The organism is Tenacibaculum ascidiaceicola, from assembly GCF_047470925.1.
GTDB classification, from domain to species: Bacteria; Bacteroidota; Bacteroidia; order Flavobacteriales; family Flavobacteriaceae; genus Polaribacter; species Polaribacter discolor.
Genome location: NZ_JAZKJP010000011.1, coordinates 1 through 168629 on the forward strand (window position 1 = coordinate 1; position 168629 = coordinate 168629).

The window sequence follows — 168629 nt, forward strand, 5'->3', positions numbered from 1 at the left end:
ATCAGCCCCAGTGAGCAGTGGAGATATAACAGAGTGTGAGACAAGTCCAATCCAGACTTTAGATGCCAACGATGCATTATCAAGTACAACAGGAATTACTTGGTACGATGCTTCAACAGGAGGAAATGTAGTTGCAAGCCCTACATTAAATACAGTAGGAACAGCAACTTATTATGCAGAGTATAACGATGGTACTTGTACAAGTTTAACAAGAAGAGCAGTAGTTTTAACTATAACAGGGGCACCAGATGCGGGAAGCAATGGAACGTTAACGATCTGTGAAGGAACGACAATAACAGAGGCGCAGTTATTTGCAGCATTGGAAGGAATACCAGATGCAGGAGGAAGTTGGTCACCAGTTTTAACAGGTGCAGGAACTTATACTTATACAGTAGCGGCAACAAATCCATGTACAAGTGATGCTACCTCTGAAGTAGTGGTAACGGAGCAAGCACAACCAAATGCAGGAACCAACGGAATGTTAACAATCTGTGAAGGAACAACAGTAACAGAAACGCAGTTATTTGCAGAGTTAGGTGGGACGCCAGATACAGGTGGTACTTGGTCACCAGCCTTAGCCGGAGCAGGAACCTATACCTATACAGTAGCAGCAACGAGTTCATGTACAAGTGAAGCTACATCTGAAGTAGTGGTAACAGAAGAGGCTGTTCCTTCGATACCTTCTATATCAGTTGAAAGAGCTACATGTTCAACACCAGGTAGGGCTATAATTACTAATTACAATTCAAGTTTAACTTATGTTTTCAATGATTCAACATTAGCGGTTGATGAAAACGGTGTAATTAACGGTTATAATTTTGGAGTTACTTATACAGTAAGTGTGAGTAGTAGTTGTGGTAGAGGATCTTCTGAAGATTTTGTAGTAAATGGTAGATTATCAGGAGAAGATTGTGTTGATACAGATAACGATGGTATACCAGATGCTATGGATGTGGATGATGATAATGATGGTATACCAGATGTAGAAGAAGGTGATGGTTTGGTAGATACAGATAATGATGGGATTCCAGATTCATTAGATTTAGATTCAGATAACGATGGTATTAATGACGTAATAGAAGGAGGAGATGGAGATTTAGATACAAATGGAGATGGTGTAATAGATTCTAATGATTCAGGGTATACAGACGCTAACGGAGATGGGCAGGCTGATGATTCAGTAGATAATAATGAAGAACCAGATACAGATGGAGATGGTATTCCTGATTACCAAGATTTAGATAGTGATGATGATGGAATTAATGATGTAGTAGAAGGAGGAAATTCTGATGAAGATGGAGACGGTCAAGTAGATAATCCTTCTGAAGATTCAGATGGAGATGGTATAGCCGATAGTGTAGATGGATTTGACGGTCATGGAGATGCCAATTCTCCAGATAATAATACAGATCCAACAGATCCTAATAGTGGAGGAAATGGCGTAGTAGATGATAGTGGAGTAGATTCTGATGGAGATGGTATAGCTGATAGCGTAGACGGATTAGAAGGCTTTGGTGATGCTATTAATGAAGACACTTGTGTGAAAGTTAATAATCTTATGAGTCCAAATGGTGATTCAGCTAACAGTTATTTACATATTGATTGTATTGAGAGTTTCCCTAGGAATACTATTGAAATCTTTAATAGATGGGGTAACACGGTATATAGAGCAAAAGGGTATAATAATAGTAACGTTGTGTTTAGAGGAATTTCTGAAGGAAGAGCAAATATAAATGTAGGTGATAAATTGCCAGTTGGAACATACTTCTATATTTTAGACCTTGGAAACGGAAGTAAAGTTAAAAAAGGCTGGATTTACATTAATAGATAATCTAGGTTTATAAAAAAGACTGATGAATAAAAGTTTTAATCAAATGAAATTATATTTAAGTTTAATCTTAATATGTGCAATGAGTATCTGTATAACCACAGATATTCATGCACAACAAGATCCTCAGTACACACAATACATGTACAATACCATGAATGTGAATCCAGCATATGCAGGATCTAGAGGACATACTGTAATTACTGCTTTAGGAAGAATGCAGTGGGTCGGTTTTGAAGGAGCACCTAATACTCAAAATTTATCTTATGATACCCCGTTAGGATATTCAGGGGTAGGATTAGGAGTTAACCTAATGAATGACCAAGTGGGGCCTTCTAGTGAAATATATTTAGATGCAAATGTTTCTTATAATATTCAAACTGGAGAAGAAGGAAATTTAGCTTTTGGTCTACGTTTAGGAGGAAGATTATTAAACATAGATTGGTCAAAAGGAACCTATAAAGATGATGAAGTGGTTTTTCAAGATAATATCAATAAGTTCTTACCAACAGTTGGGGCAGGTATTTATTATCACCAACCACAGTGGTATGTTGGATTATCTGTACCAAATATTTTAAGAATGGAGCATTATGATGCAGATACTCCAGGAGAGGTAGCTGTAGAAAGAATGCACTTTTTCTTAATCGCAGGGTATGTTTTTGATATAAATGAAGACTTAAAGTTTAAGCCAGCTGCTTTATTAAAAGGAGTTTCAGGAGCTCCTTTATCATTGGATGTTTCAGCAAATTTATTGTTTAATGAAAAATTTAGAGTTGGAGCTTCATGGAGGTGGGATGATTCTATAAGTGCTCTTTTAGGTTTTCAAGCAACCGACTCTTTACTTATTGGATATTCATATGATTTAACAACATCAAACTATAATGTAACAAATTCAGGAACACACGAAATTATGTTACAATATGAAATATTCAAAGATATTAGATATAGGTCCCCAAGATTCTTCTAAAAAAGGAAAAAATGAATTTTAAAAAATTACTAGCACTAACAACAGTATTGTTAGTGTTGGCTGTAAATGGTTTTGGTCAAAGTAGGAAAGTAGCAGACCGTTATTTTGAGGAGTATTCTTATGTTCAATCAGCTAAATTATATAAAGATTTAGTATTAATTAAAGGGGATAGTTCTCAACATGTATTAAGTAGGTTAGCAGAATCTTATTATAACAACTCAGATACTGAAGAAGCAGAGATTTGGTACCAAAAACTTATTTCAAATTTTAACGAAAAGGTTGGAGAAAAACATTTATTTAAGTACGCTCAAGCACTGAGAAGTAATGGTAAATATAAAAAATCAGATTCTATATTTTTAAAATTAACACAATCTCAAAAAAGTGGCTTAGATGAAGAACTTAAAAAAGATAGTTATTTATCAGACTATACCAGTCAAGAAAAAAGAATAGGAGTAAGAAATTTAGCAATAAATACACCGTATTCAGATTTTGGAGGTTTTTTATTGAATGGAAAATCGTATTTCACATCTTCTGTTCCTAATGATTCAAAAAGACAAAAAATATATAAATGGAATAACCAACCGTTCTTAAATATTTACAAGGCAGAAGAGGATATACAAACATTAGAAGGAAGTAAGCAAGATACTATATTAGTTTTAGCCAATGTTCAAAAACTAGGAGAACCAATAGCTTCTGAATTACACGAATCCACACCTGTTTTTACAAAAGATGGAAAAACCATTTATTTTACAAGAAATAATTCAGAAGGAAAGAGGGCTAGAAGAAGTAAGAAAAATACATCTAACTTAAAAATTTATAAAGCTAGTTATGTGAATGGTTATTGGATTAATGTTAAAGAGTTACCATTTAATAATGATGAGTATTCCACAGGTCACCCAGCCTTAAGTCCTGATGAAAAAACATTGTATTTTGTTTCTAATATGCCTGGAGGTTACGGACAATCTGATATTTATAAAGTAGCTATTAAAGGTAAAGATGAGTATGGAGAACCAGTAAATTTAGGAAGCTCTGTAAATACATCAGAAAAAGAAGTTTTTCCCTATATAGGAAATGATAATGTATTGTATTTTTCTTCCAATGGGCATTTAGGTTTAGGACTTCTTGATATTTTTCAAGCAAAAATTAAAGAGGACGGTACAGTATCATCACCAGAAAATTTAGGGTATCCATTTAATAGTAAAAAAGATGACTTTTCATTTTTTATAAGTAAGAATGGTAAAAGAGGCTTCTTCTCATCAAATAGAGAAAAAGGGAAAGGAGATGATGATATTTATAGCTTCTTTATATACACAGATCCGCCAGTTTGTACACAAGTTGTTAAGGGAGTTATCAAAAATAATAAAACAAATGCACCGATAGATGCCGCTATAATAAAACTGATTAATAAGGAAAAAGAGATTATAGCAGAAACAATTTCTAATAACTTAGGTCATTATACTTTTAAAGATGTACCATGTAATAATACTTATACAGTAACAGCAACTAAATTAGATCATAGATCTGGAAGAAGTGTTGTTTTAACTACAGGTAAAGGAAGTAATGAAGTTACAGCAAACCTAAAGTTAACACCATTAATTATAGGAAACCAAATAGTAATAAAACCTATTTACTTTGACTATGACAAGTCTGTTATTAGAGAAGATGCAGAATATGAGTTAGAAAATATTGTAACTGTAATGACAAACCACCCTGAGTTAGTAATTAAAATAGAATCACATACAGATAGTCGTGGTCATAGAGATTACAATAGGATGTTGTCAGATAAAAGAGCAAAATCTACTAGAGATTATATTTTATCAAGAGGTATTGCTAGTAACAGAATTGAAAGCGCGATAGGTTATGGAGAAGACAAACCATTAAACGATTGTGTAGACGGAAAAAGGTGTTCAGAAGAAGAGTATCAGTTAAATAGACGTTCATATTTTTATATAGTAAAAGGAAGTGAATCTATAGAAATAAGACAAGAACAGGAAAAGAAAAGAGTAAGGAAAAGAATAGCTACAAAAAAAAGTAATTTTTTAGAGTTTTTAAGTAAGAATTTAAAGAAATCAGGTAGAAGCTTAAGGCCTGAAAACAATAAGTGTTTTAAAGGAGAAGAAGAAGATTGTGATAGAATAAATAAAGAAATAAAAGTGAATTATAGAAATTAAGATTTACCTATAAATAACTGCAATGTTATCAAATAAGAAAGCTCCTTTTTAAAAGGAGTTTTTTTATTATACACAAGTATAATATTATAGGAAAAATTAAGTTATAAGGTTACATTAACTTATTATCATTATTATTAATTATGAAAAAACTATTTATTCCTTTAGCGTTATTGGCTTTAACAATGACGTCTTGTGTATCAAAAAAGAAGTATGTTGAGTTAGAACAAAAGTACAATGATACAAGAGGAAATTTACAAAAAACAACTCTAGAAAAGGAGCAACTTGAAGCTAAGTTTGCTAAAATTGAAAAGAGAGTTGATGACTACAATGACAAGATTAATTCATTAAAAAGTGTAAATGAATCACTCCATGAAGAGAATAACGTTAAGTTAGACATGGTTGGTAAGTCAGCTGTAATTTCTAATTCTGTAAAAGAAAAAATGAGAGAAACGCTTAAAAACGTTGATCCAGCTGAGTTAGCAAACGCTAAAACGTTAAAAGATTCTATGAATGTGGCGATTGCTCATAACCTTAAAAAATCAATAAATACATCAGAGTTAGAAAACGATGAAGATGTGAATATTGATATTGACCAAACTGTTGTGATGATTTCTGTTTCAGATAAAATGTTATTCAATACAGCAAGTTACAGGGTTAAAAGAAATGCACATAAACTAATAAAAAAATTAGCTGATGTAATTAACTCTGAGCCAAGTATGGATGTTATGATTGAAGGTCATACAGATTCAAGACCAATTCATAATGAAGTTGTTGAAGATAACTGGGATTTAAGTGTAAAAAGAGCAACATCTATTGTTAGACTTTTAGAGAAAAAATACAAGGTAGACCCTAGTAGGTTGATTGCATCTGGAAGAGGTAGTTCAGTACCACTTGTAGAAAATAGTTCAGCTGCTAATAGAGCTAGAAACAGAAGAACTAGAATTGTAATCTTACCAAATTTAGATAAATTTTTTGGTTTATTGGCTGAAGAAGAAAATATCAAGCCTTAATCATTTTAAAACAACAAGAGCCAGCATTATGCTGGCTTTTTGCTTAACTAATTATAGTTCACAGTGACTTTGTAGTAGTTTAAGTGTCTTAAATATATATTAACCTATTAATTAAATTATGAAAAAACTATTGATTTTAACATTCGGAATTCTTTTTATGATTTCTTGTACAGATAAAAAGAAAGAACAGGAAGAAAAACAGAAAATTGAAGCAGCTATAAAAAAAATAGACTCTATTGAAAATGAAGTAAAAGCTGGTATCGATAAATTAAATGAAGCAACAAAGAAGCTTGAGGAGCAGTTGCAAGAAATAGATAGTATATAAATATAAAACTGAATCATTATGAAAAATATAAAACTTATAGCATCAATTGTAATGTTTTTTGCCTTTATAGGAACTCAACAAACATTTGCACAAGGAAAGGGTAAAGGAAAAGAAAAAAGCGTAGAGGTAAAGCAAAAAGGAAAGGATAAAGCTAAAGAAGTAAAAGAAGAACTTGAGCAAGAAGTAGAAGAAGTAAAAGAAAAAGGGAAAGACAAAGCTCAAGAAATGAAGAAGAAAAAAGAGCTGAAAGAAAAAAAGGATAAAAAACAAAGAAAAGATTCAAAGGCAGATAAGGAGAATAAAGGGAAAGGTAATGCCTATGGTCGAGATAAGAATGGTATGAGCGGGAGAGAATTTGGTAAAATGAGATCAAATGAAGCTAAGCAGAGAATTGAAGAGCAAGAAAAAAACATTCGTGACAGTGAAGGTGTTTTAAATAGAGGAAGAGAAAAGGTTAAAAAAGCTCAAGAGAGAATAAAAGAAGCTAAAGAGAATAAAGAAATCTCTGATGAAGAAGCTAAAGAAAAGGAAGAAGTAGTTCGCAAAGCTAATGAAAGACTTAGTGAGTTAGATAAAAAGATTCAAGAGCAAAAAGAAAAAGTTAAAAAAGAGAAAGAAGCTCTAAAGAAAATATTATTTCCAGAAGATAAGAAATAGTAATAAAATTAAATTGTAGTAATTAATAAAAAGAGGTAGTCATTAACTATCTCTTTTTTTTGTTTTAAATGAGTAGATTTTAATTTTTTATTTAAATATTGTGTTCATACCATCTTGTATTCAACCATTGCTTAAAAGTAAGTATGCTTGTAATTTATTTGTGTTAAAGCCATATCATATGCTAGTTACATTAATATATAAGTTGAAGTAGGCTAAATAGTATTGCAATAAAAGTAAAAAAGCTTCTAAATTTAATTAGAAGCTTTTCTTATATAAACACTTTTAAGAGTTGTTATTCATGTAATTTGAAGTTAACAGGAATGTAATATTCAACATTGGCTGTCTTACCATTATGCTCTGCTGGAACAAATTTAGGTAACTTAGAAACCATTCTTTTAGCCTCTTGTTCTAATAATTGACCATTCTCAGGACCTTTCATCTTAATATTGGTTACTTCTCCTTTTTTGTCAATTATAAAGCGTACCCAAACTCTACCTTCAATGTTTTGTTCAGCAGCAGCAGCAGGATAGTTAAAGTTTCTTTGAATATGGCTAACCATTCTTTCGTTGAAACATGTTAATTTTTGCATATCAGGAACTTTTGTACAAGCTTTAAATTGAGGAATACTTTGTACTTCCACAAACTTTACAAAATCAGTAATAACTTTTTCCTTTTTAATAACGTTAGAACTTTTCTTAGCAACAACCTTTTTTGTAGATCTTGATGAATTATTATTAGTTGCCCCAGGAGCTTTAAAAGTAATAGGAACTCCATATTTTACTTTTACAGTTCTACCGTTATGTTTTCCAGGTATAAATTTAGGAAGGTCATTAATGATTCTTTCAGCTTCCTTCTCTAAAGATTCACCACCTTTAGGACCACGCATTAGAATGTCTTCAACATTTCCTTGCTCGTTTATAGTAAATTGAACTAAAACTCTTCCTTGTATTCCAGCATCAATAGCTTCTTTCGGATAGTTAAAGTTATTAATAATGTGTTTAGTCATATTAGTTTCAAAACACTTTGCCTGCTTAATTAATGGAACATTGTTACATTTACTAAACAAAGGAATTTCTTCTACTAAATTAAAAGGAATTTTTTCGATAGTAGAAGAGTTGTCTTCTAACTCAAGTTTACCAATTAATAAAGATTTCTTTTTAATATCAGCTACCTTTTGTGAAGAATTTATACCTCCAATAGCAGAAACCGCTTCTTTGTTCTTACGAACAACACGTCTTCTGGTAGAGACTTCAATAGATAGTTGCTTTTTTGCACCATTATCGGTGTCTTCGATTGCACATTTTGTGATACTGTTTGGATCGGCTATTTGTTCATCTGGAGTAGTACATACTTCCTGTCCTACAGCCGCTAAAGAAAGTAGCATTGCAGCTACTACTAAGGGGAATTTTTTAATCATTGTGCTCTAATTTTAAGTGTTTGGTGAAGTTAATTAAACGTTAACTAACGCTGTAAATATAAATAAAAAATAGAATATAACAAATTTATTCTGTTATTCAGTTAACTAAAGTATTATTTACAGAAATAATAATGAATAAAATTAGTTTTACGGAACTTTAAAAATTATGGGGAGAGCATACTTTACATTCACAAAACTACCTTTATGACTACCAGGTATAAAGTGAGGAAGAGAAGCAATTAGTCTATGTGCCTCCTTTTTTAAAAGATCACTGTTTTCAGGTCCTTTTTTCTTAATATCAACAACATTTCCTTCCTTGTCAATAGTAAATTGTACGAGAATTTTTCCTTCAATTTTTTTTCTTAAAGCTTCCTTTGGGTAATCAAAATTTCTAACAATGTGTTTTATCATTTCTTTTTCAAAACACTTTGATTGTTGTAAAATAGGAGTTTTTTTACACTCGTCAAATAGAGGTATTTGTTCAACTAAGTGAAAAGGAATCTTATCTAGAGAAGTTAGAATATCTTCTTTTATATTTAACTTTTGAACAATAGTGTTTTTACTTTTAATTTCTTCAACTTTATTTGATTTAGTTGAAATAGCATTTGCTTTTCTAAGTTTACGATGTCTTTTTCTTGTCGAAATCTCTTTAGTTTTTTCTGTTTCTAGAGCTTCTTTTACATCTTCTATAGAACATTTGGTAATGCTAATAGTATTCAGGTCTTGGTAATTTTCATTAGGAGTTTCACATTTTTCTTGAGAATAAGAAAATGATATTGAAAATAAAAGAAAGGTAAAGATATGTTTCATTTGTGTGTGTTAAAGAGGAATTTTAAGGAGCACGAAAATAAAATTATCTGAAAACCTAGATAAATATTTTATATTAATTTAAGATTAAATTTATAGGGAAAGAGTAAGTAACATCCACAGGAATTCCTTTTTCTTTACCAGATTCTAACTGAGGTAGTTTGTTGATGATTCGATTAATCTCATTAGTAATAACTTTACTTGGTTTAGAACTAACTACTTGAATGTTTTTTGGATTACCATAAATGTCTATAGTAAATTGAATTAAAATTCTACCATGTATACCTTCTTCTGAGAAGACTTCAGGAAAATAATTCTTTGAAAAATGCTTTTGCATACTGTCTTTAAAACATTTTTTTGCTTTTTCGTTAGAGCTATTTTTACATTTAGGAAATAATGGAACTTCTTCAACTACAGAGAATAAAACTTCTTTAGTTTGAGATTTTAAAGAGTTTTTTATTGATAAATCATTAGTTGTCGTAGAAATAGAAATTTTAGAAGAAGCATTTAAGCTTGATTGACTTTTTTGTGGTAATTTTCTTGTTTTTTTTATCCTATTTCTAGCAATTAGTGTTTTTGTAGTTCTTTCTCTTGGATTTTGTTTTTCATTAACAATATTGCATTTGTTTACACTTATAATATTTAAATCAATAGTATTGTCTTCTTTTGTTGTACATACTTCTTGCGCTATTACTGTAATAGACGATGTAATAAGAAATGTTAAAAAAAGTAAAATTGTTTTCATAGGACTAAAGAGCTTGTTTGTTGACGTAAAAATCACTCTTTTTTACTTTTTTGCTCTTAAGTAATTATGATAAATCTATTAAGTAATATGTTCTTTAATGTTATGAATATTAAATAAATATTAAGTGAAATTAGAGCATAAAAAAGCCTCCATAAATTATGAAGGCTTTACTAATTATATAATATATTGTATGTTACTACTTTACATTCATTAACTCTACATCAAAAATTAAGGTTGCATTAGGAGGAATTACACCACCAGCACCTTGTGCCCCATATGCTAAGTCTGAAGGAATTACTAAACGAGCTTTATCACCCACTTTTAATAACTGAATACCTTCATCCCAACCAGGAATTACTTGACCTACACCTATAGCAAAATCGAAAGGTTGTTTACGTTTGTAAGAAGAATCAAATACAGTTCCGTCTAATAATTGACCTTTATAATGAACAGAAACCATAGCTCCTTTAGTAGCTTGTTTTCCATCTCCGTTTTGTAAGATTTTATAACGTAATCCGCTTGGAGTTTCATCGTATCCAGCAGCTACTTGATCTAATAATTCTTTTTGTTTAGCTTTTGCTTCAGCTTCACGTTTTTCACGAGCTCCTTCAAAAGTTCTAAAAGATTCTACTGCATTAAAAGCTTCAGCAGCATCACCAACACGTATAATTTCTACGTCCATAGTATCGTCTTGAGCAATCGCATCAACAACATCTTGTCCTTCTACAACACTACCAAAAACAGTATGCTTACCGTCTAACCAAGGAGTAGCAACATGTGTAATAAAAAATTGAGAACCGTTTGTTCCAGGTCCTGCATTAGCCATTGATAATTTTCCTGGAGCATCGTGCTTTAATTCAGGGTGAATCTCATCATCAAATTTATAACCAGGATTTCCTGTTCCTGTTCCTTGAGGGCAACCACCTTGAATCATAAAGTCAGCAATTACACGGTGAAACTTTAAACCGTTGTAATAAGGAGTTCCTTGTGGTTTTGCTGAGTTCTCTAAGTTACCTTCTGCCAAAGCAACAAAGTTACCTACAGTTCCAGGAGTTTTTTCATATTCTAAGTTTACTAAAATATCACCTTTTGGAGTGATGAACTTTGCATAAATTCCGTTATCCATTTTTCTCTTGTTTATTTATATATGTACGATTCCTATATCCAAAATTTAGGAAAAAAAGAATCTTAAATTATTAAAATAGCTAAATCATTGTTTTTCTTAGCAATGACAAAGTTAGTTTTTTACTGATAAAGTTGAAAGGTTAAAGCTTAAACCTATGTTAATGTTGTTTGAATTGACATTACCGAAAGGAGAATAATATCTACCCCCAGAAGCAATTATAGAAACATGGTTAACTATATCGTAACTCAACCCAATTGTAGGACGAATTATAATTCCTTCGTCAGTATCTACACCAGCACCTCCACCAGCACCAGCCATAATTTCTATAAAACCACGCGCTTTATTATTAAAAAAATAAGGACTGTATATACCACCGCCAACTAATCCGTGAGCATAACCACCAGAACGACCATCGTAAGCAAAACCAGCTTCTCCTGCAACATACAATGAATGATTCAAGTCATAATTAACTTTAAAACCAATTAATTGCAAGTCAATTTCAGTAGCGTCTAAAAGGTCATCTGTTTTAGCAACATCAAAATAACTTTGATTTTGTACTTCAAAACGTAACCCTTTTGTATTGTAAGTGTTATTTTCTTCAGAAGATACTCCGCCGTTTAATCCGAAGTATTTTAATCCAAAACCGAAGGTATATGCTTCTAAATCACCAGCTATAGCACGATAGTAACCTCCATGGCCACTAATAGCAATATTTTTAAATATCTTTAAATCGATACCTGCAGAAGGGTAGATCATCAACCCACCTTCAGGAGCCACACGGCCACCAGCAGCACCAACACCTAATTTTCCGAAGATATTAATGTACTTTGATTGATATGGATGATATCCTGCACCAACAAATAAATCCATAAAACCAGCACGTAAACCTCTATAAATAGCATCAGTATGTGCAAATAAGAAGGTATTTTCGTTCAAGTATTTTTGATACTCAAAACCTAGCACATATAGTATCTCATTAAGGTCGTCTCCATTATCTTTTTTTGAATCCCCAATAGGCTTAAAGAAATCAAAACGAATTTGTTGCGCATTTTTAACGACTGGTTTGCTCCAAAAACTATCTGGAGAAAGGTTGTCCGCTACAAACTTTTGATGTGCTTTATCATAATCAGTAAAACGTAAAATACTCGGTATCTCTACAAAGAAAGAAACTGAATTACTCTTTATTTCTCCTGATAAAAAGTTAACGTGACTATATTGTATTCCGAAAGAATAATCATTCTTTTTATATTGCAATCCTATATTAGGATTGATAAATCCACCATCATTTACCAAGTAGCGATATCCACCACCACCACCAATATGGAAGTTGGCATCAATATATAAATTTTTGTATAGTTGTTTATTTATTCCCAATTCAGCTCCTAAGGTAAATAATCCACCTTGATCTCCTGTGACAGCAAAATGGAATCCAGCTCCACCGTATAGCCAATCGTTAATAGGAATTTGGTAGTGTAAACCAGTTAGTCCCATCGCTGGTTTTAAGCTAGGAAATTCATCCGTAGGCATTTCAACAGGAATAAAATTCAACCGAACTTTATTGTGTAATTCTTTTCCCTGTAAACTCGATAAACTCTCTTGACTGTGTATTGAGGAAAAAGAGAAAAAAGAGAAAAGAAAAAATACTATGTAGTGTTTTTTAGAATTCACTAGTGAAATGTAATTTTACCGTAGGGTATTTACTTTGTGTCATTTGAATTGTAAAAGGAGAGTCGGCTAAAAATACTAACTGACCTTGTTTATCTTTAGCTAAATAACGTTGTTTTACACGTTTAAACTCTTTGAATTCTTCATTTTTAGGGTCTTCTGGTTCAACCCAACAGGCTTTGTGTACAGCAATATTTTCATAAGAACATTTAGCTCCATATTCATGCTCTAAACGATACTGAATTACCTCATACTGTAAAGCTCCTACAGTACCAATAATTCTTCTTCCATTCATCTCCATTGTAAATAACTGCGCAACTCCTTCGTCCATTAGCTGATCTAAACCTTTGTATAATTGTTTAGCTTTCATTGGGTCAGCATTGTTTACATAACGGAAATGTTCTGGAGAGAAACTAGGAATTCCTTTGAAGTTTAATTGCTCTCCTTCAGTTAAGGTATCTCCAATTTTAAAGTTTCCTGTATCGTGTAAACCAACAATATCACCTGGGAAAGATTCTTCAACAATTTCTTTCTTTTCAGCAAAAAAGGCATTAGGGCTAGAAAACTTTACTTTCTTACCGTTACGAACATGTAAGTAAGGGGTATTTCTTTTAAAAGTTCCAGAAACAATCTTCACGAAAGCTAAACGATCACGGTGTTTAGGATCCATATTTGCATGAATCTTAAATACGAATCCAGTTAGTTTTTCTTCTTTTGAATCAACTAAACGTTCTTCAGCTTGTTTTGGTTGTGGGTTTGGAGCAATATCAATAAAGCAATCTAATAATTCCTTCACTCCAAAGTTGTTTAAAGCGGAACCAAAGAAAACAGGCTGTAAATCTCCATTCACATAAGCTTCTTGATCAAACTCTGGGTATACTTCATTCACTAATTCTAATTCTTCACGAAGTGTATTTGCAGAATTTTCTCCAACAATTTTATCTAGCTCAGGATTATCTATATCATCAAATTCAACACCTTCAGAAATGGTTTGTTTATTGTCTCCAGAAAATATATTTAGTTTCTTTTCCCAAATATTATAAATTCCTTTAAAGTCGTATCCCATTCCGATAGGGAAACTTAAAGGAGTTACTTTTAAACCTAATTTTTGCTCAACTTCATCTAATAAATCAAAAGCATCTTTACCTTCACGATCTAATTTGTTGATAAAAACAATCATCGGAATTTTACGCATACGACAAACCTCTACTAATTTTTCGGTTTGTTCCTCAACCCCTTTTGCAACATCAATAACTACAATAACACTATCAACCGCAGTTAAAGTTCTAAAGGTATCTTCAGCAAAATCCTTGTGACCAGGTGTATCAAGAATGTTTATTTTCTTGTCTTTATAAATGAAAGCTAATACAGAAGTGGCTACCGAGATACCACGTTGGCGTTCAATTTCCATAAAATCGGAAGTAGCTCCCTTTTTAATTTTGTTATTTTTTACCGCTCCAGCTTCTTGAATTGCTCCACCAAAAAGTAATAACTTTTCAGTTAGGGTAGTTTTACCAGCATCGGGGTGTGATATAATTCCGAATGTACGTCTCTTCTGTATTTCTTCTAAAAAACTCATCTATAAATTTTAAGGTTGCAAAGATACATTTTAAAGCGAACTGTTCAAAAGGTTTTAATTGTTGAACTGGTCTCAATTTCGTAAGTTTGCTTTTCGTAAATTTTCTAGATGAAAGAGCAAGTAATTTTAGTTGATCAGCAAGACAATCCGATAGGATTAATGGAAAAGATTGAGGCACATGAAAAAGCTTTACTACACAGGGCATTTTCGGTATTTGTTTTTAATGATAAAAATGAATTGATGTTGCAACAACGTGCTGCTGAAAAATATCATTCACCTTTATTATGGACAAATACTTGTTGTTCACACCAAAGAGATGGAGAGTCGAATATAGAGGCTGGAAAACGTAGGCTACAAGAGGAAATGGGATTTTCTTGTGAGTTAGAAGAGGTGTTTTCTTTTATCTATAAAGCACCATTTGATAATGGTTTGACAGAACATGAATATGATCATGTAATGATTGGTAGATTTAACGACGAACCTATTGTAAACCCAGAAGAAGTAGCTTCATATAAATGGATGCCTTTAGAAGAGGTGAAAAATGATATAGAAAATCATCCAGAAGAATATACAGCTTGGTTTAAAATAATTTTTAAAGAATCTTACGATAAAATATCTAAGTATATTTAATATGCCCAAAGTAACAGTTCATAGAAAAGCACATTTTAATGCTGCACACAGGTTATTTAATCCTAAATGGTCTGACGAGAAAAATCATGAGGTTTTTGGTAAATGTAGCAATCCTAATTATCATGGTCATAATTATGAGTTAATTGTTTCATTAACTGGTGAGATAGATCAAGAAACAGGTTATGTGTATGATTTAGGTAAACTGAAAGATTTAATTAAGTTGAAGGTTGAAGATGTTTTAGATCATAAAAACTTAAATATTGAAGTTGAAGAGTTTAAAAGCATTAATCCTACAGTAGAAAATATATCTGTAGTAATTTATAATAAATTACGTGTAAGTATTCCTGAAAAATTAGACTTAGAAGTTACATTATACGAAACTCCAAGAAACTACGTAACTTATAGAGGTGCATAATCTATGATAAACCAATTACTACGATTTACTCCAATTTTAAAACAAAAAATTTGGGGAGGAAAAAAACTAAACCAACTATTTCATAAAAACTCAGACGGATCCAATATTGGTGAGAGTTGGGAGATTTCTGATGTAGATGGAGATGAATCAATCGTTAGTAATGGTAACCTAAAAGGGAGGACATTAAGAAGTCTTTTAAAAGAATATAAGTACGATTTAGTAGGTAATTATGTTTATAAAACTTTTGGAAAACAGTTTCCGCTGTTAATAAAGTTTATAGATGCTAAAGAAGTACTAAGTATTCAGGTACATCCTGATGATGATTTAGCAGGACTTCAAGAGTCTTATGGAAAGACCGAAATGTGGTATGTAATGCAAGCTGATGAAGAGGCTAGTATTATAATAGGGTTCAAAGAAAATTCAAGTAAAGAAGAATACATACAGCATCTTGATAATAAAACACTTTTAAGCATATTAAATGTTGATAAAGTAACTAAAGGAGATGTGTATTTTGTACCTCCAGGTAGAGTGCATGCTATTGGAGCAGGTTTATTGATTGCGGAAATACAGCAAACTTCAGATATTACTTATCGTATTTATGATTGGGATAGAAAAGATATTGATGGTAATTACCGAGAATTGCATACAGAAAAAGCATTAAAAGCAATAGACTTTTTAGCTAAGAATACTTATAAAACAACTTACTCTAAACAAGAAAATGTAGCAAGTCAAGTAGTTACATGCCCTTATTTTACAACGAATATCCTTCCTGTAAAAGGAAAGAAAGAAGTTGATTTATCAAGAAAAGATAGTTTTATAATATACATGTGTGTGGAAGGAGAAGTAACATTTTTTTATAATAATCAACAAGAAATTATAAGAAAAGGAGAAACAATCTTGGTACCAGCATGTATTGACAAAGTAGAAATTTTATCAGAAGGTTCTTCAGAATTATTAGAAACGTATATAAAATAAGCTTAAGAGAAAATCTCCTAAGCTTATAAACAAACCAAACTAACTTAACGATTGCTCAATTGATTGTAAAATCAATTTTTAGGAATAATTAAGATGCTTTTTTAATAGTATAGCCAAAAGTAGCTGTACAAATAATATTTTGTTTCTTTTCTTCTTTTTTAGATACTGTTATATTGAAAATAATTTCAGTATCACTCAATTTTTTAATATTGTTTTTGATAACAAGCTTATCATTAAGGTAGGCATTGCCTAACAGATCAAATTCGATGCTGTTAAAACTAAAATTAGAAGAATCTGGATAAAAGTCTAAAGAAGTGTTCGCGCTAGATTCAATTTTATCATATAAAACAGAAGCTTTTAGCACTTTGTTTTTACTAACTTGTTTTTTGTTAACTATAAATTGGTTAGACTTATTGTTTGAAGTGATGTTTAATGTTTTCATGATAATTTTAAGGATTAAGTATTAGTAATTCCGGATCTCTGTAAAATGGATTTTGTACTGAGTACATTACTGTTGAGGCTACGTGTTTTCTAATTGAATTTCGATACTTAAAAGTGTTCATAATGTTTAAAATTTAAAATATTAGTAAATAAAAAAAGGTGCTTTTTTTTAAAAAGCACCTTGGTTAAGTTTTATAAAAATTGATTATTTAAAATCGATGTTTAAATCTGTTTCTTTGGGTGCTTTTAGTTACATATACATATTGTTTATGCATGCGGGCATTACACATAATCGAATTGATTGTGTTAAAAATAAACGTGTATGTGCCTAAAAGCGCCTTCATAATGATCCAAAAATAGTAAAAGTTTTTAATAATTGAATAAAATCAAAAAGTATTTAATGTTAAAGTTTTATCAATGTGAGCTTTATCAGTTTTTATAGTAGTAGTATAAATATGTATCTTTGATACGTAAACACTTATGATTATTTATGAAGATAATAGCAATGATTCCTGCACGTTATAGTGCATCACGTTTTCCAGGAAAATTAATGAAAGATTTAGGCGGAAAACCTGTAATTGTAAGAACTTATGAGGCTGCGGTAAAAGCTGATTTGTTTGATGAAGTGTATGTAGTAACAGACTCTGAAGTAATTTATAACTCTATAGAAAAGGTAGGAGGTAAGGTGTTAATGAGTAAAAAGGAACACGAATGTGGTTCTGATAGAATTGCTGAAGCGGTTGAAAACTTAGACGTAGATATCGTGGTAAACGTACAAGGAGATGAGCCCTTTATCGATACAGTTTCGTTATCAAAATTAATTAGTGTTTTTAAATCTGATATTCAAAAGGAAATTGATTTAGCATCGCTAAAAGTAAAAATGACGGATGAGGAAGATATTCAAAACTCTAATAACGTAAAGGTAATTACTGATATGAATGATTTTGCTATTTACTTTTCAAGAAGTGTAATTCCGTATCATCGAGATAAAGAAGTAGTGGTTAATTACTATAAACATAAGGGAGTTTATGCATTCAGAAAAGAAGCATTAATTGATTTTTACCACACACCTATGACTCCAATTGAGGCTGCTGAAAAAATTGAATGTATTCGCTATTTAGAAGTAGGAAAAAAAATTAAAATGATTGAAACTTCAGTAGAAAGTATTGGAATTGATACTCCTGAAGACTTAGAAAAAGCTATAAAATTATTAGAAAATGAATAACATTAAAATTATATCCTTTGATGCCGACGATACTCTTTGGGTAAATGAGACTTACTTTCGTGATGCAGAAGATGATTTTGCTCAATTATTGTCTGATTATGAAACAGAAAATAAAATTCATCAAGAATTATTTAAAAAGGAAATAGAAAACCTTAAAATATATGGCTATGGAGTAAAAGGTTTTATGTTGTCTATGGTTGAATGTGCTTTAGAGATTTCTAACTATAAAATCAGTCCAAAGAAAATGGAAGCAATTTTAGAGATAGGAAAAGAGATGTTAGAAAAGCCAATAGAGTTGTTAGATGGGGTAGAAGAGGTTCTACAAGAGTTACACGGAAAGTACAAGTTAATTGTAGCAACAAAAGGAGATTTGTTAGATCAAGAGCGTAAATTAGCTAAATCAGGAATCTTAAAATATTTTCACCACACAGAAGTAATGAGTGAGAAGAAAAAAGCCGATTATAAAAAACTAGTAAAACGGTTAGATATTAATCCTTCGGAGTTTTTAATGATAGGAAACTCATTAAAATCTGATGTGTTGCCGTTAATTGAAATAGGAGCTACTGCAATTCATGTTCCATTTCATACAACATGGGCGCACGAAGAAGTAAATGAAGAACAAAAATCGGATGCTTATAAAACAGTGTCTAATATTACAGATGTGTTAAAGTTTTTATAGATGAGATATCTAGATATTGAAAACTGGAATAGAAAAGAACTTTTTAAACATTTTAGGGCTTTAGCAGATCCAACTTTTGGTTTAGTAGCAGATGTAGATGTGTCTAAAACTTATCAATCGGCAAAAGATAAAAACCAATCCTTTTTTGTTCGGTATTTTCATGCTTGTATGAGAGCTATAAATGCCGTTGAAAACTTTAAATACAGAATAGAAGGAGATAAAGTTACAATTTATGATGTAATTAATGCATCAACAACCGTAGCAAGAACAGATACAACATTTGGTTTTTCTTATTTTGATTATTCTGAAGATTTTGAAACGTTTAACCAAAGTTATCTAGAAGAAAAAGAACGAATACAAAATACTACTAATTTATTACCTATTAGATATTCGTTAGGATGTATACACTCTTCAGCAATTCCTTGGGTAAGTTTTACAGGTCATAAAGAACCATTTTCAGGAAACAAAAATGATAGCGTTCCTCAATTGGCTTTTGGTAAAATAAAGCATGAAAATGATAAAATGTTAATGCCAGTAGCAGTAAATGTAAACCACGCTTTGGTAGATGGATATCATGTTGGGCAGTTTTTTGAAAAATTTCAACAAGAATTAGATAAAATCGATTAATTTTGCACTAAATATTTATAATTATGGCAAGCATAAAAAATTTAAAAAAAGATATTAACTATACATTAGGAGACATTATTAGTATTTGTCAAATAGCTACAGAATTAGATCCTGAAGCTGATAAAGCTAAAGCAAATGCTATCGTAGATGAAGTTATTGTAACTTTTGATGATTTAATTGCAAAAGTAAACGCAAAAAATGTTGAAGATAAAAAGGCTCACTACAAATCAGTAAATGCTGAGTTAGAGTCAAGAGCAAACGCTTTAATAGAAAAAGTAAATAGTTTATAAATACTATAAATTATATGTTTAAAAAGCGAGACTTATTTAAGTCTCGCTTTTTTTTTGATAAATTTTAACACTAACATTGGAATAAAATTTCGTAAATTACGTTCAGTATTTAATAACAGATAACCCCAATAAATATGGCAAGAGCTATGTACGAGTACACGAAAACTGTACTTCAAAAGGTTAGTTTTAACGCTGATTTATTTTGTAAAGAGCTTGAAAAAGCTTTAGGTAGATTACTACCTTATGAAATAGATGAACTAACTATTTGGCTAAAACAATTTACGGCTAATAAACCAGATTTATATGTTTGCTTAGCCTTAGTCGATAAGTAAAAAAAAGGAAGCTTTATAAGCTTCCTTTTTTTATTTTCGATGTTTCCTTTTTTCACCTTTTAGCTTTTTTATAAGCTTTCGGTGAAATTCGTGTTCAGCCACCTCTAAAGTGAGGATTTTTTTATCTGATAAAAAGGTAGAAAGGTTATCATAAAAATTAGTTTTAGTTTCATATTGTTCTTTTGAAACAGACTTAATTTTATTGACAATTTCTTTTGATTCTTTATCGGTTAAGCTATCAATTCCTCCACAACTAAGTATTTTCTTTTTTATACTGTAACGTTCTGCTTTATGAAGCTCAACCATTTTTTTATCGTACACATTGTATAATGGCCAGAACTTATCAGCTTCCTCTTCCGTTAGGTTTAACTTTTCAGAAAGAAAAGCTACTTTAAAAGCTTTAATTTTTTCATAGTTTCCCTTTTTAGTCTGTGATTGAACAGAAAAAAAAGAAGTAAAAGCTACTAATAATATAAGTAAGTGTTTCTTCATCATTGTTCTATTTCGTTTATAAGTGTAGGTATGTCAACAGAATCTAGGTAATCTTCTAGTGTTTCATCGCTAATAGAAGCAAATATATCTTCTTCTAGTTCTGAAGTGTTTATTGTTACTGCAAGTTCGCTGTTGTCAATGTCACCATATCCATTTTCATACCAAGATTCTATATCAGTAATAGTAATATCTTCAAAAGTAATTTTTTGAGTATTAAAATAATTAATACCAATAAAAAGCAAAACTGAAGCCGCTGCTGCTACAGGAATATATTGTAGAATTCTTTTACGTAAAGAAATTACTTTAGTTTCTGTAGTTTGTTCTGTTTCTAATTTTGATTGTATTTTAGCTTCAATCGTATCAAGATAACCGTCAGGGGCACTAAATGCTTTCTTTTTGGGTAAACTATCTATAAATACGGAAGTGTTAATTGTTTCTTCAACTTCTTCAAAATAGTTTTGAGGAGTAGAAAAACCACAATCTTTGCCAACCTGTTGGTTTATAAAATTTATAGTATGTTTTAATTTTTCATTCATTACCCTAGTAAGACTATTGTTTTTGTAAAAGGTTTAATTATAGTTCTTTATAAAATGTTCTATTTTTTTTGCAGCTATATGATACGAGGCTTTTAAAGCTCCAACTGAGGTGTCGAGTATCTCAGAAATTTCTTCATATTTCATTGTGTCAAAGTACTTCATGTTAAATACTAATTGTTGTTTTTGAGGTAATGTAGCAATTGCTTTTTGCAAAATAAGCTGAATTTCATCACCAGAAAACCAATAATCGCTATCTAGCGTAGAGGTTATTTGTAGTTGATAATCAGAAATATGTATGTTTTTTTCTTTAGCTTTTTTATTGATGAAGGTTATAGCTTCGTTAGTAGCTATTCTATACATCCAAGAAAACAGTTTACTGTCCCTTTTAAAATGATCAATATTTTTAAAAACTTTTATAAAAGTATTTTGTAAAACATCATCAGCATCTTCATGAGAAATTACAATTTTTCGTATATGCCAATACAATCGCTCTTTATATTGAGATACAAGGCTTTTAAAAGCAATCTCTTTGGTTGTAGACTGCTGTAATTGATCTATAAGTGTAATTTCGTCAATCAACTAAAACTGTTTAGCTGTTAGACTTTAAAGATAATAAAAGGTTTAAAAAGAGGTGTAAAAAGATTACTTAATTCTTTTTGTACATCCAAATAAACGTTTTTCCTTGATAGTTTCAGAAACTCCTTTAGGAAGCATTTCTTCCCATCCTTCTTCTCCGTTTTTTATTTTCTTTAAAACTTTTCTAGAAAAAATATGTAAGATGTTAGGATTGAAATCTTTAATATCAATTAAACGACCATTGTTTTTAAAGAACTTATAAAGTTCTTTCATTCTTGGATGTACTTTAAGGTTTTCGCTAGTTATATATTCACCTGTTTCCTCATTTTTATAAGGATACATATATACCTTTAAATCTCTATAGAAAAGTTTACCAAAAGCTTCTAAAATACCACCACTTAAATCACGGTAGTATTTTTCATCAAAAATTTGAATCAGGTTGTAAACTCCCATAGCAAGTCCCATACGTTCTTTAGTGTATTCACTAAAGTATTCTACTAGCTTGAAGTACTCTTGATAGTTGGTAATCATAACATTTTGACCAAGAGAACATAAAAGTTCAGCTCTATCTAAAAAGTCACGTTCATTAATTTCTCCTTCGGCACGAAGGTTACTCAAGGTAATCTCAAAAATAATTTTTGTCTTTTTTGGGTCTACTTTATTCTCGTCAAAGAATAATTGTTTAGCACGTTCAAACATATCCATATTTACCTTGGTAACAGGTCTGTAGCTACCACGAAGTGCTAAGATATTCTTTTTATAAAGTACTTGTGCTGGTAATAAGTTGTTTCCATCAGGACCAAACATTACAGCATTAGTCATCCCATTTTTAACAAGTTGTAAACTCATTAAACGATTATCAACATACATAAATCGAGGACCAGAGAAGTTAATCATATCAATCTCTAAACGGTCTTTATCAATGTTGTCGTAAAAAGACTTTAATAAGTCTTTTGGATTGTCATTTAAGTAGTAAGCTCCATAAATTAAGTTTACACCTAAAACACCTAACGTTTCTTGTTGCTGACGAGCATCAGTTTCTTTAAAACGGAGGTGTAAAACAATTTCGTTGTAATCTTCTAATGGATCTAACTGAAAACGAATACCAACCCAACCATGACCTTTGAATTTCTTAGTAAAGTTAATGGTTGCTACCGTGTTAGCATAACTAAAAAACAATTTATCAGGATGCTTTTGACGATCAAGACGCTCCTCAATTAAATCCATTTCATGCTTTAGCATCTTTTTTAATCTAGGTTCAGTAACATAACGATTGTCTTTTTCAACTCCATAAATGGCATCAGAAAAGTCTTTGTCATAAGCACTCATGGCTTTTGCTATTGTACCAGAAGCTCCACCAGCTCTAAAAAAATTACGAACAGTTTCTTGACCAGCTCCAATCTCTGCAAAAGTTCCATATATATGAGCGTTTAAATTAATTTTTAACGACTTCATTTTAGTAGTTGGTACAGTACTTATCTTTTGATCTCCTTTTAACGTAATTGCCATTTTGTTATTTTTAGTTACGTAGTACAAATGTACTGAAATTACAAACGAACAGACAATTTTTGTTGTATTTTTGTGGTGAAAATGAAGAAAAAAAATCAAGTAAAAATAACTTTTTTAGGAACAGGAACTTCTACTGGAGTTCCAATGATTACAAGTAAACATCCTGTAGCTTTATCTAAAAACCCGAAAGACAAAAGATTACGATCTTCGGTGTTGGTTTCATGGAATGATATTAATTATGTGATTGATTGCGGACCTGATTTTCGTCAGCAAATGATGCGTGAAGAAGTGGCGTCAATAAACGGAATTTTATTTACACATGAACATGCTGATCATATAGCTGGTTTAGATGAAATAAGGCCGTATTGTTTTCAAATAGGTCCAGTACCTATTTATTTAACAGAAAGAGTACTGGGAGTTTTACAAAAGCGATACGATTATATATTCGCAAATGAAAACCGATATCCAAGTGCACCAAGTGTAGCTCCAACCATTATATCACATAAAAAAAGTTTTGAGTTAGATGGAGTAGAGGTAACACCAATTGAAGTAATGCATGGTAATTTGCCAATTCTCGGATACCGTTTTAATAATGTAGCTTATATAACTGATATTAAAACTATTTCTAAAGAAGAGAAAGAAAAACTAAATGATTTAGATGTTTTAATTGTTACAGGTTTGCGAAGAGAGCCACATAAAACACATTTTAATTTAGAAGAATCATTAAGTTTTATAGAAGAGATTAAACCTAAGAAAGCATATCTAACCCATATTAGTGAGCTTTTGGGGTTACATGATGAGGTTGAAAAAGAGTTGCCTGAGAATGTGTTTTTAGCTTATGATGGATTACAAGTTTAGTATTAAAAATATCAATACTACAATCAATATAAATTACCTGAAGTAATTGATGATTTTAAAATAGCTTCTTATTTTTACTTTAAATTTTACAGCATGAAAATTATTATATCGCCAGCAAAATCGTTAGACTTTGAAAACAAAGCGACTACCGATGTATATACACAACCTAGGTTTTTAGAACAATCTGAAAAATTAAATAAGAAATTAAAAACATTATCAAGAAAAAAATTGAGTGAGTTAATGAAGATTTCTGATGATTTAGCAAGTTTAAATTATGACAGAAATCAAGATTGGCAACCTCCTTTTTCTTTAGATAATGCAAAACAAGCAGTGTTTGCATTTACAGGAGAAGTATATAGAGGGATTGATGCTAATTCAATTTCAGAAGATAAGATTCCTGTTTTACAAGAAAAGTTGAGAATTTTATCAGGGCTGTATGGTTTACTAAAACCTTTAGATTTAATTCAGCCATATCGTTTGGAAATGGGAACTAAGTTAAAAGTAGGAAGAAGAGAAAACTTATATAAGTTCTGGGATACTACATTAGCTGAGTCACTAAATGAAGAGTTAGAAGAGGGGGAGTTGTTAATCAACTTAGCAAGCACAGAGTATTTTAAAGCACTTCCTAAAAAAGCATTAAAAGTACCTATGATAACCCCAGTTTTTAAAGATTTTAAAAACGGACAGTATAAAACGATTATGACATTTGCTAAAAAAGCGAGGGGATTAATGGTGCGTTACATTATAGATAATAATGTAGAAACTTTAGAAGAATTAAAAGGTTTTGATGTGGAAGGATATGGTTTTTCTGAAGAAATGTCTACTGAAACAGAATTAGTTTTCACAAGATAAATGAAACGAAAAAAAGTTGCTATTCTTTTTCTTTTAAGTTGTTTATTAATTGTTATTGCTATTTACACATCAAATAAAGTAATAATTAAAAATGCGGAAGAAAAACTATTTAATACTACTGAAACAATTCCTAAAAACAAAGTAGGATTGTTATTAGGTACGGTAAAGTATCTATCTGATGGTAGAGTGAATTTGTACTATCAATTTCGATTGAATGCTGCTGTGGAGTTATATAAAGCAAAGAAGATTGATTTTATTTTAGTTAGTGGTGATAATGGGTCTGAAGGATATGATGAACCAACCGATTTTAAAAATGATTTGATTAAAGCAGGAATTCCTGAGGATAAAATATATTTAGATTATGCTGGTTTTAGAACTTTAGATTCGGTAGTAAGAATTAAAGAAATTTTCGGGCAGACTTCAGTAACTATTATCTCTCAACAATTCCATAATGAAAGAGCTTTATATTTAGCAAACCATTTTGAGATTGATGCAATAGGATATAATGCTAAAGGAGTTTCAGGCAAAAAAGCAATAAAAGTCCAGCTAAGAGAGTACTTAGCTAGAGTAAAAGTTTTTATTGATATCCTTTTTAATATAAAACCTAAATTTTTAGGAGAACCAATAGAGATAAAATAGTAGAGATTAACAGTCCGCTAATCGTACAGTTACGGCCAAACCTCCTTCTGAAGTTTCTTTATAATTCCTATTCATATCTTTAGCTGTTTCCCACATGGTATCAACTACTTTGTCTAAAGGTACTTTAGAGTCTTTTGGGTTTGTTTCTAAAGCTAATTCAGCAGCGTTGATAGCTTTAATGGCTCCCATAGCGTTACGCTCAATACAAGGTACTTGTACTAATCCGCCAATAGGATCACATGTAAGACCTAAATGATGTTCCATAGCAATTTCAGCAGCAACTAAGCATTGTGATGGGGTTCCGCCTAATAATTCTGTTAATGCAGCAGCGGCCATGGCAGAAGATACACCAATTTCAGCTTGACAACCACCCATAGCGGCAGAAATTGTAGCATTTTTCTTAAAGATACTTCCTATTTCTCCAGCAACAAGTAAGAATTTTTTAACATGCTCAAAAGTAGCATCGTGGTTTTCTATTACTAAGTAATACATTATTACAGCAGGAATAACTCCAGCACTTCCATTAGTAGGAGCGGTAACAACTCTACCTAAAGCAGCGTTTACCTCGTTAACAGATAAGGCTAAACAACTTACCCATTTTAAAATTTCACGAAACTTAACTTCGGTGCCTCTAATAGCAGTAATCCATTCTTGTTGATTAGTGTATTGAGCATCTTTAATAAGTTTTTGGTGTGTTTCAAATGCACGTCGCTTTACATTTAATCCGCCAGGTAAAATTCCTTGAGTATGACAACCTATGTACATACACTCTAACATTGTATTCCAAATACGGTATAATTCTTTGTCAATTTCCTCTGCAGAATTAATTACAAGTTCGTTTTGGTAAACAATATCAGAAATATTTAACCCTTCCTTTTCACAATAGGCTTCAAGCTCAGTAGCTCTGTTGATTGGAAATGGAAAATTTTGTTTATTAATTTCAATATCTTCAGCAAGATTATCATCTTCTTGTACAATAAAACCTCCACCAATAGAATAGTATGTTTCCGTAGAAATCTCTACACCGTTAGCAAATCCTCTAAAAGTCATTCCATTGGCATGAAAAGGTAAAAACTCCTTATTGAATGTTACTGAGCCATTGGTAAAAGCAATATTTCTTTCATTATTAAAAAATAAAAGCTCTTTGGTTTGAATATCACTAATAATAACATCGATTGTTTCAATAGGGATATATTCCGGATCAGCACCACTTAAACCTAATAAAACAGCTAAATCTGTCGCGTGCCCTTTACCAGTTAAAGAAAGAGAACCATACAAGTCTACCTTTATTTCTTCGATTAAAAGAAATTCATTCGTTTCTTTTAATTTTTGTATCCACTGTTGGGCGGCTCTCCAAGGACCTAAGGTATGGGAGCTAGAAGGTCCCACCCCAATTTTAAGCATATCAAAAACGCTAATAAATTGCGACATAAATATAAGTTGTTTGTTGGTGGCTAAAATAAAAAAAGTCCTGTATTTAAAACTTAAATACAGGACTTATATTTCTTAAAAGAATATTATTACATTCCGTAAACAGACTCTTTATCAAATTTCTTAACTAACATGTAGTATACAACTGCACGATATTTATTTCTTTCAGACTTTCCAATTCTCTCCATCACTTCTCCAATAGCCTTATCTAATTCAGGTCCATCAGCTAAACCTAATTTTTTCATTAAAAAGTTTTTCTTAACTGTTTCTAGTTCTTTAGGATCACTACCTGATACTGTTTCAGCATCATTTTTATAAATAGAAGGTCCTAATCCTTTAGTTACAGCAGTTAATAAATCAGTATTAGAACGAATATCTCTATCGTCCATGAATTTTTTATAAAGTGCTACTTTTTCGTCAAATTTACTCATGATTTTTTGTTTAAAATTAGATATTAATTTTTTGTTCTTTCAAATATAGAAAAATAATTAACTCTTTCAAATAACTTAGTGTTAATAAGAAAGAGAGCTTATTATTGTTAATTAAATTGTTGAAAAGAAATAAGCAAATAGGTAATTAGGTACTGTTCTTGTAGTAAATTTATATAAATTCAAATCTGTAGCCTATGTCATTATCAAAATTTGAATCCATGTTGAAAACCAATGAGGTATATTTTTTTGATGCTGTAGAATTTGAAACAATTATAGAGCATTATTTAAATATAGGTAAACAGTCGTTGGCAAAAAAAGCTGTACAGCTAGGTTTAGAACAGCATCCATCTTCAATTCAATTAAAATTAATGAAAGTAGAAATTTTAATTTTTGAAGACGAATTGCATGAAGCAATTAAGATGCTATCTAATATTGAGGCTGTAGAACCTCATAATGATGAGGTATTTATTCAAAAAGCAATTATCTTATCTAAAAAGAAACAGCACACTGAAGCAATTGCTATTTTAAAAGAATCTTTGCAGTATATAGAAGATCCGTCTGATATTTGGTCTATGATAGGTATGGAGTATCTATATCTAGATGATTTTGAAAATGCACGTTTAAACTTTGCTAAATGTATTGAGGTAGATTATGAAGACTATTCATCGTTATACAATATTGTATATTGTTTTGATATGCAAGATAGTCATGAGGATGCGATAAAATTTTTAAACTCATATTTAGATAAAAATCCTTATTGCGAAGTTGCGTGGCATCAATTAGGAAGGCAATATTTTGAGTTAGGTTTGTTTAAGGAAGCTTTAACAGCCTTTGATTATGCAGTGTTGATTGATGATAGTTTTATAGGGGGGTATTTAGAGAAAGCAAAATCTTTAGAAGAGTTAAAGAGATATGAAGAAGCTATAGAAAATTATTTAGTTACACTAGAACTAGATGATCCAACAGCTTATGCCTACATAAGAATAGGAGAGTGTTACGAGAAACTTGAGAATACACAAACAGCAATACACTTTTATAAAAAAGCAGTACATGAAGATCCACTTTTAGATAGAGGATGGATTTTGTTAACAAATGCTTGTTATAATCAAGAGAACTATCAAAAAGCACTGTATTACATTAATAAAGCTATACATATAGATGAGGCAAACGTTTTATACTGGAGACGTTACGGAGATATCAATTTAAAACTCAATTTTTACGAAGAATCCGTTAAAGCTTTTAGAACTTGCTTATCACTTGGAGATAGAGAAATTGAAATATATGTTGCATTGGCTGACCTTCTACTGTTTTTAGGGGAATTTAATGAAGCTCTTAAAATATTAATTCAAGCAAAGAAAACGTATAAAGAATTTGCAGAAATAGAGTATAGACTTTGTGGGTTATTTATGATTCTTGGTAAAGAGGAATATAGTGTAACACATTTAAATAACGCTTTAACTATCGATTTTGAGTATCATACAATTGTAAAAGAGTTGTATCCTTCTGTTTTTGAAAACAAAAGAATACAAAAAATTATATCTAATTATGATAAAGCTGTTCAATAAAGGTTTTCGTATCTAACATTTGTAAGGATTAATTGTGTTAAGAAACAAACTTCCATATTTTCCTTAAAATTAAAATACAAATTAAGGTGATTATTGAAAGTGTTGTAGCAAGAACTATTTCACCATAAATCCAATTTCCAGTGGCAAATAAGAAGCTGTAGACACCTATAGTTCCAGTTATAAATCCTACAATTTTATATCCAACATTTTTAAACTTATTATCGCTCTCAAAAATAATATTATCAAATTTTTCTAGAGTTTTAGCATCGGTAGGTTGTGTTAAAAGGGTTACAATAACCCAACCTACTGTAGTAACCAAAACACCAATAATTAATTGCCAATAACCTGCAATTTGAATAAATGGAGATTCCATTTTTCCATTGATAAAAAAGAAAACAGCAATTATAAAAGATATAGCCATTGCAGCAATTTCACTATACGGGTTGATTCTACTCCAAAACCAACGTAAAATGAATAACAGTCCAGTTCCTGCACCAATTTGTAGTAGTAAATCAAAAACTCCTTTGGCTGATTGTAAGTAGAAAGAAAAAAGAGCGGCACATAACATTAAAACTACAGTTGATATTCTACCAACTACTACCTTTTGCTTTTCAGAAGCCTCTTTATTAATAAACCTACTATAAAAATCATTTACAACATATGAGCTACCCCAGTTTAACTGAGTAGAAATTGTACTCATAAAAGCAGCGATTAATGAAGTCAATACAATTCCTAATAAACCTGCTGGTAAATAGGTCATCATTGCAGCATAAGCCACATCGTGTCCTTGCATTTCAGTAGTTAAACCAGGAAATGCTTGATTCATACTTTCTAAACTTGGAAAAATAATTAATGAAGCCAAGCCTACAATAATCCATGGCCAAGGACGTAATGCATAATGCGCAAAATTGAAAAATAAAGTAGCCCATGTAGCATTTTTTTCATCTTTGGCGGCCAACATACGTTGTGCGATATAACCACCTCCACCAGGTTCAGCTCCAGGGTACCATGTACTCCACCATTGTACAGCAAAAGGAATAATAAATAAAGTAATTAAAGCTTCTTTGTCTGAAAAATCAGGAAACATTGCTAGTTTATCACTTACGTTTGGGTGCGTTAATAAATTTGAAAGCCCGTCAATTTCTGGTAAACTAACAATATATATAGTGGCCCAAACAGAACCAATCATAGCAATTAAAAACTGAACAAAATCAGTAAGTAACACACCTTTTAATCCACCTAAAGAAGAATAAATAACAACAATTATTGAAGAATACAATAGTGTCTCTTCTTGTGATATTCCTAATAAAATATTAGCAATTTTAGCTCCAGCCAAACAAACACCTGCCATTGTAATTACGTTAAAAATAACACCTAAATAAATAGCTCTAAAACCTCTTAAAAAGCTAGCCATTTTACCAGAGTAGCGTAACTCATAAAACTCTAAATCGGTAGTTATACCTGATTTTCTCCATAGCTTAGCATAAAAAAACACGGTAAGCATTCCTGTAAGAAGCATTGCCCACCAAACCCAGTTACCTGAAACACCATTTTTTCTAACTAATTCGGTAACCAATCCAGGAGTATCTGCAGCAAATGTAGTTGCTACCATAGAAACTCCTAATAACCACCATGGCATGTTTCTTCCTGATAAAAAGAATTCAGAACTATTCTTACCTGCTGATTTTGAAGCCCAAAGACCAATAAGTAATGAAAGAATAAAAAATCCAAAAATAATAATGTAATCAAGAGAGGTTAATAGCATAGTTTGTTTTATTTGTTGGCTAAAAGTAACCAAATAAAATGAAACGTTAAATTTCAATTAAAATGCAAAAATGAATTTGTTGTTTTTTACTTAAAAATGACTAAAATTGAGTAAATTTGATATTCGTTTTATGAGAAAAATAAAAAAAATAGCAGTGATGACTTCTGGAGGGGATGCTCCAGGAATGAATGCCGCGATACGATCTGTTGTAAGGACTTGTGCTTATTATCGTACAGATTGTATGGGGATTTATAGAGGGTACCAAGGATTAATAGAAGGAGATTTAATTCCTTTAACCGCTAGGAGTGTAAATAATATTATTCATAAAGGAGGAACGATATTAAAATCGGCTCGATCAAAAGATTTTAGAACTAAAGAAGGAAGACAGAAAGCTTATGAAAGCTTAAAAAAGAATAATGTAGATGCTTTAGTAGTAATCGGAGGAGATGGTTCTTTTACGGGAGGAGTGATTTTTAACAAAGAGTTCAATTTCCCTATTATAGGAATTCCAGGAACAATAGATAATGACATTTCAGGAACAAGTCATACGCTTGGTTACGATACAGCCTTAAATACAGCTGTAGAGGCTATTGATAAGATTAGAGATACAGCTTCTTCTCATAATAGACTTTTCTTTGTTGAGGTTATGGGGCGTGATGCTGGGTTTATAGCATTAAATGCAGGTGTTGGTGCAGGAGCTGAAGAAATTTTAATTCCTGAAGAAGATTTAGGGTTAGAAAGAATGTTAGAATCGTTAAAGAAAAGTAGAAGATCAGGAAAATCATCAAGTATAGTAGTAGTTTCTGAAGGAGATAAAACTGGAAAAAATGTATTTGAACTGGCTGATTATGTAGAGGAAAATTTGCCTGAATATGAGGTAAGGGTTTCTGTGTTAGGACATATGCAAAGAGGAGGTTCTCCATCTTGTTTTGATAGAGTTTTAGCAAGTAGATTAGGTGTAAGTGCTGTTGAATTATTACTTGACGGAAAAACAAATTTGATGGTAGGGTTGAAAGATAATAAAGTAATTTCTACCGATTTAGAAAAAGCAATCAAAGGTCAACATAATATTGATACCGAATTATTACGCGTATCTGATATTATGACCACTTAAATATGAATATAAAATTTTAAATAATGATAAAAATAGGAATTAACGGATTTGGAAGAATTGGTCGATTAGCATTCCGTTCTGCAATGAAAAGAGACAACATTCAAGTTGTGGCTATTAACGATTTGTTAGATGTAGATTATTTAGCCTATTTATTGAAGTATGATTCTGTTCATGGACGTTTTGAAGGAGATGTTGAAGTAAAAGATGGAAACTTAGTTGTAAATGGACAAACAATAAGAATAACTGCGGAAAGAAATCCTGAAAATTTAAAATGGAATGAAGCCGGAGCAGAGTATGTAATTGAATCTACAGGTTTCTTTACAGACAAAGATAAGGCAGCAATGCATATTACAGGAGGAGCGAAGAAAGTAATTATTTCAGCGCCTTCTAAAGATGCTAATATGTATGTTATGGGGGTAAACCATAAAGAATTAACGGCTGATGAAAATATCTTTTCAAATGCTTCGTGTACAACAAATTGTTTAGGGCCATTAACAAAAGTAATTCACGATAACTTTGGGTTAAAAGAAGGTTTGATGACTACGGTTCATGCAGCAACATCAACACAAAACACAGTTGACGGACCTAACAAAAAATGGAGAAGAGGACGTTCAGTAGTTAACAATATTATACCTACATCAACAGGAGCAGCAAAAGCTGTAACAAAGGTTATTCCAGAATTAGAAGGTAAATTAACAGGTATGGCTGTTAGAGTTCCTGTGGCGGATGTTTCTTTGGTTGATTTAACGTTTAGAACAGATAAAGCGACTTCGTTAAAAGAAATTTTAGCAACATTAAAAGAAGCTTCAGAAGGTGAATTTAAAGGAATTTTAGGATATACTGAAGATGAGGTAGTATCACAAGATTTTGTTTCAGAAACAAGAACATCAGTAATTGATGCCGATGCTTGTTTAGAGTTAAACGAAAACTTTTTCAAGGTAATTTCTTGGTACGATAATGAGTTTGGATATGCTACTAAAATTGTAGATTTACTAGAGTATTCAGCTTCTTTATAAAAGCATAAAATATTTTGTAATATTGTATTCCCGCTTTTTGCGGGAATACTTTTTTAAACACTATTTATGGAAATAGCAATTATAGCACATGATGGAATGAAAGCTGAAATGGTTCAGTTTTTAAATGAGCACAAAGAAGTTTTACGTCAAAAAAGTGTTCAGTTAATTTCAACGGGAACAACAGGAGAGAAAGCAGAAAAAGCAGGTTTTGAGGTAACAAAATATTTATCAGGGCCTATTGGTGGTGATGCACAAATTGCTGGTAGAGTAGCAGAAGGGAAATGTCAAATGGTATTATTTTTTAGAGATCCTTTAGCAAAGCATCCACATGAACCAGATATTTCTATGTTAATGCGTTTGTGTGATGTTCACGATGTACCGTTAGCTACAAATCCATCAACAGCAGAATTATTAATAAAAGCGATATAATAAAAAAATCCACTTTCAAAAAGTGGATTTTTTTATTTATTCATGTTTTTAAGATTGGCTTACTTAACAGCAATCATACTAATTTCTACATTTACAAACTTAGGTAAGTTAGCAACTTCCACAGTTTCACGAGCAGGAGCTGTAGCCTCATCAAAATACTCACCATAAACAGCATTTATTTTTGAAAAGTTATGCATATCTGAAATAAAAATAGAAGTCTTAATAACGTTTTCAAATGTCATATCAGCTGCAGCTAATACTTCTTTCATGTTTTGCATTACTTGTTTTGTTTCTGCTTCAATAGAATCTAAAACTAACTCATCAGTTTCAGGGTTAATTGCTATTTGTCCAGAAGTATATAAAGTATTTCCGCTAAGTACAGCTTGATTATATGGTCCAATTGGAGCTGGAGCTTTATCAGTTGTGATTATTTTTTTCATTCTTGCTTGAGTTTATAAAGTTGTTTGTTTTGTTAAAAAGGAAAAGTTAGATTTTTCTAACTCCTAGAATAAAACTCTATCTGGTGGTTTGTTTTTATCCCATTTTAAGTCGCTTAATACTGAAGATTTTACTCCAATAAAGAAATTATAAGACGAGTTAATACCGAAAGGAACCCAGTTAAAATTAAATCGCCAACTATCTAAATCTCTTGAAAAGTTTAATCGAGTAGATGTGAACCCGTTTCTTTTGATGTCGTAACCAGAAGCAAAACCAATTTTCCATTTAGGAGAAAGCTCAACATCACCACTAAACATTAGTGTATTGTTGCCTATTTGACTTGTTAGTCCGTTATTGGTATACCCCATAGTGTAAGCTAAATTAAGGGTCCAAGGTATTTTAGCTCTGTATAACTCAGTTTCTTTGGTTTCGTTTTCACCTTTTTTATTACCTCTATTGTTAGGAAAGCCATTGGTAGGGCCTATACCTTCTCCAAAAACATCAGGAGTGTCTTGGGCTCCATTACCACTTTTATTATCTGAGTCATCTTCACCATCTTTATTTTTTTCAAAATCTTTACTAGAAATAGAGTAGTTTGCTGTTACACCCAAATTAGTCATTCTAAGAAGACTACCGTTAAATTTATTTATTCTTTGTCCTTTGTTGTTTACTTGATAAGGGTCAAAAGTTGCATTCATGTTTAAAGCAAGCTTGTCTTTAAAAAGACGTGTACCAGCATTTGCTCTTACCGGAGACCAACGTAAACTATCCAAAGCTATGTTATAGCTTGTGCTAAAATTTAAGTTGTTAAGAATCGTGATTTTTTTATCTTCTTCGTCACTGTCAGGATCTTTTGGAGCTACTTTGGCTTCTAAAACATTATTTACAGAAATACCAATAGAGTTTGTAACTCCTCGTCCAGGTGTGTTGTATATTCCTCCTTCAAAAGGAGAATAGGTTAATAAGTCATTAGGGTCAGAACTTTGTTGTACTTGTAAATCATAATCTTTAGCAAAATTTGGACGATATCCGTATGAAATAGAGGGTCTAATTGTATGACGAATTGCTTTTAAACGTCCTTTTTTAAAGTTAAACGTACCATAGATATTGGTAGATAATGAAACCCCAAAGTTATACTCATTATAACGAGTAAAACCACTGATAGTATCATTAACAGCAGCGCCAAAATTACCATCTTTGTTTACCGCAGTTGGATCGTATCGTTTTTTAATTTGATCAAAGTACCAAACATCCTTATAGTTTACACTAGGAGATAGTGTAAAATATTTGAAAGCTTTTAAACTTGTGTTTGTACTTAAATTATGTTGAACTCCTTTTTTTGCTGTTTTAAACATTTTAGAAGTGAAAAACTCATCATCAGTAGTATTAATCTGGTATTGACCTTGCATACTATAGTTAAGTCCCATTCGCTGAATAGCGTTCTTTTTAATTCCTCCTTTTCCTGCAAATGGATAAATACGATCCATATTAAGTTGCAAAGAAGGAAGTGTCATGGTAATAGACTCCGTATTTGTGTTTTGTGAGTGAGTAGCTGTTACACTAACATTAAAAGGGGTGCCAACAAAGTTTTTATAGTAAGAAATAGAAGAACTCAATGTATTGTTTAAAAACTGAGAACTATTAAATTCGTTTAAAGATTGGCGATAATACTTACTACTTCCTAGGTTAACAGAGGCTGAAAAACGTGAATTCGGACTAGCCTTAGCATCTTGACTATGACTCCATCTAAGGTTAAAATTAGTAGATTTTTGATAATCGCTTAAACCACGTATACCTTGAATAATATTTTCGAAACGAACACTAAAGCTTCCATTAAATTTATAACGAACATAATAGTTAGAAGAAGCATTTAATCCCCAACTACCATTGGTATATAAATCTCCTAATACAGTTAAATCAAAATAGTCGCTTAAAGCAAAGTAGTATCCTCCATTTTGCATAAAAAAACCTTGATTATTACTCTCTCCCCAAGAAGGAATAATAAAACCAGAGGTTCTCTTATCTGTTAAAGGAAAATAAGCAAAAGGTAAATAAACAGGAGTTGGTACATCTGCTAGTACTAAATTACTACCACCAACAATAATTTTTTTACCAGGAACCAGTTTCGCTTTATTTGTTTGAATATAATAATCTGGAATTTTCTTTTTTGAAGTAGTAAAGCGTAACCTTCGCATATATATAGTAGAATCATTTACCCGTTTTGTTTTTTCTCCGTAAGTAATAATTCCACCCTGGTTCGTTTTAACACCATAAACTAAAGCTTTCTTTGTTTTAAAGTTAAAAAGAATAGAATCTTGTTCAGATTCTTGTCCGCCTTGTTTAAATTGAGGTCTTTGATGATAACCAGTACTATCTTTTATACCTTTAGCATATACCATATTGTTTTTATAATCTAGAATAATAATTCCAGCTTTTAAGTCAATATCAGTATAAGTTACATGGGCTTTATTATATAAGGTAATAGTTTTGTCTTTGGCACTTTGTATCGTATAATCTTCAGCATCGTGAGTAATTATACCATCAATTACTTCTTTTGGTTTAATAGAGTCGTTAGCAATGGTGTCTATTTTTTTGTTAACAAGAGCATTATTTTTTAAACCAATTAAGGTGTCTTTAGGACTAGAAAAAATAGAGTCTTTATTAGGTTTTTGAGGAGTAATGCCTTTCTTGCCAAATTCTTGCGCATTACTTAATTGAAAACAAAAAAGATAGAAAGCTAAAAGTATGTAAGTTGGATTTGCTCGCAATATTATTAATACTATTTTTGTGTTATATTTAAAAACTTTGGCGTGCTATTTGAATGCCTATATTTTAAAATCCAAAAATAGTTAAATTTTATTGATGCAATTCTTAAATTTCCGTAAATATAATATCTCAAAATTAAGCTTAATCATTCTAACCTCTTTAACTATTTTATATGGAGGAATATTATCGGTTTCAGCACAAAAAAAATATACTGTTGTTTTAGATGCAGGGCATGGGGGAAAAGATCCTGGAAACCTAGGAAATGGTTTTAGAGAAAAAAACATAGCCTTAAGAGTAGCACTAGATGTAGGTAAAGAGTTGTTAACTTCAAAGGATATTGAAGTAGTTTATACTCGTAAAAAAGATGTTTTTGTTGAGTTACACAACCGTGCTAAAATAGCAAATGATAAGAAAGCAGATTTATTTGTATCCATCCACTGTGATGCTTTTAAAAGACCTGATCCGCACGGAGCAAGTACTTTTGTGTTAGGGTTGAGTGGGAATAAAGAGAATTTGGAGATTGCTAAGAAAGAGAACTCGGTAATTTTATTAGAGGATAATTATAAGCAGAATTATGATTATGACCCAAATTCACCAGAATCAGTAATAGGATTGTCTGTACTACAAGAAGAAAACCTTGAAAATAGCTTAGGAATTGCAGGTTTAGTTCAAAATAACTTTGTAGCTATAAAAAGAAATAATAGAAAGGTAAAACAAGCAAATTTTTTAGTGTTAAGAGAAACTGTTATGCCAAGTGTTCTAATAGAGTTAGGTTTTTTAACAAATAAAAATGAAGGTAAATTTCTAAATTCTAGAAAAGGGCAAATAAGAATGGCCAAATCAATAGCTCAAGCAATAAGAAAGTATTTTGAGCGATTAAAGCTGAACACAATTAGTGAAACTCTAACAGTTAATGCGCCGTTAGTAGAAAATGAAATTTCTAAACCAGTTGTAAAAAAAGAAGTACCTAAGCAAGTGGTTAAAAAAGAAACTAGACCAAAGACAAAAACTACAGAATCAAAAACCGTATCAAAAGGAGTTGTGTTTAGAGTACAAATAGCAGCGTCCAGAAAAAAACTTTCAACAAACAGTTTTAAAGGGTTAGAAAACGTTGAGTCTTTATTTATAGATGATTACTACAAGTATTACTACGGAAATTCACCAAGTTTATCTGGAATAAAGAAGGTTTTACCAGAGGTAAGAAGTAAAGGATATAAAGATGCTTGGGTAGTCGCTTTTAAAAATGGAAAGCGAGTTTCAATAAAAGAAGCACTGAAAAACCGTTAATTTAGAGGTGTTCTATATTTATACTCCCAAAATTATTATTATTTTCGCTCGTATAAATATATTCTATGTCTAAAGAACTAAAAACAGGAATTGTTGCTGTCGTTGTTATTGCGCTATTTATTTGGGGTTATAACTTCTTAAAAGGACAAGATTTGTTCAGTGCTAATGCAAGGCACTTTTTTGTAGAGTACAATAATATTAATGGTCTTAACGAAGCTAGCTCTGTTACCATTAATGGCTTGAAAGTAGGAAAAGTAGATGAAATTAGATTCAATGATAATCCAGATAAAAAAGGAAACTTAATTGTTAAAATTTCATTAGATACCGACTTTAATTTCTCAAAAAATAGTATTGCTAAGATTTACTCAGCAAGCTTAATGGGAGGTCAAAATTTAGCAATTGTTCCTAAATATGATGGAGAAATAGCTAAGTCAGGAGATTATTTAAAAGGAGAGGTTGAGTCAGATATATTTTCATCAGTAGGTGAAAAATTAAACCCTATTCAAGCAAAGCTAGAAAATGTTTTAGTAGGAGCAGATTCTTTGTTAATAGGATTTAATCAAGTATTAGACGAAAAATCTCGTCAGAGTTTAAACAGAAGTATTTTAGGTTTAGAAGGAACTATTTCTGATGTTCGTAAAACATTATCTTCTGTAAATTCATTATTAGCAGATAATAAAGGTAACTTAAATGCTACCTTGGCTAATACCAAAAAGATAACTGACAATTTTTCTAAAGTATCAGATGATTTAGCAAATGCTAACTTAGGAGAATCAGTAAAAAAACTAGAAGCTACTTTAGCAAATGTTAATGGTTTATTAGCTAATATGAAATCAGGAAAAGGAACTCTAGGGAAGTTAATGACTGATGAAAAAATGTATACTAATCTTACCAATGCTTCAAAAGAGTTAGAAGAGTTGTTAAGAGAAATGAAACTAAACCCAAAACGTTTTGTACACTTCTCATTATTTGGGAAAAAAGCAAAGCCGTATAACGAAGAGAATAATACCAAAAATGTAAGTAATAAATAAGCTTACGTTTTTATAAATCTAACAAAACTTAATAATTAAAGAACGATGGAGAAATACGTACCAAACATTTTTTTTGCACTTATTTTAATTGCAGGTATCGGGTATTTTGTAATGAATGTTCGTAAGTTAATACGAAACATCAAATTAGGAAAAGACATTGATAGAACGGATAGAAAGCCTGAGCGATGGAAAAACATGGCAAAAATAGCTTTAGGGCAATATAAAATGGTACGACGTCCAGTTTCAGGTATCTTACATATAGTTGTATATGTTGGGTTTATTTTAATCAATATCGAAATGTTAGAAATCGTTATTGATGGATTATTTGGTACACATCGTGTTTTTCAACCAATTATTGGAGATGCTTTATACGGGTTCTTGATAGGAAACTTTGAAGTGTTAGCATTACTAGTTTTTGTAGCTGTAACAATTTTTTGGTTCCGTAGAAATATAGAGAAAGTAAAACGTTTTTGGAACAAAGAAATGGAAGGTTGGCCAAAGAATGATGGTAATATTATTTTATATTTTGAAATGGTATTAATGACTTTGTTCTTGGTAATGAATGCGACAGATGTACATTTTCAAGAAGCAGGAGTAGGAAATGTAGTTTCTCAGTTTATAGCACCTTGGTTTGATGGTTTTTCTAATGAATCGTTGCATACTATTGAAAAAACAGCTTGGTGGTTACATATCGTAGGAATTTTAATTTTCTTAAACTATTTATACTACTCTAAGCACTTACATATTTTATTAGCTTTCCCTAACACGTTTTTTGCAAACTTAAATCCTAAAGGACAGTTTAATAACTTAGAAGCGGTAACGAAGGAAGTAAAAATGATGATGGATCCAGACGCTGACCCATATGCTATGCCTGAAGAAGGAGAAGAAGAAGGGGAGCCAGAAAAATTTGGAGCTTCAGATGTAACTGATTTAAACTGGGTGCAGTTAATGAATGCATACACTTGTACCGAGTGTGGGCGTTGTACTTCATCTTGTCCTGCAAACTTAACAGGTAAAGAATTGTCACCACGTGCTATTATGATGAAAACACGTGACCGTTTAGAAGAAGTAGGAAAGAATATTGATGAAAATGGAGGAGAGTTTAAAGATGATGGTAAGCAATTATTAAACGATTATATTACTCCAGAAGAACTATGGGCTTGTACAAGTTGTAATGCTTGTGTACAGGAATGCCCTATTGGTATCGATCCATTATCTATTATTATGGATATGCGTCGTTATTTAGTAATGGAAGAATCAGCAGCTCCACAGGAGTTAAATATGATGATGACCAATATTGAAAATAATGGAGCGCCTTGGCAGTATAGTCAAATGGATAGATTAAACTGGAAAGACGAAGAGTAGTTTTTAACTATTTTATTCCGTAAAAATTAAAAAGTAACCTCTGTTTGAGGTTGTAAACAAAAAACAGTTCAACAATTAAACGATAAAGAATTATGAACGTACCAACAATGGCAGATATGATGGCTCAAGGAAAACAACCAGAAGTGTTGTTTTGGGTAGGAGCTGCAGGAAGTTATGATGATAGAGCAAAAAAAATAACAAGAGCTTTCGTAAAAATATTACAACAAGCAGGAGTTGATTTTGCAGTATTAGGTACCGAAGAAAGTTCAACAGGAGACGCAGCAAAGCGTGCCGGAAACGAGTTTTTATTTCAAATGCAAGCAGTTACTAATATTGAAGTATTAAACGCTTACGAAGTAAAAACGATTGTAACTTGTGATCCACATTCATTCAATACTTTAAAAAATGAATATCCTGGATTAGGAGGAAAGTATAAAGTATATCATCACACTCAATATATTAGTAAGCTAATTAAAGAAGGACGTTTAACCATCGAAGATGAAAACTTAAATGGAAAACGTTTAACATACCACGATCCATGTTATTTAGGTCGCGCAAATGATGTATATGAAAGTCCACGTGAATTAATTCGTCGTCTAGGAGTAAAAATGACAGAAATGAAGCGTCATAAGTCAACAGCATTATGTTGTGGAGCAGGAGGAGCACAAATGTTTAAAGAACCAGAAAAAGGAGATAAAGATATTAATGTGTTGCGAACAGAAGATGCATTAGAAACAAATCCGCAAATTATTGCTACTGGATGTCCTTACTGTAATACCATGATGACTGATGGTGTAAAATTCAAAGAAAAAGAGTCACAAATACAAGTAAAAGATATTGCAGAGTTAATTGCTGAAGCAAATAACCTTTAGTAAAGAAATATAAAGTTTTCTTAAAAGTGTGTTATGAGAGTAGCACACTTTTTTATTTATAGTAAGTTTGTTGAAAAATAATTGTAAAAAATAAAAAAGAATGAGATACCTTTTTACTTTTCTGTGCTTAGTTTTATTAACATCATGTGATGATACGGATTTATCTATTGATGGAAATGGAACCTTGGCAACAATAACGTTTAATGTTACAAGTACGAGTAATGATAATAATGGAAGAATTAAAACTGTTTTTCTAGAATCAGGTTTTTTTAAGTATGATAACACTACAACAACTAATGTTTTTCCTTATAAGAAATCATACACAGGTGAAATTAACTTTGCAGCTAATTTAGCCTTTGAATACGAAGATAAAGCCACAGATAACTTTAGTATTTATACAATAACAATGGAAATATTTAGAGATAACGTTTTGGTGGATAAAAAAGAATACTTTATAGATAAACCAGGGATAAAAGTAGGTTTTGATGCTGTAGTAAATAAATAAATTACTCATACACTCTAAGATAAAAGGAAAGCTAAGCTTTCCTTTTTTTATGTCTAAAAAACTTATCTTTGAAAATCATATTATTTCAATGAAAAACTACATAAAAGCAGCACGTTTACGTACCTTACCACTATCAGTTTCAGGAATTATAGTTGGAGCATTTTTAGGATTTAATAACGTACTCTATTCAGGCAGTACTGTAAGTTTATTAGAAACACCAATTTTCTGGTTGGCAATTCTAACGACTATTGGTTTTCAAGTGTTATCTAATTTTGCCAATGATTATGGAGATGGTGTAAAAGGTACGGATAATGAAAGAGAAGGAGAAGCACGTATGGTAGCTTCAGGAGCAATTACACCAAAACAAATGAAAAATGCAATGATTGTTACAGGAGTTGTTACGACTATTATTGCATTGTTACTGATTTATGTTTCCTTTGGAAAAGATAATTTTTTATATTCAGTAATTTTCTTCGGATTAGGAATAGCCTCGATAGTAGCAGCCATAAAATATACTGTTGGGAAATCTGCTTATGGTTATAGTGGATTTGGAGATGTTTTTGTTTTTATTTTCTTTGGGTTATTAGCTGTAGTCGGAACATACTTTTTATACACGAAACAACTAAATTTTACAATCTTTCTACCAGCAATCACTGTTGGACTGTTAAGTACAGCGGTATTGAACTTAAACAATATGCGAGATAGAGAGAATGATGCGGTGTCAGGAAAAAATACGCTTGTGGTAAAAATGGGAGCAGAATCTGCAAAAATGTATCATTACTTTCTAATTATAGTGTCTTTTATAGTTGCTTTATTATATACGGTAATCAAGTTTAAATCACCATATCAATTTTTATTTGTTATAGCTTATATTCCTCTACTAAAACACCTATTTTTTGTCTATAAAAATAAAGAAGAAGTTCTATTAGATGGGGAGTTAAAAAAAGTAGCTCTTAGTACCTTTTTATTTTCAATTTTATTCGGATTAGGTCAAATTTTGTAACTTCCCAAGAAAATTTAACACTATGAGAACTATTTTAGTCTTTTTCGGAGCGTTTCTATTATTTGTTAGCTGCAATAGTAAAGGAGAGAATCCAAATTCTTATGGAGAGCTTAAAACTTCAGGGAATTTTGATATTACTGAAGAGATTGTAGAATCATCAGAAGTTGCACCAGAGAATAAAAAAGTAACAATTGAAAGAAAACTTATTAAAACAGGTGATATCTCATTTGAGACAGATGATTTATTAGAGACAAGAAATCACATAGAGCAAGCAGTTAAAAAATATAACGGATACATTTCTGCTGATAACGAGTACAAATCTTCTCAAAATATTACTTCAAATTTAACGGTTAGGATTCCTTCAAAAAGTTTTGATGCTTTTTTAAATGAGATTTCATCAAAAGTTGAGAGGTTTGATAATAAGAATATTTCTGTAAAAGATGTAACAGAACAATTTCTTGATATACAAGCACGTTTGAAAGTAAAAAAAGAATTAGAACAACGATATAGTGAAATACTAAAAAAAGCTAGTTCGGTAAAAGAAATTTTAGAAGTTGAACGAGAGCTAACAAATGTAAGGTCAGAAATAGAGTCGATGGAAGGACGTTTAAAATACTTACAAAATCAAGTGTCGTTTTCAACCTTAACAATTAGATTTTATAAAAAAGAAGTAAGTAAAACTTATTCAAAAAGCTTTGGTAGACGTATAGCTGACGCTTTTGGTAATGGAGTAGATAATATAAAATGGTTTTTTATCGGTTTGGTAAACATTTGGCCATTTATACTTTTAATAGTTTTACTAATTGTATTCATTAAAAAACGAATTAAACGAAAAGAATAAATACATGAAAATCACTTTTTACGGTCACGCATGTTTTGGTATTGAAATTAACGGAACACACGTATTAGTTGACCCTTTTATCACAGGAAACCCATTAGCTACTAATATAGATGTAGATCAAGTAAAAGCAGATTATATATTACTTACACACGCACATCAAGATCATGTGTTAGATGTAGAACGTATTGCAGAAAGAACTGGAGCTATAATTGTTTCAAATTATGAGATTGTAACTTATTATGAAGCAAAAAAACTTAAAGGTCACCCAGTAAATCATGGTGGTACTTATACTAACGATACCTTTTCAGCTAAATACGTAAATGCAATTCACACCTCTTCGTTTGCTGATGGAAGCTATGGAGGTCAACCCGGAGGATTCGTAATTTCCGCAGGAGAAAAATCATTATACATATCAGGAGATACAGCGGTAACAATGGATATGCAATTAATACCGATGTCAACCAATTTAACAGCCTCTATATTTCCAATAGGAGATAATTTTACAATGGGAGTTGATGACGCTATCATAGCTAGTGACCTAGTAATTTGTGATAAGGTAATAGGGTGTCATTTTAATACTTTCCCTCCGATACAAATAGATATAGACGAAGCCAAAGAAAAGTTTACACAAGCTAAAAAGGAATTGGTCATTTTAGAAATTGGACAAACAATAACTATTTAAGAAAACCATTTTAGGTGTTATATACATGAAAACAATAAAGATAATTTTAGGAGTTATAACAGTTTTAATTCTTGCATTTTTTTTTACAGGATTAGTAGTACAAGAAGTTGTTTACACTAATGAAGTAACAATAAACAAACCAATAGATAAAGTTTTTTCTGATTTTCAGAATGAAGAATTAATGAAAGAATGGATGCCAGAGGTAAAATCAATTGAAATTTTAGAAGAAAAACCAGATAAGGTAGGGAGTAAGTATAAAGTAGTTGTTGAAAACCAAGGGAAATTAGTAACGACGACTGAAGAAGTATTAGCATATAAGCAAAATGAAAAATTAACTCTTTATTTTGATGCAGAAAACATGCTAAAAACGGATGATTATACGTTTACTTCAGAAGGAAATAAAACCAAGATACTACAAACTACTACTTGTACTAGTGATTCTTATGTAATGAGTTGCTTATTTCCATACTTTAAAGGATCTTTAAAAAGAATGAGTCAACAATATTTAGATAATTTTAAAAAAGCTTCTGAAGCTCATAATTAAAAAACTTACAATTGATAAAAGCTTCCTACCATAAATATTTGCTGAATTTTAAGCAAGCTAGCGGAACTTCTCGTGGAGTTTTAAGAACCAAAGAAACCTGGTTTTTAATTTTAGAAAATGAAGAAAAGAAAGGTTTTGGAGAATGTGGATTGTTCAGAGGCTTAAGTGCTGATGATAAACCTGATTATGAAGAAAAATTACAATGGGTAAGTAACAATATTAATTTAGGTTTAGAGAAATTGTTACCCGAACTTATTGAGTTCCCGTCGATACAATTCGGATTAGAGCAGGCCTTTTTATCGTTAGAAAGTAAAACACCATTTGAATTATTTCCATCAGATTTCACCAAAGGAAAACAGCAAATTTCCATAAACGGATTAATCTGGATGGGAGATAAAGCTTTTATGCAGCAGCAAATAAAAGATAAGTTGCAACAAGGTTTTACTACTATAAAGATGAAAATTGGAGCAATTGATTTCGATACAGAAATAGCCTTATTACAATCAATCAGAAAAGAATTTTCAGCCAAAGAAATAGAGTTACGAGTAGATGCAAATGGAGCATTTTTACCTGAAAATGCTTTAGAGAAATTAAAAAGGCTAGCTGAATTAGAGCTACATTCTATTGAACAGCCTATAAAACAAGGTCAGTGGCAAGAAATGGCAAGTTTATGTGAAAAAACTCCATTACCAATTGCCTTAGATGAAGAGCTGATAGGCGTTTTCTCTACCAAAGAAAAAGAAAACTGTATAGCTACAATCCAACCTCAGTATATTATTTTAAAACCTAGTTTGGTAGGAGGATTTAAAGGAAGTAACGAATGGATTAAAATAGCATCTAACCATAACGCAGGTAATTGGATAACTAGTGCTTTAGAAAGTAACATAGGGTTAAATGCAATTGCACAATGGACGTACACGTTAAACAACCCATTACCACAAGGGTTAGGAACGGGAAGTTTGTTTACCAATAATATTGAAAGTCCGTTGGAAGTTTTGAACGGGAGTTTAGGATATAATGTAGGTAGAAATTGGAACTTTAATATTTAACAATGAATTTTATACAACAAGCATATAAAGGGCAAAATCAGTGGTATTTATACCTACTAGTTATTTTTATAGTTCTATTTGGATGGCAATTTGTAGGTGTAATTCCTTTAGCTATTACGGCGGTTTTACATTCTGAAAATACTAATGAATTTTTAAGAGCTGCGGATGATAGCTTTATGAGTTTAGGAATAAATAAGAACTTGTTTTTATTTATGATGGTTGCCATGTTTGCTTTTGGATTAGCGTCATTGTTTTTAGGAGTAAAATACATTCATAAAAGGGCAATTAAAACAGTTATAACAAGCAGAGAGAGAATAGACTGGAGTCGTTTTTGGTTTGGTTTTTTTGTATGGGGAATATTATCTGTAATAGTAGTGTCTTCCGATATTCTTTTGTCTCCAGAAAATTATACTTGGAACTTTAAACCTCTTCCTTTTTTTACTTTAGTAGCAATATCTTTTTTGTTTTTACCTATCCAAACAAGTTTTGAAGAATTACTTTTTAGAGGATATTTTATGCAAGGATTAGGAACTTGGTTTAAAAACAGATGGGTTCCATTAATAGTAACCTCAGTAGCTTTTGGATTACTACATGGAGCAAATCCAGAAGTAGAGAAGCTAGGGTATATTTCAATGGTTTTTTATATAGGAACAGGCTTCTTCTTCGGAATTACGACTTTAATGGATGAAGGAACTGAGTTAGCATTAGGTTTACATGCTATTAACAATATTGTAGCAGCATTCTTAGTAACAACTGATTGGACTGTTTTTCAAACAGACGCTTTATTTGTAGATACTTCAGACCCTTCAGTTGGTATAGAAATGTTTTTGCCTGTATTTGTTCTGTATCCTTTAATGTTACTATTATTTTCAAAAAAATATGGTTGGAAAAACTGGAAAGAAAAACTGTTTGGAAATATAGAAAAACCAGAAATAATTAACCAATAACTTTAAAAACAGTGTTCTGAACGTAGTGAAGAATCTAAATTTTCATAAAAGCTTTCAGTTAAATGGAATATCTTTTTCTTCGGAAGATGAATTGTTAACTTTTTCGAAGTCTATAAACGATTCCATATATCAATTTTTATCAGATTGGTTTAATACTAATGATTTTGTAATTGTGCAAACTTCAGGCTCCACAGGAAAACCTAAACCAATTTCGTTAAAAAAAGAGTTTATGATAAACTCAGCAAAAGCTACAGGAGCTTTTTTTAACTTAGAAGAAAATACTACAGCTTTATTGTGTTTATCAACTGATTATATTGCAGGAAAGATGATGCTAGTGCGTGCACTGACTTTAGGGTGGAGTATTGATGTGGTCGCCCCAACTTCTAAAGTTGAAATTACAAAAGATTATGATTTTTCCGCAATGGTACCTTTACAGTTAAGAAGCTCTTTGGCGAACATTCATAAAATAAAGAAACTTATTGTAGGTGGAGGAGTTGTAGCAAATGATTTAATTGAAGCCATTCAAGACAAATCGACTGAAATTTTTGCTACTTACGGAATGACAGAAACAATTACGCATATTGCCATTAAAAAGCTAAATAATTTCGTTTCTAGCAGTAAAAAGAAAGCTACCTATAAAACATTACCAAACGTACAATTATCTCAAGACAATCGAAATTGTTTAATTATTGATGCGTCTAAGGTTTCTGAAGAAAAAGTTGTAACAAATGATGTAGTTCGCTTGATTTCAAAAACAGAATTTGAATGGTTAGGGCGTTATGACAACGTAATTAATTCTGGAGGAGTTAAACTACATCCAGAAAAAATTGAGGAAAAACTCTCTAAAATTATCTCGAATCGATTCTTTGTTATTGGTGTTTCAGATAAGATACTAGGAGAGAAGTTAGTGCTTGTCATAGAGGGTGAAAAATATAATATTATTCTGAACGAAGCAAAGAATCTAACCAAATACGAAACTCCTAAAGAAATTTATTTTGTAAATGAATTTGTTGAAACGGAGACAAAAAAAATCCAACGTAAAAAAACACTCGCTAAAATTTTACCTCACTAAAAAGTATCTTTCACTTTTCCAATAAGTCTGTTCCCTCATTTATGTTTTTATAGAAGTATAGTGTTGAGTAGTTTTATGTAAACTTTAAAACGAAAAGCTATGTTTAAAAAACTATTTTATGCAATGTTATTGTTGAGTTCAATAACACTTGTAGCGCAACAAAGAACAATAAAAGGTGTAGTTTCAGATGAGTCTGGTCCATTACCAGGAGTTACTATTATGGTAAAAGGAACTACCAATGGTACAGAAACTGATTTTGATGGAAGATATTCTATCTCTGCTAATAAAGGAGACGTACTAGTGTTTTCTTTTGTAGGTATGAAAACTCTGGAAGAAAAGGTAAAAGAAAGTTCTGTGATTAATATTTTAATGGAAGCTGATAACGTTTTAGAAGAAGTTGTAGTAACAGGTTATGGCTCTTTAAGAGGAAAGAAAGCTTTTTCTTCAGGAGTTATAAGAATTAGAGGGCGTAATCGAATTGAAAAGAGAGATTCTTATGCGGGAAGAAGTGAAAATATTTTTAAAAGTCCAATTAATTCTCCTTTGTCCACATTTTCTATCGATGTTGATAAAGCTTCTTATAGTAATATAAGAAGAATGATAAATAATGGTCAAAAAGTATCAAAAGAAGCGGTTAAGATTGAAGAAATGATAAATTACTTTGATTATAAATATCCGCAACCAAAAGGAAGACATCCTTTTTCAATAACAACAGAAGTTGTTTCTACTCCATGGAATAAAGATACCCAGCTAGTAAGAATCGGATTAAAAGGAAAAGAGTATAAAGAAGAAAAGTTACCAGCATCAAACTTAACTTTTTTAATAGATGTTTCGGGGTCTATGTCAGAACAAAATAAGCTACCGTTATTAAAATCAGCGTTTAAATTATTGGTAAATCAGTTAAGAGAAAAAGATAAAGTGGCTATAGTTGTATACGCAGGGGCAGCAGGAGTAGTTTTAAAACCTACCTCAGGAAATGAAAAAGGAAAAATACTCGAGGCTTTAGATCAATTAAAAGCAGGGGGTTCAACAGCAGGAGGAGAAGGAATTGAGTTAGCTTATAAACTAGCAAAGGAAAATTATATAAAAGACGGAAATAATCGAGTTATTTTAGCTACAGATGGTGATTTCAATGTAGGAGCTTCAAGCAATGTAGCAATGGAAGAGTTGATAGAGAAAAAACGCAAATCAGGTGTTTTTTTATCTGTGTTGGGTTTTGGTTATGGAAATTACCAAGATGATAAATTGGAAGTTTTAGCAGATAAAGGAAATGGAAACCATGCATATATTGATACGATGCAAGAAGCACAAAAAGTATTCAGTAAAGAGTTTGGAGGAACTTTGTATACAATTGCAAAGGATGTGAAAATTCAAGTAGAATTCAATCCAAAGAAAGTACAAGCGTATCGTTTAATAGGATATGAAAATAGATTATTAAATGATGAAGACTTTGTAGACGATACAAAAGATGCAGGAGAATTGGGAAGTGGTCACACAGTAACAGCATTGTATGAGGTAATTCCTGTAGGAGTAAAAAGTAAATTTTTAAAGAATTTACCTAAGTTAAAATACACCCAAAATAAGAAGTTAGATAATTTTGATGATGAATTGCTAACTGTGAAGTTTAGGTATAAACTACCAAAAGAAACAAAAAGTATAGAGTTAGTAAAAATTGTAAAAGATGAAGTATTGGCACCAACAAATGATATGAACTTTATTTCAGCAGTAGCATTATTTGGGATGCAGTTAAGTAAATCAAAATTCAAAAACAAATCTAAAATAGAAGATGTTCTTAAGTTGGTAGAGGGAGAGTTAGGAGAGGATAAGGACGGTTATAGGTCAGAATTTATAAGGTTGGTAAAGACTTATAATTAGATACAAAAAAAGCAGGGTTAAATACCCTGTTTTTTATCTGTCAACATCTAAAAATTTTTTGTCATCAAAAGCTTTTTTATAATCAGTTAAACTCATTCCGAATCGTTCGGCGTTATAGTTTTTCTCTTTGTCTATCTTATAAAGTTTACTTTTTCTGCTTATTTCCATAGAGTTGGCTACAAAGAAAATAGAATCGGCGGTAACGTTTGTTACTTTTACGGTAGAGTAGGCTTTATCTGATGATTTGTATTCAACAATATCATTAACTTGGGGAGAATTAATATAGGTAACAACATCTTTATCGTGTTGTTGTGCAGAGTAAATTCCGAAGAGAATTATAGCTCCCATTAATAAAGAACCTATCCAATGTGTAAACGGAGTTTTAGCATTTCGTTTTACATTGTCATGAGCCAGTTTTAATTGTTCGCTCATGTTTTTACGTTCGTAAGTAGCTTTACAATGGTTGCATTCAGATACTCCTTTTTTACCTATAGGAAAAATAGGTATCCAATAAATGTAAAAGTATTTACCAAAAATACTAATAGTGTGAGCGTTTTGTTGTTCACAGTGATTACATTTTACACCACTAACTTTTTCGCTGTGTAAATGCGCTCCTTTTGTTCCGTAGAAAATCATAATAGTGAGAAGTTTGGTTTGGATAAATATATAAAAAAAATCCAACGATTATTTTCGTTGGATTTTTAAGTTAGTTTTATAAAGAAATAGAAATCTATTCTTCCATTGAATGATAAACGTTGTTTACGTCATCATCTTCTTCCAGTCTTTCTAAAAGTTTGTTTACTTCTTCTTTTTGTTCGTCAGAAATGGCAGTAGTGGTCGTAGGTATACGTTCAAATTCAGAAGAAAGAATCTCTATATTATTTTCTTCTAAATATTTTTGAATAGCACCAAATTGTTCAAACGGAGCATACAGCATTACTGAACTATCTTCTTCGTCAGCAAAAACTTCTTCCACTTCAAAGTCAATCATTTCCATTTCAAACTCTTCTAAATCCATACCTAACGAATCCTCCTTCACCTTAAAGTTAACGACATGGTCAAACATAAAAGCAACTGATCCAGAAGTTCCTAAATTTCCGTTACACTTGTTAAAAGCAGCACGTACATTAGCTACTGTACGATTATTATTATCAGTAGCAGTTTCTACTAAAACAGCAATACCGTGAGGAGCATATCCTTCAAATAATACTTCTTTATAATTTTCAGTACTTTTATCAGAAGCTTTTTTAATAGCGCGCTCAACATTGTCTTTAGGCATGTTGGCAGCTTTTGCATTTTGAATTACAACACGTAAACGAGAGTTTGTTTCGGGGTTTGGACCACCTTCTTTAACTGCCATAACGATATCTTTACCAATACGAGTAAAGGTTTTAGCCATAGCTGACCAACGTTTCATCTTTCTTGCTTTCCTAAATTCGAATGCTCTTCCCATGTGTATTCTGTTTTAATTTTGCTTGGCAAATGTAACTAATGCTATAAAATATTGCAATTAAAAATGTTTTTTGAAAATTACATCACCTGTTTGTTCATCATAAGCTTTCCAAGTTCCACTTTGCTTATCATTTTTATAATGTCCTTTGACTTTTATATTTCCGTTTTCATAGTAAGATTTATAAGAGCCATCTTTTAAACCATCATCTAAGTCCACCTCAAACTTTAGTTTTCCGTTTTTATAATATTCTTTGTACGATTTAGCACTTAAATCTGAAGGATGTATTGGAGGTAGTTTAAAAAACGATGTAGAATTTTGAGTATTTGTTGAGTCTTTATAAGGAGCTAACTCTAGCAGTAACTTTTCTCTTAACTCTTTATCTTTTTTAATACTTGTTTCAATGTTTTTTGGATCTTCAAAAACGAGAGAAATATTGCTTTCAAAAAGTTCATCAGAAGCAATTAGCTGCATTCCAATTTGAGAAAAACAAGTTATGTATGGTTTATTCTTTTGGAGTTCACGTCGAGTTTTGCTGTCAACTAAACTTAAAAGATCTTTGTATGAGTTAGGTGTGTTTACATAAGCAAATACACTAGATTTCTTTTCAAAGTGATAATTAAAATCGTCAAACTTTTCAGAACTTTCAAGTGTGTATCCTATTAAGTGATTATTAATGATTTCTTTAATAGTATTTGGGCTAGTACTAAAAACAATAAAATCATCAATAATTGTAAAATAAGGTTTCTCCATCTTAGAAAACATGTTTCCAGCTAACATTTTAAAGAACCCTTTTAAATCAAAAAAGTTAATAGGATAACCTCTATAATTAATTTGTTTGTATTTTAAAGGGGTATTTTCTTTAATTTTAGAAAGAATAAGCTGAAGGTTTTCTTTAGCGTCATCAATATCATCAGCTTTAATAATAGCAGCGATATCTTTTTTGTTTTTTGAAAGCTCAGTGTTAAAATGAATTAAGGCTATTTCACTACCAATCCAACTATAAATATTTTCAGACACACTTATATCTAATTTATCCTCAATCATAGCGAGCTGATCAGTATACATTTTAAATTCAGCTGGATTTTCTTGTTGAAGCTTTTCTAAATTGCTATTAAATGTTTTAAAGTCATCAAAAGAGAAACTAAGATATAAAGAAGTGTTTTTGGGAGCTATTTTAGCAACACTACGCTTACCAACTCCAGATTTTTGTAATACTTTTAGGTAGGTTTGCGAGTTGCTATCAACATTTGTAAAACCTGTAGCTTGAACTATAACTCCTTCTATAATTGATATATCTAAACCAGAGTAGAAGAATGCTTCTTTATTTAAGAAATCTAAATTATTTGAACTGGTAAAACAGTTGAGATAGTCTTTTAGGTATTTATGTTGTAAGTACATATTAAAAAAGCCATCAGTATCTGTTTTTCTTTTTATTTCTAAAAAGTTGAGATCACGACCAATAATAGGGTTTAAGTATTGGTCTATTGATTGTTCAACCAAAAGGTGAGTGTAGGAAGCTACGACCTGATTTTTAATAAAGGAAAGATGTAAGGTTTCTCTTGTTTGCTTATTATAGAGTTCTATAATTTCATGCTCTTTGTATACGCGTTTGGTTACTTTATAGTCTTCACCTGCTAAATTACTAATAGCCCTTTTTAAAAAGATGAGTTTAGAAAACTTTTGTAAATCAGCAATATATAATAACCCGTACTTTTTTGGGCTATATACATGTACAGAAATAACTAGATTACGTTCTCCAATAAAGTCAAAGATTTCCTTTTTTGCTTTAAAAGTTTCATCTAAACTATTTATACCTTCAGATAGTTTATTGATTTGTTGATTCTTTTGAAGATGTGTCCAAATTTGACTTGAACTTATTTCATCCCAAGTGTCAATAGGTCTTTCTGTATCAACTATGAAAACAGCATCATCAGGAACTAAGTAAATAGATTTTATATTGTCATTTTCAGATAAGGTGAAAATATAAACCTGATAAATTACAAAACCAATTACAAGGGCAATAATAGCCCAAAATACCTTCCTCTTCATGCTGCTTTCTATGTTTTAAACTTGTAATACTCCCAAGTTAAAAGGCTTTTCAATAGGAGCGTGGTCAGCAGCTTCTATTCCCATAGAAATCCAAGTTCTAGTATCTAGAGGATTAATCACAGCATCTGTCCAAATTCTTGCTGCAGCATAATAAGGAGATATTTGATTATCATATCTCGATTTTATTTTGTCAAATAATTCAGCTTCTTTTTCAGGAGTAATTTCTTCTCCTTTTTTCTTTAAAGCAGCTGTTTCAATTTGTAATAATACTTTGGCAGCAGAGGCTCCACTCATTACAGCTAATTCAGCACTAGGCCATGCAAAAATAAGGCGTGGATCATAGGCTTTACCACACATAGCATAATTTCCTGCTCCGTAAGAGTTACCAATAACTACCGTAAACTTAGGAACTACAGAGTTACTTACAGCATTCACCATTTTAGCTCCGTCTTTAATAATTCCGCTATGTTCAGATTTACTTCCTACCATAAACCCAGTAACATCTTGTAAGAAAACTAATGGAATTTTCTTTTGGTTACAGTTAGCAATAAATCGAGTAGCTTTGTCGGCTGAATCGTTATAAATTACACCACCAAATTGCATTTCGCTAGGTTTCGTTTTAGCACCTTTTGATTTAACAATTTTACGTTGGTTGGCAACAATACCAACAGCCCATCCATCAATACGAGCGTATCCTGTAATAATTGTTTGACCGTAACCGGCCTTGTATTCTTCAAATTCAGAATTATCTACCAAACGTTTAATGATTTCCATCATATCGTATTGCTCATTACGAGCTTTTGGTAAAATTCCGAAAATATCATCTTCATTTTCTTTTGGAGGGAAAGCTTCTTTACGGTTAAAACCGGCTTTGTCATAATCTCCAATTTTATCCATTAAGTTTTTAATGGTGTCTAAAGCATCTTTATCATCTTTTGCTTTGTAATCGGTAACCCCAGATACTTCACAATGTGTGGTTGCTCCACCCAACGTTTCATTATCAATGGTTTCTCCTATAGCAGCTTTTACTAAATAACTACCGGCTAAGAAAATACTTCCTGTTTTATCTACGATTAGTGCTTCATCACTCATAATAGGTAAGTAAGCACCACCAGCAACACAGCTTCCCATAACGGCAGCAATTTGGGTAATTCCCATGCTACTCATTACAGCATTATTTCTAAAAATTCTTCCGAAGTGTTCTTTATCAGGAAAAATTTCATCTTGCATTGGTAAGTATACTCCAGCAGAATCTACCAAATAGATAATAGGTAGTTTATTTTCAATAGCTATTTCTTGTGCTCTTAAATTCTTTTTTCCTGTAATAGGGAACCAAGCACCTGCTTTTACTGTAGCATCATTAGCAACAACAATACATTGCTTACCGCTAACATATCCCATTTTTACAACTACACCTCCAGAAGGACATCCACCGTGTTCTTGATACATGTCTTCACCTGCAAATGCAGCAATTTCAATAGACTTAGATTTATCGTCTAATAAGTAATCAATACGTTCACGAGCAGTTAATTTTCCTTTCTCATGATGTTTATCAATACGTTTTTGTCCGCCACCTAATTTTACTTTGGCAAAGCGTCTGCGTAAATCTGATACTAAAAGTTTATTGTGGTCTTCGTTTTTATTGAAGTTAAGATCCATGGTAAGTTATTTGTTTGCGTGTGCTAAAATAAGAAAAACAACGTATAAAACAAGGTGTTTAAGTATACGATTGAATGATGTTTTCAACAGTGTTTTCTATTTCTTTATTTCTAGATTGCTTCATTAAAATATACGGTTCAGCTACGCGTTCGTTACAATTTTGTACAGCACAAGTTTCACAAGTTACCCCCACTGTTTTTTTAATAAAAGTATCTTCATCAAAAAAATGAAGTTTTCTTTTTAAGTGTGGAGAAAGTAACATGCCTATGCTCACGCTACGATTAATTTTTTCTTTAAAAGGGTCTGCAGTAGCCGCAGAAAGTACTAAGTATTCTTTTTGAGAGTTTTCGTATGAAGATATCTGAATTCCGTAAGCAGATTTCTTTTCTTCTGATACTTCTAAATCCTGAATTGTTTTGATAGCAATCCATCTTCTACAATAATGTTCGTTATTACGATTTGCATGAGGAGATTGTTGCTGAGTAATATGTAACTCTTTAGAAAGTCTATGTACAGGAGAGCCTTCTTTATGTGTAAAACGTAAAAAGAATAAATTTTTAATATTAAAATGTCTTGGTAGGATGTTAGTTAAACGTTGATAGAATGTCTCATCAGAACAGTTATAGCTTCTAATAATTTTGTGCAACTGTATAGGTTGCCAGGTTTCTAAAGAAAAAAGTTGTGTTAATTTTTGAATTAAATTATCTTTCGGAATAATTAAAGCACCAGCAAAGTAGGAAGCAACAAAATTGTTTAATACTTCATCAAAACTGTCAAATTTAATCCATGGAAATGTGTATAATCTGTTTTTTATCTGTAAATAATTATAAGCTATCTCTTTAGCAAAAATGAATGTTTTCTGCGCTTCGTTTATATCATTATATATAAGTAACGTTTTATTTTTTGGAATATAGATGTTTCTTAATTCAGATAGTTTTTGATGTTTAGATAGTTCTTCACTATCAATAGTATAACCATATTCTTCAATTAAAATTTCTTCTAAGTCTCTTGAAGTAATAGGCTTGTTTGGGTTTATTTGATATGCTTTAATAAAGTCAGTAACCTTCGTTTCAATATCCTCAAAATAGTTATTGTGTGCCTCTTGGTACGAACGTAATGCGGCAAGAAAAAAGCTCTCTCTTGTTAAATTGTAGTTTTGAGAAATCTTAATAATTGTACTTATAAATGCATTAACCTTGGCAGGAGCATTGGCAATGATGTCAATTAAATTATTTTCTTTAATACCAAATAGGTCAAGAGGAATTTCTTTTAAAATTTTCGATTGTAAAATTTCACCAATTGGTGCTAAGTTTTTATCTAACTTTAAGGAAACTAAATGGTCATAAGGCACTTCTAGCTTCTCAGAAAGAATAACAATTTTATCAGTTTTAGGGTACTTTTTTCCTTTCTCAATTTCGTTTAAATACGATTTTGATAATCCTGTTAGTTTAGCTAATCCAAAGAGTGATAGGTTTTTATCTGTGCGTATTTGCTTAAGCTTTAATCCGAAAACTAATCTGATATATTCTTCTTCCAAGGTGTTTTTATTAAAAGATTCGTAATTCAAAGGTATAAAAATTAGCGAATTAATAAAAATTAGTAAATTATTTGTTTTTAGCGAACGTTCGCTTTTTTATTTGAGTTCTTTTTTTTAATATTGAACTGTCAATCAATAAGAAAAAAATAAATAGATATGAATCAAGATGTTTTAGCAAAAGAAATTCAATGTGTAGGTTTTGATCAAGCCGAGTATAAAAGTATTCTAACTGACGAAGCCAAAGCGTTTTTAATTCAACTTCAAGAAAAGTTTAATACTCAAAGACTTCAGTTATTAGCTGAAAGAGAAATAGAACAAGCTTATTTTGATGCAGGAAATAATCCAACATTTCCTTTAGAAACGAAAGAAATTAGAGAAAGCGATTGGGTATGTGCTCCGTTACCTGAAGATTTGTTAGATAGGAGAGTAGAAATTACAGGACCAGTAGAGCGTAAGATGATTATCAATGCTTTAAATTCTGGAGCAAAAACATTTATGGCAGATTTTGAAGATAGTAATTCACCTACAATTCAAAATATTTTAGATGGTCAGGTGAACTTACGAGATGCAGTAAATAGAACAATTTCATTTTACAACGCTGCAAAAGATAAAAGCTATGAGTTGAAAGACAAAGTAGCTACTTTATTAGTAAGACCAAGAGGATTGCACTTAAACGAAAAACATTTGTTGATTGATGGAGTAGAAATGTCAGGTTCTTTGGTTGATTTTGGTTTGTACTTTTTCCATAATATCAAAACGTTACAAGAGCGAGGAAGTGCAACTTATTTTTATTTACCTAAACTAGAACATTACAAAGAAGCACGTTGGTGGAATGATGTTTTTGTATTTGCGCAAGACTATATGGGAGTGCAACAAAAAACAATTAAAGTAACAGTGTTAATTGAAACAATTACAGCAAGTTTTCAGTTAGATGAAATTATTTATGAGTTAAAAGATCATATGGCTGGATTAAACTGTGGTCGTTGGGATTATATTTTCTCATACATTAAAAAGTTTAGAAATCACACTGGTTTTATAGTGCCAAATCGATCACAAGTAACCATGAGTAGTCCATTTATGAAAGCATATTCGTTACGAGTTATTCAATCATGTCATAAACGTGGTGTACATGCTATGGGAGGAATGGCTGCACAAATTCCAGTAAAGAATAACGATGAGTTAAATAAAGAAGCTTTTACAAAGGTGAAGAATGATAAGGAGCAAGAAGTTAAGAATGGTCATGATGGAACTTGGGTTGCTCATCCTGGTTTAGTAGAAGTTGCAATGAATGTTTTTAATAAAACAATGCCTAATACAAATCAAATAGATAAAAAGCTAGAAGATTTAACTATTACTGAAGAAGATTTAGTGGCATTACCTGAAGGTACAATTACTGAAAATGGTATACGAGAAAACATTAACGTTGGAATTCTGTATATAGAATCTTGGTTAATGGGGCAAGGAGCAGCTGCTTTGTATAACTTAATGGAAGATGCAGCAACAGCTGAAATATCTCGAACACAAGTATGGCAATGGTTGCATAAAAGCGTAATGCTTGAAGATGGTAGAACATTTACAGAAGGAATGTATGAGCAATTTAAAAAAGAAGAATTAAAAAAAATAAAAAGTTATGTAGGTGAAGACAGATACAACAACGGGAAATTTGAATTAGCTATTCAATTATTTGACGAGTTAATTTTAAACAAAGAATTTGTTGAATTCTTAACCTTACCAGCGTATAAATACTTGTAGTATAAACTATTTAGAGAACAAGTTCTTATGTAAACAAATATCTTAATATACAGACTAAACTAGGAATATTTAATCTCGATTATCGAGTAAAAAAAGCCCTCAAAAATGCGGCAACATTTAAGAGGGCGAGCTATCAATAAAAATTAATAACCTTATCAATCACAAAATTATGAAAAATTTAGCACACGCTAATTATAATTCTGCTTTACAAACTGTAAAAGAATTAAAGAAAAAGTTCGGATCAACTTGGCATTCAGTATCACCAGAAAATGCAGCTAGAATGGTAGCACAAAACCGCTTTAAAACTGGCTTAGATATTGCTAGATATACCGCTGCTATTATGCGTAAAGATATGGCTGCTTACGATGCAGATCCATCTAACTATACACAATCTTTAGGATGCTGGCATGGGTTTGTAGCACAGCAAAAAATGATTGCGGTTAAAAAACATCATAAAACTACTAGTAAACGTTATTTATATCTTTCTGGATGGATGGTAGCTGCGTTACGCTCAGAATTCGGACCGTTACCAGACCAGTCAATGCATGAAAAAACGGCAGTTCCTGCGTTAATTGAAGAAATTTATGATTTTCTACGTCAAGCAGACGCTATTGAATTAAACGATTTATTTAGAAGATTAGAAAACGGAGAAGACGTGCAAAATGAAATCGATAATTTCGAAACGCACATTGTACCAATTATTGCAGATATTGACGCTGGTTTTGGAAATGAAGAAGCAACGTATTTATTAGCAAAAAAAATGATTCAAGCTGGTGCTTGTGCTATTCAAATAGAAAACCAAGTTTCAGACGCTAAACAATGCGGACATCAAGATGGAAAAGTAACTGTACCACATGAAGATTTTATAGCAAAGCTTAATGCAATTAGATATGCCTTTTTAGAATTAGGTATAGAAGATGGGGTTATTGTTGCTAGAACGGATTCAGAAGGAGCAGGATTAACACAAAAATTACCAGTAAGTCAAGAGCCAGGAGATTTAGCATCACAATACTTAGCATTTGTAGAAGCTGAAGAAATTACGATTGAAGAAGCAAGGGAAGATGATGTGTTGTTAAAACGTGTAGGAAAGCTGGTGCGTCCTGTACGTTTGGCAAATGGTTTGTATAAGTTTAGAGAAGGAACTAATATTGATAGGGTAGTGCTAGATTGTATTACAAGCCTGCAAAATGGTGCAGATTTACTTTGGATTGAAACACCTACACCTCATGTAGGGCAAATAGCAAATATGGTAAATAGAGTAAGAGCTGTAGTACCAAATGCAAAATTAGTATACAACAACTCGCCATCATTTAACTGGACTTTAAATTTCCGAAATCAAGCATATGATGAAATGGTAATACAAGGATATGATGTTTCAATGTATGATAGAAATAATTTAATGGATGTAGCTTATGACGGGTCACAACTTTGCCAATTAGCAGATGAGAAAATTAGAACGTTCCAAATAGATGGAGCAAGAGAAGCAGGAATCTTTCATCATTTAATCACTTTACCAACGTACCATACAACAGCACTACATATGAATGATTTAACAGAAGGTTATTTTGGTGAAAATGGAATGTTGGCTTACGTAAAAGGTGTGCAACGACAAGAAATTAGAAAAGGAGTGTCGTGTGTAAAACATCAACGAATGGCTGGGTCTGATTTAGGAGATGATCATAAAACATTTTTTGCAGGAGACAAGGCGCTGAAAGCGAGTGGTGAAAAGAATACAGCTAATCAATTTGAAACAAAAAATGAAAATAAAGTAGAATTACAAAAAGAATCTGTAGTAGCTTAATTTGTAAAGTAATACTATATATTTTGAAGTTAAACTCCACTTGTACAAGTGGAGTTTTTTAATGTAGATAATTAGCTTTAAGTGTTATCTATCTTGCTTTAAGATTGCTATAAGATATAAAAGCTCTCTTTTTTATAACTAAAATAGCTGCTTTTGTGATTGAAAATCAATTGGTTGTGTACCTTTTTTTAAAGTTGAAGGATTAATTCCTGAAATTTGAATAATCTGATAGTATGATTAATGATAGTTATTTTATCAGAATTTTTAGGAACATCAAATATTTGTAAAATGATAAGATATTTAATGAACTATAATCAATTTTTATTTGCATAGGTGGTATCCGAAAAACCTCTAATAAAAGAGTAGGAATTATTTAATAACTTAACTAATCATGGAAACAGGTACAACTATTGAAATTCATAAAGCAGTTGTAGAACAACTGAAAAGTATCCTAGATGGTAATCCAGCAATGGCTAAAAGTCTTGGAGATTCATTAAAAAAGGCAGTAGGATTATCAAAAAATGGAAGTCCCGATAAGACTATACCACCTTTAAATAAAAATCTTTACAAAGCAATTGATAAAGAATTTAAAGGAAAAGGATGGCCAGAAACCGTAGATGCGTATTATGACTATCTAGATATTTATTTACAAATGATTCCAAATGAAAGTAGAGATCCAGAATATCCTGATGCTTGGACAAGTGATGGAACTAAAAATGGATACAACCAAAAAGTATACGATTTACTTTGTCAATCTTATTGGTTGATTGATCAAACAGATTCAGATGGAAAAACGATGCAGAGTTATCCTGAGTTTGCTAATTGGTTAGTGAGTTTTGCAAATGCTTGGGGAGCTTTTTTAGATACGGAAGCTTCTTTGACAGATGAAACATTGCAATCGTTTAAAGATGATAAAAATGATCAAGGTGAAAGTGTTTATAATTTTCCTTTGTATTCTGATAATGAAAGCAGCTGGAAAACGTTCAATCAATTTTTTTATAGAGAATTTAATCACGCGGATCCTAAAACAGGAATTTCTCCTTTACGTCCTATAGCGGATCCAGATGATAATAGGACTATTGTTTCTCCTGCAGATTGTACTTTTAAAGCATATTATCCAATTGATAAAAAAGGGAATGTAGGTAAAATTACATTAAAAGGAACGCATACTATTGGTAGCGTAGATGAGTTGTTGGAGTTTAGTAAGTATGGAGAAAATTTTTATGGAGGTACGTTTATTCATTATTTTTTAAGTCCTTTTGATTATCATCGTTTTCATACACCGGTTAGTGGAAAAATTTTAGAGATTCTTCCAGTAGAAGGAAAAGTGTATTTGAATGTTGAAACGGCATCAGATGGACAGTTTGATGCACCAGATGGAGGAGAAAACGGATATGAGTTTTCACAAGCTAGAGGATTAGTAATTATGGATGCAGGTCCTGAAGTAGGAAAGGTTGCTATATTACCAATAGGAATGTGTCAGGTTTCTGGTGTAGATATGTATACTGAGTTGCAAGGACAAACAGTAGTGAAAGGTCAAGAGTTTGGTAAATTTAGATTTGGAGGTTCAGATATTATTATGTTATTTGAAAAGCCACCTCATGAATTGTATATGTTTCAAGAAGATCCTTCTCATGTGCCAATTCATTTTCAATACGGACAAGCTTCGGTTTATTGGAATAAGTAATATCTTTTAAAAAGGTAGTTGCTATTTAAGTAACTACCTTTTTTAATTGTTATAATTTGGATAAAGATTAATGTATTTTTCTCATGATGATACCTTAATACTTTTGTTTCTCAATAGATTTTGTAATAGGAGTTATTACATCACCAGTATGTTTTGTAGATTTTGTTTCAATAAGCATAATTAAACACTCTTCAGAAGAACTAACTCTGTGATTGATACCTTTAGGAACTACATATAAATCTCCTGTTTTCATCGTAAAACTAGGTTGATTTTCAATTTCCATTAAAAGGGTTCCATTAATAATATAAAAAAGCTCATCCTCATTTTCGTGATTATGCCACGGAATATCTTCTCCTTTAATTTTAGCGATTTTAACGTATTCATTATTAACTTCAGAAATTATTTTAGGAGAAAAGTAATCTATTAGCTTTTCAGCCTCCTTTTGAATATTAATTGTTTGAGTTGTATCCATATCACAACATTATTAAGAGTTTGTTTTTAGTTCCATTTTAATATTACAACGTTCATAAGGGCAACCTTCTTCCACAGGAATTTCTAAAAAGCCAAATTTTCTATAAATGTAAATAGCGTTTTCAAGCTTTGTATTAGAGTAAAGAACGAGCTTATCAAAATTATTTTCTTTAGCAAAATCAATACAATGCTGCATAAGCTGTTGTCCTATTTTGTAACCTCTGTGTTTTGGTGAAACAGCCATTTTAGTTAATTCATAAACATTAGGATCGTCCATTGGCATCAAAGCAACAGTACCTACAATTTCATTATTTAATGTAACAAAGAAAATATGTCCTCCTTTGTTAATAATATATTTATGAGGGTTGCTTAAAACTTCCTTATCATAAGGTTCTACGTAGAAAAATGTTTCTAACCATTCAATATTCAAATCGTAAAAAGAGGAGCTGTACTCTTCTTTAAATGTGGTAATTGATACAGTGTTTTTTGTTGTATTCATTTTTATATGTTCAATAATAGCTTTACTGAAGGGCTTTTCTTTAAATTTAGTTTCTAGCTCATTTATGAGTTCAGTTAGAGATTCAGATTTTATATTTGTATACTCTTTAATAATATACTCAATACTGTTCCAAATTGGGGTAACACTTTTAATAAGTCGTTTTCCTTTATCGGATACAAAAACAACTTTTTTTCGCTTATCTAATTTATCTTCTTTTAGAGTGATAAGTCCTCTTTTTTGAAGCTTATTAATTGCTTGCGTTGTAGCGGGCTGTGATGTTTTTAAACTGTTGGTAATCTCAGTATTTGTTACACCATCTTTGTTTTTTATAATTTTAAAAGTAGGGAATAGGTAAGGGTCAAAGTCAATATTAAACTCATCATATACCAATTGTGTTTCACGCATCATATATTCACTAGTTCTCTTTAATCTAGAGCCTAAACCAATTTCTCCTAATCCTTTTAATGCATCCATTTATAAAATATAAGTACTTATATAACTGCAAATATAAATGTTTTTTTAATTTTAAACAGTTGCTTATTAATTTTAATAAATACCTAGAAAATATATACCATGGAAAATAATTAAATATTTTCATATATTTGTAAAAGAACTTTAAACAACAATTAAAATGAAAAGAGATAAAATTATTTTTTATGTAGCTACAGGCTTGTTAACATTATTGATGTTTTTTTCAGCAGGAATGTATTTTTTTAACCATGCAGAAGTAGCTAAAATGTTTACAGCATTTGGATATCCAACATACATTATTTATCCCTATGCAATAGCAAAAATATTAGGTTTAGTAGCAGTATGGTTTTTTAGAGGGAAGTTTATAAATGAATGGGCGTATGCAGGCTTTTTCTTTGCGTTTATTCTTGCCTTTTTTGCTCATTTTATGATCAGAGATGGAGAGCAAACAGGTGCTGCAATTGCAATGGTACTAGTAATAGTTTCGTATATTTATAGTAAAAAAATATAATGAGCAATAATCCAACAGCAACAGTTACTTTAACTGAACGAAATTACTTAGCAGAAGGTAAAATGAGAAATCATTTTGCCGTTATTGATGAACCTTTGGATAAAGGAGGAGACGATAACGGACCAACCCCAGTAGAATATTTATTAACTGCAATTGGTGGTTGTGTATCAATAACACTACGAATGTACGCAGAAAGAAAAGGGTGGGACTTAGGAAGAGTTACAGTAAATGTCAGTCAAAAAGAACAATTAACTCCAGAAGGAATAAAAAAAACATTAGTAGAAGAAATTTCTTTTGAAAAGGAAGTTACGGATGAGCAGCGTGTTAAATTATTAGAAATAGCAGGTAAGTGCCCAGTAGCTAAAATGGTGAAAGGAGAAACTGAAATTGATTCAAAAATAACAACATAATGAAGAATATAATCGCTTTTGCGGGGAGTAATAGTAAAAAATCAATAAACAAACAATTAGTAATATACGCTTCAGGTTTCTTAGAGGAAGCTAAGGTTTCTGTATTAGATTTAAATGATTATCCATTGCCTATTTATGGAGTTGATAAGGAAGCTGAAAGCGGTATTCCAGAAAATGCAGTAAAATTTCTGAATAAAATTAAAAAAGCTGATGGAATAGCGGTATCGTTAGCTGAACATAACGGAAATTTTACGGCAGCTTTTAAAAATATAATAGACTGGATGTCACGCATTGAGCAGAAAGTATGGCATAATAAACCTATGTTACTATTATCAACTTCCCCAGGAGGTAGAGGAGGAGCATCGTCTATGTCCATAGCAAAAAATGGTTTTCCACATATGGGGGCAAATGTCATAGCTAATTTTTCTTTACCAAAATTTTATGATAACTTTAAAGACGGAAGGGTTGTAAATGAGGAGTTTAATCAAAAAATTAAAGAAGCAGTTACAACTTTCCAAAAAGCAGTATAAACATAAAATTTAATATTATGTCAGAAGCAAAGGAAATTGTAAAAAAATATAGTAATGATGATATTACTGTAGTTTGGAAACCAAATACATGTATCCACTCAAAAAAATGTTGGAAAGGATTGATACAGGTTTTTAATCCACAAAATAGACCTTGGATTAACATGGACGGAGCAACTACAGAAAGAATAAAAAAACAAGTAGAAGAATGTCCATCAGGAGCGTTATCATACATTTCAAAAAGAGAGGGTAATCAAGCAGCAGCTCATACAGAAACTAAAGTAGAAGCTCTAGAAAATGGCCCTTTATTAATCTACGGAACCTTGCATGTAACCAATCCAGATGGTAGTACAGAAAAGAAAAATAAAACAACTGCATTTTGTAGATGTGGAGCTTCTCATAATAAGCCATATTGTGATGGTACGCATGTAAAAGTAGAGTTTAAAGGATAATCATGAAGGTACAGCAAGAAGACAAAGGAAGTAAGGGAGAGTTTTATATAGAAGCTGAAGGAAATAGAGCTGGGTTAATGACTTATACTTGGGCAGGGAAAGATAAATTAATTATTGACCATACTGAGGTTGGAGATAGTTTAAGAGGAAAAGGAGCAGGATATAAGTTAGTAGCAGCTTCAGTTGAGTTTGCGAGGAATAAAAATATTAAAATCCTTCCTTTATGTCCGTTTGCTAAATCAGTTTTTGATAAAAAGCTAGAATATTCAGACGTTTTAGAATAAACAAAATTCCTTCTCAGTATTTGTAAAGAGTTTATATTCCTTGGTATATAAATGTGTATTTTGTATTTTTGCACTCAAAATAAGGAGGTTAAAATGAAGATAGTTTTATACGGTAGAAAAGGACATGCACATACAGTTGCATATAAAAATTTTCTAAAATCTGCAGAAGTACCATTTGAATACAAAGATGTTTCTGTTGATAACGAAGCAAAGGAGCATACTAAAGAACTGTATGATGGTCAAGTAAAATATCCAACACTATTTGTTGATGAAGAAGTGTACTTAACACCATCATCGGACACTTTTAACAAATTAATGCAAGACTTAAAGTTAAAGGGGTAATCTTTTTTATTAAATAATATAAAACGGCTAATGGCTAATAGTCGATAACCAAAACAATGGGAGATATTTCAAAAGACATCAATTCAAAATTTCCAAATAATAAAATCAAAGCTTTTATAAATATTAAATATACTGCTAATTGGATAAACAGTAAAGAAAATGAGTTTTTTAAACAGTACAGTATTTCTCCACAACAATTTAATATTCTTCGTATTTTAAGAGGAGCAAAAAAAGCAATAAAAGTTCAAACAATTAAAGATAGAATGATTGAACGAGCTCCGAACGCCACAAGATTAATGGATAAATTATGTGAGAAAAACTTAATTGACCGTGAAAGATGTGAAGATGATAGAAGAGTGGTTTACATAAGTATTACCCAACAAGGAAAAAAGCTTTTAAAAACAATAGATGATAAATTGCATTTAGATTTTATTGATAATTTAACAGAAGAAGAAGCCACACAACTTAGTGGTTTACTGGATAAAATAAGACAGTAAATTTTGTGCTTATTCATTAAATAAATAGGAAATCTAGTTTAAATATTGTATCTTTTAAGAAAGTGAAACAATAGAAGTTATGTATACATATGATACACTTTCAGAAGCATTAAAAGATTTACAGAAAAGAGGTTTTACTCTTGATTTTAACCTGAAGGAAAACGAAATAGAGAGTAAAAATACTAAAGAAATTTTCTCTCCTGATACCTTTGAAGTTGTAGAGGTATATCGATTTGAAGGCATGAGTAGCGCAGGAGACAATTCTGTTGTATATGCAATTCAGACGAAAACAGGTGTTAAAGGAGTTTTAGTTGATGCTTATGGAGTGTATGCTAACTCTCTTTCCCCAGAAATGATTCAAAAACTAAAAATAGTTCATTAACATAAAAATAAAAAGACAATTTTTTTTGATTTTCTCTTTTTTTTGTAACCAAAAATTGTTTAAAAAAGGGCTAATCACCTCATAAAATAAAGGTGTTTCCCTTATATAATAAATAACCTTTTGCCTATAAGTTTCTAAATAGAGGTAAGATATATTTGGGCTAATTAATTAACCCAAACTAATATTTTATGAAAACTTTAAAAACCCTAATGTTTGTAAGTATCTTTTTCCTGGTATTTGCATCATGTCAAAATGAAGAAACAGTACTACCAAACGAAACTCAGACAGAAGCAGCCGATGCAAAAGCTGCAAAATCCACAGATGATTTAAGATTAGATTACCATGAAGACTACGGAGTAGTTAGAGCGGATGAATACCCAATGAATCCAGAAGGTGTTGCAAAACCAACCTTAGATTTATTTTTAGAAAAAGGAAACCTTAAAAAAGAAGATTTAAAAAGTTACCGTATTGTAAAAGATGAATTTTCAGGTGTTGGTTTAGCAGAACATAGAATGGAGGATGGTAATGTAATACAAGTACCACATGAGTACGAAAGACAGCCAGTTTACAGGTTTGAAGCTGAACTAAACGATGGAACCAAAGTTAGAATTATTATAATTATAATATGTTCAAATGGTTTAATTATAATCATTTGGTGGTGATAGAAAAACTAAGCATTTCTAAAAGACCTTATACAGAAGTATGAGGTCTTTTTTATATGAAAAACATATTATAAAAATATGTATCTTGCAATTTGTTATGCGTGCATAATATTTTATAAAAATAAAACAATGAAATACAAACATATTTTTGAGCCATTAGATTTAGGTTTTACTACTTTAAAAAATCGAGTATTAATGGGCTCTATGCATACTGGTTTAGAAGAAGAAAAAAATGGTATTGAGCGCATTGCTGCTTATTATGCAGAGCGTGCACGTGGTGGAGTAGGTTTGATTGTTACAGGAGGAATTTCTCCAAATATCCAGGGGTGGACAGCTCCTTTCTCTGCTCGTATGAGCACAAAAAAGCATGCAAGAGAGCATAAAGTAATTACAGAAGCAGTTCATAAAGAAGGAGGTAAAATATGTATGCAAATTTTACATTCTGGCCGTTATGGATATCATCCATTTAACGTAGCACCTTCAAAAATAAAATCACCAATAACTCCTTTTAAACCGTTTGCATTAAAGCAATCAGGAATACGAAGAACAGTAAAAGATTTTGTTAACTGTGCTAAATTATCACAAGAAGCAGGATATGATGGAGTAGAAATCATGGGGTCTGAAGGATATTTAATCAATCAGTTTATAGTAACAAGAACAAATAAACGAACCGATGATTATGGAGGGAAATATGAAAATAGAATTCGTTTAGCGGTAGAGTTAGTTCGAAAAATTAGAGAAGCAGTTGGTGAGCATTTTATCATTATCTATCGTTTATCAATGCTAGATTTGGTAGAGCAAGGAAGCTCTTGGGAAGAAGTAGTGCAATTAGGGAAAGAAATAGAAAAAGCAGGAGCTACTATTATCAATACAGGTATTGGTTGGCACGAAGCACGAATACCTACTATAGCAACTTCAGTACCTAGGGCTGCGTTTACTTGGGTAACTAAAAAAATGAAAGAAGAATTATCTATTCCGTTAGTTACTTCAAACAGAATTAATATGCCTGATACTGCTGAGAAAGTATTAGCAGAAGGACATGCAGATATGATTTCAATGGCACGTCCGTTTTTAGCTGATCCTGAATGGGTAAATAAAGCGAAAGAAGAAAGAGTAGACGAAATAAATACTTGTATAGCTTGTAATCAAGCTTGTTTAGACCATGCTTTTCAGAAAAAAGTGGCAAGCTGTTTAGTAAATCCAAGGGCATGTCATGAAACAGAGCTAAACTATAATCCAACATCAAAAAAGAAAAAAATAGCAGTTGTAGGTGCAGGACCAGCAGGATTAGCAGCTTCAACAGTAGCAGCACAAAGAGGACATGATGTAACCTTATTTGATGCAGATAAAGAAACAGGAGGGCAATTCAATATTGCAAAACAGATTCCAGGAAAAGAAGAGTTCTATGAAACCATTCGTTATTTTAATAAACAGCTAGAATTACACAACGTAAATGTAAAGTTAAACACAAGAGTTTCTGCAGAAGATTTATACAACGGTAATTTTGATGAGGTTATTTTAGCAACAGGAATCACGCCAAGAACTCCAAGGATAGAAGGTATAGAGCACGAAAAAGTATTGAGTTATATTGATGTTGTAAAATTAAAGAAACCTGTAGGTAAACGTGTTGCGGTTATTGGAGCAGGAGGAATTGGTTTTGACGTTTCAGAATACTTAGCTCACGAAGGAGAGAGTACTTCTTTAAATGTAGATGCTTGGTTAGAAGAATGGGGAATAGATAAAACATTAGAAGCACGTGCAGGAATTGAAGGAGTTACTCCAAAAATGCACCCATCACCTAGAGAGATATTTATGTTCAAGCGTAGTTCAGGAAAGTTTGGAGGAAATTTAGGTAAAACTACAGGATGGATTCATCGTTCAGTATTAAAAAGAAAAAAAGTACAGTTTATTAATGAGGTACAGTACACAAAAATAGATGATGAAGGTTTACACTATGTTCAAAATGAAGAACAAAAAGTGTTACCAGTAGATAATGTAATCATTTGTGCAGGTCAAGTTCCATTTAAAGAATTATTAGAGCCGTTAGAAGCTAAAGGAATGAAAGTACATGTAATTGGAGGAGCAGATGTTGCAGCAGAATTAGATGCAAAGAGAGCCATAAATCAAGGAAGTAGGTTAGCTGCTGAACTCTAGTTTGTATATAAATTTAAAATCACTAAAAAAGTCTTGCTGCATTAGCAAGACTTTTTTTATGCACACAACTACAGTGAATAAGTCTAAATAATTACCGATATTTGTAGCTCACATTTTTTTGAAAAAAGTAAATTATGGCAATGAACAAAAACACTGTCCTAGGTTGGGCAACGCTTATAATGGTATTAATGGGAATTTTACTTATATGTTTAGCAGTATTTAAGTATGATGAAATAGCTGGTTATGGCTTTGGTGCTGTTGGTTTAGGTTTTTTTGCAAATGCATGGGTATTTAATGCCTTAAAAGGAAGAGTTTAATTAAAGAAAATATAAAGAAATGAGCGACGATAAAAAAGTCATTTTTTCAATGAATAAGGTCTCTAAGACCTACCAAAGTACAGGAAAACAAGTTTTAAAAGATATTTATTTAAGTTTCTTTTATGGAGCTAAAATTGGTATTTTAGGTTTAAACGGTTCGGGTAAATCTACCTTATTAAAAATTATAGCAGGAGTAGAAAAAAATTACCAAGGAGATGTTACATTTTCACCAGGTTATAAGGTTGGCTATTTAGAACAAGAGCCACAGTTAGACGAAAACAAAACTGTTTTAGAAGTTGTTAAAGAAGGAGCAGCAGAAACTGTTGCTATTTTAGATGAATACAACAAGATAAATGACATGTTTGGTTTAGAGGAAGTGTATTCTGATGCAGATAAGATGCAAAAATTAATGGATCGTCAAGCTGAACTACAAGATAAAATTGATGCATCTAATGCTTGGGAGCTAGATACTAAGTTAGAAATTGCCATGGATGCGTTACGTACGCCAGACGGTGATAAGAAAATAGGAGTATTATCAGGAGGAGAGCGTCGTCGTGTAGCCTTATGTCGTTTATTATTACAAGAACCAGAAATTTTATTATTAGATGAGCCTACCAACCATTTAGATGCAGAATCTGTACATTGGTTAGAGCATCATTTAGCACAATATAAAGGAACCGTAATTGCAGTAACACACGACCGTTATTTCTTAGATAATGTTGCAGGATGGATTTTAGAGTTAGATAGAGGTGAAGGTATTCCTTGGAAAGGAAACTATTCATCTTGGTTAGATCAAAAATCACAACGTTTAGCGCAAGAAAGTAAAACCGCTTCTAAGCGTCAAAAAACATTAGAACGAGAGTTAGAATGGGTACGTCAAGGAGCAAAAGGTCGTCAAACAAAGCAAAAAGCACGTTTGAAGAACTATGAAAAGTTAATGAGTCAAGACCAAAAGCAAACGGAAGAAAAATTAGAAATCTATATTCCAAATGGTCCACGTTTAGGAACGAATGTAATTGAAGCTACTGGTGTTTCTAAAGCTTATGGAGATAGGTTATTATATGAAAACTTAGAATTTAATTTACCACAAGCAGGAATTGTTGGAATTATAGGTCCAAATGGGGCAGGTAAAACCACAATTTTCAGAATGATCATGGGAGAAGAAACTCCTGATGTTGGAAGTTTTAAGGTAGGGGAGACAGCTAAAATTGCTTATGTTGACCAATCACATTCAAATATTGACCCTGAAAAATCTATTTGGGAAAACTTCTCAGAAGGTCAAGATTTAGTAATGATGGGAGGTAAACAAGTAAATTCAAGGGCTTATTTAAGTCGATTTAACTTTTCAGGAAGTGAGCAAAACAAAAAAGTAGCTACCCTATCTGGAGGAGAACGTAACCGTTTACATTTAGCAATGACTCTAAAAGAAGAAGGTAATGTATTGTTATTAGATGAGCCAACTAACGATTTAGATGTAAATACGCTACGTGCTTTGGAAGAAGGTTTGGAGAATTTTGCAGGTTGTGCTGTAGTAATTTCGCATGATAGATGGTTCTTAGATCGTATTTGTACACACATTTTAGCATTTGAAGGAGATAGTCAAGTATATTTCTTTGAAGGTTCTTTCTCTGATTATGAAGAGAATAAGAAGAAGCGTTTAGGAGGTGATTTAATGCCTAAGCGAATTAAATACAAGAAGTTAATCAGATAAATTTATTATCTAATATTTTATAAAATAAAACTCGAAGTTAGCAGCTTCGAGTTTTTTCTTTTTCTATAACAATTGTCCCCTCAATGTAAAACTGTTTTGTAGATAGTTTTTCATAGTATAGCGAATTGTGTTAAAGTTTTCTTAACAACAATTATTGTGCCGTAAATTCAATAAAAATGTGATTTTATTGAATTTATGTTGTTTTTTATTGTTTTATAGTGAAATATCTGTTTTTTGGTATTGTATAAAAAACCTCATCATTTAATGGTGAGGTTTATAAGTGTTTATATTTCATGAGTTTAGTAGCATTTTTCAAAGTAGCCATCAACACAGCAATATGAAACATCAGTAATACAGTGTACAGGAGAAGGGTATTGGCTGTTACAGGGCAAACCTTCTCTAGGACATACACTGGTAATTCCACCAGTAATAGATTTTTGTTCAGATGCTTTTAAGACAAGCCCGATGTTTGAAATATTTTTTAACATAATCATAAATTTTAAAGTTGTTATAAATTTATGTATTAAGTCAAAAGTAAACTTTAGAAAAACCGTAATAAATGTAAGGTAATTACGTATTTTAAAAACAAACCTCACCAATCAGGTGAGGTTTACGAACTTTTATATATTCTCTAATAATCCTTTTTAGAAACTTTAGATAAATTAATAGCTCTTTGTGTTATAAGGTAACTATTAACTACATATTTCATAAAAACCATTAACGCAACAAAAGTTGACCGCTGGAAGGCAGTCAGAAGGAAATTGAGATCCACTAGGACAACGATCTCCTAAAGAACATTCTTTCATGTAATTTCCTCCTTTTACTGATTTTTGCTCTTCTTTCTTTAAAATAGTTCCTACTTTTAAAATATTTCTTAACATAAGTGTAAATTTTTATTGTGAAACAAATTTATATTATATAAGTCATGGAACTTGATTAAAAACCGTAATAAGAATAAGGGAATTACGTACTTTTTTAATTATGAAAAGCAGCATTATGTGCTAAATCTCCGTTACAACTGTTACATTTTCCAGTAGTATCTGCTCCGCCAGCACAACCATTGGTACAGGTATAGTGATATTGTCCAGCAGCATTAGGTCCAGAAGTAGTCTGTGTTACAGGAGTTGATATTGGAGAGTTGGAAGTTTTATTTTGTGTATTGTGAAATCCTTGGTTATGAGCAAGAGGAGTTTTACAAACAGGGCAAGAAGTACCTTGAACACTTGAAGTACCTCCTTCACACTTTTTAGGGCATATATAATGCGCTCCTCCAATAATATTAACAGAATTATTGTTATTATTAGGAAGTTGTGGAGTTGGGCGTTCACTAAATGGAACTGTTAATGGATTTACAGGTGTTTTCTTTTCTTCTGTTTTACAAGAATAAAAACAGCATAATAAAGCGAATATTAGGAGTATTTTTTTCATATTCAAATATAAAAAAACCTCGCCAAAAAAGACGAGGTTGTAATTTATATAAAGTTTGTAAGTCTTATAAGTGAATTACTTCATCATAAGCATCAGCAACAGCTTCCATAACCGCTTCACTCATTGTAGGGTGAGGGTGAATTGCTTTTAATACTTCATGACCAGTAGTTTCTAATTTACGTCCTAAAACAGCTTCAGCAATCATATCGGTAACTCCAGCACCAATCATATGGCATCCTAACCATTCACCGTACTTAGCATCAAAAATTACTTTTACAAATCCGTCGGGAGTTCCAGCAGCTTTAGCTTTACCTGAAGCAGAGAATGGGAATTTTCCAACTTTTAATTCATAACCTTTTTCCTTTGCTTGTTCTTCAGTTAAACCAACAGAAGCAATTTCAGGAGTAGCATAGGTACAACCAGGGATGTTTCCATAGTCGATAGCTTCAGTATGTAAACCAGCAATCTTTTCAACACAAGTAATTCCTTCAGCAGAAGCAACGTGTGCAAGTGCAGGACCAGGAGTAACATCACCAATAGCATAATAACCAGGAATGTTAGTTTGATACCAATCGTTTACTAAGATTTTATCTCTATCAGTAATAATACCCACATCTTCTAAACCGATGTTTTCAATGTTAGTTTTAATACCAACTGCTGATAATACGATATCTGCTTCTAAAACTTCTTCTCCTTTTTTAGTTTTAACGGTAGCTTTTACTCCGTCGCCAGAAGTATCAACAGATTCTACAGAAGAACTTGTCATTACTTTAATTCCGGCTTTTTTGAAAGAACGCTCCATTTGTTTAGAAACATCTTTATCTTCTACAGGAACAATTGTTGGCATAAACTCAACAACAGTAACGTCAGTTCCCATTGAATTATAAAAGTGCGCAAACTCTACTCCAATAGCACCAGAACCTACAACAATCATTGATTTTGGTTGTTTAGGTAAGCTCATTGCTTCACGATATCCGATAACTTTTTTACCATCTTGTGGTAAACTTGGTAATTCACGAGAGCGAGCCCCTGTAGCAATAATAATGTGGTCAGCAGAATACTCAGTTACTTTACCATCTTTATCAGTAACATCTACTTTTTTACCAGCTTTTACTTTACCAAAACCATCGATGATATCAATTTTGTTTTTCTTCATTAAGAACTGAACACCTTTGCTCATTCCTTCAGCAACACCACGACTACGCTTAATAACCGCTTCAAAATCTTTATCGATTGCTTCTGCTTTTAAACCATACTCATCAACATGTTTTAAATAATCATATACTTGAGCAGATTTTAATAATGCTTTCGTAGGAATACATCCCCAGTTTAAGCAAATTCCACCTAAGCTTTCTTTTTCAACTACAGCGGTTTTAAATCCTAATTGAGATGCTCTAATGGCAGTTACATAACCTCCAGGACCACTTCCGATTATTAATACGTCGTATTTCATGTCGTTTATTTTTACTTGTTGTTTGTTAATTTATTACATTCTTTCAGGAACCTGAATTCCTAATAAATTGAATGCTGATTTTATGGTATCAGCTACTTTTTTAGATAACTGAACTCTAAATGTTTTTTTATCTTGATTTTCTTCTCCTAAAATTGATACGTTTTGATAGAATGAGTTGAACTCTTTAACCAAATCGTATGTGTAATTTGCAATTATAGCAGGTGAATAATTATTTGCAGCTTGCTGAATTATTTCAGGGTACAATTCTAATTGCTTGATTAATTCTTTTTCTTTCTCTTGTAATTCTACCGATACTTTAGCTGAATAATCAAAGTCGGCTTTACGTAAGATCGATTGAATTCTCGCATAAGTATATTGTACAAACGGACCTGTGTTTCCTTGGAAATCTACCGATGCTTGTGGGTCAAACAAAATTCTCTTTTTAGGGTCTACCTTTAAAATGAAGTATTTTAAAGCACCTAATCCGATAATTTTATATAACTCCTCTTTTTCCTCAGTAGAATAGCCTTCTAACTTACCTAACTCTTGTGATATTTCACGAGCTGTATTGGTCATTTCGTCCATTAAATCATCAGCATCTACTACAGTCCCTTCACGAGATTTCATTTTTCCAGAAGGTAAATCTACCATTCCATAACTTAAATGGAATAATTGTTTAGCCCAAGAATAGCCTAGCTTTTGTAAGATTAAGAACAATACTTTAAAGTGGTAATCTTGTTCGTTACCTACTGTATATACCATTCCGTTTACATCAGGAAAATCTTTAGAACGTTGGATAGCAGTACCAATATCTTGCGTCATGTACACCGCAGTTCCGTCAGAACGTAATACTAGTTTTTCGTCTAGTCCTTCGTCAGTTAAATCACACCAAACAGAACCATCTTCTTTTTTGAAGAAAACACCATTTTTAAGTCCTTCTTCAATAACATCTTTTCCTAATAAATAGGTATTACTTTCGTAATATAATTTGTCAAAGTTAACTCCGATGTTTTCATAAGTAACGTCGAAACCTTTGTATACCCATCCGTTCATCATTTCCCAAAGGGTAACAACTTCTTTATCACCAGCTTCCCATTTACGAAGCATTTCTTGTGCTTCTAAAAATAATGGGGCTTGTTTTTTAGCATCTTCTTCAGAAGTGCCAGAAGCGACTAATTCGCCAATTTCTTTTTTATATTCTTGATCGAATTTTACGTAGTAATTACCAACTAATTTATCTCCTTTTAATCCAGTTGATTCAGGAGTTTCTCCATTTCCGAATTTTTCCCAAGCCAACATTGACTTACAAATATGGATACCACGGTCGTTGATAATTTGTGTTTTATATACTTTATGTCCCGCTGCTTTTAAAATTTCAGCAACAGAATACCCTAATAATACATTACGAACATGTCCTAAGTGTAAAGGTTTGTTTGTGTTTGGAGAAGAATACTCAACCATTCGAGCATCTGTTTCATCTTCTTTTACAAAACCATACCTTGCATCTGCTGCAATTTCATTAAAAAAGTTTACGTAGAAAGAATCGTCAACTACCAAGTTTAAAAAACCTTTTACAACATTGTAGTTGGTAACTTCGTTGATGTTTTCAACTATATATTTACCTAAATCTTCACCAATTTGAACCGGATTTCCTTTTTTGTACCGTAATAACGGGAAAACGACAACGGTAATGTCACCTTCAAAATCTTTACGGGTTGCTTGAAATTCTACACTGGGAATTTCTACATCATATAAGGCTAAAAATCCTTCTTTTACTTTCGTTTCTATTAACGATTGAATATTCATTGGTTCTTTTTGATTATCGCACAAAATTAGTGTTTTTAATTTTTTCTTCCCACGATTTGCCTTATGATTTTTTGATTCATGATTATAGCATACTTAGTTGATGCTTTTGTACCTTTGCACCATGGATAAAGACCTTGAAAACTTACCAAAATTAGCCAAAGACGCTTTACAAGAAAATAAGAAGTATTTTCAACGATTAAAGAAAAGAACACCCAAACGTTTAGATTTACTAATGCAAGAGTTGCATGAGGAAGAATTTGAACGAACAGATTGTTTAGAATGTGCAAACTGTTGTAAAACGACTTCGCCAATTTTTACTGAAAAAGATATAGAGCGCATAGCAAAACACTTAAAAATGAAGGTGATTGATTTTACAAATCAGTATTTACAGAGAGATGAAGATAATTTTATGGTCTTACAATCAGCTCCGTGTACTTTTTTAGACGAGTCTGATAATACTTGTTTTATTTACGATGTACGCCCGAAAGCTTGTTCTGAATATCCACATACTAATCGAAAAAAGTTTATCCAAATAGCAGATTTAACGATTAAAAACACAGAGGTTTGTCCTGCTACTTATAGAATAGTAGAGGAGTTGAAAAAACGTTTACCACAATCAGGAACTTCTAAAAAGAATAAAACTTAATATAGTCGATACGTTTTCGCTTTACCTCACTTAAGATTTTAGTAATTTTTCTTATTTTGGGAAAAATATCATCCTTTGGAAACATAAATTCATTATTTTGATTAAAACCATCTCTGATTCAGATTGTCAATTAGTATATGATTATATACAGTTTGCCGGCCCAATAAGTGATGATTTCTTTTTGGAGTTAATAAAGTATTTTAAAAAAAGAAAATACGCTAAAGGTGAAATCATTTTAAAAGAAGGAGACGTAGAATTTAGATCCAATATTGTAGCCAAAGGTGTAGTTCATCAGTTTGTTTATGATGAAGATATTCCTATTACATCTAACATTTCACCACAGGGTTTATCATTTAACAGTCTTAAAAGTTATATAGAAGGAACTCCTTCCGTAGAAATTCAGGAAGCTATTACAGATGTCGAAATACTATCTATAGAGAAGAAAGATATTGAAATACTTTCAAAAAAGTGGACTGAAATGGCTTATGTTATGTATAAAGTTCATGAATCTATTTTGCTGGATAGAGAGAATAGGATGAGCTTGCTGCAATACAGAAGTCCATCAAAAAGATTTCAACTTTTTCATGAAATGGTAGTACGATCAAATTTGATGTTAAAGAGCACTCCTGATAAATACATTGCTAGTTATTTAAATATGACTCCTCAGCAATATAGTAAAGAAAAGCACCTTCAAAAAAGATCGGGAAAATAAGCTCTTGTAAAAAACACATAGAACTTATCTGGAGATAATTTTAGAGTTGTCAAGATTTTATTATTTAGCCTAATATTTGATTATAATTAATTTTTATAATATGCTAAAACACATAAAATTTATTTTAGTACCTGTTATCTTATCTGGATTCTTTTTAAACTCTTGTAGTAAAAAAGACGATGATCCTATTCTTAGTAATGAGAATATGATTCTGAGTTTTATATTTAAATCACAAAATAATATTGCTTTAACTTCAGATATTACAGCCCAAATTAATGAAGATGATAAAACTATTAAAGCGACAGTGCCATTTGGAACAACCATAACAGCTTTGATACCTACCCTTCAAGTATCTGAACATGCAATTTTTTCTCCTGAAGGAACAATAGATTTTACAAATCCAGTTACGTATACCGTTACTTCTCAAAATCAAACTACTGCAAATTATAGTGTTATTGTTGAAACAGCTCCTCTAACACAAAGAGAAGCATTAATGGCTATTTTCAATGCTAATCCAAGCAATTATTTAGATTGGAATTTTGATAATGAAGATATAAGTACATGGAGTCGTTTAGTTGTTGATGATGATGGCTATGTAGTTGAATTAGATTTTCGTAATGTTAATTTAGAAACAATTCCAGCAGAGATTAAATATTTAACTCATTTAAGTAAGTTAAATTTAAATGATAATAATATTCAAACTCTTCCTGCCGAAATAGGAAGCTTAGTAAATTTAACAAATTTAAGCTTGTATGATAATAATATTAATACTCTTCCTGTTGAAGTAGGAGAGTTAATTAATTTAACGAATTTAAACATTTCTAGAAATGAAATACAAATTCTACCAGAAAGTATTGGTAATCTTACTAAATTAAAAATTTTACAAGCTTCTTTAAATAAAATAGAAAGTTTACCTGAAGAAATAGGGAATTTGAAAGATTTGGAAAGATTACATGTATTTAATAATTTATTAATAGAAATACCAGAAAGTATAAGTAATCTATCTAACTTAATAGACCTAAACCTTGGACGTAATCAAATAACACAAATACCAAATTCAATTAAAGACTTAACTAAATTAACAAAACTGAGTTTGTCTTCAAATCAAATAGAAAGCGTCCCTGATGAGGTGTTTATGTTATCAGAATTAACCTTTTTACATTTATTTTCTAATAAGCTTACTGTTATTTCATCAGAAATTGAAAACCTTACTAAATTAGAATTTTTATACTTAGGAAATAATCAACTATCTGAGGTTCCAGAGCAGATAGGAAACTTAAGTAACTTAAAAGGATTATACTTTCAAGATAATCAGTTAGAAAGTGTACCTATTCAAATAGGAAATTTGAAAGAATTAGAACAGTTGTTTTTACAAGATAACTTATTAATTACTATACCACAACAAATATGCGACCTAGAAAATAGAGGTACTGTTATTACTAAAGATTCGACAGTAATTTGTGAGTAAATTTTCAAAAAAACATTATAAGTACTTAAAGGGGTACTCTATTAGTAAATGATTAAAGTTTCGAAATGTAATTCCATTAAATGCTCTTTGGGCTTGCTTTAGAGAAATTTACTTTTCTGATTGTATTTTCAAAGATGAACAAATCTGTAATGATAACTATAATCAAAAATTCTTACTTTTAGAAAAAATATTACACATTGGAAACCCTTATACATTATTTTGAAAACATTCCTTCCAGTCATAGAAGTATTATTTTAGTTGGAGGAATAGCTTTTTTCTGGTTGTTAGAAGGCGCTGTGCCTTTATTTAGCTTTAAATACAATAAATGGAAACATGCATGGCCTAATTTGTTTTTTACAGCTACCACGGTAATTATCAACTTTACTTTGGCTTTTGTATTACTTAAGACAGCCGATTGGGTGCAAGCAAATGATTTTGGATTGATTAACTGGCTTCCTGAAATGCCATTATGGTTGTATGTATTGTTAGGTGTGTTATTTTTAGATTTTTTCGGAGCTTATTTAGCGCATTTAGTAGAACATAAAGTAAAGCCTTTATGGATGGTACATTTAGTACACCATTCTGATCATAAAGTAGATACTACTACAGCAAATAGGCATCACCCTATAGAAAGTGTTATTCGTTTTACATTTACATTACTAGGTGTTTTTTTAGTAGGAACACCAATAGGTATAATAATGTTATATCAGTCTATGTCGTTAGTGTTTACACAACTAACTCATGCCAATATAAAAATGCCTAAAAAATTGGATAAAGTATTAAGTTATGTTATTGTTTCACCTGATATGCATAAAGTGCATCATCATAATTTATTACCTTATACTGATTCCAACTACGGAAATATCTTCTCTATTTGGGATCGATTATTAGGTACTTATATGGAATTAGATAGAGAAAAAATAGTCTACGGGGTAGATACATTTCCTGATGAGGTAAAAAATTCAAGCCTAAAAGAGTTACTCAAGCAACCTTTTCAAGGATATAGAAAACCTACGAACTTAAAGGGTATTAAATAAATAAAAGCAAGCAGTTAGGCTTGCTTTTATAATTCTTATCTAGTTATAAAGGATAACAAATGTAACCACGATAGCTTAAATCTGTGTAAGAATAAAAAAAGGTAGGTGTATTACCATTACTAGTTTGATTATGACACCTCCACTTCCAACTTGGTGTTACTGGATCAGAAGGAAATCTGTCAGGATCTGTTGTTGTGTCTACTCCATCTAAATAACCACCAAAAGAGTCTCCTCCTGAAATTTCTTTTTGAGTTAAACTGTTTAGTTTTTGAACACCACTTAACTTTAAAATTTTTTTCAACATAATTTTTTATTTTGATTTATAATGTTGGCAAAACTATAACGGAAAGAGAAGAAGGTCTTTAGGTTAACAGCTACATTTTTAAAAGGAATAAACACTTGATTTATACAGGAAATAAATTGAAATATTCCACAAGCCTTAGTAAAATGTTCGGTGTATAAGACTTACTTAAAGGGTGTTTTTCCTGTGGTATAAACAACAATTCCCCTGTTAGTTAAGCTGTGGTGTTCGTATATATTTGAGTTCATAATTAACCCCGAAAACTATTATTTTATGAAACGACTACAAAACTTTGTAATTGTAGGCATCGTTCTTATGATGCTACAAGCATGTCAAAAAGAAGACACTGCAAATGAACTGTTAAACAACACAAATTTAGAGGTAAAACAAGCTCGAGCCTATTACGCACCATGGGTATATGTTATGGATTGGCGGTTTAGTAGAGGAACTTGTACTACAGGACCAGGAGTGTGTTTTAAAAACGATTATGGAGATATACTTGTGTATAGCAATGCAAGTTCAGATTCATCAGAAGAAGTAAAAGAAACATTCTCAAAACTTATGGAAGGAAACAATGATGAAGATAATGGAGTGATAGCATTCAGAAATGAAGGTGAGTCATTACGATTAGTGTTCTCAAGAAGTTTAGAGGAAGAAGACTTTATCATTTCAGAAAACGTTTCTCTTAGAGAAGACATAGTAGAAGAATTAGGTAAAGCTGATATTACTTTACAAGCAGGTAAATACGTTGTAGATTATTCGCGTTTTAAGAACGGAGAGGTTTTAATACCTGTAAAAAATTAAAAAACTAACTAATCAAACTAATAAACTCTTAGCAAAGTCTGAGAGTTTCAAAAAATAAGAAAAAATGAAAAAACAAAATTTTTTATGGATAGCTGTGATGTGTTTTACATTGCTTTTTAGCTGTCAAAGCGAAGATATAGTTGAAAATGAATCAACCAAAGAAGAAGTACAATTAGCAAAAGAAAGTACAGTAACTATAAATCATACATATGATTATTATGGTAAGCAGTTTAAAGTGGCTTATGTGTATGATGAAGAAAGTGGAGAAGTACTGAAAGCTGATGGAGATGTTGAGCTTGCTCAAGAAATCTTTGGAGATGAAGAAAGAGCTCCAAAATCATTATTCTTTGATAATCAAAAAGAAGGAAGTACTGATATTCAAGTTAAGGTTTTTGATAATGGAGAAGACTTACAAGAGTATGCTTCAAAAGTAGCAGAAGAATTCCCAGGAGATCAAGAAGCAACAGAAGGAAGATCGTCTAAGTGTAATAGCTATGATTTATATGGAACAGGAAGGTTTTATTTCTACAAACACGCTTACTATAATACATACATGAGTGGAATGAGTAGAATGGATCGTAGGTATTATAGAGACCATTGGGTAGGAAGCGGTTATAACGATCAGTTATCCTCTTTAATAGTGAAAAAACCATGGAATAGAAGAGCTTTGGTGTACTTATATCAACATTCTTGTTATGGAGGAAAAGTTATAGGTTTTTATCAATCAGTAGGTCCTTCAGGTTTTGGAGTAGCTAACCTTAAGTGGTATACTATGTCAGGCTGGTGGTTCTGGAGAAAGTCTTGGAACGACCAAGTTTCTTCTACCAAAGGCTGGGCTTGGTAATACAATAACTACAACTATTTAGTTGTTTGTAAAATAATAAAAGAACCTCAGAAGATTTTTCTTCTGAGGTTTTATAATTGTTTTTGATTTTTATGCTTCTCTATCAACTCCAATATTTTCTTGCCTCTAGCTTTACAACCTTTACTTTCATGAATTACTTTAGTACGAATTAGATGTTCTAACTCAGGATGAACCCAATCTTTTTGTAAACCAAATAAAAACAAAGTACTCATGGTGTAGGCTTTCACTGCTGTTTTTTGGTCGGTAATTAACCAATCAAACCCAGTTTCTATAATTAAATCAATATCAGTTTCTGTTAACTGTTCTTTTATACCATTGGTTGTTTTTGAGGAAAAAGCAGTTGCTAAATGCTCACAAATTTTAGCACATGGTCTTACAGCACTGTCAAAATGTACTCTAGATATATTTTTTGTAAAAAGATTTAAATAAGGAATAATATGTTCAATTCCACTATGTGTACAAATCCATTCCAGTACCCAAGCAGCTTTAATAGATAGTTTATTATCAACATCAAAAGTAATATCAACTAAATATTTCACTAATTCAGGTTGAGCTAACACAATATTTGCAGCATTATTTCTGTTTACTCTAGCAGGATTATCAACATTTTCTAACACAGAAATTAAAAAATCAATACTCATATTGGTATGGTTTATGTAAATTTGAAATGTAAAAGAAATTATAGTATGATAAATATAAAAAGGATATTTTCAACAGCACTTTTATTAGCAGCCTTTTTTACAACAGCTGCACAAGCACAAAAAATTAATCAGTTTGATGCAAATGGTAAGAGACATGGAGTATGGAAAAAGTATTACGATGATAATAAAAATAAAATAAGATACTCAGGTGAATTTAAAAATGGAAAAGAAGTAGGAACATTTAATTTTTACGAGCCTAACTCTTACGGAGTACCTTCTATGTCTAAAGAGTTTTCAGCAAAATCAGATAGTGCATTTGTACAGTTTTTTACACCAAAAGGAAAAGTAAAAACAAAAGGATGGATGATAGGAAGAAAGAGAGTAGGTAAGTGGACGTATTATTTTTCAGATGGAAAGCTTTTTTCTGAAGAAGAGTATGTTGACGGTAAATTAGATGGAGTTCTAAAAAACTATTATAGAAATGGTAAATTAACGGAAGAAAGTATTTATAAAAATGGTGAGAAAAATGGACTTTCTAAGATTTTTACTGAAGAAGGAGTGATGATTGAAGAAGTGTATTATGTTGATGGAAAACTAGAAGGAGAAGGAAGATATTACGACTTAAAAGGAGATTTAAAAGAAAAAGGAATGTATAAAAACGGTAAAAGAGACGGTAAATGGCAATTTTACATGGATGGAGAAGTTGTTACCGATAAGAGAAAAAGAGCTGTACATTCAATACCTAAAAATTAATCTATAGAGATAGAGAAGATAAATATAAGTTTATCATCTTTTATAAAGTAACGCAGTGGAGAATAAGAGTTTTATTTTCTGACTGGTTAATTTCAAAAGATTCTAAGAGAAGGTAAGAAACTAAGACATATCACTGTCCATCAATTTTTACAATGAAGTCATCAATTATTTCCATAATAAAAACATTTATTATTTCGTAAATTTGCAGCTTCAAAAGTATAAAATGCAAAGAGTAGTAGTAGGACTTTCAGGAGGTGTAGATAGTAGTGTAACTGCGTATTTACTAAAAGAACAGGGATACGAAGTTATTGGGTTGTTTATGAAGAACTGGCACGACGATTCAGTAACCATTTCTAATGAATGTCCGTGGTTAGAAGACAGCAACGACGCCATGATTGTTGCAGAAAAATTAGGAATTCCTTTTCAAACAGTTGATTTAAGCGAACAATACAAAGAACGTATCGTTGACTATATGTTTAACGAATATGAAAAAGGTCGTACACCTAATCCTGATGTATTATGTAATCGTGAAATTAAGTTTGATGTGTTTATGGACATCGCATTAAGTTTAGGTGCTGATTATGTAGCTACAGGACATTACTGTAGAAAAGCAGAAGAAATTATTGATGGAAAACCTGTATACAAGTTATTAGCTGGAAAAGACACTAATAAAGATCAATCATATTTTTTATGTCAATTATCACAAGAGCAACTGTCAAAGGCATTGTTCCCAATAGGAGAATTGACAAAACCAGAAGTTCGTGAAATAGCAAAAGAGGCAGATTTAATTACAGCTGATAAAAAAGACAGCCAAGGATTGTGTTTTATAGGAAAAGTAAGACTTCCAGACTTTTTACAACAAAAACTACAACCGAAAGAAGGAGATATTGTCCGAATTCCAGACGAATTTGAACAGTACAATCGTTCAATTCCAGAATTTGAGAATAAAGAGGCAGAATTGGAATATTTTTCAACTAAATTCTCTTATAATAAAGAAGATGGAAAAGTAGTAGGAAAGCATCAAGGAGCACATTATTTTACAAAAGGTCAGCGTAAAGGGTTAGCAGTTGGAGGAACCAAAGAACCATTGTTTGTAATTGAAACCGACGTAGATACCAACATTATTTATACTGGAGAAGGAAAAAATCACCAAGGGTTGTATAGAAGTGTATTATTTGTATCAAATGAAGAATTACACTGGGTGCGTGAAGATTTAGCTTTACAAACTGGTGAATCTATGGAGGTAGAAGCACGTATTCGTTACCGACAACCTTTAGAAAAAGCTACGTTGTATAAAGTTGACAACGGAATTTATGTAGAGTTTGAAAATCCACAATCAGCTATTCAAGAAGGGCAGTTTGTTGCTTGGTATAAAAACGAAGAACTGTTAGGTTCTGGTGTAATTTCGTAACTTTTTCACACATAAAAACATAAACATACAACCTCGATTTTTTCGAGGTTTTTTTGTGCTTCCTAGCTAATGATTGTACATTTACGCTATGCAAAACAGAATTACCAAACTATTTAATATACAATATCCAATCGTTCAAGGTGGAATGATTTGGGTAAGTGGCTGGAAGTTAGCTTCTGCAGTGTCAAATGCAGGTGGATTAGGATTAATTGGAGCAGGATCTATGTATCCAGAAGTACTTCGTGAACACATTCAAAAATGTAAAAAAGCAACAGATAAACCTTTCGGGGTAAATGTGCCAATGTTGTATCCTGATATAGAAAAAATCATGGATATTATCGTTGAAGAAGGAGTAAAAATCGTGTTTACTTCTGCAGGTAATCCAAAAACATGGACCTCTTTTTTAAAGGAAAAAGGAATTACAGTAGTTCATGTGGTAAGTTCAGTAAAATTTGCCTTAAAAGCAGAAGCAGCTGGAGTAGATGCTGTAGTATGTGAAGGATTTGAAGCTGGAGGTCATAACGGACGTGAAGAAACTACTACGTTTACGTTAATTCCTATGGTAAAAGAACAAGTTAAAATTCCAGTAATTGCAGCAGGAGGAATAGGTTCAGGTAGAGGAATGTTAGCAGCAATGGTGTTGGGAGCAGACGGAGTACAAGTTGGAAGCCGTTTTGCAGCTACTGTAGAATCTTCAGCACATGACAACTTCAAAAAAACAATTGTTGAAGTAAAAGATGGAGGTACACAACTAACGTTAAAGGAACTCGCACCTGTACGTTTAGTGAAAAACAAATTCTTTCAAGAAGTTCAAGAATTATATCAACAAAACCCAACGATAGAACAATTAAAAGAATTGTTAGGACGTGCACGTGCTAAGAGAGGTATGTTTGAAGGAAACTTGGACGATGGAGAACTAGAAATAGGTCAAGTAGCAGGGCTTATCCATGAAATTAAACCTGCAAAAGAAGTTTTAGAAGCAATTGTAGAAGAATACCAGCAAGTGAAAAAAGAGCAGTTGTTTTAGGTAATGTTTTTATTAGAAAAGTATATTGGAAGGAGAGGTTATCGATTTTATTAAGCTTAAGTTAGGTTATATTGTTTTAGATACATCCGAATCGTTTGATTTAATAGGTACAGATGGCTTAGATGCAGAAACTTTTTTTTATGATTTTGAAAGGTATTTTAATGTTAATATGACAAGCTTCGAATTTGATAGATATTTTTCTAAGGAAGACCCATTTCATAAACTATTAAGAAATAAGTTTAAATTTTTTGGAAAGCAAAAACATTTTTCAGTAAAACATTTGATAGAGGTAGCTGAACTTAGAGAATGGTTTGATCCTATATAAAAGAACCAATACTAAAAAAAGTGATTTTTTTATAAATTTCTAGTTTACATTAATTCATTTTATGAAAAAAAATATTGATTCTTATATAAGGTTCATAAATAATTTTGAATTAGCTTTTAAGAAAAAATACAAAGGAAAAAAAGATATATGGGCAGAAATAGATAAGACAATCCCTAGAAAAGGGGTTGTATTTAACTATGGTTATTATTTTCATGGAAAAGGTTGCAGAGTAGAATATAATAATACTATCTGTGAATATGATTTTGGTTTATTGGAAGGAAAAGTAATCAATTTTTCTATTTGGAAATTATATAAGTTTATAGAAACAAATCCAGAGCTATCAAATGTAAGTATGGATGATGTATATTTTGGAACTCTAGGTTTAATTAGTGAAGGAATTGTTTCAAGGTTTATTCTAAGTGGAATTGATACAAAAACATATAATATAGATAAGAATTATGTAGATAGAATATTATATCCTTATTGATTTACTTATTTAAGGTATTTATAATAAATATAAAGAAGTAAAAATAAATTAATAGATATGAATAGTAGTTATATGAAGTATTATGATTAATACGCTATAAATAATCCCACATAAATAAGACCTCAACACTTTTGAGAACTAACAAATTTCTCTTTAATAATTTGAGCAACAGGTTTATTTTCAATCTTACTTTCAAGCCACGAAAGGATGTCTAAATATAAAAAAGCTCTTTTTTCATAAGGATGATTCTCATAAACCTTAAGGCGACTGTGTACTTTTTTTAACTCCTTTTTTATTTGATGTGGAAACACATCTCCCAACGCTTTTATAGAAGAAATAAACTCTTTTTGAACCTCTTGTAAATTTTCCATTTTAAGTAAAAAACGATAGGTATCTTTAAACTGTCGCTCCAAATCATAATCTAAGCCACACTCGTAATGAGCAATTAAAGAAAGTACTCTGGCAAAACACTGTAGATCGTTAGCTACTTGAATATTTTTAGGTTTAATTATTTTATTTAAATACAAAATACACTCTTTGTTTTTACCCATACCAAAGTACAAACAAGCAATTTTGTAGTAAAAAACTACAATATGATGCGTATCTAAACGGTCTTTGTACTCATCTATTTTATCATTAATAATATCTACTAGGTATTCACCTTCAGAAAAGTTGCCTTCTAAGAAATGTAAGTGTAATTTATTAGCATAATAGTATAGAAAAGTTAAGATTTCAGTATTGCTATTTTGCGGAATACTTTTCTCTTCAATTTCCTCTTCAAAAGCAGAAAGCTCTTCTTTAAACTTATCATAATGCTTTATAAAAAATAAGCTCTCTAATAAGTAGTTCTTTCCTTTTAAATAAAAAACAGGATGCAAAGAAATATTCTTAGTATCATGTTTAAATAAATCTACCCATTTATTAGCATACTTATAACTCTGTAAAAAATCTTGAGTTAAAAAGCTATGCCACAAATGTGCTTTGTATAACCATAACTTTTCTCTAAAACCCAATTCTTCATATGTATATTCAGGAAGTTTAGAATAAAAGTAAGTATTTACTCGTTGCAGTTCTTCATCGTTTTTTACGTAGCCATTTTTAAGCAATGTTCCATACAGTTGTAGCGACAAGTTTGATAATTTACTGGCGATAACATTTTGCATGCTAAGCTCTTTTGCCTGAATAGTTAATTCGTCAGAACGCGTATCAATACTTCGGGTTATATACTGACTTTCAATGACTTTTTCAAGCTCAACAATTTCATAAGCAACATTCTTTTCTTCATTTTCAACCGCCATATTTTTTGCTTTGTCAAGCAGTTTTAAACTTTGCTTGTACAACCCTTTTTGATATAAAACTGTAGCAAAATCTAGTTGCTCACGTATTTGAATTCTAATGTTTTTATGAGCAGGATTCATACGAAGACTAGTTAGTATTTGCTTGTATAAATGAGCTTTTAGGTTAGATAATTGTTGTTTACTCACCACACCGCTATCAATAATAGCCTTTTCGTTATAACTCTTTTGTTTTTCAAGTAATTTAAAAAGCGCAAAAAATTTAGCATCTACATTACCTCCTAAACGACCAACATATAAATTAAACTGACGTTTTTCTGACTTCGATAAAGACTTAATCAAAACAAACAAAGCGTCATTTTGTTGGTTGGAGAATGTAATTGGTTTACGCATAACTTTTTGTTTTTCAGTATTTTATTGTTGTTTTTTGTCGTTTTGATATCGTAACTAACTCATTAAAAAAGAGCTTGCTAGAAAAGCCAATATATACATTTGGTTTTTATTTTGATAATCATATTTAGATTTATGCAAAGCGATAAAATTCAAATTTTCGATACCACATTACGAGACGGAGAGCAAGTCCCAGGATGTAAATTAGATACCCAACAAAAGCTAGTTATTGCCGAAAGACTCGATTTTTTAGGAGTTGATGTAATTGAAGCAGGCTTCCCAGTATCAAGCCCAGGAGACTTTACTTCGGTACAAGAAATAGCTAAATTAGTTAAAAGTGCTACTGTATGCGGATTAACAAGAGCCGTTAAAAAAGATATTGAAGTAGCAGCAGATGCTTTAAGATTAGCTAGCAAACCTAGAATTCATACAGGTATTGGTACTAGTGATTCACATATTCAGTATAAATTCAATGCTTCGAAAGAAGAAGTAATTAGGCGAGCAAAAGAAGCTGTCTCGTACGCAAAAAACTTTGTAGACGATGTAGAGTTTTATGCAGAAGATGCAGGTAGAACCGACAACGCTTTTTTAGCTAAAGTTTGTGAAGAAGTTATAAAATCAGGAGCAACAGTGTTGAATATTCCTGATACTACAGGGTATTGTTTACCTGAAGAATATGGAGCGAAAATCAAGTATTTAAAAGACAATGTAAAAGGCATTGAAAATGTAATTATTTCATGCCATTGCCATAACGATTTAGGCTTAGCCACAGCAAATTCTATTGCAGGAGCTATTAATGGTGCGCGTCAAATAGAATGTACGGTCAATGGAATAGGAGAGCGTGCAGGAAATACGGCTTTAGAAGAAGTAGTAATGATTTTAAAACAGCATCCATATTTAAATCTTCAAACAGATATTAACACCAAATTACTATACGATACAAGTATGATGGTTCGTGAACGCATGGGAATGCCTGTACAACCTAACAAAGCCATTGTAGGAGCAAATGCCTTTGCACATAGCTCAGGAATTCATCAAGATGGAGTTATCAAGAATCGTGAAACGTATGAAATTATCAATCCAGCAGATGTAGGAGTCACAGAAAGTGCTATCGTATTAACCGCAAGAAGCGGAAGAGCAGCCTTAGCATATCGCGCAAAAAAGATAGGATATGAGCTAACCAAAATTCAGTTAGATACAGCTTATAAAACGTTCTTACAGTTTGCTGATAGACAAAAAGAAGTAATCGACGAAGACATTCATCAGATTATGAAACAAGTAAATAAAATTTCAAAAATAGCCATAGCTTAATGGGAAAGACATTATTTGATAAAGTATGGGATGCGCATGTAGTGGATACTGTAAAAGACGGACCACAAATATTATACATAGACAAACACTTAATTCATGAAGTAACCAGTCCGCAAGCTTTTAACGAGTTAAAAGAGCGTAATATTCCAATTGCACGACCAGACAAAACAGTAGCAACAGCCGATCATAATACACCAACCGTAAATCAACATTTACCAATAAAAGATGAATTATCAAGGCAACAACTAGAGCAATTAACACAAAACTGTAAAGAAAACGATATTACTCTATATGGTTTAGGACATCGATATAATGGAATTGTACACGTTATGGCTCCCGAATTAGGGATAACACAACCAGGAATGACTATGGTTTGTGGAGATAGTCATACATCAACGCACGGTGCTTTTGGTACTATTGCTTTTGGTATAGGAACAAGTCAAGTAGCACAAGTATTTGCAAGTCAATGCTTATTGTTAGAAAAACCTAAGAGCATGCGTGTAACTGTAAAAGGTAAACTTAAAAATGGAGTATTACCCAAAGATGTAATCTTATATATTATAGCGCAATTAGGAACAAATTCAGGTACAGGATATTTTTGTGAATATGCAGGAAATGTATTTGAAGAAATGTCTATGGAAGGTCGTATGACCGTGTGTAATATGAGTATCGAAATGGGAGCAAGAGGAGGTATGATTGCTCCTGATAAAACCACTTTTGAATATATTAAAGAACGTGAGTTTGCACCAAAAGGAGACGAGTTTGATAACAAAGTAGCTTATTGGAACACATTAAAGACTGATAAAAGTGCAAAATTTGATAAAGAATACACTTTTAAGGCAGAAGACATAGAACCAATGCTTACTTACGGAACTAACCCAGGAATGGGTGTAAAAATTTCAGAAAACATTCCCCAATTTAATGATGCTTCCTTTGAAAAGTCGTTACAGTATATGAACTTTAAAAAGGGAACATCATTAATTAATACACCTGTTAATTATGTATTTATAGGAAGTTGTACAAACTCTAGAATAGAAGATTTTAGAGTAGCAGCAAACTATATAAAAGGAAAGCAAAAAGCAGCGAATGTAAATGCGTGGTTAGTACCAGGATCACAACAAGTAGCAAAACAAATAAAACGAGAAGGTTTACAAGAAGTTTTTGAAGCAGCAGGATTTCAGTTACGACAACCAGGTTGCTCAGCATGTTTAGCAATGAATGACGATAAAATACCAGAAGGAGAATACTGTGTATCAACTTCAAATAGAAACTTTGAAGGACGTCAAGGACAAGGAGCAAGAACCATTTTAGCAAGTCCGTTAATGGCTGCTGCAACAGCAGTAGAAGGAAAAATAACTGACTTTACAAAACAATTAAACTAATGGAGAAATTTGTTAAACTAATAGATACGGCCATACCATTACCGACGGAGAACATAGATACCGATCAAATTATACCCGCACGATTTTTAAAATCAACTAATAAAGAAGGATTTGGAGACAATGTGTTTAGAGATTGGCGCTACAATAAAAATGGTAGTTTAAATGAAGACTTTGTTTTAAACAATACAAATTATACAGGAAGCATTTTAATAGCAGGAGATAATTTCGGATGTGGTTCAAGTAGAGAACATGCTGCATGGGCATTAGCAGGCTACGGATTTAAAGTAGTCATCAGTAGTTTTTTTGCAGATATTTTTAAAGGAAACGCACTTAATAACGGAATATTACCAGTACAAGTACCCAAAGAATATTTAGCAAAACTGTTAAAAAAAGTAACGGAATTACCAGACACAACTATTATAGTTGATTTAGAAAATCAAAAACTAAAAACCCCCATAGGTAATGTAGATTTTGAAATAAACCCGTACAAAAAACTATGTATGATAAATGGTTATGACGATATAGATTTTTTAATCAGTAAAAAAGATACAATAACGGCTTTTGAAGCAACAATGATATAAAAAGTAAAAAGATGAAGTACAATATAGCGGTAATACCAGGAGATGGAATAGGACCAGAAGTAACAGAGCAAGCAAAAAAAGTGCTTAGAGCTGTTGGTAATGTGTTTGATCACACATTCTTATTTAAAGAAACATTAATGGGAGCCTGTGCTATTGATAAAACAGGAAATCCATTGCCTGATGAAACCATTGAGTTGTGTAAAAAGAGTGATGCTATCTTATTTGGAGCCATTGGAGATCCAAAATATGATAATGATCCTACAGCAAAAGTACGTCCAGAGCAAGGATTACTACGTTTAAGAAAAGAATTAGGACTATTTTGTAATGTACGTCCTGTAAAAGCGTATGACACGTTAATTCATAAGTCACCTTTAAAGAAAGATAGAATTGAAGGAACAGATATTGTTATTTATAGAGAGCTAACAGGAGGAATCTATTTTGGTATTAAAGAACTGAGTGATGATGGAAAGCATGCTTTTGATGGTTGTTCTTATACTGTAGAAGAAATAGAGCGAATGGCACATTTAGCTTTTCAAGCAGCTCAAAAAAGACGTAAAAAACTAACGTTGGTAGATAAAGCCAATGTATTAGAAACCTCAAGGCTGTGGCGTAAAACTGTTGGAGATTTAGCAACTCAATATCCTGACGTTGAAGTAGACTATTTATTTGTTGATAATGCAGCGATGAAGTTAATTTTAAACCCAAAAGATTTTGATGTTATTTTAACCGAAAACCTTTTTGGAGACATTCTTTCTGACGAAGCAAGTGTTATAGGAGGTTCTATAGGTTTGTTAGCTTCCGCTTCAGTAGGAAAAGAAAATGCGTTATTTGAACCTATTCACGGATCTTTTCCACAAGCAAAAGGAAAAGACATCGCTAACCCATTGGCATCTATACTATCATCTGCGTTATTGTTAAGACATTTAGAATTACATACAGAGGCAGATACAGTAGAGAGTGCTGTTCAAAAATCATTAGAACTGGGTATTACTACAGAAGATATTAATTCAGAAAACCCATTTTCAACTTCTAAAGTAGGAGATTTTATAGCAGACTATATTTATAATCAAGAAGATAGTGATATGAATTTCCAAAACATACATATGGGGCAAAGCACCATTATATAGGTAGTAAAAACTATAAATAATTATGTAAACTTCCTTTAACCACCATGGTTAAAGGAAGTTTTGTTTATAAGTGTTTGGTAGTCTGTTTGTTAGTTGTTTAAAATTATTATGTATTGTTTAATATTTAATATTTTATGATTTTTCTGTTTAAATATTCTTTTTTTTAACGTTTTTTTTGGTTTTGTTTTAAAGATATGAATCTAAAGTGTAGATTTACAGCGAATTAAAAAACCCTTCATATTATGAGAAAAGCAAAGTTAGCCCTAATTATGGGCTTATCTGCAGGTGTATTCTTCACCTCATGTTCAAGTGAAAACGAACAAATTAAAAACCCTGAAGCTATAGAGCAATCTGGCGACAACCCAGGACTTAAACCAATACCTCAAGAGGTAGTTGATGCAGTAGCCAAATTAGAGCTAAATGTAGATCATATTCGTTATGACAATTTTTACTTCCCTGATGGAACTTCAGAAGTACGTTTATTTTTAGAGGAAGATGTAGTAATGACAGAAGATCAGTTGTTTGCTATGGCTAAAGCTAAAGATCAATCTGCTCGTCAATACTCTACCAACAATTTGGTATCTCAGGGTAGAAATATTTCTATCGTAGGATACACAGGTGGTGGTGGATATGGTCTTTCTAGTAAAGAGCAAACAGCATTACAATGGGCGGTAGACAATTACAACCGTTTAAGTGGTGTATCTATTAGCTTTACATTAAGTTTTGGAACCAACTACAGTAACAAAGATATGGTAGTATACCATAATCCAACTCAATCTGGAGCAGGTGGTAGTGCAGGTTTCCCAAGCAATGGCTTACCTTACAAGTTTGTACAAATATATGGTTTGAACAACTACGATACGAATGTTGTTGAGCATGTAATTACACATGAAATTGGACACTCAGTTGGATTTAGACATACAGATTGGTTTAGCCGTCAAAGTTGTGGACAAAATACCAATGAAGGTACTGCAGGTGTTGGAGCTAACCATGTATCTGGTACACCAACAGGATACGATTCAACTTCAGTTATGTTAGCGTGCTTTAGCTCTAACGAAGACGGAGAGTTTAATGGTAACGACATTACAGCATTACAAAACATGTACTAAGAAATAACTAACCTTAATACATAGTGTAAACCACCGATTAAAAGTCGGTGGTTTTTTTATTGCTAATATTCCTTAGTTTATCATTTATTTTCCTGAGCTTATAAAAAAAATGTTTTTAAAAACGTGAGTCCAAAATACTTTTGAGGCATCTAATAATAAAAACATACCATGATGAACACAAAAAAAGAACTTATTTTTTTAAGAACATTTGCAGTAAGTATAACAGCATTAATAGGAGTTTTAACTACTGTAGCCTTTAAAAATAAAGAGAATACACAATTTGATACTATTGATGTAAAAAGAATTAATATCATAGAAAATGATGGAACAGTAAAAATGCTAATTACAAATGCAGCAAACTTTCCTAGTAAAGGCGATAAGATTAATGGGAGAGTTTATCATGAAAGAAAAAAGAGAGCAGGAATGCTTTTTTATAATGAAGAAGGTATAGAGTGTGGCGGATTTATTTATGATGGTAAAAAAACTGAAAAAGGACATAGTTCGGGATTATCATTAACATTTGATCAGTATGATGGAGACCAAGTAATGCAGCTCATAACTACTGATGCAAAGAGAGATGGAAAAAGATACAAAGCAGGTAGGTTAGTTTTTAATGATAGAGGAGATAATGAAACCCAAGAAATGACTCAAAAAATAAGTAAAGAATTAAGAGCTATTAATAATCCTGCTGAGAGAAGAGCTAAGTTTAAAGAGTATCAACAAAAAGGAATGATAGGTGGAGTGCCAAGAGTAGCTTTAGGGCAAACACCAGGAAAACAAAATGGATTATTTTTATACGATTCTAACGGAAAAACAAGAGCTAAGTTTATTATAGATGAGGATAATAAAATAAAATTAGAAGCCTATGATGAGAAAGGAAATACAGTAAGTACTTGGCCAGAAGTTAAATAGAAATACTAGAGTTTGCGGTGAGATTCAATCAGAAGTTTCATCGCAAATTTGATATATTTGTGAGTACTGATATGAAAACAAACACATCCTTTTTTAGAGAAAATGCTACATTTTTAATCTTTCTCTTTACCTTTTGCTTAATATTTATTTTAAAAAATCAATTTGGGAATTCAGATTCTTGGAAAGATTTTATCTTTTATCCTGATGCTCCCTTTTGGTATTTCTTTAAAGCAGTTTTTATTTTTTGGTGGGTTAGTTTTATTAAAAAGAGTATTAATAAAAACTCAAAAAAACAAACTTCATTAAGTAGAAGATATGTGCATTTTTTTGGAATAGGCTTGTTAACATATTTAGTGATAGGAAATAGTTTCGGATTAATTGTTGCGTTCATTTTTGATACCTATTCCAGAAACTTTGGTTCTGTTTATCATATAATATATGTCAATATAAATTCTGTAATTGACTTTATTATTTTTGGAGGGTTTTCATTAGCCTACTTGTATTATAAAGAAAATGTTGCTTATCAAAAACAGGTAGCTGCCTATGAAATAAGTAAAGCTAAAAATGAAATAACACAATTAAAAACACAATTAAACCCTCACTTTTTGTTTAATAATCTAAATATTTTAGATCAACTTATTGAAGAAGATACTCAAAGAGCTTCTTTATTTTTAAATCGTTTTGCAGAATTATATAGATATAGCTTACATAGTGCAGATAAACAACTGGTTACATTAAAAGAAGAGTTGTTTTTTACAGAGGGGTATTTTAAGCTAATGGAAGAAAAGTATGAAGGTTATTATAAACTAAATATAGCACCAACTTTATACACAAAAAACATTGTAGTACCTCCATTTTGTTTACAAGTTCTTATAGAAAATGCAATCACTCACAATAAAGGAACCTCCGAATCACCCGTAGATATTACTATAACAGAGGATGAAGGAATTAAGGTAACAAATAATAAAGCACTATACGCTACAAGAAGAAAAGGTAATGGAATGGCGTTGATTAACTTATCAAAACAATTTGAGTTACTTGCTGAAAATACTATTAAAATACGTGAAACTAAAAAGGAGTTTGAAGTCGTTTTACCATTAATACCATCTCATAAATCTGTATAAAAATGATAAAAGCACTTATTGTTGAAGACGAATTACCAGCCAGAAAAAAGCTTAAAAAATATATAGAAAGTTATCATGAACCTATCACTGTGGTAGATGAGTTTGAAACGGTAGAAGAGGTGCTTCAGTTTTTTGAATCAACTTCTGATATTGACTTAATTTTTTCTGATATAGAATTACGAGACGGCAATGTTTTTGATGCTTATAATAAGCTACAGATTCAAGTACCAATTATTTTTATAACAGCATACAATCAATTTTGGATGCATGCTTTTGAAACCAGTGGTATAGAGTATTTATTAAAACCTTATTCGTTTGAACGTTTTGAAAAAGCAGTAAATAAATATTCAAGCTTAAAAAGTTCAATGAAGGATGAAAGTAACCATAATGTTTTGCAAAAATTAGATGCTTATCTAGCAAATCAAACAGCTCAAACACCTAAAAACTATCAAGATTTTATTGCTGTTAAATCTTCTCAGTATACCTACTTCTTAAAGATGGAAGAGGTAAAGTATTTTCAAGCAGATTATGGAATTGTAACAGCATACGATATAAATAATAAAAAACATGTATTAAATCAATCTTCTTTAAAAGCATTAGAAGAAATAATAAATCCTAACGTGTTTTTTAAAATTAATAGAGGCGAACTACTCAATAGAAACTATATAGAAAAGATAAGTAGGTATAATAAAAATGTAGTAGCCATCAATCTAAAAAACAGCAAAACAGTTTTAAAAACCAGTCAAAATAAAACAGCAGAGTTTACGAAGTGGTTAGGATTATAAAATAGGCAATTACCGTCATTCCGAAAGATAATGAGGAATCTCTCTCAAACGAAAAAAATTATTTGGCTTGTTGTTCGTAATAAAAACAAAGCAGCTTAGATAAACACCCAAACTGCTTTTGTTTATAGCATTATTCTACATGCGTAAAAATCTTAGCTACAATTTTCCAATCATTTCCTATTTTAGTTAGAGATAGGTAGTCGTAATAATTATAACCCAACATAGGTACATGTAACTTTACCATGGCAATTTTCCCCATAATATCAACTCCAATAATTTTCATGTTAAAAGATTCCTTCAAATCATTTGGACTTTGTCTGTTGGCAACACCTTCAATATAGGCTTCAGCACTTTTAAAATAGTCAGTCCCTTTAATATCTCCGTAAATAGGAGTATTGTTATGAAAACATGCTCGAAGTTTTTCAGTATCTCCATAAAAAATACCCTCAAAGTAGTTCGTTACTAAAAGTTCTATTGCTGTTATATTCTCTTTATACATATTTTTAGTTTTTAAATAGCATGACCAATAGTATGTCCACCAGCCACATTCATAGTTTCACCTGTAACAAAATTTGAAAAAGCTAAATAATAAGCAGCTTCAGCAATATCAGTTACCTCACCAATACGGTTTAGTAAGTGTAATCCTGCCAAACTATCAGCATCTTCAATACCTATTTTACTTTGCAACGGACTTCTAATAATACCAGGAGCAATCGTGTTTACTTTAATATTATCATTCCCAAATTCAGCGGCTAACTGTCTGGTTAAGGCATGAATAGCACCTTTGCTCATTAAAGGAGCAGTAGCAGGAAAACCAGCAATAGCATGGTCTACCAATACGGTTCCTATATTTATAATCGCCCCGTTTTTTTGTGCTACCATACTAGGAATAACAGCTTGAGAAGCAAAGTAAGTTCCTTTTAAATTTACGTTCCAATACAACTCTAAATCGCTTTCTTCAACCTCTAAAAAAGGTTTAGGAGCAAAGATTCCAGCGTTGTTAATTAATACATCTATACTGTTAAACTTTTCTAAAGCTAAGGCTACTAATCGCTTACTTGTTTCTTGTTTACTAATATCTCCAACAAGAAGCGCTGCGTTTGAAGGACTTCCGAACTCCTTATAAGCTTTTTGTAAGTTTTCTTCGCTAGAAGCATTCATTACCACATTGCATCCTTTTTCTATAAAAAGTTTAGCAATTTCTTTACCAATACCAGTTGAAGCTCCTGTAATAATTGCAGTTTTATTTTTCATGAGTCTTATTTTTTAGTTCCTAAATATTGTTTACCATCATGTCCCCAATTACCCATAGGAACTTCTTCAATAACAATATGGGTAGTTGCAGGATTTTTCTGAAGTACATCAACTAAAAGCTGTGTAGTTCCTTCAATAAGTTGACGTTTTTGTTCTTGAGTTACTTGTTCGTCAGTAACTTTAATGTTTACAAAAGGCATAATAATATGTTTTAAAATTATGTTACAAAGTTGCAATGCAAGCACAACTTTACACAGGAGCTATGTCACACCTTTAAAGTGATGTATGTCACATACAAACAATAAGAAATATTAAAAACTAAGAATTAAGCCTGCTAAGAGTTTCTCTAGAAACCCCTAAATAAGCAGCAATCATTTTTTTAGGAACACGTTGAAAAAGGGTAGGGTATTGTTCTAAAAGTTGGTCGTATCGTTCTTTTGCAGAATTTTGTAAGAGCGATACAATTCTTTTTTGAAGAGCTATTCTACCCATTTTACTCTTTTTAGCCCAAAAGCGTTCCATTTTGTGCATGGTAGCAGTAAGTTTATCACGGTTTTCATAAGTGATATATAGTAGCTCAGAATCCTCAATGCAATCAATAGCCGTTTTAGACGGTAGTTGCTTTACAAATGACTCGTAATCGGTAATCCACCAATTTTCCATAGCAAATTGTAAAATATGTTCTTTACCGCTATCTTCAATAAAATAACTCTTTACACAACCTTTTATCACCCAATACTCTTTATTGGCAGTTTCGCCTTCTTGCAGTAAGTATTGATGTTTACGCTTAGTAACAGGCTGAAAAAAACTTAGGATATAAGTAAATTCCTCATCGGTAAGAGGAATAATTTCTTCAATATGTTGTCGTAAAGGATGTGTCATTTAATAAAGAGTATGCTATTTTCTTTTTATTGTATGCAAATATACTTGTAAAGTAAGTAGTATTTAGAAAATGTTTTTACATACCGTCATTACTAATGCGGTATGAGGAATCTGTAAGTAGGTAACTCTAAACTTAGAGATTGCTTCGTTATCACTCTCAATGACGTAAACCTATACAATAGTACACTGTCATTCCGAACGATAGTGAGGAATCTCACTAAAAAGTGTTACCCTTATTCTTTTATTGTCCGTCTTGATTTTTATTTCTTTTTATCAAGAAAAAGAATATAAAACTCCTTTTTATCGTTATCACTCGCAATGACGTAAACCTATAGAATAGTATACCGTCATTCCGAACGATAGTGAGCAATCTCACTCCAAAGTATTACACTTATTCTTTTATTATAATCACTGTCAGTTCGAGTGATTTTTATTGAGTGATAACGAAGTAAAAATTGTATCGAGAACTATTAGAAAACTTCTCGATACAAAATTATTTTTATTTCATTTCAATAATTTTACTCGAAGTGACACTGGATGATAAAAAGAATATAGAACAAAGAGCCTAAAACAAAGACCTATAAAAAAGTCTTAACTCTAACAGCGAAGCGGTCTGTTCTCTTGGCTCTAAAAAACAACCGTCATAATGAGGAGCGATAGCGACGTGGTTATGTTAAAGATCGAATACTAAAACAGTGTTAACAAAAGTACCTTATAAGTACAAACAAAGTACACGCTCCGTATTTACTTAGTACAAAGAGATTTAATGAAAAATATTCTAGTTTTTTAAGTGGAAAAATTGTAGGTTTGATACGTTGAAATTGCTAAGGATTACTTCAACAAGAAAAAAATATAACTAAAAAGCGATGCTATGAAATATAGAACTATGCTGTTGTTTAACAACAGAGAGATAGAAGTACTAACCTATAACTTTGGTTTTAATAGAAACATCAATACTTCTGACCAACCTACAAGCTCTGCTAACTTTGCAGGTTTAGAATTAGAAATTGAATCTGGTGGTAATACAGATATTGAAGAATGGGCATGTAAAGAAAATGCTATAGACCAATTAGAATTAAAAATCTACTATCCGTATTTAAAAGGAGGCTCTAAAACAATGACTTTCTTTGATTGCTATCTTAAAAAGTTTGAAACTATTTTTTCTAGTACAAACGATCAACCGATAAAAGACCGATTAATTATTACATGTGCTGGAGTAAAAACACCTAACTCTTCGATAGAATATACAACACATTGGAGAAAAACACTATCTGGTACACAAAATGAAGTAACCAATAATGGTAGTACTGTTTCAAGTGACGGCACAAACTTTAGTGTAACCCCAAAATTATCGTAATATGCCAAGTTTTGTCCCCCTAGGAATTGCTGATTACAGCGGAAATAGTGAAAGAGGCTTTGTACAATTTACTTACCAAATAGCCGATAATAATGCCAAAGAACTAACGCTACAAATTAGAGATGGAAGCTCGGTGATATATGAAGAAAAAATAACCGATGCCAACAAACTAAAACAAGGAGAACACATTTGGAAATGGGATGGGTTTGATAGCGGCGGAATTTTAGATACTGCTAAACTAACACAATACGAAAATTTAAATATGTATACTATTGGCGTAGATAGTTCAAATAACTACAGTAGAAAAAAGTTAGATTTTAGTATGCGTTACGATGAGGTAAAATGGGTTGATGTAAAGATTGATAAAAACTCTAAAAGAATAGATGTTACATTACGTGTTAACCTAAAAGATGGAGGAGCAAGAGGAATAGAGTGTTATGAAAAGGATATTGACCCAGATCCAAAACTTAGAGTTCCAATGGAAGTATGTCCGTGGGATAAGATACCACAAGAAGCATTATCTTATTATGGTAAGTCTCCTATTAAGAGTAGAACAAAGAGCTTTGAAGAACTGAAAAAAATGGCTTTAGAAGGGATTAATAAGTATTGGAGTAGGCACAGTAATAACATAGGGAAAGGTGTAAATATAAATGGAGAGTTTTATGAACTTTATGTAAACTCCATAAATGAAACTAACCCAAGGTTAAGCCTTAATGATGTTCCTTTAATTTATAATACAAATAACCCTTGGTCTCGTTCTGGAAATACAGGGGGTAGTTACGATGATAATAATTTTGATGATGAAGTTATGGGGTTATTACCTGATGGTCTTGTACAGAGGATTTCTTTTAATGTAGGGTATATTCAGAGAGACTATTGGAAAGACTATGCTGAAAATCATTGGTTTTATAAAATAAGAGGGTGGAGTTTTGTGGAGGAAAATAAGGAAGAAGAAGAGTTTAAATTCACTTCAGCACATGAAATAGGTCATGAAATTTTGCAAGCTTATGGTGGAACCATATATTCATGGCAACATAAAGGAAGTTCTTATTATGTACCTCAAGATACCAAACCAGTAGGAAAAGAATCTTTTAAAGAAAAATATATCAATATAGACTATATGGAAGAATCTAAAGGTGAGAATACCCCTGTATCTGGAAAAGAAATTGATTTAATGAAGTATTATAATGATTATTCTGGTTATAAAAGCAGAATAGTAGCTGATGAAAAAGATGTTAAAGGAATTTTGTGGTTAACTAAAATAAAGATAAGATGAGAAAGATTATATATTACATATTAGTAATCAGTTTATCATACAGTTGTACCCATAAAATAGATTGTGAAATAGTAGGGTATATTCAAACTGAAAAAGAAAGCAAATTATCAGAAATAGAAATAGGTCAAATGGCTAAAAATTCTCCGATAAATTATACAGAGCTAAAATTAGGTAAAGTAATTATCGATGAAAAGGGTTTTTTTAGTTATAAGATTAGAAAAGTAAAAAGAAGGTCAGATAAAAACTTCCTCTTATACTTCAAAAAAGAAGGATTTAATAAATTAATAGTACCAGTTAATCTGTACGATAATGTATTTATTAATTTAGATACCTTAATACTAAAACAAAAAGAGGGATAGTATAAGGTGTTAAATAATATTTTAGATTATTTTGACTAGTTAAACTAGAAATATAATGAAAAAGCTGATTGCTATTACGAGTCTAATTTTTTTAGTGAGTTGTAATAATCATGTAAATGTGAAGATTAAAGGACATATTACTACAAGTAATGACTATAAAATAAAAAAGATAGAGGTTGGTCAAAAAATAGTACACTCTCCAATGAGTTCCAGTTATTCAAAAATACTAGATTTAAAGTTAACAAAGGATGGTTATTTTGAATTTGAAATTCAAAGAAAGGAAATGAAAGGAGACAGTAATTTTGCTATTATATTTAAAGAGGAAGGATATGAAACGGAATACAAGTTTGTAGATATAAGAAAAGAGAAAGAAATTGATTTAGGTACAGTTCTTCTAAAATTAAAAGAATAACATTAATGTGGTATGAAAATGAGAAGAATAGTTTATGTATGTATCCTTTTACTCGCTGTATCTTGTTCCAAACATAAGTATTATTTCTCACCTTTTATTCAAGGAAATATTTATGATGTTAAATCTAAGAAGCCAATAGATAGTGTGAAGCTATCAATAAATTTATTAGAGAAAAGTACTTTAAAAGTAGTTTCACAAAGGGAGACTTTATCTAACAGCGATGGTTTTTTCTCATTAAACTCAGACCATATACTGTATACAGGAGATGGAAGAGAAGAATCTTCTCTTTTTGATGGGAGGTATACGAGTTTTTTAATACTTGAAAAAAGAGGATGTAAAAAAGACACTATACAAATAGAAAAATACTGGAAACGAAATGACACAATTGCTAAACTGGATTCAATCTTCCTAAAACCACTTGAAAAGTAAACGTATTCTACACATGTTATGCAGCTAAAATGAAAAACGTATTATTACTAACACTATTACTTTTAACAGTTTCTTGCAAACAAGAACTATGTGATTGTTATCACGGTTATGTATTTGATGAAAATAAAAAACCAATACATAATGTAAAAGTTTATGAAGAAGCTGCGAAGTCGAACTCTACATACACAGATAAAGAAGGATATTTTAAACTAGATAGAGATTCTTTTATAGCAAATTTAATTTTTAGAAAAGAAGGGTTTGAAATAGATACCATAAGCCCTTATATAGAGTTTAGATGGGGTGATAAAATAATCTTTATAACTAAAAAGTCAGACACTTTGTTTATGAGAAAAATAAAATGAAAAATATATTATTTATAGTGCTATTAATACCTATTTTCATTCAATGTGAAAAAAGAATAAACTATTATCAAGGGTATTTATATGATACAAATAATAATCCTATAGAAAACCTAGTAGTATATGAAAAGTATAATAAAAAAAGTTTTTCAAGAACAAATAAAAAGGGCCTTTTCAAAATAAAAGTAAAGAATAGACTGTGTCATTTTTTAATTATAGAACAGAATGGTACTACAACAATTGATTCTATACAAATTATAGGAGTTCAAGGAGGAGAGAAAATAAAATATAGTTTTATTAATGGAAGAAACGATACCCTTTTTATAGATATGAGTAGGTTTAAATAGTTGTAAAACCTCATTCAAGGATGCTAGCATACCTTTTATCGTCATTACGAGGAAGATATGACGAAGTAATCTCCTTATTTAGAACTTCAAACATAAAGATTTAGTTACGCTAAAACTTACGGTTTCTCCCTCTGGTTGAAATGATATTAACAAACAGAAAACCGTCATTCCGAACGGAAGTGAGGAATCTTATTCAAAAGAGTTATCCCTATTCTTTTATTATAATCACTGTCAGTTCGAGTGATTTTTATTGAGTGATAACGAAGTGAAAATGGTATCGAGAACTATTCGAAAACTTCTCGATACAAAATTATTTTTATTTCATTTCAATAATTTTACTCGAAGTGACACTAGATGATAAAAAGAATATCGAACGAAGACCTATAAATAAGTCTTTACTCTAACAGCGAAGTGGTCTATTCTCTTGGCTCTAAAATAACCGTCATAACGAAGAACGATAAAACACCCTATAAAACATTGAGAATTTTGTTAGTTATACTAGTTAACATCTCATACCCATTAAAAAACATAACAAAAAGAGTATAAAACATAAAAAAGTACGAGCATATAGCTCGTACTTTTTACGTTATAAAATTTTGTTTGAAACATCAAACACTACTGTTGCCTGTTACATAACAGTAGTGTTTGGTGTTAAACAACAGTACTGTTATTACTTAAGCAACAGTAAGACTAAATGTAGAATCACCTACCATAATATCTTTTAAAAAGCGTTCAGAGTTTCCTGTTGCCTGCGTTTTAACCCTAACACGATAGTTACCCGCAGCAAGAGCAGGAGCTTGACCAATAATCTTCTTATTACTCTTTTAAAAGTTAAGAAAATCAATATAACCTCTAACAAAGCTTTAATTATGGAAGCCATTTTGTATAGCCCCTAACATAATAGCAAAGCCTACGGAAACCCTCAAAGTTTTGTGCTTTAAGGAGGATAAGTTTGCAGTAATATTAATAAAAAAATAAAAAATGAGAAAAGTGTTTATTGTATCGGTAATACTATTAGCTATTGTTTCGTGTTCTTCCCCTCTTGATAAAAAGTTTAATGAAGAAAGAGCAGCAGAAGACATCAAGGCGGTTCAATCAGAAATTGATTCAACTGAATTTGGAATGTTGATGGGATCAATGTTAAGGTTAAAACTAGAAGGAGAAAAAGTAGAAGGCTTAACCTACAGAGAAATTTTAGAAAAAGGGAAAAGATGGAAAGAAAAAGAAGAAGAACTAGAGAAAGAGCAGAAACTCTTAGCAGAGAAAGCAAAAAAAGAAGAGTTAGAAAGGATTAATAGATTATCAGAAAGTGTAGTGATTTCTTGTTTTGAAAAGGGATTTTATAAGTACAAATATGAAGATTATATTACGTATAAGTTTGTAATTCAAAATAAATCGAGCAAAAATATAAGAGCAGTAAAGGGGAGCCTTATTTTTTCAAATTTATTTGATGAAGAAATAAAAACGATAAACTTGGTTTATGATAAAGTGCTTACAGCAGATACTACCGTTAATTATGAAGCACAAACAGATTACAACCAGTTTAGTGATAGTGATAAAGCTCTTAAAAACAAAGAGCTAAAGGACATGAAAGTAAAGTGGAAACCTGAGAAAATAATTTTTGAAGACGGAACAACTTTAGAGTAAATCATTAACCCTACGGATTCCCGTAGGGTTTTGTGTTTTTATAAAGGTAGGTTTGTAATGATATTAACAAAAAAATATAGATATGGCTGTAAAGCACACACCAACAAATGAGGTTCATAAAGGAAGTAAAGGAGGAACTACAGGATGCGGTTTTGATACAACAGAGCACCCAGAACATTGGGTAAGTACTAGTGATAGAATTACTTGTGATAAAAATGGTTGTAAAAACTAGGAATCAAATTTTAAACAGAGAGTTATGGAATAAAATAATACCCTTTACACCGTCTATTGATAGAAATAAAGGAAACTCAGCAAAAGTAGCACAACAATTAGAAGCTATTATTAGTAATTACAACGATCAAGGTTGGCGATATGTTCGACTTGAGAGTGTGGAAACTCATGTTCTCCCTGATTCAGGTTGTTTTGGAATAGGTTCTCAACCAGGATATACAGCATACAGACAAATGATTGTTTTTAGTAAAGAATAATGAAACATTTGTTACTTCTTTCTATAAAGGCGTATTGGAAGTTTAAACCAAAGGATAAGCCAGCACGCTGTATATTTAGAAAATCCTGTTCACATTATGTATATGAAGAAACAAAAAGAAAAGGACTGTTAACAGGAATAAAAGCATTAAAATATCGGTTTAACAATTGTACTTATGGTTATGAACTGTATTTAAACCCGATTAGTGAGAAAAAACAGATGTTGCTAAAGAATGGAGAAGTACTAGAAGAAGAGGAAATAGCAAAGCGACTATTATATTGATTAAACCCTACGGATTTCCGTAGGGTTTTCTGTTTTATAGAAATTAGATTTGATATAATAAACTTAATCCCTTCAATATTATGAATCAGAAATATGAAAAAGTATTACTAATTACATCATTATTAATAGTAATAGTTGCTACGGTAGTTGTAACGAAGAAAAACAATTCTAAAGAAAATTTATATAACAAAGCTTTAGTAGGCTGTTATGTTCCACCTAAAGCTAGGTGTACAGGCTCTGTAAACTGTAGAGCATGTAAAAACTGTAAGTATTGCAAATACTGTAACAGCGGAGGCTCTTGCGGAGTTTGCGGAAAAAGAAGTAGTACAAAAAGCTATACCAACTCTTATAAAAGCTATTCAAAGAAGCCACAAACCAAACAAACTATTTTTGACGGACGCACTACAAAAAGAACCTCTTCTTTAGAAGAACCTTATTATCTAAAAACATTATTGGTAAACAAAAACCTTTTAAATTTAAGAAGTGGCCCAAGTACTTCTTATTATGTAATTCAACAATTAGACTTTGGAGAAAAACTAACCATATTAGCCACTCAAGCAAAATGGATTAAAGTAAAAGTACAAAGAACAAAAGTAACAGGGTTTGTTCATGTTAGTGGTGTTCTTTTGGTGGAATAAAAGAAAGCTTAGATGTGGGTTTCCGTAGAGTTTTCTGTATTAGAGAGTATAGTTTTGATGTAATACTAATTAAAAATATACAAAATGGGAAACCCAAAATTTGAAATCAAAAAGAGAACAGATAATGAATTCATGTTTAATCTGAAAGCAGGAAATGGAGAAGTAATTTTAACCAGTGAAGGCTACGCTAGTAAACAAGGATGTAAAAATGGAATAAGTTCTGTAAAAACGAATGCACCTGATGACGATAATTATGAAAGAAAAGTAGCTTCAAATGGACAATATTACTTTACACTAAAGGCGCAAAATGGAGAAGTTATAGGCAAAAGTGAAATGTACACGACCACTTCAGCAAGAGATAAAGGAATTGAATCAGTTAAAAAAAATGCACCAATAGCCTCTGTAGAAGAGTAATTATAAACAAAACAAAAAAGAGTATTTAGAAGCCTTACGGAAATCCGTAAGGTTTTGTTTTTGAGTAGGTTTAGCTTTGGGGTATAACCAAACTAAAACATAATGATAAAAAGATTACAAATTGTAGGTCTCTTTTTTATTTCAGTATTATTAACAGAATGTTCTACTGATACGGATGGAATAGAAGAGCAAGAAACAAAAACAGAATGGAAGTGTGGGGTTCATAATGGAAAGCAATTATGGACAGGACCCAAAGGAGGATGCTATTATAAGAATAGTAATGGAAATAAAACATATGTAGACAGATCAGAATGTAATTGTTAAATGAGCTATGAGTACAAGAGCATTAAAAGTATTCAATTACAACCTGTTTTTATCAAGGTTTATTTATGGTTTAATCATTATAAATATAATCTGTTTAGTACTAGAGTCTTTTAAAACTTTAAGAGTTAACTATACACAGTTCTTTCAGTTTATAGAAGGATTCTCTATTCTGGTTTTTTCAATAGAATTTATAACAAGAATTGTAATTGCAGAAAAGCAAAATAATAAAGGATGGAGTTCTTACGTTTTTTCTGGTTACGGGATTTTAGACTTACTGTCAATATTACCCTTTTATTTACCACTAATTTTTCCGTTTGATTTACGAGTATTAAGAGTATTAAGGCTGTTAAGGTTAGTACGAATATTTAAACTAGGTAGGTATTCAAAATCCTTTAAAACGATTAATTTAATACTAAAAGAAACCAAGCCAGAACTCTTAATAACAGCCTTTATAGCATTGATATTAGTAATGCTCTCATCTACCTTAATTTTTTATGCAGAAAACGAAGCACAACCCGATAAGTTTTCAAGTATTATAGAAGCCTTTTGGTGGTCGTTAGGAACGCTTACCACTGTAGGAGTAGCAGATATGTACCCCGTAACTCCCTTAGGAAAATTCTTTAGCGCTTTAATAGGAGTTATAGGAATTGGCTTTGTGGCATTGCCTACAGGAATTATAAGTTCAGCTTTAATAGATAAAGTAAAAGAAGAAAAGAGTAATTGTAGTAACTGCCCTAATTGTGGGGTAAGAATAGATAAGAACTAATGGGATTTCAATTTTACAGACGAATAAAACTAGGAAAAGGTTTTGGACTGAATATTAGTAAATCGGGCATTTCTCCAAGCTTACGAACTAAAATAGGAGCAGTAAGTTCCAAAGGGTACTCTATAAGAACTGGTGTAAAAGGGTTGCAGTATAGAAAAAGACACTCTAAAAAAGAAGGAATAGGCTGCCTAGGAATTGTCTTTGCTATAGTTAGTGTTTTTGTAGCACTGTTAATAAAAAGAAAGTAAATATACTCGTAGTTAAACTTTAATCAAATGAAAGTAGGAATACAAAAAACAGTAAATATTATTTGTGCCATAGCATTGTTTTTAGCAGTAACAGCACTACCAATAGAATATTACAATGTTTTAAGAATAGTAGTTTTTGCAGGGTGCTTATTGATAGTTTTTAATCAGAAAATAAAGAAGTATTGGAGGTTATTATTTATACCAATAGCATTATTATTTAACCCCATATTTCCCATCTATTTATATGTAAAATCATATTGGGTTCTTTTAGATGTTCTCTGTGGAATCTTATTTCTACTGCTCGTATTTTATGGGTATAGCTCAAGCATAAAAAAACAACGAACAATAAAAAAACAAGTGTCTAAAAATAAAGACATGTATAATGTTAAATATTAAAAAAATGAATGAAATAACTACCGAACTTAAAAGTCACTTTTTAAGACTATATGAAATGGCTTTTGCTGACAATGATTTTGATGTGTTAGAAACACAAATGCTATACAAATTTGCAGAAGAGAGAAATATATCTAAACAAGAGTTAGATAATATTTTACTATCAAGCCAACAAGAAAGCTTAGTACCCGAAAGCTTAGAGCTTAAAGTTGAATACTTATATGATTTAGCAGTAATGATTTGGGCAGATGGAAAAGTAACAGAAGATGAAATGATAACTCTAAAAAAGTATTGTTTAAAGTTCGGGTTTTTGGAAGAGAACCTAGAAGAATTGACCAGTTTTTTGATAGAGAATGCAAAAAAACATACTCCTAAAACAACATTGTTAAAACAACTAACCTAATCAACTAAAAAATATGGAAGCCTTAAAAAAAATATTTACTACAAGGGAGAAAGACCCAGTAGAAGAAGTAGTAGTAAAGGAAGAAAAAAAAGATGTTAAACTAACTTTTTTCGAAAGTGGTTATGGATCATCAAAGCAAGCCTCTGGGAATCATAAAGTCTTTAGAGCTTGTTTAAACGATGTTTATATGGACTATAAAAGAAAATGTGCAGAAGATGAAGAGCTACAAAAAAAACTAAAACAACCACATATTCAAGAGAAAGGAAGAGAAGGCATAGAACTTAAAAAAAGACAAACAGCCAAAGCAATCTTAGAAGAAAGTATAAAAACTGATGAAGAAAAGATTGAAGAGTGCGAACATCAAATAGTTGAAGTTAGAGAAAATCCAGAGAAGTATGTAGAAGAAGTAGATAAAAAGCCAAAAGCCCAATTTTATTTAGGGTTAATAGTACTTATACCAATTACATTTTACCTATTAGTATTTTATATATCAGCCTCTTTTTCAGCTTTTTTTAAAGATTTTGAAAGTGATGAGTTGTCTGCTGCTATTTTTGACGGGAAATCATTTTCTAAAGCCTTAGAACATGGAGTCTTAGAAGCAGTTTTTGTAGCTACCATACCATTTGCTTTTATGGGGTTAGGGTATTTAATACATATGTTTCAAAAACATAAAAACTGGCTGTCTTATGTAAAAATAGGAGCACTATTTATTATCACTTTTATATTCGATGCCATATTAGCCTATTTAATAGAGATGCAAATTTATAATTATAATAAAACACCAGATTCACCAGAGTTCGATTTGTCAATAGCCTTTAGTAAAGTGGAGTTTTGGGGAATCATCTTTGCAGGCTTTGTCGTATATATAATTTGGGGACTGGTGTTTGATTTTATTATGAAGGAATATGAGAACATTGATAAAATAAAAGCCTTCATAAGAAGTAAAAGAGAAACCATTGTTAACCTACAAAAATCAATAGCTGAAGCCATAGAAAAATTAAACGGTGTAAAAGAAGAAATCTCAGGAATAGAAGCAAGAATAGCTAATTTACAAAGAACAATTGATGGCTTTGTGTTTCCTAACAAGCGTTACTTAACCTACCATGCAGAATATGTAAAAGGATGGTATTTAGCTATAACAGACAATTTTTTAGATTTAAAAAGAAGAGATGAATTGCTTTCTAAATGTGATGAGGTAGAAAAAGAACATTTGTCTAAATACGATTTAACAGACGAAAACACGGAAGGAATAATTTATAAATCTCAACTAAAATAACGAAAAATGAAAGCATATAAACTTATAATAGTAACTCTATGTATTATACTTACCTACTCTTGTTCAAATAAAAAAGAGAAAGATCCAATAGCAGAAGTATCAAAAGAAGTAAGAAGTACAAGTAAAATAAAGAGTAAAGAAAATTTAAATATTAGTATAGTATTAGACTTGTCAGATAGAATAAACCCAAAGAAGTATCCAGAACCTTCAATGGAGTTTTATCAAAGAGATTTAGGTTACATCGAATCCGTTGCGAAGACTTTTGAAAATCATATTAGAGGGAAGAGAACAAATAAAATTAATGATAAAATACAGTTGTTTGTTGAACCAGCACCTTCAGATAGCGAGTTAAATCAGAAAATAGCAACACTCAAAACACAATTTGATAAAACCAATGCAACCAAAGACGAAATTCTAAAAACCTCAAAGAAGTATACAGAAATATGTAATAATATTTATGAAACCGCAATTACAGATGACAGTTATGTTGGATCAGATATAAGAGGTTTTTTTAAAAATAAACTACAAGATTATTGTGTGGAAGAAGGATATAAGAATGTGGTAGTAGTTTTAACAGATGGTTATGTGTACCATAAAGACAATCTTACAAAAGAACAAAACAGAACATCTTATTTAGTTCCAAAAACAATAAGAAATTTTAAGCTAAACAAAGGTAATTGGAAAGAGAAGTTTCAATCAAAAGATTACGGTTTTTTACCTTTACATAAAAATTTAGAAAATGTAGAAGTATTAGTTTTGGGAGTAAATCCGAATAAAAAGAACCCCTATGAAGAAGATGTAATAAAAGAATATTGGAAAAAATGGTTAACTGAAATGAATGTTAAGAAATTTCAAATAAAAAGAGCCGATTTACCAATTCATATAAATGATGTTATCAACGATTTTATCCTTAGTAACTAAACTATGTATCTAAAAACAATACTATTATTTTTATTAATAACTTTAACAGGAGTAAAAGTACCAAAAGAATTTAGTGCAAGAGTAATTGGAGTAGTAGACGGAGATACAGTAAAGGTACTATATCAAAACAAACCAATACATATAAGGTTAGAGCATATTGATTGTCCAGAAAAAGGACAAGCTTATAGCACGAAAGCAAAACAATTTGTATCCAACAAAATATTTGGAAAAACAGTTAAAGTAGTCAACAAGGGGAAGTGGCATTGGAACCGTTTAATTGCTGAAATATATTTTGATAACCATCAAAATATCAACAAAAACTTAGTGAAAAAAGGATTGGCAATGCACTTTAAAAAATATTCAAAAAGTAAAGAATATGCCCTGTTAGAAAGGAAAGCAAAACAACTTAAAATAGGTATGTGGTCATTACCTAATGTAACCACACCCTGGCAATATAGAAAACAACCAAACTAAATAACAAATGAAAAAAGTCATAATAGTGCTACTATCAGTAGGTGTGTTAGTGGCATTTCAAAAAGTAGAAGACAAAAAAGTGTATATCTGTAGTAGTGTAGCAAGCACAAAATATCACTTCAAAAAAAACTGTAGAGGATTGTCGCAATGCAAAGCAACAATAAAGGAAAGTACAGAGAAAAAAGTAAGGCGATATGGAAGATTACTCTGTAAATGGGAAAAGAAAGCATTAAAAAAGAAATAAAACGAACTCTGTTGATAACTATATTAACAGAGTTTTTTATTTTTTCTAGCGAAGTACTATTTTAGCACAGACTTCAATTCACACGATTTTTTATGACGCAAGAAACACAATATACCGAAGACAATATACGCTCGCTCGATTGGAAAGAACATATCCGTATGCGACCTGGGATGTATATTGGTAAACTGGGAGATGGATCATCGCCAGACGACGGAATTTACATTTTGGTTAAAGAGGTTTTAGATAACTCCATTGACGAATTTGTCATGGGAGGAGGTAAGACCATAGAAGTTTCTGTACAAGGAAATAAAGTAATCGTTCGAGATTATGGACGTGGTATTCCACTAGGAAAAGTAGTGGACGTAGTTTCTAAAATGAACACAGGAGGAAAGTACGACTCTAAAGCCTTTAAAAAATCAGTAGGATTAAACGGAGTAGGTACCAAAGCAGTAAATGCATTATCAACCTACTTTAGAGTAGAATCGAATCGTGATGGTAAATCAGCTTCAGCAGAATTTGAAAAAGGGAATTTAACCAATCAAGAATTATTAGATGAAACATCACGTCGTAGAGGTACTAAAGTAACCTTTATAGCAGATGAGACCATTTTTAAAAATTACAAGTACCGTCCTGAATACATTTCTAAACTATTAAAAAACTATGTATACCTTAATCCAGGGTTAACCATCGTTTTTAACGGAGAAAAATTTTATTCAGAAAACGGATTAAAAGACTTATTGGAAGACAACAACAACAAAGAAGACATGTTGTATCCAATAATTCATTTACGAGGAGATGATATTGAAGTAGCAATTACGCACAGTAGAACACAATATTCAGAAGAATACCATTCGTTTGTAAACGGACAAAATACTACACAAGGAGGAACACACTTAAATGCCTTTAGAGAAGCAGTAGTAAAAACAGTTCGAGAGTTTTTTGGAAAGAATTTCGATGCCTCTGATGTTCGAAAATCAATCATTGCAGCAATCTCAATCAAAGTAATGGAACCCGTTTTTGAAAGTCAAACAAAAACGAAACTAGGTTCTACCGAAATGGGAGGAGATTTACCAACCGTTCGAACCTACATCAACGACTTCGTAAAAACACAGTTAGATAATTACCTACATAAAAACACTGAAGTAGCTGACAAACTTCAAAAGAAGATATTACAGGCGGAAAAAGAGCGTAAAGAATTATCGGGAATACGAAAATTAGCTCGTGAACGCGCAAAAAAAGCAAGTTTACACAACAAAAAACTACGCGATTGTCGTATACATTTTGGAGACACTAAAAAAGATGGATATTTAGATACTACCTTGTTTATTACGGAGGGAGATTCGGCAAGTGGATCCATAACAAAATCACGTAACGTAAACACACAAGCAGTATTTAGTTTAAAAGGAAAACCATTAAACTCGTACGGGTTATCTAAAAAGATAGTGTACGAGAATGAAGAGTTTAACTTATTACAAGCAGCCTTAAATATTGAAGACGGACTGGAAGACTTGCGTTATAACAATATCGTAATTGCTACCGATGCCGATGTGGACGGTATGCATATTCGCTTATTATTAATAACATTTTTCTTACAATTCTTTCCAGAAGTAATCAAAGAAGGACATTTGTATATTTTAGAAACTCCGTTATTTAGAGTACGAAATAAAAAAGAAACCATTTATTGTTATTCAGAAGAAGAAAAGCAAGCTGCGATAAACAAACTAAGAGGAAAGCCAGAAATTACTCGATTTAAGGGGTTAGGGGAGATTTCTCCTAACGAATTTGTCCATTTTATAGGAGATGATATTCGTTTAGACCCAGTAATGTTAGACAAAGAAATGTCGATAGAACAAATGTTAGAATTCTATATGGGTAAAAATACTCCAGACAGACAAAAGTTTATCATTAACAATTTAAAGGTTGAGTTAGATATTGTAGAAGAAGTTTAAAATGAAAAAGTTAAGAATAGTAATTTTAATTGCGGCATTAATACTAATGATTGTAAATGTTTTATCAATCGACTTGGGTAAGTTAACTAATTTAGAGGTTAATTTAAGTCCATATTTAGGTGCTTTATCAATGATGTTAGTAGGATTATCAATGTTATTATCAATTAAATCGTCTAAAAAAACAATAGATAAATAGATAGCTTGTAATTCAGGATAAGAATAAAGGAATGGATAGAAATAGAAGAGGAAGAATATATTTAATAATAGCATCTACAATTTTTTTTGTCAACGTATTTAACGTAGATTTTGACAATTTAAGTTGGGAGGCAAATAGTTCATCCTATATCAATATGATAGTTGCAGCCTTAGTTTGGATAGCTATTTTTTTACTAATCAAAAAGAAACAAACCAACTCTTAAACGAATAAACGTTTAAACATTCATACATGAGTGAAGAAAATAACAATTACGAACACGACGAAGAACTAAATCAACCTCTAGAAAATACAGAAACCATAACCAAGGTTACGGGAATGTATAAAGAATGGTTTTTAGATTATGCTTCATATGTAATTTTAGAGCGTGCAGTACCATCAATGGAAGATGGGTTTAAACCCGTGCAACGTCGTATTATGCATTCAATGAAAGATTTAGATGATGGACGCTATAACAAAGTAGCAAACATTGTTGGTCACACAATGCAGTATCACCCTCATGGAGACGCTTCAATTGCTGATGCCATGGTGCAAATGGGACAAAAGGAGCTGCTAATCGACATGCAAGGTAACTGGGGTAATATTTTAACAGGAGACCGTGCAGCAGCCTCTCGTTATATTGAAGCACGTTTATCAAAATTTGCGTTAGATGTTGTTTTCAATGCTAAAACTACCGAGTGGCAAGCATCGTATGATGGACGTAAAAAAGAACCTGTAAACTTACCTGTAAAATTCCCTTTATTGTTAGCACAAGGTGCAGAAGGTATTGCGGTAGGATTATCAACAAAAATATTACCACACAACTTTAACGAGTTAATAGATGCTTCTGTAAAATACTTAAAAGGAAGAAGTTTTACACTTGTACCCGATTTTTTAACTGGTGGAATAGCAGATGTTACCAACTATAATGAAGGGAAACGAGGAGGAAAAGTAAGAGTAAGAGCAAAAATATCAGCTTTAGACAAAAAAACATTAGTAATTACTGAAGTTCCTTTTGGTACAACTACATCATCGTTAATTGATAGTATTTTAAAAGCCAATGAAAAGGGGAAAATTAAGATTAAACGTATTGAAGATAACACAGCAGCCAATGTTGAAATCTTAGTGCACTTACCAGCTAATGTATCACCAGATAAAACAATTGATGCATTATATGCTTTTACCAGTTGTGAAAATTCAATTTCTCCGTTATGTTGTATCATTGAAGACAACAAGCCAGTATTTATTGGAGTAAACGAAGTGTTGAAAAAATCAACAGATTTTACGGTAGAGTTACTAAAACGTGAATTAGAAATTCAATTACACGAATTAGAAGAACAATGGCATTTTGCTTCTTTAGAACGTATTTTTATTGAAAACAGAATTTATCGTGACATTGAAGAAGTAGAAACCTGGGAAGGAGTAATTGAAGCAATTGATAAAGGACTAAAACCTCATACAAAACACCTAAAAAGAGAAGTAACCGAAGAAGATATTGTTCGTTTAACAGAAATAAGAATTAAGAAAATCTCTAAGTTTGATATTGATAAAGCAAAACAATTTATTGAAGGTTTAGAAGAAAAAATAGCAGAGGTTAAAAATTATTTAGACAACCTAATTGATTTTGCAATTGACTATTTTAAAGATCTAAAAGCAAAATACGGAAAAGGAAAAGAGCGTAAAACAGAAATCCGCATTTTTGATGATATCGTTGCTACCAAAGTAGTAATGCGTAACTCAAAACTTTATGTAAATAGAGAAGAAGGGTTTATAGGAACATCTTTACGAAAAGACGAATACGTTACCGATTGTGCCGATATTGACGATGTTATAGTGTTTAGAGATAATGGCTCAATGGTAGTGACAAAAGTAGATTCTAAAACCTTCGTAGGGAAAGGAATTATTCATGTTGCTATATTCAAGAAAAAAGATAAGCGTACAGTTTATAATATGATTTATCGTGATGGAGCAAAAGGACCTTCATACATGAAGCGTTTTAATGTAACGTCAGTGACTAGAGATAAGGAGTATAACCTAGCTAATGGAGACCCAAAATCAAAAGTATTGTATTTCACAGCCAACTCTAACGGAGAAGCTGAGGTAGTAACTATTTTACTCAGAGCTGTAGGAAGTGTTAAAAAACTAAAATGGGATATTGATTTTGCTGATTTAGCAATAAAAGGACGTAGCGTTAGAGGTAACTTAGTAACCAAGTACTCAATTAAAAAAGTAGAGTTTAAAGAAGCGGGAGTTTCAACTTTAAAACCTAGAAAAATTTGGTTTGACGACACGGTACAACGTTTAAATGTTGATGGTAGAGGAGAGCTGTTAGGAGAGTTTAAAGCAGAAGATAAAATTTTAATAGCAACCCAATCAGGAAAAATCAAAGCAGTATCGCCAGATTTAGCGATGCACTTTGAAAATGATATGATTGTGTTAGAAAAGTGGAAACCTCAAAAACCTATTTCAGCAATTTATTTTGATGGCGTAAAAGAACGTTATTTTGTTAAACGATTCTTAGTTGAAACACCAGATAAGGAAGAGCTTTTTATATCAGAAGATGAGAAATCAAAGTTAGAAATAATAGCTACAGATTATCGTCCTATGGCTGAGGTAATTTTCTCAAAAAGAAGTTTAGATAAAATTGAAGTTAATTTTGAAGATTTTATAGCAGTTAAAGGGATTAAAGCCCAAGGAAATCAATTAACAACAGACAAAATAAGAACCGTAAACTTATTAGAATCGTTACCTTATGAAGAACCAGAAGAGGAAAAAGTAGAGGATATTGAGGTAAACGATGAAGAAGAAATTAAAGAGGAAGCATTACCTTTGGAAGTAGAAGATGTTAAACCTAAAGATAAAGAGTTTGTAGAATCTAAAGAAGATAAGGCAAAAAAGGCATTAGAGAGAGCACTTCAAAAGAAGAAGAAAGATAAAGATGACGAAAGTCAAACAGCGTTATTTTAATGGATAAGTTTTTACCATACCGCTTTAATTTAGATACCTTTTTTGGTGTTTTAGGATACATTGTAGTTGTATTTTTAGTGTCTTGGATTATTTCAAGATTGGTAAGAGCTATTATTTGGCAACTGATAAAAAGTAAAAAAGAAGATCGTTTTGGAAGAACAAGTATTCAGTTTTTGCGAAACTCAGTATCGTTTGTAATAGGGCTTTTAAGTGTTGTTTATTTAATTATGACGGTGCCTGCTTTTAGAAGTAAAGCAACGTTAATTTTTTCTGGGGCTGGTATTTTAGCAGCCATTATAGGTTTTGCTGCACAAGCAGCTCTATCTAACTTAATAGCAGGGGCTTTTATTGTTATATTCCGCCCGTTTAGAGTAGGAGACTATATTAAGTTGGATGACACACGAGTGGGTATTGTTGAAGATATAACGTTGAGACATACCGTGATAAATAACTTTGAAAACAAACGTTTAATAATACCTAACTCGGTAATAAGTACAGATTCTATTTTAAATCATACCATAGAAGACTCTCATGTATTGAGTTTTAATAACTTCAAAATAGGATTAAAAGCAGATATTGATTTAGCTAGGAGAATAATACAAGAAGAAGCTATTAAGTTACCAACTGTTATTGATTATCGTACACCAGATCAAGTGATGAGTGATATACACCAAGTAGATGTTCGTGTTATTGATGTGTACCCAGATCATATTCATATGCGAGCCTATGTATGGTTAAATGAACCATTCCAAGAGTTCAAAACCAAATGTGCTTTAAAAGAAGCAGTACATAAGCGTTTTCTTGAAGAGGGAGTGGACTTACCGATACCAATCAACATAAATGAAATAATAAAAAGAGCAAACTAGGTTTGCTCTTTTTATTTAATATACTTCAAAAGTTATAAATAAGTTTTTTTCGGAAGGATTAGGAACCTCTGAAATTAACCCATAAATACCTTTATTTACTATTGCAGTAAAATAAGCTTTATTACCAGTAGGCATATCATTAACCCCACCTAAAAAAGTAACATCAGAAGGCGCAGGTTCAATTAGCCCTTTAGGATCAGCCCAATTCATCCAATTTTCTAAGTTCTTAAGATTAGTTTTACTTTGTAGTTTTACTAAGTTAATATCATGCCCAACAAAACTTTCATACGTAATTTGATCTTTAAAGTATACAGAGAAAGTGCGTTTTCCAGCAAAAACTGAATCTTTTAAAACAATACCATCAGTACTAGAGATCGTTATGTTAGCATCTGCTTTGGGGTCAGAATTTCCAGAGTCATTATCAGAAACAACAACATCTTTAACCATTCCCATAGAAGTATGAAATACTCCATTACTCATTTTTACATAGCACTCAAGCATATAATTCCCGGGGTTTAAATAAAGTGTAGTTTCTCCTGTGTTTTCTGGAGAAAGTAATCCGCTACCACCTAAAAAAACAACTTCACTAAACCATTCAGGTAAATTAGCAAACTCAGCAAACCCTTCTTTTGTTTTACCTTCATTAATAAGCTTCATAGCCTCATCAAAAACAGGTGCTACATATTCTTTAGCATCCTTAGAATTTTTTCCTTCAGGGTATTTGTCAATAAGAAAAAAGTGTGTTTGTGGAGATTTATTGATGTAACGAAACGTATTCCAACCGGAAGTTATGGTATCAGGCATTTGAAAATCCATACTTTCTGTAATAATTTCAATTACCTTTTTCTTCTTAATAACTTCTTTTTTGGTTTCAGTAATATTATCAGTTTGTTTCTTCTCTTTTTTACAAGATTGAAAGATTAAAAACGAACAACATATAATTATGAGAGCTAGAGTCTCTTTTAGGAAAGTTTTCATATAGAAAAGAGTTTAGTTAGTAATTCTATCTTAAAACAAGGGAAGTAAAAGAGAGGAAGTATTATTATTTAGCTAATAATATTACAAAAGTAAAAAATACTTTAGAGAAAAGTATAGGTAAATAACTGATTTTTAAATAATTGAATTATTAATTTGCTTTTTTGAATAAAAAACTTAGTCCTAATCTACTTAAGAACTTCTTTTCAAATTCCCAAAAGAACTTAAATTGACCAAAAAGCCATCCAACTAAAGGTAAAGTAGTCTGGTAAATAGGAAAAATAAGAGAAACCCTTAAAGGATAGTATAGCCAAGGGCTCATTGTTTGTGGAGATAAACCTAATAAGTTAGTAATAGGTTTAGCAACCCATGCGGCAAAAGAACCGTTTATTGCGAAAACTATAAAAATGGCTGCTAAAGCCCAATTGTTTTCTATGCCCCAACGTTGTTTTAGTTTCTCCATAAATACTAATATCGTGGCAAAAGTAGTTAAAAGAAAAAGGGCAAACAAATGTTTGCCCTTTGATTATATTATAAATGAAAAGTTATTTTTTTCCAAATACTCCGCCTAATAGCCCTCCTAAAAGTCCACCTGACTTTTGTTGACTACCACCAGCGTTTCCTAAAATCATTCCAGCTACATCATCAACAATGCTACCATCACCATCAGCATCTAATATTTGTTCTAAGAAACTTTGTTCTTTTTGAGCAGAATTACCACCAAGTAAACCTCCTAAAAGTCCACTTAAATCACTCGAATTATTTATGTTTTCTTGACGGGATTGCTTACCTAATAATCCCATTAAAATTGGAGCTGCAGTTTTTAAGATATCAGCAACAGCACCAGAATCCATTCCAGCTTTTTGTCCAATAACTTTTTCCACTCCTTGTTGTTTGTTTCCTAAAACATGACCTAAAATTTTATTACCATCTTGTAAAACATCAGAGTTAACTCCACCATTAAATAAATCTCCTAAATTATCTAAGATTCCACCATCATGCTTATTTAATGCACTTTTTAAACTTTCAGCACCTTGAGGTGTAGCAGCATTTCGTTGCATTGCTTTCATTAAAACAGGTAGTGCCATCGTTAAAACACTACTAGTTTTATTAGTATCTTGTCCTGTAGAGCCAGCAACACCAGATATTATTGCCTTTCCGGTATCACTATTTAATAAATCTAAAATTCCAGTCATCTTTTTATTTTAATATGGTTAGTACTTAGTATCTAATTTATGGGACACAATATACGAACTCAAGGTCACTTTTTTTTAAATAATTCTTTATACCTTACGGCCAGAAAAAAATTAATAGATTAATATATTATATGAAGAAACTTGCACTACACTGGCAAATTTTAATAGGAATGGTTTTAGGTATTTTATTTGGGTTAGGAATGACCTTTGTAGATAATGGAGCGACATTCGTATCTGATTGGATAAAGCCTTTAGGAACTATTTTCGTAAAATTATTAAAGCTAATAGCAGTACCACTAATTATTGCTTCTCTTGTAAAAGGTATATCTGACTTAAAAGACATTTCAAAATTTAAAAATATTGGTTTACGTACTATATTAATATATATAGGTACAACAGTAATAGCTATAACAATAGGATTACTATTAGTAAATGTTGTACAGCCTGGAGATGGTATTTCAGAAGATACCATAGCAAAATTAACGGCAGATTATGCAAATAGTGAAGGTGTACAAGCTAAAATAGCTGAGGCTAGTAAGCAAAAAGAGAGTGGTCCGCTTCAATTTTTAGAAGACATGGTTCCTGATAATGCTATGCAGGCGATGAGTAACAATAAAGCAATGTTGCAAGTAATTTTCTTTACTATTTTCTTAGGTATATCAATGTTGTTGGTGGGTGAGAAAAATGCAAAACCATTAAAAAATTTCTTTGATTCATTAAATGAAGTCGTGTTAAAAATGGTAGATTTAATAATGTTAACAGCTCCTTACGCAGTGTTTGCATTATTAGCAAATGTTGTGGTTTCTTCAAATGATCCAGATTTATTATTAGCGTTGCTAAAATATGGATTAACAGTCATAGGAGGATTATTATTAATGGTAGCACTTTACATGGTTTTAATAAGTGTATTTACGAAGAAAAACCCATTATGGTTTTTAAAGCAAATAAGCCCAGCACAGTTATTAGCATTTTCAACCAGTTCAAGTGCGGCAACATTACCTGTTACGATGGAGCGAGTAGAGGAGCATATTGGAGTTGATAAAGAAGTATCGAGTTTTGTGTTACCTGTGGGAGCTACCATTAATATGGATGGTACTAGTTTATATCAAGCTGTAGCTGCTGTATTTATATCACAAGCTTTAGGTTTCGATTTAACTTTTGGAGATCAGCTAACAATTATTTTAACAGCTTTGTTGGCATCAATAGGATCAGCAGCAGTACCAGGAGCAGGTATGGTAATGTTAGTAATTGTATTAGAATCAGTTGGCTTTCCAGCAGATAAACTAGCAATAGGTTTAGCATTGATTTTTGCGGTTGATAGACCGTTAGATATGTGTAGAACAGTCATCAACGTAACTGGTGATGCAACAGTGTCTACTTTAGTAGCTAAATCTGTAGGGAAGTTAGGAAAACCACATCCACATGAATGGGATGAACATTATGATGAAGTAAAATAAACTTGTTGTATGCTTACAGTAAAATCACCTATAGTTTCTGTTGATTGGTTACACGATAATTTAAGTGTAAATAACTTAATAATTCTTGATGCAACTATTCAGAAAGTAGGGACAAAATTAGATAATAAAAAAGAAAAACAGCAGATTCAAAATGCTGTTTTCTTTGATTTAAAGAATATCTTTTTAGATGTTGAAGGAGAATATCCTAATACAGTTCCGTCAGAGAAACATTTTGAAAATGAGGTTCAAAAATTAGGAATAAATAATGATAGCTGTGTTGTTGTTTATGACGATTTAGGAGTGTATTCAGCACCAAGAGTTTGGTGGTTGTTTAAAATATTTGGGTTTACTAATATTACGGTTTTAAACGGAGGTTTACCAGCTTGGAAAGATGCTGGTTATATAGTCGAGTTAAAAAAAGAAAGAAAACCCTTAGTAGGAAACTTCAAAACGAATCTTAATAAGGAAAAAATAAGTGTTACGGAGGAAGTGTTAAAAGCTTCTCGAGGTAATAAGGTTATATTGGATGCTCGCTCTAAAGGAAGGTTTTATGCTACGGAGCCAGAGCCAAGAAAAGACTTAAGAGGAGGTCATATACCAAATTCTAAAAGTTTGCCTTATGCAGAATTGCAATTAGAAGGGAAGATGAAATCGAAAGAAGAACTTCAAAAAATATTTTCAGATATGAATCCGAATAAAGAAGAAATGATTTTTTCATGTGGTTCGGGAATTACGGCATGTATTTTAGCTTTAGGAGCAGAAGAGTCAGGAAATACTAACTATAGTGTATATGATGGTTCTTGGACAGAGTGGGCTAGTAGATTAGAGTTACCAGTAGAGAAATAATTAAAAGAGATAAAAAGAAGCTTTTATTAGTGTTGTTTATAAGTGGTTTAAAATAAATAAGTTATATTTTCTTAGTTTGCTTTAAAAAAATGTTTAAGTTAGTAGCTTAAACTAATTTTTTATGAAAAAAACTACTCTTTTATTTTTGTTTCTATTTATAAGTGCAATTAGCTTTTCTCAAAGAACCTACTGGTTAGGAGAGTTTAAAAGTGGTGCGAAAATTTATTTAGCTTTAATTAAGAATGATAAAAATCATGGCTTGCATGTAAGAATGTATAGTACCCATAATAATAGAGCTGTTTTGATTCGTGCTGATAAAAAGAAAAATTCAGAAACCTATAATATGCAAAAGAAATATGGAGGTTGGTCTGATAAAAATTATCTGGCATTTTCTAATCTCTTAGGAGAGAGGAAAGGTTATCTTGTTATGAATGGGAAGCCGTTGAGTATAAAAAAGATTAGTAGAAGTGAAATTCCGGAATATATAAAAGGTTCACGAACAGAATATAAAAGAACATATGTCACAAATTAAAAAAAGCATCTACTTATAGATGCTTTTTTTTTATATCAATTTCTTTACTTCTTGTTTTAAAAAGGAGATTGCTGTATTTGCTGGACTTTCTTGTTGCGAGTAGTCAATTAACACATTTTCTCGTAAGTCTTTAGCGGTTTCAGAATCTTCTGCTGTAGAACGAAGCTTTGCTATAATACCCAACTTAGCAGCAGTAACAGCTTTCCAGCTATCATCAGAAATGTATAGTTGTTGTACTAAATTATGTTCAAATTCTTGTTCTATGTTACCAATTAAAAGTTGTAGATAATTATCAGTATCATCTCCAATAGGGTTAACTCTTAATAATAATTTTGATGGATTGATACGTTCACAAAACAATAACATACGCTCATATGCTTGTAGTTTTGTAGGTAAACTTTCACGCTTTTTTTCAACTAAAGCATTAAATGTTTTTTCTTTATTATCCTGTTCAATAAAGCGACCCAAAATTAGGTAAGCCACACCGCCAGTTACTAATGCTGGTAGGGCATAAGCAAGCCCTTCAATAATTTTATCTTCCATAATGCGAATATACGAGTCCTGTTAAAATTGCCAATCCAAAACTTAATAAAGTTCCAATTAGTACATATTCAGTAAGCTTTCTGTCTTTTGATGCAGTTAAATCTCCAAATCTAAATATAGATTTTGCAGCAAGTAAAAAACCAACACCTGCCCATTGGTTAATTGCAATAAAAACAAAAATTAATATACGTTCTAAAAAACCAATGTACCTACCTGCATTGGCTAACGATTGTTCTGTTGATTTATTACCCTTTTCAGGATTCCATTTTGAAATTAACGTATTTATAATGATAGAAGAGGTGTAAGTAACAAAAATTAAAGAAGCAAAAAGTAATAAGTTTTGCTTAGTTAAAATAGCGTCAATATTAATCTTAAAAGGAGAATAAATATAGGTGGCAAGCCCTAAAAAGAATATATGTAAAGCTTGATCTAAAAAGAAAAATAGACGTTTGTTCTTTTTCTTTTGAAGATATAGTTTTCCAAGATCAACTAGGTAATGAGTAATAATTACAAGTAAAAAAGCACTCCAATATGTAGAGTTAAATTGTAATAATAATAGTAATAAAACTGTATGAACGCCTATGTGAGCATATAGTTTTATAGATTTTATTTTCTTTTTCTCTTTGTTTTTCACCCAGTTTTTAGGCTGAAACACAAAATCGCCTAATAAATGAGCAATAAGTAGTTTTAAGAACAATATCATAAGTTGGTTAGTTTCTGATTCATAAGTTTTCTATAACGTTTCTCTAGTTTCATAATTTCATCAAACCCAGAACGCTTTCTTCGTTCGCTAGCACTACTTTCTGAAATAGCTAGTTTTTTAGCAATAACTTTTTGAGTACACTCAGGGTTTTGTATTGACATATACACAAAAGCAGCAGAATTAGTTGTCCAGTTATCCATTATTAACAAACTTAAACCTAAAGAAACTTCAAATTCTTCATTAATATTTTCCCAAGGAGTTTTTAAAGCCAAATTTTGTTTTTTTAACAAATAATCAAATGCATATCCAGAATTTATAAAGACTTCGCCGTTGGCTTCGGTAATTTTTTCAGTATCAAAACTTTTATTACCAATACCAATAGCTAAACGAATGTCTAAATCTTTTATTTTCTTAATAGTAGCTTTTAGCTTAATAGCATAGAGAAGAGCGTCAGTAATATTTTCAATTTCAATTTGAAAACTATCTCCACGAAAAAGTTCCCATGTTTTTGGTGTTTTTCCAATAGAATTAAAGGAATCCTTTAATAAAGGGAGCCATGTTTCAGCAGAAACACCTCTAGAATTAATAATATCACCGGTAATTACACTTGTCATGTATATAAATTTTAGTAAAAATAGGTTTTCAAATTTGAAACACCAAATAATTCGGTTTTTAAAGCGAATATTTATAAATAAGGGTTTTAAGACGAATTATTGTTAATTCGGGTTAAAGCTGAAATTTATAGTAATTTAAATTAGTGAATAAAAAAAGGGTTAGAATCTTTAAAAAACCTAAAAGATTGGTTAATTTTCCATTTTTAAAATTCTTTCAATTTAATTTCCATTGAGTACTTATTTAGAGCAACTTAACGAACCACAGAGAGCAGCTGTTTTGCAAAAAGACGGCCCAATGATAATTATAGCAGGAGCAGGATCGGGTAAAACGAGAGTGTTGACCTACAAAATTGCCTATTTAATGGAGCAAGGAGTAGATGCTTTTAACATTTTATCGTTAACATTTACCAACAAAGCTGCCCGTGAAATGAAAGATCGTATTGGTAAAGTTGTAGGTTATAGTGAAGCTAAAAACCTTTGGATGGGAACTTTTCACTCAGTTTTTGCACGTATTTTACGTTCTGAAGCTGACCGATTAGGATATCCGTCAAATTTCACCATTTACGACACACAAGATTCAGTTCGATTGATAACAGCGATTATCAAAGAAATGAACTTAGATAAAGACAGATACAAGCCTAAGCAAATTTTAAGCAGAATTTCTTCTTTTAAAAACAGCTTGATAACGGTTAGGGCTTATTTTAATAATTCTGATTTACAACAAGCCGACTTAGAGGCAAGTAGACCTAGAACAGGTGATATTTATAAAGAATATGTAGATAGATGTTTTAAGTCAGGAGCTATGGATTTTGACGATTTACTACTGCGAACGAATGAATTGTTGGCGCGTTTTCCAGATGTGTTAGCTAAGTATCAAGATCGTTTTCGCTATATTTTGGTAGATGAGTACCAAGATACCAACCATTCTCAATATTTGATAGTACGTGCGTTGGCAGATCGTTTTCAGAACATTTGTGTGGTAGGAGACGACTCTCAAAGTATTTATGGATTCCGTGGTGCGAACATTCAAAACATCTTAAACTTCCAGAAGGATTATCCAGATGTAAAAACGTTTAAGTTAGAACAAAACTATCGTTCAACAAGTAACATTGTACGTGCTGCGAATAGTGTTATTGATAAGAATAAAACCAAGTTAGACAAAGAAATTTGGACAGCAAATGATGCAGGAGATAGTGTAAAAGTAATGCGTACAATTTCTGATGGAGAAGAAGGACGTTTTGTAGCGCAATCTATTTGGGAAAATCAAATGAATCATCAGTTAACAAGTGATCAGTTTGCTATTCTCTATCGTACTAATGCACAATCAAGAGCAATAGAAGATGCATTGCGTAAAAAGGATATTAAATATAAAATTTACGGAGGAATCTCATTCTATCAACGTAAAGAAATTAAAGATTTACTATCATATTTACGAATTTTAATCAATCCGAATGATGAGGAAGCATTAAAACGTATCATTAACTATCCAGCAAGAGGAATTGGAGCTACAACGCTTGATAAATTAACAATTGCAGCGAATCATTATAAAAAATCAATGTTTGATATTTTAAAGAATATCAACACAGTAGATATTAATCTTAATTCTGGAACCAAAACAAAGTTGCAGAATTTTGTAAATATGATTCAGCGTTTTCAAATTGAATCACAAACAAAAAATGCTTTTGAAATTGCTGATTTGGTGGTAAAACAAACCCAGTTAGTTAAAGATTTACAAAAAGACGGAACGCCAGAAGGAGTTAATAAAGTTGAAAACGTTCAAGAACTTTTAAACGGAATAAAAGACTTTATTACCGATAAAATTGAAACTGGTGAGGATGCTTCGTTAACATCATTTTTAGAAGATGTAGCACTAGCGACTGATTTTGATTCTGATAAACAAGACGAAGAACCTAGAGTTTCACTAATGACGATTCACCTGTCAAAAGGATTAGAATTTCCTTATGTATATATTGTAGGTTTAGAAGAAAGTTTATTCCCTTCAGCAATGAGTATGAATACTCGTAGTGAGTTAGAAGAAGAACGTCGTTTATTTTATGTAGCGCTAACAAGGGCAGAAAAAGGAGCTTACTTGACTTATGCACAAACACGTTATCGTTGGGGTAAATTAACCGATGGAGAACCTAGTAGATTTTTAGAAGAAATTGATGATCAGTATTTAGAATACTTAACTCCAAAAGTACCAGAACCTTCGGTAAATAGATTTATTGATGCTAGCTTGTTTGAAGATGATACACCAAAGAAAATACGTTTCCAAAAACCAATTCAAAAAAAGAGAAAAGAATTTTTAGCAAAGAAGGAAAAACCAAATATGGTTCCTCCAAAAAGTAAAATGAAAAAGGTTTCAGAAATGAGCCCGAAAATGAATTTGTTTGATGGAGAAATAACGGTAGGGAATGTAGTAGAGCATAACCGATTTGGAACAGGAAAAGTTGTAGCTTTAGAAGGTAAAGGCCCCAATAAAAAAGCAGAAATAGAGTTTAGTACAGTAGGTAAAAAGAAATTATTGTTACAATTTGCAAAATTGAAAGTAATCGGGTAGATAATTCATAATAATTACCTATTTTGCATAGATAAAATATAGAGAAATGACGTTTGATTTAGAATACAATTCGAAAAGATCCAAATTAATTATCCCAGAATATGGGAGACATATACAAAAATTAGTGAACCATTGTATTGCATTAGAAGATAAAGAAGAGCGAAACACAATGGCTAAAGCTATTATTGATGTAATGGGGAATTTACAACCTCATTTAAGAGATGTGCCTGACTTTAAGCATAAACTTTGGGATCAGTTACATATAATGGCAGATTTTAAATTAGATGTTGATTCTCCATACGAAACACCTTCAAAAGAAGAGTTACAAGAATCTCCTGAGCGATTGCCATATCCTAAATCAGCATCAAAATATCGTTTTTATGGAACGAATATTCAAACCATGATTGATGTTGCATTAACATGGGAAGAAGGAGAAATGAAAGAAGCATTGGTATTTACCATTGCAAACCATATGAAAAAGTGCTATTTAAACTGGAATAAAGATACAGTTGACGATAGTGTGATTTTTGATCACTTATATGAGTTGTCTGATGGTAAAATAGATATTCGTAATACAGAAGAAGACTTAACAGATAGTAAGAGTCTATTGAGAAAAAGAGGAGGCCAAGGGCAGCACAAAACAAAAGGAAAAACAAATACTAAATATAGAAAAAAGTAAATGGCATCATTTAAAATAGAAGGAGGTCACAAATTAAAAGGAACAATAACACCACAAGGAGCAAAAAATGAAGCATTACAGGTTATATGTGCGGTGTTATTAACGTCAGAAAAAGTAATTATAAATAATGTTCCTGATATTATTGATGTCAATAAACTGATTTTTATTTTAGGAGAATTAGGAGTTAAGGTAGAAAAATTATCTAAAAACTCGTATAGTTTTCAAGCAGATGATATCAATTTAAAATATCTTGAGTCAGCAGAATTCAAAAGAGATGGAAGTTCTTTAAGAGGTTCTATTATGATTGTGGGGCCATTATTAGCTCGTTTTGGAAAAGGATATATTCCACGTCCAGGAGGAGATAAAATAGGACGTCGTCGTTTAGATACTCACTTTGAAGGATTCATTAACTTAGGAGCTAAATTCCGTTACAACCGTGAAGAGTATTTCTATGGAGTTGAAACTGAAACAGGATTAGTAGGAGCAGAGATGTTGTTAGACGAAGCTTCGGTAACTGGTACAGCAAATATTATTATGGCTGCAGTACTAGCTAAAGGAACTACGACAATATATAATGCAGCTTGTGAACCATACATTCAACAATTATCAAAAATGTTGAATTCTATGGGAGCAAAAATTTCTGGAGTAGGATCTAACTTACTTACAATACAAGGGGTAGAGTCATTAGGAGGTTGTGAGCATACTATTTTACCAGATATGATTGAAATAGGTAGTTGGATTGGTATGGCGGCTATGACACGTTCTGAGTTAACAATTAAAAATGTAAGTTGGGACGATTTAGGACAAATTCCTAATGTATTTAGAAAGTTAGGAATTCAGTTAGAAAAAAGAGGAGATGATATCTATATTCCAGAACAGGAAAGTTACGAAATTCAAAGTTATATTGATGGGTCGGTATTAACTGTAGCAGATGCACCATGGCCAGGATTTACACCAGATTTGTTAAGTATTGTTTTAGTGGTAGCAACACAAGCGAAAGGAACAGTGTTAATTCATCAGAAAATGTTTGAGAGCCGTTTGTTCTTTGTTGATAAATTAATTGATATGGGAGCAAAAGTAATTTTATGTGACCCACACAGAGCTACAGTAATTGGACATGACTTTAAATCACAGTTGAAGGCAACTAAAATGACTTCTCCAGATATTCGAGCAGGTATTTCGTTATTAATAGCAGCATTATCTGCTAAAGGAACAAGTATTATCAATAATATAGAGCAAATTGATAGAGGTTACGAAGATATCGAAGCACGCTTAAAGTCAATTGGAGCTAAAATTGAAAGAATTGATGATTAATAAAGTAACATCAAGAAATAAATATGAATCCCAAATCAATTGATTTGGGATTTTTTTATGATTAAAGTGTAATTAAAGTATGTTTATTTCGACTTAGTAGGTTAATTTTAATCAATATTATGAAAACAAGAATCATACTTGCAATACTACTATTTCAAGTAACTATTTTTACAGCACAAGAAAGTTCTCAAACTTTTACATCATCAATAGAAAAAGCTCATAAAAAGAATGCATTTATGGGTAAGAAATACCTTAAATATACCATTGATATAACTTTTGGAGGAAAAAAACATTTAAAAGGTATTATAACACAAGAACCAGGAGGAGGTAAAATAAAAATAGAAAAAGAAGATGGTTCACTTATTATTTTTGATGGAAAAGAAGTGTATGCATTAGGAATAAATGAAAAGGATATGGCAACAGCTCGTTTTGATATTTTTACATGGTCATATTTTTTAGGCTTACCATATAAACTTAACGATCAAGGAACTATTTGGTCTAATTTTAGTGATAGCAAATGGGGAGCTGAAAATTTTACAACAGGTAGATTGACTTTTGAATCTGGTACTGGTGATGCACCAGACGATTGGTATGTGATATATAAAAATCCAAAAACAAATATTTTAGAAGGAGCAGCATATATTGTAACCTTTGGTAAAGGAAAAGAAAAAGCAGAAAAAGAACCTCATGCTATTAAGTATAATCAAATTGAACAAGTTAATTCAATACCAATTGCTAAAAATTGGACATTTCATATGTGGTCTTTAAAAAATGGATATGAAGAACAAATAGGAGAGGCAAAACTATCTAATATAAAATTCCTTAAAGAAGCAGAATTTATTGTGCCTACAAAGGCAAAAGTAGTTAGCGTTGTACCAAACTAGTTAGAAACAAGAAATAAAAAAGCTGTTATCGTTTAGATAACAGCTTTTTTTTATGTTTTAACTTTTACATTTCTTCACTACATGTATATTCTTGCGTACAAGCAAAATATTGATGACAATAAATAGGACCTGTAACGCTTCCAGAGCAATCACATCCACATTTACTAAGATCAATAGCAGCACCACCTGTTAAGTTTTTTTGTTGGTTTTTTGAAAGAATTGTAACTCCTGAAATGTTTAAAAAATTCTGTTTCATAATGAGGGACTTTTTTATGTTATAAATTAATTAATAAAATTTCTTAAATATATAATTTTGAATTGTTTGTACAAAAGATAAATGTACTTTTTTGTATGACAGATATAAAATAATATTTACAATGTCATTATGACATATTTTTTTTATTGGCAGTATTCTTGTTAATCAAAAAGTGTTAAATACATGAAACGATTTACAATGAGTAAAGATCAATATACAAAAGAAGACGAAATTAACGACGCTATTAAAAAAGGCGATTTAGGAGAGAATCAAGAAGAAACTCAGGAAAATAAAGAGGTTGAGGCTAAAGAAGAGCCAACTGCAGAAGAATTAATTCAAGCTGAGAAAGATAAATATCTACGATTATTTGCAGAGTTTGAAAATTACAAAAAACGTACTTCTAAAGAACGTATTGAACTTTTTAAAACTGCAAGTCAAGAATTAATGACAGCTTTACTGCCAATTATGGATGATTTTGATAGAGGTTTGGCAGAAATTAAAAAAACAGAAGACTCTGAACTGTTAAAAGGAATGGAACTTATTAATAATAAGTTTAAAAATACCTTAACTCAAAAAGGATTAACAGAAATAGAAGTAAAACCAGGAGATGATTTTGATGCAGAAGTTCATGATGCAATAACGCAAATACCAGCACCTTCAGATGATTTAAAAGGAAAAATTATTGATTGTGTAGAGAAGGGATATAAGTTAGGAGATAAAATTATTCGTCACCCTAAAGTAGTAATGGGGCAAGCGTAAAACAATCATCATTAATACAATTATTAGTAATTATAATAACTGTTTACTAATTAATTGAACATTGAAAGTTATGGCAAAACAAGATTATTACGAAATATTAGGAATATCAAAATCAGCCTCAAAAGCTGAAATCAAAAAGGCATATCGTAAGATGGCAATCAAGTACCATCCAGATAAGAATCCTGATGATAAAGATGCTGAAGAAAAATTCAAATTAGCTGCAGAAGCTTATGAGGTATTAAGTGACGACAATAAAAAAGCACGTTACGATCAGTACGGTCATGCTGCTTTTGAAGGAGGTCATGGAGGTTTCGGTGGCGGCGGTATGAATATGGATGACATATTTAGCCAATTTGGAGATATTTTCGGAGGAGCCTTTGGTGGCGGTTTTGGTGGTTTTGGTGGTGGAGGTCACCGTCAAGCACGAGTAAAAGGTAGTAACTTACGTATTCGTGTAAAACTAACTTTAGAAGATATAGCCAAGGGAGTTGAAAAGAAGGTAAAAGTTCGTAGAAAAGTTCAAGCCGAAGGAGTAACATACAAAACATGTTCAACATGTAATGGTAGCGGACAACAAATGCGTGTAACCAATACTATCTTAGGTAGGATGCAAACTGCTACTACTTGTAGTACTTGTCATGGAGCAGGAGAGATGCTAGATAAAAAGCCAAGTGGAGCAGATGCGCAGGGAATGATAGTAAAAGAAGAAACCGTTTCTATTAATATTCCTGAGGGGGTAACTGAAGGAGTACAATTAAAAGTAGGAGGTAAAGGAAATGAAGCTCCAGGTAAAAACTCTATTCCAGGAGATTTATTAGTGTTAATAGAAGAAATACCACACGAAAATTTAAAACGTGAAGGAAGTAATATCCATTACGATTTATATATTAACTTTTCAGAAGCAGTTTTAGGAGTATCGAAAGAAGTAGAAACAGTTACAGGAAAAGTAAAGATTAAGATTGAACCAGGAACGCAATCAGGTAAAATTTTACGTTTAAAAGGAAAAGGATTACCAAGTATTGAACGTTATGGTCATGGAGATTTCTTAATTCATATAAATGTATGGACACCTCAAGAGTTAACCAAAGATCAACGTAAGTTTTTTGAGGAAATGCAAGAAGATGAGAACTTTAGCCCAAACCCACAGAAGTCGGATAAATCTTTCTTTGAAAAGGTTAAAGATATGTTTTCTTAAAAAAATCTTAAAAAAGGTAATTTTTTTTAAATAAAATTTTTTTTAAACGAAAAACAGTTATATATTTGCAGTGTCTAGGAGACGTTCTAGACACTTTTTCTTTTTCATAGCAATTTTCCCACTCAATTCTTTTGAGTGGGTTTTTTTATGAATAGAGGTGTGAACTTTTATTTTAATAACAATATAATAGCAGACCTATCTTATCGACTTATAATTTAATGTAAGTAGGAAAGTCTGGACACCATAGAGTAGCATAGCGGATAACATCCGTCCGGTGTAAACCGAGGACAAGTGCAACAGAAAGTATGTACAGGTAATGCTGTAGTGAAACCAGGTAAACTCTATGCGGTGCAATGCCATGTACATTAGAGCTTGAGCGCTACTCGCGCGATTCTAAGGGGTAGGCAGATTGATTCTGAGAGTAATTTCAGAACTAGATAAATGATAAGAACCTTATTTATAAGGAACAGAATCCAGCTTATGGGTCTGCTTTTTTTCCTATTTAGAATGATTATACTATTTTTTTCTAATCTCTTAAAAACACCTAATTATCAATTTGATAATTATAGGGTGTTTTTATAGTTGTTTTTTTGATATATTTTTAAAAATAGACCTTTCAGATTAAATTAATTTGCTTTTTAGGCTGTTTTGTTGTTTATTTTTAAAATTAAGGTTAAAATATTACTTTTGCTAAGCAAAAATTAACAGGATAAAGCTGTAATAACCAGTTTTAATATATAGTAGTTTATACTATTTCCTTCTAAATATTTTAAACAAAACTTTTTTATGAACACATACTCAGATTACCTAAAGGAAATTGAAGTAAGAAAAGGTCAAGGTCTTCACCCCAAACCTATTGATGGAAGTGAATTGTTAACCGAAATCATCTCACAAATTAAAGATGAAAACAATCCACACAGAAAAGATTCTCTTAATTTCTTTATTTATAATGTTTTACCAGGTACAACAAGTGCTGCTGCTGTAAAAGCTAATTTTTTAAAAGAGATTATTCTTGGTGAATCTGTAGTAGAAGAAATCACTCCATCTTTTGCTTTAGAGCAGTTAGGTCACATGAAGGGTGGAGCTTCTATAGAAGTTTTACTTGATTTGGCTTTAGGTAGCGATGCTGTTATTGCTGAAGAAGCTGCAAAAGTATTAAAGACTCAAGTATTCTTATATGAAGCAGATACAGAGCGTTTAGAAGAAGCATACAAAGCAGGTAATAAAATAGCAAAAGAGCTTATTGAAAGCTATGCACAAGCAGAGTTTTTTACTAAGCTTCCAGAAATAGAGGAAGAAATTAAAGTAGTTACATATATAGCAGGTGTAGGAGATATATCAACAGACTTATTATCACCAGGTGCTGATGCACACTCAAGATCTGACCGTGAATTACATGGACAATCAATTTTTGAGCATAATAAAGATATGCAAAAAGAGTTGTTAGCACTTAAAGAGCAACATCCAGACAAACGTGTGATGTTGGTTGCTGAAAAAGGAACTATGGGAGTAGGATCTTCTAGAATGTCAGGTGTAAATAATGTGGCTTTATGGACGGGTATTGAGTCTAGTCCGTACGTTCCATTTATCAATATTGCACCAGTAATTGCAGGTACTAACGGAATTTCTCCAATTTTCTTGACTACAGTTGGAGTAACAGGAGGTATTGGTATTGATCTTAAAAACTGGGTAAAGCAAAAAGATGCAGAAGGTAATACTATTGTTGATGAAGATGGAGAACCAGTTTTAAAGCAAGAATACTCTGTAGAAACAGGTACTGTTTTAACTATCAATACAAAAACTAAGAAATTATATAACGGAGATAAAGAATTAAAAGATATCTCTACAGCATTAACTCCACAAAAAATGGAGTTTATAAAAGCAGGAGGATCTTATGCTGTTGTTTTTGGTAAGAAATTACAAACATTTGCTGCTAAAGTATTAGGAATTGATGTACCACAAGTATATGCTACTTCTAAAGAAATTTCTGTTGAAGGACAAGGGTTAACTGCAGTTGAAAAAATCTTCAATAAAAATGCAGTAGGAACTACTCCAGGAAAAACATTACACGCAGGTTCTGATGTTCGTGTAGAAGTTAATATTGTAGGATCTCAAGATACTACAGGTTTAATGACTTCTCAGGAGTTAGAAATGATGGCAGCTACTGTTATTTCTCCAATAGTTGATGGAGCTTACCAATCTGGTTGTCATACAGCTTCAGTATGGGATGATAAATCAAAAGCAAATATTCCAAGATTAATGAAGTTTATGAACGACTTTGGTTTAATTACAGGACGTGACCCTAAAGGGGAATATCCTGCAATGACAGATGTTATTCACAAAGTGTTAAATGACATTACAGTAAGTGATTGGGATATTATTATTGGAGGTGATTCTCACACACGTATGTCAAAAGGTGTGGCTTTTGGTGCCGATTCAGGAACCGTAGCACTAGCTTTAGCAACAGGAGAAGCAACAATGCCAATTCCAGAATCAGTTAAAGTAACATTTAAAGGAGACATGAGAAGTTTTATGGACTTCCGTGATGTAGTACATGCGACGCAACAACAAATGTTAAAGCAGTTTGATGGAGAAAATGTGTTCCAAGGAAGAGTTATTGAAGTACATATTGGTACCTTAACAGCTGATCAAGCCTTTACATTTACAGACTGGACTGCAGAAATGAAAGCAAAAGCTTCTATCTGTATTTCAGAAGATGAAACATTAATTGAATCATTAGAAATTGCTAGAGACCGTATCCAAATCATGATTGATAAAGGAATGGATAACGAAAAGCAAGTATTAAAAGGTTTAGTTGAAAAAGCGAATACTAGAATTCAAGAAGTTAAAACAGGAATTAAACCAGCATTAAAACCTGATGCAGATGCAAAATACTATGCAGAGGTTGTTATTGATTTAGATGAAATTGCTGAACCAATGATTGCAGATCCTGATGTAAATAACGAAGATGTTTCTAAACGTTATACACACGATACAATTCGTCCATTATCATTCTATGAAGGAACTAAAAAAGTAGATTTAGGTTTCGTAGGATCTTGTATGGTTCATAAAGGAGATATGAAAATCTTAGCTCAAATGTTAAAGAACATTGAAGCACAAGAAGGTAAAGTAGAATTCAATGCTCCATTAGTAGTAGCACCACCTACATACAATATTGTAGACGAGTTAAAAGCTGAAGGAGATTGGGAAGTATTACAAAAGTATTCAGGATTTGAGTTTGATGATAATGCACCTAAAGGATTAGCACGTACAAAGTATGAAAACATGTTATACTTAGAACGTCCTGGATGTAACTTATGTATGGGGAATCAAGAAAAAGCTGAGCCAGGAGATACAGTAATGGCTACATCAACACGTTTATTCCAAGGAAGAGTTGTAAAAGATTCTGGAGAGAAAAAAGGAGAATCTCTATTATCTTCTACACCAGTAGTAGTATTATCTACTATTTTAGGAAGAACTCCTACTATGGAAGAATATGAAAAAGCAGTAGATGGTATTGTTTTAACAAAGTTTAAACCATCTCAAAAACAACTAGTAATTTCATAGTTAAATAAAACTATTAGTTATAATATAGAAGCCCGAGTTTAAAAGCTCGGGCTTTGTTGTTATTAATTAATTTCTGTATAAAACTCTACTATAGAAAAAACTTATTTAAACTTATTATAATTATATAGTTACTCCATCTTTTGTACTGTTTTTTTTGGTAAATTCGTACAGCAACAAAAAAATTACATATATGGCTTTTGATATTAACATGATAAAAGAGGTATACAATAAAGTAGTTGAACGAGTAGATGCTGCTCGTGAAATTACAGGTAAACCTTTAACATTAGCAGAGAAAATTTTATACACACACCTTTGGGACGGAAATCCAACGAAAGCATTCGAAAGAGGAAAGGATTATGTTGATTTTGCCCCAGACCGTATTGCTTGTCAAGATGCAACAGCACAAATGGCGTTGTTACAATTTATGCAAGCAGGAAAAGATAAAGTAGCAGTACCAACAACGGTACATTGCGACCACTTAATTCAGGCAAAAGATGGAGCAGCTACCGATTTAAAACACGCAAACGATGTAAGTAGTGAGGTTTTTGATTTTTTAGAGTCTGTATCTAATAAATACGGTATTGGCTTCTGGAAACCTGGAGCAGGAATTATTCACCAAGTGGTATTAGAAAATTATGCATTTCCAGGAGGAATGATGATTGGTACTGATTCTCATACAGTAAACGCTGGAGGGTTAGGAATGGTTGCTATTGGTGTAGGTGGAGCTGATGCAGTAGATGTAATGGCAGGAATGCCTTGGGAATTGAAATTTCCTAAATTAATAGGTGTAAAATTAACAGGTAAATTATCTGGTTGGACAGCACCTAAAGATGTGATTTTAAAAGTAGCAGAAATTCTAACAGTAAAAGGAGGAACAGGAGCTATTGTTGAATATTTTGGACCTGGAGCAACAGCTATGTCTTGTACAGGTAAAGGAACTATTTGTAACATGGGAGCAGAGATTGGAGCTACAACCTCTACTTTCGGTTACGATGAGTCTATGGAACGTTATTTACGTGCTACAGATAGAAATGATGTGGCAGATGCAGCAAATGAAATTAAAGAATACTTAACTGCAGATGTTGAAGTATACGCAAACCCTGAACAATATTTTGACCAAGTAATTGAAATCAATTTATCAGAATTAGGCCCATTATTAAATGGACCTTTTACTCCTGATTTATCTACTTCAGTAGGAAAAGAAATGACAGAGAAGGCTCAAGCAAATGATTGGCCATTACAAGTAGAATGGGGGCTAATAGGCTCTTGTACAAACTCTTCTTACGAAGATTTATCACGTGCAGCTTCTATTGCACAACAAGCTATAGATAAAGGATTGAAAACAAAAGCAGAGTTTGGTATTAATCCAGGATCTGAGCAAGTACGCTTTACAGCTGAAAGAGATGGAATACTACAAGTCTTTGAAAATTTAGATGCTAAAATATTTACTAACGCATGCGGGCCATGTATTGGACAATGGGCTAGATATAGTGATCCAAAAAATGCGCCAAAAAATAGTATTGTTCACTCTTTCAATCGAAATTTTGCTAAAAGAGCAGATGGTAACCCAAATACACATGCTTTCGTAGCTTCACCAGAATTAACAGCAGCAATTGCAATTTCTGGACGTCTAGATTTTAACCCAATGACAGATTCATTAATTAATGAAAATGGAGAAGAGGTAATGTTTGATGAGCCAACAGGATGGGAATTACCTCCAAAAGGTTTTGAGGTTAAAGATAATGGGTACTTGGCGCCAGAGAAAGATGGAAGCCATGTAGAAATAGTTGTAAATCCCAATTCAGAACGATTAGAACTGTTAACTCCATTCACTCCGTTGGGAGATACTATAAAAGGAGCTAAATTATTAATCAAAGCTCACGGAAAGTGTACAACTGACCATATATCTATGGCAGGACCTTGGTTACGTTATCGTGGACACTTAGATAATATTTCTAACAATATGTTAATTGGAGCTGTAAATGCTTTTAACATGAAGACAAACTTCGTGAAAAACCAATTAACAGGAGAGTATGATGCAGTACCTAAAGTACAGCGTGAGTATAAAGCAAAAGGAATTAAAACAATTGTAGTAGGAGATCATAACTATGGTGAGGGTTCTTCTCGTGAACATGCAGCAATGGAACCACGTCATTTAGGAGTGGCAGCTGTGTTAGTAAAATCATTTGCACGTATTCATGAAACAAACTTGAAAAAACAAGGGATGTTAGGTTTAACATTTGATAATGAAGCAGATTACGATTTAATTCAAGAGGACGATACATTCAACTTCTTAGATTTAAATGAATTTGCACCAGGAAAACCGTTAACAATTGAAGTGGTTCATGCAGATGGTTCAAAAGATGTTATTGTTACAAATCATACCTATAATGAAGGACAAATTGAATGGTATAAAGAAGGTTCAGCTTTAAATTTAATTAAAAAACAAAATGCTTAACAAAATAGTGTTTTTAAATATTAATGGCATAAAGGCTCTGGGGTTTTCCAGAGCTTTTTTTGTAATGCACTTTAAGTTTTTTCGACTTAAGGCTTAAAAGTAAAAACTATGAGTGCACTTTGGTACTTTGAGGATGTCAACCTGTTTAAAATATTATGCCCCCATAAATATCCTATTTTCAAGGAAAGTCATACACTTAATAAATATAAAAAGAAAGATTATATTTATTTTGAAGAAGATGCTGCAAATAAAATTTATTTAATAGATAAAGGAAAAGTAAAAATAGGATACTATACGGAAGATGGAGAAGAAGTAATCAAAGCAATTTTAACTAAAGGAGAGATATTTGGTGAAAAAGCCATTTTAGGAGTTGAAAGACGAAATGAATTTGCTCAGTCTATAGATAATACAACAGAAATTTGCCCTGTATCTAGAGAAACTATGTATTCCTTGATGAGAGAAAATGTATCTGTAAGTTTAAAAATTTATAAATTCATAGGATTACGAATAAAAAGGTTAGAAAGAAGACTTCAATTATTACTATTTAAAGATACACGCACTCGTTTATTAGAGTTTTTTAAAGAATTATGTGAAGAGTATGGGCATGAATGTGAAAAGACAGGAGATCAAGTAATAGAACATCCATACACACAAAAAGATATTGCAACTTTAATAGGAACTTCAAGACCAACATTAAATACCTTAATGAACGAGTTAAAACAAGAAAAAGTTATTGATTTTAACAGAAAAAAAATACGATTACTTAAAAAAGTAGCATAAGTGTAAGCTAGCTAACATTTTAATAGAAAACGTGCAAGTAACTTTGTTTTTGTATAAATTCAAAATTACAAAAACAATGAAAAAAATACTTTTAACACTAGCAGCAGTAAGTGCCCTAACTTTTGTTGCTTGTAGCGATGACGATGACAATACACCAAAAACATCAAACTTAAGCTTAAATGTTAGTGGTTTAGAAAACCTAGGAGCAAATTATGTATATGAAGGTTGGATAATTGTTGGAGGTTCGCCAGTATCAACAGGAGTTTTTAATGTAAGTGATTCAGGAGAATTATCTAAGAGTTCTTTTGTAGTAGATTCTGATATGCTATCAGCAGCATCTACCTTTGTTTTAACCATTGAACCAGCAAACGATCCAGACCCATCGCCATCAAGTACTAAAATTTTAGCAGGAGATTTTTCAGGTAATAGTGCTTCTATAAACTCTAATATTGTTGGAGATTTTAGTAGTTCTTGGGGGAAATTTATTTTAGCAACACCAACAGATGGAGAAAACACAAACGAAAGAAGTGGTGTTTGGTTTTTAGAACCAGGAATGCCACCACAAGTAGGTTTAGGGTTACCAGAACTTGATGAAGGATGGAAATATGAAGGATGGGCTGTGATAAATGGAGTACCAGTTACTACAGGTAAATTTACAAAACTTGCTGCAACAGATGAGTTTGATGGCTTTAGTGGTCCTATGGATTTACCAGCACCAAATGGAGCTGATGGATTTTTTCCAGGAGAAGATTTCTTAGTAAATGCTCCAGACGGAGTAACTTTTCCAACTGATTTAAGAGGTTCAACTATTGTAATTACAGTAGAGCCAAACCCAGACAATAGCCCAGCACCTTTTACTTTTAAACCATTAGCTAAAAAAGTAGCTGATGATGCTCAAGACCATGTAGCTATAGATTTAGGAGCTGGACCATTGGTAACTATTACAGGAACCGTTTCAAGATAACAGAAAACAGTGTTATAGCGTTTAAAATTTAATTAATACGCTTAATTCCCCTTATATTTTAAGAGTAATCAATTATTTTTGGTTACTCTTATTTTATATAAAACTATTTTATGAAAGACTTTTTAAATAATATATCTCAAAAACCATTACATGTAGTTGATACGAGTATACCTTTTAGCGAATATATTCCAATTTCAATAGCAGCATCTAACAAAGAATTAAGCTTTGATGTTTCTTCATCAAAAGAATGGGAGGCTTATTTAGAAAATTATTTTTCAAAACATAAAAAAACAGTTGCTTTTGGGGGGTATTTGGAAGTAAGAGATATTTATAGTAGAAGTGAGCATTTTAATAAATTATCAGAAGAAAACCAACGAAATATTCATTTGGGAATTGATTTGTGGTGTGATGCAGGTACAGACATTTTAGCTGTATTAGATGGGGAAATTCATAGCTTTAAAAACAATTTAAATTATGGAGATTATGGGCCAACGATTATTGTAAAACATTCAATAGAAGGAAATGAGTTTTATTCATTATATGGTCATTTATCATTAGAATCTTTAGAAAACATATCCGTTGGAACAAAGGTAAAAAAAGGAGAGAAGATAGGAACTTTAGGAGATAGTTCTGTAAACGGAGATTACGCTCCTCATTTACATTTTCAGTTAATAATAGATATTGAAGATTATAAAGGAGATTACCCTGGAGTTTCTTCAAAAAAGAACCTAGATTATTATAAGGAAAATTGCCCCAACCCCAATTTATTACTAAAATTGCCAAATGAAACGAACATTAATAAATTTTAAAAATTTCTATATAAAAGATTTTCTTTAAAATTTTTAATGAGAGAACGGGTGGAGCGAGTGGTTGCAAACGTTCTTAATTTTATTATAATAAATCAATTAATTAAAAAACTTAAAACGTTTGAAATATAGACAACTTACAAAAGAACAGTTTGAAGGATTACATGAAGAATTTACTCGATTTTTAGCATCACAAAACATTGATAAAAAAGAATGGGATGAACTAAAAAAAGAGAAACCACATGTAGCTGAAGATGAAATGAATGTATTTAGCGATGTTGTTTGGGATGATGTATTAACTAAAACAACGTATTTAGAACATTTTTCTCCAAACTTAGTAAACCTATTCAAATGCGAAGAAAAAGAAATACATCGTATTGTAATAAAAATAGAAAAAGACATTAATGTTTTAGAGCAAGAAGGGTTTGAATGGCTACTAAAAAATCCAAATGATGAAGCAATTGAGTTTTTAAGAGGCTCAAAAGCATATCAAGAAGAAAGAAATGTTGAACTTTTTGATTTGATTGAAAAAGGAAGCACAATTTCTAAAGGAGAATTGTATGAGTATTTTGACCGATTAACATCAAATTCATAAAACTTGATACTAAACTTATTTTAGTATAGTAATTAATTTATCAGTACCAGAACTAGCAACGTCTTCAATAATAGTTAAGTTATTGAAGGCGTTTTTATTTACAGCAGGTTTAGGATCTATAAAATAAATAGGAGTATTATGCTGTACATAATTAACCAAACTAGCAGCAGGATATACTTGCATAGAAGTTCCTATAATTACTAAAATATCTGCTTGTAAAGTAATTTCTGCAGCTTTTTCCAAAAGAGGAACATCTTCACCAAACCAAACAATGTGTGGGCGTAATTGAGCATTTTCTTCGCATACATCACCTATAGCAATATCTTTATTCCAATTATAAACAAGATGTTTGTTTTTGGTACTACGAGCTTTTAATAGTTCGCCATGTAGATGTATTACATTTTTGTTTCCTGCTCTTTCGTGTAAATCATCTACGTTTTGAGTAATAATATCAACTTCAAAATCATTCTCTAAAGAAACTAAATTGTGATGTGCTTTATTAGGAGAAACTTTTAAAAGTTGTCTTCTACGTTGATTGTAAAAGTCTAATACCAATTCAGGATTAGCATGAAACCCTTGTGGAGAAGCCACTTCATAAATATCGTGACCTTCCCATAAGCCATCGGCATCTCTAAAAGTTTTAATACCACTTTCAGCACTAATACCAGCACCTGTTAATACAACCAAACGTTTTTTCATAGATAAAATTGAGAAATTAATGATTCTAAAATATGAACTATGCTATTAAAAAAAGCATTTCTTTTTCGTTACAAGTTTAAGAAAATAAATAAGAGATTATTGTTTAGTGATTAAAAAATAGGAAAGTTTGCTTTGTATGTAGCATAATTAATTAAAGTTTGTTGACCTGTTTAAGAAGTTTTTTCTGTATAGATAAACTTATTTAACTTTAATCTATCTTTTTATGTTAGAATCCCTTTAAAACAGATAGTTTTCTACCACTTAAGTAAACTACAGATGAAAACAGCTTCAGTTATCCAAAGAATTTAGTAACTTTATCTGTAGTCATAAGAGTGTTTTATAAACTAAAGAAGCTCTTTTAGTATTATGAGAAGGAATAACATAAACTAGTAAATATGAAATCATTTATAAAATTAACAATGCTATTATCAATTATAGTTGTTGCGTTTAATTGTTGTACAACAACTCAATTAGTTGAGTATTGGAAGAACCCAGAAATTGATTCACTCTCATTATCTAAAGTATTAATCATTGGTATGACTCCAAATTTAGAGGCTAGAGATAAGTTTGAAGAATTGTTAAAAAAGGAGTTAGAATCTAGAAACATTGATGCAGTGCCAAGTTTAGATATTTTTGAGCCAAAATTTAGAATGGAAGGGAAAACAGAAGAAGAATTAAAACTTATAGAAAATGTTTTAACAGCAAACTTTTATGATGCAGTAATTTATACTAAGGTGGTAGGTGTAGAAGATAGAAAAATATTCTCAGAAAAATATAAAGAAAAAAAATACCTAGATGTAAAGTTTAAGGAAGATTATTATAATCACCGAGAAATTCTAGAAGACCCAAATTATTATGAAAAGTATAAAATATACAAAGCTGAAACCTCTTTATATTGTATTTGTCCAACAAAAGAACGAGAGTTAATTTGGAAAGGATATATAGATATTATTGATCCTAAGTCTATAGAAGAAACTGTAAATGATTACGTTAATTTATTGGTTCTAGCATTAGAAGAGCAAAAACTTATTAATAAAAAAGAAATTTAGCTTTCTCTTCTTTATTTAAGGTCATATTAATTAATAATCCAACACAACTAAGATTTATAGTTTACTTGTTATTTTAATTTAGTTGTGTATAGAGTTAACTACATTTATTAAAAAAGAACGAGTTGTTTAAGCATAAGATAAAATAGGAAAATTTACTATGTTTGTCGTATGATTGATGAAGGATTATTAGCCTATTTAGAAGGTTACATTACTGAAAAAAGGAAAGATACATTTCACAAAGTTTTGAATGAAAGAACACGTCATTTTACAGTAGTGTTAGAAGATATTTATCAGCCACATAATGCAAGCGCAGTGGTAAGAAGTTGTGATATATTTGGTATACAAGATGTATATGCCATAGAAAATAAGTTTACGAACAAAGTATCAAGACATGTAGCCAAAGGAAGTCAAAAATGGTTAGACATTCACCGATATAAAGAAGACGGAGACAATACCAAAGCTTGTTTGGAAGATTTACGAGCAAAAGGGTATCAAATTATAGGTACCACGCCACATACTGATTCGTGTATATTACCTGATTTTGATGTCACAAAAAAATCAGCATTTGTTTTTGGTGCTGAAAAAGATGGAATTTCGGATTACATAAAACAAGAAGCAGATGGATTTTTAAAAATTCCAATGGTTGGTTTTACCGAAAGCTTAAATATCTCAGTAGCAGCAGCAATCACACTACAAGATGTAACTACCCGATTAAAAAGAACAAATTTAGATTGGCAACTATCAGAAGAAGAAAAGAATGTATTGTATTTTAAATGGATAAAAAACACCATTAAAAACCCAGAGAAATTAATAGAATACTATTATAAAGAGCTTACTTAGAAGTCAATATTTTATATACTAACTCTTTGGTTAACGGTTGTCCGTTAGCCATTTTTTTGATGTTTTCAAAAGTAAACACAAAGTCACAACCGTTTTTATACTCAGAACATCCGTAGGCAGACTTTCCTTTTAAAACGCTTCCTTTGTTACACTTTGGACAAGTTATTTTTTCATTGTCATTACGAGGAGTTTGCGACGAAGTAATCTTTTCATTTGTAACAACTCCTTTTTTTGGTTCAAATTTTAAATTAAAATTATCATCAAAACGAACCAAACCTTCTACTTTTTTATCTTCTTGTTTAAAGCCTTTTAAATTGGTGGTACAACCTTTGTCAAGCAAACGAATTAGTTGGTTTTCAGATATTTTTTTATCCATAAACTCAAAAGCTAAGGTAAAATCACACCCATTTTTATAGGCAGAACAACCATAAGCAGCACTTCCTTTTAATAATTGTCCTTTCTTACATTTCGGACATTCTTTGCCAACAACGGTTTTCTTTTTTGAAGTTGCTTTTTTAGGTTTCTGTTTTGTTTTTTGAGCTTCATATGATATCCGTTTGGTCTTGTTACTCGAACGCACTTCATATACCAAATCATCAACCATTTTTTTCATTTGATTGATAAATGTAGCAGCATGGTATTCACCACGTTCAATTTCCTTCAAACGTTTTTCCCAGAGTCCTGTTAATTCAGCAGATTTTAAAAGTTCGTTGTCAATTAAATCAATCAAGTCTATACCTGTTTGAGTAGGAATAATTAATTTTTTTTGACGCTCAATGTATTTTCTTCTAAACAAGGTTTCAATAATACTTGCACGTGTAGATGGTCGTCCAATACCATTTTCTTTCATTAATTCACGCATTTCATCATCATCTACTTGCTTCCCTGCAGTTTCCATGGCACGTAATAAGCTCGCTTCGGTATAATTTCTAGGAGGCTTTGTTTCCTTTTCTAAAAATGAAGGTTCGTGCGGACCTTTTTCTCCCTTTTCAAAGGTAGGAAGTACATCTTTTTCTTCTGTTTTTTTAGTATCGCTTCCGTATTCAAAAACAGCTCGCCAACCTTTGGTAAGTATTTCTTTTCCTGAAGTTCTAAAAGGAACTTTATCTGCTTCTCCTTTAACTTCAGTTTTAGAGATATCACTATCGGGATAAAACACGGCAATAAATCGTTTTACGATGATATCATATACTTGTTGCTGATTGTACTGTAAGTTTATCTCTACTCCTGTAGGAATAATCGCATGGTGATCGGTAACTTTTTTATCGTTAAAAACTTTACTCGATTTACGTATTTTCTTTCCTAATAAAGGTTGTGTTAATGAAGCATACTGCTTTAATCCCTTTAAAATATTAGGAACTTTAGGATAAATATCGTTCGGTAAAAAAGTAGTATCTACTCTAGGATAGGTAACTACTTTCATTTCATATAATTTTTGAACAATTTTTAAGGTTTCATCCGCAGAAAAACCAAATTTATTGTTACAATATACCTGTAAGCCTGTTAAATCGAAAAGTTTAGGAGCGTATTCTTTCCCTTTTTTCTTAGTAACGGAAGTTATTTCAAAATCACTTTCTTTTACTTTATCCGCAAAAGCTTGTCCATCTTCTTTTTTTAGAAAACGACCTTCTTCACAACTAAACAGTGTTTCACGATATTGGGTTTGTAATTCCCAATACGGTTCAGGTTTAAAGTTTTGAATTTCTTTATAACGATCAACCAACATAGCTAGGGTAGGAGTTTGTACTCTACCAATAGATAATACTTGTTTGTAGCCACCAAATTTTACAGTGTACAAACGGGTAGCATTTAAACCTAATAGCCAATCACCAATAGCACGAGAAAATCCCGCGTAATATAAATTATTGTAATCGTCGTTGTCTTTTAGGTTTTCAAAACCTTCTTTTATAGCTTCTTCGGTTAAGGAAGAAATCCATAATCGTTGAATTTTACCCTTGTAATTTGCTTGATTAATAACCCAACGTTGAATAAGTTCTCCTTCTTGCCCAGCATCCCCGCAGTTAATAACCACGTCGGCTTTTTCAAATAAAGATTTAACAATATTGAACTGTTTCTGAATTCCACTATCGTTGGTTACTTTAGTATCAAAGCGCTCAGGAAGCATGGGTAAATTGTTCAAATCCCAACTTTTCCAGTGTGGTTTATAGTCTTTAGGCTCTAAAAGTGTGCATAAATGACCGAATGTATAGGTAACAGCATAACCATTACCTTCGAAATATCCATCTCGTTTGGTATTGGCTCCTAAGATATTAGCAATCTCACGGGCTACACTAGGTTTCTCGGCGATACAAACTTTCATAAAAATGATTTAGAAGGTCGAAATTACTAAATTATTTGTGAATGTTAAACGATGTTCTTAGATGAAGTTTTAACAACCGTAATTAATTATGAATTAATAAAAGTTAGGTTACTTTTATAGTTTTCACCGATAGGGATTTCAATTTTCCCTATCTCAATATCATTTTTAGTATATGCAGTAATTTTATCAATATTAACAATATATGAGCGATGTATCCTTATGAATCGTTGATCTAATTTTTCTTCAAAAGCAGTTATACTAGATTTGGTAACATGTTTTTCTTTTTCTAAATGTATTTTAATGTAGTCTTTTAGACTTTCTATATATAAAATTGAATCTAAATGTACTTTTACTTGTTTTCTGTCTTTTCTGATATAAATAAAAGAGTTGTTGTTATGATTAGAAACTATTAAAGGGTTGACAATGTTTTCTTTTTGTGAAACTTTAAATTTTTGTATGGCACTAAAAAAGCGTTGAAAAGTTATAGGCTTTAAAATATAATCGACTGCATTTAATTCAAATCCTTCAACAGCATAATCTCTATAGGCTGTGGTAAAAATAACTTTGGGTTTGTTTACTAAGTTTTTAAAAAAATCAGTACCCTTTAAAACGGGCATTTCAATATCTAAAAACAATAAATCGATAGTTTCTTTTTGAAGTATGTTACTAGCTTCAATAGCGCTACTGCAAGAAGCAATTAGCTCAAAATCATCTAATTGAGATAAATGTGTTTTTATAAGACCTCTAGCTAATTTTTCATCATCAACTATTAAACATTTGTATGTCATTTTATAGGTAATTTTAAATACAAGTTAAAACTATTAGAATCTTCCTTAATATGTAAAGAATAGTTATTATGGTATAATAATTCCAATTGCTTTTTTACGTTGTTTAAGCCAATACTTTTTTTATTTGTAGCTATACTATTTTTTGCCTTTGAATTCATAATATTGAACTTTATAAATTCTTCTTCGACAGACATATTTATATGTATAAAAGCTTTTTTTAATTCTTGAGAAACCCCGTGCTTAAAGGCATTTTCTATAAATGTCAGGAGGATTAAAGGAGCAATTTTAACATCGGTTTTTATTTCCTTATCAAACTTAATATCCACACGCTCATCATACCTAACTTTTTCTAAAGCGAGATAGTTTTCTATTAGTTCAATTTCTTTTTTTAGCGAAACGTATTTGTCATTACATCCATACAACATATAGTCTAACATTTCCGAGAGCTTAGCAATCACCTCAGGAGCTTCGTCAGACTTTTCTATAGATAAGGCATATAAGTTATTTAAAGTATTGAATAAAAAATGCGGATTTAATTGATGTTTTAAAACAGATAGTTCTGTATACATTTTTTGCTCATTAAGTTGTAAGTAGGCTTGTTGGTCTTTGTAAAACTTAGCTATAACTAATAATATAGTGGGAGTTAAGATTATTGTTGATTTTCCTAAAAATACTCGAAGATCTAATAGCTTTTCCCAAAACATTTTATTAGAATCATATACACTGTTATTACTAGACTTAAAATATTTTGGAATGTGATAATATTCGTGAAACCCAACAAAAATTATAAACACACCAACTAATAAAAGTAAAAGGTATATTGTAAATAGAATATTTTTTTTAGGGATTAAAAACTTAGGAACTAAAAAATTAAGACAAGCATAAGCTACTATAAACTGACAAAAAACATAAATAGCAAAATGTTCTAAAACTTCAAGATACCCGCTATAATAATTCATATTTACAGTGCCAATAAAATAGACGTACACTCCCAACCAAAACAAAATCTGTTTTACTATAGGAGCCTTAAAAAATCGTACTATGTTTTTTAAAATATGCATGTGCGCGCTAAAATACAATTTTAAAGAAGAGATAAATTAAAAATAGCTTAAAGCTAATTTTTTGTAGCTAGAAATAAAGAAATGATAGACTAAGCTTAGTTTCTTCCAAACATAACTTTCCAACTTTAAAAGCAACTCGTTAGTCTACTTTTTAAAAAGTAGGCATATCTCCATAATAGTTTTGTTTACTAAATGTGCTTAAAGATGATAGCACTTTGTTAATTTTTAATTTAAGTAAATGAAGAAAGTTGTATTTTTTTTAATGTTATTTTTTGAGGTGTTTTATATTCAGGCTCAATCTAAGGTAGAAACAAGTAAAATAATTTTCAGTGATAGTGATATTCAATTAGATGGAAAATTAGATGAACCTATATGGAACAAATTAATTCCCGAAGGAGAATTTCTTAACTATATACCTAATAATGGAGATCTAGCTTCTAATGAAACAGAGGTGAAAATGTTTCATAATGGAAAAAAACTATACATAAGTGCTGTGTATCAGGATATAACTAATGATGTTCAAATAGGGTCTTTAAAAAGGGATGATATTGGAACTTCTGGAGCTGATAGCGATTCTTTTGCTATAATTCTTGATACATATAACCAGCAACAATCAGGTTATTTTTTTATTGTTAATATGGGAGGTGCTTTGGTAGACGCATTAGTATCCAGAAATGGAGATGGTTTTAAAGTAAGCACTAGTTGGAATACTGTTTGGAATGCAAAAACTTCAGTAAAAGGAAATTTAAAAATATTTGAAATAGAAATTCCCTTAAAAGCACTAGGTTACAAGGTTGACTCTGCTGAATGGGGAGTAATGTTTCATACAAGAAACATTAAATTAAATGAGTGGACAACTAGCACTTTAATAGATCGTAATTATAAACAATTCGATTTACGATTTGCCAAAGTGTTCGAAGTAGAAAAATTATCAAAGAATAAGCCATCGAAATTCGTTGTAACCCCATCTGTAACAATGAACTATTCGGAAGATGTAATCAATGATGTTGAAGATACCATGGTAAAACCAAGTTTAGATATACAGTTTAATATAAGTTCTTCTTTAAAGTTAGATGCTACTATAAATCCTGATTTCTCGCAAATAGATGTAGATAGGCAAGTAACAAACTTAAGTAGGTTCTCTATATTTTTTCCTGAACGACGTAACTTCTTTTTAGAAAATAGTGATTTGTTTACGAGTTTAGGGGTAAGTGGAGTAAACCCTTTTTACTCTAGGCGTATTGGTGCGGATAGCGAAATATCTTTTGGATTAAAATTATCTGGAAATATTACTAAAAAAACACGATTAGGAATACTTAATGTCGCTACAAAAGCCAAAAACGATAATCCTGCTCAGAATTATGGAGTATTTGTAGTACAACAACAACTTTCTAAACTTTTCACAGCAACAGGGTACCTCATTAATAGACAAGAAACAGAGGGCTTTTCTTTTATGGATGATTATAATAGAATTACTGGAGTTAACTTAAACTATCAATCAAAAAACAATAGATGGACTGGACTTGCAAATTTTGCAGGTAGTTTAACAAGTAATGTTTCAGGAAATAATAAATTTTATAACACAGAAGTTTGGTACAATAATATAAATGTCTCTGGTTATGCCGGAATAAGAAAAGTTGAAAAAAATTATATTACAGATGTTGGTTTTGTACCACGTTTATATAACCATGACGCTATTTTAAATGAAGTTATACGTGAAGGATATACTCAGACAAGTGGTCGTATTAGTTTAACCAAATTTTATAAAAATTCTAAAACCTTCGATAATCATCGTTATTTGAACTTATCTAATGATACCTATTGGGATGATCAAGGAGATGTTAGTCAGTCAACTACAGTGTTAAATAATGATTTAGTATTTAAAGATCAATCGTTTTTGTATGGTGGATTTCGTCATGAATATGTAAACCTAAAATATGCATTTGACCCTTTAAATAACGGAAAAGCTATAACAGCAGGAAAGTATAAGTATTTCGATGCAGGTTTTGGGTATGCTTCAGCCGATAATAAAAAGTTTCAATACAGCGGTAATATTAGTTATGGGAGTTATTACAGTGGTTATAAAAACGGTGTTAGCGTAAATGCTCAATATAGATTAATGCCCTTAGCACGTTTGCAAGTTCGATATGAAAGAAATAGAATAAATTTAAAAGAACTAGGAAGAGAAACCTTTCATTTAGCACGTTTTACAGGAGAAATATTTTTTTCTAATCGATTAAATTGGACTACTTATGTGCAGTACAATACTCAGTTTGATAACTTTAATATCAATAGTCGTTTACAATGGGAATATAAACCGCTATCGTACATATATGTAGTTGTTTCGGATAATTATAATCAAGATATATCACGTAAAAACTGGGGGATAGCTCTAAAAGCAAACTATAGATTCGATTTTTAAGAAGATATAGAAGGAATTAGTAAAATTCAATTGAAAATATGTTTATAATTTAATGCAAACAAAGGTTAGGAGGTTTATTTTTTTATTATTTTTAATTATGTAGAAATAATCATTTATAAGAGATAATAAATTTATAAAAACGAATAATGAAAACTATAGAGCTTATAAAACCTAATACATTTAATAACGAGAATCATTGGTACCCTAAAGTATTGAACGCCACAATTCATCCAATGGTAAACTTTTTTTTAAATCTTGATAAGGAGAGAATTATTGCTAGGTACTGCCATTTACACCCTAAAGTAAATGCTGATAAGCTTAGAGAAATTTTGTCGTATGAATGTAAGTACTTTTTATGGGGAGGAGCAGATTTGATCAACTCAACGTCTGCAGACGGAGATAAAAACATGGTTATAATAGAAAATAATTCATGTCCATCTGGTCAAAAATCAATGCCTTTATTAGATGATAATAAAGAAGACGGAGTATATCGCTTATTAATTGAAAGAACTTTTAAACCTATTTTAGAAAAGAAGCGAAAACTTGTTAAAGATGGTAGGTTAGCAGTACTTTACGATAAAAATTATATGGAAACGTCTGGTTATGCAGCAGTTATAGCAGATGTTTTTAATGAAGATGTCTTTTTAGTGCCTTATTATTCAAAGAAAGACAACGATCACATCAAAATAGAAAATGAAATCTTCTATGTTAAACAAGATGAAGAATGGATTCCATTACGAGGTATTTTTAGATATGTAACTCAAAAACCATGGAATAGATTTCCTATTAATAGTAAAACAAAAATTTTAAACCCGATTATTACCTGTTTAGCTGGTGGAAGAAATAAAATGGTCGCAGCCAAAGCATATGATATTTACAATACCGAGTTAGAAGAATACGGAATGAAAATAAACATACCAGATACTATTTGGGATGTAAGCAAGAATGAAATACCGTTATGGGTGAAAAAAATGGGCGGACAAGCTGTTGTAAAGATACCTTATAGTAATGCAGGACAAGGGGTTTATACGATTGTTAATGAACAAGAACTAGAAGAGTTTATGAAGTTAGAAATCGAGTATGAACGTTTTATAGTACAAAGTTTAATAGGTAATTATAATTGGAGTTCAGTTAGTACCAAAGGTAAATATTACCATGTTGGTACAATGCCAAATGCTAAAGGAGAAACGTTTGTGTCTGACATTCGCATGATGATTAGTAGTACTAAAGATGGAATAAAACCATTGTGTATGTATTCGAGAAGAGCATTGTTACCACTGGTAAACGACTTAGAAAGTAGTAAAGATTCTTGGCAAATGTTGGGAACCAATTTATCAGTTAAGTTAGGAGAAAATGAATGGACATCTGACACTAATCGTTTGTTAATAATGGATAGAAGAGATTATAACAAACTAGGTTTAGGAATAGATGATTTAATAGAAACTTTTATACAAACAGTACTTTCTACCATTGCTATCGATAAAATGTGTATTAGCTTAATAAACTCAAATAAAAAGTTTAAAAAGAAACTATTTACTTCATTAAACAACGATAGTACGCTGTTAAACGAACTATATTAAATGTATGAATATGGGACACCAAATTGAATATATTACAGAGTTCGATGTAAATCAAACTCCTAAAAACTCTATAAAAAACTATTGGTTAAAGGTTACTTCCAATGCAATGGGAATACCTACATGTATTCCTGTTATGGTTGCTAGAGGAAAAGAAGACGGTATAGTATTAGGACTTACAGCAGCGGTTCATGGAAATGAATTAAACGGAATATCAGTTATCCAGCGATTGTTTAAAGATTTAGATACAGACAATTTAAAAGGAACAATTGTAGGGATTCCAGTGGTTAATGTACCTTCATTTGTTAGGGGAACAAGAGTTTTTAGTGATGGAGTTGATATTAACAGAATAATGCCAGGAAAAGATAATGGAAATACAAGTGAGGTATATGCCAATCGTTTTTTGAATTTAGTAGTAAAGAAATTCGATTATTTATTGGACTTGCATACAGCTAGTTTTGGTAGAGTGAATTCATTTTACATTAGAAGTGATATGAATAATAAAGTTACTAAAAAACTAGCCTTATTACAAGATGCAGAAATTATAGTACATACACCTCCGTCAGATGGTACTTTAAGAGGAGCAGCTGAAGAATTAGGAATTCCGTCTATTACTATTGAAGTAGGTAATCCGCATAGTTTTCAAAAGAAAATAATTAAAAGTGGAGTAGCAGGAGTACACAATGTATTGGCATATTTAGGAATTACGGATGACGAATATGAAACCTCTAAGAGAAATACAGTAGTTTGTGAAAAATCCTATTGGTTATATACACAAGAAGGAGGCTTACTTACTGTTCATGTTGATTTAAGAGATATTGTAGAAGAAGGAGACCATATTGCTACTCTACGAGATGTATTTGGTAATAGAATTAAGAAATATTACGCTCCAGAAAGAGGAATTGTAGTAGGGAAGAGTGTAAACCCTGTAAATCAATCGGGTGGACGTATAATTCATCTAGGAATTATAAAATAAAAGACTGTTTTTTAACAGTCTTTTATTTTTAAGATTTTAACTAGCCTTTACCAATGTTTTATTCCTAAACACAATAGCTGTAATTAATAAACCGATTCCCACACCAAAACTTAAACCTTGCATTAAGTCTGATACTTTTAAATAATGAGTAAGTATTTGAGAAGCGGCAATGGTTAAAATCCCTATTGATAATAACATCAAAGATTTTTTACGATATAAATTTTTCATAGTAAAACTGTTTTATACTGTATTAGTAGAGAAACAATGTAATTTGTTACATAAAAACTCAAATAAATTTTAAAAATTAATAAAGTCTTTTTAAGAAGCTTCGTCTTTAACAAAGTTAGGCCACCTACGCATATAATTTATAAACGTATCACTTAATCCTTCATTAATTAAGTAGTCTTTTGAAACAGGTGTTTCAATGCTTTTAAAAGAGGAGTCTTTAATAACTTGTAGAGGAAAGTCATGATGTAAAATTCCAGATCGTCCGATACAAACAAAATCAATCCCAGTATTTAATATTTTAGTAACATTTTCACCACTATTAATTTTTCCAGCAACGGTTACAAGAACATTTTTGTAATCTAATTCAGTAAAATGTTCTAACAAGGTTTTATTTTGAAAATCTTTTTGTTCAGGATATTTAAAAACATCCCATAGAGAGAGATCAATAAAGTCTATTTTATTTTCTGTTACTAACCGTTTACATATTTCCTTTATTTCAAGAATATCCATACCAAATCTTTCAGGAGAAAGTCGAACCCCTATTAAAAAATCAGCACCGCAGGTACTTCTTATCTCATTAATAATCTCAAATAAAAGGCGCGATCTATTAACTAAACTTCCACCATATTGATCGGTTCTTTTGTTAATTTCACTACTTAAAAATTGAGTTAAAATATATCCGTGAGCTCCATGGACTTCAACACCATCATAACCACATTTTTTAGCTCTATTAGCTGCTTTAACAAAATTGTTTTTAAGTTCATAAATTTCATCTAATGATAATTCACGAGCATTGTGTTTTTCGTTTTTTGAAGGACAAACAGGTAGACCATCAATCAATTCTGATGGTGATCGCATACCTACGTGGTGTAATTGAATTACGGCTAAGCTACCATAAGACTTAATACTTTTTGTGAGTTTAGTATGTCCTGGAATTTGTTCGTCAGAAAAAATACCTAATTGTCCTGGGAAACCTTTACCGTTTTCTTGTACATGAGAAGCACACGTCATTACCATTCCAAATTGTCCTTCAGCTCTCATTGTTAGCCAATGAAACTCCTCATCAGAAAGTTGCCCGTTTTCAAAACTTTGTGTATTGGTCATTGGTGCAAGCATGAATTTATTTTTCATTGTGGCACCACAAGAAAATTGTAAGGGTGTATTTGAGTTGGTTTTCATGTTATGATTTATTTTTAAGAAAAAAAACTCGCGAAGAGCGAGTTTTTTATGAAGACATTGTATGCTAAAATTATTTCATTTTAGCAATAAACTCTTTATTCATTTTTACATAGTCAGCATTTCCTGCCTCCTTTGCACCTGCTAATGAAGCTTTAGCTGCTTTAACAGCACCTTTTTTATCACCAGCTTTAGCTAAGATTAAAGATTGTTGACGTAAGTACCAAAAACGAGGTTGATCTTTAGTCATATCAACTGCTTTGTTAATCCAATTTTTAGCTTTGTTAATGTCTTTTCCTTCTTGTAAGTAATACACAGCAGAAGAAAAATAATCATTGGCAGAAGGTCCACCCATTACTTGTGCAATGCTTTTTTCTACAGCCTTATCAGTAGGAGTATTAAACTTTACACCTACGTAAGCATTTTCCCATAAAATTCCTAATACAGCAGAATCGTTTGTTAAATCGTCAATAGACATTGTAAACGTTTCAATTTTCACAGGCATAGCTTCAACTTTAGCAGTAGTAGATACAGCTACTTTAGAGTCATCCCATTTTTGAGGAGTTCCCCAGTTGTTAGCATCAGAATAAAATAATACTTCCCAAGAATCTTTTCCTGGTTTAGTATATAAAGCGTACGTTCCTTTTTTTAAGGTTTTACCATCAATAGTAACATCGTCGCTAAAAGTAACTTTGGTATTTGCGTTAGCACCAGTTCTCCATACTTTTCCGTAAGGAACTAAATCTCCAAAAATAGTTCTCCCTTTCATACTTGGACGAGAATATTCAACTGATACATCTGTTAAACCTACAGTTTGCTCTAATTTAGCTGCAGGACTAGGGGCAGGGGTTTTTAATTGTGCATTGATATTTGTTGATAAAGCAACAACAAACAAGCTTAAAAGTATTTTTTTCATGTTGATTGATTTGTTTTAAATTAGTTTTGTTAAAATTACAAGGAATTCCTCGGATTAATGTTAACAAAAACTTAAAATACCGTAGTCTTGTTTTAATAGATATTTGCAATTAAAGAAAGAATGATAAGAAAAAGAATATATAGAAAAAATGGAGCTATTGGAGCTTTGTTAGATGAGTATGAAAAGTCAATAGAAGAGTTTAAGGAGGTAATTAAAGATGTTACTTCAAAAGAATTGATTCAAATAGTTGATAGTGAGACTAAAGATGAAGATTGTAAGTCAATTCAAACAATACTGACACATGTTGTTAGGGCAGGATATACCTATGTTATTGAAATAAGAAAGTGGTTAGGAGAAGATATAGTTTATAAAGAAAAAGAGCAACTAAACTCTGTTTCGGAGTATAATAAAGCATTAGATACAATGTTTGCTTATAATGAGCAACTCTTCAACGATTATCCTAATATTAAATTAGAAGAATTAGATCCAAATAAAAAGGTTCACGTAAGGTGGGGGCAGAAATATGATGTAGAACAATTATTTGAACATGCTATTGTACATATATTAAGACATAGAAGACAAGTAGAATTATTCAAAGAAAAATTAGTAGATAGAAACTTATAAAATGAAAAAATATATAGCTGAAAGTATAGGAACTTTTGCTTTAATTTTCTGTGGAACAGGGGCAATGACAGTAAATGAAGTTACCAACGGAGCAGATTTGACGCATATTGGGGTTGCAATTACTTGGGGATTGATAGTGATGGCAATGATTTATGCCTTTGGAGAAATTTCTGGAGCACATTTTAATCCTGCAGTCACAATTGCTTTTGCTTATGCTAAAAGATTTTCATGGAAAGAGGTGCCTAAATATATTATAGCTCAATTAGTAGGAGCTTTGTTGGCTAGTGTTATGCTTTGGGTATTATTTCCTACAAGTGAATTTTACGGAGCTACATTACCAACGGTAGTACCTTGGAGAGCTTTTATTTTAGAATTGTTATTAACCTTCTTTTTAATGCTTACTATTATCAATGTATCTACAGGAAGTAAAGAAGTAGGAGTAATGGCAGGTATAGCCATTGGGGGGGTAGTGTTATTAGAAGCCATGTTTGCAGGACCTATAACCAAAGCTTCTATGAATCCTGCACGTTCCATTGCACCAGCACTAGTTTCTGGTCACTTAGAGCATTTATGGTTGTATATATTAGCACCAATTATAGGAGCTTTATTAGCGGTGGTTTCATGTAAAATAGTAAAAGACGATAGTTGTTGTAATGAAAAATGTTAGTATTTTAGGTTGCGGATGGTTAGGCAAAGAATTAGGAATATATTTTACAAAGAAGGGATATAAAGTAAATGGTTCAACAACTTCTAAAGATAAACTTCAAGAATTAGAATCAGTTGCGATTGCCCCTTACGTAGTTGATATTTCAGACAAAAATATTTCATCAGAATTTTTAGATGCTGATGTTCTAATCATAGCTATTACTTCCAAAGAGGTAGAAAACTTTAAAAGGTTAATTTCTTCTATTGAGAAATCAAATACAGCTAAAGTAATTTTTATTAGCTCTACTTCGGTGTACCCTAGTTTAAATAAGGAAATGACTGAAGAAGATAAAACAATAAATTCACCACTAGTTGAGATAGAAAATCTATTTAAAAGAAACAATAATTTTCAAACAACCATAATTCGTTTTGCTGGATTATTTGGAGAAAAAAGGCAACCAGGAAATTGGTTTGCTAGTAGAAAAATTCCACATCCAAAAGGTTATGTAAATATGATACATAGAGAAGACTGCATTGCTATCATAGAACAAATTATAGAACAGAATGTTTTTGGTGAAGTTTTTAATGCCTGTGCAAACGATCACCCAACCAGAGAAGATTTCTATATAAATGCTAGAAAAATTCTAGGAAAACCTATTCCAGAATTTGACGATTCAAAACTATTAGTTTACAAAATAATTAGTAGCAAAAAACTTCAAAAAATATTGAGTTATCAGTTTAAACACAATGATTTATTAAATATTTAAAAGTATTATTAATTCTACTGATATTTCTTCTTCCTCCAGTAATTAAAACCAAAACCAAACAGTGCTAATAGCACTAATGGAATACCAATATTGATAAATTGCCAAAAACGTTTTTCAGCAAAAGCACGTTGCTTATCCAATAAGTTAATTTGAATGGTTTTATTACGCAGTTGAATCAATCCAGAATCATCTAATAAATAGTCAATAGCATTGATTAAAAATTCTTTATTTCCAAACTGTTCTCCTGTCCATTTATCTAAGGACAAATCGTGTGGTTTTCCTTTTAAAATCTGATTTCTGCCGACATCACCATCAGCAATTACAATCATTTTATTGTTTGTGCTCTCAGCTTTAAAATCAGGAGTGTCAAAAGGTTTTATTCTGTTTTTATATGCTGAAGGAATAGCTCCTTCCAATAACACAGCTAATAATTGTGGACCTGAAGCAAACTCATTTTCTTTAGGTTCTTTCGCAATACTTTGTAACTCAATAAAATTAGGCGTTCCAGTTTTTTTAGTGAGTACAGAAGTCACTAATAACGGAGTCTTTTTTAAGTTTCCTTTTAAAGTATCTATTTGAGTAGCAAAACGAAAACGAACAGGTGCTACATTTTTAGTAATCGGATGGCTCGGATTTCCATTAACTAATGGATGATAAAACCAGTTTAAGTGTTGGAACTGTGTTTGGTTTCCTACATTTCCTGTAGCTAATGGAATTTTAGCCGAGTACAAATCTTGAATTAGTTTATTATTTACACGAACTTGATAGCCAAACAATAAATCAGTTAAATTCAAATCACGAGGAAAAGCTAACATTTTTCCTTCATTGTACAAACTATCAGTATCCGCATAGTTATTATCTAGCAGCCATAAACTTTTACCACCGTTTGCTATAAACTGATCAACGGTAAATTTTTCTTCCTCAGTAAAACGTTCAGTAGGTTTTGCTATAATTGCTAAATCGTAGTTACGTAAATCTTTCAAGGTTTTTTGCGGATTGCTAGCTACACTATCTAATGTAAATTTGGCTAAACGGTATTTTTTACCAACTTCACTTAACAAACTATATTGATAAATATCTTGAAGCTCACCATTACCAGCTAATACCGCTATTTTCTGCCTTTCTTTTAAAGTAACATTATGCAATGCATTAGCAAAAGAATACTCTAATTTTTCAACAGCATTTTGTAGCTGTGCCTCTTGCGTTTTAGCAATAGAGTTAGGAAGTAAAGAAATTAACTCTACTTTTTTACCATAAGTAATTTCTGCCCAAGGAAAAATAATAGCTTCAGATAACTTTCCATCTTCTTCTACAGTTAACTGGCTAGGCATCATTCCTCTTTTTACCAAACGTTCACGAATATTATCAGGATTGATAAATCTGAAGCGGATGTTAGAGTTTTTTGCTTGTAATTCCTCTAAAAACTGGCGTGTTTCTATTTGTAAACGCTTAAATTCCGCAGGAAAATCACCTTCTAAGAATACATGAATCGTTAGTGGGGTATCAATTTTATCAATAAGATTCTCACTCACTTCCGATAAGGTATATCGTTTATCTTGTGTTAAATCAAAACGTTTGTATATAGAGTTAGCCACATAGTTAAGAACTAACAGTCCAATAAGAGCTAATGCGATGTGTTGTAATTTCTTATTCATTTTTTAACTGTTGTTTAGTGATGAATAAAAAGAAGAACGTAACACTGATAAAGTAGATTAAATCACGAGTATCTACTACACCACGACTAATACTTTTAAAGTGTTCGTTAATACCAAATTGTTGTAAGGCATATCCTGAGTTTCCTAAAGAAGATCCGACAGCATCAAACCCGTAGAATAAAGCAAAAGTGATAAATACACTTACAATAAATGCTACAATCTGGTTATTTGAAAGGGTAGAAGTAAATAATCCTACAGCAGTATAGGTTGAAGCTAAAAATAACAACCCTAAATACGAACCAATTGTACTACCTACATCTAAATTTCCAATAGGGCTTCCTAATTGATACACAGTATAAGCATAAGTTAACGTAGGTAATAATGCTATAATAACGAGTAAAAGTGCAGCAAAAAATTTGCCCAGCACAATTTGCCAATCGGTAAGAGGTTTGGTTTTTAAAATTTCAATGGTTCCACTATTAAACTCATCTGCAAAACTTTTCATTGTTATGGCAGGAATCAGGAATAAAAACAACCATGGAGCTAAATAAAAAAAGCTATTTAAATCGGCAAACCCTGCATTTAAAATATTGAAATTATCTTTAAATACCCATAAAAATAAGCCATTTACAAGTAAAAACACTCCAATAACCAAATAGGCAATGGGAGAGGCAAAAAATGAGTTAAATTCTTTTTTTAGTAGTGGTAGCATAAAATACTATTGTTCGTTTTTAAGAAGTCCAAAAATAACATTATTCTCGAAGTCGTTATCTTTTTTATTGGGACGTAATTTAAAGTTAAACCTTTTTAACAAATTTATAGAATCTTTATTGTGTTTATGAGTATAAGCTTCAATTTCATTCAAGTTAAGTGAACTAAAACCAAATTGAATAACTTCTTTTAAAGCTTCACTCATAAAACCTTTTCCGTGAGCGTCAGGATGTAATTCATAGCCAATTTCGGCATAAGAAAAATTGTCATTAAAATGACGTAAACCAATAGAACCTATAACCTCGTTGTTGTTTTCAATAACCCAGTAAATACCTTCGTTTTTAAGTACTAATTCATCAATTAGTTTTATAAAATCTTCCACATCAGAAATATCACTAGGAATCTTTCTATCAATAAATTTATTGACTACTGAATTCGATCGAATTTTAAAAACAGCCTCTTTATCATTATCAACAAGTTTTCTTAGTACAAGCCGAGGTGTATATAAAACAGGAAAAGGACTGAATAAACTCATTAAGTTAACGATTCAACTTTATCTACACTCCAAGCAAGAGGCTTGTCATTAAATAAAACTTTGGTTTGTGACCAAACACCTTTAAATAATTCAGAATTTCTGTAGTTTTCTAAATCTTGCTCAGTATCCCAATAGCTATAAGTAAAAAATATATTCGGATTTGTTTTGTCTCTATATAACTCTAATAAACGACAACCAGGTGAATTTCGTATAAACTCTTTTTTTGAATTAAAGTTGTTTAAAAACTCTTCAATTTTTTCTGGCTGAAAGCTCATTTTTACAATTCGTACAAACATAAATTTAATTTATAGGTGTAAATTCTGGTTTAATAGGGTTTTCAAATTCAATGGTAATGGTATCACGGTATTCTAAACCTAGTAGGGTAGAAGCTCCACCAACCGTTTCTAAATTACTTCGGTAAATAGCAATTTCTAAAAAACCTGCAGAATTAAAAATAGCTAACTTTTCACCATCGTATTGTCTTTTGTCAGTAACCGAAAAATCAACAATTTCATTATATCGGTTGTAAATTTTAGAAAAGGTATAGCGTCTTGCTGTTACTTTGTAATCACGACCTTTTCCAATAGTATTAAATTGTTTTTTACTAATGTTTGTAATTACATTTCCGTAATTATCAATGTAAATAACACCACCCGAAATAATGGTTTGCTGTTCGTTTACCTTAGGTTTAATCTCAACAATCTTTTTATAAGTCTCAATCTCTCTACCAATAACATTTAAGCTACCACCACGAGCAATATGAGAAGCTACTTGCACAAAAACATCCAGTACAGGAAAACTACTTTCAATACGATCGTGAATATTAATTTCAACAATTTTAGTTGGATTAATTTCAGAAGCAATCATAGAAATTAATCCATTGTCAGGACAAATAAAATAATGATTGTCCAACTCTAAAGCAATATGCTTATTGTCCACACTTAACTCGGAGTCTACACCAATTACATGAATCGTTTTATCAGGAAAACTTTTATAAGCATTCTTTAAAATATAAGCAGTTTCAGTAATGTTGAAAGGAGAAATTTCATGCGTAATATCAACAATCTTTGCATCAGGCAACTCAGAATAAATAGCCCCTTTTACAGCACCTACAAAGTGGTCTTTCGTTCCAAAATCAGTAGTTAATGTAATAAGAGACATTAATTTAGGTGTTTGTTAATTAATTTGTGAAAAATTATGCTGAAATTTTAAACAAAACTACGTAATTCAAGAAAAATAATCATTATTTTTAGTGTGAATAATATTAAAACTTTTATCATTTGAACGAACGCGTAATTGAATTAACAGAAATCAACCCAAACGATTTTTTTGGAGCTCAAAACAGCACTATTACTCAGTTAAAAACATTCTTTCCTAAAATAAAAATAGTAGCTAGAGGAAATAAACTTAAGATTTTTGGTGAACCTGAATTATTAAATGAATTTGAAAAGCGATTAGAAATGCTTATCAAATACTTTAATAGGTATAATAAGCTAGATGAAAATAGTATTGAGCGTATTTTAACATCAACAGGTAAGGAAGAAGAAATACGAAAGTCAGGTAAAGCAAAAGATGTATTAGTTCATGGTGTTAGTGGTAGGTTAATTAAAGCGCAAACGGATAACCAACGTAAAATGGTTGAGTTAATGCAAAAGAATGATATGTTATTTGCAGTAGGACCTGCAGGTACAGGAAAAACATATACGGCAGTTGCCTTGGCTGTAAAAGCATTAAAAGAAAAAGAGGTAAGACGAATTATTTTAACAAGACCTGCGGTAGAATCGGGCGAAAATTTAGGGTTTCTTCCAGGAGATTTAAAGGAAAAACTAGATCCATATATGCAACCTTTGTATGATGCACTTCGTGATATGATTCCTCATGAAAAACTCGAATCGCATTTAGAGAAAGGAGTGATACAAATAGCACCATTAGCGTTTATGCGTGGTCGTACCTTAGACAACGCTTTTGTAATTTTAGATGAAGCACAAAACACAACCCATAACCAAATGAAAATGTTTTTAACGCGTATGGGAATGCACGCAAAATTTATCATTACAGGAGATCCAGGTCAGATAGATTTACCAAGAAGACAAGTTTCTGGATTAAAAGAATCGTTATTGGCTTTGAAGGATATTGAAGGAATTGCTCAAGTGTATTTAGACGATAAAGATGTAATCCGTCATCGATTAGTTAAAAGAATTATTTCAGCTTATAAAAGTATAGAAACGGAGTAGTTTTTAGTTGTCAGTATTTAGTGATTAGTTTACATTTGCGGGCAACAACACAACAACATACAATGAATACAATTAACGAAACAAACTTCCAGTTTCAAGGACAAAAAGAAGTTTATAAAGGAAAAGTAAGAGAAGTTTATAATATCAATGATGAGTTGTTGGTAATGATTGCTTCTGATAGACTTTCCGCTTTCGATGTAATTTTACCGCGTCAAATACCTTTTAAAGGACAAATTTTAAACCAAATTGCTACAAAAATGATGAACGATACAGTTGATATTGTTCCGAATTGGTTATTAGCAAATCCAGATGAAAACGTAGCAGTAGGTCATTTATGTGAACCTTTTAAAGTAGAAATGGTTATCCGTGGATATTTATCGGGGCATGCAGCTCGTGAATATGCAGCAGGAAAAAGAACACTTTGTGGGGTAGCAATGCCAGAAGGAATGAAAGAAAATGATAAGTTCCCAGAGCCAATTATTACACCATCTACCAAAGCAGATAATGGAGAGCATGATGAAGACATTTCTCGTGAAGACATTTTAGCTAAAGGAATTGTATCAGAAGAAGATTATTTAGTCTTAGAAGACTATACTAGAAAACTGTTTAAAAGAGGTACCGAGTTAGCAGCTAAAAGAGGGTTGATTTTAGTAGATACTAAATATGAATTCGGAAAAACTAAAGACGGTAAAATTGTATTGATTGATGAAATCCATACACCAGATTCTTCTCGTTATTTCTATGCTGACGGATATGCAGAACGTCAAGAAAAAGGAGAAAAGCAAAAACAATTATCAAAAGAATTTGTACGTCAATGGTTAATTGAAAATGGTTTTCAAGGAAAAGAAGGACAAGAAATTCCTGAAATGTCTGATGAAAAAGTTATTGAAATCTCAAATAGATATATTGAGCTATACGAGCAAATAACAGGAGAGAATTTTATAAAGGCAAATACCGAAAATGTACTCGAGAGAATAGAGAAAAACGTAAGGACGTTTTTAGAAAATAAATAGAAAAAGAGAGGCATATGCCTCTCTTTTTATTTAAAATTATCTTAAAAGGACTTCATTAACAAACAGGCATTTATATTTTTTGTAACTTACACGAGACAAACAAAAATTAGCCAAAATGCCAAATTATACATTAAAAATTAACGGAAAGTCGGTGTCCTTTAAGGCAGATGCTGATACACCATTGTTGTGGGTTTTACGAGATGAACTCAATATGGTAGGAACTAAATTCGGTTGTGGAATAGCACAATGCGGAGCCTGTACTGTTCATGTAGATGGAACAGCAATGAGAAGTTGTCAATTACAAGTTTCTATGTTGGATGGTGAAGAAATAACAACCATAGAAGGGTTATCAACCGAAGGAGATCATCCATTACAAGAAGCCTGGAAAGAAGTAGACGTTCCACAATGTGGATATTGTCAAGCAGGTCAAATTATGACAGCTGCTTCCTTTTTAAAAGAAAATCCAAATCCTTCAAAAGAAGAGATAAGAGAAGCAATGCAAGGTAATATTTGTCGTTGTGCTGCATACAATAGAATAGAAAAGGCAGTTGCATTAGCTGCAGATAAAATGTCTTAAAAACTTTCAATCATGAGTACACAAGAAAAAAACTTCACGTTTAGCAGAAGAAACTTTTTAAGAACTTCTACATTAGCTAGTGGTGGTATTATGATTGGATTTAATCTATTTACTGCCTGTAAACCTAATGTAAAACCATCTGTAGATGTTGAAAATCTAAATTTTAATGATTTTAACGCATTCATAAAAATATCCGATGAAGGTTATGTAACTATTTACTCTCCCAATCCAGAAATTGGACAAGGAGTAAAAACATCAATGCCAATGATTATTGCTGAAGAATTAGATGTTGAATGGGACAAAGTACATGTAGTCCAAGCTCCGTTAGATACAAAAAATTATACCCGTCAATTAGCTGGAGGAAGTCAATCTATTCGTTTGGGTTGGACAGCATTAAGACAAACAGGGGCTACAACTAAACAAATGTTAATAAATGCAGCAGCAGTAAAATGGGGTGTTGATGCAGCTACTTGTTCTGCATCAAAAGGTGTAATTACCAATGCAAATGGTGATAAATTAGGCTATGGAGAAGTGGTTAAAGAAGCAGCAATATTAGAAGTTCCAGAAAATGTAACATTAAAGAAACCTTCAGAATTTTCTATCATAGGTAAAGATGCTATAAATGTTGATGTAGAAAAAATAGTAACAGGAAAACCGTTATTTGGCTTAGATTATAAGGAAGAAGGAATGTTATATGCTTCAGTAGTAAGACCTCCGGCTTTCGGACAAGAACTTGAATCGTATGATGCTACAGAAGCAAAAAAAATATCTGGAGTAGTAGATGTTGTTACAATAGGAGAAAAAGCAAGAAATTTTATTGAGTCAGGAAAAATTAATTGGACATTCAAGTTAACAAAAACAGATAAAGTAGTTGTGTTAGCTGAAAATACTTGGGCAGCAATTAAAGGGGCAAAAGTAATTAAAGCAGTGTGGAAAGATGGCTCTAAGTTAGAAGACACAAAATTTCATGATGAAAGGCTAATAAACTTGTTAGAATCTAATGATTTAGATGTAAGAAGAGAAGATGGAGATGTAAAAAAAGCTTTTAAAGAAGCAGATAAAGTAATTGAACGTACTTATCACTCACCTTTTTTACCTCATAATTGTATGGAGCCGATGAACTTTTTTGCTAATGTAACTCCAGAAAAAGTACATCTAGTAGGACCAACACAAACGCCAGAGTTTGTAGCAAGAGTTGCTGCCGAAATGATAGGACGTGACGTAGAACAAGTTCATGTGGAAATGACAAGAATGGGAGGTGGTTTTGGAAGAAGACTATATGGTGATTTTGTATATGAAGCACTAGAAATATCTGATAAAGCTAAAAAACCAGTAAAAATGGTTTCAACAAGAGAAGAAGATGTGACGAGTGGAACATTCAGGCCAGCAATCAAATATAGAATAGCAGCGTCAATTAAAGATGGAAAAGTAACAGGATATCATTTAAAAGAAGCAGCGATTAATGATAATATGTATGGATTGGTTCCACATTTCTTTCCAGCAGGATGTATTCCAAACTATAAAGTATCAACAGGAAATTATAAAAGTAATATTAGCACAGGAGCTTGGAGAGCACCATATACCAACTTTTTAGGATATGCAGAACAATGCTTTTTTGATGAATTAGCACAAGAGCTAGAAGTTGATCCAGTACAATTGCGTTTAGATTTACTAGAAAATGTAAAAGAAACGAAAGACGAAAAAATTCAGTACTCAGGAAAAAGAATGCAAGATGCAATTAGATTGGCTGCAGAAAAAGGAAACTGGGGTAAAGCAAAAGAAGGAGTTTATCAAGGTTTTTCAGCTTATTACAGTCATAATACCCACGTAGCAGAAGTAGCTGAAGTAGAGTTAAAGGATGGGGTACCAGTGGTAACAAAAGTAGTTGCAGCAGTCGATTGTGGTATCGTTGTAAATCCAACAGGAGCTAAAAATCAAGTAGTAGGAGGAGTAATTGATGGTATTGGACATGCTATGTATGGTAATTTAACTTTTAATGAAGGAAAACCATCAAGTAGAAATTTTGATAACTATCGATTAATAAGAATAAATGAAACCCCTAAGGTTGAAGTACATTTTGTAGAAAATGAAATAGCACCAACAGGCTTAGGAGAACCAGGTTTACCACCTGCAGGAGGAGCAGTAGCAAATGCAATTCATAAAGCATTAGGAAAAAGATTATATAAACAACCATTTATAGAAGAGCTAAAATCAAACATTTTATCCTAAAAACTGAAGAACTTTATAGGTTTAATAAAGTAGTGTTTTTATTATTTATTGAAAATGAAACAGTAGGTAATTTTTGAAAATCTGTTAAAAAGCACTACTTTCGCATCCTATAAAAATCAAAAATAACAATGGTTAAAGATTTATTTGAAAGAATTAAAGGAGATAAAGGACCTTTAGGAAAATGGGCAGATAAAGCAGAAGGATATTATGTGTTTCCTAAATTAGAAGGACCAATTTCTAACCGTATGTCTTTCAATGGAAAAAAAGTAATAACTTGGAGTATTAATGACTACTTAGGATTAGCAAACCATCCAGAAGTTTTAAAAGTAGATGGAGAATCTGCTGCTACAGACGGTATGGCGTACCCTATGGGAGCTCGTATGATGTCAGGTCACACAAAATACCATGAACAATTAGAGCAGGAGTGTGCCGAATTTGTTGGGAAAGAAGCAGCTTATTTAGTAAACTTCGGATACCAAGGAATGGTATCAGCAATTGATGCTTTAGTAGGAAAAGACGATATCATAGTATATGACATGGATACACATGCATGTATTATTGATGGAGTTCGCTTACATGCGGGAAAACGTTTTGTTTATCGTCACAATGATATAGAAAGTTGTGAGAAAAACTTGAAGCGTGCCACCAAAATGGCAGAAAAAACAGGAGGTGGAATTTTGTTAGTTTCTGAAGGGGTATTCGGTATGCGAGGTGAACAAGGACGTTTAGCAGAAATAGTAGCCTTAAAAGAAAAATATAACTTCCGTTTATTAGTAGATGATGCACACGGGTTTGGAACTTTAGGAGAAGGAGGAAGAGGAACAGGATTTGAACAGGGAGTACAAGACGGAATAGATGTATACTTTGCGACGTTCGCAAAATCTATGGCAGGAATTGGAGCATTCTTTGCAGGAGATAAAGATGTAGTTCAATACTTACAATATAATATGCGATCTCAAATGTTTGCAAAATCTTTACCAATGCCAATGGTAAAAGGTGCTTTAAAACGTTTGGATATGATTCGTACTATGCCAGAACTTAAAGAAAACCTTTGGAAAATAACCAATGCATTACAATCAGGTTTACGAGAAGCAGGTTTTGATTTAGGAACAACACAAACGTGTATTACACCAGTATACTTAAAAGGAGAAATTCCAGAAGCCATGGCAATGGTGAATGATTTAAGAGAAAATCATGGAGTATTCTGTTCAATTGTAGTATACCCAGTAATACCTAAAGGATTAATAATACTAAGGTTAATTCCAACAGCACGTCATACAATTGAAGACGTAAATGAAACAATTGAAGCATTTTCTGCAATCCGCGAAAAATTAGAGAACGGAACTTATAAGCAAGTAGCAGCTTCAATTATGGCAGAATAATAAGAGAATGTAAAAAAATAAATAAAAACTCATGAAATACTTCATGAGTTTTTTTGTTTTAAAAGAGAAATGATACATTTGAAATCCTTTTGCTTATCAAAAATCAAATGAAAAAATTACTATATATATACTTATTATTATTTGTAACAGCTTTAAGTGCACAAATTAAAGATACATTACCAAACTTTAATGACGAATATATCTTGATAAGGGAAGGAGATAGTTTAATGATAGAGCTAAATGAAGTAACAGTACTTCCAAAACATAAGTTTAAAGAAAAAAAAGATATCTTATATTATTATTGGCTTCGTAAAAAAGTATTCAAAGCATATCCCTACGCAATTTTGGCGGCAAAAAGAGTAGATAGTGTAAACTCTCGTCTAGCTAGAGTTAAATCAAAAAGTAAAAAAAGAAAATACATAAAAAGAATTCAGAAGTATTTAGAAGAAGAGTTAACAGCACCTTTAAAGAAATTAACAAGAACTGAAGGAAGAATTCTTTTAAAGTTAATCCACCGTCAAACAGGAAAAACAGCTTTTGATAATGTAAAAGAATTAAGAAGTGGTTGGAAAGCTTTTTGGTATAATACCACAGCAAATTTATTTAAGTTATCATTAAAGTCAGAGTACAAACCAGAAACGGAGAATGAAGATTATTTAGTAGAAGATATATTACAGCGTGCTTATATAGATGAAAAGTTAGAGTATCAAGAACCAAAACTACGTAAGAACTATTTGGTAATTGTATCAAAAAGTAGAGGATATGTTGACGTATCAGAGTATAAAGAGATGTTTGCAAAGATGCGAAAGAAGCGAAAACGTAAGAAAAAGTAAACAAATTAGGATTTAGAGACCTCTTTAAGTTTGATGATTAAGTAGTATAAAAGGGTAAACCTTTTCCATATTAGAAGGAGTATAATAGTCATAAATATAATAAACAAAGGAAGGAGAGAGGTATGGTGTAAAAAACTTTTGTGTGTAACTAATTAGGATATAGTGTATTAAAAAATAGTTTAAAAAAAAGGTTATAAAAGTACTTGTTGAATGGAAAAAGGTATCTATATTTGCACCCGCAAACGGATAAGCGGTAAGCTAGGAAGTTAGTGTGAGTTCATTAAAATAGGGTTTAAGATATTTAAAGAAAAGG

177 protein-coding genes and 1 other RNA gene are annotated in these 168629 nt (G+C 31.5%); 125 read left to right on the top strand and 53 right to left on the bottom strand.

Annotated elements, in window-relative coordinates:
• From VBY68_RS11140 to VBY68_RS11165, 6 genes are all read left to right on the top strand, one after another.
• The coding region (locus VBY68_RS11140) for a gliding motility-associated C-terminal domain-containing protein (RefSeq protein ID WP_415269775.1) at nt 1-1831 on the top strand (1831 nt) is incomplete at its 5' end.
• Between the two features lie 43 nt (nt 1832-1874).
• A complete protein-coding gene (locus tag VBY68_RS11145; RefSeq protein WP_415269776.1) occupies nt 1875-2795 on the top strand; it encodes a PorP/SprF family type IX secretion system membrane protein in 921 nt (306 codons plus the stop codon).
• An 11-nt stretch (nt 2796-2806) separates the two neighbouring features.
• Nucleotides 2807-4966 (top strand): OmpA family protein, encoded by a 2160-nt coding sequence (locus tag VBY68_RS11150; protein ID WP_415269777.1) that lies wholly within the window; start codon nt 2807-2809, stop codon nt 4964-4966.
• A 140-nt stretch (nt 4967-5106) separates the two neighbouring features.
• A complete protein-coding gene (locus tag VBY68_RS11155; protein ID WP_099216279.1) occupies nt 5107-5976 on the top strand; it encodes an OmpA family protein in 870 nt (289 codons plus the stop codon).
• Between the two features lie 118 nt (nt 5977-6094).
• The gene (locus VBY68_RS11160) at nt 6095-6301 is read left to right on the top strand and encodes a hypothetical protein (RefSeq protein ID WP_124591056.1); all 207 of its coding nucleotides are present in this window, start codon (nt 6095-6097) and stop codon (nt 6299-6301) included.
• A gap of 18 nt (nt 6302-6319) precedes the next feature.
• On the top strand, nt 6320-6958 hold the full coding sequence (locus VBY68_RS11165; protein ID WP_415269778.1) for a hypothetical protein: 639 nt from the start codon (nt 6320-6322) through the stop codon (nt 6956-6958).
• Between the two features lie 292 nt (nt 6959-7250).
• Here VBY68_RS11165 and VBY68_RS11170 read toward each other — a convergent pair whose 3' ends face one another.
• The 6 genes from VBY68_RS11170 to VBY68_RS11195 form a co-directional block, all read right to left on the bottom strand.
• Entirely contained in the window at nt 7251-8375 is a 1125-nt protein-coding gene (locus tag VBY68_RS11170) for an energy transducer TonB (protein ID WP_415269779.1), read from the bottom strand.
• Between the two features lie 147 nt (nt 8376-8522).
• Nucleotides 8523-9185, bottom strand: a complete 663-nt coding sequence (locus tag VBY68_RS11175; protein WP_415269780.1) for an energy transducer TonB — start codon at nt 9183-9185, stop codon at nt 8523-8525.
• Between the two features lie 73 nt (nt 9186-9258).
• Nucleotides 9259-9927 carry an energy transducer TonB gene (locus tag VBY68_RS11180; protein ID WP_415269781.1) on the bottom strand — a complete coding sequence of 223 codons (669 nt, stop codon included), beginning with the start codon at nt 9925-9927 and terminating at the stop codon, nt 9259-9261.
• Nucleotides 9928-10123: 196 nt separating this feature from the next.
• Nucleotides 10124-11053, bottom strand: coding sequence for a peptidylprolyl isomerase (locus VBY68_RS11185; RefSeq protein ID WP_415269782.1), 930 nt, complete (start codon nt 11051-11053; stop codon nt 10124-10126).
• 111 nt (nt 11054-11164) lie between these two features.
• Nucleotides 11165-12601, bottom strand: a complete 1437-nt coding sequence (locus VBY68_RS11190; protein WP_415269783.1) for a hypothetical protein — start codon at nt 12599-12601, stop codon at nt 11165-11167.
• A gap of 109 nt (nt 12602-12710) precedes the next feature.
• Nucleotides 12711-14297 carry a peptide chain release factor 3 gene (locus VBY68_RS11195; protein WP_121147201.1) on the bottom strand — a complete coding sequence of 529 codons (1587 nt, stop codon included), beginning with the start codon at nt 14295-14297 and terminating at the stop codon, nt 12711-12713.
• A 108-nt stretch (nt 14298-14405) separates the two neighbouring features.
• On the opposite strand from VBY68_RS11195, the gene idi reads away from it, so the two are divergent.
• From idi to VBY68_RS11210, 3 genes are read left to right on the top strand one after another with little or no spacing between them, the layout of a single operon-like run.
• Nucleotides 14406-14927: an isopentenyl-diphosphate Delta-isomerase gene (idi, locus tag VBY68_RS11200; RefSeq protein WP_121147202.1), complete on the top strand. Its 522-nt coding sequence runs from the start codon at nt 14406-14408 to the stop codon at nt 14925-14927.
• Between the two features lies 1 nt (nt 14928).
• Nucleotides 14929-15342: a 6-pyruvoyl trahydropterin synthase family protein gene (locus VBY68_RS11205; protein ID WP_121147203.1), complete on the top strand. Its 414-nt coding sequence runs from the start codon at nt 14929-14931 to the stop codon at nt 15340-15342.
• A gap of 3 nt (nt 15343-15345) precedes the next feature.
• Nucleotides 15346-16317, top strand: a complete 972-nt coding sequence (locus VBY68_RS11210) for a type I phosphomannose isomerase catalytic subunit (protein WP_415269784.1) — start codon at nt 15346-15348, stop codon at nt 16315-16317.
• An 88-nt stretch (nt 16318-16405) separates the two neighbouring features.
• Here VBY68_RS11210 and VBY68_RS11215 read toward each other — a convergent pair whose 3' ends face one another.
• Nucleotides 16406-16759 (bottom strand): hypothetical protein, encoded by a 354-nt coding sequence (locus VBY68_RS11215; RefSeq protein ID WP_121147205.1) that lies wholly within the window; start codon nt 16757-16759, stop codon nt 16406-16408.
• Nucleotides 16760-17248: 489 nt separating this feature from the next.
• Here VBY68_RS11215 and kdsB point away from each other — a divergent pair, with 489 nt between their 5' ends.
• The 5 genes from kdsB (at nt 17249) to VBY68_RS11240 (ending at nt 19911) form a co-directional block, all read left to right on the top strand.
• Nucleotides 17249-17983 (top strand): 3-deoxy-manno-octulosonate cytidylyltransferase, encoded by a 735-nt coding sequence (gene kdsB / locus VBY68_RS11220; RefSeq protein ID WP_124591064.1) that lies wholly within the window; start codon nt 17249-17251, stop codon nt 17981-17983.
• Nucleotides 17976-18662 (top strand): HAD family hydrolase, encoded by a 687-nt coding sequence (locus VBY68_RS11225; protein ID WP_099216266.1) that lies wholly within the window; start codon nt 17976-17978, stop codon nt 18660-18662. The genes kdsB and VBY68_RS11225 overlap by 8 nt, the downstream gene beginning before the upstream one ends.
• Nucleotides 18663-19289 (top strand): chloramphenicol acetyltransferase, encoded by a 627-nt coding sequence (locus VBY68_RS11230; RefSeq protein WP_099216265.1) that lies wholly within the window; start codon nt 18663-18665, stop codon nt 19287-19289.
• Between the two features lie 23 nt (nt 19290-19312).
• Nucleotides 19313-19579, top strand: a complete 267-nt coding sequence (locus tag VBY68_RS11235; protein WP_099216264.1) for a hypothetical protein — start codon at nt 19313-19315, stop codon at nt 19577-19579.
• A gap of 134 nt (nt 19580-19713) precedes the next feature.
• Nucleotides 19714-19911: a hypothetical protein gene (locus VBY68_RS11240; protein ID WP_047789135.1), complete on the top strand. Its 198-nt coding sequence runs from the start codon at nt 19714-19716 to the stop codon at nt 19909-19911.
• A 30-nt stretch (nt 19912-19941) separates the two neighbouring features.
• Here VBY68_RS11240 and VBY68_RS11245 read toward each other — a convergent pair whose 3' ends face one another.
• The 4 genes from VBY68_RS11245 to VBY68_RS11260 all read right to left on the bottom strand — a co-directional run bounded on the left by VBY68_RS11245 (nt 19942) and on the right by VBY68_RS11260 (nt 23024).
• Entirely contained in the window at nt 19942-20406 is a 465-nt protein-coding gene (locus VBY68_RS11245; protein WP_147431716.1) for a sensor of ECF-type sigma factor, read from the bottom strand.
• The gene (locus tag VBY68_RS11250; RefSeq protein ID WP_099216262.1) at nt 20403-20939 is read right to left on the bottom strand and encodes a hypothetical protein; all 537 of its coding nucleotides are present in this window, start codon (nt 20937-20939) and stop codon (nt 20403-20405) included. The genes VBY68_RS11245 and VBY68_RS11250 overlap by 4 nt, the downstream gene beginning before the upstream one ends.
• 33 nt (nt 20940-20972) lie before the next feature.
• Nucleotides 20973-21518 (bottom strand): RNA polymerase sigma factor, encoded by a 546-nt coding sequence (locus VBY68_RS11255; RefSeq protein WP_121147208.1) that lies wholly within the window; start codon nt 21516-21518, stop codon nt 20973-20975.
• A 63-nt stretch (nt 21519-21581) separates the two neighbouring features.
• A complete protein-coding gene (locus VBY68_RS11260) occupies nt 21582-23024 on the bottom strand; it encodes a nicotinate-nucleotide adenylyltransferase (protein ID WP_099216260.1) in 1443 nt (480 codons plus the stop codon).
• An 81-nt stretch (nt 23025-23105) separates the two neighbouring features.
• Between VBY68_RS11260 and VBY68_RS11265 the strand changes: the two genes are divergently transcribed.
• The 3 genes from VBY68_RS11265 to VBY68_RS11275 all read left to right on the top strand — a co-directional run bounded on the left by VBY68_RS11265 (nt 23106) and on the right by VBY68_RS11275 (nt 25373).
• Nucleotides 23106-23882 (top strand): MBL fold metallo-hydrolase, encoded by a 777-nt coding sequence (locus VBY68_RS11265; protein WP_415269785.1) that lies wholly within the window; start codon nt 23106-23108, stop codon nt 23880-23882.
• Between the two features lie 93 nt (nt 23883-23975).
• On the top strand, nt 23976-24734 hold the full coding sequence (gene yaaA / locus VBY68_RS11270) for a peroxide stress protein YaaA (RefSeq protein WP_415269786.1): 759 nt from the start codon (nt 23976-23978) through the stop codon (nt 24732-24734).
• Entirely contained in the window at nt 24735-25373 is a 639-nt protein-coding gene (locus VBY68_RS11275) for a SanA/YdcF family protein (protein WP_415269787.1), read from the top strand. It begins immediately after the preceding gene.
• Between the two features lie 6 nt (nt 25374-25379).
• Here VBY68_RS11275 and VBY68_RS11280 read toward each other — a convergent pair whose 3' ends face one another.
• The gene (locus tag VBY68_RS11280) at nt 25380-26804 is read right to left on the bottom strand and encodes an L-serine ammonia-lyase (RefSeq protein ID WP_415269788.1); all 1425 of its coding nucleotides are present in this window, start codon (nt 26802-26804) and stop codon (nt 25380-25382) included.
• An 89-nt stretch (nt 26805-26893) separates the two neighbouring features.
• Complete coding sequence (locus VBY68_RS11285) at nt 26894-27235, bottom strand: DUF2853 family protein (RefSeq protein WP_099216255.1); 342 nt, start codon at nt 27233-27235, stop codon at nt 26894-26896.
• 194 nt (nt 27236-27429) lie between these two features.
• On the opposite strand from VBY68_RS11285, the gene VBY68_RS11290 reads away from it, so the two are divergent.
• Nucleotides 27430-28800 carry a tetratricopeptide repeat protein gene (locus VBY68_RS11290; RefSeq protein ID WP_099216254.1) on the top strand — a complete coding sequence of 457 codons (1371 nt, stop codon included), beginning with the start codon at nt 27430-27432 and terminating at the stop codon, nt 28798-28800.
• A 37-nt stretch (nt 28801-28837) separates the two neighbouring features.
• Here the strand turns inward: VBY68_RS11290 and VBY68_RS11295 are convergent, their stop codons facing one another.
• A complete protein-coding gene (locus VBY68_RS11295; protein ID WP_415269789.1) occupies nt 28838-30565 on the bottom strand; it encodes a sodium:solute symporter family protein in 1728 nt (575 codons plus the stop codon).
• A gap of 130 nt (nt 30566-30695) precedes the next feature.
• Between VBY68_RS11295 and pfkA the strand changes: the two genes are divergently transcribed.
• From pfkA to VBY68_RS11310, 3 genes are all read left to right on the top strand, one after another.
• Nucleotides 30696-31679: a 6-phosphofructokinase gene (pfkA, locus tag VBY68_RS11300; protein ID WP_028891044.1), complete on the top strand. Its 984-nt coding sequence runs from the start codon at nt 30696-30698 to the stop codon at nt 31677-31679.
• A 23-nt stretch (nt 31680-31702) separates the two neighbouring features.
• Nucleotides 31703-32695 carry a type I glyceraldehyde-3-phosphate dehydrogenase gene (gene gap, locus VBY68_RS11305; RefSeq protein WP_415269790.1) on the top strand — a complete coding sequence of 331 codons (993 nt, stop codon included), beginning with the start codon at nt 31703-31705 and terminating at the stop codon, nt 32693-32695.
• Between the two features lie 66 nt (nt 32696-32761).
• On the top strand, nt 32762-33124 hold the full coding sequence (locus VBY68_RS11310) for a methylglyoxal synthase (protein WP_099216252.1): 363 nt from the start codon (nt 32762-32764) through the stop codon (nt 33122-33124).
• Between the two features lie 59 nt (nt 33125-33183).
• Here VBY68_RS11310 and VBY68_RS11315 read toward each other — a convergent pair whose 3' ends face one another.
• Nucleotides 33184-33564, bottom strand: coding sequence for a Rid family detoxifying hydrolase (locus VBY68_RS11315; protein WP_415269791.1), 381 nt, complete (start codon nt 33562-33564; stop codon nt 33184-33186).
• Nucleotides 33565-33627: 63 nt separating this feature from the next.
• Nucleotides 33628-36330, bottom strand: coding sequence for a putative LPS assembly protein LptD (locus VBY68_RS11320; RefSeq protein ID WP_415269792.1), 2703 nt, complete (start codon nt 36328-36330; stop codon nt 33628-33630).
• 94 nt (nt 36331-36424) lie between these two features.
• Between VBY68_RS11320 and VBY68_RS11325 the strand changes: the two genes are divergently transcribed.
• From VBY68_RS11325 to VBY68_RS11385, 13 genes are all read left to right on the top strand, one after another.
• Entirely contained in the window at nt 36425-37615 is a 1191-nt protein-coding gene (locus VBY68_RS11325) for an N-acetylmuramoyl-L-alanine amidase family protein (RefSeq protein ID WP_415269793.1), read from the top strand.
• Between the two features lie 65 nt (nt 37616-37680).
• Nucleotides 37681-38646, top strand: a complete 966-nt coding sequence (locus tag VBY68_RS11330; RefSeq protein WP_099216249.1) for an MlaD family protein — start codon at nt 37681-37683, stop codon at nt 38644-38646.
• A 45-nt stretch (nt 38647-38691) separates the two neighbouring features.
• Complete coding sequence (locus tag VBY68_RS11335; RefSeq protein ID WP_244174742.1) at nt 38692-40011, top strand: 4Fe-4S dicluster domain-containing protein; 1320 nt, start codon at nt 38692-38694, stop codon at nt 40009-40011.
• Nucleotides 40012-40103: 92 nt separating this feature from the next.
• The gene (locus tag VBY68_RS11340; RefSeq protein ID WP_099216248.1) at nt 40104-40883 is read left to right on the top strand and encodes a (Fe-S)-binding protein; all 780 of its coding nucleotides are present in this window, start codon (nt 40104-40106) and stop codon (nt 40881-40883) included.
• Nucleotides 40884-40983: 100 nt separating this feature from the next.
• Nucleotides 40984-41388, top strand: a complete 405-nt coding sequence (locus VBY68_RS11345; protein ID WP_415269794.1) for a hypothetical protein — start codon at nt 40984-40986, stop codon at nt 41386-41388.
• Between the two features lie 49 nt (nt 41389-41437).
• Nucleotides 41438-42391: a 1,4-dihydroxy-2-naphthoate octaprenyltransferase gene (gene menA / locus VBY68_RS11350; RefSeq protein WP_415269795.1), complete on the top strand. Its 954-nt coding sequence runs from the start codon at nt 41438-41440 to the stop codon at nt 42389-42391.
• A gap of 22 nt (nt 42392-42413) precedes the next feature.
• On the top strand, nt 42414-43232 hold the full coding sequence (locus VBY68_RS11355) for a DUF4349 domain-containing protein (protein ID WP_415269796.1): 819 nt from the start codon (nt 42414-42416) through the stop codon (nt 43230-43232).
• 4 nt (nt 43233-43236) lie between these two features.
• Complete coding sequence (locus VBY68_RS11360) at nt 43237-43914, top strand: metal-dependent hydrolase (protein WP_415269797.1); 678 nt, start codon at nt 43237-43239, stop codon at nt 43912-43914.
• A gap of 25 nt (nt 43915-43939) precedes the next feature.
• A complete protein-coding gene (locus VBY68_RS11365) occupies nt 43940-44458 on the top strand; it encodes an SRPBCC family protein (RefSeq protein WP_099216244.1) in 519 nt (172 codons plus the stop codon).
• A gap of 11 nt (nt 44459-44469) precedes the next feature.
• Nucleotides 44470-45507, top strand: coding sequence for an o-succinylbenzoate synthase (locus VBY68_RS11370; RefSeq protein WP_415269798.1), 1038 nt, complete (start codon nt 44470-44472; stop codon nt 45505-45507).
• 2 nt (nt 45508-45509) lie between these two features.
• A complete protein-coding gene (locus VBY68_RS11375) occupies nt 45510-46454 on the top strand; it encodes a CPBP family intramembrane glutamic endopeptidase (RefSeq protein WP_415269799.1) in 945 nt (314 codons plus the stop codon).
• A 25-nt stretch (nt 46455-46479) separates the two neighbouring features.
• A complete protein-coding gene (locus tag VBY68_RS11380; protein WP_415269800.1) occupies nt 46480-47526 on the top strand; it encodes an AMP-binding protein in 1047 nt (348 codons plus the stop codon).
• 99 nt (nt 47527-47625) lie between these two features.
• Nucleotides 47626-49401: a vWA domain-containing protein gene (locus VBY68_RS11385; RefSeq protein ID WP_415269801.1), complete on the top strand. Its 1776-nt coding sequence runs from the start codon at nt 47626-47628 to the stop codon at nt 49399-49401.
• 33 nt (nt 49402-49434) lie between these two features.
• On the opposite strand, the gene VBY68_RS11390 is transcribed toward VBY68_RS11385, so the two are convergent.
• From VBY68_RS11390 to VBY68_RS11410, 5 genes are all read right to left on the bottom strand, one after another.
• Nucleotides 49435-50037, bottom strand: a complete 603-nt coding sequence (locus VBY68_RS11390; protein WP_415269802.1) for a hypothetical protein — start codon at nt 50035-50037, stop codon at nt 49435-49437.
• A gap of 94 nt (nt 50038-50131) precedes the next feature.
• Complete coding sequence (locus VBY68_RS11395) at nt 50132-50854, bottom strand: YebC/PmpR family DNA-binding transcriptional regulator (protein WP_099216239.1); 723 nt, start codon at nt 50852-50854, stop codon at nt 50132-50134.
• Nucleotides 50855-50911: 57 nt separating this feature from the next.
• Nucleotides 50912-52903, bottom strand: a complete 1992-nt coding sequence (locus tag VBY68_RS11400; protein WP_415269803.1) for a DUF3352 domain-containing protein — start codon at nt 52901-52903, stop codon at nt 50912-50914.
• A gap of 15 nt (nt 52904-52918) precedes the next feature.
• Nucleotides 52919-54562 (bottom strand): acyl-CoA carboxylase subunit beta, encoded by a 1644-nt coding sequence (locus VBY68_RS11405; RefSeq protein ID WP_028891068.1) that lies wholly within the window; start codon nt 54560-54562, stop codon nt 52919-52921.
• 58 nt (nt 54563-54620) lie between these two features.
• On the bottom strand, nt 54621-56099 hold the full coding sequence (locus VBY68_RS11410) for a helix-turn-helix domain-containing protein (protein WP_415269869.1): 1479 nt from the start codon (nt 56097-56099) through the stop codon (nt 54621-54623).
• A 156-nt stretch (nt 56100-56255) separates the two neighbouring features.
• On the opposite strand from VBY68_RS11410, the gene aceB reads away from it, so the two are divergent.
• From aceB to VBY68_RS11425, 3 genes are all read left to right on the top strand, one after another.
• On the top strand, nt 56256-57851 hold the full coding sequence (gene aceB / locus VBY68_RS11415) for a malate synthase A (RefSeq protein ID WP_415269804.1): 1596 nt from the start codon (nt 56256-56258) through the stop codon (nt 57849-57851).
• A 169-nt stretch (nt 57852-58020) separates the two neighbouring features.
• Entirely contained in the window at nt 58021-59652 is a 1632-nt protein-coding gene (locus tag VBY68_RS11420) for an isocitrate lyase (RefSeq protein WP_415269805.1), read from the top strand.
• Nucleotides 59653-60043: 391 nt separating this feature from the next.
• On the top strand, nt 60044-61339 hold the full coding sequence (locus VBY68_RS11425) for a phosphatidylserine decarboxylase (protein WP_415269806.1): 1296 nt from the start codon (nt 60044-60046) through the stop codon (nt 61337-61339).
• A gap of 94 nt (nt 61340-61433) precedes the next feature.
• Here VBY68_RS11425 and VBY68_RS11430 read toward each other — a convergent pair whose 3' ends face one another.
• Nucleotides 61434-61811: a cupin domain-containing protein gene (locus tag VBY68_RS11430; protein WP_415269807.1), complete on the bottom strand. Its 378-nt coding sequence runs from the start codon at nt 61809-61811 to the stop codon at nt 61434-61436.
• A gap of 12 nt (nt 61812-61823) precedes the next feature.
• Nucleotides 61824-62783, bottom strand: coding sequence for a bifunctional helix-turn-helix transcriptional regulator/GNAT family N-acetyltransferase (locus tag VBY68_RS11435; protein ID WP_415269808.1), 960 nt, complete (start codon nt 62781-62783; stop codon nt 61824-61826).
• Between the two features lie 157 nt (nt 62784-62940).
• Here VBY68_RS11435 and VBY68_RS11440 point away from each other — a divergent pair, with 157 nt between their 5' ends.
• The 12 genes from VBY68_RS11440 (at nt 62941) to ettA (ending at nt 71029) form a co-directional block, all read left to right on the top strand.
• Nucleotides 62941-63291 carry a DoxX family protein gene (locus VBY68_RS11440; protein ID WP_415269809.1) on the top strand — a complete coding sequence of 117 codons (351 nt, stop codon included), beginning with the start codon at nt 62941-62943 and terminating at the stop codon, nt 63289-63291.
• On the top strand, nt 63291-63701 hold the full coding sequence (locus VBY68_RS11445) for an OsmC family protein (protein WP_099216230.1): 411 nt from the start codon (nt 63291-63293) through the stop codon (nt 63699-63701). The genes VBY68_RS11440 and VBY68_RS11445 overlap by 1 nt, the downstream gene beginning before the upstream one ends.
• Nucleotides 63701-64231: an NADPH-dependent FMN reductase gene (locus VBY68_RS11450; RefSeq protein ID WP_124591089.1), complete on the top strand. Its 531-nt coding sequence runs from the start codon at nt 63701-63703 to the stop codon at nt 64229-64231. Before VBY68_RS11445 ends, VBY68_RS11450 begins: the two co-directional genes overlap by 1 nt.
• 17 nt (nt 64232-64248) lie before the next feature.
• On the top strand, nt 64249-64680 hold the full coding sequence (locus tag VBY68_RS11455) for a (4Fe-4S)-binding protein (RefSeq protein WP_099216228.1): 432 nt from the start codon (nt 64249-64251) through the stop codon (nt 64678-64680).
• Nucleotides 64681-64682: 2 nt separating this feature from the next.
• Nucleotides 64683-64964 (top strand): GNAT family N-acetyltransferase, encoded by a 282-nt coding sequence (locus VBY68_RS11460; RefSeq protein ID WP_124591090.1) that lies wholly within the window; start codon nt 64683-64685, stop codon nt 64962-64964.
• Between the two features lie 93 nt (nt 64965-65057).
• A complete protein-coding gene (locus VBY68_RS11465) occupies nt 65058-65306 on the top strand; it encodes a glutaredoxin family protein (RefSeq protein ID WP_099216226.1) in 249 nt (82 codons plus the stop codon).
• A gap of 56 nt (nt 65307-65362) precedes the next feature.
• Entirely contained in the window at nt 65363-65803 is a 441-nt protein-coding gene (locus tag VBY68_RS11470) for a MarR family winged helix-turn-helix transcriptional regulator (RefSeq protein WP_099216225.1), read from the top strand.
• Between the two features lie 79 nt (nt 65804-65882).
• The gene (locus VBY68_RS11475) at nt 65883-66185 is read left to right on the top strand and encodes a phosphoribosylpyrophosphate synthetase (protein ID WP_415269810.1); all 303 of its coding nucleotides are present in this window, start codon (nt 65883-65885) and stop codon (nt 66183-66185) included.
• 188 nt (nt 66186-66373) lie between these two features.
• Nucleotides 66374-66847, top strand: a complete 474-nt coding sequence (locus tag VBY68_RS11480; RefSeq protein WP_415269811.1) for a hypothetical protein — start codon at nt 66374-66376, stop codon at nt 66845-66847.
• A 129-nt stretch (nt 66848-66976) separates the two neighbouring features.
• Nucleotides 66977-69001 carry an oxidoreductase gene (locus VBY68_RS11485; RefSeq protein WP_415269812.1) on the top strand — a complete coding sequence of 675 codons (2025 nt, stop codon included), beginning with the start codon at nt 66977-66979 and terminating at the stop codon, nt 68999-69001.
• Between the two features lie 140 nt (nt 69002-69141).
• On the top strand, nt 69142-69318 hold the full coding sequence (locus tag VBY68_RS11490; RefSeq protein WP_099216284.1) for a CAL67264 family membrane protein: 177 nt from the start codon (nt 69142-69144) through the stop codon (nt 69316-69318).
• A gap of 19 nt (nt 69319-69337) precedes the next feature.
• Entirely contained in the window at nt 69338-71029 is a 1692-nt protein-coding gene (gene ettA, locus VBY68_RS11495) for an energy-dependent translational throttle protein EttA (protein WP_415269813.1), read from the top strand.
• A 692-nt stretch (nt 71030-71721) separates the two neighbouring features.
• Here ettA and VBY68_RS11500 read toward each other — a convergent pair.
• The 4 genes from VBY68_RS11500 to argS form a co-directional block, all read right to left on the bottom strand.
• A complete protein-coding gene (locus VBY68_RS11500) occupies nt 71722-71910 on the bottom strand; it encodes a hypothetical protein (protein ID WP_415269814.1) in 189 nt (62 codons plus the stop codon).
• Between the two features lie 94 nt (nt 71911-72004).
• Nucleotides 72005-72457, bottom strand: coding sequence for a hypothetical protein (locus VBY68_RS11505; protein ID WP_415269815.1), 453 nt, complete (start codon nt 72455-72457; stop codon nt 72005-72007).
• Between the two features lie 64 nt (nt 72458-72521).
• On the bottom strand, nt 72522-73910 hold the full coding sequence (gene lpdA, locus VBY68_RS11510; protein ID WP_081728269.1) for a dihydrolipoyl dehydrogenase: 1389 nt from the start codon (nt 73908-73910) through the stop codon (nt 72522-72524).
• 33 nt (nt 73911-73943) lie between these two features.
• The gene (gene argS / locus VBY68_RS11515) at nt 73944-75716 is read right to left on the bottom strand and encodes an arginine--tRNA ligase (protein WP_415269870.1); all 1773 of its coding nucleotides are present in this window, start codon (nt 75714-75716) and stop codon (nt 73944-73946) included.
• Between the two features lie 121 nt (nt 75717-75837).
• On the opposite strand from argS, the gene VBY68_RS11520 reads away from it, so the two are divergent.
• The 4 genes from VBY68_RS11520 to VBY68_RS11535 all read left to right on the top strand — a co-directional run bounded on the left by VBY68_RS11520 (nt 75838) and on the right by VBY68_RS11535 (nt 79579).
• Nucleotides 75838-76362: a YkgJ family cysteine cluster protein gene (locus VBY68_RS11520; RefSeq protein ID WP_121147241.1), complete on the top strand. Its 525-nt coding sequence runs from the start codon at nt 75838-75840 to the stop codon at nt 76360-76362.
• Nucleotides 76363-76459: 97 nt separating this feature from the next.
• Nucleotides 76460-77074, top strand: a complete 615-nt coding sequence (locus VBY68_RS11525; protein WP_121147242.1) for a Crp/Fnr family transcriptional regulator — start codon at nt 76460-76462, stop codon at nt 77072-77074.
• Between the two features lie 100 nt (nt 77075-77174).
• Nucleotides 77175-78542 carry a leucine-rich repeat domain-containing protein gene (locus VBY68_RS11530; RefSeq protein WP_415269816.1) on the top strand — a complete coding sequence of 456 codons (1368 nt, stop codon included), beginning with the start codon at nt 77175-77177 and terminating at the stop codon, nt 78540-78542.
• Nucleotides 78543-78739: 197 nt separating this feature from the next.
• Nucleotides 78740-79579 carry a sterol desaturase family protein gene (locus VBY68_RS11535; RefSeq protein WP_121147244.1) on the top strand — a complete coding sequence of 280 codons (840 nt, stop codon included), beginning with the start codon at nt 78740-78742 and terminating at the stop codon, nt 79577-79579.
• 43 nt (nt 79580-79622) lie between these two features.
• On the opposite strand, the gene VBY68_RS11540 is transcribed toward VBY68_RS11535, so the two are convergent.
• Entirely contained in the window at nt 79623-79883 is a 261-nt protein-coding gene (locus VBY68_RS11540) for a hypothetical protein (protein ID WP_415269817.1), read from the bottom strand.
• A gap of 270 nt (nt 79884-80153) precedes the next feature.
• Between VBY68_RS11540 and VBY68_RS11545 the strand changes: the two genes are divergently transcribed.
• Nucleotides 80154-80684: a hypothetical protein gene (locus tag VBY68_RS11545; protein WP_099277135.1), complete on the top strand. Its 531-nt coding sequence runs from the start codon at nt 80154-80156 to the stop codon at nt 80682-80684.
• Nucleotides 80685-80748: 64 nt separating this feature from the next.
• On the top strand, nt 80749-81528 hold the full coding sequence (locus VBY68_RS11550) for a hypothetical protein (RefSeq protein ID WP_415269818.1): 780 nt from the start codon (nt 80749-80751) through the stop codon (nt 81526-81528).
• 71 nt (nt 81529-81599) lie between these two features.
• On the opposite strand, the gene VBY68_RS11555 is transcribed toward VBY68_RS11550, so the two are convergent.
• Nucleotides 81600-82190, bottom strand: a complete 591-nt coding sequence (locus VBY68_RS11555; RefSeq protein WP_415269819.1) for an adenylosuccinate lyase — start codon at nt 82188-82190, stop codon at nt 81600-81602.
• Nucleotides 82191-82235: 45 nt separating this feature from the next.
• On the opposite strand from VBY68_RS11555, the gene VBY68_RS11560 reads away from it, so the two are divergent.
• The 5 genes from VBY68_RS11560 (at nt 82236) to VBY68_RS11580 (ending at nt 86193) form a co-directional block, all read left to right on the top strand.
• Nucleotides 82236-82943 (top strand): toxin-antitoxin system YwqK family antitoxin, encoded by a 708-nt coding sequence (locus VBY68_RS11560; RefSeq protein ID WP_415269820.1) that lies wholly within the window; start codon nt 82236-82238, stop codon nt 82941-82943.
• Between the two features lie 184 nt (nt 82944-83127).
• Complete coding sequence (gene mnmA / locus VBY68_RS11565) at nt 83128-84354, top strand: tRNA 2-thiouridine(34) synthase MnmA (RefSeq protein ID WP_415269871.1); 1227 nt, start codon at nt 83128-83130, stop codon at nt 84352-84354.
• An 88-nt stretch (nt 84355-84442) separates the two neighbouring features.
• Nucleotides 84443-85381: an NAD(P)H-dependent flavin oxidoreductase gene (locus VBY68_RS11570; protein ID WP_415269821.1), complete on the top strand. Its 939-nt coding sequence runs from the start codon at nt 84443-84445 to the stop codon at nt 85379-85381.
• A 25-nt stretch (nt 85382-85406) separates the two neighbouring features.
• Nucleotides 85407-85706 (top strand): DUF1493 family protein, encoded by a 300-nt coding sequence (locus VBY68_RS11575; RefSeq protein WP_415269822.1) that lies wholly within the window; start codon nt 85407-85409, stop codon nt 85704-85706.
• Nucleotides 85707-85767: 61 nt separating this feature from the next.
• Nucleotides 85768-86193, top strand: coding sequence for a DUF6896 domain-containing protein (locus tag VBY68_RS11580; protein WP_415269823.1), 426 nt, complete (start codon nt 85768-85770; stop codon nt 86191-86193).
• Between the two features lie 122 nt (nt 86194-86315).
• Here the strand turns inward: VBY68_RS11580 and VBY68_RS11585 are convergent, their stop codons facing one another.
• A complete protein-coding gene (locus VBY68_RS11585) occupies nt 86316-87881 on the bottom strand; it encodes a hypothetical protein (RefSeq protein WP_415269824.1) in 1566 nt (521 codons plus the stop codon).
• A 132-nt stretch (nt 87882-88013) separates the two neighbouring features.
• On the opposite strand from VBY68_RS11585, the gene VBY68_RS11590 reads away from it, so the two are divergent.
• The 8 genes from VBY68_RS11590 to VBY68_RS11625 all read left to right on the top strand — a co-directional run bounded on the left by VBY68_RS11590 (nt 88014) and on the right by VBY68_RS11625 (nt 96209).
• On the top strand, nt 88014-89189 hold the full coding sequence (locus VBY68_RS11590) for a 2-isopropylmalate synthase (RefSeq protein WP_415269825.1): 1176 nt from the start codon (nt 88014-88016) through the stop codon (nt 89187-89189).
• The gene (gene leuC, locus VBY68_RS11595) at nt 89189-90571 is read left to right on the top strand and encodes a 3-isopropylmalate dehydratase large subunit (protein ID WP_415269826.1); all 1383 of its coding nucleotides are present in this window, start codon (nt 89189-89191) and stop codon (nt 90569-90571) included. Before VBY68_RS11590 ends, leuC begins: the two co-directional genes overlap by 1 nt.
• The gene (leuD, locus tag VBY68_RS11600; protein ID WP_099216198.1) at nt 90571-91152 is read left to right on the top strand and encodes a 3-isopropylmalate dehydratase small subunit; all 582 of its coding nucleotides are present in this window, start codon (nt 90571-90573) and stop codon (nt 91150-91152) included. Before leuC ends, leuD begins: the two co-directional genes overlap by 1 nt.
• Nucleotides 91153-91163: 11 nt before the next feature.
• Complete coding sequence (gene leuB, locus VBY68_RS11605) at nt 91164-92279, top strand: 3-isopropylmalate dehydrogenase (RefSeq protein WP_273694311.1); 1116 nt, start codon at nt 91164-91166, stop codon at nt 92277-92279.
• Between the two features lie 242 nt (nt 92280-92521).
• Nucleotides 92522-93388, top strand: coding sequence for a M57 family metalloprotease (locus tag VBY68_RS11610; RefSeq protein WP_099216196.1), 867 nt, complete (start codon nt 92522-92524; stop codon nt 93386-93388).
• A 168-nt stretch (nt 93389-93556) separates the two neighbouring features.
• On the top strand, nt 93557-94300 hold the full coding sequence (locus VBY68_RS11615) for a hypothetical protein (RefSeq protein WP_415269827.1): 744 nt from the start codon (nt 93557-93559) through the stop codon (nt 94298-94300).
• A 71-nt stretch (nt 94301-94371) separates the two neighbouring features.
• The gene (locus VBY68_RS11620) at nt 94372-95424 is read left to right on the top strand and encodes a sensor histidine kinase (protein WP_415269828.1); all 1053 of its coding nucleotides are present in this window, start codon (nt 94372-94374) and stop codon (nt 95422-95424) included.
• 2 nt (nt 95425-95426) lie between these two features.
• Nucleotides 95427-96209, top strand: coding sequence for a LytR/AlgR family response regulator transcription factor (locus VBY68_RS11625; protein WP_415269829.1), 783 nt, complete (start codon nt 95427-95429; stop codon nt 96207-96209).
• Between the two features lie 130 nt (nt 96210-96339).
• Here VBY68_RS11625 and VBY68_RS11630 read toward each other — a convergent pair whose 3' ends face one another.
• From VBY68_RS11630 to VBY68_RS11645, 4 genes are all read right to left on the bottom strand, one after another.
• Nucleotides 96340-96708 (bottom strand): nuclear transport factor 2 family protein, encoded by a 369-nt coding sequence (locus tag VBY68_RS11630; RefSeq protein WP_415269830.1) that lies wholly within the window; start codon nt 96706-96708, stop codon nt 96340-96342.
• An 11-nt stretch (nt 96709-96719) separates the two neighbouring features.
• Nucleotides 96720-97463, bottom strand: coding sequence for an SDR family NAD(P)-dependent oxidoreductase (locus tag VBY68_RS11635; protein ID WP_415269831.1), 744 nt, complete (start codon nt 97461-97463; stop codon nt 96720-96722).
• Nucleotides 97464-97468: 5 nt separating this feature from the next.
• Entirely contained in the window at nt 97469-97663 is a 195-nt protein-coding gene (locus tag VBY68_RS11640) for a tautomerase family protein (protein ID WP_073183706.1), read from the bottom strand.
• 118 nt (nt 97664-97781) lie between these two features.
• Nucleotides 97782-98345: a Crp/Fnr family transcriptional regulator gene (locus VBY68_RS11645; protein WP_121147261.1), complete on the bottom strand. Its 564-nt coding sequence runs from the start codon at nt 98343-98345 to the stop codon at nt 97782-97784.
• Nucleotides 98346-99216: 871 nt separating this feature from the next.
• On the opposite strand from VBY68_RS11645, the gene tssD reads away from it, so the two are divergent.
• From tssD to VBY68_RS11780, 27 genes are all read left to right on the top strand, one after another.
• Nucleotides 99217-99702 (top strand): type VI secretion system tube protein TssD, encoded by a 486-nt coding sequence (gene tssD, locus VBY68_RS11650; RefSeq protein WP_124591113.1) that lies wholly within the window; start codon nt 99217-99219, stop codon nt 99700-99702.
• Nucleotide 99703: 1 nt separating this feature from the next.
• Nucleotides 99704-100978: a hypothetical protein gene (locus VBY68_RS11655; protein WP_415269832.1), complete on the top strand. Its 1275-nt coding sequence runs from the start codon at nt 99704-99706 to the stop codon at nt 100976-100978.
• Nucleotides 100975-101337: a hypothetical protein gene (locus VBY68_RS11660; RefSeq protein ID WP_415269833.1), complete on the top strand. Its 363-nt coding sequence runs from the start codon at nt 100975-100977 to the stop codon at nt 101335-101337. The genes VBY68_RS11655 and VBY68_RS11660 overlap by 4 nt, the downstream gene beginning before the upstream one ends.
• A gap of 55 nt (nt 101338-101392) precedes the next feature.
• Complete coding sequence (locus VBY68_RS11665) at nt 101393-101749, top strand: hypothetical protein (protein WP_415269834.1); 357 nt, start codon at nt 101393-101395, stop codon at nt 101747-101749.
• An 18-nt stretch (nt 101750-101767) separates the two neighbouring features.
• Nucleotides 101768-102178, top strand: a complete 411-nt coding sequence (locus VBY68_RS11670; protein WP_415269835.1) for a hypothetical protein — start codon at nt 101768-101770, stop codon at nt 102176-102178.
• Nucleotides 102179-102207: 29 nt separating this feature from the next.
• Nucleotides 102208-102540 carry a peptidase associated/transthyretin-like domain-containing protein gene (locus tag VBY68_RS11675; protein WP_415269836.1) on the top strand — a complete coding sequence of 111 codons (333 nt, stop codon included), beginning with the start codon at nt 102208-102210 and terminating at the stop codon, nt 102538-102540.
• Nucleotides 102537-102884 carry a hypothetical protein gene (locus tag VBY68_RS11680; RefSeq protein ID WP_415269837.1) on the top strand — a complete coding sequence of 116 codons (348 nt, stop codon included), beginning with the start codon at nt 102537-102539 and terminating at the stop codon, nt 102882-102884. The genes VBY68_RS11675 and VBY68_RS11680 overlap by 4 nt, the downstream gene beginning before the upstream one ends.
• Before the next feature lie 981 nt (nt 102885-103865).
• Nucleotides 103866-104531, top strand: a complete 666-nt coding sequence (locus VBY68_RS11685) for a hypothetical protein (protein ID WP_415269838.1) — start codon at nt 103866-103868, stop codon at nt 104529-104531.
• An 82-nt stretch (nt 104532-104613) separates the two neighbouring features.
• The gene (locus VBY68_RS11690) at nt 104614-104763 is read left to right on the top strand and encodes a hypothetical protein (protein ID WP_170141641.1); all 150 of its coding nucleotides are present in this window, start codon (nt 104614-104616) and stop codon (nt 104761-104763) included.
• Complete coding sequence (locus VBY68_RS11695; protein ID WP_415269839.1) at nt 104747-105019, top strand: hypothetical protein; 273 nt, start codon at nt 104747-104749, stop codon at nt 105017-105019. Before VBY68_RS11690 ends, VBY68_RS11695 begins: the two co-directional genes overlap by 17 nt.
• Nucleotides 105019-105300: a membrane protein insertion efficiency factor YidD gene (yidD, locus tag VBY68_RS11700; RefSeq protein ID WP_415269840.1), complete on the top strand. Its 282-nt coding sequence runs from the start codon at nt 105019-105021 to the stop codon at nt 105298-105300. Before VBY68_RS11695 ends, yidD begins: the two co-directional genes overlap by 1 nt.
• Nucleotides 105301-105380: 80 nt before the next feature.
• Entirely contained in the window at nt 105381-105938 is a 558-nt protein-coding gene (locus VBY68_RS11705) for an SH3 domain-containing protein (RefSeq protein WP_415269841.1), read from the top strand.
• Nucleotides 105939-106022: 84 nt separating this feature from the next.
• Nucleotides 106023-106352 carry a YegP family protein gene (locus VBY68_RS11710; protein WP_415269842.1) on the top strand — a complete coding sequence of 110 codons (330 nt, stop codon included), beginning with the start codon at nt 106023-106025 and terminating at the stop codon, nt 106350-106352.
• Nucleotides 106353-106454: 102 nt separating this feature from the next.
• The gene (locus VBY68_RS11715; RefSeq protein ID WP_099216606.1) at nt 106455-106676 is read left to right on the top strand and encodes a hypothetical protein; all 222 of its coding nucleotides are present in this window, start codon (nt 106455-106457) and stop codon (nt 106674-106676) included.
• A gap of 7 nt (nt 106677-106683) precedes the next feature.
• The gene (locus VBY68_RS11720) at nt 106684-107442 is read left to right on the top strand and encodes an ion transporter (RefSeq protein ID WP_415269843.1); all 759 of its coding nucleotides are present in this window, start codon (nt 106684-106686) and stop codon (nt 107440-107442) included.
• Nucleotides 107442-107690 (top strand): DUF4236 domain-containing protein, encoded by a 249-nt coding sequence (locus VBY68_RS11725; RefSeq protein WP_099216608.1) that lies wholly within the window; start codon nt 107442-107444, stop codon nt 107688-107690. The genes VBY68_RS11720 and VBY68_RS11725 overlap by 1 nt, the downstream gene beginning before the upstream one ends.
• 27 nt (nt 107691-107717) lie before the next feature.
• On the top strand, nt 107718-108086 hold the full coding sequence (locus VBY68_RS11730) for a DUF6804 family protein (protein WP_415269844.1): 369 nt from the start codon (nt 107718-107720) through the stop codon (nt 108084-108086).
• Between the two features lie 4 nt (nt 108087-108090).
• On the top strand, nt 108091-108486 hold the full coding sequence (locus VBY68_RS11735; protein WP_099216671.1) for a hypothetical protein: 396 nt from the start codon (nt 108091-108093) through the stop codon (nt 108484-108486).
• 13 nt (nt 108487-108499) lie between these two features.
• Complete coding sequence (locus tag VBY68_RS11740) at nt 108500-109762, top strand: ABC transporter permease (RefSeq protein WP_415269845.1); 1263 nt, start codon at nt 108500-108502, stop codon at nt 109760-109762.
• Between the two features lie 6 nt (nt 109763-109768).
• Nucleotides 109769-110683: a hypothetical protein gene (locus VBY68_RS11745; RefSeq protein ID WP_415269846.1), complete on the top strand. Its 915-nt coding sequence runs from the start codon at nt 109769-109771 to the stop codon at nt 110681-110683.
• Between the two features lie 3 nt (nt 110684-110686).
• Nucleotides 110687-111157: a thermonuclease family protein gene (locus VBY68_RS11750; protein WP_415269847.1), complete on the top strand. Its 471-nt coding sequence runs from the start codon at nt 110687-110689 to the stop codon at nt 111155-111157.
• Nucleotides 111158-111164: 7 nt separating this feature from the next.
• Entirely contained in the window at nt 111165-111401 is a 237-nt protein-coding gene (locus VBY68_RS11755; protein WP_415269848.1) for a hypothetical protein, read from the top strand.
• A 92-nt stretch (nt 111402-111493) separates the two neighbouring features.
• Nucleotides 111494-113350: a DNA topoisomerase IV subunit B gene (locus VBY68_RS11760; RefSeq protein ID WP_099216613.1), complete on the top strand. Its 1857-nt coding sequence runs from the start codon at nt 111494-111496 to the stop codon at nt 113348-113350.
• Between the two features lies 1 nt (nt 113351).
• Nucleotides 113352-113546 (top strand): hypothetical protein, encoded by a 195-nt coding sequence (locus VBY68_RS11765; RefSeq protein ID WP_408027625.1) that lies wholly within the window; start codon nt 113352-113354, stop codon nt 113544-113546.
• A 31-nt stretch (nt 113547-113577) separates the two neighbouring features.
• Nucleotides 113578-113769 carry a hypothetical protein gene (locus tag VBY68_RS11770; RefSeq protein WP_415269849.1) on the top strand — a complete coding sequence of 64 codons (192 nt, stop codon included), beginning with the start codon at nt 113578-113580 and terminating at the stop codon, nt 113767-113769.
• Between the two features lie 26 nt (nt 113770-113795).
• The gene (locus tag VBY68_RS11775) at nt 113796-116510 is read left to right on the top strand and encodes a DNA gyrase/topoisomerase IV subunit A (RefSeq protein WP_415269850.1); all 2715 of its coding nucleotides are present in this window, start codon (nt 113796-113798) and stop codon (nt 116508-116510) included.
• The gene (locus VBY68_RS11780) at nt 116510-117376 is read left to right on the top strand and encodes a mechanosensitive ion channel family protein (protein ID WP_124589870.1); all 867 of its coding nucleotides are present in this window, start codon (nt 116510-116512) and stop codon (nt 117374-117376) included. The genes VBY68_RS11775 and VBY68_RS11780 overlap by 1 nt, the downstream gene beginning before the upstream one ends.
• Before the next feature lie 15 nt (nt 117377-117391).
• On the opposite strand, the gene VBY68_RS11785 is transcribed toward VBY68_RS11780, so the two are convergent.
• The 3 genes from VBY68_RS11785 to VBY68_RS11795 all read right to left on the bottom strand — a co-directional run bounded on the left by VBY68_RS11785 (nt 117392) and on the right by VBY68_RS11795 (nt 119547).
• Entirely contained in the window at nt 117392-118354 is a 963-nt protein-coding gene (locus VBY68_RS11785) for a hypothetical protein (RefSeq protein WP_415269851.1), read from the bottom strand.
• Nucleotides 118355-118502: 148 nt separating this feature from the next.
• Nucleotides 118503-118814: a DUF6787 family protein gene (locus VBY68_RS11790; protein WP_099216618.1), complete on the bottom strand. Its 312-nt coding sequence runs from the start codon at nt 118812-118814 to the stop codon at nt 118503-118505.
• Nucleotides 118815-118896: 82 nt separating this feature from the next.
• Complete coding sequence (locus VBY68_RS11795) at nt 118897-119547, bottom strand: DUF937 domain-containing protein (protein ID WP_099216619.1); 651 nt, start codon at nt 119545-119547, stop codon at nt 118897-118899.
• A gap of 131 nt (nt 119548-119678) precedes the next feature.
• Between VBY68_RS11795 and VBY68_RS11800 the strand changes: the two genes are divergently transcribed.
• From VBY68_RS11800 to VBY68_RS11810, 3 genes are all read left to right on the top strand, one after another.
• Nucleotides 119679-121004 (top strand): dicarboxylate/amino acid:cation symporter, encoded by a 1326-nt coding sequence (locus VBY68_RS11800; protein ID WP_099216620.1) that lies wholly within the window; start codon nt 119679-119681, stop codon nt 121002-121004.
• Nucleotides 121005-121013: 9 nt separating this feature from the next.
• Nucleotides 121014-121850: a sulfurtransferase gene (locus VBY68_RS11805; protein ID WP_415269852.1), complete on the top strand. Its 837-nt coding sequence runs from the start codon at nt 121014-121016 to the stop codon at nt 121848-121850.
• A gap of 121 nt (nt 121851-121971) precedes the next feature.
• Complete coding sequence (locus tag VBY68_RS11810) at nt 121972-122382, top strand: hypothetical protein (protein ID WP_415269853.1); 411 nt, start codon at nt 121972-121974, stop codon at nt 122380-122382.
• 30 nt (nt 122383-122412) lie between these two features.
• On the opposite strand, the gene VBY68_RS11815 is transcribed toward VBY68_RS11810, so the two are convergent.
• Genes VBY68_RS11815 through VBY68_RS11825 form a run of 3 tightly spaced genes read right to left on the bottom strand, consistent with a single transcriptional unit; the run spans nt 122413 to nt 124242 of the window.
• Nucleotides 122413-122925: a DUF7935 family protein gene (locus tag VBY68_RS11815; protein WP_124589859.1), complete on the bottom strand. Its 513-nt coding sequence runs from the start codon at nt 122923-122925 to the stop codon at nt 122413-122415.
• The gene (locus VBY68_RS11820) at nt 122915-123628 is read right to left on the bottom strand and encodes a DUF3307 domain-containing protein (RefSeq protein ID WP_415269854.1); all 714 of its coding nucleotides are present in this window, start codon (nt 123626-123628) and stop codon (nt 122915-122917) included. Before VBY68_RS11820 ends, VBY68_RS11815 begins: the two co-directional genes overlap by 11 nt.
• Complete coding sequence (locus tag VBY68_RS11825; protein ID WP_099216625.1) at nt 123625-124242, bottom strand: SatD family protein; 618 nt, start codon at nt 124240-124242, stop codon at nt 123625-123627. Before VBY68_RS11825 ends, VBY68_RS11820 begins: the two co-directional genes overlap by 4 nt.
• Before the next feature lie 229 nt (nt 124243-124471).
• On the opposite strand from VBY68_RS11825, the gene VBY68_RS11830 reads away from it, so the two are divergent.
• From VBY68_RS11830 to VBY68_RS11845, 4 genes are all read left to right on the top strand, one after another.
• Nucleotides 124472-126802, top strand: coding sequence for an ATP-dependent helicase (locus tag VBY68_RS11830; RefSeq protein ID WP_121147369.1), 2331 nt, complete (start codon nt 124472-124474; stop codon nt 126800-126802).
• A 46-nt stretch (nt 126803-126848) separates the two neighbouring features.
• Entirely contained in the window at nt 126849-127481 is a 633-nt protein-coding gene (locus VBY68_RS11835; protein WP_415269855.1) for a DUF4290 domain-containing protein, read from the top strand.
• Nucleotides 127482-128795 carry a UDP-N-acetylglucosamine 1-carboxyvinyltransferase gene (gene murA / locus VBY68_RS11840; RefSeq protein WP_121147368.1) on the top strand — a complete coding sequence of 438 codons (1314 nt, stop codon included), beginning with the start codon at nt 127482-127484 and terminating at the stop codon, nt 128793-128795. It abuts the gene before it with no gap.
• 119 nt (nt 128796-128914) lie between these two features.
• Nucleotides 128915-129679 carry a DUF6503 family protein gene (locus VBY68_RS11845; protein ID WP_415269856.1) on the top strand — a complete coding sequence of 255 codons (765 nt, stop codon included), beginning with the start codon at nt 128915-128917 and terminating at the stop codon, nt 129677-129679.
• A gap of 64 nt (nt 129680-129743) precedes the next feature.
• Here VBY68_RS11845 and VBY68_RS11850 read toward each other — a convergent pair whose 3' ends face one another.
• A complete protein-coding gene (locus VBY68_RS11850; protein WP_099216630.1) occupies nt 129744-129935 on the bottom strand; it encodes a hypothetical protein in 192 nt (63 codons plus the stop codon).
• A gap of 183 nt (nt 129936-130118) precedes the next feature.
• Between VBY68_RS11850 and VBY68_RS11855 the strand changes: the two genes are divergently transcribed.
• The 9 genes from VBY68_RS11855 to VBY68_RS11895 all read left to right on the top strand — a co-directional run bounded on the left by VBY68_RS11855 (nt 130119) and on the right by VBY68_RS11895 (nt 141059).
• Nucleotides 130119-130694 (top strand): nucleotide exchange factor GrpE, encoded by a 576-nt coding sequence (locus VBY68_RS11855; protein ID WP_237271003.1) that lies wholly within the window; start codon nt 130119-130121, stop codon nt 130692-130694.
• 70 nt (nt 130695-130764) lie between these two features.
• A complete protein-coding gene (gene dnaJ, locus VBY68_RS11860; RefSeq protein WP_121147366.1) occupies nt 130765-131889 on the top strand; it encodes a molecular chaperone DnaJ in 1125 nt (374 codons plus the stop codon).
• A 186-nt stretch (nt 131890-132075) separates the two neighbouring features.
• An RNA gene (rnpB, locus tag VBY68_RS11865) (RNase P RNA component class A) lies at nt 132076-132386 on the top strand.
• A 289-nt stretch (nt 132387-132675) separates the two neighbouring features.
• Nucleotides 132676-135456 carry a bifunctional aconitate hydratase 2/2-methylisocitrate dehydratase gene (locus VBY68_RS11870; RefSeq protein WP_121147365.1) on the top strand — a complete coding sequence of 927 codons (2781 nt, stop codon included), beginning with the start codon at nt 132676-132678 and terminating at the stop codon, nt 135454-135456.
• A 190-nt stretch (nt 135457-135646) separates the two neighbouring features.
• Complete coding sequence (locus VBY68_RS11875) at nt 135647-137914, top strand: aconitate hydratase (protein WP_121147364.1); 2268 nt, start codon at nt 135647-135649, stop codon at nt 137912-137914.
• A 108-nt stretch (nt 137915-138022) separates the two neighbouring features.
• Nucleotides 138023-138694 carry a Crp/Fnr family transcriptional regulator gene (locus VBY68_RS11880; protein ID WP_099216635.1) on the top strand — a complete coding sequence of 224 codons (672 nt, stop codon included), beginning with the start codon at nt 138023-138025 and terminating at the stop codon, nt 138692-138694.
• 76 nt (nt 138695-138770) lie between these two features.
• Complete coding sequence (locus tag VBY68_RS11885) at nt 138771-139658, top strand: anti-sigma factor (protein ID WP_124589839.1); 888 nt, start codon at nt 138771-138773, stop codon at nt 139656-139658.
• 110 nt (nt 139659-139768) lie between these two features.
• Nucleotides 139769-140467, top strand: a complete 699-nt coding sequence (locus tag VBY68_RS11890; RefSeq protein ID WP_121147362.1) for a peptidoglycan DD-metalloendopeptidase family protein — start codon at nt 139769-139771, stop codon at nt 140465-140467.
• Between the two features lie 118 nt (nt 140468-140585).
• Entirely contained in the window at nt 140586-141059 is a 474-nt protein-coding gene (locus VBY68_RS11895) for a DUF6495 family protein (RefSeq protein WP_028892476.1), read from the top strand.
• 15 nt (nt 141060-141074) lie between these two features.
• Here VBY68_RS11895 and VBY68_RS11900 read toward each other — a convergent pair whose 3' ends face one another.
• Entirely contained in the window at nt 141075-141758 is a 684-nt protein-coding gene (locus tag VBY68_RS11900) for an SIR2 family NAD-dependent protein deacylase (RefSeq protein WP_099216639.1), read from the bottom strand.
• A gap of 395 nt (nt 141759-142153) precedes the next feature.
• On the opposite strand from VBY68_RS11900, the gene VBY68_RS11905 reads away from it, so the two are divergent.
• Entirely contained in the window at nt 142154-142807 is a 654-nt protein-coding gene (locus VBY68_RS11905; protein WP_124589833.1) for a hypothetical protein, read from the top strand.
• Between the two features lie 168 nt (nt 142808-142975).
• Nucleotides 142976-143647 (top strand): TrmH family RNA methyltransferase, encoded by a 672-nt coding sequence (locus tag VBY68_RS11910; RefSeq protein WP_028892472.1) that lies wholly within the window; start codon nt 142976-142978, stop codon nt 143645-143647.
• On the opposite strand, the gene VBY68_RS11915 is transcribed toward VBY68_RS11910, so the two are convergent.
• From VBY68_RS11915 to VBY68_RS11925, 3 genes are all read right to left on the bottom strand, one after another.
• Entirely contained in the window at nt 143640-145967 is a 2328-nt protein-coding gene (locus VBY68_RS11915) for a type IA DNA topoisomerase (RefSeq protein WP_415269857.1), read from the bottom strand. The genes VBY68_RS11910 and VBY68_RS11915 overlap by 8 nt on opposite strands.
• Before the next feature lie 86 nt (nt 145968-146053).
• Nucleotides 146054-146755 (bottom strand): LytR/AlgR family response regulator transcription factor, encoded by a 702-nt coding sequence (locus VBY68_RS11920; protein WP_415269858.1) that lies wholly within the window; start codon nt 146753-146755, stop codon nt 146054-146056.
• Nucleotides 146752-147714 (bottom strand): sensor histidine kinase, encoded by a 963-nt coding sequence (locus VBY68_RS11925; RefSeq protein WP_415269859.1) that lies wholly within the window; start codon nt 147712-147714, stop codon nt 146752-146754. Before VBY68_RS11925 ends, VBY68_RS11920 begins: the two co-directional genes overlap by 4 nt.
• A gap of 340 nt (nt 147715-148054) precedes the next feature.
• On the opposite strand from VBY68_RS11925, the gene VBY68_RS11930 reads away from it, so the two are divergent.
• The 3 genes from VBY68_RS11930 to VBY68_RS11940 all read left to right on the top strand — a co-directional run bounded on the left by VBY68_RS11930 (nt 148055) and on the right by VBY68_RS11940 (nt 152791).
• Nucleotides 148055-150238 (top strand): DUF5916 domain-containing protein, encoded by a 2184-nt coding sequence (locus VBY68_RS11930; protein ID WP_415269860.1) that lies wholly within the window; start codon nt 148055-148057, stop codon nt 150236-150238.
• A gap of 146 nt (nt 150239-150384) precedes the next feature.
• Nucleotides 150385-151818 carry an ATP-grasp domain-containing protein gene (locus VBY68_RS11935; protein ID WP_099216647.1) on the top strand — a complete coding sequence of 478 codons (1434 nt, stop codon included), beginning with the start codon at nt 150385-150387 and terminating at the stop codon, nt 151816-151818.
• Between the two features lie 10 nt (nt 151819-151828).
• On the top strand, nt 151829-152791 hold the full coding sequence (locus tag VBY68_RS11940) for a succinylglutamate desuccinylase/aspartoacylase family protein (protein WP_099216648.1): 963 nt from the start codon (nt 151829-151831) through the stop codon (nt 152789-152791).
• Nucleotides 152792-152827: 36 nt separating this feature from the next.
• Here VBY68_RS11940 and VBY68_RS11945 read toward each other — a convergent pair whose 3' ends face one another.
• From VBY68_RS11945 to VBY68_RS11955, 3 genes are all read right to left on the bottom strand, one after another.
• Nucleotides 152828-152989 (bottom strand): hypothetical protein, encoded by a 162-nt coding sequence (locus tag VBY68_RS11945; RefSeq protein WP_164723432.1) that lies wholly within the window; start codon nt 152987-152989, stop codon nt 152828-152830.
• A gap of 120 nt (nt 152990-153109) precedes the next feature.
• Nucleotides 153110-154198 (bottom strand): NADH:flavin oxidoreductase, encoded by a 1089-nt coding sequence (locus VBY68_RS11950; protein WP_415269861.1) that lies wholly within the window; start codon nt 154196-154198, stop codon nt 153110-153112.
• 70 nt (nt 154199-154268) lie between these two features.
• A complete protein-coding gene (locus tag VBY68_RS11955; protein ID WP_121147350.1) occupies nt 154269-155111 on the bottom strand; it encodes a DUF2911 domain-containing protein in 843 nt (280 codons plus the stop codon).
• Nucleotides 155112-155231: 120 nt separating this feature from the next.
• Here VBY68_RS11955 and VBY68_RS11960 point away from each other — a divergent pair, with 120 nt between their 5' ends.
• The 3 genes from VBY68_RS11960 to VBY68_RS11970 are packed head-to-tail and all read left to right on the top strand — an operon-like array spanning nt 155232 to nt 157147.
• On the top strand, nt 155232-155735 hold the full coding sequence (locus VBY68_RS11960; protein WP_099216652.1) for a hypothetical protein: 504 nt from the start codon (nt 155232-155234) through the stop codon (nt 155733-155735).
• A 1-nt stretch (nt 155736) separates the two neighbouring features.
• A complete protein-coding gene (locus VBY68_RS11965) occupies nt 155737-156402 on the top strand; it encodes an MIP family channel protein (RefSeq protein ID WP_415269862.1) in 666 nt (221 codons plus the stop codon).
• Complete coding sequence (locus VBY68_RS11970; RefSeq protein ID WP_415269863.1) at nt 156389-157147, top strand: Rossmann-fold NAD(P)-binding domain-containing protein; 759 nt, start codon at nt 156389-156391, stop codon at nt 157145-157147. Before VBY68_RS11965 ends, VBY68_RS11970 begins: the two co-directional genes overlap by 14 nt.
• Before the next feature lie 14 nt (nt 157148-157161).
• On the opposite strand, the gene gldG is transcribed toward VBY68_RS11970, so the two are convergent.
• The 5 genes from gldG to VBY68_RS11995 are packed head-to-tail and all read right to left on the bottom strand — an operon-like array spanning nt 157162 to nt 161209.
• Nucleotides 157162-158802: a gliding motility-associated ABC transporter substrate-binding protein GldG gene (gldG, locus tag VBY68_RS11975; protein ID WP_415269864.1), complete on the bottom strand. Its 1641-nt coding sequence runs from the start codon at nt 158800-158802 to the stop codon at nt 157162-157164.
• On the bottom strand, nt 158795-159514 hold the full coding sequence (gene gldF / locus VBY68_RS11980) for a gliding motility-associated ABC transporter permease subunit GldF (RefSeq protein ID WP_273695014.1): 720 nt from the start codon (nt 159512-159514) through the stop codon (nt 158795-158797). Before gldF ends, gldG begins: the two co-directional genes overlap by 8 nt.
• 6 nt (nt 159515-159520) lie before the next feature.
• On the bottom strand, nt 159521-160048 hold the full coding sequence (locus tag VBY68_RS11985) for a GNAT family N-acetyltransferase (protein WP_415269865.1): 528 nt from the start codon (nt 160046-160048) through the stop codon (nt 159521-159523).
• On the bottom strand, nt 160048-160344 hold the full coding sequence (locus tag VBY68_RS11990) for a putative quinol monooxygenase (RefSeq protein WP_121147343.1): 297 nt from the start codon (nt 160342-160344) through the stop codon (nt 160048-160050). Before VBY68_RS11990 ends, VBY68_RS11985 begins: the two co-directional genes overlap by 1 nt.
• A gap of 4 nt (nt 160345-160348) precedes the next feature.
• Nucleotides 160349-161209, bottom strand: a complete 861-nt coding sequence (locus VBY68_RS11995) for an SAM hydrolase/SAM-dependent halogenase family protein (protein ID WP_099216659.1) — start codon at nt 161207-161209, stop codon at nt 160349-160351.
• A 119-nt stretch (nt 161210-161328) separates the two neighbouring features.
• On the opposite strand from VBY68_RS11995, the gene VBY68_RS12000 reads away from it, so the two are divergent.
• The 6 genes from VBY68_RS12000 to VBY68_RS12025 all read left to right on the top strand — a co-directional run bounded on the left by VBY68_RS12000 (nt 161329) and on the right by VBY68_RS12025 (nt 168316).
• Nucleotides 161329-162282, top strand: a complete 954-nt coding sequence (locus VBY68_RS12000; protein ID WP_099216660.1) for a PhoH family protein — start codon at nt 161329-161331, stop codon at nt 162280-162282.
• 62 nt (nt 162283-162344) lie between these two features.
• On the top strand, nt 162345-163295 hold the full coding sequence (locus VBY68_RS12005) for a phosphoribosylaminoimidazolesuccinocarboxamide synthase (RefSeq protein WP_273695015.1): 951 nt from the start codon (nt 162345-162347) through the stop codon (nt 163293-163295).
• A gap of 115 nt (nt 163296-163410) precedes the next feature.
• A complete protein-coding gene (locus VBY68_RS12010) occupies nt 163411-163872 on the top strand; it encodes a (2Fe-2S)-binding protein (protein WP_415269866.1) in 462 nt (153 codons plus the stop codon).
• Nucleotides 163873-163884: 12 nt separating this feature from the next.
• Nucleotides 163885-166101 (top strand): xanthine dehydrogenase family protein molybdopterin-binding subunit, encoded by a 2217-nt coding sequence (locus VBY68_RS12015; protein ID WP_415269867.1) that lies wholly within the window; start codon nt 163885-163887, stop codon nt 166099-166101.
• Between the two features lie 128 nt (nt 166102-166229).
• On the top strand, nt 166230-167483 hold the full coding sequence (locus VBY68_RS12020) for an aminotransferase class I/II-fold pyridoxal phosphate-dependent enzyme (RefSeq protein ID WP_099216665.1): 1254 nt from the start codon (nt 166230-166232) through the stop codon (nt 167481-167483).
• Nucleotides 167484-167590: 107 nt separating this feature from the next.
• Nucleotides 167591-168316 carry a DUF4294 domain-containing protein gene (locus VBY68_RS12025; RefSeq protein ID WP_415269868.1) on the top strand — a complete coding sequence of 242 codons (726 nt, stop codon included), beginning with the start codon at nt 167591-167593 and terminating at the stop codon, nt 168314-168316.
• Nucleotides 168317-168629 lie beyond the last annotated feature (313 nt).

Bases quoted from the DNA above. Each gene is read 5' to 3' on its own strand.
- VBY68_RS11810 (WP_415269853.1), top strand. From the start codon at position 121,972: ATGAAAAAAACTACTCTTTTATTTTTGTTTCTATTTATAAGTGCAATT.
- VBY68_RS11585 (WP_415269824.1), bottom strand. From the start codon at position 87,881: ATGCGTAAACCAATTACATTCTCCAACCAACAAAATGACGCTTTGTTT.
- VBY68_RS11405 (WP_028891068.1), bottom strand. From the start codon at position 54,562: ATGGATCTTAACTTCAATAAAAACGAAGACCACAATAAACTTTTAGTA.
- VBY68_RS11500 (WP_415269814.1), bottom strand. From the start codon at position 71,910: ATGTTAAGAAATATTTTAAAAGTAGGAACTATTTTAAAGAAAGAAGAG.
- VBY68_RS11825 (WP_099216625.1), bottom strand. From the start codon at position 124,242: ATGACAAGTGTAATTACCGGTGATATTATTAATTCTAGAGGTGTTTCT.
- VBY68_RS11400 (WP_415269803.1), bottom strand. From the start codon at position 52,903: ATGAAGAGGAAGGTATTTTGGGCTATTATTGCCCTTGTAATTGGTTTT.
- VBY68_RS11965 (WP_415269862.1), top strand. From the start codon at position 155,737: ATGAAAAAATATATAGCTGAAAGTATAGGAACTTTTGCTTTAATTTTC.
- VBY68_RS11555 (WP_415269819.1), bottom strand. From the start codon at position 82,190: ATGAGTATTGATTTTTTAATTTCTGTGTTAGAAAATGTTGATAATCCT.
- VBY68_RS11770 (WP_415269849.1), top strand. From the start codon at position 113,578: ATGGATAGAAATAGAAGAGGAAGAATATATTTAATAATAGCATCTACA.
- yidD (WP_415269840.1), top strand. From the start codon at position 105,019: ATGAAACATTTGTTACTTCTTTCTATAAAGGCGTATTGGAAGTTTAAA.
- kdsB (WP_124591064.1), top strand. From the start codon at position 17,249: ATGAAGATAATAGCAATGATTCCTGCACGTTATAGTGCATCACGTTTT.
- VBY68_RS11765 (WP_408027625.1), top strand. From the start codon at position 113,352: ATGAAAAAGTTAAGAATAGTAATTTTAATTGCGGCATTAATACTAATG.
- VBY68_RS11540 (WP_415269817.1), bottom strand. From the start codon at position 79,883: ATGTTGAAAAAAATTTTAAAGTTAAGTGGTGTTCAAAAACTAAACAGT.
- aceB (WP_415269804.1), top strand. From the start codon at position 56,256: ATGAATCAAGATGTTTTAGCAAAAGAAATTCAATGTGTAGGTTTTGAT.
- VBY68_RS11755 (WP_415269848.1), top strand. From the start codon at position 111,165: ATGAAAAAAGTCATAATAGTGCTACTATCAGTAGGTGTGTTAGTGGCA.
- VBY68_RS11390 (WP_415269802.1), bottom strand. From the start codon at position 50,037: ATGATTTTCTACGGAACAAAAGGAGCGCATTTACACAGCGAAAAAGTT.
- VBY68_RS11710 (WP_415269842.1), top strand. From the start codon at position 106,023: ATGGGAAACCCAAAATTTGAAATCAAAAAGAGAACAGATAATGAATTC.
- VBY68_RS11790 (WP_099216618.1), bottom strand. From the start codon at position 118,814: ATGGAGAAACTAAAACAACGTTGGGGCATAGAAAACAATTGGGCTTTA.
- VBY68_RS11310 (WP_099216252.1), top strand. From the start codon at position 32,762: ATGGAAATAGCAATTATAGCACATGATGGAATGAAAGCTGAAATGGTT.
- VBY68_RS11940 (WP_099216648.1), top strand. From the start codon at position 151,829: ATGGGACACCAAATTGAATATATTACAGAGTTCGATGTAAATCAAACT.
- VBY68_RS11780 (WP_124589870.1), top strand. From the start codon at position 116,510: ATGGATAAGTTTTTACCATACCGCTTTAATTTAGATACCTTTTTTGGT.
- VBY68_RS11505 (WP_415269815.1), bottom strand. From the start codon at position 72,457: ATGAAAAAAATACTCCTAATATTCGCTTTATTATGCTGTTTTTATTCT.
- VBY68_RS11280 (WP_415269788.1), bottom strand. From the start codon at position 26,804: ATGTCGCAATTTATTAGCGTTTTTGATATGCTTAAAATTGGGGTGGGA.
- VBY68_RS11460 (WP_124591090.1), top strand. From the start codon at position 64,683: ATGAAGGTACAGCAAGAAGACAAAGGAAGTAAGGGAGAGTTTTATATA.
- VBY68_RS11750 (WP_415269847.1), top strand. From the start codon at position 110,687: ATGTATCTAAAAACAATACTATTATTTTTATTAATAACTTTAACAGGA.
- VBY68_RS11355 (WP_415269796.1), top strand. From the start codon at position 42,414: ATGAGAACTATTTTAGTCTTTTTCGGAGCGTTTCTATTATTTGTTAGC.
- VBY68_RS11655 (WP_415269832.1), top strand. From the start codon at position 99,704: ATGCCAAGTTTTGTCCCCCTAGGAATTGCTGATTACAGCGGAAATAGT.
- VBY68_RS11820 (WP_415269854.1), bottom strand. From the start codon at position 123,628: ATGATATTGTTCTTAAAACTACTTATTGCTCATTTATTAGGCGATTTT.
- VBY68_RS11440 (WP_415269809.1), top strand. From the start codon at position 62,941: ATGAAAAGAGATAAAATTATTTTTTATGTAGCTACAGGCTTGTTAACA.
- gldG (WP_415269864.1), bottom strand. From the start codon at position 158,802: ATGAATAAGAAATTACAACACATCGCATTAGCTCTTATTGGACTGTTA.
- VBY68_RS11995 (WP_099216659.1), bottom strand. From the start codon at position 161,209: ATGTCTCTTATTACATTAACTACTGATTTTGGAACGAAAGACCACTTT.
- yaaA (WP_415269786.1), top strand. From the start codon at position 23,976: ATGAAAATTATTATATCGCCAGCAAAATCGTTAGACTTTGAAAACAAA.
- VBY68_RS11165 (WP_415269778.1), top strand. From the start codon at position 6,320: ATGAAAAATATAAAACTTATAGCATCAATTGTAATGTTTTTTGCCTTT.
- VBY68_RS11260 (WP_099216260.1), bottom strand. From the start codon at position 23,024: ATGGCAATTACGTTAAAAGGAGATCAAAAGATAAGTACTGTACCAACT.
- VBY68_RS11670 (WP_415269835.1), top strand. From the start codon at position 101,768: ATGAGAAGAATAGTTTATGTATGTATCCTTTTACTCGCTGTATCTTGT.
- VBY68_RS11660 (WP_415269833.1), top strand. From the start codon at position 100,975: ATGAGAAAGATTATATATTACATATTAGTAATCAGTTTATCATACAGT.
- VBY68_RS11245 (WP_147431716.1), bottom strand. From the start codon at position 20,406: ATGATGAAGAAACACTTACTTATATTATTAGTAGCTTTTACTTCTTTT.
- VBY68_RS11195 (WP_121147201.1), bottom strand. From the start codon at position 14,297: ATGAGTTTTTTAGAAGAAATACAGAAGAGACGTACATTCGGAATTATA.
- VBY68_RS11235 (WP_099216264.1), top strand. From the start codon at position 19,313: ATGGCAAGCATAAAAAATTTAAAAAAAGATATTAACTATACATTAGGA.
- VBY68_RS11530 (WP_415269816.1), top strand. From the start codon at position 77,175: ATGCTAAAACACATAAAATTTATTTTAGTACCTGTTATCTTATCTGGA.
- VBY68_RS11925 (WP_415269859.1), bottom strand. From the start codon at position 147,714: ATGAATTATTATAGCGGGTATCTTGAAGTTTTAGAACATTTTGCTATT.
- VBY68_RS11835 (WP_415269855.1), top strand. From the start codon at position 126,849: ATGACGTTTGATTTAGAATACAATTCGAAAAGATCCAAATTAATTATC.
- VBY68_RS12005 (WP_273695015.1), top strand. From the start codon at position 162,345: ATGAATACAATTAACGAAACAAACTTCCAGTTTCAAGGACAAAAAGAA.
- VBY68_RS11720 (WP_415269843.1), top strand. From the start codon at position 106,684: ATGAGTACAAGAGCATTAAAAGTATTCAATTACAACCTGTTTTTATCA.
- VBY68_RS12010 (WP_415269866.1), top strand. From the start codon at position 163,411: ATGCCAAATTATACATTAAAAATTAACGGAAAGTCGGTGTCCTTTAAG.
- dnaJ (WP_121147366.1), top strand. From the start codon at position 130,765: ATGGCAAAACAAGATTATTACGAAATATTAGGAATATCAAAATCAGCC.
- VBY68_RS11915 (WP_415269857.1), bottom strand. From the start codon at position 145,967: ATGAAAGTTTGTATCGCCGAGAAACCTAGTGTAGCCCGTGAGATTGCT.
- VBY68_RS11680 (WP_415269837.1), top strand. From the start codon at position 102,537: ATGAAAAATATATTATTTATAGTGCTATTAATACCTATTTTCATTCAA.
- VBY68_RS11570 (WP_415269821.1), top strand. From the start codon at position 84,443: ATGCAAAACAGAATTACCAAACTATTTAATATACAATATCCAATCGTT.
- VBY68_RS11290 (WP_099216254.1), top strand. From the start codon at position 27,430: ATGTCATTATCAAAATTTGAATCCATGTTGAAAACCAATGAGGTATAT.
- VBY68_RS11735 (WP_099216671.1), top strand. From the start codon at position 108,091: ATGAATGAAATAACTACCGAACTTAAAAGTCACTTTTTAAGACTATAT.
- VBY68_RS11250 (WP_099216262.1), bottom strand. From the start codon at position 20,939: ATGAATGAAAAATTAAAACATACTATAAATTTTATAAACCAACAGGTT.
- VBY68_RS11875 (WP_121147364.1), top strand. From the start codon at position 135,647: ATGGCTTTTGATATTAACATGATAAAAGAGGTATACAATAAAGTAGTT.
- VBY68_RS11480 (WP_415269811.1), top strand. From the start codon at position 66,374: ATGAAAACTTTAAAAACCCTAATGTTTGTAAGTATCTTTTTCCTGGTA.
- VBY68_RS11185 (WP_415269782.1), bottom strand. From the start codon at position 11,053: ATGGATAACGGAATTTATGCAAAGTTCATCACTCCAAAAGGTGATATT.
- VBY68_RS11470 (WP_099216225.1), top strand. From the start codon at position 65,363: ATGGGAGATATTTCAAAAGACATCAATTCAAAATTTCCAAATAATAAA.
- VBY68_RS11490 (WP_099216284.1), top strand. From the start codon at position 69,142: ATGAACAAAAACACTGTCCTAGGTTGGGCAACGCTTATAATGGTATTA.
- VBY68_RS11730 (WP_415269844.1), top strand. From the start codon at position 107,718: ATGAAAGTAGGAATACAAAAAACAGTAAATATTATTTGTGCCATAGCA.
- VBY68_RS11610 (WP_099216196.1), top strand. From the start codon at position 92,522: ATGAGAAAAGCAAAGTTAGCCCTAATTATGGGCTTATCTGCAGGTGTA.
- VBY68_RS11580 (WP_415269823.1), top strand. From the start codon at position 85,768: ATGAAAAAAAATATTGATTCTTATATAAGGTTCATAAATAATTTTGAA.
- VBY68_RS11850 (WP_099216630.1), bottom strand. From the start codon at position 129,935: ATGAAACAGAATTTTTTAAACATTTCAGGAGTTACAATTCTTTCAAAA.
- VBY68_RS11445 (WP_099216230.1), top strand. From the start codon at position 63,291: ATGAGCAATAATCCAACAGCAACAGTTACTTTAACTGAACGAAATTAC.
- VBY68_RS11890 (WP_121147362.1), top strand. From the start codon at position 139,769: ATGAAAGACTTTTTAAATAATATATCTCAAAAACCATTACATGTAGTT.
- VBY68_RS11745 (WP_415269846.1), top strand. From the start codon at position 109,769: ATGAAAGCATATAAACTTATAATAGTAACTCTATGTATTATACTTACC.
- VBY68_RS11215 (WP_121147205.1), bottom strand. From the start codon at position 16,759: ATGAAAACATTAAACATCACTTCAAACAATAAGTCTAACCAATTTATA.
- VBY68_RS11950 (WP_415269861.1), bottom strand. From the start codon at position 154,198: ATGAAAACCAACTCAAATACACCCTTACAATTTTCTTGTGGTGCCACA.
- VBY68_RS11870 (WP_121147365.1), top strand. From the start codon at position 132,676: ATGAACACATACTCAGATTACCTAAAGGAAATTGAAGTAAGAAAAGGT.
- VBY68_RS11620 (WP_415269828.1), top strand. From the start codon at position 94,372: ATGAAAACAAACACATCCTTTTTTAGAGAAAATGCTACATTTTTAATC.
- VBY68_RS11520 (WP_121147241.1), top strand. From the start codon at position 75,838: ATGGATAAAGACCTTGAAAACTTACCAAAATTAGCCAAAGACGCTTTA.
- pfkA (WP_028891044.1), top strand. From the start codon at position 30,696: ATGAGAAAAATAAAAAAAATAGCAGTGATGACTTCTGGAGGGGATGCT.
- VBY68_RS11210 (WP_415269784.1), top strand. From the start codon at position 15,346: ATGATAAACCAATTACTACGATTTACTCCAATTTTAAAACAAAAAATT.
- VBY68_RS11450 (WP_124591089.1), top strand. From the start codon at position 63,701: ATGAAGAATATAATCGCTTTTGCGGGGAGTAATAGTAAAAAATCAATA.
- VBY68_RS11150 (WP_415269777.1), top strand. From the start codon at position 2,807: ATGAATTTTAAAAAATTACTAGCACTAACAACAGTATTGTTAGTGTTG.
- VBY68_RS11545 (WP_099277135.1), top strand. From the start codon at position 80,154: ATGAAACGACTACAAAACTTTGTAATTGTAGGCATCGTTCTTATGATG.
- VBY68_RS11590 (WP_415269825.1), top strand. From the start codon at position 88,014: ATGCAAAGCGATAAAATTCAAATTTTCGATACCACATTACGAGACGGA.
- VBY68_RS11285 (WP_099216255.1), bottom strand. From the start codon at position 27,235: ATGAGTAAATTTGACGAAAAAGTAGCACTTTATAAAAAATTCATGGAC.
- VBY68_RS12015 (WP_415269867.1), top strand. From the start codon at position 163,885: ATGAGTACACAAGAAAAAAACTTCACGTTTAGCAGAAGAAACTTTTTA.
- gldF (WP_273695014.1), bottom strand. From the start codon at position 159,514: ATGCTACCACTACTAAAAAAAGAATTTAACTCATTTTTTGCCTCTCCC.
- menA (WP_415269795.1), top strand. From the start codon at position 41,438: ATGTCTAAAAAACTTATCTTTGAAAATCATATTATTTCAATGAAAAAC.
- VBY68_RS11180 (WP_415269781.1), bottom strand. From the start codon at position 9,927: ATGAAAACAATTTTACTTTTTTTAACATTTCTTATTACATCGTCTATT.
- VBY68_RS11325 (WP_415269793.1), top strand. From the start codon at position 36,425: ATGCAATTCTTAAATTTCCGTAAATATAATATCTCAAAATTAAGCTTA.
- VBY68_RS11170 (WP_415269779.1), bottom strand. From the start codon at position 8,375: ATGATTAAAAAATTCCCCTTAGTAGTAGCTGCAATGCTACTTTCTTTA.
- VBY68_RS11990 (WP_121147343.1), bottom strand. From the start codon at position 160,344: ATGTTTGTACGAATTGTAAAAATGAGCTTTCAGCCAGAAAAAATTGAA.
- VBY68_RS11240 (WP_047789135.1), top strand. From the start codon at position 19,714: ATGGCAAGAGCTATGTACGAGTACACGAAAACTGTACTTCAAAAGGTT.
- VBY68_RS11225 (WP_099216266.1), top strand. From the start codon at position 17,976: ATGAATAACATTAAAATTATATCCTTTGATGCCGACGATACTCTTTGG.
- VBY68_RS11705 (WP_415269841.1), top strand. From the start codon at position 105,381: ATGAATCAGAAATATGAAAAAGTATTACTAATTACATCATTATTAATA.
- VBY68_RS11715 (WP_099216606.1), top strand. From the start codon at position 106,455: ATGATAAAAAGATTACAAATTGTAGGTCTCTTTTTTATTTCAGTATTA.
- VBY68_RS11645 (WP_121147261.1), bottom strand. From the start codon at position 98,345: ATGACACATCCTTTACGACAACATATTGAAGAAATTATTCCTCTTACC.
- VBY68_RS11885 (WP_124589839.1), top strand. From the start codon at position 138,771: ATGAAAAAAATACTTTTAACACTAGCAGCAGTAAGTGCCCTAACTTTT.
- VBY68_RS11175 (WP_415269780.1), bottom strand. From the start codon at position 9,185: ATGAAACATATCTTTACCTTTCTTTTATTTTCAATATCATTTTCTTAT.
- VBY68_RS11905 (WP_124589833.1), top strand. From the start codon at position 142,154: ATGAAATCATTTATAAAATTAACAATGCTATTATCAATTATAGTTGTT.
- VBY68_RS11935 (WP_099216647.1), top strand. From the start codon at position 150,385: ATGAAAACTATAGAGCTTATAAAACCTAATACATTTAATAACGAGAAT.
- VBY68_RS11815 (WP_124589859.1), bottom strand. From the start codon at position 122,925: ATGGAAGATAAAATTATTGAAGGGCTTGCTTATGCCCTACCAGCATTA.
- VBY68_RS11345 (WP_415269794.1), top strand. From the start codon at position 40,984: ATGAGATACCTTTTTACTTTTCTGTGCTTAGTTTTATTAACATCATGT.
- VBY68_RS11685 (WP_415269838.1), top strand. From the start codon at position 103,866: ATGAGAAAAGTGTTTATTGTATCGGTAATACTATTAGCTATTGTTTCG.
- VBY68_RS11695 (WP_415269839.1), top strand. From the start codon at position 104,747: ATGGTTGTAAAAACTAGGAATCAAATTTTAAACAGAGAGTTATGGAAT.
- VBY68_RS12025 (WP_415269868.1), top strand. From the start codon at position 167,591: ATGAAAAAATTACTATATATATACTTATTATTATTTGTAACAGCTTTA.
- VBY68_RS11955 (WP_121147350.1), bottom strand. From the start codon at position 155,111: ATGAAAAAAATACTTTTAAGCTTGTTTGTTGTTGCTTTATCAACAAAT.
- VBY68_RS11665 (WP_415269834.1), top strand. From the start codon at position 101,393: ATGAAAAAGCTGATTGCTATTACGAGTCTAATTTTTTTAGTGAGTTGT.
- VBY68_RS11455 (WP_099216228.1), top strand. From the start codon at position 64,249: ATGTCAGAAGCAAAGGAAATTGTAAAAAAATATAGTAATGATGATATT.
- VBY68_RS11635 (WP_415269831.1), bottom strand. From the start codon at position 97,463: ATGAAAAATAAAACTGCAATTATTACAGGAGCTTCAACTGGTATTGGT.
- VBY68_RS11775 (WP_415269850.1), top strand. From the start codon at position 113,796: ATGAGTGAAGAAAATAACAATTACGAACACGACGAAGAACTAAATCAA.
- tssD (WP_124591113.1), top strand. From the start codon at position 99,217: ATGAAATATAGAACTATGCTGTTGTTTAACAACAGAGAGATAGAAGTA.
- VBY68_RS11360 (WP_415269797.1), top strand. From the start codon at position 43,237: ATGAAAATCACTTTTTACGGTCACGCATGTTTTGGTATTGAAATTAAC.
- VBY68_RS11970 (WP_415269863.1), top strand. From the start codon at position 156,389: ATGAAAAATGTTAGTATTTTAGGTTGCGGATGGTTAGGCAAAGAATTA.
- VBY68_RS11335 (WP_244174742.1), top strand. From the start codon at position 38,692: ATGGAGAAATACGTACCAAACATTTTTTTTGCACTTATTTTAATTGCA.
- leuC (WP_415269826.1), top strand. From the start codon at position 89,189: ATGGGAAAGACATTATTTGATAAAGTATGGGATGCGCATGTAGTGGAT.
- VBY68_RS11930 (WP_415269860.1), top strand. From the start codon at position 148,055: ATGAAGAAAGTTGTATTTTTTTTAATGTTATTTTTTGAGGTGTTTTAT.
- VBY68_RS11485 (WP_415269812.1), top strand. From the start codon at position 66,977: ATGAAATACAAACATATTTTTGAGCCATTAGATTTAGGTTTTACTACT.
- VBY68_RS11275 (WP_415269787.1), top strand. From the start codon at position 24,735: ATGAAACGAAAAAAAGTTGCTATTCTTTTTCTTTTAAGTTGTTTATTA.
- VBY68_RS11800 (WP_099216620.1), top strand. From the start codon at position 119,679: ATGAAGAAACTTGCACTACACTGGCAAATTTTAATAGGAATGGTTTTA.
- VBY68_RS11465 (WP_099216226.1), top strand. From the start codon at position 65,058: ATGAAGATAGTTTTATACGGTAGAAAAGGACATGCACATACAGTTGCA.
- VBY68_RS11690 (WP_170141641.1), top strand. From the start codon at position 104,614: ATGGCTGTAAAGCACACACCAACAAATGAGGTTCATAAAGGAAGTAAA.
- VBY68_RS11230 (WP_099216265.1), top strand. From the start codon at position 18,663: ATGAGATATCTAGATATTGAAAACTGGAATAGAAAAGAACTTTTTAAA.
- VBY68_RS11785 (WP_415269851.1), bottom strand. From the start codon at position 118,354: ATGAAAACTTTCCTAAAAGAGACTCTAGCTCTCATAATTATATGTTGT.
- VBY68_RS11205 (WP_121147203.1), top strand. From the start codon at position 14,929: ATGCCCAAAGTAACAGTTCATAGAAAAGCACATTTTAATGCTGCACAC.
- VBY68_RS11145 (WP_415269776.1), top strand. From the start codon at position 1,875: ATGAAATTATATTTAAGTTTAATCTTAATATGTGCAATGAGTATCTGT.
- VBY68_RS11395 (WP_099216239.1), bottom strand. From the start codon at position 50,854: ATGGGAAGAGCATTCGAATTTAGGAAAGCAAGAAAGATGAAACGTTGG.
- idi (WP_121147202.1), top strand. From the start codon at position 14,406: ATGAAAGAGCAAGTAATTTTAGTTGATCAGCAAGACAATCCGATAGGA.
- VBY68_RS11630 (WP_415269830.1), bottom strand. From the start codon at position 96,708: ATGTATAAAGAGAATATAACAGCAATAGAACTTTTAGTAACGAACTAC.
- leuB (WP_273694311.1), top strand. From the start codon at position 91,164: ATGAAGTACAATATAGCGGTAATACCAGGAGATGGAATAGGACCAGAA.
- VBY68_RS11550 (WP_415269818.1), top strand. From the start codon at position 80,749: ATGAAAAAACAAAATTTTTTATGGATAGCTGTGATGTGTTTTACATTG.
- VBY68_RS11985 (WP_415269865.1), bottom strand. From the start codon at position 160,048: ATGAGTTTATTCAGTCCTTTTCCTGTTTTATATACACCTCGGCTTGTA.
- VBY68_RS11725 (WP_099216608.1), top strand. From the start codon at position 107,442: ATGGGATTTCAATTTTACAGACGAATAAAACTAGGAAAAGGTTTTGGA.
- VBY68_RS11910 (WP_028892472.1), top strand. From the start codon at position 142,976: ATGATTGATGAAGGATTATTAGCCTATTTAGAAGGTTACATTACTGAA.
- VBY68_RS11625 (WP_415269829.1), top strand. From the start codon at position 95,427: ATGATAAAAGCACTTATTGTTGAAGACGAATTACCAGCCAGAAAAAAG.
- VBY68_RS11945 (WP_164723432.1), bottom strand. From the start codon at position 152,989: ATGTTATTATCAATAGGGATTTTAACCATTGCCGCTTCTCAAATACTT.
- VBY68_RS11640 (WP_073183706.1), bottom strand. From the start codon at position 97,663: ATGCCTTTTGTAAACATTAAAGTTACTGACGAACAAGTAACTCAAGAA.
- VBY68_RS11740 (WP_415269845.1), top strand. From the start codon at position 108,500: ATGGAAGCCTTAAAAAAAATATTTACTACAAGGGAGAAAGACCCAGTA.
- VBY68_RS11475 (WP_415269810.1), top strand. From the start codon at position 65,883: ATGTATACATATGATACACTTTCAGAAGCATTAAAAGATTTACAGAAA.
- VBY68_RS12020 (WP_099216665.1), top strand. From the start codon at position 166,230: ATGGTTAAAGATTTATTTGAAAGAATTAAAGGAGATAAAGGACCTTTA.
- VBY68_RS11760 (WP_099216613.1), top strand. From the start codon at position 111,494: ATGACGCAAGAAACACAATATACCGAAGACAATATACGCTCGCTCGAT.
- VBY68_RS11845 (WP_415269856.1), top strand. From the start codon at position 128,915: ATGAAAACAAGAATCATACTTGCAATACTACTATTTCAAGTAACTATT.
- VBY68_RS11795 (WP_099216619.1), bottom strand. From the start codon at position 119,547: ATGACTGGAATTTTAGATTTATTAAATAGTGATACCGGAAAGGCAATA.
- ettA (WP_415269813.1), top strand. From the start codon at position 69,338: ATGAGCGACGATAAAAAAGTCATTTTTTCAATGAATAAGGTCTCTAAG.
- VBY68_RS11900 (WP_099216639.1), bottom strand. From the start codon at position 141,758: ATGAAAAAACGTTTGGTTGTATTAACAGGTGCTGGTATTAGTGCTGAA.
- leuD (WP_099216198.1), top strand. From the start codon at position 90,571: ATGGAGAAATTTGTTAAACTAATAGATACGGCCATACCATTACCGACG.
- VBY68_RS11160 (WP_124591056.1), top strand. From the start codon at position 6,095: ATGAAAAAACTATTGATTTTAACATTCGGAATTCTTTTTATGATTTCT.
- gap (WP_415269790.1), top strand. From the start codon at position 31,703: ATGATAAAAATAGGAATTAACGGATTTGGAAGAATTGGTCGATTAGCA.
- murA (WP_121147368.1), top strand. From the start codon at position 127,482: ATGGCATCATTTAAAATAGAAGGAGGTCACAAATTAAAAGGAACAATA.
- VBY68_RS11375 (WP_415269799.1), top strand. From the start codon at position 45,510: ATGAATTTTATACAACAAGCATATAAAGGGCAAAATCAGTGGTATTTA.
- lpdA (WP_081728269.1), bottom strand. From the start codon at position 73,910: ATGAAATACGACGTATTAATAATCGGAAGTGGTCCTGGAGGTTATGTA.
- VBY68_RS11435 (WP_415269808.1), bottom strand. From the start codon at position 62,783: ATGGATGCATTAAAAGGATTAGGAGAAATTGGTTTAGGCTCTAGATTA.
- VBY68_RS11365 (WP_099216244.1), top strand. From the start codon at position 43,940: ATGAAAACAATAAAGATAATTTTAGGAGTTATAACAGTTTTAATTCTT.
- VBY68_RS11855 (WP_237271003.1), top strand. From the start codon at position 130,119: ATGAAACGATTTACAATGAGTAAAGATCAATATACAAAAGAAGACGAA.
- VBY68_RS11430 (WP_415269807.1), bottom strand. From the start codon at position 61,811: ATGGATACAACTCAAACAATTAATATTCAAAAGGAGGCTGAAAAGCTA.
- VBY68_RS11560 (WP_415269820.1), top strand. From the start codon at position 82,236: ATGATAAATATAAAAAGGATATTTTCAACAGCACTTTTATTAGCAGCC.
- VBY68_RS11330 (WP_099216249.1), top strand. From the start codon at position 37,681: ATGTCTAAAGAACTAAAAACAGGAATTGTTGCTGTCGTTGTTATTGCG.
- VBY68_RS11265 (WP_415269785.1), top strand. From the start codon at position 23,106: ATGAAGAAAAAAAATCAAGTAAAAATAACTTTTTTAGGAACAGGAACT.
- VBY68_RS11675 (WP_415269836.1), top strand. From the start codon at position 102,208: ATGAAAAACGTATTATTACTAACACTATTACTTTTAACAGTTTCTTGC.
- VBY68_RS11960 (WP_099216652.1), top strand. From the start codon at position 155,232: ATGATAAGAAAAAGAATATATAGAAAAAATGGAGCTATTGGAGCTTTG.
- VBY68_RS11155 (WP_099216279.1), top strand. From the start codon at position 5,107: ATGAAAAAACTATTTATTCCTTTAGCGTTATTGGCTTTAACAATGACG.
- VBY68_RS11385 (WP_415269801.1), top strand. From the start codon at position 47,626: ATGTTTAAAAAACTATTTTATGCAATGTTATTGTTGAGTTCAATAACA.
- VBY68_RS11315 (WP_415269791.1), bottom strand. From the start codon at position 33,564: ATGAAAAAAATAATCACAACTGATAAAGCTCCAGCTCCAATTGGACCA.
- VBY68_RS11880 (WP_099216635.1), top strand. From the start codon at position 138,023: ATGAGTGCACTTTGGTACTTTGAGGATGTCAACCTGTTTAAAATATTA.
- VBY68_RS11425 (WP_415269806.1), top strand. From the start codon at position 60,044: ATGGAAACAGGTACAACTATTGAAATTCATAAAGCAGTTGTAGAACAA.
- VBY68_RS11920 (WP_415269858.1), bottom strand. From the start codon at position 146,755: ATGACATACAAATGTTTAATAGTTGATGATGAAAAATTAGCTAGAGGT.
- VBY68_RS11420 (WP_415269805.1), top strand. From the start codon at position 58,021: ATGAAAAATTTAGCACACGCTAATTATAATTCTGCTTTACAAACTGTA.
- VBY68_RS11340 (WP_099216248.1), top strand. From the start codon at position 40,104: ATGAACGTACCAACAATGGCAGATATGATGGCTCAAGGAAAACAACCA.
- VBY68_RS11295 (WP_415269789.1), bottom strand. From the start codon at position 30,565: ATGCTATTAACCTCTCTTGATTACATTATTATTTTTGGATTTTTTATT.
- argS (WP_415269870.1), bottom strand. From the start codon at position 75,716: ATGAATATTCAATCGTTAATAGAAACGAAAGTAAAAGAAGGATTTTTA.
- VBY68_RS11805 (WP_415269852.1), top strand. From the start codon at position 121,014: ATGCTTACAGTAAAATCACCTATAGTTTCTGTTGATTGGTTACACGAT.
- VBY68_RS11615 (WP_415269827.1), top strand. From the start codon at position 93,557: ATGATGAACACAAAAAAAGAACTTATTTTTTTAAGAACATTTGCAGTA.